Origin of the sequence: Wolbachia endosymbiont (group B) of Athalia cordata (assembly GCF_947251845.1) — a bacterium.
In the GTDB taxonomy this organism is placed as follows: domain Bacteria; phylum Pseudomonadota; class Alphaproteobacteria; order Rickettsiales; family Anaplasmataceae; genus Wolbachia.
The window spans coordinates 634,388-865,073 of record NZ_OX366383.1 but is presented as its reverse complement, the minus strand read 5'-3'; the positions used below and the strand labels follow the sequence as shown (position 1 = coordinate 865,073).

Here is a 230,686-nt window from a genome sequence, read left to right as displayed (position 1 = left end):
GTACTAGATTTTACAGGTGGTACAATGATAATTGAATCTCCATAAGAATTTTTTAACTCTGAAACTATTTGCTCGTTAGTATATCCATCACTGATCTTCTTGCGAATTGTCTTACGCATACCATATGCAACTTGAGACTCAGATTCGGATAATAATTCACCAGAGCATACTGGACACTTTATTACTGCAAATAAGCTACTTGCTCGCTCTTCCATGCTTTCGTCTCTTAGTTTATCATCCAAAGTAAAAGCATTTATGCTTAAATGGAATATCAATGTAAAAAGTAAGCTAATTACTATTCTCATTCTTGGTGAATTGAGTGATAAAATCAGTAGTGGATAATTTTCCAATAAAGCCTGAACCTACATTATTGTCGTACTTTATTGAAAATTGAATGTCGTTATCAGTGATTTTTTCTGATAAGGAAGATATTGATTTTTCCAATTTATCTGCAGTCTTTGAATCATTAGTCATAAACGAAATTAATTCTTTATAATTTGATATGGCTACATTGATTTTATCTTCAAATGAAGATGTAACTAAATTGTAATTACTTACTCCACCATTCGCAGCAATAGAAAAGTTATTACTCTCAATCAAAAATTTTTCTATGTTGAAATTAATCTTAGAAGCTGAAATATGGTTTACAAATTCATAATCTAATTTAGCGTCGACACTAAGGTAATTTTCAGGACTTGCAGTATGTTTATAACGGTAAGTATAAAAATCAAATTCTAGTTTAGTATTTTCATTCAGTTCTTTATCAAAGTGAAATTGAATGTAATTACTTTTATCATTCACTTCAGTTATAACACTTTGCTGATTTTCTAAAACATCACATTTTAATCCATAATCTTCGTAACGAAATGTATCTATATAGTCTATTACAGTGCTATTTCTGTTGAATTTTAATGAAGATAGTAAATCATTTAGTTTAACAACAAAGTGGCTACTCACGTGTGTGTGACACTTTATATTCTTTTTCTCATCACTACGGACAGCAATGTTTACTTTATTGCTTGGTATATAGATATATACTGACTTATCAAATAATCTGTTTTTTATCACTAAAGCTTCAGATGAAACAGTTAATTGCTCATTAGAAAATTTTGGATTCGTTACACGAAAAACTAGGTTAAAAGGAAATCCCTTAAAATCATGTGAAATATCAACTTTTTCGTCATTAATGTAATCAGTTAAAAGACTTTTTACCTTAAATGCAGAAAAATACCAAAAACCACTATACGCTAGAGGAATAAACAAAGGTAAGGAGATGAGAATATAGATAAAAATTTTACGCATTATCCTCTTATTTATCTAATGATATATTTCTTGTACCTCTGGGCACGGTTACGCACAAACCGTCAATATCTTTTGTGATTTTTATTTGGCATCCAAGCCTCGATGTCTCTGTTAAACCGAAAGCTAGATCCAGCATGTCATTTTCCTCATCAGATATAGGATTATGTGTTTCTACAACATCATAAAATTTTGGATCAACAATCACATGGCATGTAGAGCAAGCAAGAGAACCTTCACATGCACCTTCAAGCAGATCTGGATCACTTCTATGGGCTAAATTAAGAAGAGTTTCTCCCTCTGCAGCTTCATAACTTTTCTTACTTCCATCAGGTAAAATAAAAGTAACGGATGGCATACTATTAAAATCTCTACTAATTTCTCTATATTCTACAAATAATAACTAATATTTGCAAACTCTTTGTAATTCCATTGCCTATCTCTTGTCATCTATATTCCTATCAAGAAAGTAAGATAGATACCACCAGCATCTCACAGAGTTGCAAGTATAGAATTTTCTTAGTTTTAGATTTTACTAAATATATTACTGAATTAACATTATTAAACTTGATCTGCCATTTCTTCTGATCTTAAGTTATAATTTTACTAATGCCATTTGATTAATTGCAACTTCAGCATTGCTATCTTTCAATAAATTTGCAGGACTATTACAATGGTATATGATTGCAGCAACAACAAGACAACAAACTCCAATTCCTATCCCTAACGCTAACATTCCTGAGTAAACTGCAATAGCTACTTCTAAAGCAACTCCTACTACTGCTAACGTAGAAGCAACTATGATAGAAGTATTACGACACTTAATACGAAGCTCATTTAGTTTATCTAATGCAGTAGTACCATCTTTATATTTTAGCTCTCTTAGTACATCTTTATTTTCACATTTGTTAAGCAACTTCCAAGCATAACTTAACCTTGACGCTTGACCATAAAACCCCTTCTCAACATATTCAACCAAGAGATCAAACGGAGTTTCACCTTGGTCATTTTTAACATAAAATCTCGCACCTGCACTCACAAGTGATTCAACTTTGCAAAGCATTGACTTATCGGAGTGCAAGTTTCTTAAAGCATGATGTAGAGCTGTATCCCCACTTTCATCTTGATAGTCAATTTTATTTTTATGTAAAAAGCAATCAAAAATCTTTTTATTGCAATTGCTTGTAACGATATTTTCTAAAGTAATACTTGAAATTTTTATGTTATTTTCGACTAGAAGATTTAGAGCTTCTTTATGGTTACATTCAACAATAATATCTACTAGTTTATTTAATGCAGGTGTACCTTCTAGCTTCTTTAGCTCATCAGTTTTACAACAACTAAGCACCACCGAAAGATTATTTAATCTTTCTATTTTTCTCTTACGAAAAGGGTATGTAGCATAATTGACCAAGAGATCAAATGGAGTTTCATCTTTGCTATTTTTAACATCAAGCCTTGCACCTTTACTAAGAAGTGACTTGACAAAACCTTGGTATTTTGATTTATCCAAATCCAACCATTTTAATGTATGATGTAAAGCTGTATTTCCTTTTTCATCTGTATAGTTGATATTGAATTTATCTAAGCACTCATTAAAAAAATAATCCAAAAACTTTTCAGATTGGTATTCATAAGCATAGCTTAAGATTTCATTTAGTGATATTTCTATCCTTCCTTCAAAGAGCTCGAAAAATTCCACACGATCGTACGCAATAGCAATTTGCACTAGAAATTTAATGTCACCAGCAGGAATTGTAACTTTCTTTATTATATCACAAAACTCTTCATACTCATTTGACTGGATATTTAACAACAATTGCGGAATAGTGTCTACATATTCGAGTTCGGTTAATTTTTCAGTCTCTTTAGCTTTGCCCATCTTGCCTATTTGTTTAAAACGCTTGATTACCCTTTCTGATTCCTCTTTGATTAATTTTTGACTTTTCAACAAATACATATTACATATTTCATAAAAAATTTTCATTCTTTTATTTTCTTGTTTAAGTTTACTTATCAGTTCCATCAGTTTTGCCCGCAACAACTCCAGTTCATCACTACAATCCCCATCCTCATACTTTCCTCTATCGTACTGGCTTTTTTTTGTTTAGTCAGATAACACTGTGTATGCTGCTGATATTTCCTTGAATTTTGTCAATTTCTCTTTAAGTTGAGCTCGTTCATTTTCTTCCGATTGTAGTAGCGTTCTGTTCTTCTTTTCTCGTTCTAGCTTATCTAAAGCTTTTACTTCCTTATGCAATTTATCTGTATGAAACTCACGTGCCAATTTGTAATATGCTTTTTTTATCTCACCATGAGTAGCATCTCTTTTTACTCCTAATATTTCATAATAATCAGGCATTTGTTTCTCCACTATTTTGATACATTTTTTATAACATTAGTAATACTATGTCTTTAAAAGAATTGGTACTATATAAGTATTTTAGCAAATATTATAATATTTATCAACAAATTGAGTGAAAATTTAAAGAGTTATTTATGGTAATTGAGGAGCTACAACCGCACGACGTCTGCCGTTAATAACTATTTCACCTATCGCAACTGCTGCAAAAACAAAACAATAATATACTTTTGTTAGTACGATGATAGGTGACAGAGAGGCAATGCTGCTTGCTAGTAATACGTGAGAACCATAAGGTAAGATACTTTTTGTGATAGAAGTAAATATCTCTAATAAGTACGCACTACGGTGTGGTGCAATGTTATATCTTTGCGCAAGCCTTTTAGCAATATTACTAGTTAATAAAATAGCAACAACATTGCTGGAAACTAAAATAGTAAACAGAGATGATATTCCCGCAATCATAAATTCAGCTTGAGTTTTTGTCATATTCACCTTATCGGTGAATATATCTATCTTTTTCTGACTGTATTCGTACATTAAGTGGCTTAATCCACTACTGAAGAGAATAAATATCATTACTTCATTCATCTTATAAAAACCCCTATATATGTCACGAGAATATTCAATAAGAGAATAATCAAAAAAAGCTATTCCTAATATCCCAGCAATAACCATATTAATAGCTAATGTTACCAGAGTGTTTATTTCAAATAAACCCATAATTATTAAAGATATATAAGGGATAATTTTGACTATGGATAAATAATTCAGACTTGAGATAGAAACAACTTCTGTACTATTTGAAATCATTACTAGATAAGTAAGTATTATAAGACCTGTAACAGATCCTGTCTTGAAAGTGAGTTTTATTTTATCCTTTACTGAAGCTCCTTGTGAAGAAGTAGCAGCAATAGTAGTGTCAGATATCATTGAAAGGTTGCTGCCAAACATAGACCCACCTATCACAGCTCCAACGCCCACCGCACAATCAAAAGCTCCATTTTGTGCTAGATTCACAGCTATTGGTGTTATAAGTGCAATAACTCCGATTGATGTGCCTATTGCACTTGCAATAAACGCAGAAATTAAAAACATTCCAGGAAGTAATAATTGTGCTGGAAGAAAGCAAATAGTTAAGCTAGCAATAACATTTATACTACCAAGCGATTGAGTAACAGTAGAAAATGCCCCAGCAAGGAGAAAAATCAAACACACGGTAAGAGTAGTTTTATTCCCCATACCTTTTATAAGTGTATCAATACTATGCTGAATTTTGTTTTTATTGAATAGAACAGCAAAAAATAATGCTGGTAATAAGCAAACTAACGGTGAAATTTGATGAAGAGGATTGCCAAGTCCGATAAAAGAAAAATAAATACCACTTCCAAGGTATAAAGCTAGAAAGATAATGAGAGGAAGAAATGAAAACACTTATCGTAGTTGAACAAACCAGAAATATACTAGAATAAGCTATTTTAAGCAACTACTAATACAGTGTTTTTCTAATAATTTTGAACATCTTAAGCCATCTACTTTTGAATAAATTCCATTTGCATTTCTTGTATACTATCCTCTATTTGCTTTATTTGTTCTATTAGCCTTTCCTCTAAGTCAAAATTACCGCCCAGCCTTGCTTTAATTTTTTCTTCTTGTAATACATTTAATTCTTTCCGTAATACTATGTTATTCCAGACAGTTTCTGCCGATCTCTTCTCACTTAATTGACTATTTAGTACGCTAGTTTTTTCAAATATAAACTTTATAACACTAGACTCCTGTAGTAGAATTTCTTTATTAAAGTTGCTCTCACTAGTTACCATATTAATTACGCACTGTTGTAATTTTTTCATCTCATTAGTAAATTCGAAATGAGAAAATTGCTCAAAAAATATAGGACGGTTCAAGATTTCAGGAAATTCTACGGCTATACGCAAAATTATGGCCTGATTTTGCTCTGCTTCAATTAGCTCTGGAGATTTATTGTAAAGATACTCACCTTTTGTTGCTTTGCTATTAAAAATCAGCTTTTTAAAGTTTCTTCTTAATTCACTGACCTTATTGTAAAAATAATCTCTATAATACCTTCTAATACTGCTGTTACCGATAGCATTGACATATTTCATGAACTTGTGCTCAAGAATTGAATATTTTTCCGGAGCAAATTTTTCATAATTTTGCAAATTGCTACCAATTATGTGATGCCATAAATATTCAGAGTGCAGTTCTGTTGAGTGGTTAAAAGCAGAGAGTACGTCTTCTGTCTTATATTCTAGCTCATTGCATATATCGTATGGGTCCTTATTGTTTGGCAAAGTCACGAACTTCAATGTGTATCCAGGCTCCAGTATCGGTAGAACAAGTTCTGCAATTCGAATAGCAGCATGACGTCCGGCACTATCGCCATCCATACAGATGGAAATTTCTTTAGCAAATTTCCATAGATTTTTTATCTGCTCTGCAGAAATTGCGGTACCAAGCGGAGCAACTGTATTGCTAATTCCCGCTTGATGTAGTGCTATTACATCCATATATCCTTCAACAACAAATAGATGCTGTTTTTTGCGTATTTCACTCAAAGCAAAGTTTAATCCATATAAATTTTCTCTTTTCTTAAAGAGCTGATTCTCTGGGCTGTTTAAATACTTCGGCTGTTGCTCAGAGTTCAGCGCACGTCCGCCAAAACCAATAACTTTGCCCGTGATGTTGTGTATAGGAAATATCAGCCGATCATAGAAATAATCACGAGAATTCTTATTTATTAACCCAACATCGATCAAAATCTCGTCTTTAATACCAGAGGAGTTCAAATATTCCTTCAAGCCAGAACTTGGTGCATAACCTATCTTAAATTTATCTATGATTTTGAGTGAGATCTTGCGCTGCCTTAAATAAGCCATAACACCTCGATTTTTCTGCGCGAACCAACTTGCAGCTAAATTCAGTGCTGAAAACAGTTTGTCATTTTCTTTAGCAAAGCTGAGGTTTTTGGGTAACTCAACACCTGCAACAGATGCCAATTTTTCCAACGCTTCCTTAAAACTTAAGCCTTCAGTTTGTGAAATAAATTCAAACACATCACCATGAGCTGAGCAACCGAAACAATAATATAAACCCTTAATATTGCTGACCGAAAAAGATGGAGTTTTTTCGTTATGAAATGGGCAGAGTCCAACAAAACTATCTCCTCTTTTTATTAACCTAACTTTTTTTCCTACTATGTCGGACAACAATAATTTTGACTTTATAATATCTATATGATCCATTTTACCGAATTAGTAGTGGTAGGATAAAAATTATATAGAATTTATGCATATCTGACTCGAAATTTATTCAGAAAGATCAGGAGAGCTTGACAAAAAGCTCAAAATAAATTACCCATATAAATACCCTTAAGTTGCAATTTCTTATATGTCAGATGTGATATCAGTTGCTTCAGACCACGCAGGTTATGAACTAAAATCAGAAATAAAGGCTTACTTGGAAACTTTAGATTATACAGTGATAGACCATGGCTGCACTGCTGAACAAAAGAGTGTAGACTACCCTGACTATGCTGCTGAAGTTGTAGAAGATATAACAAACAAAAAAGCAAATTATGGAATATTAATTTGTGGTACAGGTTTGGGCATGAGTACTGTGGCAAATCGTTTTGAAGGAATCTATGCTGCTTTATGTAATAGTGTTGAGATCGCAAAATTAGCTCGCGAGCATGGCAACGCGAATATACTTTGTCTTGGTGCAGGGTTTACTGCGAGTGGATTAGCAAAAGACATAGTCAAACAATTCCTCGAAACAGAATTTTCAAAAGAAAGTAGACATAAAGAACGCCTTGATAAACTTAGCAATATTAGCAAGAAAAAAACCACAAAAACTTATAACGAAGATGAAATATCAAAATTCGCTAAAATAGCAGGTGAATGGTGGAATGAGAATGGCAAATTCAAGCCATTGCACATGATGAATCCTGTGAGAGTATCATACATCATTGAGAAAATAAAAGAATTAAAAAAATGCGATTTAAAAGAACTATCATTGCTCGATGTTGGTTGTGGTGGTGGCATTTTGTCAGAGTCAATGGCGCGTATTGGTATTAGCGTTGCAGGAATAGATGTATGTGAGGAAAACATAAAAGTGGCACAGTCGCATGCGAAGAAAGTAGGGTTAAATATAGAATACACACACACTAGCATTGAAGAGCTAAGCAATGACAAGAAGTATGACGTGGTTTTGTTGATGGAAGTGGTTGAACATGTCGATAATTTAGAGTTTTTCATGAAAAAAGCAATAGAGCTGTTGAAGCCAGAAGGGCTAATTTTTATATCGACGATAAATAGAACTATTAAATCCTTCTGTCTTGCAATAGTCGGCGCAGAGTACATATTAAACTGGCTGCCAAAAGGCACACATAATTGGAATAAATTTCTCAAGCCATCAGAAATTGCAAATCATCTAAGGGAAAACAACGTAATACTGCAAAACATGGCTGGTATGGAATATAATGTAATAAAGCGTGAATGGAACTTGACCAAAGGTGTGGATGTTAATTATATACTTTGTGGAAACGTTGTAACTTGAAATCTCATTCAAGTACTAGAAGGTAATGCAAATATTTTAGGCAGTTTTACTTTACTTAGCAGCTAATTTATCATATGTATTTCCATAGGATATCGCTATATTAGAATATGTTACAATTACTAACCTTACTTGCTGTTATCACTTCGGTTGTATTTTTTGGTCATCTAGTTCCAATGGAAGTGAAAACCTTCTTGTATTCAATAAGCCTTAGTATAAAAGAGATCTTACTATTTATAATGCCTTTTATTGTTTTTGCATTAATCTTTAGTAGTGTTAACAATCTTAAGCAGTCGGCTATAAAGTTTATATTGTTACTTATTATAACGATTTTCTTGTCGAATCTAGCTTCAAGTTTAATAGCTTATTCTGTTGGGCATTTCATCACACAAAACACTTATTCAATACAAGATATAACATATGAAGAAACAATTGTTCCTTTATGGTCATTTAGGATACCTGCATTGCTTTCTAATTTTTATGCCCTTGCTTGTGGATTTGTGTTAAGCATATTAGTGTCCACAATATTACCAAAAAAAAGCAAAGAGCTCTCGAACAAAATGTTAGATTTAACTCTCTTTATTTTGAAGACATTTTTGACGCCAATTATTCCAATGTTTGTACTTGGTCTTGCTTTAAAAATGGAACATGATCAGGTTTTACCCATAATATTTAAGGATTACTCAATAATTTTTATTATTATATCATCTGCAACTTACCTTTATGTTTTTCTCTTATATGGAGCAGCAAATTCGTTCAAGATCACAAGCTGGATAGCTAGTATAGGTAATATGATACCAGCATTTATTACTGCAATGAGCACAATGTCTAGTAATGCAGCTATGCCGCTTACTCTTGAAGGAAGCAAAAAAAATGTAAAGCAGCATGATATAGCATCGTCTGTTGTGCCAATAACTGCTAGCTTTCATTTAGTAGGTGATTGCTTTTTTATTATAATACTATCAATGATAATGACTTTTGGTGGTGCATTGTCTGCAACAGACTATGTGACTTTCCTTCTCTACTTTCTGTTATTTAAATTTGCTATTGTTGCAGTTCCAGCGGGAGGAATTATGGTAATGTTGCCTGTTCTTGAGAAGTATCTTAAATTCTCTCCAGAGATGCTTTCATTAATTACAGCATTGTATATAGTATTTGACCCAATAATAACTTCAGCAAATGTTATGGGTAACGGTGCGTTCACTATGATGTTTACAAAGCTCTATGATAAGCTTAAGTGATGTCCATTCTAGCAATTAATACTGTAGGTGCTGGTAGTTCAATAGCAGTAATTGATTACGATGGTAATTGTTTTGTAGAACGCAATTCTGCAAACAATAGTCATGCAGAATCATTTTTTCAAATACTGAATACTTTGTTTGATAAGCATAATTACAGCTACGATAAAATAGACCATTTAGCAGTGATAGTTGGACCAGGAAGTTTTACTGGAATCAGAGTTGGTATATCAACTGCACAAGGTATAAATCTTGCTACAAATAAGCCGTTATATGGGGTTAGTGAGCTGGAAGCTCAAGCATATGCAATATCGCTACTTTGTGCAAATAGCAAAAAAAATATTAAAGCTATAATCGAAGATGATCAAAAGTTTTATACACAGTTATTTGATTTCAATTTGTTACCGCTATCAAATCCTGCTGTAGTAAGTGAACTCCAGCCTGAAACGGACTGCATTACATATATGGATTGCAGTTTACCAGAGTTAAATGCTAGCCATGCAGGGCTATTAGTCCGTTATAGACTAAAAAATAAACAAAAATTAAATGGTGTTGAGGCTCTATATTTAAATGAGCCTCAGTATATGAAATCGTTGCCTATTGCGTAAACACTATTAATTTGGCCAAGTTTGTACATCTGACTTACTATTTCTTCTGCTACTTCTTTTATACTCATATTTGAATTTTCTATCTCTATAGCATTTGGTGGCACAAATAAATTTTCCGCTCTAAATTTAATACTATTTATATTGGTAACCTTCCTATTTTTTCTTTGCTTTTTTAATATAGTACGCTCTTGTAATATCAATGGATTGCACCTAAGTACTATGGGAAGGATTTTTGTGCTCATTTTTTTACTAAGTTCTACTATTGAGTTATATATTGTTATGTTGTCATTATTATTTTTCATTAAGTCATCAAGAAATATATAATTTTTTGAATCAATTGGATAGGCTTCTACTGCCTGAAGCATAACCTGCACAATGTTATATATTCTATTTTGAACTTCTTTGGAAGTTTGATTATATTCAAATCCACTTACAATTAGTGCATTTATCATACTAGATAATACTATTGCTGTAGAAAGTTTACCACTTCCTGGAAGACCAGTGATATATATGAAAAATTTTGTTAGCTGTTTTTTTATGTCAATATTTACCATATTACTCTTAATATTAAAACCTACACTTATAATAACATAAAAACAAGGCTTTAAAACATATGAAATATTACATAAAAAGCCGTTTTTATAGTTAAAATATTATGTAATCTAGAAATGTAAACTCTAATCACCTAAGGCAAGTAAAAGTGCTTATTATTTTAAAGTAGGTTCACTTTTTAGTTTATAATAAACTTTTTTTCACGTATAAATCCTTAGAAAATTTTAGTCAAGAGCTATGTTATTAACAAATAGTGAGTTGAAAAGAGACCTAGTTAACGCCTATCAGATTTTATCTTATCTTAAATTAGATGATCATACGTATACTCATCTCTCTGTACGTTCTGAAGATAAAAAGTCATTTTATGTTTATCCGTTTGGTATACGTTTTTATGAAGTAGATGAAAGTTCATTGATGAAAGTATCGTTTGATGGGAATATAATTGAAGGCAAAGAATATCAATATAATAAAACTGGCTATGTAATCCATGGCTTCATTTATCAAGCAAGGAAAGATATTGAAGCAATTTTTCATCTACATACACCTTCTATTGTAGCAGTTTCTTCTCTCAAGGATGGATTACTCCCAATAAGTCAGTGGGCGCTGCACTTTTATAATAAGGTATCTTACCATGATTATAATTCCCTGGCACTTGATGATACAGAAGGAAAAAGATTAATAGCTGATTTGAAAGAAAATTTTGTGATGTTAATGCGCAATCATGGATCTATAACATGTGGTCAGACTATACAAGAAGCAATGTTTTATACGTATCACTTAGAACAAGCTTGTAAAACTCAATGCCTGATGCTAGCAATGAATAGGGAGTTGTCAATTCCAAGTGAAGAAATTTGCTCAAAAGCCGTAAAGGATCTTCTGTCTTTCGAAAGCAATCTTGGTGAGAGAGATTGGCACGCATGGGTTAGGTTGATTAAAGGTAAGTTATAAAAGTTTCTGACTCTTCGATAGATATTAGATTTCTTGCATAACCAGCCAGTCTGAAATCCAATAATGGTTTCACACGCTGTAATTCATGCAAGAAGTCTAATGTCTCCATCTCTACTTAAGTTAACACCCTTAACTAAGCAGATACAAGTAAATAACTAGTAAGTTTTTTCAATCCTGCTCCACAGCAAATTTTAATGCTATGTGAGTAGTTATAGTGCTGTTAACAATTAAAATGACAAAAACTAAGATGGTGATTAGTAGTGTATAAATATTCAAGGATAAATTTTCAAATTGAGTTAGCAATTTGAAATATACAAAAGTTGGCATTATCATTGGCAAAACAAGAATTTGCGACACTCCTGATGCTAAGTTATTTCGACCAATCATCAATGCATTTCCAGTAGCTGAAATATTAATGATTATCAGCGTATTAAATAATAAAGACACTCCAACTGCTATTGAATGTTCAATATTATTGCCTAGAATTGCAAAGCTGAACATGAAAGAAATCACTGAAATCGGTAACCCAAATAACAACCAGTGAGCGAAGATTTTATAAGCAACTATCAGCCTAGAAGAGAGTGGCTGTACAAAGATTTGCTCTAATATTCCATCATGATAATCAGATGTAAATAAATTATTTGTAGAGATCTGCAAAACAAATGTAGCACATATCCATGTTAATGTTAATATAACTTCTTGTTTACTGTTGTTTTCAAGTGTATATGAAGATAAACTTAACATTATAATAAAAATACATACTATATAAGTAAGATTATTATCATTTATTACTAATTTTTTTACCGAACTAATCATACCAGGATTTTAAATGTTTATTATAAATTATAGTGTTTACTTTGAGGGTAGTATAATTTTTTTTGTTTATAAGTTATATAAGTTTTAATATATTTTATTGATAATGCTATGGAAAAATTAATAAAAATAAAGTTACCGGAAGATTACGTTCCTTCAGAAAATGAAGAATATATGAACGTAAAACAACTGGAATACTTTAGCTTAAAGTTAAAATCAATACTCTCTGAACTGGAGAAACAAGATCTAGAAGATAGTAGTATTTATTCTGATAGTGAAAATGGAGAATTAATTAAGCGCCGAAAAGATAGAAAAGAAAAAATTAAGGAGGCGTTGGAAAAAATAAAATTAGGCATTTATGGTTACTGCGATGGAACGGGAGAAGAAATAGGAGTCGAAAGACTTAAAGCTAATCCGCTTGCTATGTATTGTATTGAAGAACAAGAGAGAATAGAAAAAGAAAAGAACGTGTATAACATTAATGATTAGAACTTGTCGGGAGTGTTAAATAAACTGTGTCAAACCGAATTTTCAGCTCAACTCAATTTTCAATCTACCAGGAAAGAAAATGTCGAGCTGGGACATAGTTAATGCCCAATCACGTACAGGCATCGTCCACTTTTCTTCCACCTTTTTTATAGCACAATATACCAGCTTGTACAAGGCATTTATGCTGGTAAATGAGCCTTTGGTCTTGGTGAATTTCCTAATTTGCCTGTGTAATCCCTCTATGGGGTTAGTGGTGTAAATCACTCTCCTCACTGGATCAGAATATTTGAAATAACTAGACAAATTTTCCCAGTTATTCTGCCACGATTTTATAACCATAGGGTACTTTGCACCCCATTTTTCATCTAGTTCTAGTAGATAATTCTCAGCAATTTCCTTGCTTGGTGCTTGATATACCTTCTTCAAATCACTTAAAAAGCTCTTTGTATCTTTGCTAGCCACATACTTCAATGAATTGCGTATCTGATGCACTATACATAATTGTACTTCTGTATTATGAAAGACGCTGTTTATAGCTGTAGGAAAGCTTTTGAGACCATCTACACAAGCTATCAGAATATCCTCTACTCCTCTTTCTTTAAGATCGTTTAGCACTCCCAACCAAAAATTAGCTCCCTCACTTTCAGCTAAATAAAAGCCTAGTACTTCTTTTCTGCCATTTTGCTAATATATTATACATGCACTTGCTTACACAGCGTCCATCCTCTTTTACTTTAAAGAACATTCCATCCATAAAAACTATCGGATACACTGCCTGTAAAGGACGACTACGCCATTCGTTGATAACTGGCAATAATTTATCAGTAATACTGGATATTTCAGCAACAGATATCTTATTGTCATAAATTTCTTCGACGTGTGACATTATGTCTCTATATCCCATACCGCTAGCAAACATGCTCAAGATCTTTGTTTCAAGTTCAGAATGCAGGCTTGTTTGTCTTTTTTTGACTATTTGTGGCTCAAAACTTCCTTCTCTATCTCTTGGTGTTAGCAGTTCGAATGATCCGGAACTTGTTCGTAAAGTCTTTGAGTTTTTGCCGTTTCTGCGATTGTTTTCTTCGTTCCTATTATTTGATAGATGGCTCTCCATTTCACCTTCTAAACTTGCCTCTAGCAGCTTCTTTATCAATGGTGTTAGCGCTCCATCTCTTCCGGTAAGTGGCCTACCTTCTCTTATAGATGACAGGATATTTGACTCTAACTCTTGATAATTTACTAACCCAACATAGTTATTTGCTATTTTTTCACTCATGTGTAAAACCTCCGCTTTTATATTAACTAAAATACATCATTTCTCGGTTTGACACAGTTTATTTAACACTCCCAAAAGAGTTGTTTTGCCTGTTTATAACTTGTCTTATTTAGCACTAAAATCAGCTATTGTGAGAACTATTTTTCTTGAAATTTTATGATCTGTGAATTATCTCTGTTTCTCTAGTACAAAGACTTAGTACTTCTCCTTTGATGGAATTTCTTCATATTTTATTATACTCTCAAATTATTCCACAATCATTACTAGACACAAAACCTTGATCTAGAGTAGAATGTTTTAAAACAGAAACATCACAAAGATCTCTCTTAGACTGAGAGTTTTCTTTAGCATGTTTGAGTCGTTTAAATATTTCAGTGTCTGCATCTATATCCTTCTCAGCATAATCATATAAAAGCTGCAGTAACTTTCCACCAGCTTTAATAGCAATTTCAATAGTCGTATTTTCATCATTACCATCTAGAGAGTAGTTTAAGCTTGGTTTGAAACCATGTTTGTTTTTTGATTCCAATAATTCTTCTATCTCTTTGAGTAATTTATCTGACTTACCCGTATCCTTTTCATTTGATACTTCTTTTATCTTTTGAAATAAATTGTAATCCTGTCGAAATTTTTGAGAAAATTTTTCTTTGCCTTCTTTATTTTCCTTGTTAATAGATGCAGCTTTTATACAACCAATATTAATATTTGGATCAGCAAGCAGAAGATTAGCCACTTCGAAATGTCTACAATCTAGTGCGAATAACAAAGGAGTACTACCTTTCTCAGTCTTAGCATTAACATCAGCTCCATGCTCCAGAAGAAGTTTAATTACATCCTCATGATTCTCGAATGCTGCGATATGTAAAGTAGACATTCCTTCATTGGTTGTTGCATTAACATCAGCTTTGTTCTTCAGAAGAAGCTCAACTATTTTATAGTAACCATTTTTTCCTGCAAAATGCAAAGGAACAGACCCCATCTGGTCCCGAGCATTAACATTAATTCCTCCCTTTTCCAGAAGAACTGTAACTATATCATTGTAACCCTGGTTTACTGCCATATGTAAAGGCGTAAAATCTTTAAAAATTTCAGTAGCTTTAGCATTAACATCAGCTCCATAATCCAGAAGATATTTAACTATATTAGTGTGATGACCTAGTACTGCAAAATGCAAAGGAGTCACACCTGAGTACTTTCCAACCAGCTGAGTATTAACATCAGCTCCATAACCCAGAAGAAGTTTAACTATATCTACGTGACCATTTTTTGCTGCCAAATGTAAAGGAGTATTACTTGACGCATCTTTGATATTAACTTCAGCTTTATACTGCAAAAGAAGTTGAGCTATATTAAAGTAACCATTTTCTGCTGCCATACGTAAAGGAGTACAATTTAAAATATCCCTAGCATTAACCTTAGCTCCTTTCTCTAGAAGTAGTTCAACTACTTCCTTATAATTCATTACTGCTGCCAAATGTAAAGGAGTTATACTTTTCTCATTCTTAGCATTAATATCAGCTCCTTTCTTAATTAATCGTTTAGCCTTTTGCAAATTACCATTTTTTAAAGCTAAAAATAATTCATTTGTATTTTTCTCTAATCTTTTTGATTCCTTTTCGTCATTTAAATCCTGCTTATGCCTTCCATTCTGAGTCTTTGTACTCTTACTAGTACTATCTTTTTCATCTAAAGAAAGCTGTGGTTTCGCTTCTTGAACTTGATGAAATTTTTTAGCTTTCTTCTTTTTAATTTGATTATTTTCATTCTGAAGCTTGCTAATATCATCATCTTTCCCTTCATGTTCTGAGCTTTGTGAAGACCTAGAACTTATATCACTCTCTAACACTGAATTTGTATGCTTGTTCTTATCTAAGATCTGATCCTCTTCATGATACCCCTTAGCTCTCAATACATTCATAATCTCTTCAGCATATTCTTTTTTTCCTTCGTTTTGCAATTTTCTTGCTATAAATTCTGCTTGCTCTATGTTTCCTTTCTTTATTAACTCTAGTGCCTTATTTCTCCATTCTTCAAGACTCGATTTTTCTTGCTCAATATTTACATTACCTTCTTCCCTTGGCTCTATTATTTTTAATAAATTACTTTTATCATCCATAATATAGAGATTAACAGCAGCACGAGTAACTCCAACATACAGAGCGTTCACATAAAATTTATATTTTTCCAAAGACTTATCTTTCTTATCCTTATTTCTTGAAGTGTTAACTTCCTTTTCGTTATATGAATAACGAATACTATTAATATTATTATCTATCTCCCACTCACTTTTACCCGAGCATACTATATTCCATATTTCATTATAAGCTTTACATGATGTAAACTTGTAAAGAATCACATTTTCAAATTCCAAGCCTTTGGCTTCATGTATATTAAACACAAGTGAAGTCTTGAATATCTCACGAGCTTCTTGTTTACTCCCATCATCCAAAACTAACACAGCCCAATTTACAGATTTATGTATTTTTTCTCCTATTTCTTCTTTTTTATCATCAGTAATAAAGCCAACGTTTCCTTGATTATTATTATCACTCTTCATGAAAAAAGCGTTATCTACTGTTATTTTATCTTCTGAAGCAAAACAATAATTCTTAAGATGTAGTATACGATTAGCGAATTCAATAACTTGCTCGCTATTACGATAATTCTTCTCAAGGGTATAAAAAACTTCTGAACCCTGATCCCTTATATATTTATTTTGACAGAGAAAAGATTTTAACCTAGACAGAGAGAAAAAACTTGGATGTATCACTTGATTAACATCACCACATAATAAAAAATTACCCTTACTTTCATCCTTCAAACTCTTCAATATTAAACCCAATGTGCTTTCGGTTAAATCCTGAACTTCATCTACAACAATCGCATCATAAATTTTTTCTTCAGTACACTTATGAGCAATAAGATTAGGATCATAATATTCTGAATATTTTTCTATAAATTTTTTATATTCTTCAAAAAGACCATAGATATTGCCTCTTTCTTCTTTAGGAAATATAGCTCGTCTATCCCCTAATTGAGTATATTGATCTTCTTCTAATAAGCTTCCTCCACCTATCACAGCTGTAAATTCTTCGAATATTTTATCTCCGTCTTTTTTATACTTTTCAAATTTATCTTTTTTATACTTTTCAAATTTATCTTTTCCGTTGAACCATGAACAAAACTTACTTCTATCAATAGGCTTCTTTCCTTTTATATCTTCTGCTCGCTTTTCAAGAAACTCATGAAGAGATAAGAAATCAATTTCTTCTGGAGCAGCAATCTTGAACTCACCAGCAGTTTCATCGTAGTATTCGTATTCAAATAATTTTTTTGATTCTTTTACAAGATTTTCGGACTTGGTAATACATAGAATTTTTCCTCCCTCGAACTTCTCTTTTATCTTCCTTAGGCCCTCCAAAGCCACTGATGTCTTTCCACTACCAGCAGCTCCACTAATAACTAAAGGTAATTCAAGCTTTCCAATTTTTTCAACTATATCTTCTTGCTTTGCACTAAAAGTAATAAATTTACCGAGATAACTAACTTGTGGAGCATCTTCAATCTCCACTGTATCATGAACTTCTTCACTTGTTATTTCTATGTTTTTTATTTTTTCTCTATTTGTTAAAAATTTAGACTTATGATAATCATGATTTAGAATTACTTCTAAAATAACAAAAGCATCTTTGTTGTTATGCTTTATACTTGTAAATAATAATCTGTCACTATCACTTAATTTAGCTCGAGAATATTCAATATTCCCATCACCTTTTATTAATTTTATATTCCCTTGGCTTGTACTGTTATTCTCTTTTAAATCTTTAATTATTTCGTTGAATTTTTTTCTCAAAGGACTTTTATCATCACCTAAATCATGGTCATTAAACTTCTTATAAAACAATACAATACTCATAACTTCTCTTAATTACTTAATTATATTAAGAGTATAATAATATTATTAATATGTCAATATTTCTATTATTATATTAACTAATATTATTTATTCATACGTAATTCTCATCCCGTGATTAGATAAGTAAGGAAATAAATTTATACTTGTTTGGTATTAAATAACCTGAATAATTTGATCGTTTCTAACAATCAAAAACAGCTAGCGTGAGAATCGTTCGTTTTGGAATGCATTGGTCTACCAAACGATACATACGAACTTTTTTATATAACAATTTTACTATACGCTAAAACCATCCATATTAGCCTACTTCAGCTAAATTTACATATGAACTAATTTGCTTAGCTTTGTTGCAAAGATTTCAAGCTTCTGCTTTCACAACTCTATTTTTACGCTGCTTGTTCTCACAAATATACGATCTTTTTATGTTTTTTGGAGGAAGTAAATAATTCAATTTGTTGTGATGCTAAAGGAACCCATGTTTTCTATATGAATGTAAATATTTCTCATGCTCTCAACCAGCAGCAATTTTACTATTATTTAAGCACTAACATAATAACATTAGATAATAGTGTTGGATACAAAAATGGGTGTTAGAGTGAACTATGCAAAAGTTACTAAACGTATTGCAGCGTATTTAGTTGACCAAACAACATTCCTAGTCTGCTGTTCATTCTTTTTTTTGTTAATTTCATTTATATTACCAGAAGAATCTCTTACTAACTTTTTTAATTATGTCTTTTCTGATACCGACACTGATACTGGCCTTATATCAGAACGACATGAAATACTAGGAGACCTAGGTATATTATTAGATAGTTTAGTATATATAGCATTAGAAGTATTAATGATAACAAAACTTGGATGGACTCCAGGAAAATTACTACTTGATATGTATATAAAAGATGCAAATACACTTCAAAACGCTGCTTTAATGCAAGTAGTGACAAGAAGTACTCTCAAGGCGCTTTTGTTTATACCTGTCTATTACATTTCTGAGTGGTTTTTAATCTTACCAATATTGATCCTAGTACCTTCAATATTTGATCAACGCAAGCAGCTTTTCTACGATAAAATTGCAAATACGGTAGTGGTAGACTATAAACCTGAAGAATGTCATTTAAATTTAAACTATGTGGGAATAACTAGACGTGCCATAGCATATATTATTGACCATCTTATTACTATAGGAATTTCTTTAGTCTTGCTGGTTCTTGTAGGGGCAATTTTTCACATTGCTGGATTTAAATTATTCATTACACGTAGTTGCTTATCTTTTTTGCTATCAATAGTATTTGGAGTATTCATGATAAAAAGATCTGGTAGTACTCCAGGACAATCGTTATGCGGCATTCATATCAAAGATGCAGATACACTTAACAATATTACTCTAATACAAGCAATAATTAGATATGTTTCTCTTGAAGTTATTAGCTTCATATTGAGTTCTTTGTTTATTATGGATATATTCTTTTTTAATAAGTATATTTCTAAATGGTGGTCTGAACCTTTATCAGACTTAACCTTTACAGCTATAATACTAATTTTCATATGTGGAATATTTGACAGACGCAAGCAATTTCTTCACGATAAAATTGCAAAAACAGTGGCTGTAAAGAAAAAAGCAGAAGCAATAGTGATAAATAAACCTAAAGGCTAATTTACGGATTTTACTATTCAATTTCTGATCTGTATACAGTTTACTTGAAAAAATTGTTGACACTAGAAATACCTATGTCATAAGTAAAGCTAAATTGGATATTTACATAAGTAATTTACAATTATTTAGCTTGATGGTGAAGGCAATTTTTAGTTGTACTTCTGGAGGGTAAAGTGGGTATAGGTCAGGAACGATTAATTAATACTAAAAAGGATAATGTTGTTCAGTTACTTGATATTTTAAAGCAAAAAAGCCTGGGTGATAAAGAAGCGAGTAGATTAATAAACGATATTATCAGTTTAAGTAAAGATGATACAGTGGAACTTCATCGTTCAAAGCGAAGTGTAGGTAAGAAAAATAAACTCCGTGGAAATTTAGGTAATTTAGGGAAAGAGGCTGCTAAGGAGTATGTCAAAGATTTGGTAGAGGAGTTTATTGATCATTTTTCTAGTTCTAGCGAAGAGCAATTTACAGGTAAAGAACAACAAGTTACAGAAGAACAATCCAGGGATTTTGTAGACAAGATGCTGAACAGAGGGGTTTTGGAGGAGGTTTGGGATAGGGATTTTGTAAAGGAGATTTGGCGGAAGGTTTCAGTTGCCTCCAACCCTTTCAGGGTTTTAAATAAGCTTTCTGAAGCATTAAACAATCTTTTTGAAACAAGTGAACAGCAGGTTACAGAAGTGCCACAGACTACTGAGGGTCAGCAAGTTGCGACAGAGATGCAACAAGTTACAGAGGTGCCGCAGGTTACAGAAAAGCAACAGAATACAAAAAAACAACAAGTGATGAATGAAGATGGCGATACAGCTTTACACTTAGCTACTATAAAAGATGATTTAAATACAGTGAAGTACCTTGTAGAGAAAGGAGCTGATGTTGATGTTAAAAATAAATATGGTGCTACTCCCTTACATGCTGCTTCTATACGTGGCAATTTAGAGATTGCACAATTCTTACTTGACCATGGTGCTAATGTTAATGTTCAAGCTATAAATGGTCTTACGCCTTTAAACTGGGCTACCATACACGATCACCTAGCAATGGTAAAATTACTTCTTGATCACTGTGCAAACGTTAATATTCAAGAGAGTGAAAGTTATGCAGAACATAATTTTGGTTATGGACGCACACCCTTAATGTCAGCTGTTGTAGCTTGTAATACAGAGATAGCAAGGCTTTTACTTGATAATGGTGCTGATGTTAGTATTAAAGGCCGCGGTTTAACAGCATTGGATTTTGCTAATACTAACAAGGATAAATGCCCAGAAATGTTAGCTTTATTGAAAGACGGTAATATTAAAAATAGTGATAGCAGAAATCATTGCACATTTACTATGGCAACAAGCAGTGCAACAAAACCTTCTTTTTTTATTAATAGTATGTTGAATTGGGTAGGAGCTTCAACTACTGCTGCACTCAGTGGCGTATTTCAAGGCACTCCTGCTTTACCTTTTGCACAACAGCCCATTACCTATTTAGGTGAAAACTCAATCAATTCTTCACAGGTTGGTTTTGGTGGAATGGCTTTTCTAGCTGATGTGGCAATTAGAAAGTTCACTGGGCAAAAATATTCAAGGCCATTCGATGATTCGCTTTTGACATTGGAACAAATTAAAGAAAGAAGGCTTAGCGCTATAGAGAAAGATGTTAAAATGGCAATTAGTAAGTTTGAGAGGCTTGATCAGTGTCATAGGAGCTCGCTAAGCAACACAACAATATCTAAAGGCATGGATTATCAAAAATCCTTTTAATTCTATCTGAGAAGGCTTTGTTAAATAACTACTTGTGAAGATGTAGGCGTAGAAAACTCAAAATGTACTGTAAGCTATATGCTTAACGCAGAAAAATGGCAGGAGGGTTTAGAAATATTGAGTTAATAATTTATAGAGTCTTCTAAAGGAATTATCTTATTTTTCATTGGCAGACAGCTTGCTTAAACCCGTAAAACCTCTCCAGTTGTTCACCCCATAACATCGGTATTTCTCTCAAATCCACTAACCTCAAACCCCTTGGCTGCCTTCCATTTACTATGTCTTCTGTAATTTTTGGTGCTAAATAGTTCAACCTTAAAATTTGTTGTATACGTCTTGTACCTATATTAATTTTGGCACTCATCTCTTTAACACTTCTATACTTTCCCTCTTCTAGCTGACGTTTCCACAGGTAGGCTCTTACCACTGCTTTGAGTAACGCATTATTTGTTTTTCCTTCTGGCTCAATTACTGTGCATTTCTTTCCCTTCTTCTTTATTGATATAAATTTTTCCTCTAATTCAGAATATAACTCTATTCCATCCTCTCTCACCAATACTGCTTTTATTAACTTTTTCACTATTTCTTTCTGCTTTCCAAAATTTAAATTTTCCCATTTTTCTTCGGTCTTGTCTTTCCAATTTTCATATAGCTGCTCTGTTTTCCTCATTACTTCTTTTTCGACTTCTCCTGCTATTACATTTCGTTTTTTTGATTCACAACCTTTTCCCCTTAAATGATTGTTGCATACGTAATATCGGTACCTTTTATTTTCTTTTTTTGCATACGTTAGTGTCATATTTACACCACAGCTCTTGAACTTAATTATTCCCCTAAGCAATGCTTCCTCATATCTTGCTTTTCTATATGGCTGATTCTTTATCAATTCCTGCGCTTTTTGCCATTTTTCCTCTTCTATTATTGCTTCATGCTTTCCCTCATATTGCTTCTCATAATGCCTTATTTTTCCCATATATATTGGATTTGTTATTATTCTTCTCACCGTTGCCTTTTTAAAGATATCTGATTTCGTCCGGTACCCTTGACTATTTAACTCCCTTGCCAGTTCTGCAATTGACCTCAGCTCCAAATATCTTTCAAATATGTGCCCTACTATTTTTGCTTCTTTTTCATTTATTATTAATTCTTTATCTTTTACATCATACCCTAGCGGCAAAGTTCCACCCATCCATAATCCTTATTCTTTTGATGTTGCTATTTTATTTTTTACCCTTTCTACAATCATCTCTCTTTCTAACTGTGCTGCTCCTGATAACACTGTTTGTACAAACTTTCCCATTGGCGTATTATTGTCAAATATTTGTGTTACTGCTACAAAATTTACTCTATGCCTTCTAAAAAATGACGTTACTTCGATGCTGTCTTTTGTTTCCCTTGATAGCCTATCCAGAGTATATACTACTACACAATCTACTTCTCCTTTTTTTACATCTTTAAACAACTCCTTTATTGCTGGTCTTTCTAAGTTTTTCCCTGAATATCCTCCATCATCGTACCTTTTTGCCAATGCTACCCAGCCTTCTCTGCTCTTTATGTACTTTTCACATGCTACTCGCTGCGCATCAAGACTGTTAAACTTTTGTTCTAGCCCATCCTCATTTGATTTTCGCGTATATATTGCACATCTTACTTCTTTTAGCATTTTCAACTTCCATTTTTATCACGCATCCCAAATAATAAAGGTCCGTTATAGCTCATTCCCATTATTCTGCCTGCCACCGCTGACAATGACGTAAAAAATTCTTCTCTGTAGATTAAACCCTTGTCTGTTACCATTACCGCATGCGTCTCTTCTCCTCTCTCTAATATTAGCTCTGTTCCTGCTACTGGCAGTTTATTACTACTTATTCTTTTTCCTTTCTCTAGCCGATCTGCCAGATACTCTAGTCTTTTTAATCCTTTTCTTGACATTTCTCCATACGCTTTTTCCTGCATTCTATAAGCTAATCTCGGTATCAGATATTTCTTTGAGTATCTAGGCACTTCTTCACCATATACCTTCTTCCATATTTTTCTCAGCTCATCCAAAGGTTTTCTCTCTAAATTCATTACTTTCTTTTCTATTTCTTCCTCCATATTTTTAGCCCTTCATAAATAGCTTTTCAATTCTGTCTGTTTCTTTCTTTAATACCTCGGTTACTTCTTTACTATAATCCATTGCTGTCATTCCGAACTTATCTTCTTGCTCTATTTCTCCTCCAGCTTTCACTAGTTCCTCCACTATTTCCACTTTCCCCACCATACATGCAAGGTGCAATGGAGTGCATTTATTGCCATACTCTTCAGCATTTACGTCTGCTCCTGATTTTATCAATTCCCTCACGATTTCTAGACGTTTTTCCGTTACCGCTAGGTGCAGTGCTGTGTATCCTTTCACATCTGCTGCATTCACATTCACTCCTTTTTCAACTAATAACTTCACTGTTTTTGCGTCTACTGCATAATGCAGAGCTGTTCTTTCCTTCTCGTCTCTTTCATAAATATTTTCATATGAGTTCTCTAATAATTCTTTTGCTGACTTATTAAATTTGCCAAGCTTTATCATAATCTACCCCACCTTTCTTTAAAATTAAGTTCCTCGTTTAAGCCTTCCTTCTCACCCCCTCATCTATCATTTCGTTCACTTTGCTCATTATCTCGCTTACTAAATTTTTACATTCTTCCTTTATTAGTGACTTATCTTTCTTCCTTATTTCTCCTATCTCTATTATTTTTAGCTCCGGCATGTAGCTTACATTCAACATGTCTGCTATTTCTCCCACTAGCCCCTCTATTCCATAGCATGTCAGTTCTCTACTTTTTGTTACTCCTCCTTTTTCTCTCAGAAATTTACTTGCCTTTTTACTCTCTTCGCTATCACACAGACAATACTTTTCACTTTCCCAGATGTAATACATTGGTGTTGCACCATATTTATTTAGTTGATTAACTTCAGCTCCTGCTTTTACTAGCTCTTTTATTATTTCAACTCCTGCTCCTCCTATTTTGCATGCAGAGTGGAGTGGCGTACATCCAGTGACATATTGAGCCGTATTTACTTCTGCTCCCGACCTTAGCAGCACTTTTACATTTTCTAAGCTTTTCGCAAATACTGCACAGTGTAGTGGTGTATAACCATTCTTATCTCTTGCATTAACCTCAGCTCCTTTTTTTATTAATAATCTCACTGTTTTGTAATCGGAGATTTCTACTGCTTGGTGCAAGATCGTTTCTCCTTCTTCATTTTTTTTATTAATATCTTTACTTGATACTTCTTTAAAAAACTTACTAAAAGATTCTTTGCTAAACTTCATACTTACCTCACAAAATTAGCTTTTCTAGCGCCAGACAAATTTCTTATATTTACCTGCTGCTATTCAAGTCATGTCGGTTTTAGCATGAGAAAGCAAGTCTTTTTCTTTTTATTTCATACACTTTAACCTATTTCTAATATAATATATGAGGATCTAAATATAAGTATTTAACTTATTATAGATATTACTTGACTATCTTTCCAACTTCTGTGCAAATGTCGATGTTCATGCCACTTCAGTACTCCCGGGTAAAATACTAAAATGTGCTTTTCTAACTCGTGTATTGAGTCTTTTTGCTCTGTATCTAAATCGTTTTTATAGTAAATATTGTGTTCTGCTAAACCATATCTTGTGATCTTCTGATCGGTATAGTTTTCTGCTTTATAATCATGGGTAACGCTGAATCTTTCTAAAATTGGCTTGTATTTTAAGTTCCACAATTCTTCAGATAGTTTGCTACTTCCTAGTAAAAATTTATTCCCTTTTTCTTCTTGATAACAAAAAGGAAAACAGTAATTTATTTCTCCTAATTTCCAGCTATCTGACAATACAATCTGTGCTTTGGCAAACTTTATTGGTGGTAGTAAGCTCTGTGGTAATGAATATAGTGCTTTAAAATTGTACCACATGTGATTTCGTTCATATATTCCACTGTAGTTTTTGGTATGTGGCTCTGTTTCCCCAAGTACTGCTACATCTAAACGATATATGTCATTACTAAATGCTTGCTCATAATTAATCTGAAAAGTACCAAACTTAAAATTTGGATTTAAGCTTTTTAGCTCAAATGTATTCTTTCTACCGAATGACAGTACTGGTCCATCTTTTTCAATTTTTATCCCTGAGTAATCCGATAACAAACTTCCAAAAAAGCTTTCATCTAATATAAACCTGTCAACGTTGTAGTGGTCATTGAAAATCCTCATTAGTCGCGATCTTGCTGGTAATGATAGTTTTGCCAGCTCTACTACTGCATCTACAAAAAAGTCATTTGGCACATCCTTTATTCCAATTTGCAGCTCAAAGAAGTGCTTACCAGGTGGCTCTTCGATAATTGTAATATCTTCTATATTTGCCCACTTTAGTGCTATTTTGAGTGATGCTGGAGTTCCTCTCAGTCTTTGAAATTTTACTCCTTCTATTACGGCTTTTCTTCTATCTTTTACCCAACGCAGTATCTCTTCTAAACCATATTCTTCTATTATCCACGGCAGTATTTCATCTTTGAGACTAAATTTAAATTCCCTGATGCAACTTGGATTAACTTTGTAGTCGATTGCTTCTACTAGCACTTTTTCTTGCTTTGTTGCGTTTGGCGGTAATAAACTTTTCATTTGCTTTTTCTTGCTCTAACTCTTTTGCTTATATGATACATAAGTAAACAAGAGATAGTTCTGACCTTGGTACGGAAATTTCCTCATTAAAAGTGTATCTGTTACTAAATTTGCTTAACGTAAAAACTGCTTGCCGTTACATTAGACATACTACTTCCAGGCTCATTGAGAGATACTCTGTTTTTTTTATTATCTTCTATTCTATGATTTCTACCACCGAGAGATACAATACCTTTGTTGGCAATGCAAATTATCATATCACCATCAGATTTTGTGAATATCTCTTTCTCCTCGCTTCTAGTATAGTTATGGCTATCATGCAACGCTTTTGCAATACTGTAAATGAGCTTCATATCACCATATGATACTTTTTCAATGCCAGCTCGTGTCAATGCTTTTAGGTCTGAACATATCCTGCTTGCAATTTGGTTAATAATAGCTTTTCTGCCATGCAACCCTCTTTGAATTTCCACAATATCAATCTCAATAATAGCTGTTCTGTCTTCCTTACTAAGCTTGATGTTGGGATGTTCTCTTTGCAGATCGTCAATTTCTTTCTGCTTCAGTTTACTTGAAAAGCACCTGGGTATTGAAAACGCAACAAATCCAGATCCAACTTTCAAGATCTTCATGCCCAACTCTGCACTGCTTCTTAACATTTCTGCGTGTAAACAAACCCTTGGATGGCCATCCACCACTTCTTTTAATGCAACTCTTGCATCTCTTTTAACCTTATCTGATGAATTACACCAATTACATGGATTAAACACATAAACTATTGCATGTAATGGCAAAAGTAGTGCTCTGCCTACAGCCCCGCAAAAGTTTGCATTTGATTGTTGTTCCTGTGCCATTAAAATACCCCCTAATGTTACCTATTTAAGTTTTGTATCCTCCACACATACAATATAATCTGAGGTAATATCGTGTCAATTGATTTACTGCTAATGTAATATATTCAAAAATATTATGAACTTCTTAAAAGTGCTTGCTAGTAAAAGAATACGTTTCAAATCCTATATTTCCTCTAATTTAACATGACTAAGAACTGCACACTCATTACCTAGCACCACAACATCCTCTCTTGGCTCGATTAATTCTACGTTTTCTACACCCTCTACAAATAAATTTGCTATTATCCATGATCTTGTAACATTCCACCCTAATCTTTTTGCTAATTCAAACTTCTCAATAAACTGCTTCTTGATTTCTTCCTCTGATATTAAAGAACTTATGCTCATTCTGCTGTCAATATCTATTTCCGTAATATTGCAACCAATTACTGTTACTGTATCTGTTAAAACCCTTATATCATCTCTATTAACTTGCTTTCTTACAATTTCAAGTAGCTCTTCTAACACTATGCCAGTTTGTGTTGATAAGATTGAAATTTGTACTTTCCCTGGTATAGGCGATTCTACTAATGCATCCTTTACTCTACTATCTGCTGACAGTGCATGATATTTATAATATTCCTTACTTCCTCCTGTTGACCAACCTGCTATCTTTGCTTTAATTCTTTTTCTAAATCGTTCATCATCATCTTCTTTTTGCCTCTCCACTCCATAAAACTCAGCTAAATTATCAACCGTCGCAAATTTAAGTAAATTACCCTTTACAGCTTCGTTTATCCTTTGTCTGAGTAAAAGTTCTCGCCATGCTGCTACCTCCAGAACTTTCATTGCTGGATCCGATTCTACTAATCCTGAAAAGGTTTCATCTCTACGGACTAACTCTTCTTTCATTCTTGAAAATATTTCCTCGAAATTTGGCTTTTCTACAATATTTAGCTGCTGCATCTTTAAACTACAATTTCATCAAAATGAATGTTTTTCCCGCTTGGTAAGTATAATCCTTCTAGGTCAAGCGTTACTTTTCCTTCTTTCACCTCTGTCATTTTTACTTTTTCTAGCTTAAATCTTTCCTCCCACCTTTGTAGAGCTTCTGCTACTGCTGAATAGATTTCCAAAGTTAAATCTCTATTTATTGGCTTATCTACTAATTCAAATAGTCTTGACCCATAATCCCTCATCATAATTCGCGATCCTATCGGTGTGGTCAGTATATCAATTATCGATTGCTTTAAGTGCTCTATTCCTTCTAACGCTTTCCCTGTTTTAGCATCCATTCCTTTCATTTTTAGCCTGCAAACACGGTTTCACTGCCTTTTATTACTTTAAACCCACATATCTCCTACTCTTCCTATACCAAGACCATTTGCAAATACTGTTTTTGATCCTTGAATCATTACTTTTCCTTCACTAAAACTGTCTCCTTGTCTACATATTGACTTACCGTTTACAAAAACATTGTTACTGCCACTAATGCAAAAATGTGGTGTTGCTTCTACACAATAATCTCCTACTCGTACAACCGATTTATTCATTTAATTAAGGTTTATTCTATCTGCTTTCAGTTTTATTTCGCTCTTCGTCATCTCTATGCTCGATTCCCCAGCTTTCAGTGTTATTTTGTCTACTACTTCAATCTCTAAATGATGCTTCTCTTTATCATATAATAATCTTGTCCCATCTTGAAATTTTACACTATTTATTTCTTTTTTATTCTCTGGTGCATGGTATTTTTCCTGATATATTCCTCCTAACACCACTCCTAATGATAGTTCACCAAGAGGAGAAAATACCATAACCTGTTCATCGATATCTGGCGGAGACCAATCTCTATCTTTTCCTGCTTTACTCGTTATCCACGGTAAATAATCTGTTAAAAATTCTCCTATTTTAACTCTTACTTTTGCTTTCTCATAATCTACTTCTTTTACAAGCCCTATTCGTACAATGTTTGCTAACTTTCTTTGCAGCTCTGAAATAGCAAAATTACTCTCTAACATTTTCTCCTATTATAATCGTATGTGGCTTAATCTTATTTTCTGTCCATATCGATTTACCTAAATGAAGCTGATGACTCCACTCAACCAACCACACCAAATACGCATCTAATTCGGGTCTAAATCCGTCAATTTCCGCAGAGATAAATTCTCCTGGCGAAACATTTTTCACGTTCCAAGTATTTTTATTTACTACTCTCGCAACCTCAGCAGCTAATGTTCTAACAATTACCGAGGAATCCTCAACTGTTCCATCAACTACAATCCTCGCTTCAAACCTTGCTTTCAACGCTAATTCTTCTGTTCCAGGATCTTTTCCCGATTCTAAACTCACAAGCTCTACAAATAATGCTGGCGCTAATAATTCTTTTCTTATCGATGGATAAATTTCACAAGTTTGAATTGCTGGTATTTCTCTCTTCAGCGTGGTACAAATTTTATCATGTAAATCTTTCAAATTCATCCTTTATAGCTCAATTGACGTTCAAAAAACTTTGTAAAGACTTCTTCAACTTCATAATTAACAAGATTCCCTATTATCCTTGAAGCCTCTGGTTTCAGTGGCAACTTAACTTCCTTTATTGGTAATGCTGCTCTTCCTTCACGTTTAAAAATACCGCTATTTCCTTTTGGCATAACTGCTGCAAATCCTCCTATAAACTCATGCTTTCCTACTTTCGATCCTCTTCTTGTTTTTTGTATTTTGCCAATTGCCGATGCTCTAATGTCATAGAGATTTGCTCTAATTAACACTTCTAATCTGCTAGTTTTCGCCTTAAAAATTCTTAATCTCTTTCTTATCAAACTTAATTTTATCTTCTTTTCCTCACTGATTTCCTTAGCTGCTTTTGCTTTTAACCATAGTGCTGTTCTATTTAGTGCTTTTATAGCTGCCAGTTTTACTTTCTGCTCTTTTCCGTCAATATTGGAGATTATTTCATTAATATTGTTACTAGTTTTAATATTAAACACTTTCTATTGCCTCAATTTTCCATATTTTACCTGAAGAATCTTTCAATGGTGGTTCAAAAATCTTGTAGAACCTTTTTTCAATCTTGATATAATTACCTATGCTAAAGGAAGTAACGTCCTGATCACGTATTTCTATAGAAGCAATTTGCTGAGTTAATGCTCCATCTGCACCTAAAGAATACGTAGTATCGGGACGTTTAATTAGCACTTTCATTTTACGAATACTCTCCTTATTTTTATTACAATATATGGCTTCCACTCCTAGATGCTCAAAACAATCTTCCAATAATTTTCCTATATTCATCAACTAGAACTAATTTTTACCAAAACTGCCGGACGATGGCACATTGGCAGAGGATTTGACTGCGTATGTAAATCAGTTCCTCTATCAAATCTTCTTGGCTCTTGTTTTGCATATAATGGCTGACCAAGCGTATTCACCGTCTCATTAAAGTCTGCTGGTGCAAAATATGTCGTAAACGTACTTGCTGTTCCTAGTGGAAAACAGTGTCCTGTATCTCTTTCTATAAATCTTCTTACGGTTCCTTCAGGATCAGTTGCTTGTCCTCTATATTCCTCAAATGTTATTCCACAGAACGTAAATCCTGACCTCATATCATTTCTTAGCGCTGCTCCTTCTTGCCATCTCTCATATGCTTCTTTCACTTTAGTATGTGAAGTTAATGCATCAAAAAACTCAGAGCCTACCAAGGCATGAATTCCGGTCATATATTCACCACTTAAGTTGTCTTCAATATGCCGCAATACTTCCAGACACTTACGCTTTACATCAGTTGTCGCAGTTCCTAATGCAAAATTTACTACTTTAGGTGTAATTTCAAATTCGTTATACAGATTTAATAACTCTGACCCATCAGCATCAAGAATGATTCCCTTCAGCTCTCCCATCCGCAAATGTTCCAACGTTATTGCGTGTTTGTTTCTCATTGATTGCAAATGATCAGTTATTACATCTGCCAGCGCTTTCAGTTCACTTTCTGATCCAAATGCTCTTATTCCTTGCACTTCTTCTGGTAATACTACATCATCATGTGGAATATGTGGAATCGTAAATGTTCTTACCTTTCTTTTTCCTCTTTTTCCTACTGTTGCTGGCGCCCCTGGTACTTGCGTTGGTAATAAACTTAATACTCCGTTGTGTTCTTCTATGGTAATATGTCTAAATCTTACTGACCTACTTGGAAACAAATTTAGATTTTCAACTCGTCCATGATTTATCGGCAATATATTCATCGCATTTGTTAGTGCCGTCATGCTAAATGCTGTATTTGTAAATGGATTTTGCATTCTTTTTCCCCCTTATTAATTTAAGTTACACTCCCTTGCGGACAATGATCCCTCGTCCTTCAAGTTGCTTTATTGCTGCAGCTTTTTGCTCTTCAGTGATACCTGTTGGCCACACAACTGCATGATCTGCTAGCATTTCACTGCGAGTAATAATTACTCCTTTCATATCAGAATCTTTGCTATGTATATCGGTTGTAATTATTCCTACTGCTGTTTGTGTGCCGTCTGTTCCAGTGGGGTTCAGCACTCTAATAAAACCATCATCTGTCTTCTTGGCAACTACTGTACCAAGTTTAATATTTTGACCTTTCGCTACAGTTATTTGGTCTCTTGAATATAGACTTGATGCCTCATACTTTAATAAGTCACCTAGATTATTTTGTTCGCTTATACAACTCATAAATTTCTCTCCTTAACTGCTTACCGCCGCTTTTATCAATGCTATATACGGCGGTTATAAAAATACTTTAACTCCTACGACTTCTTGCTACCTGTATCGTTAAATCTTCTCCTGAATTCTGTGGTATTGCACTCAGTATTTCTGTCTTCTTCGTTCGCTCTGCTAGCAGTTCCATTAAAACTTCCCTGGCTTGCTCAACACTTACGCTTTGCTCAATAAATTCTCCTATTTTCTCTGGCATTCGTGATAAGTTACATAAACGTATTAATTCAAGAACTTCATTACGATACTTAGTTAAATTATCAGTTTCTAGGTCAGTTGTAGTTTGTTCATTCATAGTAATACTCCTGTTTTTATTAATAGATGAAAGAATTGTAATTCCATCTGCAAGACCTATTTCTATTGCTCTCTCGCCAAAATATAGCCCTGCCTCCGTTGATCGAATCTTTTCAATTGAAAGACCTCTGTTCCTTGCTATTAGCTGCACAAACATTTCATATAGTCGGTCTACTTCTTTTTGTAAGCTTTCCAGACTTTCAGACGTCACTGGCTCATGTGGATTTAAATCATTTTTTCTACTTCCTGCAAATACTGTGGTATATTTTATTCCACATTTCTCATTAAATCCACTTTGATCTATATGACTTGCAATTACCCCTATGCTTCCTACTCCTGAGGTTCTGCTCACAAATACCTTTTCAGCGCTAGAGGCTATAGCGTACGCAGCAGAATATGCATCATCATTTGCTATCGCTATTATCCTCTTTTTTGCTCTTGATTCATAAATAAAGTCAGCTAGGTCAAATATACCGTTTACCTCTCCTCCTGGGCTGTCTATTTCCAGTATAATTGTCTCTATACTACTATCTGCTAATTCTTGCTTTACTTGCGCTTCTATTTGCTCATATGATGTCATCCCGAGCATTTCATCAAATGCACCTGGTTTTTTAGTCAAGATTCCATGTATTGGTATAATTGCTATTCCTCTTTCATTATTCCTTTCAGCATGTTTTAGATTCTTAAAGATAGGTTGTTTTTGATTGTTCAATGACAATAGCTCAAAATTCCTTGGTTCAAGCATTAATGGTTTTCCTAAGAGCATCATAACCCTTTACAATCAGAGTCAAACATTAAGTTGAGACTATTTGCACGCTTTTGATCTTCTGCTATTTCCTGGTCAATTTCTTCTACATCATAACCCATTTCTGATACTACCTCTGCTCGACTCTTAAATCCATTTCTTACTGCCATTTGCTGTGCTTGCTGGTCTTTCAGTGGATCCACCCAATCAAATCCCTGTGGTATCCATTTTACTTCTTCTTTCGCTGCTTTTACTACTTTTTCATCTATACTCAGTTCTCCACAAAGCACTGCTAATTCTAGCCATCTATTCCAAATAGGTCTACAAAACTGGAACACTATCACGTTATGCTGTAACATTGCGCACCTTCTGCGAAACTCTATCAGCCCTGCTCGAATGGATGAATAATTAACGCTTGTTAAATCTCCTGTTAGCTGCTCATATGTTATTCCTGTGCCTATTGCTATTGCCCTCAGTTGCTGTCTCATGAATGCTTCATAACTTCCTCCAACATCTGATGGCTCTGAAAATTTTATGTCCTCTCCTGGGTCTAAAAGCTGCATTGTTCCTGGCTCTAAACCTGATAATGCTACTCCTTGCTCATTCGCTTCGCTTTCTCCTAAAATATTTGCCTCAGGATCAAGTCTTGTAATAAACCCTGCAAACATTGCTGCTGTCTTTTTTCGTACTAATTCTGCATCATCGTATTGATCAAGCTCATAAAGTTTCAGAAGTATACTCGAAAGCCATGGCTCCCCTAATTTGCCCAGGTCTTAGTGGTCTATAGATATGTAAAACATCGTTTGCTGGTACTCTCACTGACTCTCCAAACGAACCTTCTCCTGGATGTCCTCTAAATAAGTAATATGCCTCTCTTTGCCCAAGCTTGTTAAACTCAATCCCATTTCTTATTACATTACCATTTCCTAAAGTTTGATTTGTTTTATTATCTAAATGTTCAGACTCAAGTACTTGCAGTTGTAATGGCACAGAAAATCTATCTTCCAGCTTTCTCGTTCTTAAACGTACAAAACATTCTCCTCCCTCTATCATACTTCTGCATACTAGAGCTTGTAATCCATAAAAATCACTTATTCCACAGCTATCTGCTTCATCTGTCCATTTTAGCCATAACTCTTGCACCTTCTTTCGAAATTCTCCATCTCTTGCTTTTGATTGTGGTTTTATTCCTGTTCCAATAGAGTTACTCACTATTGTATCAATGATATTTGCTGCATACGGATTTTTTCTCACCATGTCACGTGATCGACTACGTAAAGTTTCAAGGTTTTGAGACAGCAAATTGTTTATACTTCCTGACTCTGGTTGAAAGTGAAAAAATCTTCTTCCTGAGCCTGCTGCATCCCATGCAGAACTTTTTGGTTTTGGTTTATTGAATAGTTGCTTGAATGACTTTAATAGCATTACTTTTCCTTATCTGAAATTTTTGATAACTCAGCCTCTAGCTCTTCTATTGTTGGTAGCGCTGTTTTTATCTCCTCTGGTAGGTTTTCAGTTATTCGATATTCAGCAAGGCCTATCGGTTTGGTCATATCTTGCAATGTATACTCAGCAAGCACGTTATTTTTCGATTTACATAGGATTAATCCTATAGACGGTTGATCTGTTGAGTGCTTGAGTAAATTATCTACTGCAGATAAGTAGAAATTCATTTTACCAGCGTATTCTGGTTTAAACTTATTATCTTTCAATTCAATTACTATAAAACAACGTAATTTCAGATGGTAAAACAATAAATCAACAAAGAAGTCTTCATCACCAACATCTAAGTGAAACTGCCTACCAACAAATGCAAATCCTTCACCAAGCTCTAGCAAAAACTTCTCCATGTGCCCTACAAGCCCTTTTTCTACTTCTCTTTCATGAGCATCCTTTCCTATACTTAAAAAATCAAAAATATATGGATCCTTTAATGTGTAATGCGCTAAATCTGATTGAGGCGAAGGCAGCTTCTCTTTAAAATTAGTGATAGCCTTTCCCTGACGTTTATGTAACCCAAGTTCAATCTGCATTACCATGATGTTTCTTGACCAGCCATGTTCAATTGCTTCTTTTATATAAAATAACCTTGTTTCTCTACTCTCTATCTTTTCTAAAAGAGTAACATTGTGGTACCAAGTCAATTGTGCAAGAGGCTCCTGCACAAATTCAATATCAGAATACTCCTCAGCAAACTTACGCATATACTTCAAATTTCTAGGACTAAAACCTTTCATTTCTGGAAATGCACTTCTCAAATCCTTACTCAATTGGTCAATCACTTTGGCTCCCCAGCCATGTTCTTTTTGCCGCTTTAAGATCTCTGTACCAATATGGTGGTAAAGCACAATAAGCTTGCTATTTACTGCTAGTGCTGCTTTATAACGACTAGTAGCAATCTGTTCTTTCAGCTGCTCTAAAAATTCTGTATATTCTTTTGCTATAATTTTTATCATATGGTTCCTTTCAACGATTTTTATCATTATATGATCCCTTTACTCGTTGAAAAAACAATTTTCCTCTTTGGCTTCATACCTGCAACTTTTAACTCAGCCTTAATACGTTGTCTTAAGTTTAGTAAGTCATTTATCTGAACTTCAGCATATCTCACAACATGGTCACCATATGCAATTGATACTACTCGCTCTCCGCTTTGCAGCTTCTTTATTGCTTGTTCAACTTGAAACAAATACTCTTCGTTATACATTTTTCAACCACTTACTCTGTCTTACTTTTTTAGGTTTTTTACTTTCCATTTTCCCACTCAAACTATTCCATTTACTCTCTGGCCATCGATCGATTCCAAGCGCAATAGATGCAGCTCTCGCATAAATTCGGCAATCTAGTACTTCATTTCTTTCTCTTACCTTTTGCCACTCTTGTTTGGTGTATCCTTTTACCACTTTGCTGACTAATTGCTCTGCTGTTAGCTGCTTAAAATATTCAGGTGCATACTCAGGAAAATGACAATATCCTGCTGGAGCTTCTTCACCTTCTTTTAAAACATTAAGTAATTGAAAAAGCTCTGACTTTAATATCGATACTCCCACTGGCCAGAGCTTTATTCCTCTTTTCAGCTTTTGACCACCAACTGTTATATCAACTCTACTTGGGCTGCTAAGTGGTACTAGTGCTTTATTTACACCTTTGACTGCCATTACTCTTCCAGACCCTTGATGACCTCTTATCCAATTGTATACTTCTTGTGTTGCATATCCAGCATCTACTGCCATCATACTTATCATATATTCAAGCCCATTTTCCCCGATAAAATGATGATTGAGTAACTCTGAAAGCTTTCCCCATACTTCCCTACCTCCTGTATCTCCTTCAAATACTCGGTAGTCTATTGACCAATTTTCACGACTTCTTCCCCAGGCTACAACTTCTACTTCTAACCGATCTTTTTGTACATCTACTCCTGCTGTGAGAACTACTTCACCCTTTGGTACTGTGCCAATCTGAAAAAATTCTCTCCTGTTAAATAATTGCTTCCAATCTGGTACTTCTCCTTTATCTACCCAGGTTTCTCCTAGCGTGGTATTTATCCAAACTTTTAGTAATTGTTCACTCTCTTTTGCATGGAGAAAATCCTCTACTGCTTGTTGCCAACTATACCAGCCAACTGGGCTATAAAGACTTGAAAGATGAAATCCTTTTTTCTCACCTTTTACTCTATTAGTAGGTCTCCATTCTCCACGGTCAAGCATCTCTGTCTTTTGATGATTTTCTATTTTGCCACTACATTCAGTGCAGACATAATGTGCTGTTCTTGAGTCGTTGTTTTCCCATTTAATTTGTGGCCATTTTAATACTTGATAGTAATTACAATACGGACATGGTACAAAAAAGTATCTCTTATCTGTTGCTTCAAATTCTTTCTCAATTCTGCTTATTCCATGAATCGTTGGTGTTGATACTAAAAAAATCTTTCGTCGTGCAAAAGTATTAGTTCTGGCAATACTAAGCAGTACTGGATCTCCTTCACCACCTGAATCTCCTGGATAGGCGTCTATTTCATCAAGAAAGAGGTATTTTACTGGCATAGAGCGAAGTCCTACACTGCTATTTGCTCCAGTTATTACTACTATTCCACCTGGAAATTCCTTGCTTTGTACAGTATTGCCTGAATCTCTTGACCTTGGGTCTTTTACTTTACTTTTTAAACATGGCGTACTCTCTATTAACGGTGCAAATCTTCCTTTTGACCAACGCTTTCCCATTTCAACTGTTGGCTGTACTACCAGCATTGGACCTGGTGTTTGATCGATGATATAGCCAATCCAATTGTTGCCAGCTTCTGTTCCCCCAATCTGCGCTCCTTTCATGAATACTACTTTTTCTGCAGGTGAAGATGGAGAAAGTGAATCCATGATTTCTTTTAAATAAGGAGTTCTTTCCGTTCTCCATTTACCAGGTTCTGATGCTGCAGTTGCTGCTAAAACTCGATACTCATTTGCCCACTCTGATACTTTAAGCTCTGGATCTGGTTTTAAACCTTCAGAAAAAGATGTGGCGTATATCATTGTCTGCATCTACTCATAATTGGTTCTATCTGAATATCATTAACAGTAGAACTACACTCCTCCATAAACATCTTTTTCTGAAATTCCTTTTCTATATATCTTTTGCTCATCTCACTTAGCATTATTGCTATAACAAGCGCAAATACTCCTGTTATTGTTGCAAAAATGATCGCACTGCTTATTGTTGTTGCTGTTAAACCTATATATGCTGCCATTGCTACTGCACTTACTGAGGTAAAAACACAGATCACACTATTGTATTTTCTTACTTTTGCATCTCTATGCTCTATACACCTATAATAAATTGGTACAGATCTGCCTATCTCATCTGGTAATTTGATGCTCTTTTCTTTAAATAAAGTTTTTAGCAATTCTAAATTATTTGACTTGATTGCTAAGTGCAGCACAGGTGTATAGTTTGCTCCTTTTTTCAGCAATAACTTTACTACATGTAAATGTCCTTTTTCTGCAGCAAGGTAAATCGGTGATAGACCTTTATTGTTTGAAATATCAATATCAATTTCTTCTTTTAAAATAGACTCTACAAGCTCAACTTCTCCTCTTTGTGCAGCTAAATGGAGTAGACTATTCTTTTCAGAACCGTATTTATTACTTATCAAAGCCTTTTTTATCTCAGGTTTAGCGTAATCAAATGGTGTTTTGCCACTATCGTCTTTTACCAGAGGATCTATATCTTCTCGCGTTAGTAAAACCTCTATTGTTTTAAGTCTTTCAGCATAATGTAGTGGTGTTTTATTTTCGTAATCCTGTAAATTAACTTGAGCATTAGGCTCCTTTATTAAGCATTTGAGAATATCAAGACATAAATCTCTTTCATCGTAATTAGTGTTACTTACAGCTATATGCACTGGTGATAATTTCATTGAATTTTGTCCTACACGTGCGCTATTTACATCTGCTCCTAGCTCCAGTAATAACTTTACTATCTCTAATTTTTTGTTGTTAACTGCATAGTGCATCGGTGTCTGATTTCGTGCATCAAAAACCTCAATTTCAGCATTTCCTTCTCTTATCAAAATCTTTACAACTTCTGCATGTCCAATACCAGCTGCCAAATGTAATGGTGTATGAAATATTGCATTACGCGAATTAACATCGATGCCTCTATTTATTAGGTACCTTACAGCATTTACCTCACCCACCATTGCAGCTAAATGAAGTAAGCTATCTTGTTCTGACCCGTATTTATTATTAATTAGCGCTTTTAATATTTCTGCTTTTTTCCCTTCTTTGAAGAGATGTTTTACCATCATTATCTTCTACAAAAGGATTAATGTTCTTCTTCGTAAGTAGCAGATCCACCATGCTTAAACTCTATAGCGCAATGTAGTGGTGTCTTTCCATTTAATCCTCTAACATTAACATCTAATCCAGGTTGATTAATTAGGCACTTTATTAATTCTAAACTTAAGTGAGCAGACATTTTATATTTAAAATTTAGTGTTAGATAATTCTTCAAGCGAGTTTGTAATCTCTTCAGTTAGCGCCATATGAATCTTTTCAGTGTCACTCAGTGATGCAAGAAGTGCTGACACTCTGTCGGGAATATTCATAAGATTGTTTCTTACCACTCTTGCGGTATTAAATGCATCGCGCTTTACTTCTTCAATTGGTACTAATTCTCCAATTTCAGCTTTAGCTTTGGCTTCTAGTAATTTTCCTCGCTCTATTTCATTTTTAATACGAGTTTTAAGAAGCATGGTGGAAAGTTCATTGCCAGCAACTTCACCTTTTCTCCTAAGTGGCTGACTTGGATCACGAATTGTCATAAGTGCTTCATTTGCTTGTTTTCTATCAATAAGACCATCTTTCAGCTGTACAATACCTTGCTTCACTAAATAACAGACATATTGCTTGGAAAATCCTTGCTCTCTTGCCCATTCTGATTGCGTAATTTTTTCCCCTACCACTTTTTTCCCCCTTTTTATTCTTGTATTATTTCTTCCTTAATTTTTGAAAAAGTCTTTCCATTACCTGCTAAAACTGCATCTTTTCCAGCGTATACTTGCCAACGCTTCACAGTTACATCAACAAATTTAGCATCAAGCTCTATAGTTCTACAGATTCTTCCTGTCTTCTCACATGCAATTAAAGTACTTCCCGAACCACAAAATGGATCAAGTACTATATCTCCTGGTTTGCTGCTGTTTATTATCGCCCTTTCTATCAGCTCTACTGGCTTCATAGTTGGATGTAGAAAATTATGAGCAGGTTTGTCATAAGACCATAAATCACTTTGATTTCTTCCACCATGCCACTGACGTTTATTTCCTTTTCTCCAGCCATAAAGTATTGCTTCGTATTGTCTTTGGTAATCAGCTCTACCTATTGTAAAATGGTTCTTTGCCCAGATAATAAACGTTGAATAATGCCCTCCTGCCTCTCTAAATGCTTTTTGCAGCGTTCCAAGTTCTGACGATGATATAAAGATATAAATTGCTCCTTTGGTATTGGCTAAAACATTAGAACAAACATCAAAAAGAAAGAGTTCATACTTTTCACCTTGATCATCACCGAGTATTTTTCTGTCATTCCTCTCCTGGCTTGCTCCATAGTCAACATTGTAAGGAGGATCACATACGGTAATATCTGCTGTTTTATCGTCCAAGACAGATTTAAATGATTGAGCTAAAGTACTATCTCCACAGTAAACTTTATGATCACCTAAAAGCCATAAATCTCCTGGTTTTGTAACAGTTTCACTATTGTCGTTTAAATCCTCACGCAAATCCTCTTTTTCATCACTTTCATTATCATTAAAAAATCGCTGAATCTTTTCTAACTCAAACCCAGTAAGCTTCAAATCAAAATTTAAGTCTTCTAAATCCTGAAGCTCAAGTTTTAACAGATCATCGTCCCACTTTGCCCAGTTAGCTGACTCATTTGCAAGTATTCTAAACGCTTTAGTTTGAGCTTCAGTTAAATTATCACTTAAGACCACTGGAATACTTTCCATACCAAGTTTTCTTGCTGCTTTAAGTCTTAAATGACCATCAACCACAGTTCCATCGCTTTTTGCAACTATTGGTATACGAAAGCCGAATTCCCTGATTGAAGCACACATTCTATTTACTACGTCATCATTTTTACGAGGATTACGCTTATATTCGACGAGGTTTTCAACAGGATAATAGTGGATTGCTAAATTCATATAATTGCTATACTAATTAAAAAGTTAATATTTAAAATATCTCTGACGCTAAAGAAGGCCTGGGGTCGAACCCACCAAACCCGCCAGTATGGCCGAAAGGACCCACTTTTTATGGATTTTTCGTCTTGTTAATATCTTTACTAATATAGAACATTAATGCCAAAGCATCGGCCTCATTATCATCTCTAGGTGAAAAACTTTTTTCACGTATCGCTTCAATAACTTCACTCTTACTTGCATTGCCTTTGCCTGTGATAAAGCGTTTTATAGTCTTAACAGGAACGCTCTGATAGGGAATATGATTCTCTTCACACCAAGCAGATAAATGGGCCAAGAAACCTCCGTAGCAATGAGCTGCATCAGTTCCTAGATGTCTTCTCACTTCTTCAAAATACACTGCAGTGAACTCATGTTTCAAAGAATTAAGCCAATTACGAAAATTCAAGAAGCACATGCCACCTCCGCTAAAACGGCTACCATGAAAACTTTTGCTTCCACTTTCAATTACTCCATCTGTTAGAATTGCCCAGCCCGTTTGTTTGCCGAGGTCGAGTGTTAGGATTGACATTTATATTCAGAATTTGTTTCGCTAGAGTGCTATATAATATATATTTAGGATTTGAAAAATTTTTGTCCAAAAAATCTTCTTCTTAAGCAAACTTTTTAGAAAAAACTTGGTTAAAAATCAGTAAACAGCCCTTGCATAATTATTGGTCAAGACTTTCAAATTTCTATCTTAACTATTTAAATAGTCTATTATGTTATTATGGTGTGGTTAGTTTCTTATGAACATTTATCCAAATCGTAAATTTTGGGAAGATGATTTAGAAGTCCCTGTTAACCATTTGCTTGATCGTTTTCACAATACAAAAACACGTCAGTCTTGGATAGATTCACTTTCTGGTAAGCAATTAAATATTATTTTTCAAAACTCCTTTAAAGATAAATTAAATGCTCAACTCTTTGATGATGAAAGTTGCGATAATACATCTGTACAATACAAACGTAAAGTGATTGCTAATTATTCCGATTCTATCGTTACCTACTACTTGATTACCTGTTTTGACCGTGCAAAACTAGAAGTTACTGTCAGTGAAATTGCAAGATCTGCATTAACTACAGAACTCATGAAATCCTACCTTGTAAAAAATAATAATAAATATGATAAGAAGTCTTTGCTGTTTCTACTGTTTCATGCAGATTACAATCTTTTAAAGTCTGTCTATCACTTTGAAAAAATACAAAGAAAGAGTTTCATGTCTTTTGCCTTACAAAAAATACCAAGACGACCAAATACTCCATTTAAGGACTTTATCTCAGAGGAAATCATACAACAAATACTGAAAGAAGATAACATTAAGAGAAATGACAGTTTCGAGAATCAACTACAAGGTTTCTTCTATCATCAGAATCGTTTATATGTGTTAATACGCAAAGCTAGCGATATAGATTTGTTGTTAAATTCAAACAAAGTCATTCATGGCCATAAGGCAGAGTGGATGATTTTGGATTTTCTACTAAATGGCACTCAGGTAGATCTTGGTGCTAGAAATATTGATCAAGCTATAGAAATAGCAAATAGCATTGCAAGTTGTTACTTTGGTTGCGAATGTATTTTTGTAGATGTGCAGGATAAAAACTTCGCGGAACAGGTGCATAAATTTATAGAAACTTGTATTAATGAATCTGATTCAAATATTCGTGTTTTTGAGTTAAAGTTTCAGTCAAATCGTTTCAATTACAGCTATACTAATATCACTTTGACTGTTGCTCCATATGATCCTATTGCACCGGAATTGCATGTTTTAAAGCCATTTGTAGGAGACATAGTGCCGTTTATAGAGTCGATTAAAGTAATATTTCAAGGCAAAAAGATAGGCTTATTTGTAATAGTTCAGACTTAATCTGACAGGCAAATAAAGTAAGATAAAAATATAAACAAGTTTTAAAGGAGTGTCAGATATGAGTACAACACAAGAAAAAATACTAAAACCAAAGTTGGGATTGCTAGAACTTGCAAAGCAATTAGGAAATGTATCACAGGCGTGTAAAGTAATGAAGGGATACATTTTACCGCTTCAAAGAACTGTATGAAACAGGAGGGGAAGAAGCTTTATACGAGATAAGCAAAAGCAAGCCATTGTATGCAAATAGAGTGTCGGAGGATATAGAAAAAGCAGTAATTGAAATAGCAATAGAATTTCCAGCATACGGACAAGAAAGAGCAGCAAACGAACTGAAAAAGAGAGATCTCCGCAAGTGGAATAAGATCAGTGTGGCAAAGAAACGATCTTGAAAATTTTAAAAAGAGGTTAAAGGCATTAGAAGCAAAAGTAGCTCAGGATGGTATCATTTTAACAGAAGAACAGATAACAGCTCTAGAAAAGGCTAAGGAAGAAAAAGAGGCCCATGGAGAAATTGAAACAGAGCATCCAGGATACTTAGGTAGCCAAGACAGTTATTATGTTGGTAATATCAAAGGTATTGGACCAGCAAACCTTTGTTGATACCTATTCCAGAGTTGCTTTTGCTAACGGAAAGAACTGCTATTACAGCTGCTGATCTTCTTAATGATAGAGTAGTACCGTTCTTTGATGAACAGAAAGTATCATTGCTACGTGTTTTGACGGATCGTGGTACAGAGTATTGTGGCAGACCTGAAAATCAAGCTTACCAGCTATATTTAGGGGTAGAAAATATTGATCATTCTCGAACCAAAGCTCGTTCTCCACAGACTAATGGCATATGTGAAAGGTTCCACAGAAGATGAATGTTACAATATTATTTTTAGAAAGAAAATTTACACCTCTTTGGCAGAACTTCAGTTAGATGTAGACCATTGGGTGCATTCTTACAATAGATCTAGACCGCATTCGGGTAAATATTGCTATGGTAAGACTCCTATGCAAACCTTTTTTGATAGTATGCATATTGCTTATCAGAAAAATATTGATAGCATTAAACAGGATGCTGATTTTGGTTTTGACTCTGTCAATTCTTCTGTCAGATAATTCATGCCTGTCAGATCAAGTCTAAACTATTACATCTTTCACTCTTCTTATTGACAGTTTACATGATAATGAAAAGGCAAACCAGATACTGGATTTATTATTACCAAAATTAACATCTCATGTTCAGGAAGGAAAAGAAAGTGTAAATCTTACAATAAAAAAAGCTGTTGAGCGTGGCAATTTAAAGGTATTCAACGCGCTGAAAAATGCAGGAGCTAACTTTAATATAGAAGCGTACGAAGGATGTTCTCTATTAAAGTGGGCTCAAGATCATAAGCAATATGTTAGTAATCCAGAAGACATGAACAAGATAATAGAGCATCTAGCCAATCTTTCAAAATTTGCTAGCAGAGGAGGAACATCAGAAGAGATACCTCAAGAAACGTTAGCAGATGCTAAATCTTCTATTAGCAGAGAAGCCTCAGAAAAGAGCGATGCAACCTTCTGGAGTAAACACAAAGGAAAAATAGCTCTAAGCATTGTTACACTATTTGCAGCTGGTGCTTTTACAGCATTTATGTTCGATTTACCTATAGTTGCATTAGTTTTAGTAGCTTCAGCAGCATTTACATTAATGGCTATTGGTATTGACAAAATTTGTGAAAATAGCCCAACTACAAAAATTGATGATCCATCTGCTGCTTCAGATAGGACACTAAATCAGGCTGTTTAATTAATAATTCATAGTCACACCTCAGCAACGCTCTGCTGGGGTCTGGCTATGGAAATTCCAGAGTAAAAATGCCACAATCATGTTATATCATAAACTTTTGTTGAAGCTTTTTTTACTTGAAAATAGTATTAGAATGAGCCTACCCACCTTTATAGATTAAAGCAAATATTTGTCTAAAAATAAATTAGAGGTAAAGAGTTCAAAAGGGTTGTTAATTAAATACTATTTTTTGAATGATTTTACTAATACCAGTATAGCTAAGTTTGGATTATCTACATTGTGTAACAGTTCAAACTTGATCATTTGAAAAGCCTTTCTATCTTTATTACTGAGTTAAAATACTCTATCTATACAACAAAATCTTCCAGATTAGTGTCTATAGCGTATTGGTTAGTATACTTAATATTTTTACTTTTAATATCTTATTTTTGTGCTAAAATTAGTTTTTAATCTTAAAAAATTAATACCTAATCTAAAAGGAGAGTACTATGAGTGAAGTGTTACAAGAAATACTGAAAAAGATTAATGATGATGACAAGGTAGGCTCATCTAACATAATTGAAAAAATAAAAAGTGAGCTGCAGCAACATAATGTTGATATGTATAATGAATGGAAAGACAATGGGTTCGATATAAACGCTAATTCGTTTGATGGAAGTAACTTACTATGTTTAGTATCTGGAAGTGGCTATATAGAGTTAGCAAAACTTCTTATAGAGAAGGGAGCAAATGTTAATGCACAAGATAATGAAGGAAAGACTCCTTTGCATCTTGCTGTTTCTAGCTCAAATCTAGATATTATAGGTGTACCAATTTTTATAAGAAGACTGATAGATGGAGAAGATGAAAATGTTAATTTGCAAGATAATATAGTAGAAATACTAATAGAAAAAGGGGCAAATATTAATATACAAGATAACGAAGGAAAGACTCCTTTGCATCTTGCTGTTTCTAACTCAAGTCTAGGTGCTGAGGGTATAGCAATTGTAGTAGAAACACTGATAGGAAGAGACGCAAAAGTGGATATACAGGATAATGAAGGAAAGACTCCTTTGCATCTTGCTGTGTCTAACTCAGATCTTCCTAACATATTTGCAGCACTAAGTCTAATAATAAGAGGTGCAAATGTTAATATACAAGATCATGAAGGAAGGACTCCTTTGCATCTTGCTGTTTCTAACTCGGAGTTTCCTAATTTAGAAGTAATACGTAGTCTAATAAAAAAAGGGGCAAATGTTAATACAAAAGATAATGAAGGAAGGACTCCTTTGGATTATGCTATTTCTAGTGAAAAAGAAGAACTAATAAAAATTCTTACAGAAAAAACTCTTTTATCTGATGAAGGACAGATATCCCTAGAGCAAGAAGCAGAGATCAGTCTAGAGGATCAATATGAAGATACTTCTCCGTACTACTTTTCTTCTGACGAATATAGAGAAGTTCCATTAGAAAGTGCAGCTGCATTGATTTAATTATGAGAAGATAAAAATGAAAAAATTGCTTACTTTACTGATCTGCTGTTCTTTGTCAACACCATCTTTTGGAATTGATAGGTTTATTAGGGATAGGATCTACACTTCCTTTTCAGGGGGAGTTGGTGCTAATATTGATCTTGGCTATCATTATACAGATAGCGTTAAAATTTCAGTTGGCCCTATAGTCAAACCTATTTTTGCTGGAGGCATTTTTGTAGATCTGGGGCTTATGACAAAACTTCATTATCATTATAAATTTGAAAGCACGGGTATTACTCCATATATTACTGCCGGTGTTGGTATAGCTTATCAGATCGAGCGTCCTAAATGTAAGAACAAGAACCCTAGGATAGAGGATGGAAATTTCCTTGACTTGATACATAATCTATTAAAACAAACTTTCGAATGTTCAGCCAATAATAAAACTTTTTCTTATCAAATAGGTGGTGGTATTAATCTTCCACTTTCTGAAAGAACGAGTGTTTTTGAAGGCTACAAACTTCAAAAGCTTCATGAAATTTCCCATGGAGTTGAATTGGGAGTAAGTTTTAATTTGTAATATCAAGTCTCGTTAGTAATGAAATTCATGAAAAAGAGTGGGAGTGTTAAATAAACTGTGTCAAACCGAATTTTCAGCTCAACTCAATTTTCAATCTACCAGGAAAGAAAATGTCGAGCTGGGACATAGTTAATGCCCAATCACGTACAGGCATCGTCCACTTTTCTTCCACCTTTTTTATAGCACAATATACCAGCTTGTACAAGGCATTTATGCTGGTAAATGAGCCTTTGGTCTTGGTGAATTTCCTAATTTGCCTGTGTAATCCCTCTATGGGGTTAGTGGTGTAAATCACTCTCCTCACTGGATCAGAATATTTGAAATAACTAGACAAATTTTCCCAGTTATTCTGCCACGATTTTATAACCATAGGGTACTTTGCACCCCATTTTTCATCTAGTTCTAGTAGATAATTCTCAGCAATTTCCTTGCTTGGTGCTTGATATACCTTCTTCAAATCACTTAAAAAGCTCTTTGTATCTTTGCTAGCCACATACTTCAATGAATTGCGTATCTGATGCACTATACATAATTGTACTTCTGTATTATGAAAGACGCTGTTTATAGCTGTAGGAAAGCTTTTGAGACCATCTACACAAGCTATCAGAATATCCTCTACTCCTCTTTCTTTAAGATCGTTTAGCACTCCCAACCAAAAATTAGCTCCCTCACTTTCAGCTAAATAAAAGCCTAGTACTTCTTTTCTGCCATTTTGCTAATATATTATACATGCACTTGCTTACACAGCGTCCATCCTCTTTTACTTTAAAGAACATTCCATCCATAAAAACTATCGGATACACTGCCTGTAAAGGACGACTACGCCATTCGTTGATAACTGGCAATAATTTATCAGTAATACTGGATATTTCAGCAACAGATATCTTATTGTCATAAATTTCTTCGACGTGTGACATTATGTCTCTATATCCCATACCGCTAGCAAACATGCTCAAGATCTTTGTTTCAAGTTCAGAATGCAGGCTTGTTTGTCTTTTTTTGACTATTTGTGGCTCAAAACTTCCTTCTCTATCTCTTGGTGTTAGCAGTTCGAATGATCCGGAACTTGTTCGTAAAGTCTTTGAGTTTTTGCCGTTTCTGCGATTGTTTTCTTCGTTCCTATTATTTGATAGATGGCTCTCCATTTCACCTTCTAAACTTGCCTCTAGCAGCTTCTTTATCAATGGTGTTAGCGCTCCATCTCTTCCGGTAAGTGGCCTACCTTCTCTTATAGATGACAGGATATTTGACTCTAACTCTTGATAATTTACTAACCCAACATAGTTATTTGCTATTTTTTCACTCATGTGTAAAACCTCCGCTTTTATATTAACTAAAATACATCATTTCTCGGTTTGACACAGTTTATTTAACACTCCCCTTTAGACTCAAAAAAACATTTGGATTTAGTTTTAAGAATAAATCTGAGATAAACCGCTCTTAAGAGATGCTCTTAAAATGCTACTTGATTAACAAATTTTCTGATATCGGTATGCCTATTTTCGAACTTATCTCATAAATCTCTTCCATCACTCCTCCTCATTCCTTGCCATTCAACAAAGCCACCCACCTTGAAAACTTCAGAAAAACTTACTTGTCGCTTTTAACCTGCTTAAATTTCCAAAACCAATCTATTTGGATCTTCTATGTAATTTTTGATTTTCACAAGGAAAGTAACTGCTCCTTTGCCATCAACTATTCTGTGATCGTAAGAGAGGGCAATGTACATCATAGGTCTGATTTCAATTGAGCTACTCACAGCAACTGGTCTATTTTGTATTGAGTGCATGCCAAGTATTCCAGATTGCGGAGGGTTTATTATCGGAGTAGAAAGAAGTGAACCATACACACCACCGTTTGAGATAGTAAATGTTGCACCTTCCATTTCCGATACTTGCAGCTTACCTTCTCGTGCTTTTTTGCCAAGAGCAACTAAAGTTAGTTCAATTTCAGCAAATGACATTTGATCAGCATCACGAATAACTGGTACAACAAGACCTTTGTCAGTGCCAACAGCAACACCTATGTCATAGTAATTTTTATATACAATTTCATCACCTGAAATCTCAGCGTTAATCTCACGAATTTCTTTTAGTGCTTGCACTGCTGCCTTTATAAAAAACGACATGAAACCCAGTTTTATTCCATATTTCTTTTCAAAAGTTTCTTTATACTTTGCCCTCAGATCCATGACATTTTTCATGTCAATTTCATTGAACGTGGTCAGTATTGCAGCAGTATTTTGCGATGCTTTCAAACGAGCAGCAATGACTTGCCTTATTTTGCTCATTTTCACTCGTTCTTCTCTTCTCTCTCCACTTGCTACACTTTTTGGCGATTCATATTGTTTTACCGCAGGTTGTTCAGCTTTACTCATATGGTCTATCACATCTGCTTTGGTTACTCTGCCTCCCATGCCAGTTCCTTTTATACTTTCTGCACTGATTGCATTTTCTTCCATAATTTTACGAGCTGAAGGGGCATCTTTTTTATCAGCGCTTTCGCCTTTATCTTCTTTTTTCACTTCTTCTTTTACTTCTCCTACAGCAAGTTTTGCCAGTAATTGATCAGGGCTGATTACATCATCTTCTTTCACAAAAAATTCGGTTATTTGTCCTGAAGCTTCTGCAGTTAGTTCTAGCGCCGTTTTATCAGTTTCAATTTCAAAGATCAAGTCATCTACTTTTATTGCTTCACCGATATTTTTCTTTATTTTTACTATACCTTCCGTAACCGATTCACCACCAAGAGTTTTTGGTGCTCTGACTTCTATAATTTTGCTCATAAAACAACTTCTTTATAAAACTTTCTATAAATTTATACATGAAAAGAAACATAAATAAACTAATAAATTCATTAGGCCTTTTATCATAATGCTTGATTATTTCTTTTTATATATTTAAAATTAAAATACTAAGTAAATTGAAATAAGATTATGGATTTTGATAAAGCAGGCAATGCAGAAGATTTAGATAACGAAAAACTTCAACTGATATGTAAGGCTTATAACAGAAGATTACTATCAAGTCAAAGAGTTGTTGATGGCATCAATTCAATGAATTACAGTAAACTTAAAATCTTATGCAAGTATAATAATAAGTTTAGTTACAAAGGTATTGAAGAATTACTATCAGATAAAGAAATTGTTAATAACATCAACGATTACGATGATGAAATGTTTAGGTCTATGATAAATCATGCAACTTCGGAGGGCTTTGTTGCATAGCTCCTGATAAGGCAGGTAGGTAAAGTAAATTCATGCAGCTAATTCGAACTTAGCCATACCTATATCAGTAAATTTATTAAGCAAATAGCACTTAATTAGTAATTCTTTTTCACGATTTATTTCAGATTTATTCTTGAGACTAAACCCAAACGTTTTTTTCAACCTATAGAAAAAACATTCAACAAAGGATCTTAGTCCATATTTTGTTTCTTGTGTCCATTTCTTTATACCGTTCTCATAGTTTTCACATAATTTAATCACATTAATGTTGCTATTTCTTTCTAATTGATAATCAATTTTCTCATAGATTTTCGCACCTTTTATTGGTCGAATGATTGGTTTTATATTATGTCCTTTACACACTTTATACATACTAGCTTTATCATAAGCTGCATCTGCGCGAACAGATGAAATATTATATTTATCTACTGTTCCCTTTAACATATCGCATGATAATCAAGTGTAGTACCATTAGTGTACTTCATATCTATAACTTTTTTATTATTTATACTTAAAATAATATGTAACTTTCTTACTTGATCATATCCATTATATTTTCTTACTTTTGCATTTTCTTTATTACGTTGATGGGTGTTGTTATAGATACAAATACTGGTGCTATCTATAGCTATTTCAATGTTTTCCATACCATTTTTATCAATTCTACAATCATCAATTTTCAAGTTAAGCTTTTTGAATCTTCTAGAAGCTTGAGTATAGCTAATGACTTTGAGGTCTTTTCCCATTTGCTCTATACAACCTTTTACGAAACCAACTGCTTGTCTTAAGCCAATCCTAAAAAAATGGACTACTATATGTATCAAAATTACAACTTTATCACTATAAATGTTATTGCCACCTGCAACTTTTGGACTATTTTCATACCAATTTTCTATGGCTTGATTAACAAAATGAAAAACATTTCCTCTTTTTTGAAGAAATTTGTTATATTCGTAGCAGTTACTGACCTTCATTTTGACTGGCATATTGGTGGTTAAATACCTGTTTTATAATGATTTCTGTCAGTAACTTCCAGTTTTTTTTACTTGAGCCATGCAACAAAGCCACTTCGGAGCACAATATTCTAGAAATACTAAAAGGTGGAGAGGTTTGCAATACCAATAATGAATTTGAGAGTAGTGATAGTGAGGAAAATGAAGAAGATTATGGATATTATGATAATTCTGATTACGAGGAAGATGAAAAAAATGATCTGAATAACTTTGCTAAAGAAGCACTAGGAAATAAAGGAACTAATGAAAAACGTATTGATGATGGTCAGTCTCATAATATTAATCACGTAATATTTATATACATGACTAATAGTAAGAAGTTTGCTGATAAAGATTTTACAAAGTTATACGACAATAAGGAAATTCTTGAACGCATTAATTCAGTTACTGATGAAAGATTTGAACTCATACTTAGTATTGATAGGTTTGACGGTACCAGTATTATAGAATTACTAGAAAATCAAAATGCTGCTAGGAACATCGATCTTATTGATAAAGAAACGTTGAAATATATAATTGAGAATGATAAATTTAGTCTTAAAGATATCATAAAATTACTAGAAAATCAGGAAGTTGTTGAACGCATTAATTCGGTTGGTCCTAAAAAATCTAAAATCATACTTAATAGTGATAAGTTTAATGATACCAGTGTTATTGTAGAACTACTAAAAAATGAGGAAGTTGCTAAGAACATCAATCTTATTAGTGAAGGACTGCTTGAATACATAATTAAGAGTGTTAGGTTTAGTAAAGTACTAAAAGATCGAGAATTTATTAAGCTTACTAATTTGATTGATTCTGAAAAATCTAAATCCGTATTTAGGAAATTTGATTATACCATTATTATAGAATTACTAAAAAATCAGGAAGTTGTTAAACGCATCAATTCGATGAATAGTGAAATATTTAACTTGATATTTAAATATCTTGATAAAGGATATATTATGAATTTACTGAAATATCAGAGTTTGTTTGATCAAATCAATTCTCTTGATGGGAGTAAAGTTAGTATCATGATAAGTAATAATTTTTGTACAGATGAAGAGATTGTAGAAATACTAAAAGATCAGAGTTTACTCGCTCGAGTCAATTCTATTGATCTTGAAAAACTTGAACTTATATCTAATAGTAGTAAGTTTTATCGCCCCATGATTATGGATTTACTAAAAAGTCAGAATTTTATCGATTCTATTAATACTGAAAAATTTCGACTTCTACTTAATAGTATCAAATTGCATGGCAAAAGGATTATAACACTACTAAAAGATCAAAATGCTGTTAAGCATATTAATTCTGTCAATAATGAAGAGCTAAAAGAAATAATGAGTAATGTTGTTACTAGTAAGGTGTTTGTAAGTATATTTAAAAATTTTACACCTAGCGTAAAGTCAACTTTGAGGTTTGCTATACTCCTGCGTAAAGCTGGTGAAATTACAGATATTAATATCGATTACTTGAACAACAAGGAACGTATTTACGAAGATATAATTAAATATGTTCCCCAAGAGCTGAGCATAGACATTAAATATCCTTTACCAGGAATTGCCATGGACGTTAAAGATCTTCCTCAAAAGCTGGACATAGATATAAAGTCATTTGTAGAATCCAGTATATTCAAGAAAGGTATTGCATGCGAAGAACCTACGTCAACATTATATAATTTATCTCTAGCGCAGGTTATTGAGAATATAAATCCACATAAAAGAGCCAGGTATTCCTAACACCACTAAATTCATTTGTTTATAATAATTTCACTATACCGTAAAATCATCTATATTAGACTGTTTTTGCTATATTTTCTCTCCGCTTTTTCTTGGTAAGATCACTAAGCAGCTGATTGAGAAAATTTTTATAATATAGACCTTCGATGATTTTTCAGTAATAATATAGTTTCAGGTGAATATAGTGAACGTTTCATACAGAAATATAGAAATTAAGCTAATTTAATATAGGTAATATAGGTAATATAGGTAATATTGGTAAAACCGAATAACAGGTTGAATTTAAATGTTAAATCTAGAATCTTTACCAAAACATCTAGCAATTATTATGGATGGTAATGGTAGGTGGGCAAAGAATCAAGGAATGGTAAAAATTGATGGTTATAGAAAAGGCAGTGAAGTTGCATTTGATATTGCTAAACATTGCACAACCTTAGCCATATCTTACTTAACTTTGTATGCATTTTCCATGGAAAATTGGCTCAGACCTGAAAACGAAACAGACTACCTATTTAATTTATTTTACTCCACTTTAACTAATGAAGATAAAATGAAATTCATTTGCAATTGTAACATTAAGTTAAATTTTATTGGCAATTTAAGTCTATTGCCCAGTAAAATATTCGATCAAATCAAAAAAGCAGAAGAAGTGACACATAAGAACGATGGTCTATTACTCACTGTTGCAGTTAGTTATGGAGCAAAGCAGGAAATTATACATGCTATCAACAACGTCATAAAAGGAAATATTGATTGCGTATTGGAAGAGGAATTTGAAAAATTTCTGTATACTAAAGATTTACCAAAATTGGATTTATTAATTCGCACTGGTGGCGAGAAAAGGTTAAGCAATTTTTTATTATGGCAAGCAGCTTATGCTGAATTGTATTTTTGTGATACTTTGTGGCCCGATTTTTCTTGTCAAGATTTGACCAAAGCACTAGAAGATTATACAAAAAGAGAAAAAAAATATGGTAGATAATAACTTTATGGTTAGAATATTGTCCTCAATAGTAATATTACTCATATTTTCTTTTGCTACATATTTCAGTGATTTATCATTTTATCTACTAATTTTTTCAATTGCAGTTTTATCTTCTTTTGAATGGTATAATCTAACTCAGGGCAATAGAATCTTATACATTTTCGCATTACTATTAATCGCACTACCAAATGCCTCGCTAATATGCCTATATAATCTACCACAGGGAAAATATGCATTAGTATGGCTTATCTTAACTATTTGGAGCATCGATATTGCTGCCTATTTTTTCGGCAAAAATTTTGGTAAAACTAGAATTTGTCCAATCATTAGCCCTGGGAAAACTTGGTTAGGACTTTTTGGTGCAGTCTTAGCTGGAATAGTGTGTACAATTTTTGGCTCAATATTTTTGAGTTTATTTCCAATTTTTTATTCTCCAATAATTGGTTTGATAGTTGCTATTCTAGCCCAACTTGGAGATTTCACTGAGTCACTCATCAAAAGAGTTTACAATGTTAAAGATAGTGGAGGTATTATACCAGGCCATGGAGGAGTACTCGACCGTATGGATAGTTTCATTTTTACTGCCCCTCTCATTGCTATTTACATAAGCTAAAAAAATGAAGTACTATTAACCTTTGGTTCTTTCCTTCTTGCTTATTACTTTCACCTCAACAGATTGAAATTCTTCGGCACTCACTATTTCATCCATTGACTTATTACAATAAGGACAATACATTTCTCCTTCTTTGTGTAAGTATACTATTGGATGACCAGAACCATCATCATTCTCATCACCACGGCAGCAAACTATTACATTATTATCCCTCACTTTTAACATGTCTCTCCTTTAGCTTACAATATTTTACACATCTAACATACTCGTTTGGAAATAAAAAAGACAACAAATACTTATTCTCCATTTTCTACCCTATTTAGATTAATCAATTCACTTTGGACACTTTTTGACACAAAGTTGCTAACATCTCCTCCTAATCTCGCTATTTCCTTTACAAAACTTGATGAGATAAATTGAGTATCCTCAGATGCAGGAAGAAATATAGTTTCGATTTCAGGAAAGAGCTTATAATTTACCCAACTCATTTGAAACTCGTAATCAAAATCCGATACTGCTCTCAGTCCTCTAATAATAACAGAAGCATTTTGCTCTTTGGCAAACTTCACTAGCAACCCATTAAAGGATATAATATCTGCATCAATTCCTGCTCCTTTCACTTCATTTTTAGCCATGCTTGTGCGCAGGCTTATGTCAAAATTAGTATGTTTATTAACATTCTCTGCAACACCAATTATCAACTTATCGACTAGCTTACATGCTCTTTTTATTATGTCAAGGTGCCCAAAAGTTATGGGGTCAAATGTACCAGGATAAATTCCTATTTTGTTACTAATGTTCATTCTTTGTTTCTATACTTCAAAAACTTTTGATGGACATGATAACGTTTTTTATCTAAAAATGAAAGTACGTAGTTGGCCTGATAGCTCAGTTGGTAGAGCAAAGGACTGAAAATCCTTGTGTCGCTGGTTCGATTCCTGCTCAGGCCACATTCTTTTTCTTAATGTTCTATAATATATTATAATATTAATATAATTATTTAGGAAATAATGTATAAATGTTACAATAGAATATTTAATATACTATTAATTACATTTCTACTATTAAGTAATATCGCTTATAGTGAAAAAGTGAACAAAGAATTATCTGCTTTGACAGTGGAAAATGCAGTAAATTATAATATAATTGTTGGTTTATTGCAAACAGATGAATCTCAAAATATCTATGAGATATTCAATAATTTTGGGGTTAAAACTATATTCATTGACTACGACAAAATAATTAATCTAAAAGAAATCCAAGAAGAGTTCGCAAAACAAGATGAAATATTGGCAAAAAAGCTGATACTAGATCGAATAAAAGTTGAAGTTGCAAAATTTATCAAAGAGCAAAAGATAAACAGAATATTTATTTCAGATAACTTTCATTCAGCTCTTAACCCTTACCGCCAGCTTGTGAATGAAGCAATTGTAAAAATAGTAGATGACAATCCTACAATTCATTTGCTTGCCATATGCGGTGGTTTACAAGACATTATGCATGCAAAAGAAATTGAAATAACAAATGTTGTTAATGATGAGAAGAATCATTTAAAATCAGCATCCTATCCACAAAAAGAGAATATATCTCTTCAGCAGATAAAAATTGTTCCAGGTAGTCGTTTGGAAAAAGTGGTAGCTAGATTTTTACTACCTAATCAAAATGGCTGGTTTTCAACTTATTTTCCGAATGCTCATTCAGGTACAGTAAGTAATACTACAGAGAATAGAAGAAGGCTAGAGCTACTTGGATATAAAATTGCAGCATTTGCCAATGACGGGGTAATAGAAGCTATCGAAGATAAGCATGGTAATATTTACTTTCAAAGTCATCTAGAAGCCCTTGTTGTCAAATCAGATAAAAACTCTCGTTTGTCAAGCCAAAAGGTACGTCAGGTTTCAACACTAGTTGCTATAGCGATTGTAAATGATTTTCTTCATCGCGTTTAATGCTAAAATAAGGAAAATCATTTAATGTCATGGCAGTACCCTTTTTCTTGTCATTCCAGTGCGTGACGATGGAATTCAGTTTTTTATTTCATCAAATTTAGCATAAGCTCAAGTTTGCTTATAAATTTTTCTGGATGCCAGTGTCTGGGCACTGGCATGACATTATGGAATTTGGGCTCCAGTGTCAACTACTCTAATGACACCTGATTATGATGAAAGCAATCTAATGATTTATATAAACCCCATAGCATGTCGAACGAAGCTTTTTTTAAGAAAATCTGAATTTTCAACTACCATTAAACCAAGATTGCTCAGAACTTTAACGCAAAGTATTCTGTTGGAAAATATTCTATTTAGTCCATCAGTTGCAAGTGCCATAGTAAAATTATCAAAGTATCTATCACGTGAAATTTTCTTCAATAGATAATTACTGCCAACATCAATGCCAGAGGATTTTGCAGCAGTTATTTGTCTAATAACACTCTCTACATCTCTCATTCCAAGATTAAGTCCTTGACCTGCAACTGGATGGATTGAATGTGCTGCATCGCCAATAAGCAAAATTCTGCTTTTATGAAGCTTTCTCGCAAAAGTAAAACTCAAAGGGTAAGATTTTCTTTCACCCTCTAATTCAATTTCTCCCAAATAAGAACCAAATCTTTTTTTGAGTTCTATGATAAACTCCTCTTCAGATAAGCTCATCAGCATTTTTGAAATTTCGCATTTTTCTGTCCAAACTATTGAAGAAGTATAGCCACCTTTCATTGGCAAAATTGCAAATGGACCACCAGGAAAAAACCTCTCTACAGCTAAGTTTTGGTGATGTAGTTCATGTTTTACATTAAATACCATGCTATTTTGTTTATAATCAAATTTTATCATTGGTATAGAAAACAACTCTGGCAACTTAGAGTTTTTACCTTCAGCACAGATAAATAGTGATGATATCAATTTTTGATCATTATCAAGAGTAACTTCCATGTATCCTTCGTCACAAGAGATTGTCTTATAGGAACGTGGAGAATATATATTGAGTTTATGCAAAAAATTGTTATTGATTGCATTCCATATAATAGCGCTCTTGATTACGTAGCCCATTGGCTCTTCACCAACCATTTTATGGTCATAATGCACAGTAAATGGACTATCTCCATCTAATATGCATATATCAAGTATTGGTTCAGCTTCGCCTTCTAAGAGCCGCCAAATCCCTAATTTTTCTAGTATTTTTTTTGATCCTTGAGAAATAGCAAATGCTCGATTATCATCAACTGCACGTGGTAAACTATTTTTCTCAATTACGGCTACAGATACAGAGTCATTACTCAGGCCAATAGCAGTAATAAGACCAATTAGCCCACTACCTGAAATGATTACATCGTAATTCATTTTATTAACCTAAAATTACATTCTACCCATTTTGAAAATAGTTTAAACGAACTTTGTAGATGCTGGACTTCTTATCACTACCTTAGTATACCTCAGATTAGTAATAAAGTATTAATTATTTTATGCTAAAATAGGTTTTATTTTATTAAAGGAAACAGCTTATGACTACAGATTGTAAAGAAGAATTATCAAATTGCACTTCTAGGTACAGAGAAGAAATTGTAAACAACAAAAAAGCAATTGAACAAACCATAACTGGCAATAATAAAATTAATATAAGCGATTACTTTTATCAGGGTGATACAATCTGTAATGAAGAACTATTTAATGTAGGAGGCGAGTGTCAAGATACACAACGTGGTAAATATACGTATGATGAATGGAAGCAAAAAATTGAAAAATTTCATGCTAACGAGTTGTTAAAAGACAAAAATTTGCAAGAAACGTTAAAAAGCAAAGATTCGCAAGAAGAGTTAAAAGGCAAAATATTAAAGAATTTTGAAGATTATGAAAAGTATCATGAAAAGTATTATAAAAATGCTACTGAAGCTATAAAAAAAGAATTAGACATAGATTCGAAATTATTAGACATAGATTCGAAATTAAAGGCAATATTCAAAGAAAAGCAACAACCAGAAACTGATGAAACTCGAGCATATTGTGACGTTATACGAGGTTTATATGAAAATGGAGACATGCGCTCTCAACTAAAGTGCAATGATCTTGATTGTTTCAATAGAACAATAGAAGATAATCTATCTCAAAAACAATCCGAGCTAGCTGCTATAAAGGATGACTTTTTGGATAATACGCAAAATATTTTTCAACATATTCAAGTTGAAGATAGTATTTTTTAGAGAAATAGGGAGTGTTAAATAAACTGTGTCAAATCGCATTTTTAGTTCAACTCGATTTTTAACCTACTAGGAAAAAAGATATCAAGTTGAGAGATAGTTAAAGCCCAATCATGTATAGGCATAGTCCATTTTTCTCTTACCTTTTTTATAGCACAATATACCTGTTTATACAAGGCATTTGTGCTAGTAAATGAGCCCTTGGTTTTAGTAAATTTTCTGATCTGTCTATGTAGTCCCTCAATAGGATTTGTGGTATAAATTAATTTTCTTACAGGGCCAGAATATTTTAAATAACTAGACAAATTTTCCCAATTATTCTCCCAAAACCAACGGATATTTTTCTCCCCATTTTTCCTCCAGTTCAAGTAAATAATTCTCGGCAATTTCTCTACTTGATATGTTTTTTTCAAATCATTCATGAAAACTTTTGCTCGATGCATATTTCAGTGAATTTCTTATCTGATGTACTATACATTTCTGCTTTAGGAAATACACTGTTTATAGCTTTAGGAAAGCTTTTTAACACAAGCTATCAGAATATCATCTACTCCTCTCTCTTTTAGGTCATTTAGTACTCCCAACCAGAACTTCACTTTCAGCCAAATAAAAACCCAAAACTTCTTTTCTGCCATTTTGCTAATATGTTATACATACATTTGCTTACACAATGCCCGTCCTCCTTGACCTTAAAAAACCATGAACACTATTGGATATACAGATTGCAGCGGACGACTGCGCCATTCGTTGATTACCGGTAACAATTTGTCAGTAATACTTGATATCTCTGCTGCAGATATTTTATATTTCTTCTACATGCGATGCTATATCCCATGCCACTGGCATATGTACTTAAAACCTTTGCTTCAAGTTCGGTTTGTTTGCCTTTTTCTGACTACTTGTGGCTCGAAACTTCCTTCTCTATCTCTTGGTGTCAATAGTTCAAATACTTGTCCGTAAAGTCTTTGAATTTCTTCGGTTGTTTTCTTCGCTTTCAGCCGACAAATGGTTTTCTATCTCGCCTTCCCTCTAGCAGTTTTTTTATAAATGGTGTTAATGCTCCATCTCTTTCCGTCAATGGTCTTCCTTCTCGTATAGATGATAAGATATTTGTTTCTAATTCTTTATAGTCTACCAAACCGGTAGTTCTGTTTGCTTGACTCATTGTCAAACCTCCATTTTTTTATCAATTTATTACTTTACTTCTCGGTTTGACACAGTTTATTTAACACTCCCGCATTTCCAAATTTTGTGAAGATTCAAATTCTTCTTGCATATCCAGTATGTCTTCTATTACTTGCTGATCTTCATCTCTTTCTTCTAATTGAAATGCTGCTGCTTCTTGAGGTGTTTCTAGCAGTTTTTTTAATATTTCTGTGCGCAGTTTCTCTGGTATTGATTTCCACTGTAGCATTACTAGCATTTCATTGTGCAGCACTGACATTTTCTGTAGTGTTTTCACTTTTTCTGACAGTCCTTTATTTTCTTTTTGCAATGCTTCTATTTTTCTTTGCTGATACTGATTATCTGAATTTGTCATTGGTAATCCATGCATAACCTACTCCAAGTTAAAATTTAGATATTATTAATTAAGTGATACAGTTTCTTTAGTCAATCAATATATTATAACATTAGGATTAACAGCTAAAAGAATAGAATGAAATATCAGGCAATATCCTCTATAATTAAACTTTTAAGATGGAAAAATGACAATTCGTGTAGGAATTAATGGTCTTGGTAGAATAGGCAGAAGTGTATTGCGTGCTATTTTTGAAGTAGAAAACTATAGCGAGCAAATAGAAGTTGTGGCGGTAAATGGGTCGCTCAGTGCTGAGCAGCATGCACATTTGATTAAATATGACTCTGTTCATGGCAAATTTAACGGCGATATTGATTTTAACGAGTCTGAAAATTGGCTATCTATAAATGGCAGGAAATTTTCTTTATATAGAGAACGTAGCCCTGAAAATATTCCTTGGAATGTTGATGTAGTGCTTGAATGCACTGGTGCATTCAACAAGCGTGCGGAAGCAGCAAAGCATAATGCAGAGAGAGTAATTGTCTCTGCTCCAGTTTCAGATGCTGATGTAACTGTAGTTTACGGCGTAAATAACGATATGCTAAAAAAGGAGCATAAAGTGATCTCAGCAGGTTCTTGTACTACAAACTGTCTGGCTCCGATTGTACACGTTTTACACTCCAATTTAGGTATAAAAAGCGGTTTTATGACCACTATACATGCCTATACGAATGATCAAAATATTCTTGATGGCAACCATAGAGACTTACGTAGGGCAAGAGCTTGTGGCCTTTCTATGGTGCCAACTACAACTGGAGCAGCAAAAACAATTGGTTCTGTCATTCCTCAGTTAAAGGGTAAGCTAGATGGTACTGCTATTAGAGTTCCGGTTAGCAACGTTTCTATGGTTGATTTTAAATTTACGACTGATAAGAAGGTAACAGCTGGAGAAATAAATGAAATGTTTAAGAATTCAGCAAATCATGTGCTTTCCGTATGTAACGAGCCTTTAGTTTCAATAGACTTTGTCCATAACCCTTATAGTGCAATTGTGGATTTAGCTGGTACATATGTCACAGGTGATATCTGTAGAGTTGCAGCGTGGTACGATAATGAATGGGCTTTTTCACTGAGAATGTTAGATATAGCTTTATTGTAAAGTATGAACGAAAACTCACAAAAATATGCTTCATTTTATGAGCACTTTGCGGAACTTAGAAAAAGGGTTATTTTTTGCTTTCTATTTTTTTGTGTTACCTTCGGGTTTTGTTACTACTTTAAAGAAAATATATACCGCTTTTTACTTGCACCTTTAATAGAAGTTACAAAAGATAGCAATGATTTTTCTCTAATCTATACAGACTTAACAGAAGCGTTTTTTGTATATCTCAGGGTTGCAATAATGAGTGCACTGTTGTTTTCTTTTCCTGTGTTTGCATGGCAATTCTATATGTTTCTAGCACCTGGCTTATATAAAAGAGAAAGGGCAGTGTTATTGCCATACTTAATTGCAACACCGGTTTTGTTTGTAACGGGAGCCGCTGTAGTTTACTACTACATATTTCCCCTAGCCTGGAAATTTTTTATTGCTTTTGAACATAGCGGTAAATCTTTCGGTATACCAATAGAGTTTATGCCATCAGTTAGTGAATATTTAGACCTTGTTCTTCAATTCATGTTTGCGTTTGGTACTGCATTTCAAATTCCAGTCATACTAACCTTAATGGTGAGAGTAGGGCTAATCACTGCACAAAGTTTGTCAAATAAACGCAGAATTGCGATAGTGGTAATTTTCATTATTGCTGCAATCTTAACTCCACCTGATGTACTAAGCCAAGTAGGGCTTGCAATTCCAATGTTGGTATTATATGAGCTGTCTATCCTAATATGTAGATATATTGAGAAGAAAGCAAAGGATTGAATTAAGAATATTATTTATAAACAAAGAATGAGCACCGGAGCACTTTTTCTTGTTTGAGTGTTTTTGGCACCACAGCATTTTATTGATTTATTGACTTGTTTGCTTAAATATATAATAATTAAAGTATATTATTATTTTGAATAGGAGAATTTGATATGCTAAGTTATGAAGAGTTAAACAAAACACAACAAGGATTATATGATAAGTTACAGACTTCGATAAAAGAAGGTGAGAATATTATCGAGAAGCTACTTGTATGAGACTGTGTTATATAGCGAAACTAGATTTCACTTTTACACACCTAGATGAGGGGTAACAGCAGACACTAGAATGACAAAATCGTTATTCTGCTACTCATTATCGCCGTATAACTATAGCTATATGTGAACTAAAAAAGTAATATTCACTAGATCTTAATATTTTAGATCTATATTTCAATAAAATATTACAATTAGTATGCATGATCCATTTAAAAGTGAGGATTATAAAAAAAATCTTGATTCTCTGATCAAAGCTATAAATCTAGGAAATCCAGAGAAACAATGTTATAAAACAGTAACAGATCTGTCTAATGCTTTAGCGGGTTTTACAGATAAGGCAGAAGATGTAGCTAAGCTTGTTATACGTGATGACTTGAATAATTGTGTAAAGAAGGCAAATAAAAAGCCATTAATTTTTAGGATATTCAATAGAATATTAGGAAGAGATGTTTCGATTAGGAATATAAGTAATTTTATAAAAGATAAATTGCCTCCTTCAACTGCTAGAACAGCAATCGAATATACAGATGTTATTCAAAAAATTTCAGATTTAGAGCGAATAGAAAGAAGTCAAGATAAATATAGGTCATATGGAATAAATTTGGAAAATAGACAGCAAAAGAAAAATCTCTTATATGAGCGAGAAGATTCAGGTTATGGAGGTTCATTAAACGAAGATCCTGAGTATGAAGAAATATCAAATTATCAAGAGGAAAAAAGTAAATCTTTAACAAAAGATTTGCGTAATCTACAATCAATTAAAGAGGAGCCGATTTATGCAACAATCTCTAAAGAACATATAGAAGCAAAAAGAGAACATAGGAAGAAACAACAACTTCAATCTCTTGCACCACCAAAACCACCAAGAGTACCACCAGTACCAGAGAAAATGTTTACTGCCAATCAAAAAATTAGACAAGAACCGAAAAAAGATAAACCTGCAGTACCACCAAAGCCTAAAGATTTAGGCGAAAAAGTAAGCACAGAGCAAAAAATAGTAGTGGAAAAATCAGCTGAGAGTAACCCTATACTACCACTAAAATCTGAAAATCAAGATGGTAAAGAATCAGCAAAAAAATCTGATGGACCAAAAGTACTAGTAGTTGCTATGAAAAAAGAAGTGACTCGCGAGAGTAGTAAAGTAAAGGCATTAAAAGAAAGATTTGAGCGAAATCAAGTAAAGAACGTGTTGCCTGCTGAAAACAAAACTACTTCAGTAACACAAACGGATATCAGTGTGAAGAGAAAACAATCTTGTTCATTTCCAGTAGGGAATAAAAAATCTTCGATCAACCATCTTGCCAGCAAAAATTTACCTTCCACGAATGTAAGTGTAAAAGAAATGGTTGCACGAATTGAAAAGAGAAAAGATGGAAGATAGTAATATTTTGGTATTTCCCTACTCATGAAAATTAGCTCTTATCATAACATTTTTACAGCCATAAGAGGAATTTTTTCGGTTCTGTCGCATTTGTAGGGAAGTAGAAAGAAGAATGATATAATTGTCTAAAAAAAAAGCAAAGATGTTTAGTATCAATCAAAAATTGTTGCCATATTTCAAAGGATTTAGCTTTTCAGCGGATGTTATCTGTATACATGAAATGTCGATTCTCTTTGAGCTATCGAGATTTGGAAGAAATGATGAGTATAAGGGGAGCAAAATTTCTGTAACAAAGCTAGGTAAATTAGTTCATATGTAAATTTAGCAAAAGTAAGCTAATATAGCTGATTTTAGCGTATAGTAAAATTATTATAAATAAAAGTTCGCACGGTACACTTGGTAGACCATGAGATTCCAAAATAAACTCTTCTCACAATAGTGGTTTTGGGTTCTGGAAATGGTTATTTTACTTGAGACTTTAATAATATATTTTGCTAAATTAATACAAATTTGTTTAAGAGTACCAAAGAAAAACCAGGGTGAATTTAAAAGTGAAGTAAGTCAATAAAAGATTTTTTCGACACTGTCAGCAAAATTTTTTCTCAAAAAAACTGTTGCATTGTGAAATATTTATGCTACGAGTAATCTATTACTAGTATTAGTATATTAAATATCTTAGGGTGCTAGGTAAGAAATAGCTCTATTTAAAATTGGAGGGTAGTATGTTTGTAGGTAAAGAATCAAATTCAAGTGGATGGAAACAGTGGGGTATAGGTCTTGTAGATAAGACTTTATCTTCAGTTGATCAAGCTATCTCAGGTTGGTTTTGGAATTTAATCAATGATCTACCACGTGATTATTTTGCTAAAACGTTTGATCAAGTTAATTATTTTGATCAGAGTGTCTGGGAAGGTATATTTAGAGCAAGGATAGAAGATATAAAAGAACAATTAGAATCTGGTGTATCAAAAAAAGCATTTGAGGCAGATATCATAAAATTGCAAGGTTTAATCGGGAAACACAGTCTATCTCCCCTTGTTTATGAAGATGGGCTAAAAGAATTAGAAGATTTTGTGTCTGATTCAAGCAATCCTGGTAAGTACTTGCAACTATTAGCTAATGTAAGAAATGAGTTTAGGGAAGAATTAAGAGCTCAACCTTTGCTACTAAAGGAGTGTATCAAAAATGATACTAATCTAGGGCGAAGAGAAGTTGCTTATTATCAGTCTTTATTAGATAGCACAAGTAATAGAGAAATTCCTATCAAACCTTCCGCTTTAGGTAAAAGCATTGTGAGCAAGAATGGAGTTACTAATTCTAAGTTAAGAAATATTAGTAAATTACTTTTTTGCAATCCTGCACAAGCAGTTACGCTATTCCTAGCTGGCCAGGTAGCATTTGCTAATGCTGTCAGTATACAGTTAAATAATTCTTCTGCCGTAGAAAATTCTACTTTGCCTTTTGAAGATAAGCTTTTCAACATATCTAAAGTTAAAGAAGATTTAAGGAGTAATGTCTCTACATACAATGCTCTTGATGAAGCTACTACATTGAAGAATGTGTCAGAGCTAAGATTGGAAGAAGAAAAAGTAGATGATGTAGAAGAAATTTTAGCAAATTCTACATTATTACCATTTAACAACAATATAACAGGCATGGATGAAGTAGCGGAAAAAGTTATGATAAGTCCGAGTAGCGAATTTGCAGATATACCCGAGAGTAAGGTAGAAGAACTAGATGTTAGTAATTTAAATTGTACCTCAACTAATCATATGTCGCTCTTAAATAAAGTCCAAATGGAAAATGCTACACTTGAAGTAGTCGAAGAGCATAAGACTCTTGCACAACCTCAATTTGAGCCAGATTATCCTAGAAATTCTACTTTGCCTTTTGATAACATGTTTATAAGCGTTCGTGAGACGAAAGATAATAGCACAACCTCACTAGATACTTTTGCTGAGGATACTGTCATTAAAAATGACAAACATTTTCTTAGCGCTAATAGTACTTTTGAGGTAGAAGAAAGTGTGATAGTAAATACAGAGAAATCTAGCTATAGCCTTTTCACAAAAGCATTCAATGATGAGATAGAAAAAGTAAAAAACGAGATTAATAAACTAATAATAGCTTTGACTCAGACAGAGTTGGATGAAAGTACTAAAGTGGATGTGCGACGTTCTAAGCGTTCTATCAGTACAAATAGTAGTATTATTGATAACCCTAATCCGTCTGGAAGTTTTACACGTTCTAATCCTAGTAGTAAGGTTGCTAAGCTTGAGAACGAAATGAGAAAGATGAAGGAAGATATAGCGCAGTTGAAACAATCTTCCACCACTAGTAGTGAAGATAAAGTACGTCTTGGTAATTTAGAAACTACTGTAGAAACATTGCAAAAGCTTTTAGATGATCAGAGCAAGGAATTTACACAAAAAGTTGCAAATTTGGAAAGTCTTGTAGAGAGTTTAATTAATGTAGTAAATGGCTTCAGAAAGGAGCTTGATGATATGAAGAAGAAAGCTGCAGAGCAAGAAACGATACAAAAACAAAAAGGATTACCAGCCGAATGTGTTGAGGCAATTAAGAGCCATAACTTTAAAGCTGCTGAAGAAAAGCTCCAAGAGATTAATGATGATAGCAAGATTAATCTTATAATAAAAGAAGCTTATAATTATCAAATAAGTAATTTTGATTTAGTGCTGAAATTTGGAGATAGCGTTAGGAATATAAAAAGAAGCTTTTTAACTTACAAGGCACTTAATTATGAAATGGAAAGTAATGGACACAAAGATCCATTCAAAATGATAAAGTTAATTGAAAGTTTGAGAAAAGAAATTATTAATCAGTTAAATACCTCATCTGAAATAAAAGGAGAAGCTGAGTTTCTTGCAAGTAGCTTAAAGGATAGTGTAAAAGCTGTAGCAAAAGAGAAGTTAAAGGATGGTATGTTATACGATCGTTACGCTTCGGTTAAAGAAATTGCTGATAAAGTTTATAACTTCGATAGTACATTGTTTGGTAATGCCATTAAAGAAGCTGTGAACGATGTATATGGAAGAGTAGATACAGAAAAGATCTTAAGCATGATGCGCAGTCATAGTGGTTATATTGAGCAGCTTATACCAGGTTATGCAGCTGTGTTTGACAAAATGAAAAGTAATGGTGATTTGAGTTTAAATGATAGTACAGTTGGTCCAATGTTAAAGTTGTCCTCTCTTGTTAAAGAAACAATAGAAATGCCTAATTATCGCAATGTGAATTCACAGTATAAATCTGAGCTTGAAGATTTGAAACGCCAGTTACCAGACATAAAAAGCTTAGCAAAAGAGAAATTGAAGGATGGTATGTTGTATGATCGTTACGCTTCAGTTAAAGAAATTGCTGATAAAGTTTATAACTTCGATAGTACATTGTTTGGTAATGCCATTAAAGAAGCTGTGAACGATGTATATGGAAGAGTAGATACAGAAAAGATCTTAAGCATGATACGCAGTCATAGTAAGATTGTGCAAAGTATTCAAGGTTATGCAGCTGTGTTTGACAAAATGAAAAGTAATGGTGATTTGAGTTTAAATGATAATACAGTTGGCCCAATGTTAAAGTTGTCCTCTCTTGTTAAAGAAACAATAGAAATGCCTAATTATCGCAATGTGAATTCACAGTATAAATCTGAGCTTGAAGATTTGAAACGCCAGTTACCAGATATAAAAAGCTTTGCAAAAGATAAGTTAAAGGATGGTATGTTGTATGATCGTTACGCTTCAGTTAAAGAAATTGCTGATAAAGTTTATAACTTCGATAGTACATTGTTTGGTAATGCCATTAAAGAAGCTGTGAACGATGTATATGGAAGAGTAGATACAGAAAAGATCTTAAGCATGATACGCAGTCATAGTGGTTATATTGCACAGATTATTCAAGGTTGTGCAGCTGTATTTGATAATATGCGGAGAAATGGCGATTTGAGTTTAAATGATAATACAGTTGGCCCAATATTAAAATTGGCTTCACTTGTTAAGGAAACAATGGAAATGCCTAATTATCGTAATATAGATCAGCAATTTAAGTCTGATCTTGAAAACTTGAAACGCCAATTACCAGACATAAAAAGCTTAACAAAAGAGAAATTGAAGGATGGTATGTTATACGATCGTTACGCTTCAGTTAAAGAAATTGCTGATAAAGTTTATAACTTCGATAGTACATTGTTTGGTAATGCCATTAAAGAAGCTGTGAACGATGTATATGGAAGAGTAGATACAGAAAAGATCTTAAGCATGATGCGCAGTCATAGTGGTTATATTGAGCAGCTTATACCAGGTTATGCAGCTGTGTTTGACAAAATGAAAAGTAATGGTGATTTGAGTTTAAATGATAGTACAGTTGGTCCAATGTTAAAGTTGTCCTCTCTTGTTAAAGAAACAATAGAAATGCCTAATTATCGCAATGTGAATTCACAGTATAAATCTGAGCTTGAAGATTTGAAACGCCAGTTACCAGACATAAAAAGCTTAGCAAAAGAGAAATTGAAGGATGGTATGTTGTATGATCGTTACGCTTCAGTTAAAGAAATTGCTGATAAAGTTTATAACTTCGATAGTACATTGTTTGGTAATGCCATTAAAGAAGCTGTGAACGATGTATATGGAAGAGTAGATACAGAAAAGATCTTAAGCATGATACGCAGTCATAGTAAGATTGTGCAAAGTATTCAAGGTTATGCAGCTGTGTTTGACAATATGCGGAGAAATGGTGATTTAAATGATAGGGTAATATTTAAGTTAGCTTACTATATTAAAGAAACGATGGAAATGCCAAATTATGCTAATGTTAATTCAGATGAGAAGTCTGACCTTGAAAGGCTAAAAAGTATGCTACCAGAAGCAGCTAGAAATGTGGTATTCTCAAGAGATATGTGTATAAAAAATGCTCTTAATAATCGAAATTTACTTCGTGGTATGTCTCTTGATGCTTACGAGAATAATGATATGTTTCCTGTACGAGCTGCTTCTTATGGCGGCTCTGGTGATAGTAGAGGTGGAGATGGATATAAGTGGAATTTTGAAGGCCAAGAAGAAGGTAACGTTTTTGTTATAAGAAATTTTGCTTGTCCTCTAACAAATTTTGAATGCACTAATGGATATTTGTCTGTTAAAAGTGAAAGGGATCCTACTGATGGCAGGCATGCAATGGTATCTATAGATAATAGTAAAGCTGCTTGGAGTCACAAGTGGCAGATTGAACCTTATGGAGATAATATTAGAATAAAAAATGTTAAGTATAATGAGTATCTATATTCTACCAGTGGTAATTATTGGTCAGATGACGTTTATATCTCTGGTTCTGCTAGTAGAGCAGCTGAATGGCGCGTTGAGAGTTGCAAATCTTCTCGCAGGAAGCGTAATACACAAGAAAATGTTGGGCCTGGTTCTTTTGTTAAAGAAATAGAAGCAACTAACTTATCTGTTCGCGAAGATATAAAGCCATCTTCTAAAATCCATGATCTTACTTTAGAGAACGTAAGTCAGAATATCTCTTCTATTGCAAAGTAAGCCTATTAGTTAGCCCTATTATAAGATAGGGCTTTTCTTTTTTTATTCATGGAGTTTTTATGCCTAATCTTTATCAGCTAAATTTCTCACGACAAGCCTTTTCCTTTGATAAAAATATAGAACTTTACCGCAGTGGGAATAGTAGTAATGCTACCTTGCAGTTTTATGCTTTTTATAACGGCAAGCTATACAAGTATCGCTATGATAATAGGTCTGAATTCTTGCAGAGAGAGTGGAATTCAACACTGGTTACAGATGAAGCATCCAAAAGCCGAGTTCTACACTTTCCAGAGACATTGGAAAGTATGTTAATGCTAAAAACTCCACAAGGTATTAATTTTTATCAATACAAGAACAGAAATTTTGATCTTCTGGCTAAAAGTGATGACTTTGATGAAAATGAGTTTAATGATGTCTATGATTGGAACAAGCCCGGCAATATTATAAAATCTGGTCATTTTTACCATGATCAAAGTTTAATTGGAATCTTAACTAAACATCAAGAATATGGAATAAAGTTTTATGCAGTAATGAAAGATGAGCTTCTTGCTGGTGAATATCCCATCTGGCCACTTGATACTAACTTGAGTATTCTTGGGAATTATTCTCAAGCAGATTTTTTCTTATCTGATCTTCAAAGGAAAGGTCAGGAGAACGTTATTATGCGTAATAGGGAAGGATTGAACATATATGAATTTAATCAACGTAATGGTCTTGAACATTTAACGCAGGTACCAAATGGTGCAAAGCTTGGTAATTCTGAAGAAAAATTATTCTTTCCTGATTTAACCGGCCAATCTTATAAAGATATTGTAGCACTAAATTCTAGTGGATTATTTATCTACCAATATGGACAGAATAATTACCGATCTATTCATTATAATCCGCTGTTTTCCAAGATAAAAGGATGGAATACAGAGCATATAAATTCAGTTCAATTTGAAGATATAGACTTGGATGGTAGACAGGATATGCTTTTTACTGGACCAAGAGGAATAGATATACTCACATTTGATAATCATACAAGCCAGTGGAGGTCTTTACTGGATAACTCTCAGCTTACTATTTCTGAACGTCATAGCAATGTAATCAAGGTTATATCATCTAATCCACATGTTATAGAACATCCTATTATTTTTACTCAGTATAAAGATCAATTACGCTGGGCAAATATTGTTGAAGCTGAAAAATCATTAGAGGAAGAAGTTGGGATTCAGGAGCGCAATGAAACATCATCTCAATCAGTACCACCAATAGTACCACAATTACTTCAATTACAATCTGAGGAAGAAAAGCCTATTCTTTTACTTAGGGAGCAATTAGATTGTTCTTCTGTTATTAATGCAGTTGATAAAAATACAGGAAAACCAAAATTTAAATTGCCACTAATTGATTTATCGAATCTTTCATCTGATATTAAGCTGGACTTCTTTTATGACAGCAATAGCAAGGCATCTGATATCTTGGGGCTTGGTTGGTCACTACCACGAAATTTTATAATGATGGATCATCAATCAAGTATTTTTCCTGAAGATGAAAAGTATTATGTTATTTTGCAAGATTTGCCCCAACAGCTAATATTTGACTCTAGTAACTCAACTGATACTGTTTACTGCTTTAAGTTATCGACTGATCAACCTGATTTACAAATTCATTATCATAAAAATGAAGAAAGATGGGAGATAAATAATTCAGGTATTAAGCAAATTTATGGACGTACTGATAGTGTTCGATCAGACTCTATCAATTGGGAGCTAGCATGGGAAAATTGGCGTAGTGTAGGTAGTAGCTCTACAGGACAAAAAAAACTAGCTACTGGTTGGTATTTGGCTGAAGTAAGAGATGAAAATGATAACGTAGTTCGTTATACGTATGACATAATTAATGTTTCAGTGCCGAATGGTGAGAGCTTTACTCAAGAAATTTACTTAAAAACCGTTGGTGACAATCAAGGAAATGAAGTCATTTTCAACTATTCTGATAAAGAAGAAAGCGAATATAATTTACTTCCTTTAATAGATAAGGACGGTAATCTAAATACGAGGAAGGTGGAGACACGTTATCTTAGTGGTTATAAGGTTAGTACTCCAGGCTATCAGCAAGATGTTGATTTCGTTTACAGGGTAGAGGATGGAAAGCGTCTTTTAACTGAAATAAGACAACGAGGAGATATTACTAACCAACCAATTTTACAGTTTACTTATAAAGAGTTTTCAGCATATATGCTAGAAAAAGTAACTTTACCAATAGGTGCAAGTGTTGAGTTTAGTTATCGGTCAATAGGGACAGCGTCTCACATTACTGAAGAATTAGGACGAAGATATGATGTGCAGAAAAGTCATAGAGTAGATTATAGTAATGATGATGTATTGATCAGTTATATAGATGAGCAAGGACAAGTAGCACTGAGAATGTTCAATCAGGAAATGATAGAAGAGCTATATTCATCTGTATCAAGTTCTATTTCATCAAGGTTTCCTCTATTAGGTCGTGGTTTAGTAAAAGCACACGAAATTGTGCGTGCAGAGGATTTTTTTGCTGTGATTCTATATTATAATACTGATAAAGAGCTATGTTTATTTCGTAAAGAAGAAGGTAAATGGCTACCAACTCCAAAATATTATAGCTTTAATGAAGATACAATGATCAGATTTGGTGCAGATTTTACAGTTGTAGCAAGCACTAATTCTTCTGTAGAGATAATTGATTGGAATAAAGCATCTAAAGAATGGACAAAAAAACCTTTTTTCAATAAAGACAATACATCTCTACTCCTTGCAGCATCTGGTAGAATGTTTTTAATTTATGATGATCAGGGCTTATTAATAGGGTACCGAAATCATGATAATGAATGGCAATCTAAAGTGATCAAAGAAATACCTGGAGTAGCTAGTAGTATACAAAAAACGTTAGAAAAGTTTAACTTAAGCAATAATGTGCATAAGCATCTACTTAGCTATTTTAGAAATAATGCGCTGCAGTTAAATAATAATCTTTTGCTTTTAAGTACTTGGGAAGCAGAAGGTCCACAACTTTATTCGATAATAAATCTTTTTGTTCTAGACAGAACATACCAGATTGTTCAAGAACAGCAATACAGAATTGATCAAGATAATATCAACGTGTTTTCACGTGAAGTTGAAGATTCAAGTAATAATAAATACACTCTTGCTTATCGGATAAATGGAGATAAATACAAGTTTACTGTTAAAGATTTCAGTGGACCAATTAATGACGAACTAGAGAACAGTAAAAAAGAAGCATTAGATGAAATAGAAGAAAAGAAGTGTAAAGCATTAGCTCAAATAGATGCAGCAAGGGGTGACTTACAGATAAAAGCAGAAGAAGCAAGGATTGATTTGCAAAATAGAGCATATGAGGTAAGGAGGGATTTTCAGGATAATGCAACACAAGCAAGAGCTTCTCTAGATGCAAGAGTCAAAACAGAAAAAGATGTAGTAAGCTCTAGAATAAGGAAAGTAAAAACTGATTTGGAAAATAAAGTCAAAGGAGTACATGACGATATACAGAGTGCAGTGCAAAAAGCTAAGGCAGATATGCAGGTGAAAGTGGAGAAGGTTAAGTCTGAAGCATTTGCTGAAATAACAAAACAGGGACGTAAATTTTTGGCAGAAGTACAGTCAAAGGAAGAAAGAGATGAAATTCATAGATTAATGCAAAAGGAGAAGGATAGTGTTCTTAGTAAATTAAGCGAAGAGGTAAGTAAAGTAAACGCTCAGCTAGCAAGAGAAAGTAACGAAGCTTATAGAAAGCTGGAAGAAAAAGTGAATGAAACTTACGAACAATTAAAAAAAAGTACTAATGAAGCTTATCAAAAATTTGAAGAAAGTAAAAACGAAGTATATGGACAATTGGAGAGGAGATTACGAGAAGCCCTTGAGCAATTGGAACAAAAAATACATGAGGCTTATGAACGCTTAGAAGAACAGATATCTCAGGCTTATCAACAGTTAGAAGAAGGAGAGAAGGAAGTTTATAAAAATGTAAAGGATAGTCGTGTAAGAGTATACGAACAAATAGAGGATATAAAAGCTAAAATTTGCAAAAATGTAGCTTCTTTATGGGAAAAAGAATTCTTCTTGTTAGATTCTGTAAAATATAGCGCAACTTTAAATTCACAAATAGCAGTATGCAGCCATAGGAAATTTACTTTCACAGGTGATAAATGGAAGGAAGGGACAATATCAGAAACAGAATTGAGACAAGAAAATTTCTCTATTCCATTAGGTAATAAGCTTGTTCTTGACAAAGAAAATTCACGATCTTCATTAAAGTTATATAGCCAAGGGAATAATAGAGAGAAGCAAGGAAATAGCTTGCTAGACTTAGAAGTAAAACAATTAAACCAAACTTCTATACGAAATATGTATCCTGCTTACTTAGCTTATCAAGAAAAAGATAAACAAGTAGGTGTAGTTGAATTTTCAAGTGACGGTACAATTGATAAAACATATAAATTGCCTCAAGAGGAAAAGTTAAGTTCATGGAGTAGTTATCAAACATTAGTAACACACGTTAACAATCTTGATTCAGGAGAAAGCAATACTTTAGTCTTTCGTCAACAGCTTGGTATAAGGCGCTTATTGCCCAATCCTGTAATTACAAAAACTGCAGTGACACTTGAAAATGGTAGTAAACGTATTACAGGCTATGAATATGACGTTTCCTCAGCAAAAGCATTGGGTAATTCTGTATATTATGAAAAAACTTCCATAATTCCAGGTAATAACAAAACTTTTTTTGGCTGGATTGAAGAAATGAAGGATTTCGATAACTATTCTAATGGAGAAAAAAAGGTATTTAATGCACAAGAAGTATTAATAAAGACCCTAAAGCTTAAAGAGGAACAGGCTAGTACCAACGATACAATAATAAATAGAGAAAACCTGTACTTGAACACTACTTTATTAGATAAGACAGGAAAATTAGAGGTAGCACAATTTTTTCCTTATGAGATAGCAGATGAGGAAGTGAGCCATTATGGATTTGAGAATTATGAGATAAATAAAATTGGAAAAAATGTTACTTTACCTGAAAAAAGATGGTTATTTAATGAAACTGATGTAGTAAAGCAAGGATTTTCATTTACTGGACAAAGTTATTTAAGTTTATCAAGAAGTACTTTAGAGGGTACATTCCAGCCTAATAACCAAAATCAAGAATATGTTGCATCATGCTGGATGAGGCCGCAAAGTAGGGTGTTTGGTCTTGGTGCTGTTACTCCTTATCTCAAAGCAGTTGTTTATGCTGAAAATGGTGATGAAATATTTGGGCTATTAAGCGAGGTTAAATTTCAATCTGGTGATTGGTTCTATTTAGAAGTAGTTATAGATCTATTACATGCGAAACAGATTTATAAAGGCTTACAAAAAAGTTCAAACTCAACCTTGACAGAGCAACCTGACATTAATCTTAAAACATCTATTATTGTGAGTCCTGGAACGAATACCACAATTGATGTAGATCATGTCCGTTTTTCACCGTTGAACAGTCATTCTAAAGTTAACGTATATGACACTAAAACTAAACAGGTTAGAGAAGTTATACAAGCTAATGGATTAGTCGAAAAACATGTTTATGACGAATACCAAAATGAAATAGCAAGTATAAATGAGTATGGCCAACTTGAGAAGTTGAGCTCTTATACTAAAGCTTCAAGTATTGGAAGAGTAGTGCAATTAAAGAGTAGCATACAGATTCAACCAGAAACAGGATTTTATGAAGATTTTTCTCCTTACTCGTTTAAGGAACGTTGGAAAATAGATAATGCGGATGTTTGGAAAATTTCTTTAGCTCAACTGCAACATTTCACTAATCACTTACATAGCTTGCAGCTAAATCCATATGATATTAACTCTGCTTCTCACGGAATGAGGGTGTGTTTTTCACTGCAGTCAGAAAGCTCCATCATAAAGTTTAATGATGATCTGAAACTGATGCGTACAGGCAACAGAGCTAACATTATATTTCCAGGAAAAAGGCTATCTGTACCACTCAATGGTGAAATTCTAGTAGCTGTTGAGCATGGTCGTTTATTGGTCTGGATAGATGGTGGTTTATATTTTGATGGTTTGTCAAACGGTTCTTTATTTAATTTAGGTGTTAGTGGTAAAGTAAGAATAAGCGATGTAATGGTCTTCAGCGAGCCAAGTATTCAGGTAACTTATTTTAATGCACTGGATGAAAAATTACAAGAAGTTGTATTAAAAGGTGAAAATACAGCAATAGTGACAGAGTATCTATATGATGAGCTAGGTAGACAAACCATTACTACGCAACCAGCACGTATAGAAAGATCTAGTAGCCAATCTGTACTAGCTTATTACCCTAATTTTGTTACTAATAGTAACCCTTATTCGGCAAATTCAGTATGGAAAATTGAACAGTTACAGGGCGATGTAGGTAGAATTGTTGGAGAGCATAGTTATAGCCAGACTAAGTATGACAATAATCCTCTGGATGAAAGATGTGCGGTAGGGCTGCCCGGTAGGGAATTTTCTGTTTCAGGTCCTTATGCAAAGCGCTTTGCTTCTTCGTCTGAAAATCTATTTATCAACAATCTTTTTCCTACTAGTCAAAACTACAGTTATCAAGTGGAATATAAACCTGGAGGTGTAGAAGATATTTCCGTCTTTGATAATAAGAACAATAGAGTGGCTCAGTACACCCGTGTTCCAGGTAGTAGAGATTTACTAAGTACTTATGAGTATGATGAAAATGATAAGCTAGTGAAGAGCTTACCACCTCTCTATCACGAAAAAGTACGTACTTTTCATAAACTTAATTCACAGCTCCAATCTTTATCTACAGAAGAAAAAGCATTACAAGATTTCTTAGGAGCACATACAAGTTATGATGGAAAAGGAAATGCAATTATAAAAACAACACCTGATTCTGGAAAAGTAGAGCATCTATATGATAACAACGGGTTACTAAAATTTGCTGTGCATTATTCTCAGCTTAACGGTGAAGAAGTTGAAAACGTTATATATTTTGATTACGATCAATTAGGTAGATTGATCAGTACAGGTAAATTAACTTCTCCACTTCCTAAAAAAGAAGAATTACCCACTTTAGCAATATCTAGCAATAACATAGAGGAATATCAACAATTTTACCATAGCGATTTCGAACGTGAACCTATATTGCGTGGAAAGGTAAGGAGAACCATTACTTTTAACAACAAAGAACCTTTAATTGAGGAGTCAATATTAAATATAGATAAAGAAACCTTAAGTAAACGTATTCTTATTCCAATTAAAGATAATGATGAACCTTTGCTCATTGCAATAAATAAAAGATATACGGCAGGAAAGCTAAGGGAAATAGAATATCCTATCGATGTTCAAGGCAATTCTTTTAAGCTTACTTATAGTTATAATAAATTGGGCAAAGTTACAGGAATTGGTGTACCAGGCAAACAAAATCTTTTTGTAAATTTTGCTCACAATTCTGCTGGACAAGTTATTAGCGAGCAGCATTTACCAGAATCGGCGAGGAATTTTACTCGTCAGTATAGCTATAATGCTCCAGGGTTTCTGACTAAACTGGAAGATAAATTCTTAACAGAGAAAGTTTATTATACTGATAGAAGTTACGGTGGGCATGGATATGGTGATGGAACTGTTACACGTACTGAATTTAAGGCAACTTGGCATGAACACTGTGATAACAGGGAACTTGGGTTAAATGAACAATCGTTCGTAAGTGAAAATATCACACCTAAGGAGTCAGAACTTTGTTTTCATAAGCTAAAGGAAACAGGTTATTTAAATGAGCATAACCACCAAGCCAAAGCTTACTATCCTGCTTTGGAACCAAAATTACCAATTGTGTGTAGTGACGGAATCACTGGACGTCAAATTGCAAAAACTTTAGGAGAAAAAGGTTTTCCTACTGAATATGGGCATAGTTATGATTATGGTAATCACCAAGAACTAACTAAGGCAAAATATTTTGTAGGGAATGAAGCACCTTTACCATTGCAGCCTGATACTTTTGCTAAAGAAATTCGAGGGATAAATAGTACAGTTTCACATGATATATGGCAAATATTGAAAAGTGCTGGATATTTGAGAGAAGATAATGCGAAAGTTGATATATCTCTATCTCATGCTAAGCGAGGAAAACCCTTTATTCGTCCAACATTATTTAGTGACCTGAAAAGCATTAATGCTAATTATGGAGGCTATAAATTACCTCTGGAAAGATTGTTAGCTACTGCTTTTTCTCAAGGGCAAAACCTATCATTGCTAAAATCAAATTTGCAGAATGCTTTCATAAAGTGGAATGGAGGAGTTGGAAGTAATGAACTGCAGCAGACTGCAAGTAAAATTATAGAAATGCTGGAAAGAAAGCAGCACCTAGATAATCCTCTGAATGAAGAGTTTAGCAATTTATTAAGGAAATATGAGTCATTTATTCCTGATATAGTAAGGTTATTATCAGAACACTTTGCGAGACAACTTGGTGAAGCAGAATTTGACGTTGAATCGTATGATATAGATGCAAATGGCAACCATAAGCATTACTATACTGGATTTGATCGTTATGAGCTAAGCTATAGTAACAATACTAACCAAGTAAACAGTGTTAAATTTAAATCCTACTCTTCATCCAAGACGGAGCAAAAGTTTGCTATAAAGCATGACAGCCGAGGAAATATAATTCAAGCGTTACATAAGGGCATCGAACAGATTGATTATGACTCAGTATCAAATCATGCGACCAAGATAAGATTAACTGACGGTAGAGCATTGATCTTTTACTACGATGCTCAAGGTGAACGTATATTAAAGAGAGTTACTAATAGTCAAGGAGAAACAACGAAAGAAATACATTATATACGAGACGAATTCGGTCGTGCTTTAGTAGAAAGGCAAATTACATATATTTCTCAAGATTTACCACCTGATATACTTATCACTGCCTACATCTATGGTCCAAGAGGGTTGCTTGGATTTATACGTAGAGATGAATTTTACAGCGTAATAACTGATCATGAAGGTTCGATAAGATTAGTAGTAAAAGGTGATGAGGTGGTAGCAGCCTATGACTACTTGCCATATGGTAATTTAATGCGTGAATACGGAGGCAATCCCGAAGCTCATATTGCATATCGCTATACTGGTCAAGAGTTGGATGAAGAAACAGGTTTATACAACTACCATGCACGTTTTTATGATCCAAGCATTGGCCGCTTTTACCAAATTGATCCTCAAGGACAGTATTTTAGTCCATATAAGTATGCTGGTAATTCACCAGTATCAATAATAGATCCAGATGGAGAGTTTGCTTTCCTTATACCGCTAATTATAGCAGGGGCTGTAGCAGGGGGGTATTTAGGGGGAGCTGCAGCTAATAAAGAATGGAATCCTGGTAAATGGAAGTGGGATAGTGGAAAGACTTGGCTAGGCATAGTAGGTGGTGGGGTTGGTGGAGCATTATTGCCCATAGGTTTTGGTGCATCTGTAAGTGCTTTTACTTCTATAGGCTTATCAAGTACAGCATCTATTGCTGCAACAACTAGTTTAGGAGGAGCAGGAATTTATTTCAGCACAGCCGCAGCTAATAAAGAATGGGATCCAAGTAAATGGGATTTCAGCTCACCAGAAACATGGAATGCAGCATTTCAAGGATTTGCGATAGGTTCTGGTGCAGTTGGTGGAATCCGTAGTGCTGGAACGTTTTATAAAGGTTTATCTTCTACTTGGGGTAAAGGTGCTTTTATTGTTGGTAGCACAGGTACTGGTGGAGGACTTTTTGTTTTAAATGGATTTGCTGCCAATTGGGATTTTTCGAAACCAGGGGTTTACTTTGGCTTTGTAGATGCAATTACAGGTGCTCCTGATTTGGCTATGTTTTTACGGGGAGCCGGTAGGTTTTTAGGTAAAAATGGACGTAATATTGTAAGCACCTTTGACAGTTTTAAGTCATTGAATAATCAAAAAGGCAGATATTTCGGTGGAACAGTATTTTCTAACCTGAATCAAGCTTTTCAAGGGATAGATGCTTCAGAAGCGCTAAAAAGACTTGCAAGCAAGCAAACTTGGAGTAACACTGCTACGTTTTTAGGAGACTTATCCAGTCATCAATTCTCAAAAAGTGTAGGAAAAATTGCCGGAGGGGTGGCAATGGCAGGTTCTTCAGCTTATTTAATGGGTAGTGCAGTTAGTGAAAATGGCTGGGACCTAACTTCTGCATATACTTACCATGCTATAATTAATGGAATGCTTACAGGGGGGCAGCTTGCTTCCTCTGGTAGAGCTTATTATAGAGGTAAAATAGTTAAAAATCAGCTAAAATTGCCAAAAGAAATGGAGAGGATAGCTCAAAATTATGCAAAAGAGGCTTTGACTATTTATCAGGAAATCCTTAACAAAGGAGGCCAGATTATTATTGGAGGTCATATTAGCTCTAAGGTTATTACCATTGATGGTAAGGACTTTACTATCCTAGATCCAGGTAATAAAATAAATAAAAAGAGCATAAAGGATATTGAAAGTATTGATCGTGATAATGGTGTTAAAGACTGGATGATTAAAAATGGCGAAGAAAAGTTTATAGTCGCTACTACTAAAAATGGTTGGGTAACTATAGATCCGAAAGGAGAAATTCAAGGCATAAGCAGGCTACATCCTATTAGAACTGGTCAAGACCCTATCAGTTATAGTAGAAAGGTGAAAGTACAGATAAAAAAGGGGGAAGTGCCTAATACCGCAATATCTGTAGCAGTAACTGAGAATCTTGCTGTAGTAACACTTTCAGGCACTGACTCTCCGGGACTGGTAATATTTATTGACCGCAAACAAGGTGTAACATACACTAAACCTTTAGCTAGGAATAAGGAATTTGCTGGAAAAGAAGTTACGATCGATCAATCCATAGAAAATGCTATTAATGCACTTAGGGAATCAGGAGAAGATTTTCCTCCTTGGTTACCTAGTAATTGTGCTGAACCTAGTGCTTTAGTAGCATTATCAAGTTCTAAAGAAGCTTTTCCCCAATCTTTAAACTCAAGGTCTTATGAAATAGATGATATTGACTTTTTGGCTACATATAAAGTACCTAAACCATTTCCAGATAATATAGATTTTAAAAAACCACTTGATCCAAAGTTTCCTGACTTAGTACCTTTTGAGCGGTGTAACTATTGTAAGGTAACAACTGGTAGCGTAAGAAATGTTATAACTGATCCTGCTTGGTTAAAAAAAATTGATGATCTGATTGGTTTAAACGAGAAATTAGACTACTCTAAACAAAGGCTATATTTTCTTATCCCTTACCATGACATAACGAACAGGATAGTTAAAATGAATACTACAAACAATGGAAACAGATCTCTTTCTAATAGGCAAAAAAGGTCATCTGATAAGCGAATTATGGTAGAAGTTGAACATAGTGCTATAGACCATAGCATAAATGAAACAGGAAGATGGAGTGAACCTAATACTGTTAAAAACAAAAAAATTACAAGTAGTGCTACAAGTTCATCTGCAAGAACTGGATCAAAAATAAACAATTTGTTCAGCTGGATAAAAAGCTCTATAGGTGGGTTGTTAAGTTCTAAATCTGTGGGAACATCAAATACTACAAGTTCAATCTCGCAAGTTGATGCGCAAATAGATGTGAATAGCACAATAATGTTGCTTGACTTATTGATTAGAAAGGTTACGGGTCGAAAGTATATTTCTACAGCAGATCAGTCTATATCTCAACTAGAAGCACAGGGCTATGCGCTCAATATTACAAAGGGATTTGAGAAAGTAGTAGAGCAAGCTGGATTAAAAAGTGGTGTATCAATACATCGATTAAATATTGATTATATGGGAATGCAAAAAGAGATTACTAGAAAAGTCATGAGTGGTAAATTTGATGAGGTTTCAGGGATTTTAAGCTCATATGTAGAGAAAGCGTTACCTGGTAGAGAAGCAGGATACCCTGGTAAATTAAGCGAGAAAAGGTTTAATGAGTTTATGATTAAATTTAATAAGGGGCTAGATGTGACATTAAATCAATCAATAGAGCAGATATTACACAACGGAGATGATAGATTAGAAGTTGATGGTGCAAAACAAATGAGTTTAGAGCCTCAAAGTTATTTAAGTAATGCTTCAGTCCAAGGTCATTTGACTCAGAATAAGGTTAAATTAATTTCTTAATATCATCTAAAGAAAGGCCGGTTATTTCAGCAATAACATCAATAGATACACCGGCCTTAAGTGAGTTTTTTGCCACAGCAATTTTAGCCTGTTTTTCGCCTTCTGCTTTGCCTTTTTCATGGCCGATTTGGATGCCTTCTTGTCTACCTTTTTCTTGACCTACCCTAAGACCCTCATCAAATTTTTGAGCTAAAGCAGCTACTTCATCCATTATGCGTTTTTTCATTTGTTCATATGCTAGTAACTCTTCTTCTGACCAATTAAACTTATTCATCTCTTCATAAGCTCGTTTTATTATTACGTCACTACCAACTATCTTATCTAGATCCTCTTCCCTTGTTTCTGCTGCATATCGGAAAAAATAACACCATTTTTCTACTATATTTTCTAGTTGGTCTTCTTTTGTCTTTGTAAATTTAGGTAGTTCTATGAATACGAAGTAAAAATCCTTCAAGTCATGTTCAAAGCTATTTTGATCTAAAATGACATGATTAGATTTGTAATCAGCCTTATCTGGAAAAATAATACAATCAGCAACAGCAATAAAGATAATTTCCTTGAGATTATGATAATTATCACCTTGATCAGCTTGACTTGAGTAGGCTTTGGCAGCATAATATTGAGCGCGTTTTTCGAAGCCCTTGGTCTTAGTGAACTGCATTTCTATAATGTATCTTGAGCCTTGAGAGTCTTTACAAAGAACATCAACAATACTTTGCTTTTTAGCGGCAATTTCAGGATCCAAAATGGTAGCTAAGAATTCAACATCGTGAATAGCAGCTAAGCCAGTGAAGCCTAAAATATCGTTCAAGAAATGAATGAGGATATCTTTATTCTTCTCAGTACCGAATATTCTTTTAAATGCATAATCATTGCGCGCATCAAGAAACTTGGAAAGAGCCATGACAAGTTAACCTAGAAAACATTAATAATTATACACAATTGTGAAGAAATATTCAACTAAAATGCAAACATTTTGTATATCTTTATTTGATAGTATTAACCTGTATAATACCTATTTCTATATGGCAAAGCATACTACTACTATCTCTCTAAGATACCAAATAGCACAAAAAGTAAGAAGCTGGAGGTTAAAACAAAAATATACCCTGAAAGATTTAGCAGGCAAAGCAAACATAAACTATCATACACTGCTAAGATATGAGCAAGGAACATGTGGCATTCCAATTGAAAAGTTAAAAATATTAGCAGGGGCATTATCAATTCCTATTAGAAATCTATTTCCCAAACGAAAGGTGCTAAGAGAAAATAGCTGTTTTGATAAAGCTAAGGAACAAGCAATGTATAATCTAATGCAAGGATACATACAAATAGGAGAGCGAGAATTACGCAAGGTGGTTTATGCTTTGACCCAATCTATTCAAGCTGAAAAGGAAAGTAATATCAAAGCAGCAAGAATAAGAATTGCGAGGAATCTAGTTAAGGCTGGGTTTGATACTGAGATTATCTATCGAGCAACAGGCTTATCAACTGAAGAATATGCTGATAAAGAGAGATACGAGCCAAACGGAGGACAAGAGATAAAAAAGTGGAGAATAATTAGAGGCTATACTCAAGAAGAATTGGCAAAAAAGCTTAATATAGGACCCTCACAGATACATCACTATGAACAAGGTAGTGTCACCATTTTAAGTGAAAGGTTATGGGAAATAGCAAAAGAATTGTCAGTGGATGCTGAAGATCTAATAAAGGAATACAAAGAAAGTGATTGCAAAGATGGTGAAGGAGAAAATGAATTATTAAGTTTGGCAAGAGAATATAAAAAAATTGATAATCAAGAATCACGAGATGAACTGAATATATGGGTAGAATTTTTATTGCAAAGAAAGCAAATTTACAAAGAAAAGATTTACAAAACAGAGGAAATGAAAGTTGCAAATAATTTACTTCAGTTAGGCTTTTCTACTGATGTCATCTCCAAAATAGTGACAACTTTTTTAATTAGATAAAAGCAAGAGTATATTAATATCTTAACCTATTCATAAAAAAATAAGTAAAAAAGATTGAAAAATTGATTTGACTTCACTCGGAAGCTATGGCTCTATGCCAATGCTGATAAAAAACAGCAGTAAATAATTAAAAACAATTTGTTATTAACGAGGAGTATATTTTATGAATAATGGTAAAAAACTTACAGAAGAAATAGAGAGAGTACTACAAAGCGGAGGAGGAAGTGCTCTATTTGATCGTGAAATAGTGTCAGTGCTTTTAGGAGCAGTTCATGACAGAAAGCAAGCACAAGATGTTACTAAAACTCTAATGGATAATTGCCCAGGAATAGGAGAAATTTTAGGGCGAGAAATCGATGATCTGAAAATGATAGAAGGAATGACCGAACATGCAGCCGCAGCAATTGAATGTGTCAAGGAAGCTTATAAGAGAGCACTCAGAGAAGGGTTAAAGAGAGGACCTGTAATGGATAGCCAAGAAAAGCTGATAGAGTATGTAAGGGTAAACATAGGCTTTTCAGCAAAAGAAGCTGTCCTGATAATATACTTGGATAAACAGAACCGTTTGATAAGAGACGAAGTGTATTTTGGTACAATAGATGAAGTACACCTATCTGAAAGGAAAGTGGTAAAAAAGGCGTTATCAATGGAAGCAGCGTCAATAATATTATCCCATAATCATCCAGGAGGGAGTTTAGAACCATCAGAAGATGATAAGGTTATGACTAGAGAATTAGTGTCAGCATGTCAAGGAGTGGGAATTGAACTAGAGGATCACATTATTATGACAGACAAAGGATATTGCAGTTTTAAGGAAAGAGAGTTGTTATAAACCAAATTTCAATTGCTTGAGAAGTTTGGCTACACAATGCAATATAAAATCAAGTAGCAAAAAAACTTACTCAAGAATCTGGAGAGCAAGAACTGCACAATATAAAAGATCTTTGTATAGCTTGTATATTAAGTCGTGATTAAAGAATAAAATTCCCAAAAATCTATTCTTTTATTATAAATAGTTGCAGAATATACAAGATCTTTTTATAATTTGTGTATTCAGTTAATCATAAAGCAATAAATTGCTCTGTAGACTTGAATAACATGCTTAATAGGAGGCTATATGACTACTAAAAAAACAGTATCATTTGATGATACAGATGGAAATACTTATGAGTTAATCATTGATTCTAAAAAGTTACCAAAAGGACTATATAGTGCTATTAGGCGTACTAGCAAAAAAAATCAGCAGCTTATACTTGTAGACGAGACTGATCCGAAAATATTTGATGATAAAAGTAGGTTTGAGAATCCTGAAGGTGTGCCTTCCCCTAGCGATGTTTCTGGAAAATCAATCAATCTTGGAGAAGGACGCGAGGTTTATAACAAAAAATCTTCAAATCGTCAAAATCCGTTTATTCCAGCCTTAAGCAAGATAGAGCCAAGTGCAAGTGAAAATGCAGAATTAAGATGGTTTAAAAGTAGAGTAGTAAAGGCAAAAAGCGTAGACGAACTGAACAAAACTATAGATCAAGCACTAAGTACTGGAATAAGGATAAATGCGTATAGCGAAGGACAGAAGAGTTTTGCTGATACGGTGATATCGAAAATGCCTTTGATCAAATGCAAAGAAAATGAGAAGGAAGACATAATATGTGAATTGATGCTAAATGGAGCAATATTCAGTTACGATCTATTGCAGGATAAGGGAATAAGTGAAATGCATAACAAACTGTATCAAGAGATTCGTCCACAGATAGATGAGTGGCTTAAAGAATTGAGAGAAATCGGTGAAAGTGCTATTGAAAATGAAGGAATCATAGAAGACGTGGAAATGGATAATCAGACGTTTTTTATGAAATTTTCTGAGAATAGTAAGGTAAATATTGCAAGAGTATTGGAAGGTACAAAAAATTTAGGATTAACCACAGGAGAGGTAAAATTAGGAGGTGATGTTATAGAAATAGGAAATAGCAAGGTTGAAGTTAGAATTGGAAAAGAAGGTGCAAGGAATTACGTTGATGTGTCCGATAATAGTGCTTTTGAAATAACATTTCCTACAAGTATTGGTAGCCTAAAAATTGTAATATACCATAATGCAGAAAATGACCATGAGATAGAGGTCAGAGTAGCAGATAAAGAAATGTGGTCTGAATTACAAAAAAGAGAGGAAGTTATAGGAAAAGGCTGCCTTTTTGGAGGAATGACGGTCACAGAAGCAGTAGAAAAAGGAAATTTTCCTAGGGATGGCAAGTGGAGTAAAGATAAGGTTGAAAAGACAATTAGTAATAGCGAAACATTATCGTGGGTTGATAAGGTATGTGGAGGTAGTAAAGAAACTTCTCGGAAACTTTAAACGAAGGGAGGTTTTCTTCCCTTTTTACTTACAACCACAAAATTGCGAACTCTTTATAAGCTAAATTTAAGTTATAGTAAAATAACAGGTGTTTATTTCAGTAAAATTGTTACGATATGGCAAATATCTCTATAAGATATAAAATAGCACAAAAAGTAAGAAGCTGGAGGCTAAAACAAAAGTATACCCTAAAAGATTTAGTAGAGAAAACAGGCATAAAATATCATGCCTTGTTAAGATATGAGCAAGGAGCATGTAGCATTCCAACTAAAAAATTAAAAGTTATAGCAGAAGCATTATCAGTTCACGTTGGTAGCTTATTTCCTAGACAAAAAGTACTGAGAGAAAATTGTTCTTTTAACAAAGAATGGATGTACAACTTCATAGCAAAAATAAAGGGACAAGAGTCATGCAAGTTGATTCGCGATTTGACTGGGTTTATTCAAGCTGAAGAGGAAAATAATGTAAAAGCTGCAAGGGTAAGCATGGCCAAGAACTTAGCGAAAGTGGGGCTTGATAATGATATTATCTATCGAGCAACAGGCTTATCAACTGAAGAATATGATAATAAGGAGAAAAAAGGCTCTGAGCATTCAAACGAAGGACAAGAGATAAAAAAATGGAGAATAATAAGAGGATATACTCAAGAGGATTTAGCAAGAGAGCTAGATATAGGACCATCACAGATACATCACTATGAACAAGGTAGTGTTACTATTTTAAGCGAAAGATTATGGGAAATAGCAGAAAAGTTATCAGTTAATCCTGAAGATTTGATGAAGAAATATGAAGAAGATAATTATAAAGCAGAAAACGAGCTATTAAGTTGGGTGAGAGAGTCTAAAAAGATTGACAATCAAGAATCACGAGATGAACTGGATATATGGGTAGAATTTTTATCGCAAAGAAAGCAAATTTACAAAGAAAAGATTTATAAAGCAGAGGCAATAAAAGTTGCAAATAATTTACGTATGTTGGACGTTTCTATTGATGCTATTTCTAAGATAACAGATTTATCTATTGAGGAGCTTGAAAATTATGCTTTCAAAACTTAGCCTGGGTTAAAAACTGCAGTAGCTTACTGACTCATAAATAATACATTAAAATATCAATAAAATAGTTGTATATTTAATATATCTAAATTACTGAATGAAATTCTTGTGCTTCTGTACTTAATATATAATGTTCAAATAGATTGAAGTGAATTATAGCTTTTTTCACAATAATCCGAACGGACCGTAATATGCTACTGGCCTGCTATAGCCATAAACACATATCTTATCACATTCAGACTATTACAAGAAAGGCTATAACTAAATTAGGTACTAGAAATTTGCTTAATGTAATTCATTGGTATCACAAATGATTATCTTGAGTATGCCAATTTTTCTAAAAATATTGACGGTACTAAAAAAATAAGTTATCCTTTTAACAGATTTATTAAGAAGGTGTGTATGGTTAGTCATGAAAGGAAACATACAGTAGCATTTTGCATTTCAGCTATTGCGTTTTGTGTTGGCATCTCATTAATTGCAGCAGTACTTACAACAATAGCACCTTTAATTGCCATAATTGTTTCAACTATAATAGGGGCAATAACTATTTTGTCTGCTTGCCAAGCTATTGAAAGCTACTCAGTCATAAAAAATAGCAATAAGGTAACAAGTAGTTTGCATGAAATAAAAGAAGCTTTTACAGGAAAGGAAAGCGAGCTTTTTATTGAAAAGGTTTTTAACCATTTATGTGGATTTTTTAGTAGTGAAAAAGAAAGTAGTACACAAAGATAATAAGATTTCTCAACAAGGCAAATTTGCTTATTTTACTTTTCTGGTTCAACTAAAGCTTTAGATTTTACTTGATGTAAATTAAGATACAATGTCACAAAATTTATCGATTACTTTTTGATTGCCTTCTACCATTGCCTTTGCCTCTTGCTGAAGAGATTTGATATTTTTTGATGTAATATTATCCATGTCAGGTGATGCTATTTTCAATTGCGATTGTATGCGTATATATTTATCAGCTATAACTTGATCAAGTTGGTAATTTACTGCATCTAAACTTGAGGCAAACATTACGTTCAACAGAGGTTTTATCCAACCTATCTTTCCAAATCTCCTTGAATTAGCTATGCTTCTATCTGTCCTGCCAGTACCAATTGATAACAGTATAATCTCATCATTTGGAAATAACCTCTTACCACTTGCATATGCACAAGCCGCTGGATTATTGGCAAACACCCCACCATCCACTAATACCATTTCCTTTTGGTTGATTTTAAGATATTTAGGTGCAAAGTAAGTAGGTGCTGCAGTTGTAGCTCGTAATGCATCTTTCAATTTGATAAAATTTCTGTCTTCTCTCCAGCTCTTAAAAAAGAAAGGATAGTTGTTGTTAATATCATAACTTGTTATCAGTACCTTACTTAATGTATTTTTTAGAATATCCTCTCCAAAATATTTATCCAGTACAAATTCAATATTTTTATGTGGGTATTGTGCGCAATTAAGCCAAGAAAATATTGATCTTCTCAAAAATGAAGATTTAAAAATATATGCTCCGTACTTTTGGTAAAACTCAACTAGGTCGTTGGCTGAGTATTGGGGATTTCCTTGTTTATCTTTTTTACATAATCCTGCTATAACAATTCCACCGGTTGAGGTTCCTGCCATTAAGTGAAAGATTTCAGCTATCCTCTTTCTTGTTCTTTTTTCTATTTCTGCTAGAATGATGGCTGGTATTATGCCCCTTATGCCTCCGCCGTCAACTGAAAGGATGTATTTTTTCATGATTAGATATTTATTAATTCTGTTAACTTGCTCACTTTTATCAGGTTGTGTTTCTTGTCCAAGTACTACTGTATGTTTCACTCCTGGGGAAAATTGCACCAATCTAATAATTGATTCCGTAGAGCATGCTAAAGGGTCTGTGTTAGTTCAAGCATACCAATTTACTTCAAAGCCTATTGCTGAGTCCTTGATTCAAGCCAAAAAACGAGGTGTAGAAGTTAAGATAATTCTTGATAAGTCGCAAATTCATTCAAAATATAGTGTCATCAATGAGTTATTCGAGCAAGGTATTAAGATTTATATTGATTTCAAACCAGCAATCGCTCACAATAAAGTCATGATTATTGATAACCAAAAAATCATAACTGGGTCTTTCAATTTCTCTGACGCCGCACAGAAAAAAAACGCTGAGAATCTACTAATTATAACAGGAGATCCTCCATTAGTCGAGCAATACATCAAAAACTGGAAGGATCGTCAATCTCAATCTGATGCTTACACACCAAAAGTAGAAGAATCATTACTTTAAATCAGCTTTAAATTCGTCCAATTCCTCAGAGAGATTTTTTACCCGTTCCTCTAGACGATATACCGTAACGTTTAATCCGTTGTTCTGCTCTATAAATTTATCATGCATGTGAACCCGTAAATCTAGCTTGGCAAGCCACCAAATTGTTGCTACGGTCTGTATTAACATCGTTACAATTACTGTAATTGGGATTTTTTGCTTTTGCATAATGATTTAAAATGTGAATTTATTATGGATAGCTACTTTAGTAACTACTATTTTGATTTATGCTGTTCCTCTGCATTTGCAAGTAGCTTAATAATTTCTCTGTAAGGTTTATTTTTATCGTGTCGCGATGCCATTACAGCTATTTTTCTAGCTCCTTTTCCGTCGTTATCTTTTATGTTAGGATTCGCACCTTTTTCTAATAAGAATCTTACAATCCCTAAATGCCCTTCACCTGCAGCATGATGTAAAGCTGTCCTTTTAAAGGCATTTCTGTCGATTACATTTATATTTACTTTCTCTTCTAATATTAGAAATCTGATAATATCTAAACATCCTTTTCTTGCCGCACAATGTAACGCTGTTTCACTCAAGTTTGGAGCCATATCCTTTACTAAAAGTTTTACTATTTCTAAGTTGCAATTACTAGCAGCCGCTTGTAACGTTTTGTTATAATTATCCGTAGCTTTGGATTTTTGATAGCAATATGTAATAACAACACATACCATTAATATTATAAACCATACAAAATGTATTTTTTCTTTTTCATTACATTTCAGTTGACTCATATTCAGTAGTTTCTTTACATTGAATAGACTATATACTTATTTTTCCTTAACATTACTTACTCAAAGATGCTGATAACATAGTAAGGTAGCCTGAGCTATTTAGAGTATGCTCCGCTCTATTAACTATCCATTCACCATCTACCGTTTGGTTAAAGTCTATAAGATTAAGTTTAGCTTCTGCAAATAGCTCTGGATTACCAGGCATAGTTATATCTAAAGTTTCATTGTTACGCTTCAATTGTTTCAACTTGGCATTTGCTGCACTCAGCGCTGACTCTGCATTAGAGTAAAGTTCCAGCATAATATAACTTGGCTCGCTACTACCAACTGTTTCTTTAATAGTTTCGCCCTTTTCATAGCTGTGCCATTTTGCTACTACTGAATTATACTTATCACGTACGGTAAAATGCACTTTCCAATTAATTGTGTCTTGAGGTCTAATAGTCGTTGTTCCTAAAGCTTTTCCTGTGGCTGATTTTGCCATGTTTTTTGAAATAAATAATATGTACCCACCAGCTAATTTTGCCATTGCTTCACGCTCTGTTGCGATCTTTGTTAACAGACTTATATCACTTTCATCTACCTGATTAATGTGGGGTATTAATACATTCTTAAATTCCTCAGCAACTTTATATCCATATCCATGTTTTTGGGCTATTTTTTTTACTAAGTTTTCTATGGTAATTTGGTGCCATTCTTTTGATACCTTTGCTTTTAAAGATATTCTTAAATTTGTTGCATGAGCTTTTATTAGTAGAGTTTTAGGTGGACCCTGTATAGTCACTTCGTTGACTGTATATATACCCATTGGAAAGATTCCCGTTTCCTTATAACCTAATGCTATGTTCAATTCATTTGGAACTTCTACATTTTCATTGTCATAGTTAACACATATCTCTGCAACATCATCTATGGTACCAGATTCATCAGTAAGATGTACCGATATTACAGGATCTTTTATTCCTTCAATGCTAAATTCAGGTTTCATTTACTCCCACACTTTTAACTTCGATTTTTTTAATTGCTCTTGTATTATAGGTAACTTAATCTTTAATCCTGCAGGCAAAAAACTTCCATACTCCGCAAGTCCAGGATTTTCCTTCAATACTATTTCTACTGCTCCAGAGCTATGTCCATAGTGTTTAAAGCATATGTAATCCAACATTTCATTTTCTCGTGCTATATAATGTACTGTCATACATAACTCCTTAAACTTAAGCTAAATTCAACCTTTTTTGGTAATCCACAGGGAAAATACGACGTTTGCTTTTCTTCTAACCGCACAATAACAAATCTTCCCAAAACATTTCCTAAACTATCTACTAAGATACTTGGTTCCTGATTTTTCTCAGCTTCTTTCATACTTTTTAATCGATTAAAATCATTGAGATTATGGAAATAAATTACTCCTTCTAAGTCTATATTTTCTGTACCTTGGCCAATATTTTGTAATGAAGGTATTTTACCAATACACTCAATAGTACTCCAACGATTTTCTTTACTATACCTTACACTTGTTGGAGAAAGCTTATGTTGACCAAGTGATAGCATTAGTAAATCGGCTCTATTGAATCAAATAGAACGTCACGCGATTTTTCTCTTATTCTTTTTATCACTGCATCAGCAAGACTACGTACATCTTGGTTAGGTTCTGCTTTTATACTTATATTAAATGTAAAAGTTTGATTGAAAATTTTTTGTTCACACTTTTCACAGTCTTTTAAAACTTTCTCTGAATTATCTGCTACAGAACCTTTTTCTGTAATCACGCTAGCACTTTCAATATTCGTTCTACTATTCGAAATTCCACTAAAAGCATTATTATTCAATAAAGGATTTTCTTTACTAAAAACATTGTTTTCACTAGTTGCACTGCCTATTTTTGCTTCTACTGGTTTCTCTAATGCTTTTATTGGACTATCATTAAACAATTTTCCTACACCAATCCAATTCTCTATAGGTTTTGCAATTGATTTCCAGATACTTGAGAAAAAGTCCTTCACCTTTTGCCAATTAGCGATTACAAGCGCTGCACCAACTGATAATCCAGCAACGGCAGCTCCTATAGGATTGGTTAGCGTTAAAGCTTTCAGTCCCATGATCACTGCTGGAATTACTCGAGCTGATAACGAAGTTAATACTGGCAAAAGTGTTCCCTGCAAAATAGCCTTAAAAGTTAATATTCCACCTCCAGCCAATGCAAATGCATAACCAAAACCTACTACTGCAATCTTGCCAATAATAAGAGCTGAAATTATGCTCATAACTCCTGTAGTCAAAATTGGACACTTCTCTGCGAACCAAGCTATACCTGTAGATATAGACCTCAAAATCTTACTTATCCAATTTAAAGGAGGTAGCATAATTGACCCTAAGTTCATTCCTAGTTCTGCTATTGTATTTTTGAGTAGCTGCAAATTATTTGCTGTAGTCCTTGCGCGATTGTCAAATTCTTCTTGCATGGAATGTTTATACTTTTCTTTGTCAGCTACAAAAGCTATGGCATCTTCATATTTTTTTAGGCTTCCAACTATCAACGCAATATCATCTTGATATTCTTGACCAAAGAGATTGAGAAGGATTTGTGAACGTTCCTGTTTATCTACTTTCTCCAGGGTTTCAAAAAAATAAAGTAGTGCGTCTTGACCATTTTGAGCAATTTTTTGTGACATCTCTTCTGCAGTTATGCCTATGGATTCCAATGCTGCTTTAAATTCTTTGCCTTGCCCTTCAGCAGTTTGAAGTTTGCTAAGTAGAGCATTTATAGCAGTTGCAGCTTTTGCTGGTTGTTTACCTAAACTAACGAAGGCATTTACTAAACTACTTGTTTCCTTGATATCAAGACCAAATTGTTTTGCAGTACCACCAACTATTGCTAGAGCTTCAACCATATCTTTTGCTTTGGCAGCACTGTTATCTGACAAGTGGTTGATCACATTACCAACATGTTCCATTTCACTAACATCAATTCCATAAACGTTAGAAAGTTTAGCTATGGAATCACCAGCTTGTTCGGCAGACATGTCAAATGCTGTGGCCATTTTAGCTACTGTTGTGGTAAATCCAAGTAGCTTATTTTTGTCAATACCAAGTTGTCCACCACTTGCAGCTATTTGTGCTAACTCTGCAGCTGATAGCGGTATTTCACGGGATAATTTTTTTATATTCTCACTGAATTCGTTCATTTCTTCATCATACTGAAACTTTACAACTTTCTTAACATCAGCCATGGCAGATTCAAAGTCAATCGCAACTTTAATTGGTGCTGCAAGTGAAAGACCTAGTCCTATAGTCTCCATTACTTGTGATCTATAATGCGCTTTTTTTGCCAAAGCATTTTGCTGTTTTTGTATTACAGATCCTAATTTACTGTATTTTCCTTTAAGTACTTCAATAGATGAACCAAGTTTAGTTTGATCTCTCACTAATGATTTAATATCCTTTCCACTTTTCCTTACTTCTTCATTTAATGTGTGAAGTGCATCTCTCTTTTTAATATAAGCCTCTTTTGCCTTTGATGCCGATGCTTTCAATTTTTCAAATTCATTTTTCAGTGCTTTGCTTGGTTCTTTTTTTTCCTTCTTTTCTTTAGCAATTGCTGCAGCTGATTCTTTTGATTTCTTCTCCGCTTCCTTCCAATTCTTCATGGCTTCAAGGGCATCATGATTTAGTTGCTTAAATTTGGAAACAGATTTCATTGACGAATCAAGCTGCTTTATACTATCACCCAACTTAGAAAGCTTTGCTGCACTACCTGTCATTGCACTATTAAAACTGCCATCTAATGTTGCACCGATCTTTATTGAAAGCATTGACATTTTTTTGTTACTCCTTCACTTACTTCTAACCACTTTAGAAACTCTTTTATACTCATATTAATAATTTGCTCAATTCCACTTCCTGTTGTTGAGCTAAGTTTTAAAATATTGAATCTTAACTCCTCTGTTCCAGCGGCGACAAAAAACCTTTTAGCACCTTCTGTATTTCTACATAATCTTTAATACATAAATCTTCAACTACTTCTTTTGGTACGGATGCTAGATTAGCAATTAAAGCTACTTCTTTTAAAGCTTCGCCTTCTATGCGTTCTATAGCAAGTAAATCTCTTACTTTAGGTTCACGCATCGATAATTCTGAGACAGAAATCCCGTCAACTGTTATTGGGTTATTAAGTATTATAGTGTGCATTATCGCCTCCTTAAAAATAAAATTTCAAATATGTTTTTATATGCCTAAAACCGTCTGAAGTAGTGCCATTTGATCAACACCATTTATCTTTCTAACCATATTTTCAGCATCGATTTCTATCAGCTCATTACCGCCTATAGTAAGTTTATAGTAATGGGCAGCTACAGTACATTTCAGCGTTGCTTTCTCAGCAGGTTTCCAGCTACCAAAATCAAATTCTCTAAATACTCCTCTAAGGTTTATTACTACTGCTTCTATATCATTGCTACCACTGCCTTGCATACCACCACGAAGAGTTAAAGATACTGAATTTCCATTTATCAACCCAAATAGCCGAAATAGCTCTGTATCATATTCAGCAAAAGTAAACTCAGCTTCAAGCTTTTCCATGCCCATATCGATGTTTATTGGAATATCCATACCACCAGCACGATACTCTTCTGTTTTTATGGTAAGTTTTGGCAAGGTTATTTCATCTATTTTTCCTGCATAACCACGACCATCTACGAATACATTAAAATTCTTTAAAATCTTCGGTAACATCTCTTTCTCCCATTTTTATAATATTGTACCACTCACCAGGTGTGACCTGAAAGTAATCTGTTCTGCTGGATATGGTGGTGTAAATTCGAAATCAAAATATACTTTCCCGCTTGCAATATTTGCCGGTGTATTGAGTTCAGGTGTTGCATAACATTTTCCGCTAATAATAGCTCCTTGTGCTTTTAAATTGGCCAAATAAGAATTCACCCCCTCAATTACATCATCTATATAAGTTTTGGTGATATTGCGATCAACTGCCCATAAATGAGCTCGAAGTAAACTATCATTGATTAAATCTGCAGTCCTTCTCACTGACAGAAAAGCCCATTTTGAGTCATTTGAACATGTTCTATTTCCCCAAAGCCTATAGCCATTTTGATGAATTATCGTTGTTACTTCATTTTCATTCAAGTGGTTTGCTCTACAATTTGTATTACCGAGCGTAAAATCAATAGGCCTGCTTGTTCCAACAATACCATTTATCTCTTTGTTTGAAGGTGAATGCCAAAATCCTTGCTCACTATCTACTTTCGCTATTAAACCAGCTACAAATGGGCTTACTGGCAAAATTTCTTCTTTTCCTTCAATAAATACCTTAACCCAAGGATCAACTACGTAAACTCTTGAGCTGCCTACACTTTTTCTCCATTTTATTACTTCTTCATCATTGGTATTTGGACCATCTGCTACTATTATGCTTCTTAGCTTTTCTGCTACTCCTATCAAAGCTGCTACTACTGGGTTTTTAGATTCAGGCAATTGATGAGTAAATTGAGGAGCAATTAATATTCTTGGAGCAACATGAACTATACTTTCACTGTTGAGGAATGCCTCTATCCCTTGATACTCTCCAGTCTCTTTATCAACACCGCCAATTATATTCTTCAGCGTCTCTTCTTCTTTTAATTTTGGATCGCTGTTTTCACTCTCTTCAACTCTAATTACTATAACTGTTACACCAATCTGGGAAAATATTCCATTTACTGCAGAAGGTAAACTTCCACTCTTTCCAAGCTTTGCTGCTTCCTTCAAGCTTCCTGCAATTAACACTGGTTTATTCAGTGGAAATTTTTGCCCATCTGCTTCAGGTGCGGTACCAATTACACCTATCACTGATGATTTAGCTGTACGTACTGTTTTTGCCCCTGAGGTTACCTCTATAACATTTACTCCGTGTAAAAATTCTTCAGCCATTTCTTTGTATCTTTTGTTTAAAATCGTTTAGTAAGTTCTCTAGCTCATTTTTACTTTTGGCTTCTGCAATTTTCTTCTTGGTAATGTCTTCCAACTCTTCACATTTAATTATTTCTTTTACTGCTTTTTTTGCTTTTTCTTCAATTATTCTTGCCATTTCAATAACTGTAATACCACGGACTTTTGCTAATGGTTCTATAATTTCTTTATCCTTTTCATCCTGGTCTGCTAGAATGCTTTTTGCGGCTTTTTCTTGTATTTGATACGATTTAGACTTTTGATGAGATACTCCTGTGTATTGGTTAGTATAGTTATCATAATAAGCACGAAGATTAGAAAGTGCAGAAAACTTCGCATTTTGTAGTAACTCCAATTCAATATCTTCTTGACTCCGCTGAGCAATTTCTCCTCCTTCTGTTAACTGATAACTCTTTTGCCAGTCAAAATTCTTTGGCGCTTCATACCAATCATTTCCAATTGGCTTACTTTCAAGCGTTGTTGTTTCTACTTGTTTGTTATGTTCAAATCTAATATAAATTGGCATTGGTTTTCTCCGTTTTCTAGTATCAATTCCAAATTTTATGAGTGGCATCTAATCCTGGGCATTGCCAAGCTCTTAGCGTTCTCTCTACGTCCACCTCAAGTCCCGTGGTTAGAAAATTGCTGCGAAAATTATATATTCCCCACTGAATAAATTGACCATAGATTGTGCTATACGTGTGCTCACTTGCAAAGAACTCAGGTGTCTCACCAACTCTTTCACCTTCTGAGTGAAGATTAGATGACGTATAAAGTAACACTGCAACAGTTTTTCCTGCTGGAATGAGTATGTTACCTGATGCAATAAATTCAGGACTGTTAATTTCATGCTGGTAAATACGTGTCCAAGTAATTCTCGAAATCTCTGACTTCCTTGTATTAGTTTTATCAGGTGTACCTATAAATAATCCTGCTCCTCCATAATTAACTTCATCTTTATACCACATTGCAGATCCAACAAAGTTTAGAGTTTTACTTATATCTACATTGCTTGTGTTTTTTACGAATATTACTCCCAGTGCAGCATAAGGGTATTTCAGCATATTGAATTGCTCAGAAAATCCATCATACATAAATCTTGGGTATGATTCTCCATAGATAAATGTACCTTTGCTTCCCTCTAAAAAACTGAGTTGTCTTGGCCGATAAAAACTAACATAGCTTTCATATGTGTGAGTACCTGCTAGTAGTTGTAGCATATAGTCTGTTTTTGTTACATCACTACTCCACTGACCAAGCTCAGTTGTAAAAGTTCCGTGGCCAAAGTAATTATTTTTTCTACTTAGTACACCAAATAAAAAAGGTAATGCTCCAGGTTCAATCATATGACGATTTCTTACTTCTTTCATGATTGATGAGCCACTTGGTACATCATTAACAGTACGGAAGTTATTCACTAAACCTTTAAGACCATCTTTATGATCATTGCCAACACTGTTTATTGCTGCAATATTGGCATTCTTTCTCGTATCAAGTAGCGATAAATTTGTTGTTCCTTTTTCATCAATTCTCTTTAATAACTGCTTCTCTGATTCAGAGATCACTGCTAAAGAACTAGCTTTTTTATTATCCAGATCAGTTAAGTGTTTTTTTGCACTATCAAGAAGTTCTTTTAGCTTACCATCAGTCATCTGTACAATTTCAGAAACCGCACTTTTGTCGATTATTGATTCCAGTGCTTTAGCAAGATATGCTAATTGATCTGGAGTACTGTTTTCTGCTAAATCCTTAAGTCTTTTTTGTAGTGCATCAATTATTTCTTTTATTTTAGCCATTTGCACAATATCAGAAATAGCTTTTTTATCTGCTATCAATTCCAGCGATTTTGCAAGATATGCAAGTTGATCAGGTGTGCTGTTTGCTGCTAAATCCTTTATCCTTTGGTATATTGCTTCTTTCATTCCCAAAAATTCAAAAAAGTTTCAAATCTAAATCGTTTAAAATTATTTTTTAGTTGATTATGCTCATCTTCTCTTTCGGTAATATCTTCATCTATTTTCTCAATTGTGGTACGGATACGAACAACATCCTGCACAGCAATATTTTCTGGATGAGGCAAAGAATATCCTCTACTTGTTTTATCATCTGACATTCTGCTAAGTGATAATGATTCGTAGATTTTTGACTTTAGGGCGATAAACAACTGTTCCACTTAAAACCAATTTTATCCTTGTATCATTACCATTAAAATTTGATAGCACATGAGTTCTCTCTACCAAATTTTCTCCAATTGGTTTTCCTGATGTTAAATTTACTAATTGCCAATCCACGTTTTTTTGTACATATGCTTTAACATCTGCAGTGCCAGGTATTAGCGCATCATATGTTATGGTAATCTTAGTGTTAGCTCCTGCTGTAATACTTCTTGTAACATAATCTCCAGACTCTAAAAGATTACCTAGAACTAGCTGTAACCCAGGATATAGCACTGGACTTTTTTCTTTTGACCCTTTTAAATTTGCCTTTACTGTTAGCTTTCCAGATAGTCTTTCACGTAGTGCAAGTGGCAAATTATCAGACAAAAAATTTTCTTTTCCTTCTTCATCTGTTAAGATAAATTCCACATTGGTATCAAATGCTACTTTTTCGACGTTCGTCAAAACAATTAAATCTGAAGTATTGGTTGCTGTAACTTTTCCCAGATCAATAACGTGAGAATTTTCGCTAAATTTTGCAGCTAGTAGTCGAAACGTTAAATCTAAATTTTGATGTGGAGTCCAGGTACTTGCATTGCTTGATGACAGTAATACTCCTACTTGATATGGTTGACTCGTTACCCAACGGCTATTTACTGCATCATACTTACCAAGTTCTGCTATTTTTACTGCAGTACCCGAATCATCAGTAAGTAGTACTATTGCATACTCCTCTCCTGCATGGCAAAACACTGGTGACCACTCTATACGTGTTGCTGTGCCATCTATCTTTATATCTTTTGGCTCAATATAGCTTTCAGCAATGACAGTTTGCGAGGGCACTCCCACTGCTGTTTCTCTAATCTGCACAACAACACGTTTTTTGCCTTTATTTACAAACCATAGTTCCACGCCTCCTATGTGCCTACTTTCATTTAGAGTAAATGTTTGGGCTAAAGGATCAACTCTTCTTGCTGCGATAACTCTTCTTCTTTCCTCTATGGTAATTGTTTTTTTACCAGTATAAGTTGCTTCTCCATAACTGCCTTTATCACCGTAAAACTGTACTAATTTAGTACCTGCTGGAATGTTTTCTGGCACTTTCACCTTTCCCTTTAATTTTCCCTGGTTGTTAGCTGTGAGCATATTTTTACCTCTTACGCAGTAGGCTGAATGAAGATACCATCGAACTTCACCTCCTTGAGCTTTTCATTTGGCTCAAAACCTTCGATCTCAAAATTCTGTACTGCTTCTCGCATAAATTCAGTTTCATAAGAATTACTTGACAATAGCTCTGTTGTTTCTCTAGTATTAAACACTCTAGTTACTGGACTTTTCCAATTCGTGGTAACCTCTGTCCAGTGGTCAATGTTTTTATTTAGAGTAATTTGTGCCGGGACTGGATCAAAAGCTTGATATGGATTGATCTTTTCTCCTTTGGTCTGTAAAAGCTGCTCCAGTACCGGTTCAAGTTTATAAGGCAAAAGATATCTTTCCCCACCTTTTTCAATATCTGCAACTTCTACATCTATTGGCAGAACTAGCTCTCTATTTACTATTGCTGCAGACTGCGAAATTCCTTGATCACGCATATCATCATCAAAGAATGAATCAACAAATACTCCTTTTTTGGTGGTAGGTTCTCTTGAATTTGCATCATTGCGTAGACGTTCCTCTGCAACCAGCGCATAAAGATCATTTATTCCTTTTTTCATTGCTTCAAGCTCATTCATCGGTACAGCATGAATAGCATTATTCACTATTTTTACCCCTTCTTTTTCTCCGTTTTTCCACGTCTGATGAATGTAGCAGAGCAAAAGTTGTCCGCTAGGTGCTTTAGGCATTGATGGTCGCCAAGGGTGAGCTATACCTTTTATTCTCCTTACTACTCCTTTGCTATCGATAGTAATTAAATCATAGCGGGGCATTTTCCAGGTGTAATCAACCAGAACCAAGCTGTTATCAACGGCACCTCTTACTTTACATCCCTGTTCACTTATATCTTCAGGGCTTACATGAGTACGACAGCGGTAAGTTATTTGATAACTACTTCCAGGAGCTGGCTCTTTACCAGGTAATGACCAATCGACGTTTCCTGCGTTTAATTTGTAATCTATACTATTTTCATAAATAACATTGCCTTGTTTAACTTGAATAATCTCAAGTACCGCAGAGTCAGGTATTGGATCAACAGCTCCTGAGTATGAACCATGAGTAATGGTAATGGTTTTTTGAACAGTTATATCTACTTTTTTAATTTCATTTATTGGAAAATCATTAACTTTGAGTTCCATTACTCTTTGGCTATTTGGCTGAAAAGTATGCGGTTCTGATTCAACTGATTTTATATCCGGATCTTCATCAAAAGAAACACGAATACTGTGAGGAAGTTCAATCTCATAGCCATCAACATGAGCTTTGCCCTCATTAATCACAAATATTTTTTTTTTCCCCTTTTCGTCCCCTTCTTCTCTCTGCAAACAAATTACTTCTAGACCGTTTACTACGTAAGATCCATTTGCTTCTTTATCATAACGAGCAAGAGCTGTAGTTACTATGTTTGCTTGTGGTGGCGGTGAATGTTCTATTAATACTCCATTTTCAATGTTATAAATTGGATAAAATTCTCCTTCAGAAAAACGTGGAGAAAGACCTTCTGCTTGATAACCCCAAATGGTAGAAACTTTAAGCCTTGCAGCTCCTACTTCCTGATAGTTTCTTGTACCAACAGCAGGATCACGAAGATTTGCGTCCTCAAGTTCTGTAATGGTAGATTCTACATAATAAACACCTATGCGAACTATAGTACTCAGTGGAATAACAAACTCTTCTTTTTCGACTTTTCTAACTGCTCCACGAAGATAGATTTTTCCTCTTTCAAGTGTAACTTTACCAGTTTCTCTATCTATAATACAATTACTTCCTGTTACAACATCACCATCACGAAATATTGCATCTCCTATGCCTTTAAGCTTAGAAAGAGCATACTCCTGAGTTTCATTTAATTCTGCAGACTGTAAACCTCTTCCTGCCAGGAACAAGCTTTTTTCGTATTCTTTGTCAGGATTAAAACGGTTATAATAGGCGTTTAAAGTCATTTTGTTTCAAAAAGTTACAACAAATGAAAAAGTTTCCCGAGTTGCAGATGTTCTGATAAGTGGTACGGTATGTTCCAAAACCAATAAAATCCCATGGTCTTCTATATCTTGAGGTTCAAAATATCTCTGTCCTTCAGGTAATTCTTTTTTTACTTTAGTACCAACCATAACCCCTAGCTCTCTGATTACTCGATTTGCTGCATCCGTGAAATCGAAAGTGAATTTGAGAAAAAGATTATTGGTTGGTACATCAGAAGGCCTAAACCTTCCAGAAGGAGTTATAAGTTCGCCGTTTTCATCACCTGTGCAGAATAGCACTTCATCTGCAGTACGTCTGCCAAGTTCATTCAAGAGCTTTATAGAATTTATAGGTTCAGGTGGTGTGCTTTCAGTATACTCTACAGTAACTTTATCACTTACTATAATAGAGCTATTTTCCGTACGTTTAATTACACCAGTACTGCTATCAACTGTATAGTCAATACTTGGCTGATAAATTGTTTGTCCTGTAAAAACCCTTACATCTTTAATAGTATGGTGATCTAGAGCTATTTCATCCTCAACAAAAACTTTTTCGACTTGATGACTACTTTCCCAATTGGCATCACCACTGCCCCAAGCAAGATGTATAGGCTGTTCTTTTATACTTGCCGCTATTGCTGCTCTTCCTGACTGTGTGAGTATTGACATGTTTGCCCCTCTTACTATATATATACCGGATTTCTCACAGGTTTTTCCGGAAAAAATGAAAATTTTTTTTGAAGTGCATTTCTATGCTTAAATATTCTTTTATCTTAAGAAACCAGAACTACTTTTTTCTTTTGAGAATATCGAAACAATGCTTTTTGACATATTGAAAATCAAAGCTCACAAACAGTTTCAAAAGACTCTGCATTTTATCGCTTCTTCTTTCAGCTTTACGTTTTTTCCTACTGCATCTTTCATAGCCCTCTCAATGGCAGCAATCCATATTCGTCATACCTCAAAACGGAACAACCCAATCATTTTCAACATTTTTATTTTGCTCTGGGGTAATAACAGTAGCAATCTTGTTTTTTTCTCCATACCGATCAGCTTCAATACCAACTTTTGCAGTAAACTCTAATCCGTTAAAATCAGCTATAGAGTTGATTTTTCTAGCAATAACTGCTTTCTCTGAAGTGTCATGTGCATGAATATTTCGTGCTGACTCCAAAATACTTCTAAGCATGGAACGACCAGATTCTCCCCAAGTATCTTCTCCTTCAACGCTTGCTTTGCCACTTTTAATACCAATTACTTGAAAAATCTTACGTTTTGCATATTGACCTTCAGTGACGGTAAATTCAGCGTTTAAATAGATGCTGCCGGTAGCATAGCTTTTAGTGAACCAATTTTCATAACCTCCAGGCTTTATTGCCATTTTTACCTTGACTATTGTACCTTTTGGTATTAAATTGCTCTGCAGTTTTGCGTTATTAAAATCAGTTAAAAAATCTGATAACATATTGTCCTCCTATAAATTAAGTGAAAAAAAGAATCAACTCCATTGGTCTACAACCTTCCAACGACCATTTATCTTATCGACAAGCTTGCTTGCCACACGTTCACCATTTCGCAGCTCAAACACTATTTGACGGGTAGTGCTTTCTTCATCATGAGCAAACATCACCATGCCAGTGCTATAAAATCCACGTAAAGATCCAGCACCGCTTAGGCCTTGAAATGGATCTTCTTCCAGCATCTTTTTGGACAGTTTTTTTGTGTGGTGAGTGAGTATTATGCCCGAATCTGGATTGATAACATTTCTCAGTCTTTCAAGCGTTTTTTGCAAAAAGAATAGCATAGCGCTGTTGTCATTTTCATTACCATATTCACTTGAGTTGAAGATGTTGCGAAGAGGATCGATGGCAATAATATCAGGTTTGAAACGCTCTTTGACAACATTTTTAATTTCATCTATTTCTTCACTGCTAAATGATAATTGCACTCTTGGCGTGATAATTAAGTTATTGGCAGCTATGTCCAAAAGCTCTTTATTCAGTTGAAGTTGTTGCAACCGTTCTTTCATATATTCATACTCAATTTCAGTTTGCATGTAGAAGATTTTCAAAGGTCTATTTGGTGTCATACCGAGAAATGATCTACCAGCAGCCATGTAAACAAGCCAAGAGATCAAAAAGTCACTTTTGCCGATTTTAGGTGGGCCACCCAGCACCAATAGACCTCTTTTTGTTAAAATCCTTGGTGAAATTATATCTTCTGGTATTGGCGATTGATCACTTAAATATTCCTTTACGCTATAAAAAGGGATTTTTTGACCGATGTTGAAAAAGCTTTGTTCCATATTACTCCTTTTAAAATTAGGCAACAGAAGCCAAGGTTTTGGCTTTAATTTTCGCAAATAATCTACCAAGATGCGGTTCTTCAACCATATCAAGGCAGCCACTGCGATCTTTAGCAGGGTATCCCCAAGTATTAATAGTCTGACAGACAAATGAGCGAACCTCTGTGCCATCATCTTTCTTGATTCCAACCATGCTAATTACTTCATCAACTATCCCTGGAATCTCACTAGCAGTTTTTGCTCCTTCACATTGAGGCAGCCATGTTGGACGGTTGCTGTCATCAAGATATTGACCTAATGTGCCAACTATGATGATGTCTTTATCTCTGATATGTTGAAATTGATTGAGCCAAGCCATCATCTCTTGAGCAAGTAATCCATAGGCAGCTCTTTTATCTTCTCTTCCTGATCTATCTGAAAAAGCTTCAGGTTGCATCCTTGCCCATGAAAGACATAAACGTGATGCAACAGTTATGCTATCAATAAAAATAGAGCGGTATTTAGAAACCTCAGAAAGAAGATCTTTATACTTGCCAGATACATGTTCATAGTGCTTTTGACTATATGCTTGGTCAGATTTTAACGCAGGATTAGGACCACCTATGAGACATGCGATATCTCTTGCCTCATTCCAAGTACGAATACTTACAGAATCCCCTTGCCAATCTTGAACAGCTAAAAGTCCTGCTTCAAAATCGAGACAAAGTGTTGTTGATTCATCGAGGGTTTTAAGTAGGCTAGTCTTGCCAATTCCATAAGGTCCAAAGATTACTATCTTCACACCTGTGACAATTTTCGCTCTTTCTTTGCTGTTTATTATTTTCATATTTTCCCTCCTTATAGTTAGAAATCTCGTTTTAGGTATGTTTTAAGGTGGGAAAACTCTTTGCGTAACTTGTTGATTGTGTCGTAGAGAGTTGATTTTGGTATACCAGTCCTTCTGGAAATTTCACAAATGCTGTGATCTTCTGCCAATAGTTTACATATTTTTCTTAACTCTCGAGGTAACTTTGCAATTGCTTCATTTACGTCAATGCGTACTGCGGAGGTATATTCAAGACTTTCATCGCTCTCTTCGTATAAAGCTTCATCAACAAAATTAATGGTACGTTTTTTACATAGTTCTTTTTCTTTTAAATTGAGGGCACGGCATTTAACGTACTGTTTTATAAAATGCCCTTCAAGTTCATTAAGGCCAGGCAAACAGTCAAGTAAAAGATCTTGCTCAATATCTTCAATCTCTTTATAAGCAAAAGCTTTTCCTCTCTTCAGAAGTTTAGCATAGTGTCGTATGTGTTTAACAACTTTTGGGTTAATACCAGTATAGGAATTTTTAGAATGCATATTTTCTCCCTCTAATTAAGAAATGATTAAAGTGTTAATTGTGATAAACCCAAGTATTTGGATTTTCTACAGGAATTACGCTGCCATAGTGTGGTGACTTGTAGTGTGTGGGTAGTAATCTGTGATAGACTGTAACCTTTTTGTTCTTCTCTGGATCAAATATTTTTTGCCCAAATTCCATACCTTCAACGCAAAGTACTCCGTATTTGTTTCTTGCAGCGTTTTTGCCTTCTTTGTTGAATTTAACGTAGCCTTTGGTAGCAAGAACATCGAGACGATCACGAATAGAATGTGTACTGCCGAGACCTTCTTTATTTTCAAATGCCTGACAAAACTGATTAATTGTATAAGCATGACCCTTACGTCCTTCTGCACATATTAAGTCCAAGATGATGTCATATCTGCGAGAACGTTCGGCATCTAGTTTTTCACCATAGTCTTTATTTATTAACCTTTGTGACTCAGCGTCAACTTCGTACCAATGACCATTAATTTTATCAACAAATTTTGGCATAACAGAATTTCCATTACGTAACTCAAACATCAGTTGACGATAGCTGTTCTTCTCATCAGGCCTAAACATGATCATTCCAGTGGTATAGAATCCTCGTAAGCTGCTAGCGCCACTAAAACTTTGAAATGGATCTTCTTCTAATAGTTTCTTTTGCATTTTCTTTGTATGGTGCACAAGAATAACTCCAGCATCTGGATTGATTAGAGAACGCAGTTTTTCAACTCTCTCCTGGAGAAAGAAAATCATGGCATTATTATCATTTTCGTTACCGTATTCATCAGCATCAAAAACGTTACGCAATGGATCTACCGCTATGATATCGATGGTGTTTAGGTCAAAGTTTCTTTCTGCTTCAGTTACGATATCTTTAATGCTATTTTCATTTAAAAGCAGCTTAGTCTGTGGTGTAATAACTAAATTGTTTGCAGCAAGTTTAATAAGCTCTTCACTAAATTTCATCTGTTGCAGCCGTTCACGCATATAGTGGTAACCGATTTCAGTCTGAAGGTAGAAGATTCTTAAGGGCCTTTTTGGCACCATATCAAAAAATGGAGTTCCAGATGCCATATGAAAAAGCCAAGAAATAAGAAAGTCACTTTTTCCCACTTTAGGCGCACCAGCAAAAACTAAAAGACCACTGGGAGTTAAAACTCTAGGAGCAATTATGTCTTCTGGCATTGGTGATTTGTCATTTAGGTACTGCAATACAGGAAATGAAGTAACGTTTTTTGTATATGGGAGAGAAACAGTTGAGGTTAAAAATCTTTTTACGTCTACTCCTTCTTTAATACAATCAGCAGCATCCCAAGCTTTTGGTTTATCTTGTGGAATTTTAAGAATAGAAAGCGATGCAACGCCTATATCTAAAAGCTTCTTTGCAACATTTTCAGCATATTTCTGACCTGAACTATCGTTGTCTGGCCATATGGTTATGTGTTTACCTTTGAGTGGAGCCCAATCTGTTTTATTTACAGGTGAATTTGCTCCAAACATCATTGTTGTGGCTGTTATGCCCTTACTGATTAAACTTTCAGCACATTTTTCACCTTCAACGAAAACAATTTTATCGGATTTAATTATACCTGGAACATTGTACAAAGGCCTTGGATCTGGAGCAGTACTACTTGAGTTTTTTACATCAAAACAGCTATATCGTTTTTTCCCTGAAGTGCTATCATAACGGTAAATTTTAGCTATTACTTGATTATTTTCATCATGATAGTCCCAACATGCTATTAAATGTTCTGAAAATTCTTCTTTATGGTTTGTTGAGTGACCAAGCCATTTTTCTATATCTTCTATGGTATCAAGAAACTTAGTCTGACTAGTAACATCCCACCAGAGATTAAGTATATCTCCGCCTTCACCAGTAGCAAAATCGTGCCATAATCCGGCTCTTTCTCCTCTTGTTTCTACTACTAAACTTTTCCCTTTATCTCCTCTAATATTACCAACATAGAACTTACCACCGTGGAAAGTACCATTTGGTAATAAGTAGGATAAAGATGATTCTATTCTTGAGAGTAGTTCTGCTTTTACTTCTGCTGCTCTTTCAAATAAAGCTTGCTTGTCATGCATATTGTTTTCTCCTGTTAAAATAAGCTATGTTTATTGACAAAATGTCTCTGCTACATAGCTCATGATGATGTTCTTAAAGGCTGGTAATTTAAAATACAGTCATAAATGGGTAGAGAGATGTCTCTGTACCTTTTACTATAGTAATACCGGATTTCTCATAGGTTTTTCCGGAAGAGTGGAGAAATTTTTTTCAAGCATAAGTTGACACTGTCCATATTTACCCCAAATATTTACAATTCAGAAGACCAGGTCTGCTAGGTCTTACTATAGTAAGTTCAACAAAATTACAAAAACTGTTCACTTTTTAGAAAATTTTGCACAACTCCGTTCTCTTATCTTTCATATGCCCCTGTAGTATATATACACGTTCAATTTCAAATTCGTCCGAAAAACTACAAAAATATATAGGCAACACTAAAAAAGTTCTCTTCTGTAGAGGTAAATGGTGGTATTGAAAATTTAACTCTGCTCTCAACTTACACTCCTCAAAAAAATTACAAAATTTAATTTCATTTTAACTTTAAACAAAAAGGCCGCCTATAAGTTGCGTCTGCATTATGTTGCAAAATATACTATACTTTGCTTATGAGAATAACCAAATAAGCCATCCTTTCTTCTCCTCCATAACAGATATATACTGTAAATGTGGTTTGAAATATGATTTGCTCTAAAATTTTTTTCATTACGATTTTGCTATTAAACTTTAATAGAGCTTAACGTGTTTACAATATACTCAGGGGAGAGTCTATAAGAAGTAGCCACAAAACGCTATATTGGTAAAGGTATTCATAATAATTATTTGTGAATTAAGTACTTTAGATTCGAGATTACATAGATTTTTGGCAGTTTAAGCCATTTTAGATTGGAAAATGAAATCTCCTAAAAGGAAAAAACCCGCCTATATTAAAGGGTTAAGAGTAATTTAAGTTTGAAATTCAAAAAAACTTCTTAATTGCTTTAAAAGCTAGGATTATAGCGGGTTTTTGAGTGTAGCCCAGTTTCAGGTAAAACCTTATATATTATATATATAATAAATAATAATATATAATAATAGAACATATAGGATATGTACCTTTCATAATACCTACCTAAATATTATTAACGCGCTTAAGTGTTTAATTTATTACTTTTTTAATTTTTAAATAACAAGTTAAGCAAAAAAACATGAACTGTAATAAGTTTATTATAATATAAACCTTAAGAGAAGTTCCGCGGTGCTCAACTGAAATGGTTTTCAAAAAGGCTAATATACCGTCCATTTAAATTTTTAACCGAAATATAAAAGTCATTTAAAAAATAAACTCAAGTGGCAACTAACCGGTTTTTTAAAGTCACCTATAACCTACTCTAACTACTTACGCATACAGGTGGACCAGCTGCATTTCATGATATTAGTAGACATAAACCTAGTTATTGTAAGATAGTCAAAGGCATCACTCAAAGGAAGATAAATGTGTGGCCTATTCTTCAAAGTAAGGTTTTAAGGAATAAGAAGCTGTTCTTAGTTTTGTGATTTCCAGTAAAATTGAAAAATTAGGAACAAAAACATACTATACTTAACTCACTGAATTTCTATGCTTTTAGCCACTTAGTGTATTACTTTTCTATTTTCAAAAGACTTAATGAATCAGATCGCCCTAAATAAAAATACAACACAGAGACAAAAATATGAAAAACCTGCTATTGCATTTTGGATAACCTAAAAAAAGATGAAAGACAAATGCTTACAAAAAACAAGATGGCTAATAATATCGTTTTAAAAAGATTCTACGACTCCAGGGTACAATTATACTACTAAGACCTAAGTTACTTATGTAAGGTAGCTTAAAACTCGATTATGAGGCATTTCTAAATTATCCTTTACCTTAAACTTTTACTTACTACAAAAAGCCTCACTTTATTTTATCATGTTTTTTATTTGTTGTAAAATATTTTTTCAAAAAAGTGAACAGCTTTTGTAATTTAGGTAAATATATATAACAAGAGCTGGTTATAAAGATTTATGTTTTCACTAGGGTGGTTCACCCCTTGAAATTAAAACAAAAGCAAGATGTCAAACACAGATAGCTCAACTACAAGCTGGTTTTTGTTGTAGTTATTTTCTCACTTTCTTTACTTGCTTTAATCAATTCATCAAAGTCAGATTCATGTAATTTATCTTGTATAACTCTGTACTTTTCGTATTCTCCTTCAGCTAGAGCTTTTGCAACTTCAGCACTAACTTTACCAGCATCTTTAAGTACTTCATAATCATTGAACAATAGAAATGCATCCAACTTTTCAACCCAATTCTGCATTTTCATTAGCCGATGCTTTCTTGCTTGAAGTTCTGCATAATCTAGATACATCGAAACAATATGATTTAGTTCACTCAACTCTTCCTTAGTCAAATAGTTTTTCGCAGTACTGACATCACTCTTATGAATTTTGTTACCTGGACCATCTTTCCATGTAGTTAGCCCCATATGCAGCTTTTTGTGGTCAGCTCGTGAACATATCAACTCTGCTGCAGTTAAGCCATAAATTGCCCAATATAATTTATTTTGTACTTTTGCGTAAAACTGTTTTGTTATTTCTGAATTTGGATCATAGTCTGCAGAGCATTCAGCATAAATGTCGGTAATCTTCTGGTAAAACCTACGTTCGGATGCTCGTATTTCCCTGATTTTTTCAAGTAATTCATTGAAGTAGTCTTTGCCAAACTTTGGGCCGTTTTTTAGCCGTTCGCTATCTAATGCAAATCCTTTGATGATAAAATCTCTCAAAATTTTTGTAGCCCATACTCTGAAAGATGTAGCCTTTTTAGAATTAACTCGATAACCAACAGCTATGATTGTATCTACATTGTAAAATTGCGTCGGGTAATTTTTACCATCTGCAGCAGTGACATCAAAAGTGGAAATAACTTCTTTTTCCTGTAATTCACCAGACTCAAATATGTTTTTAATATGCTTACTAATAGCCGGCAACTGAACATCAAACAATTCAGCCATCTTTTTCTGTGTAAGCCAAAGATTTTCATTTCTGCATAAAACTTCAATTTCTATATTTCCACCTGGAGTAGTATAAAATATGATCTTACTTTCATCCATTACCTACCTCCACTTTATAAGTAAACTGTTGCTGAAGAAACATATGTGAGCCACTTTTAATAAAGGTAAAGTTCTATATAGCACTTGTAGGAAAGAGCTGCTTTTCATTATAACCAATTAACTGCCTCTACTGCAACTTAATTCTTTAAAATATTTTAAAGGGCTATTATAGCGTTATCTCTGATTTAGATAGGGGAGACGATATGTTTTGCCAAAATCTCATGTAATCTCTTCTAAACCCAAATAAACAGTTATTTCCAAAATGGAAACAACTCAAATAGCGAAGAAGCTGCTGTAAAAGATATAGCTGATTTTCAAAGCTCTTTAATTCCTTAGCTGTCTTAAAATTATTTTAACTTTTTTTGAAAAAATCCCGGAAAAAGTAGTAAGAAATCCGGTATATATATAATAGAAGGGCATTGTTTCAACGAGGTTAGTTTACCTCTACGCGCTTCAAACATAAAGAAAATGTCAATCCTAACACTTGATCTCGGCAAACAAACGGGCTGGGCAATTCTTACAGATGGAGTAATTGAAAGTGGCAGTGAGAGTTTTCATACTAGTCGTTTTAGTGGAGGTGGCATGTGCTTCTTAAATTTTCGTAATTGGCTTAATTCTTTGAAAGAGATTTCTGTAGTGTATTTTGAGGAAGTAAGAAGACATCTAGGAACTGATGCAGCGCATTGCTACGGTGGTTTTCTTGCCGTTCTATCTGCTTGGTGTGAAGAACATCATGTGCCGTACAAAGGTGTTAATGTTAAAACTATCAAACGCTTTATAGCTGGTAATGGTAACGCAAGTAAGAGTGAAGTTATTGAAGCGATACGTGAAAAAGGTTTTTTACCTAGAGATGATAATGAGGCCGATGCTTTGGCATTAATGTTCTATATTAGTAAAGATATTAATAAGACGAAAAATCCATAAAAAGTGGGTCCTTTCGGCCATACTGGCGGGTTTGGTGGGTCAGACCTCAGGCCTTTTCTAGTGTTAGACATATTTTGAATATTAACCTTTTAATTATTAAGAATTTAAATTATATGAATTTAGCAATCCACTACTATCCTGTTGAAAACCTCGTCGAATATAAGCGTAATCCTCGTAAAAATGATGACGTAGTAAATAGAATGTGTGCTTCAATCAGGGAATTCGGCTTTCGTATACCAATAGTTGCAAAAAGCGATGGAACTGTGGTTGATGGTCATTTAAGACTTAAAGCAGCAAGAAAACTTGGTATGGAAAGTATTCCAGTAGTCCTCAGTGATAATTTAAATGAACCACAAACTAAAGCTTTTCGACTACTTGCTAATCAATCAGCTAACTGGGCAAAGTGGGATGATGAGCTTTTGAAAGTAGAAATTCAAGAGTTAGAAGATTTACAGTTTGATCTTAAAATGACTGGATTTGAATTAGAAAAAGTTCAACATTTCCTTGATGATTTAGATAGTGAAAAAGAAGATCTTTCTGACTTAGTTGTTGATGACAAAAAGGTAGAAATAACAAAACCAGGTGATCTATGGATTTTAGGTGATCATCGAATCTATTGTGGTGATAGCTCTGTAGTTGAATCATATAAAGCGCTGTTAGATGATAAAATGGCAGACATTACTATTTGTGATCCTCCATATAACGTTGATTATGGTAGCAGTCAAGAGAGAGAAGATAAAAAGATATTAAACGATAATCAAGGTGAAAAGTATGAGCTTTTTCTCTACGACATCTGTTCCCATATTTTAGCATATACGAAAGGAGCAATTTACATCTGCATATCATCATCAGAGTTTTCAACGTTGCAGAAAGCATTTGAGGAGGCAGGAGGAAAATGGTCAACATTTATCATTTGGGCAAAGAATCATTTTACGCTAGGCAGGTCTGATTATCAAAGACAATACGAAGCAATGCTCTATGGATGGAAAAGCGGCAATAAACGTGAGTGGCATGGTGGTAGAAATCAAAGTGATCTGTGGTTTTATGATAAGCCAACACATAACTCACTACATCCAACGATGAAGCCAGTAGAGCTAATGGAGAGAGCAATAGTAAACAGCAGCAGACCAGGAGACATAGTACTTGATCCATTTAGCGGTTCTGGAAGTACACTGATTGCATGTGAGAGAACAGGAAGAATTTGTAGGACAATAGAGCTAGATTCAAAATTTGTAGATGTAACTATAAAACGTTGGCAAGTGTACACAGGTAGGGAAGCGATTCTTTCTGGTACTGGTAAAACTTTTTCAGAGATTCAAGAAGAAAAACAGTAAGAAAAAAGTGGAAAAGATAACGCAAACGGAATGGGCAAGAGAGATAGGAGTATCAAAGCAATATGTCTGTTATTTAGTAAAGAAAGGAATAGTTGAGTTGGAGGATGGACTCATTGACCGAGAACAAGCAAATAGGGCTATAGAAACAATCAGAGATCCAAGTCAGCCACTGAGGAGGAAAAATCCAGAAAATGAAAATACAAATAACCTTTCTACAATGTTGCTAAAAACGCGAATAAAAAATGAAATGGAACGAGGTAAACTTCTTGAGGCGAAAGCTAAGGCTGAGATAGGAGAACTTGTAGCAGTAGAGGAGGTGAAAAACGAAGCATTTAATGTAGCAAGAGTTGTACGTAATAATTTGCTTAATATTCCGAATAGAGTTTCAGCACTACTTGCATCACTGAGTGACACTGAAAAGATTCATATGGTGCTAACTGAAGAGATTACAAACTCACTCCAAGAATTATCTAATACTAAATTTCAAATATAAAGAAGATTTTGAATATAAAATGGCTGATAACTTAAGCTTGGAATTAATAAAGTGTCTCATTAATCAACCAGGGGTAGATGTAAACGTTAGAGGATTAAACGGAAAGACCCCACTACATTGCGCTATAGAGTTTGATGAATTAAGCATGGTGGATTTGTTACTCACGAAGAAGAACATTAATCCTTTTGTTGAGGATAATGAAGGCAAAACCTCCTTAGATTATGCAAAAGAAGGAGAAAAAGCAGAAATATTACAAGCGCTAATTAATAACAAATACGGATCAGAACAAGATAACTTACTTCATTTAGCTGCAATGATAGGTGAAGTTAATGCAGTTAGATATTTGATAGGAAAAGGTGTTGACGTTAATGTACGAAATGCTCTGCATCATACGCCATTACATCTAGCGGCAGGAATAGGACATGAGAATGTTGTCAAAATTTTAGTAAAAGAAGGAAATGCTGAAATAGATGTCTTTGATGCACGAAATCAGACACCAATGCACTATGCAGTTAATAACAAAAAGTTGGAAATAGTAAAGTTACTGCTAAAGCTTGGAGCAGATGTAAATAGCGCACGCATGGGACAAAACTCAATGAAATTGTCGCCTGTTCATATAGCTGTAAGTAATACTAATTACGATGAAAGAGACTTATGTCTTGATATTCTCAAATGCTTAATAAAGGAGCCTAATGCTCAAGTCAATTTGCAAGACTACGAAAGTAAAACACCACTACATTACGCTGAAAGACTTAAAACAATAGAAGTTTTACTAACGCGAGAAGATATAGACCCTCTGGTAAAAGACGATAGCGGCAAGACACCATTTGATTACGCTAAACCTGAGATAAAGAAGGCTTTGGTGAGTAATAAATACGGTTCTGAGAAGAATAGTCTACTCCATTTAGCTGCACAAAGAGGAGAAATTGAGATTGTAGATGCAATTTTAAAAGAAGAAATCAATATTGATATTGTAAATAATAAAGGTCTATCACCGATTTATCTTGCTGCAGAAAAAAGGCATTTACATGTAGTAAAGTTATTGCTGAAAAAAGGAGCAAATTATACACCTGTTCTGCACTTAGCAATCAAATCAAACAATTTAGAGTTACTAAAAACTTTATTTAAAGAAAAGAGCATCAAATTACCAGATGAGATAGGCAGATCTGTACCAATTTATTATAGGTGTATAGAGCATAGAGATGCAAAAGTAAGAAAATACAATAGTGTGATCTGTATTTTTACCTCAGTAAGCGCAGTAGTAATAGCGGTATGTATAGGGTTAACAGCAACAACAATAAGCAGTGCAATCATTTTTGCAACAATAACAGGGATATTTGCGCTTGTTGTAGCAATAATGGTAAGTGAGATGAACAAAAGATATATAGAAAAGGAATTTCAGAAAAAGATGTTTATGGAACTGGAGGAGTGTAGTTCTACTGTTAATGATGTTGAGATAGAACCAGTTATGAGTAGATGCAGACAATGATATACGCCACATCTTTTTCTGAAGGTTTAAAACCAGATCCAGAGCTTAAAGTATCAGAGTGGGCGAATGAGTATCGAGTTTTAGCGCCAACTGCAGCATCAGAGCCAGGTAAATGGAGAACAGAAAGAACTCCTTATTTAAAAGAAATCATGGATTCACTATCTCCTTCTTCACAGGCTGAAAAAGTAGTATTCATGAAAGGAGCGCAGATTGGAGGAACAGAAGCTGGTAACAATTGGATTGGCTATATTATCGATCAAACACCAGGACCAATGCTAGTAGTACAGCCAACAGTTGAAATGGGAAAGCGTTGGTCAAAGGGAAGATTTGCACCGTTAATAGAGAGTACGCCATGTTTAAAGAGTAAAGTAAAAGACCCAAGATCAAGAGATTCAGGGAATACTGTACAAAGTAAGGAATTTCCAGGTGGAATAGTAGTAATAACTGGAGCAAACAGCAGTGTAGGACTGAGATCTATGCCAGTAAAGTATCTCTTTCTTGATGAGATTGATGCTTATCCAGGAGATTCAGGAGGAGAAGGAGATCCAGTACTGCTCAGTATTGCACGAACTAATACATTTGCACGGCGAAAGATTTTTTTAGTATCAACACCAACGATTCATGGAATAAGCAGAATTGAGAAGGAATTTGAAGCAACAGATAAGAGATACTTTTTTGTTCCCTGTCCGCATTGTAATTACTATCAAGTTTTAAAATGGTCACAAATTAAATGGGAAGATAATGACTCAAGAACAGCACATTATGTCTGCACTGAATGTAGCGGCAAAATAGAAAATCATCAAAAGACAGAGATGCTTGAGCGTGGAGAATGGAGACCTACTAATAGAGTAAAAGGTGAGAAAAAAGGATTTCATCTTTCAAGTCTTTATAGTCCAGTAGGCTGGTATAGCTGGACTCAAGCAGTAGAAGATTTTCTTCATGCAAAAGAAAGTGAACAATTACTAAAAGTATGGATAAATACTACGCTTGGAGAAACCTGGGTAGACAAAGGAGAAGTACCAGATTGGAAGCAATTATTTAACAGGAGAGAATTTTTTCCCGTAGGCACAGTACCTAGGAGAGAAGTGGTACTTACTGCAGGAGTAGATGTACAAAAAGATCGGTTAGAAGTAGAAGTTGTAGCATGGGGAAAAAGCCGCGAAAGTTGGTCAATAGACTACCGAGTATTTGAAGGAGACACAGGAAGTGGAGAAGTATGGGGAAAACTTTCGGAGCTCCTCAATCATCATTTTATCGGTGAAAATGGGCTTGAATACATGATAAGTATGATGGCGGTTGATGCAGGGTATGCAACGCAAGAAGTATACAACTGGGTAAGAGGTCATCAAGGATCTGGAAGAGTAATGGCAGTGAAAGGTGTAAATAAAGCACTAGTGCCGCTGAGCAGCCCAAGTAGAGTAGATATAACAGTTGGAGGGCAAAAGCTGAAAAGAGGAATAAAGCTATGGCCAGTCGGAGTATCGATATTAAAGTCAGAGCTTTTTCAATTACTTAATATTTTAAAAGAAGGTGAAGAAACACCGCCAGGGTATTGTCATTTTCCCGAGTATGCACCTGAATATTTTAAGCAGCTAACGGCAGAGCAATTAGTCAGCAAAGTGGTAAAAGGATACACCAAACAAGAGTGGCAAAAGGTAAGAGAAAGAAATGAAGTACTGGATTGCCGAATTTATGCGAGAGCAGCATCTATTGCGCTTGGAATTGATCGTTGGCCAGAGAGTAAATGGAATAGTTTGAGTGGAAAAATGGAAAGCAAAAAGCCTAAAAAAGTAAGACAGAGTAAGTGGCTTGGTAATCAAAATGTACAGTGAAAAATATTTAACTCAAGTTGAGAAAGCAATTCAAAAACTGCAAAGCGGAGAAAGAGTTGTCTCAATTGCATATGGTGACCATGTTGTGCGGTACGGGGAAGTTCAAATAAAGGATTTATTGGAGCTCAGGCAACGAATAAAAGCGGGGTTAAAAGTTGCAGGCATGAAGCCAAAGAGGAAAATTGTTTTTTCAACGAGTAAAGGAATTTTATAAATGCTGCTCAAAACCTTCAAGCAATTATTTAACAAACCAAAGATAAAAAGCTCAGCATGGGATGCAGCAGGCTCAGGAAGAAGATTTTTTCACTTTCAACCAGAGTCAGGAAGTATAAACAATTTGCTGTCTCAAAACCTTGAAACTTTACGTAGCCGCTCTCGTGATATGGTAAGAAAAAATCCATATGCAGCAAATATTATTGATACAATAGTAAGTAACTCTATTGGAACAGGAATAAAACCGCAATCAAAAGCAAGAGATGGAGAATTTCGAAAGAAGGTGCAAGAATTATGGCTAAAATGGACAGATGAAGCAGATAGCTGTGGAATAAGTGATTTTTATGGATTACAAGCTCTAGTATGCAGAAGTATGATAGAGGGAGGAGAATGTTTTGTACGTCTGCGGATCCGAAAACCTGAAGATGGTCTGTGTGTACCTCTGCAATTACAAGTACTTGAATCTGAACATTTAGATAATAAAACAAATCAAACTTTAGCAAATGGTAACATAATCCGTAATGGCATTGAGTTTAACAGGCTTGGGCAAAGAGAAGCATATTACCTATTTAAAGAACACCCTGGTGAAGGCTCGTTTGGTGAATCAGTGAGAGTACCAGCAAATGATGTTTTACATATTTATAGACCATTAAGACCTGGGCAGATAAGAGGAGAACCATGGCTTTCTAATATACTGCTAAAGCTTTATGAGCTTGATCAATACGACGATGCAGAATTAGTGAGAAAAAAGACAGCAGCGATGTTTGCAGGGTTTATTACGAGACTCGATCCAGAAGCAAATATCATGGGAGAAGGTGAAAGTAATGAGCAAGGAGTAGCACTATCAGGTTTAGAGCCAGGAACAATGCAGCTTTTAGACCCAGGTGAGGACATAAAATTTTCAGAACCGTCAGATGTTGGAGGAAGTTATGAAGCGTTTATGAGACAGCAACTGAGGGCAATAGCGATTGGTACAGGGATAACATATGAGCAGCTAACAGGAGATTTAACCGGTGTTAATTACTCATCAATCAGAGCTGGATTAATAGAGTTTCGTCGTAGATGCGCTATGCTGCAACACAACATTATAGTATTTCAGTTTTGCAGGCCAGTATGGAGTAGATGGCTAGAACTTGCCACTTTATCTGGAGAGCTTTCTACAACAGATAATCAAGTATTTAAAGATGTAAAATGGATACCACAGGGATTTGATTGGGTGGATCCACTGAAAGATCAGCAAGCACAGCAAATGGCAGTAAGGAATGGCTTCAAAAGTCGAGCAGAAGTAGTATCAGAAATGGGTTACGATGTAGAAGAAATTGACCAAGAAATAGCAGAAGATCAAAAGCGTGCTAATTCTTTTGGACTTTGTTTCGATTCTGACGTTAACCATAAAGTAGAATAAGGAAAGGAAGGTGATGTGGATAAATAAGCCAATAATGGTAGAGAGAAGAAGCTTTGAACTACTATCATTATATAACAGCAAACAACCTATCTTTAAGAACTCAAAGTATTTTCATATAAACCCAAAAGGAATAGCAATAATACGTATTTATGGAGTTTTGACTAAAAAAACAGAAGCTTTTGATCATATTTTAGACATGACTTCGTATGAAAATATTCATGAAGAGATAGAGAGTGCTTTAGAAGATAAAAGTATAGAGACGATTCTACTTGATATAGACAGTCCGGGAGGAGAAGTAAATGGAGTATTTGACTTAGCTGATTTTATCTATAGTGCAAGAGGAAAAAAGAGGATAATAGCGATAGCAAATGATGATGCATACTCTGCTGCATATGCAATAGCTTCTAGCGCTGAGAAGGTATTTGTGAGCAGAACTTCTGGTGTTGGCAGTATTGGAGTAATAGCAAGTCATATAGATCAAAGTAGGTTTGATGAAAAACAAGGTATTAAGTACACCACAATCTTTGCTGGTAGTCGAAAGAATGATTTAAACCCACATGAGCAAATGACGTCTGAAAGTCTGGAAAGCTTACAAAAAGAAGTAGACCGACTATATGAAATGTTCGTCCAGCTAATAGCACGTAATCGCAATCTTTCTATACAAGCAATCAAATCAACGGAAGCAGGGCTATATTTTGGCGAGAAAGCAGTAGAAATAGGTCTTGCAGATGGAGTTACAACATTTTTTGAATTTATCAACAATCATAAAAGTAGGAGTGTTAGTATGACAACTGATGAGTTAATTGAGGAGAACTATCGTAGAGAAATTTTAGAGATAATAAGATTATGTAATGTATCAAAGATGCCAGAAAAGATAGGAGAATTTATAGAGCAAGGAGTAAGTATTGAGAAAGCACGGGAAGTTTTAATGGAGTTACTTGCAGAGCGAACGAAAAAGACAGAGATACTGAGTGCAATACCACAGAATTCAGGAGAAGAGTTGATGATGCAGGTAGCGAAAAGTCGGTGTATTTAATTTTATAACCGCCGTATATAGCATTGATAAAAGCGGCGGTAAGCAATTAAGGAGAAAAATTTATGAGTTGTATAACTGAGCAAAATAATCTAGGTGACATATTAAAGTATGAGGCATCAAGTCTATATTCAAGAGACCAAATAACTGTAGCGAAAGGTCAAAATATTAAACTTGGTACAGTAGTTGCCAAGAAGACAGATGATGGTTTTATTAGAGTGCTGAACCCCACTGGAACAGACGGCACACAAACAGCAGTAGGAGTAATTACAACCGATATACATAGCAAAGATTCTGATATTAAAGGAGTAATTATTACTCGCAGTGCAATGCTAGCAGATCATGCAGTTGTGTGGCCAGCAAATATCACTGAAGAGCAGAAAAATGCAGCAATAAAGCAACTTGAAGGACGAGGGATCATCCTTCGCAAGGGAGTTTAACTAAAATTAATAGGAAAAAAGGGAGAGAAAAAATGCAAAATCCATTTACAAATACAGCATTTAGCATGACGGCACTAACAAATGCGATGAATATATTGCCGATAAATTATGGACGGGTTGAAAATTTAAACTTGTTTCCAAGTAGGTCAGTAAGATTTAGACATATTACCATAGAAGAGCAAAACGGAGTATTAAGTTTACTACCAACGCAGTTACCCGGAGCACCAGCAACAGTAGGAAAAAGAGGAAAAAGAAAGGTAAGAACATTTACGATTCCGCATATTCCACATGATGATGTAGTGTTACCAGAGGAAGTACAAGGAATAAGGGCATTTGGATCAGAGAGTGAACTTAAAGCGCTTGCAGACGTAATAACTGACCATTTACAGCTAATGAGAAACAAGCACGCAATAACATTAGAGCATTTGCGAATGGGAGCGCTGAAAGGAATAATTCTGGACGCAGATGGCAGTGAATTATTAAATCTGTACAACGAATTTGAAATCACGCCAAAAGTAGTAAATTTTGCCCTTGGAACAGCAACAACTGATGTAAAGCGTAAGTGTCTGGAAGTATTGCGACATATTGAAGACAACTTAAGTGGTGAATATATGACGGGAATTCATGCACTCATAAGCCCTGAGTTTTTTGATGCACTTACTTCTCATACTAAAGTGAAAGAAGCATATGAGAGATGGCAAGAAGGAGCAGCGCTTCGGAATGATATGAGGTCAGGGTTTACGTTCTGTGGAATAACGTTTGAGGAATATAGAGGGCAAGCAACTGACCCTGAAGGAACGGTGAGAAGATTTATTGAGAAAGATACAGGGCACTGTTTTCCACTAGGAACAGCGAGCACATTTACAACATATTTTGCACCAGCAGACTTTAATGAGACAGTAAATACTCTTGGACAGCCACTCTATGCAAAACAAGAACCAAGGAGGTTTGATAGAGGAACTGATTTACATACGCAGTCGAATCCATTGCCAATGTGCCATAGACCAGGAACATTAATCAAAGTCACTATAGCATAACATACTGGTAGAGTAACTACAAGGTGGTGAGGCACAGAACGACTCTACCGGTATGCGCTTTCTTAGCATGTAAAGGTTAGTATATCAAAAAGAAATATGCAAGAGAATATTAAGCGATTATTAGAAGATTGTTTTGCCCATTTAGGAGAAGTAGCTTTGTATGAGTCGAAAAATAAGGCGTACATTGTACAAGTATTAAAGCAAGAGCCAGATAAATTATACGAGATTGGTGAAGGACAATTTGTGGGGGAGATGTTGATTTTGGAGGTGAGTGTCTTTGATATATTAAATCCAATGGTAGGAGATATCTTCGTTATTGGTAACTGTAAGTATAAGGTGCACTCACCACCACTTAGAGATAAATCTGGAATGATCTGGCGAATCGAAGCATCTGGGGTGTAAATGTCTATTCATATAGAAGTTAATAGTAATAAGGTAATAGACAGTGTAAATGCTAAAAGAGGAAAAATAGAATTAGCAATGGTAAAGGCACTAAACAAAACGGCATTATGGTTAAAATCGCAAGCTGCCCGAGAAATTAGTGAGGAAAAGAAGATAAAATTAAGTTTGATAAGAAAGAGATTAAGAATTTTTAAGGCGAAAACTAGCAGATTAGAAGTGTTAATTAGAGCAAATCTCTATGACATTAGAGCATCGGCAATTGGCAAAATACAAAAAACAAGAAGAGGATCGAAAGTAGGAAAGCATGAGTTTATAGGAGGATTTGCAGCAGTTATGCCAAAAGGAAATAGCGGTATGTTTAAACGTGAAGGAAGGGCAGCATTGCCAATAAAGGAAGTTAAATTGTCACTGAAACCAGAGGCTTCAAGGATAATAGGGAATCTTGTTAATTATGAAGTTGAAGAAGTCTTTACAAAGTTTTTTGAACGTCAATTGAGCTATAAAGGATGAATTTGAAAGATTTACATGATAAAATTTGTACCACGCTGAAGAGAGAAATACCAGCAATTCAAACTTGTGAAATTTATCCATCGATAAGAAAAGAATTAGTAGCGCCAGCGGTGTTTGTGGAACTTAGTGGCTTTGAAAAAGGACATGATCCAGGAACAGAGGAATTAGCGCTGAAAGCAAGATTTGAAGCACGAATTGTGATTGATAGCACAATAGAAAATGCAGCTATTATTGTCAGAACATTAGCAGCAGAAGTAGCAAGAGTAGTGAATAAAAATACTTGGAACGTGGAAAATGTTTCACCAGGAGAATTTATATCAGGAGGAGGAGATGATTTTAGGCCAGAACTTGATGCATATTTAGTGTGGTTGATTGAATGGGTCCACTATCTGCATGTGGGAGAATCAGTCTGGTTAGAGGGAAAAATTAAGCCACATACCATAAACGTAGGAAATATAAATGTTGGATCATAGTTTTGCGATTTCAGAGCTGAATAGGAAGCTAGCAAACGTTATTCGTATAGGAGTTGTAAAAGAAATAGATTATGAAAAAGCAAAAGTAAGAGTGAAAATAGGAGAATTTTTAACAGATTATTTACCGTGGATAACGAGTAAAGCAGGAAAAGATAGAGATTGGTCTCCTCCAGGTATTGATGAGCAAGTAGTTATACTTTCCCCGCTGGGAGAATTATCTTTAGGAGTAGTACTTCCTGGAATATATCAACAAAAGTACTCTGCTCCAGAAAATAAAAAAGAGGTGAGTAGCTTAACATTTCAAGATGGAACAAAGTTGTCATACGATAAAGATAAACATCATTTAGAGATTGAAGTAGTAGACAAAATAACATTGAAAGCTGGAGGATCGAGTATAGAGATGACAAAGAGTGAAATAAAACTGAAAGCAGAAAGGATCGACTTAAATTGAACAAAGGAATAGTGAGGTTAGGAGACTACTGTGGAGAAGCTATACCACATTTCTGCATTAGCGGCAGTAATAATGTTTTTGTAAACGGTAAGTCAATGTGTAGACAAGGAGACAGTTTTAGTGAAGGAAGAGCATTAACTGAAGGATCAAAAACAGTGTTTGCGAATGGCTATGGAGTGGGAAGAGTTGGTGACATTGTTTCTTGTTCTAATACAATGAAGAAAGGTAGTAATAATGTTTTCTCAGAATGACTAAAATTGATAGAAATTGGGATAAAGTTATAGAAAATAATTTTTTAGATAAAATTTCTGATTTACCTACACTACATCCTAAAATGCGTATTTACCGTTATTCTGCAAATGTAGTCTGTGTTTTCGGATTGGTAGAATCTGATACATTTAATGTGATATTTGGAGGCAATTTTGATGATCCTAGAATAACTGTAATAGCTAAAGAAATAATATCTCTTTATAGGAAGAAGAATTTACCATATGCATGGTGCAAGTTCAAGGTCAAGGTCAGAAAGATCTCACGAAATACTAAATCAACTAGGTTTATCACACACAGAAACTGAGATAGGAATGATGATAAGAGTTGACGAAATTAGTGCAGTGAGCTCGTACAATCTTGATATAGTAATGGTAGAAACAGAGGAGGAATTGGTAGATTTTAGTCGTGTATTTGCATCTACGGGTGATAAAGAAGCATTAATATATTATAAGATGGTAGAACCATATATAAAAGATAGTAAGACAAAATTGCTTGTTAAATATTGCAATTATGTACCTGTTGCTACAGCAAGCGTGATATTAAATAAGGGAAATACTGCAGGAATATATGATATTATAACTCACCCAGAGTTTAGATGTAGAGGTTTTGGAACAAGTATAACAAAGTTTGCTTTAAATTATATCAAAGAGCAGGGATATAAATATTTCAAGCCTCGGAGGAAGGTTTATCAATGTATTTAAAATTAGGTTTTGTGCCACATGGTGAATTCTTAGTTTATTCAAACAAATGAAGGGAATGAGCAAAGAAACAGGTAAAGAACTAGAGGGTTTAGAACACTTAAAGCAATCAATAATTGATATACTGACCACTCCTATTAAGAGTAGAATAATGAGAAGAGATTATGGATCAAGATTATTTGAGTTAGTGGATAAGCCAATAAATAGAGATTTAACACTTGAGATATATGCAGCAACAGCAGAAGCACTGGGGAAATTTGAGAAGAGATTTAAGTTAGAAAAAGTAAAGATTGCTGAAGCTAAAGAAGGAAAAATGACTCTTGTACTTGAAGGTATGTATCTTTCAGAAGGCAAATTCATAGGTATTAGTGGAGTAGTTGTTTAGAAATGCAGACATCTAATATTATTGAAAAACTAAGCTATGAGGAAATCTTTTCCAGAATGAAGGAGGAGTTAGTGTGTAGAGATGAAACCTTTTCAGCGTTAGTAGAAAGTGACCCAGCGATGAAGGTATTAGAAGTAGCAGCATGGAGGGAATTGTTACTAAGACAAAGAATAAATGAATCAGTAAAGAGCAATTTACTAAAATTTGCAAGGGGAGAAGATCTTGATAATTTAGCTGAGTTTTATGGAGTAGAGAGGCAGAAAGAAGAAGAGGATGAACGATTTAGAAAAAGAATTAAAGCAAAGATAGCAGGTTGGTCAACAGGAGGAAGTAAGGAATATTATAAATATCATGCACTGTCAGCAGATAGTAGAGTAAAAGATGCATTGGTTGAGTCAAAAGTGGCAGGAAGTGTAGAGATCTCAATTTTATCTACAACAACTGGCATAGTGTCAGAAGAGCTACTAGAAATTGTAAAAAAGCAGGTTACTAGAGATGATATAAGGGTTTTAACAGATACAGTAACAGTAGTTGGTTGCAATATTACGGAAATAGATATTCACAGCAGAATGAGCATAAGTCCTGTGATATCAAAGGAGGAAATCAAGAAGCAGTTCATCAAGAAGTTTGAAGCAAGTAGAAGGCTGAGATGGAATGTTACAAGATCATGGATAATAGCAAATTTATTTGTAGATGGTGTAGAAAACGTAGAATTAATCGAGCCAAAAGAGGATGTTGTTGTGCTAGGTAATGAGTGTGCAAATTTGCGAAATTTAAAGATTGAGTTGAATTAATGCTATTACCCCCAAATGCAACAAAACAAGAAAAAGCGCTAGTAGATGCAACAGATTATAGGGTTGATCCAAGCAGGATAAGAGGGTTTAAATTTAGATTAGAAGAAAGAATATTACCTTGGTTAATCGAAGAATATGGCCTAGAAGAAATTCTATCATGGGTGAAGGATAAGAAGAAATCGATTAAAGAAGGAGTAAAATTTCAAAGACTCCGTGGAACACCTGCCTCACTGAAAATAGCATTAAAATGGGCAAATATAGAAGATATTACAATTATTGAAGAGCCACCTGGTAAACATTTCTTTGAGTTGCAGGTAGGGATAAGAGACGTACCAAATGATTTCTTTGTTGATGCAGTAGTAGAGCTTGCAAAACTATCATTACCTGCAAGATCGAGACTAATGAGAATTTTTAACGATCACTACAACATTGGTAGGTTCATTTTAGATGAAAGTTTTTTTGGAAATTTGTTATCGGATTACTCAGGTGTAAAAATAGAAGAAGATGGACCGGTGTTATCATTTGGTCGGAAGAACTCATTTGAGCTAAAAATCTTAAATCCAAGTTTTAAGTTTAGTACTTTTCGTGTTCATTATGAGCAAGCATTTAGTAATGACATATATCGATTAGATGTAGCAATACTTGGAGAAACCGAGCCTCACACAAAGAATTATAACGGTATTTATGAAAGAAATCATGTGTGGTATAACTTCAAAGCGCTATATCCGCTACCACAGAGCTTATTACCTGAGATTAAGTTTGCGAAAGCGCAGATAGTATTATCAGATAGCTGGAACTTGGGGGAAATAAACGCATGTTTTCCAGTTGGTAGTGTGGAAGAAAAAGGAAGTAAATTTTTACTAGGAAGTAGCAAACTATCTGAACAACTGTGGAATTTAAAATACAAGCCAATTTTAGAAAGGTTTAGCGTTACTCACCACTACAAAGTAGAAGATTTTACCAACCAGAAAGTTATAAGATTTGGTGTGGCAGAACACTATGTTCATTTTGAAAACAATTTAGATTTAAAGCAAAAAGACTCAATACACGAATTAGAAAATCATATTTTAGTATTTTATCCAGGAGTACTGAAATGGCACGAACATCGACATTTGCACAGAAGTTGGAAAAATAGTCAAGCAATATGCATAATAAGTTAAATACTTATATTTAGATCCTCATATATTATATTAATAATAGGTTAAAATGTATGAAATAAAAAGAAAAGGACTTGCTTTCTCATGCCAAAAAGGACATGACTTGAATAGCAGCAGGTAAATATAAGAAATTTATCTAACGCTAGAAAAGCTAATTTTGTGAGGTATGAAATGAGTTTTAGCAAGTTTTTTAAAGAAGTAGCAAGTAAAGATATTAATAAAAGAAATGAAGAAGGAGAGACGATATTGCATCAAGCAGTAGAAATCTCCGATTACAAAACAGTGAGGTTCTTAATAAAGAAAGGAGCAGAGGTAAATGCAAGAGATAAAAATGGTTATACGCCACTACATTGTGCAGTATTCGCAAAGAGTTTAGAAAATGTAAAAGTGCTGCTAAGGTCGGGAGCAGAAGCAAATGCTACTCAATATGTTACTGGATGTACGCCACTCCACTCTGCGTGCAAAATGGGAGGAGCAGGAGTTGAAATAATAAAAGAGCTAGTAAAAGCAGGTGCTGAGGTTAATCAACTGAATAAGTACGGCGCAACACCAATGTATTACATCTGGGAAAGTGAAAAGTATCGTCTATGTGATAGCAAAGAGAGTGAAAAGGCGAGTGAATTTCTGAGAGAACAAGGAGGAATAACAAAAAGTAGAGAACTGACATGCTATGGAATAGAAAGGCTAGTGGGAGAAATAGCAGACATGTTGAATGGGGTCTATATGCCTGAGGTAAAAATAATAGAGATCGGGGAAATAAGAAAGAGAGACAAATCACTAATAAAGGAAGAATGTGAAAATTTAGCAAGCAAAATAATGAGCCAAGTAAATGAGATGATAGATGAGGTGGTGAAAAGGAGGGCTTAGAAAAGGGATTTAAATTTGAAGAAAAGGTGAGGTGGATTATGTTAAAGCTTGGCAAATTTAATAAATCAGCAAAAGAATTATTAGAGAACTCATTTAAAAGTATTTATGCAAGAGACGAAAAGGAAAGAACAGCTCTGCATTATGCAATAGACGCAAAAACAGTGAGGTTACTAGTCGAAAAAGGAGCGAATGTGAATGCAACAGATATAGGAGGATATACAGCACTACACCTAGCGGTAACGGAGAAACGCCTAGAAACCGTGAGAGAATTGATAAAATCAGGAGCAGACGTAAATGCTGAGGAATATGGAAATAAATGCATACCTCTACACCTTGCGTGCATGGTAGGTGAAAAAGAAATAGTGGAGGAGCTAGTGAAAGCTGGAGGAGAAATAGAGCAAGCGGATAAATTTGGAATGACAGCGATGGATTATGCGAAAAATAGCAAAGAGATAACCGAGATATTGAAGAAAGAAACGGACAGAATTGAAAAGTTATTTGAACAAATGGAACCTTCTATGAGAGGCTGAAAATATGGAAAGAGAAACAGAAAAGAAAGTAATGAATTTAGAGAGAAAACCTTTGGGTGAGCTGAGAAAAATGTGGAAGAAGGTATTTGGGGAAGAGGCACCTAAACATTCAAAGAAATATCTGATACCGAGACTAGCATATAGAATGCAGGAGGAAGCGTATGGAGAAATGTCAAGAAAGGGGACAAAAAGACTAGAGTATCTGGCAGATCGGCTAGAGAAGGGAAAAAGAATAAGTAGCGATAAATTACCAGTAGAAGGGACAGAGCTAATATTAGAGAGAGGGGAAGAAACGCATGCGGTAATGGTAACAGATAAGGGTTTAATCTACAGAGAAGAATTTTTTACGTCATTGTCAGCAGTAGCAGGGAAAATAATGGGAATGAGCTATAATGGACCTTTATTATTCGGGATGCGTGATAAAAATGGGAGCTGAAGAGGAGAAAATGCTAAAAGAGGTAAGGTGCGCGATATATACAAGAAAATCAAATGAGGATGGGCTAGAACAAAAGTTTAACAGTCTTGATGCGCAGCGAGTAGCATGTGAAAAATATATAAAGAGCAAAGAAGGCTGGGTAGCATTGGCCAAGAGGTACGATGATGGAGGCTATTCAGGAAAGAATTTAGAAAGACCAGCAATAAAGGAATTGTTTGAAGATGTAAAAAAAGGAGAAGTAGATTGTGTAGTGGTGTATACTCTGGATAGGCTCTCGAGAGAAACAAAAGACAGCATCGAAGTAACATCATTTTTTAGAAGGCATAGAGTAAATTTTGTAGCAGTAACGCAGATATTTGATAATAATACGCCAATGGGAAAGTTTGTACAAACAGTGTTATCAGGAGCAGCACAGTTAGAAAGAGAGATGATAGTAGAGAGAGTAAAAAATAAAATAGCAACATCAAAGGAGCAGGGATTATGGATGGGAGGAACTTTGCCGTTTGGGTATGATGTAAAAGATAAAGAATTAATAATAAATGAGAAAGAAGCGAAAATAGTAGGGCACATATTTGAGAGGTATTTGGAGCTAAAGTCAATGGCAGAGTTGGCAAGGGAATTAAACAGAGAAGGATACCGAACAAGGTCTGATATCTTTAAAAAAGCGACGGTAAGGAGGATAGTAACAAATCCAATATATATGGGAAAAATCAGGCATTATGAAAAAGAGTATGAGGGAAAACATGAAGCAATAATAAAAGAGGAAAAATGGCAAAAAGCGCAGGAATTGATAAAGAATCAACCATATAGAAAAGCAAAATATGAGGAAGCATTGCTTAGGGGAATAATTAAGTGCAAGAGCTGTGAAGTAAACATGACACTGACATATGCAAAAAAGGAGAATAAGAGATATCGATATTACGTATGCAACAATCATTTAAGGGGAAAAGGTTGTGAATCAGAAAACCGAAATGTAATAGCAGGAGAAGTAGAAAAAGAAGTGATGAGGAAAGCGGAGCAGATATATGAAAATTGGAGAGAAAAGACCGAAGAAAAATGGGAAAATTTAAGTTTTGGAAAGCAGAAAGAAGTAGTGAAAAAGTTAATAAAGGGAGTAATGATAAGAGAAGATGGAATAGAGGTACATTCTGAGTCAGAGGAAACATTTATACCAATAAAAAAGAAAGGAAATAAATGCACAGTAGTAGAGCCAGAAGGGAAAACAAATAATGCGTTACTCAAAGCAGTGGTGAGAGCCCACCTATGGAAACGTCAACTAGAGGAAGGGAAATATGCGAGTATAAAAGAACTGAGTGCTAAAGTTAATATAGGTACAAGACGTATACAGCAAATTTTAAGATTAAATTATTTAGCTCCCAAAATTAAAGAAAACATAGTAAATGGAAGACAGCCAAGAGGTTTGAAGTTAGCTGATTTAAGAGAAATACCAATGTTATGGAGTGACCAACTGGAGAAGTTTTACGGCTTAGAATCTCAATTTACAAAAGCAATAGGCAATGGAAAAGACTATGTGCCAGAAAACCAATACTTTAAAACAAAGAATTAAGGTAAACTATTTTTACAGGAACTGATACTTAACTATGTAATAAAAATAGTGATAATCTTAAACATACATATGAAACGATTCCAGAACTCCAAAGTTATTGCGTAAGAACCTGATAGCCCTTCTCCCGCTGAATCATGTGGTGGGTCTGATAAAGGAAATTCTGTAGGTATCACAAAAGTCAATTCAATCAAACACAAAAGGCTATACCTATAAAAGAATAAACATCAAGAGAGAAAAATAATTTCTTTAGAAGAATCTCTAAATTATTAAGTCAACACTTATCCCCCTACTATTTCTTCTCACCTTGAGAGTATAGTTTATACCTCAAAAAATCTTACTTTGAAGATACATCAATTTTTTTACCCTCCAAGACCTTTCTTTTGTTTACTAATTTTAGTTGACTTCATTAACACACTACTATTTCTTTCGAAGCTCCCACCTTTTGCAGCTGGTCTAAACTATCGATTGGCCTCATAAGAGTAGATGGGACACCTGATTCTTTCACTACAAAATTTGATTGTTTAATAGTTTCAGCTGACTCTATAAGTATTCTACCGTTTCTTTCAAAACCTTTATCGTTAACAGCTTGTAGAACACTTTTTCCTCCTAAAAAGCAGCTTTCTCCTAGACTTGATTTATCTTTTAATTTGTTAAACTTCTCCTGGTTCTCTCCATCAAGCTTTACTTTTATTATATTACTATCACTAGGATACAGATGAATACTAATCTCGCCTACTTCAGTGGTAAAGGACATTTCAATGCTATCTCCTAAGACATCTGTATAATTTCTTTTTCCTCCTATATTTTCAACTCTTACTATACTCTCTCCAATCTGTAGGATGCTACTTTCTATACTAAAGTTTTCATTCACCTTACTATTCATAACCTTTCCAACTTCAACAATACTGTTTTTTGGCCACCTAAAAAGAACAAGATTGTTATCTACTTCTACTTGCAGATCATCATCTTGAACTTGTTCATTCTTATTTATTAAACCTTCATATGCGATACTTTTCAGTTTGTCCTTAATTTTTTTACACTCTGTAAAAATAGGCTCATCACTTCCCCACATAGTTTCACCTATCATTCTATCATTGTAAAAATCAGACTCTATTTTTGCACCTGCTGATAGTAGCTTATTGACAATATTGAATAAAGGTTCTAAAGCCTCTTCCCACTCATCTATTGCCTCTTCCCCATTGTCCTTATAACGTGATATAGTAGTAGGAGTTATACGCATAACACTGCTAGCATTAGCAATGTCAATTATTTTTTTAAATATAAAATTCGACACACTACGTTCATATTGATCACAGCGTAAATTTAGCTTTATTTTTCTTTTCAAATGTTCATCTATTAAACGTTCCATCTTTTCTAGAGCGACCTTTGCAGAAATTTCGTATCTATTTTCATGAAACTCTTTCATTATACTTTCCATCTTGTCATGAAATTCATCAATCGAAACTTTTTCGCTCTCAGTTAACAGATTTGCTAAATTCATTAAAATTGAGTTCTCTGGAATAAAAGAACTTTCAACAACAGTATTGTTGTCTTCAACAACGGACTCATGCCAGTCATCAGTTTGTTCTTGATCTAACAATGATGGACTAGGCTCCAGAGTTTGCTGACCAAAACGTTCCATGTGCTGTTCTTCAGTAGCTAATCCACCATTTGCATGAACTTGCTTAGTTCCTAAAATATATTCTAATATCATATTCCCTCAATCTATAGATATATTATGTACATAATTAGCATGAATAAAAGCTAATGCAAGCATAATTTTTCTAATACCAATTTCCGTTAGTTATGAAACACATGAAAAAGAGCTGTTTTTGCCTATAATTGAGAAGTTAAACAAATTTATCATTTTGGCCAGTAGTTCCATGATGTAAACCTACCATTCATTTTAGAAACTACTATAACTCATTTTATATAAATATTTCCATGTTTTACTTAAAGTTTTAAGCTTTCAACTCCGCTTTCTATATTAACATCCTGTAAATTTTGATCTGGTGTTTTTAACATCTCTAACAACTTGCTTGCAATATTCTTGTGTCCATTAGCTATAGCAACTTGCAATAATGTATTCCCTTGATTATTACGGGCGCTCGTTACAGCTAAAAATTCATCTTGCTTTACTACCCTTAACTTGTTGATAATTCCAACATTACCTTTTTTTGTATCTTCAAACAATTCTTCAACTAATTTCAGGAAGTTAGCAATTTTCTGATCTTTGGAAAGATTAATAGGTGTTTTGCCTTCTTTATTCTCAATGTTGTAAGTTGCACCATGTTTTAATAAAGATTTTACAACTTCTAAGAAGCCATTTTTAGCAGCAACATGAAGTGATGTAGTACCACCAGAAGTTGTTCTAGCATTAATAAAGTCATTTAATTCATCACGACTTACATATTGTAATAAAACTTCAACAACTTCTCTGTACCCTTTGGAAGAAGCTATATGTAATGGCGTATTGCCCTTGTTAGTAATTTGAGCAACTTCAGCTCCATTTTTTAATAAGGTACTTACAACATCTATGTTGCCGTTGTTAACAGCATGGTGTAATGGTGTTCTTCCATCGATATCTTTGAAGTTAACAACTACTCCCCTTTTGATGCAATTCTCAACCGCTAAAGGATTGTCATTTTCTATGGCCTGAAGTAACTTTTCAGAAAAAGCAGACTGTAATCTCTGCTTGATTGACTCTAAAAACCTTTTTACAGGAATGTCAATATTAAGTTCAACCATTTCTATAAACGATCTTACATCTTTCTTTAACTCACTATGCAATAACTTATAATATTTTGTACCTTGCCCTTTGGAAACAAAGCATTTAGCCTTCCCACCGTAAGCTTCATCTGTATACCCTGACGTTATGTGTTTTGGATCAAATTCTAGTGCTACTAGCATATCATTTACTGACTGTATGCTTTTATTATCTATTGAACCAGGTACACAATCTTTGTATACCTCAACTAAGCGATATGCATTTCCTAGGTAATAAGAACCTTCCTTAAGAGTTTTCCAAGGAGAAGTATTTTTTTCTGAACTATATGGTTGCGACATGCTACGCAACATAGGAAGGTAAAGCTCAGAAAAACGGATATGCACCTCTGTAGCACTTTTAAGCTTCTCAAGTTGATCCAACTCACATTCAGGGCTAAACTGTGATTGAACTTGATCTGGCTCTTTCAGCATTTTTAACAATTTACTTGCGATATTCTTATGTTTATTGGCTATAGCAACTTGCAATAATGTATTCCCTTGATTATTACGAGCATTTGTTATAGCTAAGAACTCATCAGATTTTACTGCTTTCAGCTTGCTAACAATTTCTAAATCACCATTTTTTGTATTCTCAAAAAGTTCTTCCAATAATTTCAGTAGGTTAGTAATACTCCGTTCTCGAGAAAGATCAAGTGGTGTTTTACCTTCTTTGTTCTCAATGTTATAAGTTGCACCATGTTTTAATAAAGATTTTACAACTTCCAAGGAGCCACCTTTAGCTGCAACATGAAGTGATGTAGTGCCACTAGAAGTAGTTTTGGCATTAACAAAGTCATTTAATTTATCACGACTGATATGTTGTAACAGAACCTCAACAATTTCTTTGTAACATTTGGAAGTAGCAGTGTGTAATGGTGTATTACCTTTATTAGTAACTTGACTAACGTTAGCTCCATTTGTTAGTAAGATGTTTACAATATCTATGTGTCCATTGCTAACAGCGTAATGCAACGGTGTTCTTCCATCAATATCTTTATCGTTGGCATCAGCTCCATCTTTTAACAGACGCTGAACAGTTCGTATATCACCTTTACTAGCAGCAATGTTGATATCTTTCTGCAGATGCTGGAGAACCTCTGATGCTTCGCTACCCTCAAGCTTAAATCTAAAATTAATCATCTCTATCTTTTTTAAAATATCTAAAACACTCGGATGACTTGGTCCAAAAACAGCTTTTCTTTGATCTAAACTTTCTCTGTAGACTTTAAGTGCGCTGATCCATTTGCCTTGAGCAAAAAGTACATTTGCTATGTTGTATTGAGTATTCAAGGTTTCTGGGTGATTTTGTTGTAAAGCTTTTTTCTGTATATTTAAAACCTCTTGAAAAGCTTTCAAGGCTTCATGATATTTATTTTGATTGAAGAGTACTCCAGCAATGTTATGTAACGTTCTCAAGGTGTCAGCATGATTAATACCTAAAATTATTTTCTTCTTTTCAAAAACCTCTTTATAGATTTTTAAGGACTCTTCGTATTTACCTTGGTTAGCTAATACCATTGCTATATTATTTTTGGCACTCACAGTGGCTAGATCATGTGTACCTAGTGTTTCTTTCCTCTTTTCAAAAACTGCCCTATTGATATTTAACGCTTCTTCATATTTTCCCTGTCTATCTAATACTAATGCCATGTGAAACTGAGTATTTAATGTATCTGAATGATTTGACCCTAGTATCTCCTTTTGTCTCTGATAGACTTCTTGATAAATATTAAAAGCTTTTTCATCTTTCCCCTGTCTATGCAGCACTAAAGCGATTGTACTTCTTGTACTTAAAGTATCCTTATCATTTAAACCCAGCATTTCTTTTTGTTTCTGAAAAATCTCTTCAAGCACATTTAAAGCTTCTTGGTAAATTCCTTGCTTATATAGCACTTTGGCTATATATGTCTGAATATCTAAAGTACCAGGATTATCTGGTCCTAGTATTTCTTTTCTTCTTTCAAATGCGCTTCTGAAAATACTTAAGGCTTTTTGGTAATTACCTTGATTCAAGAGCACTAAAGCTGTATCAATCTGAGCAGATACGTCTCTTTGCAATATCTGCTTTAACTGCTCGACTTTTGAAAAGTTACTATGTACTGCAGCAACTACTAACGTTTTGTTCTCTCTATTACGAGCACTCATCACTGCTTTTACTGTATCAATATCCTTTATCTTATTTAGGTCATTAATAACTTGAGCATTACCTTCTTTAACTTTTTTAAATGATTCACTAATTAACTTAAATAAACTAGTTATATCTCTATCTACAGTGAAGTCTGATGGTGTTTTACCGCCGTCAGAAACAGCATTATATACTGCACCATGGGACAGTAAAGCTTTTACAATTTTTAAATGTGAGAACTTAGCAGCATAATGTATAGGAGTAAATCTCTTGCTACCAACCGCATTAGGATTGGCTTTATTCTGTAATAAAATCTTGACAACTTCGTCATAGCCTTTCCATGCAGCATAATGTAATGACGTTCCACTATCAGCATTTTTTGTATTAACAAATGCTCCTGCTTTAATACAATTCTCAACCTCTAAAGAGCTATTACGTTTTACAGACTCAAATAATTCTTCAGTTGATGCTAATAAATTGATAACATCTTTGTTGTTAGTCATTTCTAAAGGTCTTCTATAAAGCTTGTCAACAGCATTATAAATTGCACCATTTTTTAATAAAACTTCAATAACGTCTTTATAACCAAAGTTAGCAGCAATATGAACAGGACTTGAGCCATTAGCATCTTTGGCGTTGACGTCAGCACCTTGCGCTATCAAATACTTTACAACTTCTAAATGACCCTTCATTGCAGCATAGTGTAGTAATGTTTGATTAGCTGCGCCAGAGTCATTAATACTTAACCCCTTACTAAGGAAAAATTCTACAGTATCTTTATGACCTTCTCTAGCTGCAATATGTATAGGCTTTGAGCCAGAGGCATTTTTAGCATTAATATTAGACCCTTCATCTACTAGACATTTTACCGTTTCTAAGTTATTTTCCTGTGAAGCAATGTGCAGTATCGTCCAATCATCGTTGCCTTTAGCGTTCATATCTACTTTTTTATACTGCAGTAACATTTTCACCACTTGCAAATGACCATGTGCAACTGCTAATTCTAAAGGTGTTCTGCTCTTATTATCCTTAACATTAACTTTTGCTCCATTACTTAATAGGACTTCAACAACATTAACATGGCCGTGTCCTGCAGCTATATGTAGTGGAGTACCTTCAACATTTACAACGTTAACGTTAGCCTTATTTGCTATCAAAAGTTCAGCAACTTCTTCATGGCCTTCTTGTGCCGCAAGATATAATGGTGTTATACTATTAATAGTCATAGCATCAACATTGGCTCCCCTTTCTATCAGAGCATTTACTATTCCCTTATGTCCTCTTTTAGCAGCCAAATGTAATAGTGTAGCATCTTCAGGACCTTTTATATTAATATGGGCCTTGTTTTTTAGCAAAATCTCTACAATATCCCTATAACCAGCGAGCACTGCTAATGATAAAGGTTCACCACCTTCTGCATTAACACTAGCTCCATTTTCTACAAGAACTTCAACGATCTTCTTATGATTATGCTTAATAGCAGAAAGCAATGGTGTTAGGTTGTTACTCTTAACATTAACATTGGCTCTATTTGCTACCAAAATTCCAACGATTTCTTTATAACCTCCCTCCACAGCTACATGTAATGGTGTACTACCTGCAATACCTTCCATATTAACTTTGGCTTCATTTTTTATTAAAAGGTTCACAATATCTTTGTGACCCCCTACAATAGCTGCATGTAAAGGTGTAAGACCATAATTAGCACTAGTATTGACTTCAGCTTTACTTTTGATTAGAAAAGCAATAGCGTCTTTATGTCCACTTAGAGCAGCTACATGCAATGGCGTCATGCCATCATTAGTTCTAGCATCAACTTCAGCTTTATTTTTTATTAGAAGATCAATAATATCTTTGCTACCATTCATCGCAGCTGCATGTAATGGTGTACTACCCTTAATGTCTTGAGCTCTAACTTCAGCTTTATTTCTTATTAGGAGTTCAATAATATCTTTGTGACCTTTCAGAGCAGCTACATGTAATGGTGTTAGATTATTATTTGCTTTATCATTGATTTCTACTCCATTTTTTATTAAAAGCTCAGCAACTGCCTTATGACCACTCTCTGCTGCATAGTGTAATGGCGTAGCATTATTTTTATCTTTAGCGCGAATGTTAACCCCATGCTCGAGAAGAGCAACAACTATCTTCAAGTGGCCACTCTGCACTGCAAAATGTAGTGGGGTTATACCTTCCACAGTGGCAATACTAGCATTTGCCTTATTTGTCAGTAAAGCCTTAACAATTTTCTCATGTCCATCTTTTGCTGCATAGTGCAAAGGTGTGTTATTATAGGTTTTGTCAACAACATTAACATTAGCTCCATGCTTCAATAAAATATTAGCTATCTTTTCATGACCGTTTTCTATTGCATAGTGTAATGGTGTACAACCATCTATAACTCTGGAGTTAACATCTGCTCCTTTGAGAATTAAAGCATTCACTACTTCTAGGTGGCCATTTAGTGCTGCTGTATGTAATGGTATTCCCTCCTTATCGTTTCTTGCATTAACATTTGCCTCATTTTTCAGTAAAAAATTAACTAGCCCTAGATAACCACTTTCTGCAGCTATATGTAGTGAAGTAAAGCCACCCATAGTTTCGTTGATGTCAACATTCGCTTCTTTTTCCAGCATAATCTTAGCAACATCAATATGATTGTTTTTTATTGCATAGTGTAAAGGTGAAAAACTAGCTATATCTTTGGTATTAGTATTAGCATTATTTTTTAGTAGAATTTCAACAGCATCTTTGTGACCATTTTTAGCTGCAATATGTAGTGATGTTTTGCCACTATTATCTAGATCATCAACATATACACCTGTTTTTCCTATAAAAAATTCCACAATATTTTTCCTTCCATATGCAGAAGCAATATGTAGTGGGCTTTGACCATTAATATCTTTAACATTAACGTCTAAATTTTGATTAAGAACAAATTTTATAATTTCAAGACTAGGTCCCTTAGCAGCAAAATGTAATGTAGTCCATGAGCTAATACTTCTAGCATTGATGTCTGCTCCTTTTTTGAGATAACTCTTTAAGTCTTCAAGATTTCCTTCTTCCAACGCAGCAAACATTTTTTCCTGATTAGTAATAGTGATAAGGTTTTGATCGTATTTATCTTTCAGCTTGGAAGGATCATCTCTTACCGACTTGCCAATTTTCTTCTTACTTTTTATTATATTTTCTGAAATAAGTTTTTTAGCGTTCAAGATAACTGCTATTGAGGGATCAGATAACAATACATCAACTAAGGTATTATCGTGTGCTAAATGATTACGCAAACATTTTCCAGTTAATAAAGGAGTGTTATCATCTAAAAAAAGTAGATTGTTTTCTAGATGCTTCTCTGATCTACCTAAAATTGACATTATATCCAGAACAAGCATTTCTACTACTGCTTGCAACTTTTTATTCCTCTTGTAGGAAGGGAGCTTTTCAGTTAACTTGCCACTTAATGCGTTATTCCTCAAAATACTTTTCAGTTCAGATAACTTCAGTTCAAGCTGGTTATTGTATTTTTCTTCTGTTATGTTGTAAGCCTTCCTTTGTTTATATATAGGAATAAACGAACCTTTCTCATTCAACTTGTTTCTTAATTCTTCAATCCATTTAAGGTCACCTATTCCAAGTTCAGCAATGTAAAAAATCTCACAAGTTAATCTATTTACTTTATCAAGGTTGTCATCCTGTATTCTTGACCTAACACTATGAGAAATTTTCATTGATAGTTCGGCTATTTCTTTAAGATTGTGAGATTCTATTCGGGGAACAATATTCTCTAATGTTTTATTAGCATGAAATTTCATTCCTCTAATAACATTGTGGTCAATCTTAGTATCACTAAACCCAATACTTAAACTCTCTAATGATGCAAACCCTATAATATAATCAGTTCTGATATTTTTTGATTTAGTTTTTGCAAAATTGATTATGGTATCAATTTTATTAAACAGCTCCTTTTCATAATTCGTCTTTTCAGTTATATTATTGCTTAATTCTTTTATGAGTTTTTCAAGCTTATCATGTTCCATCACTTTAAAACTCTCTGTAATCATTTTATCTAATTCAACGTTACTAAATATTCCAGCAACTTCTTTTATCTCGTCTAAGCTTTCACTACTGGTAATTTTCTTTAGCAATATTCTGACCATTTTAATCTTGTTATTGTAAAGAATATCCGTAATTACATTATCGATTCTTTTAGTATCATTTTGAACACCAATAAAAAAGTTAACATCTGTATTTTCCTCAATCTCTGTTCTTTTAGAGAGCGAGTAAGCATGTGACAGTGAGTTACGTAAATCTATAATGACTTCTCTTGTGTTCTTTGGTAATGATAGTAGAAGAAGCTCGCTTGTAGTGCTAGATAACTTGGGAGATTCTAGAGTGTTTTTTAAATATTCACCAATAACCTGTAAAACCCTTGTAATAATTAACTGTCCTTCCCTTTCTTTAGGATTAGCTGATAATGCCAACTTTATATAATCACTTATTTTCTCTAAAGAATGAATATCCCTAATTTGTTGATAATCGCTATACAACTCTCCAAATTGAGGATAATTGCTAACGATCTCTGCAACAACCCTCTCACGTTTTAACTTCGGGAGATCAGCAAATTTACCAATGTCCACACCTTCTATAATATCTTTTTCTTCTTTAAGTTCCTTTGCAAAATTTTCCAAGTGGTCTAGTATTTTACTTTTATTCAATGTGGCATTATAGAATAGATTCATTTCCTGTCGTTTTATGTGAGAAGAAATAAAACTGATCAAACAAAATTCCATTTCTTCCCAAGGTAGTCTATCGTAGGTTGATTTCAACTGCCGCTTTAATATATGAATATTTTGTGCAATAAATTTTGCTATGAATAAAAACTTTTCATCTACTTTTTCTGTGTTTGAATACTCTGCCTTTAACAGGCTAATATTTTGAAGTACTAACTCAATCCGCTCTCTTATGTTATTAAGATAACTCTTCACATTCTGATCTTGTCCAGAAGCACTAGAGAAAAAACGGAGGTTTATCAACTTATTTTCAACAAAAATTTCTATCTCTTCTGACAAGAATACGTTCTTTAGTTTTAATTCCTCATAAGCTCGTGAAAGAATTTCATCTAACTCTTCTAAGCGAGCAGCAAAATAATCATCTGGCCATTTATCAACAAGTGTATCAAGAAGCTCAACTTTGCTTGAACGTACAGCATAGTAAAATGAATTATGGCATGCTTCATCTTCATCACCTGGTAGTATAGTATCCTTTCCGATATCAGTAGACAAATTATTTAGAATCTTACCATTATCACTAAACAGGTACTTTAGAACCTTTTCTTTGTTGTGTTTACAAGCTAAGATGACTAAGTTAGTGCTTTTAATAGGGTTGTTAGCATTATCATAATAGCCTCGCAAAGTTATTTGATCTTCTACCTCACTTATGTAATCAATGAAGTTGCTTAATTTTTTTAAACTATCGACATTACCATCTGATATTGCCTTTTCTAGTTCAGTTAAAACCAGGAGATAAAGTTCTTTAGCTTTTGCTTTTCTGCAGTAGAGCTTTTTATATTTTCTAACAAACTCTTCTTTTGATGTGTAAGAACGTGATAAAAAACGTTTATTTTCTTGATAAGAACTAGCCCGTTGTTTAGATAGATGCATAAACCCCCTAATATATATTTACACCAATATTAGAATAGCAAAATTTTTCAACACGGCAAAAATTAAAATAGCATCTTTTGTGAATAAAACATTTTTGAGAGAAGTATTTACCCTAGCATCACAAAAAATTTGTTTATTTACTTTTTCCAAAAGTGCAAAAAAGATCATGTATTTGTGAGAACAAGCCGCGTAAAAATAAAGTTACAAAAATAGAAGATTTAAATTATTTCAATAATCTTAGGCAAAACAGTTCATATATAGATATGGATGAAATGTGCTAATGTGGCTGGTTTTGGCGTATAGCAAAGTCAAGATATAAAAAAGTTCGTATGTATCGTTTGGTAGACCATGAGATTCCAAAACAAAAAGCTCTCACGCTAGCTGATTTTGGTTGCTGAAGGTGGTTATACTCTTTAAGTTTTTAATGATATATAATATTAAATTAGTATAATTTGTTTGAAATGGTAAGATCATTTATTATAACCTTGAACCTACATACATTCCAAAAGGACAATGTAGTTTAGAATCTTGTGCAGCATGTGCGTAAGCTCAGACACAACACTACCTAAACTTATGCCAATTTTTTTGAGATTTAATATCAAAGGGAAAAATAATTTTAGCTATTTCTCCCTAATATAGTTAACTTTTGGTATTCTCTGAAGATCTACCTAATACAGGAAAGATTGAAGTTACACTATAAATACTTTTCAAGCTGCTTGTGACACTGTTAAGTGCATCTTTTGCATACTTGACTGACGTATCACAAGTACCGCTGAATATTTCTCTTGTTGAATGAGCTGGTAGAATCGCGTCATAAGCATTTTTTAAGCCATCTTTAACAATACGATTTGCATAACCACTAATAAATGCTTCCTTTGTAGATGTCAATGCTTTTCCAAGTGCTGCTTGGATACCCACTTCCTCCTTTGTAGATGTCAATGCTTTTCCAAGTGCTGCTTGGATACCCACTTCCTCTTCTGTTTGAGTTGTGTGATCATTTTTCTCAGAAATTTTTTGCTTGTGATCTTTTACTTCAGCTTCTTTGTTAGAGAGCTGCTCTTTTAGGCTAGAAATTGTAGTATTTTGTTGATCAAGTTTATTTTCTTTCTCAGCAATAGTTTTGTTTTTATCTAATATCTCTCTTTCTTTCTGATTAATGACTTCGTTTTTCTCAGCAATGGTGTTGTTTTTACTAATTGCAGCACATGAAAGCGCAATAGCTATAACAGAAAACACAGCAGCAGCAACAATAAGTGGAAGGCCAAGACTTAAAGCTGCAACTGGAGCTAAAAAACCAACGTAAGGAGCTGCAGCAAACACTCCTGATGCCAATAAAGCCGAAGTAGCCAAAGCACCACTCACAAGATAAGGTGCATTAGCTTTATTAAATATACTTTTCATTATATACCTCTCTATAGTTAATTTATTATTTTAATAATAATATAAATAAAGATAGAATGCAATACTTTAAATTAATTAATAAACTAGACCTGCAGATTCAAAGAAAAACAGTTCTCACGATCTTTGGTTTTTATTGTTATCAATGGTTATATTATTTGGGTTTTTACTAATGTACATTAAAGAGTTCATACTAATTCATTTGGAAATAATAGAAAAATTTATGATTATTTTGTAATTCATTAATTAAATATATTGATTAATTATTTAATTTCCTATATTATTAAAAGATTAACACTGTATTTTAAAGGTAAAAACATGGTACATTCATCTGCGCAAATATTCACAAAGTTTGATGACGATTCAAAAAAGAGAAATATAGAAGGGCTAGAAAAGACTTACTTGGGAGTCTTGCTGTCAATTGAATTAAATAGCAAAACTTCTAAAAATTCGAAGAAAATTAAAGAAAAAATAGAAAGTTTGTTGAGTGGCAATAAAGATGAAATAAATGGTAAAGTAACAATAGGTGAAAGAGAAATTGGTGTAACTTTAACGAAGAAGGAAGAAGGTATATACAATGTTAAATTTGATGAAAGTGCTTCTTCTTCGGTAGATATTAAAGATACGAAAGATTACACTGACGAGGATCTACTTACTTTGTGCGCACAGCATGAATTAACAATTAACAAAGATGAAAAAGGTAATTACCATTATAGTGTAACAATCAAAGGTAAAGAAAAAAGTGCAACAGTAGGTGGGCTTGGTAAAATTGTAATATTTCCACAACATTTATCTTACATCAAAGAAACAATAGAACACTTAAAAGAAGGTAAGAGTCCAACTAAAGAGTTTGCGCTTGCAACAGGAACTGGAAAAACATTCATAGAACTACTTGTTGAATATCTACCAGCTAGGCTAATGGGTGTACCTTACATATCTCTAGCACCTAATGAAGATCTTGTAACACAGAAACGCGATGACTGGAAAAAAGTATTATCTGACTCCGATATTGAAGATATTGAGTTGAAAGAGATAAGCGATAATAAAGTGTGCTCTATATTGAGTAGCGAAAGCTTGATAAAAAATTGGGATCAATTTTTAGGAGCAATAGGTCTTGAACAGCTTCCTGACATTATAAAAGCTCTCAACATTGGAGATAAAGAATTTAAAATAAAGAATGGGAAAATAAATATAGATGAGAAAGATTTTTTAATTCTTGCAGATAAAATTCAATTTGGAGATAAGGAATATAAAATTCAAGATGGTAAAGTTACAATTAATAATCAAGAATTTGAACTAAATATTGAAAAATCTATATCTCTGTCCTTTGATGAAGAGCACCGAGTAGCAGAGCAGGAGTTGTGTAAACACCGTATGGGACTCTTATCTGTACTTATGCCTACGCTGTTTTTAAGTGCAACGCCTTCAATAAGCACTCATAAATATATCAAAGAAAATGATGGTTTACTTAAAACTCTTTCTTTGACAGATAAAATGAAGTCTGGTGTATACGGGGATTTAAATCTACAAGTTCATACCAAAGTAAAAAGTAAAAATCTAGCAAAAGAATATTCTAATGGCGTTGAAGAATATGTAGATTTTAAGCCAGAAGAAAAAGATAAATATAACAATGCAAATTTAACAGACGATGAGTTAAAAAAAGAAGTAGAGAATTATCTGTATAGAAATGTTCAAAGCGTAATTGGTGAACCAGCATTGATTTTAGCTGAGTCAAATAAGCAGATAGAGAATCTGAAAAAAATATTGCAATATGGTAGAAACGAAACCTTACCAAGGTGTAGTAGCTCAAAGATTCTTAATTTCTTAGAGCGAAAGTTGAGTTTTGAAACAGAATATAAGTTAGTAACCAAATCAAAAAAATTTGCTCTTATAACGGAACAAGTTGCCAAGCGGTTCAATATTACAAAAGAAAAAGCATCTAAAATCGTAAAAGAATGTTATGATTTCAGTGGCATTGCTGATTATTCTGCATTCCGTGTAATGCATGGAATAATTGAGAATACACTTTCAGGCTTAACAGGTCTAAATAGACACGAGCTTGATGAAAAAAGGTGTGCAGATTTGAAAGGTTTAGCAGCAGAAGTTAAAGCAGCATTAGACAACAATTATGATTTAGAAATATATGTTAAAGATCAAGGGATTAAAGGTGACAAATTAAAGAAAGAGCTTGTTCAGCAAATGCAATCTGTAATTAATGTTCTAAAGGAAAATAAAGGCTCTGATTTGTTTATAAGATTAATAAGAAATTGGAACCAAGATAAAAAACTTCACCTCTTGATGCCATCTAAAGAATTAGAAGAAGTTCCTAAAAAGCTAGTAGATTTGCTAGTTGAGGGCAATGATGCTGTAGTAAGAGATTATCTTGAATATTATGGAGTAGAAGAAAGTAAAATAGATGAATTCTGCCAGCTATCAAAAAAAGTATCTGCTGAAAGAACAGAGTTTATTAATTCTTTGAGAGGATTCAGTGATCAAGAACAATATGAGCTCGCAAGATCTACACCCCTAGGAGGAAATGAGAAAAAGCTACTCGATGAGCTTGGGGAAGCGCTTGGAGTGACATTAGAAAATCGTGATGAACTTGCTTATATAATATGTAAAATTATTTATACTTATAAACTTTGTTCTAATACTGAGTATAAGTGTAATAAAGAACAATACCCATTAAAAGAACTCAGAGATTTTTGTTACGAAAATAAGTACAAAGTAAAATTAGTAATGTTAGATAGCTCAGCCAATTTATCTACAGAAGATCTTAAAAGTAAGCTTTCGGACTATATAAGTGGTCAACCATTAGAAGAATTAGAGCTTGTAAAAAAGAAATTGTCCCTGAGTGATAATCAAAGCGTATGTGAAGATCTAAATCATGCTAAGGAACTCAAGAAAGCAAGAACTGAGAAGGATGATTTTTCTATCAACTATCATAAAAAAAGAATTTTAGAAGACTTAAACCAGAAACAATTAGCTAAGTTAGTAATCGACAATTTATCAGCAGCTGAGCTAAAAGATTTATATGAAAATCTATTGAAAGAAGAAAAGGATTATCATGCTTTGTGCCGCATGGGATTAGTTGGTAATGATGTAAATCCTACCAAAGTACAAGGATATAATGATATTAATTTACAACATGTTGGAATGTTAATAGATCCAACATCTACTGATCTCAATAAGCCTGCACAACTTATTCAAGCTCCAGGTAGACTTAGATGCCTAAATTCTAATAGGCACTCTACATTCTTTTGCTATTCGAGTGGTGAATTGAGCTTTGACATAAACCTACTCAAAAAAGGAGATTATATTGAGGCTTACAATAAATCAGTAGTAAGATTATCAAATCAACAAGCTTATGGAAATAAGCTTGCAACAGAGATAATAGATTATATTAATCGGAAAATAAAAAGCCTGAAAAGAATTGACGATCTGGCTGATCAAAGTATTCAAATTGCCTTAAATTCATTTATAGAGGTTTACAATACCAATGGCCATGACTTCAATAAAAGTAAGAAGGAATTTATTGATGTATTAAAACATGCACGCAGAAAGCTTAATAATTATGAAAAAGAATTAAGAGATAATTGCCAGGATTTTGGCATGAAAACACTTAATATGCTGCTAAAAGCTTTAATGATAGTTGAATATCTCTTTAATCGTTTCACGTATTACTTGGAAACAAGGAGTACTTATAATTATTTTTTAAAGAAAGTTAATCGATTAAAAAGTGATCCTAATGTGGATACTTATGCTCATGTTGTAGCAGAATATAGCGTTAAAAGTGTCACAGAGATTAATTTGTTAAGTGAGAAATTTAATGAAGTTTATCAACAGAGAAAAAAACCACAGAACGAAACTGACACTAAGAGCTTCAATAATTATTTAGAGCATATGAGTGCATGTTTGAAACATCCAGTGTATCTTAAGTTATTTGATAAAATAACATCACCACTGATGAAAGGCGATTATTTGATCAAGTTACTTGATCAAATTTATCCAGGAAAAAGCAATCAAGATAAAGTGGAGAGTTTGAGAAAATTCAGAAAAAATTTAAAAGACAAATCTTTTCAATTCACAAAAGATGACCTAAGAGACATAGAGCAGGTGAGATCTTATTTGCAGAGTATAATTAAAAGAATTGGAATGTATAATAATCATTATTATAGAGTAGAAGAGTGTGATACCTCTATTATTCCTAATTATAGAGTAGAAGAGTGTGATACCTCTATTATTCCTAATTATAGAGTAGAAGAGTGTGATACCTCTATTATTCCTACTGAATTATTGAATAATAAGGTTAATGGTTCCTTTCACTTTCAAGAGAGCAAAAAATTACGTAAGCATAGAGAAAAATACATAAAATTACAACAAAGTAAAGCTAAAATTGCATGTGAAAGTGACTTAAATGAGCTAGAGATTTTGTCACAAAGGGAAAATATAAAATTGGCAAAAGAAGCTGCAGATTATGTTATCTCTCCACTGCTTGGTTACTCTTCTCGTACAGCAAAAAACAAGCAAATCTCAGAAGAAGATAAAGAAGTTATCAATGGTGTTGTTGCTAAAGCAGGTGAAATTAAAAATGATCTTGAGAAAAACGTCAAGCCTTCTACTACTGAAGAAATTATTTCACCAAGCACTGAGTTTATTAATCCTATAGCAAAATTAAGAGAAAAAGTTTTGAGAAGAGTAGGTCGATAGGAGGTAAAAAGAGGGAGGAAAGCTAAAAAGGAGTGGTTAAGAAATAAATATTTTAGAGAGCACAGATGATAAAAGTTAGTAATCACAAAAATGTAAGGTGTGCCAAGAAGTATAGCCTTTCTTATAATAGTTCGAACGTGATAAGATATGTATTTATGACGATAGTGGGCCAGTAGCGTATTACGATACGTTCGGATTATTGTGAAAAGAGCTATACGTACGGAACAGATTAATGATGGGCGAATAAATTCAAGACCTCAAAGTGATTTTACTCAGGATAGAAGTTTAAGGTTAAATTAACTTCTTAATTTTTGAATCTCATCCAAAGAAAGGCCAGTTATTTCAGCGATAACATCAATAGAGACACCGGCCTTGAGTGAGTTTTTGGCAACTTCAATTTTACCTTCAATTTTACCTTCAATTTTACCTTTTTGATGGCCGATTTGGATGCCTTGATGAAGTTTTTCTTCAAGGGTAGATAAATAATCATCGGTACGTTTTTTAGCTTGATCATAAGCAAGACGTTCTTCTTTACTCCAATTATATTGGTTCAGCTCATCATAAGCCCTGCCAATAATTAAATCACTTCCTATTATTTTTTTTAGATCCTCTTCACTTGTTTCACCGGCGTGTTTAAAAAAATAACACCATTTCTCTATTATATTTTCTAATTGATCTTCTCTTTTTTTAAATTTAGGTAACTCTATAAAAGTAAAACTAAAGTCTTTGAGATCATGTTCAAAAGTTATCTTATCAAAAGTAACATGATCAGACTTATAAGCCAGCTTATTAGGAAATAAGATGAAATCAGCAATAGCAATAAAGATAACGCCTTTAAGATCATGATACTGGTCACCTACATCAGCTTGACTTGAATAGGCCTTAGCGGCATAATATTGGGCACGTTTTTCAAAGCCAGTAGTTTTAGCGACTTGCATCTCAATGATGGTTTTGACCCCTGTAGAATCAACACAGAGAACATCAACAATACTTTGCTTTTGAGAGGCGATGACAGGGTCTTGAATGGGACTGAGAAAGGAGACATCTTTAATCTTGTTGTCATCGGTAAGATCTAGTATATCATTAAGAAAGTGAATAAGAATATCTTTATTTTTTTCGGTACCAAAGATACGGCGAAAAGCTATATCATTGCGAGCATCAAGGAACTTCGAAAGAGCCATGAGAAAGTAAGATAAAAAGCATTAATCATTATACACAATTGTGAAGAAATATTCAACGTTTTTATACTAAAGCCTATTAAAGTTAGCAAAATTTCAAGAGTTGGGAAAAATTACCTTCATAGATAACCCTAGTATGCACCTTAGACGCCCTTTTGTAGATCTTTTTATCAACTCTTCTATAAGGTATATTAAAATGCCAACAAATGGATTCATGATTTAGCAGCCTCCAAAGATACCTATTTAAAGTGTGAACTTCTTAGCTTGTCACATTATAGGCATTTAATATACTAATTCTCAACAAAGGTAACATATGCTAGCAAAATTTCTATCTGAAACTTTTAAAATGGCAGGTTATGAAAAAGAATGACCGTTAGCTATACTAATTCTTTAGATCACGAAGTAGGAAAGAAGGTAAGAAGTTTTAGGTTAGCAAAGGGTTATACTCAAAAAGATTTAGCGGGAAAAATCGGCGTAACGTATCAAATAGTACTACAATATGAAAAAGGAACACGTAAAATTTCGATTGAAAAGTTGTATGCTATAGCAGAGATATTGTCGATTGGTATTGTAGACCTAATTCCTGTATTAAATGAAAAAATCTGTTTTGAAGATGAGGGAGAGGAAATTAGTAAGAAAATATAAAACGATTAATGATCAGGAATTACGTAGAATGTTTTGTTTACTAACCAAATTTGTTCAAGTTAGTGAGAAAAATAGTAAAAAAACGGAGAGAATAAAAATTGCAAAAGGTCTGGTTAAAGCAGGAGTTTCTGTTGATACTGTTTCAAAAACAATAGGTCTGTCTGCTGATGAATGTGTTGAAGAAAAAACAGGTTCTATATACTACAAGATAGGAAAAAAGATAAAAGAATGGACGGGAATATACTCAGAAGGATTTGGCTGAGAAAATGAATACAACACGTGATGAAATAAGTAACTATGAGCAAGGAAGGACTGCTGTTCCACTGGAAAAATTGTATGCAATAGCAGAAACATTATCAATTAGCATTACAGATCTGCTAATAGAGGAAGATGAGATAGTAGAAAATGAGCTACCTGATTTAATAAAAGAATACAAAAAAAATTGAGAGTCAAGAATTACGCTATGCGCTAATAAAATCTCTGTTTGAAAGCATGCAAATTTGCGAAGAGAAAGTGAAAAGAGCAGAAAAGATGAAAATTGCAAAGGATTTAGTGAAAGGAGGAATTTCTATTGATACTGTCTTTATTGTCAACAAGTTATTTAGCTATAAAACAACAAAAAATTTATCTGCATTTTCTATAAATTAGTGTAACTGTGGATAAATACTTTAAGTGTGTGTGGACGTAGTGTGCCGTAGAGACACAAAGAATGGTCAGAAATGAGCAAACTGAGTGTTTAAGCTACGCAATAGATGAGGGTAGGTCCCTCAAAGTCGGTTTGCAAGAGCAGGCTTTAAATAACCATAAGCTGCTTTGGTAAAGAGCTAAATATTTTGCTTTTTCTGTAAAAAGTTTACTAGCTTCTCCATATATACATATAGATTATTTAACTCTAAGGTGTTACTATTAACATATTGATTAAAGTCAACTTCCATAGTTTCTGTAAGTTATAGAGCTGCTAATTACAGCATAAATTTAAATAATTGTCAACCTTATGAACAACTAACTTTACTTCTTTTTAACCTGATACCTATGCTTTGTTTCAAATTTCCATCAAAAAGTAACATTACCCCCTCCAGTCAACCTTTCTGCTTCATTTCGTGAAGTCAATGCCTCAATAAATTCATCTAGTTCACCTTCTTTTATAATCTGTTCTAGTCGATGTGAAGTGAGATTAATTCTATGATCTGTTATTCTTGATTGTGGAAAGTTATAAGTTCTTATACGTTCAGAGCGATCTCCAGAACCAATTTGGCTTTTCCTCATTGTTGACCTTTCCATTTCTTTTTTTTGTCTTTCAATTTCGTATAGCCTTGCTCTCAAAACTTTGAGCGCTTTAGCCTTATTTTTGTGCTGCGATTTTTCATCTTGCTGTATTACAACTATCCCTGTTGGCAAGTGGGTGACCCTTACTGCGCTGTCAGTTGTATTCACTGATTGCCCTCCAGGACCACTGGATCTATAAACATCTATGCGTAAATCTTTTTCTTCTATTTCAAAGTCAACCTCTTCTACTTCAGGTAATATTGCAACAGTAGCTGCGGAAGTGTGCAATCTTCCTGAGGATTCAGTTTCTGGCACTCTTTGTACTCTGTGCACCCCTGACTCAAATTTCAGTCTTGCAAAAACTTCTGTTCCATTAATGAGTGCAGAAGCTTCCTTATAGCCACCTATACCTGTATTAGAAATACTTATTGGCTCAAACTTCCAATTTCTTCTTTCTGCATATTTTTGATACATACGAAATAACATCGCTGCAAATAATGCTGCTTCTTCTCCGCCTGTGCCTGCTCTAATTTCTAATATTGCATTTCTTGAGTCATCTTCATCTTTGGGTAATAATGCCAACTTTAGTTTTGCTTTTACTTTCGGTAATAGTATCTTTTGCTTCTCAAGAAGTTCTTCTTTTGCTAACTCTTTTATATCACCATCGCTGTTCTCATCTTTCATGATTTCTTCTAAATCTGAAATTTCCTCTTTTAATATATTATATTCATCGATTATCTCGATAATTGGTCTGAGTTCAGAGTATTCCTTTGAAAAACTAACGAATTCTTTTTGACTCAAATTGGTAGGGTTTTCCAGATTTCTCTCTACATCAGAAAACTTTTTTTTTAAGTCTTGTAAATTATTCTCTATATCCATATAGTACAGGTCTAGTTTTCAGCTGTTTAAGTAAGTAATATATACTGAAATAAAAAATTTCTTATATCAAGCAATAACACTATAATTGTCTCGAATATTTCTACCTAAGTATAATGGCAAAACAGATAACATCAATCTGCAGCTTCATATTTGGAGCTTCAGACAAAAAATCATTACCAGATGAGTCGGCTCCAGAGATTGCATTTGCTGGTAGATCAAACGTAGGAAAATCAAGTTTAATCAACTTGCTGATAAACAGCAAAAAAGCTGCAAGAGTTTCTTCTAAACCTGGATGCACTAGACAAATAAATTTTTACTCTATGTACAATGATAAGTTTAGGATTGTCGACCTACCGGGTTATGGCTATTCTTGTGCAAGCAAGGAAGAAGCAGTACAATACTTAAACCTAATTGAGTACTATCTAATTCACAGGAGAAATCTAAAAAGAGTGTTTGTGCTTATAGATAGCAAGGTAGGATTAAAAGAAATAGACAAAGACTTTGTTTATTGGTTAATATGTAATAATATTAACTTTAATATTGTGCTAACAAAAATAGATAAAGTGAATCAGGAAAGTCTAGATGCTATTCTAGAAAATACTCAAAAGTGGGTTAATAATGAACATGTATCAATTCATCAAATAAGCATTCGTGTTAAGCATAAAATCACCAAGGTAAGAGATGAGTTTTTCAAATTTACAAGATAAAAAAATGAAAAGTGATGAATCTTTAAATGGTAAGATGCCATTGAAGGAAAAAACAGAAATATTATTTGAAGTTCTGTCTAACATACCTAAATTTGTAGGCGAAACTTTTATCATCAAATGCAGCAGTGTAATAATCTCAGATGAAACGCTGCTTAGTGCTTTTGCGCATAATGTTGTTCTGTTGAAACAGCTTGGTATAAATCCGGTGGTAGTTCATGACGGAGAATATGAAATTAACTTAGTGTTAAAAATGCTAGGTATGAATGATAAGTTTATAAATGGTGTCAGACTTACAGACAAAAGCACTATGAAAATCATTGAAATGGCACTGTGTGGTTCAATTAATAAAAAAATTGTTCAGCATATAAATTCTGCTGGTGGTTCAGCTATTGGACTATGTGGAAAAGATGGCAACCTCATAAAAGCTGAAAAGATAAGCACTACGCTTAGGGAAAATAGATTAAATAATATTGAAAAAATACTAGACATGGGATTTATCGGTAGACCAACTGAAATCAATCCTGATATATTATTCTTTATTGAAGAATCAGATTCTATACCAGTTATTGCACCTATCGGTTATGGAAAAAATGGAGAAACATATCATATTGATACTGATAGCACTGCAAGTGCAATTGCACTTGCAGTTTACGCATCTAAAATGATAATCTTGAGTGATACAGATGAAGAAATAAACAAAGTTGGCAATGGAAGAGTCTTGATTAAAAATTTAAAAGAATCGATTGATTGTGGAAAAATTAAAGGAGAAAAATTTGTTGAAAGGCTTATGTCATATACTAAAATGGTAGAAGAATGTGCAGGGGTTGTTCACATAGTTGATGGTAGAGTACCTAACATTATACTTGATTTATTTACTGAGAATAATTCAGGTATATCAATAATGGATGATTAATAGCTGTACTGCTTATAACCATATGAACATTGAAAATTTGGGAATAGCTTATGTCAAATTCCTATTCTCTTTTCCAGTTTTTTAGGGTTTTTTTTTCTTGCAAGCATAATAGTTTCGTATACATAATGAAACCAAATGGTATTTTTAGCTTGATAACAGAGGAAAATAAAGAGGGCTTGGGTGTAACACTCAAATAATGATTTACCTTATGGATACCGCTAGAAAAGTTGACTAAGGTATACAATTCTCTCTGCGTCAAGTTACTCAAGATATCGAATCTACAAACGCTTTGGATTGAGTGTGTTTGGTCAATGTGAGTGCTTTAAATGAAAGACGAAAATTGAGCATACTACGCCTCTGTACACAGTATCTTTAATGCAAATGCCCATGTGATTCCATAGATAATCTCTGTTTTTTTATTTTATCTGTCCATTTATCATTCTCTATATCTTGTTTGTTGGTTGCTCTTTTTTCTTGCTCAACAATTGCCTTATCTATCTTCTGATGAATTGCATTAATTGCATTTTTTTCTTTGTATACTTCGCTTTTTCCTTCAACAATTAAATTGGTAAAAATATTTACAACAAACTGCACTTGATTATGATTAACCTGACCTTTTATCGAAGAAGGTAAAGAGTTTAATTCCATCAATACTTCTGATGCTGTTTTATCTTGAGTGGAAAGCCCTAAATTATCTGCTACTTCCTTTATTAATAACTCTCTGTTTTCTTTATTATCTTCCAATTTAGCATAATTACTCAATAGATCTATAACGGTAGATACTTTAATTTCAATAAAATCATCAACATCTTCTATAGCAGAACCTGATTTGAACAATCTATCTCTGAGATTTTCGCTTAAAAGATTGATAAATCTTTCATTTGCATCTGATCCTGTAGTTGATATCGTACCATCTAAATAGTTACTTACTTTGATTTGAGTACCTAAGTCATGCTCTATTTGTATTTTTGTCTCATGTTTAAATCCTAATTCTGCACAGAATTTCTGAAAATATTCTTTAATAATGTCAAACAAACTCTTGCCATTATCTTTATAGTTTTTCAACTCTTCAGGAATAGTAAGTGACAATTTACCTTCTTTATATGTTATACTATCTTTGCTATCTTGAGACTCAAGTGTAAATTCTAATGAGCTGGATAGGTCACATATTTTCTCTTCCGGATTGTCAATCGTGGTTATAGGTATTGCCATATCAGACGTCACTTTTATGCGGTTGTGGTCAGTGCAGTAAATGTTTAGCACTTTTTTAGGACTGTGTGGAGTTAAATTACAACTACTGAGTGCGGCATGAGATTCATTAAATATACCAGCCCCATACCCTGCTTGATTACAATTGGTGACTAACTCTTCTAAAATAGCATCACTTGGGATTTCTGCTTCAGCGTATCTAAACATTTCCTTAAAAATTTCCTTTGCTAATGAACGGTAATCTTTTTTGGAGAATAGATGATAAGAGCTTCTCCCTGCGTTATAAAATCTCTCAAATTCCTTTCTATATTCATCAATTTTTTTTTCATCAGCAACTGTAGGGCTATTACAATGATTTTCCCAAACTTCAGATAGTCTATCTTGATCAAGCTCCTTAAGTACTGGTTCCATAAAAGCTTTACCTTCTTCAGAGAGGTTATCAAAATTATCACGGTTAAAAATCTCATTTTTATAATCTTTAGCTCCTTCCTTAAATGCAATAATAAAATTTTTATCTATTTCTTTTTCATTAATAATAAAATTCATTCTTTGAAAATCTAAGAACATTGTTTCACCGGAATTCGCTAATTTATTATCTTGATCTGCTCTTAATTTACTAAAATTGAATTCTTTAGCTGTGGCCTTTAATCTAACTACCGGACTCTTTTTTGCCTCTTTCATAATTAACACCTTACTATAAATATGCTGTAAGTTGTACCATATAATGATGAATAATTTTATAATATATAAAAAAGTCGATAGTCTATTTCTTTATTTTAGGGATATAGGAAAGGCGTAGATTTCTCTTTTCATTTGTAGCATGCTGCATTAATATTTACGTATTAATCTAGAAAATAGTGATGAATAATATTGTAATTGTTGGTCTGCAATGGGGTGACGAAGGCAAGGGTAAAATAGTAGATTATCTTTCTGAGAATGCAGATGTAGTTGTGAGATTTCAGGGAGGAAATAATGCAGGGCACACTATAGTAATAGATGATGAGGTTTATAAATTAAATTTACTGCCCTCTGCTGTTTTGAGAGCGGACAAAATATCTATTATAGGAAACGGTGTTGCTCTTGATTCACATGCTCTAGTCTCAGAAATAGAGTCATTGAAAGTTAAAGGAGTGGACGTAAACTATAACAACTTGATGGTATCCGAGAGCTGTCCATTAATACTTAGCGTACATAAGGACAAGGAAAAGCTATTTGAAGATTTAAACGGAAATCACAAAATTGGTACAACAAACAAAGGGATAGGGCCATGTTATGAAGATAAAGTTGGCAGGAGAGCTATACGCCTTTGTGACTTAGAAAACACAGATGAGCTCAATCAAAGAGTGGATGCTCTCCTGAGTTACCATAATGCTATCAGAAAAGGACTTAACTACCAGGTAGTTAAAAAAGAAGAAATATTAAAGGAAATTCAAGAGATTTCAGAAAAAATTCTTTTATATAAAAAACCTGTGTGGAAGATACTAAATGATTTTATGAAAGAAGGTAAGAAAATAATATTTGAAGGCGCTCAAGGCGCATTTTTAGATATCGACCACGGAACTTACCCTTTTGTTACTTCAAGTAATACTGTAGCATCGCAAGCGATAACAGGCTCAGGATTATCCTACAATGCTCACATTATTGGTGTAGCAAAAGCGTATACAACAAGAGTGGGTAATGGTCCATTTCCTACTGAACAAAATAACGAGATTGGAGACAGCTTATTTTCTATAGGTAAGGAACTTGGAACAGTAAGCAATAGAAGAAGGCGCTGCGGATGGTTTGACGCAGTTTTAGTGCGCCAGGCCGTACAACTCTCTGGAGTTTCAAGCATTGTATTAACCAAATTAGATATTCTTGATTCTTTTGATACTATTAAAATAGGCACTGGTTATAAGTATGGCGGAAAAATGTATGATTATTTACCCGCATCACATTCAATACAAAAAGAATTAGAGCCAATATATGAAGAATTTCCTGGTTGGAAAGAGAAAACTCAAGGCAAAAGGTCAGTTAAGGAATTACCTGCAAATTTGATGAAATATGTGAGAAAAATAGAAGAATTAATAGGTGTACCAATTCATCTAATTTCAACCAGTCCAAAAAGAGAGGATGTTATTAAGCTTAAAAATCTATGAAAACGTCTTGTTAACTTTTATCTAATAAAAAACTATACTTGTGTGACTTCAAGCAATCTATTATGCAAAGTAGCAGCGTAAACGTACAGTGAGCAGTGTGATTTTTCTTAAATACATGTTGATTGTTATAATATAAACATAGTTAAAGGAGGCGTATTATGATTGCAGGTTTTACTAAGGGAGACAAAGCAGTAGATGCAGGAAAAATAGGTGATCAATTTGAAAAGCATTTTTGTATAGGACCAACTTCACTGAATAGGGAAGTTTATTACTCTACACTTATCTACCATACATTCAAAGAGTTATATTCACAATTAGATAATATCTCTCATGCTAATAAAACGAGATCAGAAAAAGAAATAATAAATTTTTATGTTCTACCTCAATTTGCACATTTTAAAGAAATTCTTGATGAAGGTATAAAAAAAGATCCTTCGTTTGCAAATTCCGCTATTGTGAAGTTTTGCTACTCAATTATAAAAGATAATAAATTATTTAAAGAATTAGAAGAAGTTAGTATTCCCGCAGAAAACTCTAGTGTAAAGGCAAGGATAAGCTTTCAACTGAAAAATCTTAAAGAAAAGGTGTGGTTCTTAAGAAAACTAAAGGAAAAAAAGAATTTCACTTATGTGCAGAGGGCTTTTGGGGATGAGTGGAGTTTTTATGACCTAATAAACGATAGAGATTTCAAACAAACGTATATAGATAAAGCAGTAACAGAGTCTGCTAATAAGAGCTTTGAGGAAGATATAAATAAATGCATAGAATTGGCAGAGCAGGGAAAAAAAGCTGCAAGTAAATATTTTGAGAGGAAAGACGTAGAGCTTCAAGCTTATTACACAGAAACTGGTAACGATCATAGAGTTTTGAATATTAACCTTATTAATTACGATAAGAGTGAGCCAACAAAGATTAGTGAAGTTTTACAGCAAGAGAAAGATATTAAAGAACTGAATATCTATTGCAATAAAAAACATGAAATACACGCTCATCAAAAAGATAAGAAAAGATATTATGAATTTAAAGAAGGTGCATATTATGAAATGACAAGCACTTGGCCTGCAAAAGATGGATCAGGAATGTGTACCATGATTATGAATGTGAGTAGCGATGGCATAACTGAAATACTAAAATTTAATGGTGAAGATTTTGTTTCATCGAAGGAGATTCTAGAATTAATAAAGCAAAACGATGAATTATATATTCAAGGTCTCTCCTTATATGATGCTGTAATGGAATCACTAGAAGAGGATAGGGCTACTCCTATTAATTTTTACAATGAATCTATGGTGGCTTATCAAGGTAAGGAACCAGAGGGGAAGTTAGATCATAAAGTTGATGCTGATAATAGCCTTCCTTCTTCTCCTTCTATTAATAGCAATGCATTAGAAGTCAATTTACAGCACACTGAAACTCAACCAGAAATTGCTTCACAACAAATCAGAACTCAAGCGGAAACTAACTCACAAAAAATGGATGAATTGATTCCAGATAATCAAATGCTACCTAAAGAAAATGTTGAATTAAAGCAAGAAATAGAAGCAGAAACAATTGTAAAGTTAGAGAGGCAGTGTAGCAATTTGAACGATGAACTTGAAGAAGAGAGACTAAAGTTCGACATTGAGGAGCCAGAAAACGAGTACGAGGAATTTCTAGACGATATACTTGAACTCACTGAAGATGAAGATAATATTGATGAATTGAAAGAGAACTATATCGACGTAATTGCAGATCAAATTCAAACAATTAAAGAAATGAAAGAGGAGATAGAAAACTTAAATCATCAAGTGAAATACTTAGAGGACCAACAAGATCAAGTTACTGATAAACAAAGAATGAATGAAATCCCCAGTGGTTGTATAAAAAAATATTATACTCTAATGGGAGAAGTTTTTAATGAAACTGATAATGAGTCTAATGTTCCACTGAAAGAAAAAACAACATTATGCAGATCTTTAAGCTTTGATGGAGGATATGGTAGCGATGAGGAAAATTGTGATAATGATTTATCTTCTAACATAACTTCTATTGAGAAGGTAGTAGAGAGTAGAAGCGTAGGTAGCTCGCTTTCCTCTTGCATTGTTAAGGAGATGATTGGAGTTAAGTTGCAAGAGCAATACTCAAGTAGAGTATAAAAATCTCCTGTATTGATAATAATTTAAAATCTATAGTAGACTGAAAAAGATTATTAAATTATAATACGACAATGATAAAAGAAGACAAATCAAAAACAATTTTTGAAGTGGAAGGGGCAGTAACTGCTTTACTACCTGCAGCAGAATTTAGAGTGAAGCTGGACAATGAACATGAGATTATCTGTCATGTATCAGGGAAAGTGAGAAGAAGTAAAATACGCATAATTATAGGCGATAGGGTGTTGGTTGAGATGAGTGTTTATGATAGGAATGCAAAAAAGGGTAGGATAATTAGAAGGCTTAAAGGTACAAGTGACAGAACGATCTCTAAATAATCTTATTCTTGCTTCATCATCGAAAAGGCGTATAGCTTTACTAAAACAAATAAATATTGAGCCAGGTTTAATTTTGCCAGCAGACATAGATGAAGTTCCTTTAAAAAAGGAACTTCCAAGAGATTACTCAATCCGTATGGCAAAAAGTAAAGCTGAGAAAACACAAAGTTCAAATCCAGATTACTTTGTGCTTGGTGTTGATACAGTTGTTGCTTGTGGTAGAAGGATACTGCTCAAAGCTGAAAACGTTGAGCAAGCAGAAAAATGCGTTCGCTTGTTATCAGGAAGAAGGCATAGAGTATACACCAGTGTGTGTTTATTAACTCCTGATCAATCTAAACAGCATATTAGGACTGTAGTTACAATAGTGAAATTTAAGCGTCTCAGCGAACAAGAAATTAAATATTATTTAGCATCAGAAGAGTGGAAAAACAGGGCAGGGGGGTGCAACATACAAGGTCTTGCAGGAATGTTTGTATTATTTTTACGTGGCTCATACTCTTCTGTAATAGGGTTACCATTACATGAAACCCATTGCTTGCTAAGTAATTACTTTAACCTATACTAATACCACTGTCCTTTTTTTGTTTTTCTTCAGCAATAAGTTTAGCCCAGATTCTATTTCTATTTGCTAATACAATTCTATTGCGATCAGGACTATCATTGCGTTCTGTTAAAGTATCTTTTCTTTCCTCTTCTACTATTCCAGCTTTCAGTTGTGCTGCATCTTTTTCTAGCAATTTATATAGTTCGCTATTTTTGTCTATAGTCAGATTAGTATTATCATTTTCTTGTTCTGCCACTTTTCTTTCTAATAACTTACGTACAGGGTCATATTTTTTACCTTCTTTTATTTCTTTCAACATACTTTCTGAGAATAAATCTTTAGTAGCCTGGTCTCTCAATCCTTTATTCAATTTTTCCAATGTATCTTTTGGTTCAATGGTTTCTAATTTCTTCTCTAATTGCTCAGAATTGACCTGAAAATTATAGTTACTAGTGTAAGTTGGAGATGAGTAACCTGAGTCGTTTGTTTTTGTTTCTGCTGCATTGTCTTTTAGCAATCCAGCTGCTAATAAATGTTCTTTGATTTGTTCGCTCATTTCTTTCTGATCCACCGGTTTTAGTGGGAACTTCTGAGTTTCTTTATCCAACTTACTGGTAAATTCCGTAAGTAGGGTATCATCTCTTTGTTCAACATTCATTAGGCTCGCTTTTAACTGTCCAGAATTTACTCGAGATTTTTCATGATTAGAGTGAGTTGGAGATGAATAGCCCGAATCGTTTGTTTTTATGTCTGTTGAGCTGTATTCTAGAGATTCACTTTCTTGTAATTTATCTTCGGTTTCTTTTTGTTTATCGTTTCCTCTTTCTTCGTTTTCCTTAGTGCTAAGATAATCTTTTTCTTGTTTATAATCTGATTGAGGATTTGAAAGCGTTATATACTCATCTTCGTTATCGCTCCAACCATCTTCGAAGTCAGAAAATTCTTCATCATACTCACTTTCACTACGTAATAACTCATTTTTTGCTTTCCATGCAAGAATCGAAGCTACATCATTTAGTGGTTGCTTATTTCCAGTATTGCGTGATTCTTTAACTTTTTTGAATGCAACGTCTTGTGCTGGTGCAGCGCTTTCAGTAGCTGTAGGATCAAAAATTGCACCTTTTTGCCGATTATTAGATATTTGCTCACTTTCATCTGATTTTCGGCTTACAGGTACAGCATGTCCAAATGTAGCAAATGTAGGATTGTCATACCGTTCATCCTCTTGTGTATTATCTTGATTGTAGATTACAGACTTGGTGAAAATAGTACTGCTTGAAGAAGCATCAGAATATGGAGAATTGTAGTTATTTCTATTATTAATCCGTATTGGCTGATACTCATCTTTTTTCTGATTATTAGGTAATGAACTAGCTCTAGGTGGCAGTGACGGTGGAATCTTTTTAGCAGATGCGTTATTAGAATTTGTAGTGCTAGTCGTTACATGCTTAAACTCAACTTCTTGATCTTGAGTAGCTTGAACGCCAATACCTTTACTAATATCACTTTCTATGAAAGTTTCAGATGATTGTTGTTTCTCTTGTTCTTGTCCTTTCTCCTTGAATTGTATTTGATATAGGAATAAGCCACCTATTTTTACATCTGTGTTTGCTTTTAATTGTTCCTCAGTAACACCATTACGTTCAGTGAGATCTACACCATCTTTATCAATCTTGATTTTGATAGTACATTTTTTTCCATTTTTGTCATGCCAATTCAAAGTCATTTCATATGAACCATCGGTTACAACATAATGCCTTATTCTTTTCTCTCCTTCTTCGGCAACAAAACCGTGCATTCCGCTCTTTCCATCACTATGCAGCGTTGAAAATCCCGAAATTCCTTTCTTCTGACAAAAGTCACTATTTAAAAACTCGCTGATTTTAAACTCTTTTTTGTCATCTCCCAGTGTAATACTTGCGTGATCGCCATATATTGAAACTCCTGCGATATCATCAACATACTCTTTTAACCTTGCTTTAACTTCACTTTCAAGCTTTTGTTCGGCTTTCTTTATCTTGTTCTGCTCTGGAAGAATAACTTCATAAGCTTTATTTTTGTCTTCATCTGTCTCCAAATTCCAGATGGGGTGCTTTATTAGAAACTTTACTGCATTAAAACCAACTCTGGAATTATAAATTGGGTCGTCTTCCTTTTTTATTTCATCGAATAAAGTAAAAAATCCTCGAATGAATTCATGATATTGTTGTGTGCTTTGAGTATTCATATTTTCCCTCACTAATAACCCTCTGCCTTTTAGCCTTAGCTAGTACAATTATTACGGGAATTGATTTAGTTTTTATTAAAGAAGTTGTATTGCTAACGTGATGACATGAGCTATTTTATGTTCACATCAAGCAATTTAAGTTGTCATTCCAGTCTGGAATCTAGATTTTTCTAGACTTGATCCTATAGTCAAATTCATAACTACAAACGTTATAATATAAGAGTAATTTTCACCAAAAAGTATGTCATTCTAGTAGCTGACACTGGGATCCAGTCGCACTCAGTTAGTGAGCATACAATTATTATGTTAAAACATAACATTTTTGATGAAGTTCATGAAAGGCTGGATTCCAGACTGGGATGACAACTTAAAATATTGCTTTAGCTCTGTTTTTGCAACTTCAAGTATTTGCTACTCATAGTAAATACTTCTGGATCTTGAGAAGTGAGCTTGAGTATAGCAAGTATGTTAATAAAAAGCAAAGCAGCAATCGAGATATCAGCTATATCCCAGAGTAACTTAACTCCACCAATTGCACCAAATGGAATGATTAAGGTAAAAACTACAGTCCAGATTTTGGTGTATTTATTATCCATAGATACATAGCGTATTGTTTGTTTTGAACAAAAAAACCAAGTAAAGATAGTAGTAAAGGCAAAACAAAACATTATAGCCATAATTAAATAGTCAGTATAGGGCCAATTCATAGCTTTTCTAAAAGCAAATATGCACATGTTAGTGCTCTCTAAATCAGTAATCCAAGAATCTGTGACAAGCAGTACCATTGTTGTAATGAATACTATGAGTGCAACTATAAAAGGAGATATTATTGTGATTAGACTCTGTTCAATGATAAATTTATTGTTATTTTTTTTAGGAGTAATCGAGGAGTGTACAATTCCTTCGAGGCCAAGTCCTATATCTGTTGCAAAAATACCTCGCAAAGTTCCAACTTGAATAATAGTCAACATTTCTAAAATTAAACCTAAAGATAAACCAGAGTTAAAGCTACTAGTTGTAAAAAAACTGCTTGTTATTAATTTTAGAGAAGGAAGGATATTTTCACTAAACTTAAATAATATTATACCGCAAAGTGTAAGGTAACTCACCGTCATTATCGGTATCATAGCCGATATAAAAATTTTAATTTTTTTTAAGCTGAGAGCTGCAACAACAAAAAATATTATGGCCATTACAATGCCGCCAATGACTACAGGTATATCTACCATGCTGAGTGGTATTGATAGAGAATTTACCTGAACAAGGTTACCAACTGTTATTGAAACCATCATCATAATAACTAGAAACACAACTGTAGCTTTTCTAGAGTTAAATGCATCAGCCATGTAGGCTACAGGTCCACCTATAAACCGTCCATTTCTTTCTTTTCTGGTTTTTATACTTAGGTAACAAGTAACATATTTTATCACAGAAGTAACAACAATAATTATTGCCATCCATAAAATGGATCCCGGTCCTCCGGTTTTTAGAGCAACAGCAGTTCCTGAAATATTTCCTACTCCTAAATTTCCCCCTAAGATTGTAAACAGAGCAGCTATAGAAGAAAATTTATTTTCTCCTCTTTTAGCTCCAATAAGTGAAAGGGCATACGGTAGTCTAAATATCTGCAACCATTTTAGTTTAACCGATAGGTAAACACCAGCAACTAGTATGAGTAGTATTGTTGGCAGTAATAAAACAAACTTTACTGTATCCATCTGTAAAAGAGAGATTTTTACTTGAGCATATAGCAAAAGTTGAAAAATACCTAACCTATTTTCTATGTATGACTTCGGTTCCATTATTCTAGCACCTCTTATCTTGTCATACCAATCACAACTGTATGAACATTGTAATATGGTACAATGTTAAAACAATGTCATTCCAGACTGGAATCCAGAAAATGAACAATGGATCCTAGTTTTAGCTACTCGGATGATAAGAAAAGGATACTTGAATGACAAGAAAGGGGACACTAGAAAGAAATGGGTGTCATTCCAGTGCTTGACACTGGGATGGCTTTGTTGCATCACTCAAGAGAAAAGAACTGGCAGTTACTGACAAAATTCATTATAAAATAGCCATTTAACCGCTTAAGGATAAATATATCATAAAAAATGAGAGTCAGTAACCAAGGTAAATATAACAAATTTTTCCAAGAAATAGGAATATTTTCATTTAGGCAAGGTGTTGATAAGAAGTTTAAGCTACAAGAGCATTAAATATAGTGATGAAGCACGAGAATATCTAAATCACACATATTGAGAAGCAACCTTCAACAAGTGTAGATGGAGCACAAGCACAATCTTTAGCAGGTGAAAAGAAACAACTATAGTTTTCGTTATTGTTTAGTGTTGACCTAGAAGGTCAACACTGATATATACCTCTATATAGCTAATGTGTGGAGGTAATATGGTGGTAGATAATCCAAAAGCAGTTAATAATCAGGATTATTTTGATAAAAGTAATCGTTTTTATTTGCGCCTAAAAGATAATTTTTTTCAAAATGTGAATCCAGGTAGTAAAGTGACTATCGATTCTGAAGAGAAGAACGAAGAAGTTAGTATTGATGATGATGAAAAGTGGTTTAAACACTTTTCTACTGTACTTTCCAATGAAGAAGGACAGGAAAAGTATAGATATGAGGTTAATGGCAGGTATGAATATAAACATGCCAATAAGTACGATAGCAAAAATGTCGTAGGTGCAATTGCTCAGAAAATTGCAAAAGATGTAAAGGAAAGTATAAAAGATAATACTTTAGAATATATAGGAATTAAAGAAAGTAGAAAGAAAGGTAAGATTAAGCCTGCACTCAGAATTATGCTTGGCGATCCTACAAAATCAATAAATGTGGTTGATGTTTTAAATAGTGATATATGCAGAAAATATGGTGTAGATGGAATTACATTATTGCTGCCTAGTAAAAGCAAATGTGAAACAAGGGGAATACGCTGCAGAGTTGATGAGAATGGAACAAGAATTTATGAAGTAGCTAACGGCTCATATTATATGACTTTAAATTGGTATGCTGAAGGAGAAGAGTGTGAAATGAAAATTATCATTAGTGATAATGGTGCTGTAGAGTTTATTGAAAGCAATGGTGTTACTTGGGATCAATTAGCTGCACATAAAGAAGTAAAAGTAGGAAGACAATATGAAGCGAAGCCTTTATATGAAGCATTGTCATATTTAAAGCGAGAAGGCTCTGAAGTAATAAAAGGATTTTATCCTTCAACAAGTGTGGAAAGCATACAAATTACTACAGGAGTTAATAAGCAAGCAGCTCTTTCAAAGTTATAATTTTCGTTATTGATTGAAATGAAGCCTTTTGGTCCCCAAAAGGCTTCATGATCGAAATTTTTGGAAAGATCTTTATTGGAAAATTCAGGGACAGGAATAACATTTTTAAGCTATCGTATAACTATCACTTGCTCGCTGGGAGCTCTATTTTTCATACCACTCATTTATGAGTTTATTGATATCAGAATCTATAAAATCCTTTAGTGGTTGACTGGTTTTTATCTCGGCATTTTTAGGGATACACCTATCTTTACATATTGCGTACTTTATATGAAAGTTAATATCAGCGTATTCCTGATTTGGAATGATATTGTTTTTAAAGGGAAATAACACCATATCTTCATATATGTTACTAACAAATGTAACTTCCCCAACTTTATCTTCATGTTCCTTGGGAGTAGGCCAATGAATATCTATATTTGATATGTTACCCTGACAGTCAAAGGAAGTAGGAAGGCCGAAATCTCCAGGGTCTTTGTAATATATATGCCAACCTGGTTTTATTGTAACCTTTATTGCGCCTTCAATGGTAAGGTTTGCTTTATTTACCTTACCAATGAGCAGATCAAATTTTGCAACTTCTTCTTCAGCGCACAATTGAGTGCAAGAAAAAAGTAAAAGTAGGATTGAGTATATACGTATTTTCATAAATACTCTATTTATGAAGAAAATAATTTAAGTTCTATCTATTATAATAAAAATATTATATAAATCATTTGTTAATATAATATTATGCTAATACAAATATAGTAGCAATTATAACTTTCATATATTATTTTTTTATTTTTAAGCAGTTATAATATTAAAGAGACGTAACAAATATAAATAGTAGTGGCTTTGCATAGAAAATCACAAATTTATTTCCTTTATAAATGTAAGACTTTTTAGAACTAGAAAGATACCTTGGAGCAACTTGCTCCAAGGCTCTTGTTTACTTAGAATCCACCCATTCCGCCCATTGCTCCTGCACCCATAGGTGATGAAGCATTTTCTTCTTTGTTTGGTAGATCAACTATCATAGATTCAGTAGTAATAAGTGCGCTTGCTACAGACACTGCCGTTTCAAAAGCAATACGAACTACTTTTGCCGGATCAATTACACCAGCTGTTGATGCATTAGCGTAGTTCATAGCCTCAACGTTGTATATAAGCTCTTTATCATTCTGCTTAATCAAATAGTCAATTATAACAGCAGATTCAAGACCAGCATTTTTAACCAATCTTTTGATTGGAGCACTGAGAACTTTTTTGACAATGTTGATACCTATTTGCTCTTCATCGCTTGAAGCTTTTAGCTTATCAAGAGCAGATGCAGCATAAAGAAGCGCAACTCCTCCACCTGGAACTATCCCTTCTTCAATTGCAGCTCTTGTTGCATGCAGAGCATCTTCGACTCTATCTCTACGCTCTTTAACTTCCACTTCAGTTGCTCCACCAACTTTGAGCACAGCAACGCCGCCTGATAATTTCGCTAAACGCTCTCTCAGCTTTTCTTTATCATAATCAGAGGTTGAAGTTTCAATCTGAGATTTAATCTGGTTAACTCTAGCATCTACTCTGTTTTTTTTATCAGAGTCGCTGTCTTCACTAACAATTGTAGTATTGTCTTTAGTGATTTTAACATTTTTGGCAGTACCAAGATCTTCAAGAGTCAAATCTTCCATCTTGATTCCAAGCTCATCTTTTATGACATACTTAGCACCTGTTAAAGCTGCTATGTCTTCGAGCATCTCCTTTCTCCTATCACCAAAACCTGGAGCTTTTACTGCAGCAACTTTTAGACCACGTAATTTGTTGATCACTAAAGTGCTTAATGCTTCACCTTCAACATCTTCTGCAATGATAAACAAAGGCTTACCAGACTTAAAAATAGCCTCAAGAATAGGAAGTAAAGGTTGAATAATATTAAGTTTTTTTTCTGTAATCAGCAAATATGGATCATCAAGCTCCACGCTCATCTTTTCATTATTTGTAACAAAGTATGGAGAGAGATAACCACGGTCAAACTGCATACCAGTTGTAAGTTCAACTTCTAATTCTTTTGAACCCTTACTCTCTTCAACAGTGATGACGCCTTCTTTTCCAACCTTTTTAACAGCATCAGCAATGCTATTACCAATATCTTTATCACCATTTGCAGAAATTATTGCAACTTGTGCAACTTCATCCATTTTCTCTAAAGAAATTGTGCGAGACATTGATGTAATCTCCTTTAATATCACATCTTTTGCCTTCTGTATTCCATTTTTGATACAAATACGATCATTTCCAGCTGCAATTGACTTTGAAGCTTCCATTATCATATTGCTAGTCAGTATTGAGCATGTTGTGGTACCATCACCAACTTTGTCATTACACTGAGAAGCACTTTGAGCAATGGTGCTTACTATCGCAGAGTGTAATGGTTTTTCAGGCTTTATACCTTTCATTACCTTATAGCCATCCTTTGTGACCTCTGGTCCACCATATGGCTTGCTAATTCCTACTGTATTTCCCCTAGGCCCTGCAGTTGCTCCCACCGTTGAGTCAACCATTGCTGCAACTTCACGAAAGGCTTCTTGCAACTGTTCGCCTGATACTACTATGTTAGCCATTTTTATCACTCCTTAAATTAATAAAAAATTTAGAATATTAAAATACATAATGCACTATATAGCGCATTAGTTTAGTAAAATAGGGATACCTACTTGATAACAGCAAGTAGGTCTGACTCCTTCATCACGACATACTTTTCATTGTCATGCTCTACTTCTGTGCCAGCCCACTGCCTGTAGAAAACCTTATCACCAGTTTTTACAGTTAAAGCTATACGCTCTCCGCTTGAGTTGCGTGAACCACTACCAATTGCTATAACTTCACCTTTAGTAGGCTTCTTTTCAGCACTTGATGGTAGTACAATTCCACCTTGTTTTTCTTCAGTAATAGGCTTTATTAGCACGTTATCATCTAATACATTCAAATTTACACTTGACATTTATGTTTCCTCATTAATAGATTAACCTACAATTCTATGTAGTCATCTAAAGGTTACATTTCAAGGGTTGGAGTTAGTAAAAGTGTATAATTAAGATTTGAACAGAAGTTTTATGGGTTACATACCGCTAGCAAACCGTAGTCTAATATCTTTATACGGACCAGATACGAGAGATTTTCTTCAGGGTGTTATAACAAATGATATTAATAAACTAAGTAGCCAGCAGGCAATTTACTCTTTATTACTCAACCCTCAGGGAAAATATCTGTACGATTTTTTCCTCATTGAGCATGATAAATATATTTATTTGGAGTGTGAAAATGCCCATCTACAGCAAATAATTGAAAAATTAGACTTGCTCAAAACTTACCTTAGAGTGAGGATTAAAGACATTAGTTCACTATATAAGGTTGGAGTTTTGTTTGATGCTAAGTTGGCGAAGTGTAGTAGTAAGTCACAAGTTATTTTTCAAGATCCAAGGCACAAGCTGCTAGGAATGAGGATCATACATGAAGATGAAATAAAAGAACCGGTTGGAGATTTTATTCAGTATGAAAAAGTTAGAATTAAAAACCTTGTCCCAGATGGAGCAAAAGATATGGTGCAAAATTCATCATTTCCGCTGCAATATTTAATCGATAAGATAAATGGTATAAGCTTTAATAAAGGGTGCTATATAGGTCAGGAAGTTGTAAATCGAATGAGCAGACAAGAAAAATTCAGAAGGAAACTTTACCTTGTTGAGGGAAAAAATGCACTTCCAAATATTGGCACTAAAGTAATCAGTGAACATAATGAAGAAGTAGGAGAACTACGCTCTAGTGTCGACAATATTGGACTTGCATTGCTTAATACTGGAAAAAGCCACGCAAATTTATATGTCGGTGGAGTTAGCATTAAGACGTTATAAAATATCTATTCGAGTAAAAGCCCCTTTTTCTTGTTTAAGTGTTTGCAATACTAGTTAAATTCTTGACTTTATTATTTAAATATATCATAATTAAAGTATATTATTATTTTTAATAGAGTTTGATATGCCATTAACAGAAAAACAGAAAGAATCATTTCAACAATTATATCAAAGATTTAGAGATAATGGAGATATTAGAGATATTGTTGAACTTTTAGGAACAGTATCAAAAGAAGATTTTCTTACTATTTTTAGTGAAACTAATGAAAAAACTCAGGAGTCAATAATTGGAACTTATGAAGCAACTCGTGTAGACTATCTTAAAGAAGTTTTGAAGCGTGCGAAAGAACTAGTTTTGCTTAAAGAAGTTGTAAGAGCAAAGATTTTATCTTCTAACAATCAAGGTAAGATGGAATCTATTTCACTGATTGAATATATTACAGATCCTAGTCGCCAATATCCATCAAAAGTTTTAAATAATGTTCTAGAAGCTTTTAAAGAAGAATTTTTCTATTCTTTAAAAAAAGGTGAGCTTGAAGAAATTAAAGGTGCTATAGAGAGAGAATTTACAAATGAAAAATGTGTACAGCAAAAAGAAAATCTTGAGAAATTGATAACCTCAATTAGAGACCTTATTGAAAATAGAGTGAAAGCTGAAAGCAGTACGGATAAAATAAATCCAAATGTTGAAAATAAGCTATTTAGCCCAACTAGTAAAGCAATTGTTGCTGGTGCTATTTGCAGTGTTATAGCTGGATTAGCAGTTGGTGGTGGACTTTTTGCTGCTGGTGTTGCATTACAAATGCTGACTTTAATTGGCATAGCTGCAGCTGCTGCTGTACTCACTGGACTTGTTGCTGGTGGTATTACATATGCAGTATCTACTAAGATAGAAAATCCTGACACATCAAGGTCGGCAACAGAACAAGATTTGCCTCAGCAAAGTTAAGTAGAAGGAAGAAGTCTCTTCTTCCTTCTCTCCAAATTTTTTGAAGTATCTATTAACAGGATTTTAGATACCTTGTTTTACGATATGTATAACCATAAACTCGCACAAAAGCCCCTTTTTCCTGTTTAAGTTATCCACAGAATTGTTAATAACTAAGTTGATAACCTAGTAGAGTACATAATTTTACATTTCTGAGTACTTTGGAGATCTATAATAAATATGATCTCCAAATACTAATATATATATAATTGAAAGCAAAAGAACTGTGGATAACTCTAAAAAGTTATATTTATTTTAATATTTTTTAAAAAAAAGAAACAACCATTAAGGGAGCCAAGCTAATACAATCATATAAAAGATTACATATTTGGTTATAATTTTAATATTTTTCTAACAAAAGCCAATAAGGGGGTAGTCTTGGAAAATTTTTCCTAAAAGATAAAATTTTTAAGTGCTTTTGAAGTGATACTTTAGGTATTTTTAAAGTAATACTTTTAAAGTATCAATTGAACATTTTTGAGCATTAATCTGGAGGTTCAACAGGCACTTTTTTATGCTGTTTGAGAAGAGCAAAAATTGAATTTTCTCTTGTTGAAAGCTTGTGTTTCTTATATTTTCCATAATATACATTATGTAATTTTCGATACTAATAAAAATATCTGCCAATCTTTTAAACAACAACCTATCGAACCTCCGGATTAGTACTTAAAAGGAACTATTAAAGTACCTCTTTAAGATTAAGTTCCTACTTTCAAAATACTTAAAATTCTAACCTTTAGCTCCAATACGACCCTCTATTTGTCTTTTTACTTAAAAGTATTGAGATATTTACTAATTGAGTAAGTTTTTCTGTAAATATTTCAATCTAATCATACTCTTTTTGATGTCTTTTTTGATCTTTTTCAGAGTTATCCACAGTTTTTTTATTCTCAATTATATATAAAAAATTTGGAGAAAAGAGGAAGAAGTCTCTTCTTCCTTTTTTTACTTAACTACACTACCATACTTGCCGCTGTACTAGCTTTTTGTTCTGCATCAACGCTATCTAGCAGTCATTCCATAATGATCCTTTATAAAAAGATCAGCACCTGCATCTAGTAAAATTTGTGTTACCTCTTTGTCATGACTATTGTGCAAAGGAGTTTTTCCAAAAGAATCTAGTGCATTAACATTAGCACCTTTGTCTAATAGATATCGTATTAACTTCTTCTCCTCCTCCTCTAAGCAATCAAAATCTCCAACTATTACATGCAATAATGTAACTTTATATCTATACTCTCTTTTCTCTAAGCTAAATAGATGATTTATATCAAATTCTTCCTCCTTCCACCTTTGATATGTATCGCAAACTTCCGTTGAAACGATAAAAAAGGGTGAAGTTACTGCTATTCACTTTTTGTATAGTTTTTAGCAAAAGCTTCCTCCCAAGTGCCTTGAGTTGCTGCACGGCTATACTCTGTTACTCTATTTTCAAAGAAATTTGTATGTTCCACGCCATTTAGTATTTCATCAAGCCACGGAATAGGGTTATCTTTAACATTATATATAGATTTAAGACCTAATTGCGTTAACCTTCTGTTTGCTATGTAACGTATATAATTGCGCACTTCCTCTGCAGATAGCCCTTCAACATCTCCTAAATCAAAAGCAAGACTTATAAATTCATCTTCAAGTTCAACAATAGTGCGACATGCAGAATATAATTCTTCTTTGAACTCGTCATTCCAAATTTCATTATTCTCTTTAATAAACGTATTGAACAAATTGATAATTGAATTGGTGTGCAAGGTTTCGTCACGTGCTGACCAAGCAATTATTTGCCCCATACCTTTCATTTTTCCAAACCGTTGAAAATTGAGCAAAATTGCAAATGATGCAAATAACTGCAATCCTTCAGTGAAGGCACCAAATACTGCTAAAGTTTTAGCAACATGTTTTTTATCGTGCTTTTTACTTTCCTCAAATTCTAACATGTATTCATACTTCTTTCTCATAGCATCATATTTTAAGAATGCTTGATATTCACTTTCTGGCATGCCAATCGTATCTAGAAGGTATGAATAGGCTGCAATGTGTATAGTCTCCATATTGGAAAAGCTTGCAAGCATCATACATATTTCTGTTGGCTTAAATATATTTGAATAATGCCTCATATAGCAATTATTTACTTCAATATCTGCTTGAGTAAAAAACCTAAAAATCTGGGTCAATAAATTTTTCTCTACATTAGAAAGTTTAGTTTTCCAATCTTTCACATCATCAGCAAGCGGAACTTCTTCAGGTATCCAGTGTATCCTTTGTTGCTGCAACCATGCATCATATGCCCAAGGATAATTAAAAGGCTTGTATATTGGATCTGCTTCTAGCAATGACATAAGGTACCTAATTATTTTGAAGTAAATATTATATTAAATGATATTGAGAATCAGTCAATTTAACTTTTTTGAAATTTGACGACAGATAGTTTATCAGTGTATTATGATTTCAAATAACTAATTGACAAAATGCGAGTATTAATATTTTCTGTTTTGCTGTTTTCAGTAGGCTGCATGCACACTATCTATAATCACGGAGTTCCTGGCATTAATGTTGAACTGTGGAGCAAAATAAAAGTAGGTGATGATAGAGAAAAAGTGGTTCATACTTTAGGATTGCCAACATTAGTATCAAAGTTCGACGAAAATGTTTGGTACTATGTCTCATATAAAATTAAACAAGCTAACTTCTTGGGAAAAAGGAAGTACAGTAGTAAGTCTCTGCAAATTTCGTTTAATCAGAATGACGAAGTTACAGATATAAGAGAAATCAACGTTGCAGAAAGGTCTTTAGCTGTTGTTGATTGAAAATTTGCTGATCTATTTTTCATCACAAGTAACTAATTTAGGTAACGTAAATTCACCTATTTAGAATAAAATCTAACGTGACTTCGCGCCAAATGTGATGATGCTCAGCAGGTAAGCCAATTAACGGGCTACATTTATACACTGCACGCATTGCATTATCTGCTGCTGATCTAAAAAGAGGATTATTTTGATAAGAACTACTATCTGCTACGTTGGCTACAACGATCTCGCCTTTACTGGATAATAATAAGTTAATTTTTATACTAAAATTTTCTTTATAAACTATGCCCTCAGGAATGCTCCAACACTCTGTCAGTTTATCCCTTATAGAATTAATAATTTCTGTTACAGCCAATTCATCATCTTTGTTCTCAATATTTTTCTTATCTCTTATTTCATTTTTCACCTCTTTGATGTCTTCTCTTAGTTTTCTTTCTACACCCTTTTTTCTTTTGGGAATAGGAATACCCTCATCAATTTCCTGTATTTCAATAATTTGCCTCGGTTGTACTAACTCAACTAATTCTTTTTTTCTTTGTGGTATAGGAATAACTGATGAATCATTCGTTTGGGCTTTCATTGAAAAAAGCAAAAAACAACATAGAGACAAAAGAAGAATATAATTAAAATAGAGAGGGCGCATATGTTAAGCAGCTTGTTTTACTGGTTTAAAGCTAATATTGCACATAAAGTCAATATATTTCAGTTGACTTAAACTCAAATTTGCTACACTAATTTTATTATCTCTATAATATCATATGGTCAATATACTCTAAATGAGATGGAAAGATGAAGGTGTTATTATAGCTGTTAAAAAATACGGTGATAAAAATTTAATTCTTTCTCTATTTACAAAAAATCATGGAAAGTGCAGAGGATTAACTAGGTTAACAAACAATAGCAATTATAAGTTTCAAATAAGTAATCTATTACATGCAGAATGGAGTGCTAAGCTACCTGAAAATCTAGGTTTTTTAAAGTGCGAATTGATTGAATCTCCATTTCATCATTTCTTTCAAGATAGGTTAAAAAGCATTGCTATTGTTTCTTTCTCGTCTATATTAGAAAAAGTGCTTCCAGAAAGTGAATCCTGCATCAAGTTGTATGATAATTTTAGACACTTCATTGATGTAATAAAACATAATAGCCAGTTTTGGCAAAGTCATTACCTTAACTTAGAGCTTCTGCTTCTTACGCAACTTGGATTTAAGTTAGACCTATCAAAATGTGCTGTAACAGGTGTGAAAGAAAATCTACAATTTATTTCTCCAAAAACTGGTAGAGCAGTGTCAAAAAAAGTAGGTGACTGTTATGCAGATAAATTACTACCTTTTCCACAGATGTTGCATGATGTATACAATAACAACCTACAAAATAGCTACTCATATCAAGAATTCAGACTAGGGTTAAAAATTACAGGGTATTTTTTAAATAAATATCTATTTCTGCAGTTAAATGCGAAATTTCCGGAGTTGAGAAATTTTATGCTATCATTTGAATCTTAGTTACTACTTATTTAAAAGAACTTCAACCAGTAACCACTCTATTTCTACCACTGTTTTTTGCTTTATATAAATATTTGTCAGCACGTACTATAAATTTTTTAACATCATCAAGGTCAGATCTTTGCATTGCTGAAATTCCAATGCTCACAGTTACATTATGGGTTGTATTTTTATCCACAAGTATAAAAGGTTCTTTGGCAATAATTTTCCTTATTCTCTCTGCAATAGTATACGCATCTGATACATTGGTATCTGGCATTACAACAACAAATTCCTCACCACCAAACCTAGCTAATAAATCTGTCACTCTGATATTTTCAGAAATTCTTTTCTGTATTTCCTTTAAAAGTTCATCTCCAGCATTATGCCCAAAGTTATCATTCACCATCTTAAAATAATCTATATCAAGTATCATAAGAGATAAACTTCTATCTTTTTCCACAGAATCCTTAACAATATTTCTTAAGTGTGCATCAAAATATCTTCTATTATAACAGTTAGTTAATGGATCCTTTATAGACATTTCCACATTATTAAATAAATTCATTCTCAAGGCATCTTGATACCTTTTGCGTTTCACTTGCAAATTAACCCTAGCTATTAATTCACTCTCATCTAAAGGTACTGTTAAATAATCATTAGCACCTACATCAAGTGCCTTTACTAAATTGCTTTTATCATAATCTTCAGAAAGGATCAGAATTGGTGTATAACGTGTTTCTACTTTACTACGAAACTTAGAACACAACCGTAGGCCGTCAGTTTTTGAAAACTGCATGTCAGAAATAATCAGGTCGTAATTATCCTTAATACCAACCTTTAATGCTTCTTTTGGATCGTGCAGTATTTTAATTGATCTGAAGCGTTGCTTTAGAACATTGTGTATCTGCTCTGCTTGAAAGGTGTCCTCATCTACAACAAGTATATTAGCATCAAAAATCTGATTAGAATAATCCATAATACTGCTTTCTGCTACTCCACCAATCTCAGCATTAGTTTCTCCTCTCAAGCACAACTCATCTATTATCATCTTTAAGCGCACAAGAGACTTAATTCTTGCAGATAAAGCAGTTTCATCTATCGGCTTAGTTAGAAAGTCATCCGCACCAGCATTAATTCCTTCCACTCTATCATGAGTGTCATGCAGCGCAGTTACCATAATTATTGGAATATAAGTCGTTAAGGGATCATTCTTTAGCTTCTTACAAACCTCAAAACCACTCATTTTTGGCATCATGACATCAAGTAAGATAATATCTGGCTGCTGTTCCGCTACTAAATCTATCGCCTCCTCGCCATCATAAGCTACAATAACTGTATAGTACTCTGCTTTTAGCTGAGCCTCCAAAAGCTTAACATTAGATGGTATATCATCTACTACTAGGATTTTTGCTGTCATTTTTTGTACTATCTACATTGTAAGTAGGATAAAGCTTGCCATCTTCACCAATTATGTAATTGACTTTTTCAACGTTATGCTCTTCATATAATTCTTTAATTCCGGTATCCTTCAACAATTTCCTAACTCTTGATTTTACAACCCAGAAATACCTATATATATTTTTAATAAGATTAAGAAATACAGGTACTTTACTTTTATCAAGAACAATTATACTCACTAAAGCTACAACTAAAATTTCTGAAAGACCTATATTAAACATTTTTCCTATGAAGCAAGTACTTTAACTCTCCTGATTATGAGTATTAATTTACTTAAATCAAGTTTATAAGCGACCATCTCATCTAAAAAGCTATTGTAGCGCTCTATATAATCCTTATCATTAATAGCCCAAGTTTGAACCTTGTCTACATGATTATCAGTAGCTTTTATAACTTTAACAGCTAGCTTATGTTGATAATTGCTTAAATCATCTAATAAATCATTAATTAAGCTGCGATCCCAATAGGAAGAATGGCTTTTCATCTTGCCAGCAACTGTTCTAATCATATCAAATCTTAGCAGCGACTTTAATTCAAAGTATATTCTACCAGCCTCAAGGATGGACAAAGATGTCTGCTCAGCAACAGATATAACGTCCAGCGCATAAATAAGAATACGTAGATCAGCAACCCTTTTTGCTAGATCTTTATTTATGTTAAGCTCTAACAAAGAAGCTAATCCATGATTATAGACCTCTAATAGGTGCTCATCTAAAATATCATGGCCTAAAGTTTCAATTGCACCCCTAAATTTTGTAACACCATCTAGTTCTACAAGATTAAGCTTACCAAGATTTTTTACTAACCAAAATGATACCCTACCAATAAATTTTTGCACACTTCTCACTACTTGCAAATATGAATCAACATCAATTTTTCCATCCAATTCATCAATTTTCTGCCAAAGGCTACTTAAATTATATAGGTGATTAACAACGATATATATGTTAACTGCTTCATGTACTTTAATTCCAGTACTCTCAACCAAATTATTAATAAATATACAGCCCATCCTATTTACTACATCGTTTGTAATGCAAGTAGAAATAATTTCCCTACAAAGTTGGTGTTTCAATATGGAATCCTTGAACTCTGTTACCATCCTTTGTGGAAAGTAATTTAGTAAGTAATCACGGCACAAAAAATCTTTTTCAGGTAGCTCAGAGTGTATAACTTCATTTTTTATTGCTGTTCTTGCATAAGACATCAGAACAGAAAGCTGAGGAGAACAGAAACCTTCTCCATCAGTTAACATTCTTGCTACCTCTTCTTCAGCTGGAAGAAATTCTACATCTCGGTTTAGCAGCCCAAATTTCTCTAAACTGAGTAATAATTTATGGTGCTGCTCCAACTTTTCTTTAGCTTGCAAGCACTCAAGAAGCAATGCTTTTGTTTCAATCCTGTTATGGTTTTCAAGTACCTTAGATGCAACTTCATCTATCATGCTAGCCAGTATTTCATTCCTTTTTTCCAAGGAAATTCCCCCTTCTTTCATAATTGCAACAAAAGCAATCTTGATGTTAACTTCAAGATCGGAACATATTACTCCTGCTGAATTATCAACAAAATCTGCATTGATGTACCCACCTCTCTTAGCATACTCTACCCTTCCAAGCTGCGTGCAACCAAGATTGCCACCCTCTATAAACATAGAAGCTCTAATATCCTCACCATTCACTCTTAACTCATCGTTTGCTTTATCACCAACCATGCCATGGCTTTCACTCTTTGCCTTAACAAATGTGCCAATTCCTCCATTCCATATGAAGTCCACTTTTGCCTTGAGCAGATACCGAATCAAATCATTTGGAGATAAGATATCTTCCACTATATCAAAGCACTTTTTCATTTCTTGAGAAATGTCTACTTGCTTGCTGCTACGCTCAAATACCCCACCACCATAAGAAATCAAATCTTTATTGTAATCCATCCAAGTGGAAAACGGTAATTCAAAGAGGCGTTTACGCTCTGCGAAACTTTTTTCTGCGTCAGGGTTTGGATCAACAAAAATATGCATATGGTTAAATGCACCAATCAAGCGCATATTTTTTGAAAGCAGCATACCGTTTCCAAACAGATCGCCAGCCATATCTCCAATTCCAATAACAGTTGCATCTTGGTAAATATCCTTATTCATTCTCCAAAAATGCCGCTCTGCTGCAATCCATGCACCTCTTGCTGTAATACCCATTTTTTTGTGGTCATAACCTGCTGATCCACCAGATGCAAATGCATCTCCAAGCCAAAAATTACATTCATAAGCTATTTGGTTAGCATAATCAGAAAATGAAGCAGTGCCTTTATCTGCCGCAACTACCAAATATGGATCATCTTCGTCATACCTAATTACATTCTCTGGTGGAATTATTTTGCCATCAACTACATTATCAGTAATATCAAGCATTCCTCTAATGAAATTCTTGTAGCATTCAACACCTTTCTCTCTTAAAGTGTTTTTGTCTTTATAAACTTGCTTTATTACAAACCCACCTTTTGCACCAACAGGTACAATGACCGCATTTTTTGTCATCTGGGCTTTCATGAGGCCCAAAACTTCAGTGCGAAAATCTTCCGTCCTATCTGACCATCTCAAGCCGCCACGGGCCAATTTCCCTCCTCTTAGATGTATTCCTTCAAAAAGGTTTGAATAAACATACAATTCACGATATGGACGCGGATCAGGTAAATCATTTATCTTACTTGAATCAAATTTTATAGATAAGTAAGGTTTATCATCCTGATAATAACTGGTCCTCAAAATGGCCATCATCAAATTAAATATCGAACGTAAAACATAATCATGTGAAGCATTGCTGATTTCCTTTAGAAGCTCCTCGATTTTTTCTGTCAAAATGCTAGTAGTTTCTGCCCTATCAATATCTATTTTAGTATCAAATCTTGAATGAAATAATTCTACTAAATACCTTACTACTTTTGGATACTCTGATACTACTTTCTGGATATATTCTGGGTTATAGCTAAATGATGTCTGCTTTAGGTAGGCGCTTAGCGCTCTAATCAGAAGCACTTCCTTCCACTCGAGCCCAGCAATAATGATCAAGCTGTTAAAATAGTCATTTTTTATTTCCTTGCTGAACACTTTTACAAGTGTTACCTCAAACTGCTCTTTTAAAGTAATGTTGTCTATTAATTCATCAACTCTTGACAACACAAAATGATGTATCCATATTCCACCGTTGATTTCTATATAATAACCATTATGAGATAGAATCTTAGCCCCTAAATTCTTAGTAACCTTTAATATCTTTGACAATTCAAGGCCTCCGTTGCTTGGAGTGTAAACCTTCAATTGATAGTTGAGATTGTCACGAGTAAGCCTCAAATCAACTTCGCTGACTTTTTTCTTTCTCACTATCTCCAATTTTTTCATATCATAATACGCATCATGAGGTTCAAAATTCTCTTGATAACTTATCGGAAATGCCTTGCAATAGCGGATAAATATATCCTCAACAGTGCTAAAAGTATTATATAAATTGTCTATAAAACGATCTTCCCACTTTTCTGTAATGTTTCTTAACTTGTTTTCGATACGCAAAACTTCATCATCAAAAACGCTAGCGCTTTTGGTTCTTAGCACCACGTGTAATTTCATCAAATCATATTCATTGATAATGTGATTGTTATAAATATCTGAACTTTCTGCATTCGTTTCATCTTTCAATATATCGCGTATCTTAAACATTAGTCTTGCACTAGCATAACGCATCGGTATCAATACTATGCAACTAATAAAGTTCCCTACCTTTCTCAAAAATAATTTGACTCTTGGTCTAATCGCAAGAGACATGATCGAGGTGCAAGTTTCAAATAACTCATCTTCATTTGATTGGAATAATTCGTCACAAGAAAATGCCTGTAAAATGGAAATTAAAGCTTTATTGTTATGGCCACCAGGAACAAATCCTGCCTTTTTTTCTATTGTTGTAACCTTATCCTTTATTACCGGAATAGTTCGAATATCTTGCACTTCTGCTATAGAAGTAAATAGCCCAAAAAAATGCTGTTCCCTTATTACATCACCCTGATCATTAAATTCTTTCACTCCTATACAATTCATATAGGTACGCCGATGAACTATTGAGATTAGGTCTGATCTTAGTATGTATAAAGAATTCAAGCTTTCAGAAGAAATTGATGAATTTTGGTACTCTTCACTTGCTCTCATTAACCCGAGGCTCTCCTTACCACTTAGAGCAAGCTTCCCTTCTTTATTAGTAATGTATTCTTGATAACCTAAAAATACAAAATTGTTATTTTTCAACCAAGCTAGAAAATCTCTGCCTCCAGCATCCAATGCCGGATGCTCAAGAAGCTTCTTGAGCATCAATTGCCAGTCCTTTACAACGCAGTTAACTGCTTTTAGCGTCTTTCGTAGAGATTCTTCTAGTGTATCAACAAAGCTACCACTTATGCCTTTAATAATTACATATATTACTGACTCTTTGATTCCATTACTTTCTTCCAAAAGATGAATTTTATCTATTAGGCTATTTTTTCTTTGAACATTAATTATGCTGTTACTATAATAGCATATAGTTAAACCGTGTGACTTAATAGTGGAAATGACAGAATCCACTAAAAAGGGCATGTCATAATTTGTGATTTTAATTATAGTGAAATTGCCTTCTATTCCTGAAATATCATTTACATTACTTACTGCCAATTTACTTTCTTCTTTTTCTTTTTTAAGAATGAAGTTGTATGCATCTTCTGCAATGTATAAAAGAAATTTATCGTTGACTTTTAGGTCACTATTATAAACAAAATTATAAAAGTACTGTATAAACTCTTTAATTTTTTCTTTCTCTTTTTTATTCCCTTGATCAACTAGCTTAAATAAAGACTCAACATTAACATTATGATTTATACACATTTTTCAAAACAAAAATACACAGCGAATCTAGATCTTTTTAACTAAGATTTCGTTACCAGAAGTATACACTATTAGCTCATCTCCTTCTACTATTTCCCCCGATAAAACTAACTTAGCTAGATTATTTTGAATGCATTCTTGTATTACCCTTTTCAGAGGCCGCGCTCCATATTCAGGGTCATATCCAGTTTGTGCTATTAGTTCTTTAGCTTCTTGCGATAAACTAATACTCAGTTTACGCTTAGCAAGCATCTTTTGTAAATAAGAGAATTGAACATCTATAATTTTATCAATGTCATCTTTGGTTAAGCTGTGGAATATAATAATTTCATCCAGTCTATTTAAAAATTCTGGACGAAACGCTGACTTAACTATTTTCATCACCTCATCTTTCACAGATTCGGTAGCTCCTCTTAGCATCACCTCAGCACCAAGGTTAGAAGTTAGAATCAGTATGGTATTGCGAAAATCAATCAATTTACCGTGGCTATCGGTGAGCCTGCCTTCATCCAAGATCTGCAGCAATATATTAAATATATCTGGATTTGCCTTTTCTATCTCATCAAACAAAATTACCTGATATGGTCTTCTCCTTACTGCCTCAGTTAACCTGCCACCTTGTTCATAGCCAACATATCCTGGAGGCGCACCAATTAACTTTGAAACGGAGTGTTTTTCCATATATTCTGACATATCAAAGCGTAGAAGTGCTGATTGATCATCAAACAAAAATTCGGCAAGGGATTTTGCCAACTCTGTTTTTCCAACTCCGGTTGGACCTAAGAATAAAAATGAACCAAAAGGTCGATTAGTATCCTGAACACCAGAGCGGGAGCGCCTTACTGCATTACTTATCGCTTCAATTGCATCTCTCTGCCCTATTACTCTTTTTCCTATTTCATTTTCCATGTTAAGGAGCTTTTCCTTTTCACTATGCATCATGTTATCAACTGGAATGCCTGTCCATTTTGAAACAATATTTGCAATATCACTCTCAGTCACTTCTTTCTTTAGGAAACTATCAGTAACTTTTTCCTGATTTTTTAACTCATTTTCAAGTTGAGGAATCACACCATACATCAACTCCCCTGCCCTTCCTAAATTTCCATTACGCTGAGCCAGTTCCAACTCTTTTCTCGAGTTATCCAATTTTTCAGCTGTTTCTTGTATTTTAGCTATCTTATTCTTTTCCATCTGCCATTTACTGCTTAAGTCAGCAAATTTACTGTTTAGACTCTCAATTTCCTCATTTATCTTTTTTAAACGTTGCTTAGAGTTTTCATCACTTTCTTTTTTCAAAGCCTCTGACTCAATTTTCAGCTGTATAATCTTTCTTTCAAGCTCATCAACAACCTCAGGCTTGCTGTCCATTTCAATTCTAACCCTACTTGCTGCTTCATCAATTAAATCGATCGCTTTATCAGGTAAAAACCTATCTGTTATATATCTATTAGAAAGCGTTGCAGCAGCGATTATTGCACCATCTGTGATTCTAATACCATGGTGCACCTCATACCTCTCCTTCAAACCCCTCAGTATTGAAATAGTATCAGTCTCAGTCGGTTGAGAAATAAACACAGGCTGAAAACGCCTTGCAAGCGCAGGGTCTTTCTCTATATGTTGACGATACTCATCCAAAGTTGTAGCCCCTATACAGCGAATTTCTCCACGCGCAAGAGCAGGCTTGAGCAAATTTGAAGCATCCATCGCACCACTTGTCGCTCCTGCTCCCACTAAAGTATGAAGCTCATCTATAAACAAAATAACTTTTCCCTCTGCTTTTGAAATCTCATTAATCACTGCTTTTAGTCTCTCTTCAAACTCCCCTCTAAATTTTGTTCCAGCAATTAATGCACCAAGATCCAAAGCTAAAACTTTTGCATCACGCAAACCAAGTGGTACATCATTTGCAACAATTCTGTTTGCTAAACCTTCAACTATTGCAGTTTTTCCAACACCAGGTTCACCTATCAGTACTGGATTATTTTTTGTTCGCCTCAACGATACCTGCATAGTTCTTCTGATTTCCTCATCACGACCAATTACAGGATCAAGCTTACCTTGCATAGCAAGCTCTGTAATATCTTTTGTATACCTCTTTGCCGCATTTAATTTTTCCTCGCTATTTGGAGAGTCTGCACTGCCACCTTTTCTCATTTCTGCAATAACTGAATTTAATTTTTGCGGTGTTACACCACCTTCTGCTAAAATTTTACCTACAATTTCATCTTTTTGTGCAGCAAGGCCCTGCAGTAACCGCTCAACAGTAACAAATGTGTCTTTATTTCTCCTCGCAATACCAATTGAATCATCAAAAACTTTTGCTACCTCTCTTGAAAGCTGAAGCCCACCACTACCTGGTCCTCCAACCACTGGAAACTTTTTAATTGCACTACTCACAGCATCAGAAATATTCTGAACATTTCCACCACAAGCGCCTATCAAATCCTGAACTAAACCTGACTCATCTTCAAGCATTACTTTAAGTAAATGTTCAGGCATAAAAATCTGATGCCCAGCTCCCAATGCTTTCATTTGAGCGCTCTGGATTAGGCTTTTTGCTTTTTCGGTAAATTTATTCAAGTCCATAATACAAATTTAACTCATACTTGCTGGTATATATAACAACTACTTTCTCAATTTTAAACTTAAAGTCATTTATAAATAAAAATTTTCTAAGTTCATACAAAACAAGAAAAAGCAGATTCTCTACAAAAGAGAAAACTTATATTAAAATATTAATTTGTTTTAAAACTAAATTAATGTTAAGATATAAAGCATATAGCTTAATTTTTTTACAAAAGAGCAATTGATATCAATGATTTTAACATAAAGAACTTAACAACAATTTCTATAGTACAAGAAATAAAGAATGGCGTTAGGCTTGTTCCAGACATAATCAAACCTGGAATACAGGGTATATTTTAGGTTCTGTCGCATCTATAAACCATAGGAAAAAAGGTGGGATTATAGGAGTTATGAAGCCATTAACATAGCAAAATTCTCAAAAGTAGAAACATTATTTTAATAATTTGTCTTTTTTGAATCATACGAATATTTTCTATGCCTGTGATGGTAATCTTTGCGGAATGGAAGCTTTTAAACCCAAGCATTGGCTTTATTAGTTTTTTGATAAATCTATCAACAATATTATTTAGATATTTTATTTGAAGAACTGTAATCTTCAGAAATTTCTGCATTCAAATAATCAAGAGCAGCAGTATTACTGCCGCTTTTATCAATTACAATTTTCTCAGGAAGATAGTTACTCCTGAAGGCTTTACGAAAGAATGCAAGTGCTGCAGACTTGTCTCTACTAACACACAAGAGTACAGTATATAAATAAACCCATTTACCGTTTAATTTAATGTAAGTCTCTCCAACTACTACCAACCTGCTTCTTTCTTTTCCTTACTGCCTCATCTATCAGTGGTGATAACCCACCTTTGTAACGTAGCATTTTGCTCCCCTTATACTCATCATTTCTTCCAAATCTCGATAGCTCAAAGAGAATCGACATTTCATGTATACAGATAACATCCTCTGAAAAGCTAAATCCTTTGAAATATGGCAACAATTTTTGATTGATACGAAACATCTTTGCTTTTTTTTTAGACAATTATATCATTCTTCTTTCTACTTCCCTACAAATGCGACAGAACCAACCCCATAGCATGTCGAACGAAGCTTTTTTTAAGAAAATCTGAATTTTCAACTACCATTAAACCAAGATTGCTCAGAACTTTAACGCAAAGTATTCTGTTGGAAAATATTCTATTTAGTCCATCAGTTGCAAGTGCCATAGTAAAATTATCAAAGTATCTATCACGTGAAATTTTCTTCAATAGATAATTACTGCCAACATCAATGCCAGAGGATTTTGCAGCAGTTATTTGTCTAATAACACTCTCTACATCTCTCATTCCAAGATTAAGTCCTTGACCTGCAACTGGATGGATTGAATGTGCTGCATCGCCAATAAGCAAAATTCTGCTTTTATGAAGCTTTCTCGCAAAAGTAAAACTCAAAGGGTAAGATTTTCTTTCACCCTCTAATTCAATTTCTCCCAAATAAGAACCAAATCTTTTTTTGAGTTCTATGATAAACTCCTCTTCAGATAAGCTCATCAGCATTTTTGAAATTTCGCATTTTTCTGTCCAAACTATTGAAGAAGTATAGCCACCTTTCATTGGCAAAATTGCAAATGGACCACCAGGAAAAAACCTCTCTACAGCTAAGTTTTGGTGATGTAGTTCATGTTTTACATTAAATACCATGCTATTTTGTTTATAATCAAATTTTATCATTGGTATAGAAAACAACTCTGGCAACTTAGAGTTTTTACCTTCAGCACAGATAAATAGTGATGATATCAATTTTTGATCATTATCAAGAGTAACTTCCATGTATCCTTCGTCACAAGAGATTGTCTTATAGGAACGTGGAGAATATATATTGAGTTTATGCAAAAAATTGTTATTGATTGCATTCCATATAATAGCGCTCTTGATTACGTAGCCCATTGGCTCTTCACCAACCATTTTATGGTCATAATGCACAGTAAATGGACTATCTCCATCTAATATGCATATATCAAGTATTGGTTCAGCTTCGCCTTCTAAGAGCCGCCAAATCCCTAATTTTTCTAGTATTTTTTTTGATCCTTGAGAAATAGCAAATGCTCGATTATCATCAACTGCACGTGGTAAACTATTTTTCTCAATTACGGCTACAGATACAGAGTCATTACTCAGGCCAATAGCAGTAATAAGACCAATTAGCCCACTACCTGAAATGATTACATCGTAATTCATTTTATTAACCTAAAATTACATTCTACCCATTTTGAAAATAGTTTAAACGAACTTTGTAGATGCTGGACTTCTTATCACTACCTTAGTATACCTCAGATTAGTAATAAAGTATTAATTATTTTATGCTAAAATAGGTTTTATTTTATTAAAGGAAACAGCTTATGACTACAGATTGTAAAGAAGAATTATCAAATTGCACTTCTAGGTACAGAGAAGAAATTGTAAACAACAAAAAAGCAATTGAACAAACCATAACTGGCAATAATAAAATTAATATAAGCGATTACTTTTATCAGGGTGATACAATCTGTAATGAAGAACTATTTAATGTAGGAGGCGAGTGTCAAGATACACAACGTGGTAAATATACGTATGATGAATGGAAGCAAAAAATTGAAAAATTTCATGCTAACGAGTTGTTAAAAGACAAAAATTTGCAAGAAACGTTAAAAAGCAAAGATTCGCAAGAAGAGTTAAAAGGCAAAATATTAAAGAATTTTGAAGATTATGAAAAGTATCATGAAAAGTATTATAAAAATGCTACTGAAGCTATAAAAAAAGAATTAGACATAGATTCGAAATTATTAGACATAGATTCGAAATTAAAGGCAATATTCAAAGAAAAGCAACAACCAGAAACTGATGAAACTCGAGCATATTGTGACGTTATACGAGGTTTATATGAAAATGGAGACATGCGCTCTCAACTAAAGTGCAATGATCTTGATTGTTTCAATAGAACAATAGAAGATAATCTATCTCAAAAACAATCCGAGCTAGCTGCTATAAAGGATGACTTTTTGGATAATACGCAAAATATTTTTCAACATATTCAAGTTGAAGATAGTATTTTTTAGAGAAATAGGGAGTGTTAAATAAACTGTGTCAAATCGCATTTTTAGTTCAACTCGATTTTTAACCTACTAGGAAAAAAGATATCAAGTTGAGAGATAGTTAAAGCCCAATCATGTATAGGCATAGTCCATTTTTCTCTTACCTTTTTTATAGCACAATATACCTGTTTATACAAGGCATTTGTGCTAGTAAATGAGCCCTTGGTTTTAGTAAATTTTCTGATCTGTCTATGTAGTCCCTCAATAGGATTTGTGGTATAAATTAATTTTCTTACAGGGCCAGAATATTTTAAATAACTAGACAAATTTTCCCAATTATTCTCCCAAAACCAACGGATATTTTTCTCCCCATTTTTCCTCCAGTTCAAGTAAATAATTCTCGGCAATTTCTCTACTTGATATGTTTTTTTCAAATCATTCATGAAAACTTTTGCTCGATGCATATTTCAGTGAATTTCTTATCTGATGTACTATACATTTCTGCTTTAGGAAATACACTGTTTATAGCTTTAGGAAAGCTTTTTAACACAAGCTATCAGAATATCATCTACTCCTCTCTCTTTTAGGTCATTTAGTACTCCCAACCAGAACTTCACTTTCAGCCAAATAAAAACCCAAAACTTCTTTTCTGCCATTTTGCTAATATGTTATACATACATTTGCTTACACAATGCCCGTCCTCCTTGACCTTAAAAAACCATGAACACTATTGGATATACAGATTGCAGCGGACGACTGCGCCATTCGTTGATTACCGGTAACAATTTGTCAGTAATACTTGATATCTCTGCTGCAGATATTTTATATTTCTTCTACATGCGATGCTATATCCCATGCCACTGGCATATGTACTTAAAACCTTTGCTTCAAGTTCGGTTTGTTTGCCTTTTTCTGACTACTTGTGGCTCGAAACTTCCTTCTCTATCTCTTGGTGTCAATAGTTCAAATACTTGTCCGTAAAGTCTTTGAATTTCTTCGGTTGTTTTCTTCGCTTTCAGCCGACAAATGGTTTTCTATCTCGCCTTCCCTCTAGCAGTTTTTTTATAAATGGTGTTAATGCTCCATCTCTTTCCGTCAATGGTCTTCCTTCTCGTATAGATGATAAGATATTTGTTTCTAATTCTTTATAGTCTACCAAACCGGTAGTTCTGTTTGCTTGACTCATTGTCAAACCTCCATTTTTTTATCAATTTATTACTTTACTTCTCGGTTTGACACAGTTTATTTAACACTCCCAAGCTTAATAGACAAATGGTAGGCAAAAAGCTTGTTACACCACCTCCAACGTTTCCATTACCCTTTTCCTTAAGTCATAACTATATGCTACTGGCATCCTTACCTTCACTACTATAAATCCATATCTTACTCTTTTTGGACTATTATGAGAAGGGCTATAGTTCCTTCTTTCTTTATCATTTATTTTGATAGTTCCAATCCTATCCTATGTTTATCACTATAACCAACACTGCCTGGCTCTAAATTAAAAAGCATCTTCGCTCCTCTTGTTTTTACATTTTAGTATAATGCAGATAATTTGTATTATCATAATCCTGAACCATATCTCCTTGCATTCACTTTGAGTAGTTGATTTTTATTAACCCCCTCTAGAAAGCTAGATGGATTTTCCATTGTACACTCTGACTGTTTAATAGTCTTACCTGACTCTTTAAAAACACTACTATTTCTTTCGAAATATCCATTTTCTATAGCTGTTAAAACACTTTTCCCCCCTAATAGACAATTTAGCCCTAAACTTGATTTATTCTCTAATTTGTTAAATCTTACTTCATCGACAAGCCTCACCTCTATTTTATTACTATCTTTCTCATTAGGACATAGATAAATACTGATCTCTCCTACTTCAGTGGTAAAAGACATTTCAATGATATCTCCTGAGATGTCTGTATAATTTCTCCTTCCTTCTATGTTTTCAACTCTAATTATACTTTTTCCAACTTGAACTATACCAATATTTAGATTTAAATCTTTAGCTTTTTGATTATTGAATATCTTTGCAACTTCAATAGTACTATTTTGTGGGTAATCTATACAAAAATATCCATTATCTATTTCTAGTTCAAAGTCATGTTCATCAATTTGCTCACTTTTACTTATAATACTTTCAAGTGCTAACTCCTTCAGCTTTGAAAGGTTTGCTTTTCGCTGACCTAAGGTATCTTTATCTGAACAAATTACGTTTACTACATCTCCATGCTCTTCATCGCTAAATCTGTTTAAAGATGCACCTTCTGATATTATCTGAAATATTTTTTTCTTGTATAAAAACTCATAAATTCGAGTAGTGTCAGCAGATAAATATAGCTTTGGGAATGTGTCAGCTATACGATCTATCAAGGACATATCAGATTTATATGGAAAAGTGAACATTATTCCTTGTTTTAGTGCTTCGTTTATAACTTTATCAAGTTCTTTTTCGCACTCCTCATAATCTTCTTCGCTACCAGAGTAACCTAAAATGTCCAGATAATCATGGATCTTATTTATTTTTTGCCAAATACTTTCATACTTTTCTTCTTCTCTTGTATTCGGTTTCACTTTCGCTAAAGAAAAAGAATCTTTTTGACGAATTAAAACAAAAGTATCTTTTTCTTTATGAATTATGGCTTCATCATAGAATAGTTGACTGTAACGCCTACCAAAACTTTCATCATAATCAGGGCAAGGGCTAACATTGTTGTCATCGTCACTTTCACTATCCGTTTCGTTCAATACTTCAATTGGGAAATCATTATTTTCAAGGTTTTCATCTTCACTTGTTCGACAATTTTCTGTTTTTCCATATAGCCAGGTTGATTTCTGGTCATCGCTACTTTCATCGTCAGCTTCATTCCATACTCCAATCTCGAAATCATTATTTTCAAGGTTTTCATCTTCACTTGTTCGACAATTTTCTGCTTCTCTATCTGGTAAGGTTGATTTCTGGTCATCGCTACTTTCATCGTCAGCTTCATTCCATACTCCAATCTCGAAATCATTATTTTCAAGGTTTTCATCTTCACTTGTTCGACAATTTTCTGCTTCTCTATCTGGTAAGGTTGATTCTTGGTCATTATTATCAATAATATGTTTAATTTTCACTTCAGGTACAAACTGAAGCTTTGCTATTTCTTCTCTTACGTTTTCTTTGTTTATTTCATCTGCAAGAGACACTTCATTACTAATATAGAAATTTTTCTGTTTTAAACTTTCGTTTTCCTTCTGCAGTCTATTGAATTCTGCAAATAGTTCTTTATACTCTGATAAATAAATACAAAATTGATCTCTTACATCATTAAGCTCCTTCTCTTTTTCTAATATCTGATTTTCATAATCACCTTTCAAATCCTCTATACTGTTTATCAGCACTGTACTTTCTTTTCTTACTCTATTTAACTCATCTTCAGTCAAAACCAGTTTTTGCTGTAACTCTTCATTTATTTTGTCTGTTAACTGAATTTCATTCTTTGCCTCTTTTAATTGATTATTTAAGTTCTTAATTATATCACTTTTGTTCTGAGTTTCTAATAATAATATTTCTATTTTCTGTTTTAGCTGTTCGATGTCTTGATCATTTTCAGTTAAATTTCTCGTCCTTCTTTGTAATTCAACTTCAAGCCTTTTAATTTTCCCTTCTAGGGTTTGCATTTCTCTGTTAAGTTCACTTACTTCTTCGTAATACTCTTCTACTCTTTTCTTATAGTGTTTTTGTAACTCTACATTTTTTTTAAGATCAAAATTTTCTTGTTGTAGATTTTCTATTTTACTTTTCAAACTATCTATTGCTTGATTTTCTTCATTGCTAATCTCAAATACCTCTTCAGGAAAATCTTCAAATTCACAAGATGAATTGCCTTCAAGGTCGTTACTACCAAATAAATTATATTGTACTACCTGCTTTAAACTAAACATACCTATACCCCCTACTAAAATAAACAAGTAATATATTGTATGCGCTATATATCATAAATACAATCAATTTGAATATAATCTATTTACTAATTCGTATTGTGAATTTTTATAGAGTAGGTTTAGGTGTAAAATATTATAATACCATTAAAGCAGGTGAATAAAGCACAGTCTTTTTGAGAGGATAAATTTAATGAAAAGACCATACTAATTAGTGTTATAAGGAATTGAATTATTGACTCTTCTGAAATTGCAAAAAAGATCGTATATTTTTGAGAACAAGCAGCGTAAAAATAAGGTTATAAAAATAGAAGATTTAAATTATTTCAATAAGCTTAGGCAAAACAGTTCGTATGTAGATATGGATAAAATGGGCTAATGTGGCTAGTTTTAGCGTATAGCAAAGTCAGAATATAAAAAAGTTCGTATGTATCATTTGGTAGACCATAAGATCCCAAAACAAACACTTCACGTGCGACCCGAAAGTCATGAAGTCGTGATGGTTAAATTCCATCCGCCTTAACATCGGGTTGAAAGCATAATCCACACTTTAGGAAAGTGGCGATTTTCTAAGGTGCAAGCATGGATTAAAAAGGGGTAATATTAAACTTTATAATAAACCCCCCTAAGAAAGTTAGATATGGTTACGAAAGGAACTTATGTCTGAATTGTCGTTATTTGTGATATGCGAAATAAAGTTGAGACGCATAAACCAAAAGGTACGGAGAGATGAATAATTAGAATGAGAAGGTCTAATTAAGATGTTTTCAACCTCCCGGCAAATAGTAAGAACCTAAGTTAACGTGAAAAGATTTCATGGAACGGAGTAACCACATGGAAGCTCTTATTATCCTTTGTTTAAAAAGGATAACTAAGAAGGTGGCCCACTAAATGCTTCTATGTGGAGGGATTGTTTAAGAAGCTAATGCCTAAAGTAATATTTGGGATATGCAGACGTAAACACTTTAATTTGGAAGGTAAAGTTGTGAATAGTAGTGAATATGTTATGAGCCAACAAAATGTTAAGTATGAATGGAATTTGGCGCAAGCTTGAGAAATCTTCATTTAAGCTACAAAAACGAATTTACCGAGCTTCACAATGTAATGATATGAAGATGCATAATCTTCAGAGGTTATTACTAAAGTCAACAAGTGCAAGAATGCTCGCTGTTAGAAGGGTAACTCAGGATAACAAAGGGAAAAAGACTTCAGGCATTGATGGAAAGTCTAATCTTAATAAAAAGGAAAGATTGCTATTAGCAAATTCCTTAAATATAAGAGAGAAGGCAAAGCCATCAAGACGGGTATGGATCCCAAAATCTGATAGGTCATCGGAGTATCGCCCGCTCGGTATTCCTACCAATAGCAGATAGAGCAAAGCAAACACTTGTTAAAATGGCACTAGAACCGGAATGGGAAGCAAAGTTTGAGCCTAACACTTACGGTTTTAGATCTGGTAGATCCTGTCATGATGCAATAGCAGCTATATTTATCGAACTTGGTCAGAAAACAGCATTTATACTAGATGCTGATATTTCCGGATGCTTTGAAACATTCTGCACTGCTTGAAAAACTTAATACCACACCAACTTTAAAGAGAATTATAAAAGGATGGTTGAAAGCAGGCATTATGGAAGATAGAAAGTCCAGTCCTACCAAACGTGGCACAATTCAAGGTGGAGCAATTTCTCCATTACTTGCATGTGTAGCACTATATGGACTAGAACAGAATATCAAAGAAGAACTTAAGGAAGAACTTTTCCAATATGCGAAAAAGAAATATAGCAGGGTGTCTCGCAAGCAGGCGCAAAATTCAGTTAGTGTAATTACGTACGCTGATGATTTTGTGGTATTACACGAGAGCGAGGAACTTGTGATGAAGGCAAAGGTTCTAACTGAAAAATGGCTAAAACCCGTTTGACTAGAATTAAAGTCATCAAAGACAAGAATTGCACATACACTGAAATCCCTAAATGGGTAAAAGCCAGGATTTGATTTTCTTGGATTTTCAATAAGGCATTATCAAACACGTCAAAATAAGAGAGGTTACAAGTAAACCAAGTCGTAAATCTATAAGTCAACACTTGTTATCTATAAAACATAAGCTTAAAGAGTTGCGAGCAGCACCACAAGAAGCTGTAATAAAAGAACTTAATACAATAATAAGGGGTTGGAGCCAATATTACATCTCGGTAGTCTCAAGCAAAGTCTTTAATTTATTAGACTACTCTATGCATAACAAACTTTGGAAATGGGCTGTCTATAGACACCATGACAAAAGAAGGTGTTGGGTTAAAAGAAAATACTTTAAAAAGTATGGTAACGACAATTGGAGATATATGGTAAGTAACAAGTTATATCTTATTAGACATAGGGATCATGCTATTAAACGACATATCAAAGTAAATGGAAATAGATCTCCGTATGATGGAGATTGGCCATATTGGGGAAATCGTTTAAGTAAATTACCAGATCACGAGTAATAAAATTACTGAAGTTACAGCAAGGTAAATGTAATTATTGTTATTTTTGGTTTAGGTTTAACACATGTACATCATCAAGATTGCAATAATAACATGAAAAATCTATCCTTGCTTCATAAGCACTGCCAAGATCAATTACATGGAAGTATGCATACCAAATTAGAGAGAAGCCGGATGATGGGAAGTCCGGTTTTGAAGTCGAGTGGGGAGAGGTGACTTTCTCCACTTAGATAACAAATTGTCTACAATCAGTTATATATGGTTGTTTTCGCGAAAGGAGTAACTGTTGATAACTAGCACAGTAGGAGAAAAAATAAAAAGTTGTAGGTTAGCAAAGGGATAGGTTCTGTCGCATTTGTAGGGAAGTAGAAAGAAGAATGATATAATTGTCTAAAAAAAAGCAAAGATGTTTCGTATCAATCAAAAATTGTTGCCATATTTCAAAGGATTTAGCTTTTCAGAGGATGTTATCTGTATACATGAAATGTCGATTCTCTTTGAGCTATCGAGATTTGGAAGAAATGATGAGTATAAGGGGAGCAAAATGCTACGTTACAAAGGTGGGTTATCACCACTGATAGATGAGGCAGTAAGGAAAAGAAAGAAGCAGGTTGGTAGTAGTTGGAGAGACTTACATTAAATTAAACGGTAAATGGGTTTATTTATATACTGTACTCTTGTGTGTTAGTAGAGACAAGTCTGCAGCACTTGCATTCTTTCGTAAAGCCTTCAGGAGTAACTATCTTCCTGAGAAAATTGTAATTGATAAAAGCGGCAGTAATACTGCTGCTCTTGATTATTTGAATGCAGAAATTTCTGAAGATTACAGTTCTTCAAATAAAATATCTAAATAATATTGTTGATAGATTTATCAAAAAACTAATAAAGCCAATGCTTGGGTTTAAAAGCTTCCATTCCGCAAAGATTACCATCACAGGCATAGAAAATATTCGTATGATTCAAAAAAGACAAATTATTAAAATAATGTTTCTACTTTTGAGAATTTTGCTATGTTAATGGCTTCATAACTCCTATAATCTCAGCTTTTTTCCTATGGTTTATAGATGCGACAGAACCGTTTTTATAGGATTGGGGCTAGAGAAAACTTGCATGTAAATGTATCAAGGTATAAAATTATAAATATTAAGAATGAATAGGTTAGTTATGAATCTTGTAACAAAATCCGCTATCGATTTTACTGCTTCGGCTGTTCTTGCTAGTGGAAAAATAGTTGATGATTTCTGTTTAAGTAAACATATAAAGGATAAGTATGCTGTCCTTTTTTTCTATCCACTTGATTTTACTTTTGTCTGTCCAACTGAGTTGATATCATTTAGCAACAAAATAGAAGATTTTTCAAAACGTAATGTTGAAGTGATAGGAATAAGTATAGATTCAAAATTTTCACACTATAAATGGCGAAACACTCCAGTTAATGATGGTGGTATTGGAGAGGTTAGCTACAATTTAGTGTCTGATATCAAAAAGTCTATATCAAGAGACTATGGGGTCTTATATGATGACTCAATTGCACTAAGAGCAACTTTTGTTATTGATGATAAGTTTGTTGTACGTCATCAATCGATAAATGATTTTCCTTTAGGGCGTAATATCGATGAGTTTATTAGAATTATTGATGCAATAAAACATAATGAAGAGCATGGTGAAGTATGTCCAGCAGGGTGGAAAAAAGGTAAGCCAGCAATGCAGGCAAGCGATGAAGGAGTGGCTGATTATCTAAACTCACACAGTGCAGAATTATAAATTGAGTACACAAGTTCTTATTATTGGATCTGGAGCAGCGGGTTATGCTGCTGCTATATATGCAGCACGTGCAAATTTAGAGCCAATTGTAGTAACAGGAATGCAACCTGGTGGTCAGCTTACACTTACTACGGATGTTGAAAACTATCCAGGTTTTGTTTCTATACAAGGTCCAGAACTCATGGAACAAAAGAGGTTGCATGCAGAGAAGGTGGGGGCAAGGGTAATAAATGACGAAATAAAAAGCGTTGAACAACTTGAGGATTCTAATGAGTATAGATTTAGATCTTGTGGTAATGCTAGTGACTACTATTCGAATGCAATTATAATCGCAGCTGGTGCGCAAGCGAAGTGGCTTGGCCTGGAGAGTGAAAAGAAATTTCAAGGTTACGGAGTTTCGGCATGCGCAACTTGTGATGGTGCATTTTTTAGAAATAAAGTTGTAGCTGTGGTTGGTGGTGGAAATACTGCTGTTGAAGAAGCAATATTTTTAACTCGATTTGCTAAGGAAGTTATACTGATACACAGGCGTGATAAGTTAAGAGCAGAGAAAGTAATGCAAGACAGGCTCTTTAAAAATGATAAGATAAAGGTAATATGGAATCATACCGTAGAGCAGATTCTTGGAGAAGAAAATCCTAAAAAAATTACTGGCATTACAATTAAATCGACAGACATCAATAAAACCCAGGAATTGAAAGTAGATGGAGTGTTCATTGCAATTGGGCATGCACCAAATACAGGTATTTTTAAGGGCTTTGTTGAAATGGATCAGCAAGGTTATATAATTACGAAACCTGGAACAACTCTAACCAGTAGGATAGGGGTGTTTGCCGCTGGTGATGTTCAAGATAAGGTATATCGCCAGGCAGTAGTTGCAGCAGGTACAGGGTGCATGGCTGCACTTGATGCAGAAAAATTTTTGGAATCATAATTAGTTCTAAAATTTTTAACTAAATTACTTGCAATTTTCTTTGTTTTTTTTATAGTTATGTTAATAAATTATAGATTGAGGAGAATTTAGTATGCTTTTGAGAAGTAATGTAGATTTTGGAAGAAGGGTTGTTAGTAATGTAGGATTACGAGCTCAAAATCAAATAACTTCAGGACAATCAACAAAAAAATTATTTAAAGCTATTCAATTTCAAGGCACTGATGATGAAAGAGTAACACTTGAAGAAGCTTTGAATCATTTTCAACAAGCATTGCAAGAAGGTGCGGATGTTAATGCGTTTAATGAAGAAGGCATGACACCTTTGATATCTATAATTTATGATTTATCTGCAGGCTCTGAAACAGAAGAAGAAAAAGAATATCAGAGTATGATTAGGTTACTTCTACTTCACCGAAGCATAGATGTTAATATTCAAAAAAAAGGTGATGGCAATACAGCTTTGCATCTAGCAATGTACTTTCAACAAAGGAAAGTGTTACAACTCTTACTAAGTCATCCGAGAATAATGATGTATCTACTAAATAAAAGACTTCAAAATCCTGAGAAATGTGCTAAAGAAAATCGTGCTGAGCATTTGATCATAGAAATACAAAAAGCAGAAACAGGAAAACAATTATTGAATGCTCTTTCTAACAGAAATATTGACCGAGCAAAAGAACTATTAAATCAAGAACTCAACCCTAATTGTTGGAAAAGAAATTCAAATGGAGAAATAGAAACACCACTTAGCCTGATTATCAAATCATGTTTACAAGGAATAACAGAAAGTAACGAAGAAGTATTGAAAAAACTTTTAAAACATAAGGAGCTAGATTTTAGTCAAATAAAACCAATACCAGCTATAGAGCAAAATTCAAGATTGAAGCAAATCATTGAACAAGCTATGAAAGAGCGATTAACTGATGCTATTAATAGAAAAGATTTGGATGATGTAAAAAAATTAGTAGAAGATAATTGCTTCATAAATTGTGCAATTGTCACCGCTGTGTTGAGGAATGTTAATAATCCAATTGGATCTATTAAAAATTATCTCAATGAGAAATTTCCTGCAAGTATGGAACAGCCTTCAGCAAATGCACATAATGTTGCTCCGGAAATAAACGATGAGTTTATTGCTCAAGAATTGCAGCAGCTCGAAAACCTTAGAAATGAGCTTGAAAGAACAAAGGCTCAACTTACAGAAAAAGAGCAAGAGCTGAATAGAGTCGTAAGTGAAAGAACAATAGACACTGACAAAATTTCACAGTTAGAAAGGGATTTTAGGCAAGAGAGATTAGAACTTCAAGCTCAAAATCAAGACTCAAAGAACAAAAACAGAAAACTTTCAGAAGCAAGCATTTATAATAGAAGGCAAAGTAACTATGCCTCTGCCTCTTTTGTGTTATCTGGAGCATTTGCTGTTGGTACAAGTCTAACAATGGTTCATTTAGCAATGTGTGTTTCGCTTGCTGTAGCTGCATTAACTTTTCTTGCAGTAGGATGTTACTGTTCTTATAACGCAAATACCGCACTTAATAACGTTGAAATCGAAAATGGTAGTTATAGAATAGCTACTTGAGTATTAATTTAAATATTCTTTATTGCTAGTTTTATATCATCACTTTAATTTGGTTGTGTTTTACTAAAAAAACTTTAGATTTATTTTATAATTGATACTCAAATATGATTTTGAATTTATTGCAGACAGGGCAAAAGGAAGGCTATAAAATTGCGTATACCAATGCTCGTATTATTGACCCGGAAACTAAACTTGATATAAAAGGTTCATTATTGACTGAAGGGGATAAAATTGTTGATTTTGGCGAATCATTATTTTCAACAAGTGGAGTTGATGAAACAATAGATTGTGAAGGGCTTGTTCTAATGCCAGGTCTTATTGACATTCACGTGCATTTTCGTGAACCAGGTCAAGAGCATAAAGAAACTATACATACAGGCAGCAAATCTGCAGCTGCAGGGGGCGTTACAACTGTAGTTTGCCAGCCAAACACTGTTCCAGCGATTGATAGTGTTGTCTTGGCTAAGTATTTGAAATATAGAGCATTTGAAACTTCGCATGTGAATGTTCAATTTTACGCTAAAATCACCACTTCGGAAGAAAAATTAACTGAAATGGCACTCTTAAAGGAAGAAGGTGCAGTTGGGTTCACCGATGATGGTATGCCAGTTATGAATCCAATGATTATGAGACAGGCACTGCTTTATTCAAGTATGCTTGGTGTTCCTATTGCTCAACACGCAGAGGATTTGAATCTATCTGCTGGTGGCGCAATTAACGAGGGTAAGATTTCTGAAGAATTGGGAGTAAAGGGAATCTTGAGTGCGTCAGAGTCGGTCATGGTAACTCGTGATATACTGCTAATGAAGGACATAGAAAATGTACACTATCATATTTTACATGTCTCTTCAAAAGATTCACTTGATGCTATTAAACGTGCAAAAGATTTGGGATTAAATGTTACATGTGAAGTAACTCCTCATCACTTTACTTTAACTGAAGATATAGTAAAGCAACATGGGGCAATCGCAAAAATGAATCCGCCACTACGTACTGAGGAAGATCGTTTAGCTATGATTGAAGGTTTAAAAACAGGTGTGATTGATTGCATTGCAACCGATCATGCTCCGCATGATCTTAGTTCTAAAGATCTTCCACTTGAAAATGCTGCATTTGGTATTGTTGGCCTTGAAACAATGCTGCCCCTTTCACTTGAACTATATCATAGTGGACAAATGGGTCTACTTGATGTGCTTGCAAAATTGACATATAAGCCTGCAGATATCATACATATGCCACGTGGCCGCATACAGAAAAACCTTGTAGCGGACTTAATTTTAGTTGATTTGGATCATGAATGGGAAATTAAAGTTGACAACTTTGCTAGTAAATCAAAGAATTCGCCTTTCGGTGGACGCAAAGTGAAAGGGCACGTAGTACGTACCGTTGTGTCTGGCAAAACTGTATATTTACAGAAGAGTTAGTTATTATACAATTGTGCTCTCAATTTCAATCAATTGTAAAGATTTAATATAAGTGGTAAAATATAGCCACTGAATAAAAAATATATGCTAATTAGTACGACATCGGAACTGGAAAATGCATGTAAAGAATTGATGGAAAAAGATCCAAAATTTATAGCAATTGACACGGAGTTCATTAGAAATAATTTAACCTACTACCCAAAATTATCGTTAATTCAAATTTCTTACGGAGAGAAGAGTTTTATTGTAGATTCATTAGTGCCAGAAATTGATTTATCATTCATTAAGAAAATGATGCTAAATCAGGGAATAATCAAAGTGTTTCATAGCTGCCGGCAGGATATAGAATCCTTACTCACTGTGTTTAAATGTGTTCCCACTCCTATTTTTGATACCCAAGTTGCTGCTATGTTTTGCCATTATTATCATGACTTTATTGGTTATTCAAAAGTAGTAGAGCAATATCAAGGAATAGCACTGGATAAAATTAAAGCTAAAAATTCAGACTGGTTAAGGCGTCCATTGTCTGAGGATCAACTAGACTATGCAATAAACGACGTGGTATATCTATATGATCTATACCAAATATTGTCCAATAAACTTGAAGAAAGTAATAGGATGAGTTGGTTTCAAGAAGAGATGGAATTATTGGTTGATATAAATAAGTATTTGCATAGTCCAAAAGATGCATGGAGGAGGATTAAATTTAACTATGAAGCAAATCCGAGGCTAATGTTAGTTGTTAAAGCAGTGAGTGAGTGGCAAGAGACTTTAGCACAACGCTATAACATCAATCGTAATAAAGTAATTAATAATGCTGTAATAATTGGTCTTATTGAAAAAAATGTGGAGCGTATTGACGAGGTTTTAGATGATCTTGAGAGGAACACAAAAAATATAAAAGAGGAAGATTTATTAGAATTTATGAATATTTTTAATGAGAATGAGAAGGAGTTTGTGCAGCAAAATTATACTCTGTCAGATAATTATGATAAATCTGTATTTGATATACTCTCGATTATTTTAGAGAGCAAATGTAAGGAAAATAACATATCAAGAAAGTTAGTTTCATCAAAAGATGAGTTAGCTGGTTCAATATCTGGGCAGATAGATAAACTATTCAAGGGGTGGAGATATGATTTTTTCGGTAAGTCAGTTGAATCATTTTTGAACGCAGGCTCAAGGTTTGAGATTTTAATGGTAAAATCTGCTGATAGTATAGCTAAAATTCGGAGTAATCTCGTGAAAAATAACCGTATCACGTGCTGAGGTCTAACGAGTTTATTATGTCTTTCACTTGAGAAAAAACATTTGCGCTGCTATCGATTATGAAGTTACTCATTTGCCTTTTTTCTTCAATAGGTAGCTGAATACCGGACATTAGATTCAGCTTTTCTTTATCCATATTACGCTCACTAATCCTTTGAGCTTGCACAACGCTATCTGCATGGATAAAAACAATAAAATCGCAATACAAATGGAATCTCGTTTCCAGCAGGAGTGGAATGTCTAGAACTAGAAGTTTTCTGTTGTTTTCTTTCTCATGATCAATAAAAAATTCTAATTCATTTCGCACAGCGGAATGTACTAAAGACTGGAATTGCTTCCAATTTTCATCATGTGCTAAAAAATATTTAGACAATACTGTTCTATCAATTTTTCCATTTACTACTACCCCAGGAAATTTTTCTTCTGCATAACTTATTATGTTTTTGTCCACTTTATAAAGCTGGTGCACGACAGAGTCGGCATCAAACAAAGCGGCACCAAATTCTTTAAAGCAATTGGCTACAAAGCTCTTTCCAACTGCAATCCCACCTGTTAAACCTATGATCATATAGCAAATTTCTTATAAAACTATATTTATAGCATCTCCTATGCCTATTTAAAACTGAATGCATAGGTATAAAAAGAAAAGCTATTATTTTTTTAGTAATTAAGTAAAATAGAGTGAAAGATTAAGAGGAAATTTTGAAAGATAAGATAAAAAAGATAGTGATTTCAGGGAAAGAAGTGTGGCCGATTATCGAAGGTGGCAAAGGCATTGCAATTAGTGACGGAAGATCAAGTGGAGCATTCGCTGCAGCAGATGCTGTTGGTACGTTTTCTGGTGCAAATGCTAAACTTATCGATGACAATGGCGAGCTGGTACCACTAATTTATAAAGGTAAAACAAGAAATGAAAAGCACGAAGAGTTAATCAAGTATAGTATTGAGGCTGGAGTTAGTCAAGCAAAAATAGCGAATGAAATATCAAAGGGCCGTGGAAGAATACATATGAACGTGCTTTGGGAAATGGGAGCAGCAGAACAAGTCCTTCATGGCATATTAGAAAAAGCAAAAGGCTTAGTTCATGGCATCACTTGCGGTGCTGGTATGCCTTACAGGCTTGGAGAAATTGTAGCTAAATATCAAGTTTATTACTACCCTATTATCTCATCGGCGCGCGCTTTTAAAGCGTTGTGGAAACGTGCTTACCAAAAAATATCTTCTTTTTTACTTGGTGGAGTAGTATATGAGGATCCGTGGCTTGCTGGTGGTCACAATGGGCTCAGTAATAGTGAAGACCCAGAATTACCGCAGGCTCCATTTGAAAGAGTTGCAGAGCTTAGATCTTTCATGAACGAGGTTGGTCTTGCTGAAACGCCAATTGTTATGGCAGGGGGAGTATGGCATTTGAAGGATTGGGAACATTGGTTTGACAATTTACAAATCGGACCAATAGCTTTTCAGTTTGGCACTCGTCCACTTTTAACAAAAGAAAGCCCGATTTCTACAGAGTGGAAAAAGAAGTTACTTACTTTAGAAGAAGGTGATGTATTTTTAAACAAATTTAGTCCAACAGGGTTTTACTCATCTGCAGTAAGAAATAACTTCATACGTGAGCTACAGGAGAGGAATTCACGTCAAATAAAATTTTCGGAAAGTGCAAGCGGAGAGTTTAATAATGAATTTGCAATGGGTAGCAGAGGTAGAAAGATTTACCTCACTGTAAAAGACAAAGAGCTAGCAAATGCATGGATTAAAGCAGGGTATACAGAGGTAATGAAAACTCCAGATACAACTGTTATTTTTGTGACACCAGGCAAATTTGCGGAAATAAGACAAGATCAAATTAATTGCATGGGATGTTTAAGCCATTGTCTGTTTAGCAATTGGAAAGATCATGGTGACCATTCAACAGGGCGAAAGCCAGACCCACGGAGTTTCTGTATACAAAAGACACTGCAAAACATTGTACATGACGGCAATGTTGAAAATGAACTCATGTTTTCTGGACACAATGTGTACAGATTTAAGCAAGACCCATTTTATGAAAATGGCTACGTACCGACAGTAAAAGAACTGGTGGGAAGGATATTAACTGGGTATTAGGGTATGGTTGAATTGACAAGTAAACTTTACTTTGTTATAATAAATGTTTATTAATTTAACCTTAATTTAGGGGGAACTTTTATGAGTGATAGTGTTTTAAAAAGGTATGCACTTGCCTATATAAAAGAAAATGGCAGTGACAATGGTGTTCAAGAATTTTTACGTTCTCTTGATATGCAAAATATTGAGAACTGGAGTGATAAAAGTTTTGAAAATGCGTATAAGGGATTTAAGCGCAGTAATCCAACTAATGATCAGCACAGTACAGAATATGATAGAAGCAATAGGCAACAAACTACAGGCCCTCAAGTCACGCACGTACATATAAACGATAATAGAGGTTTAGATTTTTGGGATTATTTACTACTTAGCAACCTGTTTGGTGGTCGTACTACAGTTATAAATAACCCTGGTTTTGATACTGTTGGCTACCAAAGCAGAGAAGATAAGAAAAAAGACTCAGAAGACAGCAGGAAATTATTAGCTTTAGGGATAGTAGCTGTAGTTGCGTGTGTTGCTTTCCATGCTTTAATGTGTGTTTGGTACAACAGCAGCGAAAAAACGGCTAGAAAGTCAGAAAAAATAGATTATCTAGATAGTCAACTTAAAATGTTCAGAAATATAGAATTTGCAGTTGGTGCAATTTCTTTAGCAGCTTTGATAGGTTGCGCTATTAACCCAGTCTTACCAGTTTGGGGTTTAGTCATTCTTGGCATTAATTCTCTTGTGTGTCTTGCTGGTGGTGTGGCTTTTCATATGAAACATAAGAAAGAGTCAGAAAATATTAAGAAGGCTGAAGAAGCGGTAGATAGATATCTTGGACAAGGGCGTAGTTGTGGAGGTTATGATTCACCACCACCTCCTTACTCTCCTCAAGATCCTAATACTGCTCCAAGTGCTCCTTCTTATGATGAAAACAGACTTAGTGGGTTGTTTTCTCATTCTAATGCGGAAAAATATTCTGGAAATCATGGATGTAATATTGATTTTAGAAGGTAAATTGTACAGCAAATAGTGTCATTCCAGTGCTTGACACTGGAATCCAGCTTTTTTGTAATTTTATTGAACATGTTGTATAGTCGTTTGTTTACAATTAATTCTTCTGGATCCCAGTGTCTGGGCACTGGGATGACATTTTTGTGTTTGAGGCAAAATCTGCTATAATATTTAACACACTGCTTTCACAGACGAATGTTTGTACAGTTGTGAAGTTATGGACAACAATATCATAGCAACTCAAACGTAAGTTACTCACATTATACCGCTGCAAAACGCAGCGGTATAATGGCTTTTCAGATTGCTTGTACGATAGGATATATATTGATTTTTATTACTAGTGCAGATACGATAAAGCTTTAAACAGTACAAAATGGAGCAATTTGAGAGCTTTTACGTCACTACGCCAATATATTACGTAAACGACAAGCCACATATCGGCCACGCATATACTTCCCTTATCTGTGATGTTACAGCTAGATTTATGAAATTAGCTGGAAAGAACGTCAAATTTACTACTGGTACAGATGAACATGGACAGAAAATTGAAAAAGCGGCTAAGGTAAAGGGAATAGAGCCAAAAGAATTTACAGATGAAATAAGTGTTACGTTCAGAAAATTGGCTGAGCTAATGAACTTTGATTATGATGATTTTATTCGCACCACAGAAGAACGTCATGAAAAAGCAGTTATAGCTCTATGGAATAGGCTTGAAGAGAGAGGGCAAATATATCTGGATTCTTACTCAGGTTGGTATTCAGTTCGTGATGAAGCGTTTTATCAGGAATCAGAGTTGATAGATGGCAGAGCACCAACAGGTGCTGAAGTTCAGTGGATAAAAGAAGAGAGCTACTTTTTTCGTTTGTCAAGTTGGCAAAATAAATTACTAGAGTTATACGAAAATCAGCCGAATTTCATCTTTCCTGAGAGCAGAAAAAACGAGGTGGTATCGTTTGTAAAATCAGGACTTACTGACCTTTCGATTTCTCGTACTAGTTTTAATTGGGGAATAAAAGTACCAGGGAATGACAAGCACGTAATTTATGTTTGGATAGATGCGCTCACTAACTATCTCACATCAATAGGCTTTCCTAATATAGAAGATGAGGAATATAAGAAGTTTTGGACAAACTCCTTCAACGTTCATGTGATCGGTAAAGACATATTGCGTTTTCACGCTGTATACTGGCCAGCGATCCTCCTTGCAGCAGATTTATCACTGCCAAAGCAAATTGCAGTTCATGGTTGGTGGCTGAACGAGGGGGAAAAAATATCCAAATCCCTTGGTAACGTTATAGATCCAATTGGTCTGGCAGAAGAGTTTGGTGTTGATCAACTACGCTATTTTCTCCTTCGGGAAGCAAGTTTCGGTCAAGATGGTAATTTCAGTAAGAAGAACATGATCAGCCGCATAAACTCAGAGCTGGCAAACAATATAGGCAATTTAGTGCAAAGAACAATTTCATTTCTGCACAAGCAATGCTTTGGAGTTGTACCAGTGGTCGATCGCAATTTGCTTAAAGATGATGAGAGTTTACCAAATTGCAAAGCCATAATTGATCAAGTAATGGATCATCTATCAAAGTATGAATTTAACCAGATTATACTCCTGATTATCAATATCTCTTCCAAGGCCAATGCTTACATAGATAAAAGTGCACCCTGGACACTCAGTAAAACCGATAGAGAGCGCATGGATTTAGTAATCTACAAATTACTTGAATACATTAGAATGATTGGCATTTTGCTGCAGCCAATTGCTCCAAAGTCAGCAAAAATGATACTCGATCAGTTGCAAATTCCAAAAGAACAACGTGATTTAAAATCTCTGTGCAACGCATGTGTAAGCTTAGGCATTACACTGCCTAAACCTACGCCGATTTTTTTGAGGATCGATATTTAAAGAATCCTTAGTAAGCCGTTACAAGACTAGACTGAGTTGGCCGTTCTGTAGTTAGCCTTTTTAATTCAACAGAGTCAAAAAAAAAGGTTCTGTCGCATCTATAAACCATAGGAAAGAAGATCATTAAAGGTGGGATTATAGGAGTTATGAAGCCATTAACATAGCAAAATTCTCAAAAGTAGAAACATTATTTTAATAATTTGTCTTTTTTGAATCATACAAATATTTTCTATGCCTGTGATGGTAATCTTTGCGGAATGGAAGCTTTTAAACCCAAGCATTGGCTTTATTAGTTTTTTGATAAATCTATCAACAATATTATTTAGATATTTTATTTGAAGAACTGTAATCTTCAGAAATTTCTGCATTCAAATAATCAAGAGCAGCAGTATTACTGCCGCTTTTATCAATTACAATTTTCTCAGGAAGATAGTTACTCCTGAAGGCTTTACGAAAGAATGCAAGTGCTGCAGACTTGTCTCTACTAACACACAAGAGTACAGTATATAAATAAACCCATTTACCGTTTAATTTAATGTAAGTCTCTCCAACTACTACCAACCTGCTTCTTTCTTTTCCTTACTGCCTCATCTATCAGTGGTGATAACCCACCTTTGTAACGTAGCATTTTGCTCCCCTTATACTCATCATTTCTTCCAAATCTCGATAGCTCAAAGAGAATCGACATTTCATGTATACAGATAACATCCGCTGAAAAGCTAAATCCTTTGAAATATGGCAACAATTTTTGATTGATACGAAACATCTTTGCTTTTTTTTTAGACAATTATATCATTCTTCTTTCTACTTCCCTACAAATGCGACAGAACCCTAAAAAAGGTGGTAGTTTAACCTACCATCTCCTCTGGTTTCACTATCCTTTCAAACTCCTCCTCAGTGAGCAGTTGAAGTTTTGCTGCTGCTTCTTTTAGAGTGATATTTTCTTTATAAGCAAGCTTCGCTATTTTTGCTGCATTGTCATATCCTATATGCGTATTTAATATAGTAACTAGCATTAACGACTGATTTAGTAAATCCTTTATTCTTTCTTCGTTTGCTTTAATATCAACTACGCATTTCTCTGCAAAATTTAAACTTGTATCAGCTAAAAGTCTTATAGACTGCAAAACATTGTAAATTATCACCGGCTTAAACACGTTCAATTCAAAGTGACCATTTGAGCCACCAATTGTCACTGCAACATGATTTCCCATAACTTGAGCACATACCATAGTCACTGCTTCGCATTGAGTTGGATTCACCTTACCCGGCATGATTGAAGAGCCAGGCTCATTTTCTGGTAACATTATTTCTCCAATTCCACATCTTGGACCAGAACCAAGTAACCTTATATCATTTGCAATTTTCATCAAGCTTACTGCTACTGTATTGAGTGCTCCACTGAGCTCAACTAAAGCATCATTTGCTGCTAGTGCTTCAAACTTATTTTTTGCTGAAATAAATGGAAAATTAGTGATTTTTGCCACTTCTTTAGCAAAATCCTCAGCAAAACCCTTTTTAGTATTGATTCCCGTGCCAACTGCAGTGCCACCTTGTGCAAGTTCATATACATTGCTTAGAGTTGACTTTACTCTCTCTATTCCCTTTTTAATCTGAACTGCATAGCCAGAAAATTCCTGCCCAAGTGTTAGAGGAGTTGCATCTTGCAGATGAGTACGCCCTACTTTTATTATATCTTTAAATTCATGAACCTTATTATTTAGCGCTTTATATAATTCTTCAAGATTGGGAATAAGCAAGCGGTCTATTTGTTCTGCTACTGCTATATGCATTGCTGTTGGAAAAGTGTCATTTGATGACTGACCACAGTTTACATGATCATTTGGATGCACTGGAGATTTACTACCTAAATCACCGCCCAAAATTTCTATTGCACGATTGCTGATCACTTCATTCACATTCATATTGGTCTGCGTCCCAGACCCGGTTTGCCAAACAACAAGTGGAAATTGATTATTAAATTTACCGTCTATTATTTCCTTTGCAGCTGAGCAGATTGCATCCCCTACTCTATTATCTATGCTACCCTGCTTCATGTTAACACGTGCTGCTGCAAGTTTTACTATTGCTAGCGCTTTAATCAGGGGCTCTGGCATTTTCTCTGTACCAATTTTGAAATTTTCCAAAGAACGCTGAGTCTGCGCTCCCCAGTAATGTTCACTTGGTACTTTTACTTCTCCTAAGCTATCTGATTCTATTCTAACTTTTTTATCCATATTTCCTCATTCTAGTGCTTGACACTACATATATGAATTAATTAAATCAAATTGTATTTCAGTGTCAAGTTGAGACATTTTTAGTGAAGACCTTAGAAAATTTTCAAGCCATATCTTTTGCTTCTATTATTTTTTTATTGTTATTAAGGCAATCATGCAACCTTAAGCAATAAACCTACTTTCACTCTCTATAAGGCTATTCTACTTAGAGCTTGAATAGTGAAAACATCTTTAAGCGCAGAAGCTATACCTTTGTTTGCTTTCTCTTTTTTTACTTCTACAATCATATAACCCAACATTGCACCTAACGCTAGACTAACGGTCGCTGATGCTGCACAAACTGTAATCACTGCTCCCGCAGAACATGATATTGTCATACCGGCAACATAACCTATTGCACCACTCACGCCAATGCAGACGTATTTCTTCCGCAGTTCTTTTTGTATGTAACCTTTCAGATATTCTTTTACATCTAAATGCCCGTTTCTAGTAGCATAATTCAGAGCAGTGTTTTCATAGCCATCTTTCACATTAACATTTGCTTTTGCTGTTTCTATCAGGTACTTTACTACCTCTAAATAGCCACTTCCAGCAGCCCACATTAGAGCAGTTCTTCCATAGTGATCTGTTGAATTAATATCTTCTTTCTGTTTTTCTATCAGGTATCTTACTGTTTCTAATTGACCATTTTTGGCAGCTGAAAATAATCCTGCATGATTGTTAATCATTTGTGCAAATGATAATATTTTTAGTTTAGAGGGTTGTAACTCTTTAGTATTAAAGTTTAATTGTGCTGGAACAATTTCTACTTCAAGCTCTACATGTTCTCTTGTGAAACGATCAAGTAGGCTTTTTACCTGATCAATTGTTTGAATTCTTACCTTATAATACCGCAATAAAGAATTGATTATTTCCCTGTTGTTAAGAAAAAATATCACTAATTCTATTTTACCTGTTAAATCTTTAGCATAGATTGAGTATTCTATATTTAATCTATCTTGTGAAATATTTTGTATTGTCTCACTCTCTGTCCAAATTCTTACCTGTTCATTAATTCTCTTACTTACAAGAAAATTATATAATTCACTATCTTCTTCCTTCATTTTATTGAGCTCATCCTTACAGTCATACCAATAAGATGATAACTCTGGTATACAAGTAGGAAGAGGCAAGCGAGGTATTGACATATCAAGATTAGCTATTAAATGATATCTAGTTAGAAGCTTTGCTACCTCCGTATGGCCATTTACAATAGCATATGTTAGGGCAGAGAATTGACCTTTACGTTTCACATTTAAATCAGCTCCATTTGCTATTAGAAGTTGTACTACCTCAAGATGACCATGGGCAGCAGCATGAATTAGAGCAGTTATGTTTCCCGGAGATTCTGCATTAACATTTGCTCCCTCTTCTATCAAGTATTGTAATATCTCTAGTTGACCATTGTCAGCAGCCCATATTAAAGCAGTTCTCCCATAATCATCATCTATTGTATTAATAATTGCTCCACTCTGTATAGCTTGCTGAACAAAATCTAGCTGTCCTTTTTTAGCAGCATCAATTAGCTGCGCATTTAGCTGTTTTTGTGATGGCATATACCCCTCTAAAATAAATATACAATTTAAAGCTATTTTAGCCACTATTCAAGTTTTAATGGCTAAAATTGATTGAATCACTTTTTAGTGTTTTTTTATGGTTGTTTGAGTCTAGCAAAGATGAGTCTATATCACAATCTAGTAATTCTCCTACTGCACTTAGTAAACCAGCTGTACAACCAGCTATTTTGATCTGGATGAGAGGAGATATAATTTATAACCACTCCCCTATCCTTTCTAGTTGTTTGTAGATGTTAAATCTCAGGAATTTATCAAAATAAGGAGAGGCAATGAAGGGAGTAGTATCTCTTAAATAATTAGATAAGAAATCTGGTAGAATATTCTGAAATTCATGCATTTTTTGTCTATAATCTTTCAAAGCAATAACCTTTATTTTATCATAATCAAGTTTCCAATAAGCAAGCTCCGAGACTTCTTTTTTTGTTGTGTATTCCACTGCTAAAGCTTGTAAAATTAATTGCGGGAAAAATCCTGACATAACTTCCTCATTGGAAGGTGGTGAACCAAGTTTATAGTCTATAATTGCTACTTGCCCACCTGGTAGATACTCAACTCTATCACATCTTGCTGTCAATAAAATTTCTTCTGTCATTCGAGTATCTGACCAGCTCTTATTACACAATTGTCTGGTGTGTTCATTTGCAATCAAATTTTCTGGATCCAAGTAGTCAAGCACTGGGATGACACCCTTATTCTTAGTGGAAGTTGTACAGCATCCGCGCAGTTGTGTGTCACGCGCTGGAATATGAAATATCGGATAGGAAAAGCTCTTCTCCAACTCAACTTGATTGTTTCCAGTCCTATCAAACTCAACAAAAGATTGAATTATCCTCTGCAACCTTACCCACCACATATTTGAAAAGTGGAATCGATTAGACGAGAATATTTCTCGTGCAATACTCATCAGCGACTTTTCGTTGCGTAAATATCTTGCAAGAATATTGTGTACCATAGTGCCAAACTCCAATATCGATGGCTTAAAATTTAAGTCTTTCAACTGTCTAAGGTTCAGTATGTATTCAACATAAAATGAATAAGGGTTACGAATCAGTTTTTCTACCGCACTGCAAGACATCACTTGCATTTTTTCTTCTCTGACTTTGGCTTGAGGTTTTGGCATAGGCTGAGTACATGGAACAATGCACTCAGGTGTATTTAATATTCTTAGCCAATTGCGATAAGGATATTTTGGTTCTTGTAACAGAACTTCCAAACGGCGCAATAGAATTGATTTTCTATCACTCACTAGCCTCGTAATATAAACCTTGCCGGCACCAAATAAATTGCGCAAAGTATACAAAAAGTACCCTTGCTCTTCTTGCACAGAAGGAAGGTTAAATTTTTCTCTATTCAGTGCACTCAAAAACGGATTCTGAAAATTTGGTATATCATTAAATCCAGCAAGTATTACAACTTTATTTTGATATAAGCTAAATTTATCAAAGTTATTTTCTGGAGAAAAAAACTTCCTTTTTAAAAATAATATCAGGATTTGACTATATAACTCTAAGGAACACTCAATTGCTATACCGTCACATGCATTTAAGAAATCACGAGTAAAATTACCTATTTCACCATTTAGCTCTAGAAAATTCACATTAGAAAGCACATTAACACACTGTAAATGAGCTGCTGCTATATCAGAAATAGGATAATTTATAAGATTAAGTAAAAGATTAAATATAGTTTCTAATCTACTGATAATAATTAATATATCTTCTTTATATCTTAGCTTTTTACAAGTACTAATAGCGTTGATAATATCCTTAAGACCATTTATATCAAAGCTACGCAATACTTCTATCTCAAACTCAGATAAAATACGAGTGTACTCTTCTTGAGCGTAACCAAAAGTCACTAGCCTATGTTTAAGAAGAGAAAGCAATGCCACACCGTTCCATTTTGAGTTCAAAATCTCAATACTATAAAGCAGAAGCGTCACATAAGAATAGTTTTTCGATATGGGGCACACCATACGAACTGCAAGTAATTTATCAAAAACAAACAAAGAAACGTTTTCATAACCTTCATTCTCCATAATTAGTGACGTCACCTGTGCTTCTTCCTCTCTGGAATCACAAGTGATGACTTCAATATTGCCAATATATCCATTACTAACTTTACTTAGATCGGCAGTTGTATCAAAGACATAATCTAGTTCAGGACTGCCTGTCATCCCAGCCCTCTGATTTTTAGTGTACGAACATTGTAATTTGCAGGTAATTTGAGTAGTAGATGATGTCATTCCAGTGCTTGACACTGGAATCCAGTTTCTATTGTACAGCCACCTGGTGCACTCATTTAAAGTTAAGTTTTCTGGATCCGAGTGTCTGGACACTGGAATGACATCAGAACAAGCTTCTGGCAGAAAACTTACATCCTCTCTGCCTATACTTAAATAATCGAGCAGATCTTTCAGGCAATATTGATAATGTTTTTTATCAAGTGATTGCCAATCTTTCTCTTTAATTTTCAAATTCAGATTAGGTAAAATTATCTTTCCAAATGGCAGGTCGTATACAGCTTTAATCAACAACTTATAAATCTCCTCCTTTCCAATTCCAATAAAGATCATATGCTGATCTTTCTTCAGGGAGGCTATCATATTGTTTATGTAGTCACTCTTATGCTTTAGTATATCTACTACTCCTAAATTTTTTAAAGTATTACTCCAAGTTTTGATAAGTAAGTTTATGAAATTCTCCATTTTCTTCGAATGCTCATCAAGCTGATAACAATCCGCTATTTGGGTATATTGAAGTAATGACGGCAAACTGTAAACTAGATCGATTGGAAAACTATCATTGTGTTTTTTATTCCACTCCAATATAAATTGAATGAGTAGCAGCGTTCTCTTTGTCGGGTTAATAACTTTAACTCTATCAAGATTTAATATTAAATCTTCTTCATCAATGTTTTCTAGTGAAACTATCTCTGGCAAAATTATAGTTCTGTAATTCTTGAATGCACTCAGCAATGCTATCACATCCCTCTTGCAGGGAAGTATGATCTTTATCTCGGGAATTTTTTCTCTTTCATATTCAGAAAATATGTGCTGAACCAGAACATCAAAAAGGGACTCATTCACATTAACAGTAAAAACTCTTCCCACTAACAGTAACAATTAATACAACACTTTTATTGTATAGAAATTATTTAAAATATAAATGTGCTCGCAGTTTCTTATGCTATGATATATTAAAGTCTTTCACAATATTACATGGCAAACATCAGAATAGAAGTTTTTAATAAATGTGAACAAGTTGGCCGCAGAAGGGTAGTTAATGTTTACTTGATTTACATAAGCAAAGAATTACCATCAAAATTACATGAAGAAATTTGTGGGCTATTTTATAATAAAGTCATACAAGACTGCCGTTATTATTCCTACAATGAAAACCTTGAAAAAGTTCAATATAACTTCATAGAATCACAAGCAAAGTGGGGCTTGGAGATAAGCTTTTTACCTGGCATGACCGATAACGTAGGAAACACGGCAAAACAAATTGTTAGAGAATATCTAATGAGCAAAGGCCACATTGATGAAAGTGTTTCTATCAAGGCAAGAAGTTCAAAATTGATTCTAAGTCAAGGAGGTTTTCCAACCGAAGATGACATAAAACAGGAATTCAATCCTATTACTGAATATTGCACACTTGTCTATAAAGAAAACGGCAATTGCCATTGGAAGTATTACAGTAAACCAAATACCCCACCTGGTGTCATTACAGAGCGTGACCAGGAAAAAAAAGAATGGATTCCAGTGTCAAGCACTGGGATGACACCAGGTAATAATGGAGCAAAATCTGTCAAACTCAATGTAAGTGACCAAGAGCTTGAAAAAATCAGCAGAGATGGAATCGATGGTAATGGCACTTTAGGGCTCTCGCTGGCAGCAATGAAAGCTATAAAGGATTACTTTAAAAAACTCGGTAGAAATCCATATGATATTGAACTTGAGTCTCTGGCACAGACTTGGTCTGAACATTGTAAACACAATATTTTTTGCTCCCCTATTGATGAAATAAAAGATGGTCTATATGCTCATTATATTAAGCGTGCAACGCGTGAGATAAATTCTAACATATGCGTGTCAGTTTTCTCCGACAACGCAGGAGGAATAATTTTTGATGACGATTACTTGATTGTAGATAAAGTTGAAACTCACAATAGTCCTTCAGCTCTCGATCCGTTCGGTGGAGCAATGACTGGAGTGCTTGGAGTTAATCGAGATATAGTCGGTTTTGGCAAAGGTGCAGAACCTATCATGAATACTTATTACTTTTGCTTTGCCAAAGAATCAAAAGGCAAACTTTATAGAGATAAAGAGCGTACTGATAAAATCTTACCACCAAAATATATAATGAAAGAAGTGATTCACGGTGTTAATGTTGCTGGTAATTGCTCCGGTATTCCAACGCAACTTGGATCGGTATACTTTGACGATAGATTCTGTGGAAAGCCATTAGTTTTTGTTGGAAGCATCGGAATTATTCCACGGAATATAAATAATGCACCTTCACACATAAAAGAACCCAAAAACGGTGATAAAATCGTAATTATTGGTGGAAGAGTTGGAAGGGACGGAATTCACGGTGCAACTTTTTCTTCAGAGGCATTGTCGGGAAACAGCCCTTCAACAATTGTGCAAATTGGTGATCCTATAACACAAAAAAAATTATCCAACGCCGTTGTAAAAGCAAGAGATCTTGGTCTTTATAATGCAATAACGGATAATGGAGCAGGCGGTCTATCATCGTCCATTGGTGAAATGGGAAAAGACGGATTTGAAGTTGATTTGAGCAAGGTTCTCCTTAAAAACGATGGTATGGCTCCGTGGGAAATATGGATATCAGAATCACAAGAGAGAATGACCTTAGCAGTGCCAGAAGAAAATCTTCCTGCGTTTAAGCAAATCATGAAAACACATGATGTGGAGGTCTGTGTAATTGGAGAATTCAACAAAAGTGGCAAAGCCGTTGTTAAATGTCCCCCAGGGGCAGTAATAATGGACATCGAAACTGAATTTCTGCATGACGGTAATCCCAAAGTGCATTTACAAACAAAGCCATGGTCTGGAAAATCTAACCCATACGCTGTCATTCCAGAATTCTCTCCTGTTATCCCAGTGCTTGACACTGGAACCCAGCAGGCTTTGTCTGCAAATAGATCTAAAACTTTATGTCAAAATACGTGCGATGGCAGAGTTGAGCTTGAGATAGATTCCAGTGTCAAGCACTGGAATGACACCTTTGCACTAAAAGAAATGCTAAGCAGACCAAACATACGCAGCAAAGAGTTTATAGTGGTGCAATATGACCATGAGGTTCAAGGATCGTCAATACTGAAACCACTGCAAGGCAAGGGAAGAGTGTGCAGTGAAGCTATTGTCTCGAGGCCAGTCCTTTCTTCAAACAAAGGTGTTGTAAAATCGCAGGGATTTGGCTCAAGTTATGGAGAAATTGACACTTATCACATGGCAGCATGTGCAATTGACACTGCAATACGCAACTATGTAGCCGCAGGAGGAAATATAAATCATCTAGCGTTGCTCGACAATTTTTGCTGGTGTGATGCTTATAATCCAGAAAGGCTGTGGCAACTAAAGAGAGCTGCAGAGGCTTGTTACGACTTTGCAACTGCATTTAAAACACCATTCATATCCGGAAAAGACAGTATGTTTAATGACTTCAAGGGATATGATGAAAATGGCGAGAAAGTGATAATCTCTGCACCACCTTCATTACTCATCTCAGCAATTGGAATTATAGAAAATATTGAAAATGCGGTATCGCTTGATGTGAAAATGCCGGGAGACTTGATATATGTACTTGGAGAAACACTTGATGAACTTGGTAGATCTGAATATCAGTTATATAGTGGAATAGGTAATAACAACGTACCAAAAGTTGATGCAAAGAGCGCTAGGAAGTTGTATGAGCATTACAACCAGGCAATAAGAGATGGCATAATTGCCTCTGCAATTACACCAAACTTAGGCGGATTAATTATTGCTCTGGCAAAATCGCTAATTGCAGGAGACCTTGGTGCTGAAATCGATCTTTCACTAGTGCCAATAGGAAAAACACAAAATACAGACATAATAAACAAGATAATAATGTTTTCTGAATCGCAAAGTAGAATATTAGTAACCATTGCCCCGCAAAATCAGCGGAAGTTTGAAGAATTGTTTAAAGGTATAGTTTTTTCATGTATTGGAAAAGTGACAGAGGAGAAAGCTCTCAATATAAAGGATATTATAAGAATAGATTTGAAAGACTTAGGTACTAGTTTAAATAACTTTTGATTACGCTAGACAAATTTTTCATTATGTGTAATGTCTGATTAAAATAAATGCATATTATTAAATTTGGGTAGGTGATTATGTCCATTTTATCAATACTCTTGCTTATCAGTCTTTCTTTACTTAACACTTCAAATAAATTAATGATATGTGCTGCCTTATTTGTGGGAGCTACTTTAGTTGTAAACTCAATGGTTGAGTTTTATGGTAGAAGCAAAGCTACTTACAGCTTAATAGTGTGTACAGTGATATGCTGTCTTTTTAAATTGCAAAATTTTAGTTTTATGATACTGGTTCTATATACTGCAATTTTAATCTCTCTTCTCTCAAGCATAGTTGTTTTTGAAGAATTAAAGTCGAAATTGAATTTTCATATGGCAAATTTCATCACTTTAATTATAGCATCAGTCATTGATAGTACGATTGTTTGTGTTGGACTACTATACAAAATTTCTGCAGGTAAATGCTTATCAAGATATATTAAAGATTTAATTTTCAAGTTTTCCTATGCATCGATATTGAGTATCTGCTTGTTTGTAGGAATGTATTTATTCTCCTTGGCAAGCAAGAAGTATTTTAAGGTTTCTGCATAACCCGTCTTCTGATATAGCCAAAATAGTTTAGATTTAACTATAACCGTCATTCCGCTATTTGTTAGCAGCTTGGCAGTATAATGTGAAAAGCTTTTATTCGGATAGCGGTTCTAAAATCAAAGTAATTGGAAACTGTTAACTTAAGTTATCCTTTAAGAGAGCTAGTACAATTTCTTACAGGTTTCATACATGATAAGAGTTTTATTTTTAGCTAAACCAATTGAAATAAGCTATAAAATCTGTTAAAGTCAACTTTGTGCAAGCACCCTTAGCTCAGTTGGATTAGAGCATTTGACTACGGATCAAAAGGTCGGGCGTTCAAGTCGCTCAGGGTGCACCATATTTTATAGGAAATAGAGGTCATACTTGAAATTCATATGTGTAATACCTATCTTTAAAGGTAAAATACTGAGCTATTATATATGAACAAAAAAGACTATTATGATCTGCTAGAAGTGAGCAGAAATGCTAGTACTGACGAGATAAAAAAAGCATATAAAAAACTAGCATTAAAATATCATCCTGACAGAAATCCTGGTAATAAGGAAGCAGAGGAAAAATTTAAAGAAGTAACAGCTGCATATGAAGTTCTATCTGACTCTGAAAAAAGAGCAGGTTATGATCGTTATGGTCACGATGGTGCTTCCGGTGGATTTGATTTCAGCCAAGCTGGAGGGGATTTTAGCGATATATTTAACGATTTTTTTGGTGGAGGATTCGGCGGCAGTACAAGTAGGTCAAGAACAAAAAGAAGTACAACAGGAGTATCTGGAGCAGATCTGCGCTACGATCTTAAAATTACCTTAGAAGATGCATTTAAAGGAATACAAGCACCTATACATTATGTGACAAATATAAAATGTAATACATGCCAAGGCACAGGTAGCGAAGGAGCAATCAAACCAGTTCAGTGCAACACATGCCAGGGAAGCGGTAGAATTAGAACTCAACAGGGCTTTTTTACCATTGAAAGAACGTGTACTACATGCTATGGGGAAGGAGAAATAATACAAAATAAATGTAAGAAATGCGGTGGAAGTGGGCGTAAAAGAGATGAAGTAAATATCTCCGTTTCAATTCCAAAAGGCATAGAAGAAGGAGCTAAGGTAAGGGTCAGTGGTAAAGGAGAAGCTGGAGCAAGAGGTGGAAAAAGCGGAGATTTATACGTATGTGTGAAAATAGATACTCATCAGATCTTCACTCGCAATAGAGCAGATTTACACTGTAAAGTGCCTATAAGAATGACACTAGCAGTACTTGGTGGTGAAATCGATATTCAATCAATTGATGGAGCTAAAATAAAAGTAAAGGTCCCTGAAGGCACTCAAACTGGTACCAAACTACGTTGTAGGGAAAAGGGTATGCCATATATGAACTCACATGCTCGTGGTGATTTATACGTACAGGTAATAGTTGAGACTTTAAATCCAAAGAATTTAACCCAAAAGCAGATTGAGCTATTAAAAGCGCTTGAGGAAGAGGAACATGAAAGTGTAGAGCAGAAATCTGAAGGATTCTTTGGAAAAGTAAAAAAAAAATGAGAAATTTGCTAAATGATATAAAGAGGTAGCTGTCTACACTTAATTCTTTTTACCAATTTGAAAGCCTTCTCTTTTAGTGAAAAGATTTTTTTAAGTTATGCAAAAGTGATAAATTCCTTTATTTAAGGTCGAAGTTTTGCTATCCTCGCATTTTAATAATTTAAAATTAATGAACATAAACAAAAATGAGTTTTTATTTCTTCCTCTTGGAGGAGTAGGAAGAATTGGGATGAACGTTAGCCTATATCATTATCAAGGCAAGTGGATTATGATCGACCTTGGTATCGGTTTTGCAGATGAAACTATGCCAGGTGTTGAGCTGCTCATCGCTGATGTAGATTTTATTGCTCAAAGAAAAAAAGATTTGCTTGGAATAATCATTACACATGCACATGAGGATCACTGTGGTGCAGTGCCTCATCTGTGGGAAGAGTTAGAATGTCCCATATATACAACAAAGTTTACGGTTAACTTTCTCAAAGAAAAATTGAAAGAATTTCGATTGGAAGGTATAGTGCCTTTGAAAGAGGTGGACATAAATGGCAGCATAAATTTGGGTCCTTTTACCGTTGAGTTTATAAATGTAACTCATTCAATTCCTGAAGCAAATTCAATATTAATTAGCACTGAAATGGGTAGTGCACTCCATACCGGAGACTGGAAATTTGACCCAAAACCTGTTGTTGGATTAACTTCTAATATGGAGCGTCTAAAAGAAATTGGCGATAAAGGTGATCTGCTTGCAGCAATTTGCGATTCAACCAATATATTAAGCACGCATCACCCTGAGTCAGAAAGTGAAATTTATGATAATATTTACAATATAATAAAGCGGTCTAAAAAATTGGTTGCTGTCTCGCTATTTGCCTCGAATGTGGCGCGAATTGAAACAATAAGCCAAGCTGCAAAAGCACTAAATAGAAAAGTGGTTTTACTTGGCAGATCTTTATGGAGAATAGTGAAAGTTGCTCAGGATAGTGGTTATTTAACTGATTCTCCTGAGTTTCTAGAAGCAAAGGAGGCAGTAAATTTTCCAAGGGAAAAGCTGGTGCTACTTTGCACAGGTTGTCAAGGTGAGCCACTGGCAGCTACCGCAAGACTTGCCGCTAAGAGTCATCAAGCATTTAAAATGCAGCAAGATGATACCATGATCTTTTCATCAAAAATCATTCCTGGCAATGAAACTCGTGCACATAACATGCTCAATGCCTTTATTGAGATGGGAGTGGAAGTTATTACTGAAAAAACAGAGAATGTTCATGCTTCCGGACATCCAGTAAAAGCAGAGCTAAGGGAAATGTATTCTTTGATAAAACCTAAGATAGCTATTCCAGTTCATGGTGAGTATATTCATACGGATGCACATGTAAAGTTCGCTAAAGAGTGCGGTGTGAAAAAAGCAATAATGATTGCACCAGGTGATATTGTTAATTTGGAGAATGGAGAAAAAGTTAGTTCAATTGATGTTGACTACTTTGGTATTGATGGTACGTTGCTACGCCATCCAGAATGCAGCGTTATAAAGATGCGTGAGAGAATGAGAGATGCTGGGGTTATTGTAGTAACAGCAATTGTGAATAAGAAAAACAAATTGCTCGCTAAGCCAAAAGTATTTGCACCTGGTGTTTTCGAAGCGCAAGAAGATGCAGCCATTATGCAAAAGATCATAGAGAAGGTTGAGTCAGCATTTAGTCCACAACCGATAAAAAAAATAAGAAATAAGATTGAAAGTTCAATATTTAGTATCTTAAAGGAATATTTACTAAAAAGACCTATAATTGAAGTCCAAATAGAACAGGTATGAAATGAAAGAATGAAATTATTCGTTCAACTAATATTGCTTGTTTCGTTATTTATTCCTTATTCCACAAAAGCTGTTTTATATGTTGATATAAAAAAAAGCAATATTGGTAATATTGATCTTGTTGTATCTAAATGTGCATGCAAGACAGAAGTGGAAAGTGAGCTAAGCGAAAGCATCACAAAAGTAATTGAAACAAATCTATCTAATTGTGGCTTATTTAATGTGAAACGTAACACGAAAGTTGAGTCTTGGAAAAGCGATACTGTAGTCACAGTAAGTTTAAGTGAAGTATCAAACAGAAATTTAGAGCTATCTTTTCGTTTATCTGACAGCTTTACAAACAGAGAATTACTCACTCAGTCAGTTGTTTTTCCGGCAAAAGACTGGAGAAAAATTGCTCACCTCGTTTCGGATGTGATACATGATAGACTGATTGGTGAGAAAGGGCACTTCAACACAAAAATCACGTATATTGCTGAAGAAAAAGATAGCAATTATAAATCCGTACGTAAAATTGCTGTGATGAATCAAGATGGAAGTAATATAAAGTACTTAACAAATGGTGAGAAATTTGTGTCAACACCAAGATTTTCACCAAATGGAAAGGGTATTGTTTATATCTCATACACAAATGGTAAAAGTTATATAATATTAAAAAATTTAAAAGATAACACTGAATCAATAATCAGCGCATTTGAAGGAGTTATTTCTGCACCAAGATTTTCTCCTGATGGTAAATCTCTTTTTATTTCCCACTCATTGAGTGGTGAAACAAATATATTATCTCTAGACTTAAGCAGTAAACGAACAAAAAAAATTACTAAAGGTTCAGCTATAAGTACTTCTCCCTCTTTGTCTCCAGATCAAAAGTACATGGTTTTTAGTTCTGATATAAGTGGAAGTCAGCAACTATATATCATAGATTTCACTAAAAAAAGCAAAAAACCCAAGAGAATTAGTTTTGGAAATGGAAGATATGCTACACCTGTTTGGTCGCCAAAAGGAGATCTGATAGCTTTTACAAAAATTCAGTCAGGAAAATTTTACATAGGAGTTATGAAGCCAGATGGCAAAGAAGAGCGCTTGCTTTCAGAGGGACATAAAATTGAATCTCCGGCATGGCTACCAAATGGCAGAGAAATTATCTTTACTAACGCAGAATCACCAAGCAACTCTAAATTATATTTAGTAGATTTAGTAAAGAAAAATCAAAAAATGGTTTTTACTCCAACGAATGCTTCTTTACCAGATTGGTCTTATTTCTGAAAGTAGATCTATAAAATCGTTATAAATCTTGCTTTATCTTAATCGTTTATAACCTTCGGTACTACGAAATACCCATGCTCTGATTTTGTATTGGATAATATTTCTTCTTTAATGTTTTGAGAATTTATAATATCATCGCGTACATGGACATCCTTATCTATAGTTCCATAACGCATAGGAGAAACACCTTCAGTATTAACTTTCAACAAAGTATCATGTATCCAATCCAGCATTGTCAGTTCTTTTGAGTAGTATTTAATCTCATCATCGGATAACTTAATCCTCACAAGCTGTGCAGTTTTAAGCATTTCTTCCTTAGTAATTGTTATTTTTCTCTTATTTGCAAATTCTATTAACGAAGTGATAACATCTTCTGTTGATCTAGCTGGCACTTTTACCTCCTTGCATAAAGCAAATTAAAATATTTGCAATTGAAACAACCTCTATCTTATCATTTTTTTCAAATTTGTGAAATACGGTGTCCGTAATTACTAATTTATCCAGAGAAGAGGAAGAGATTTTCTCAACTGCATTTCCTGAAAGTATTCCATGTGTAATGCACGAAACTACAGACTTTGCTCCTCGGTTTTTTAAAGCAAGAGCTGCATTACATAATGTTCCGCCAGAGTCAACTATATCATCAACAATGACGCAATTTTTGTTTGCAACTTCTCCGATTACATTCATTACCTCAGATGTACCTGCTTTTTCTCTATATTTATCTACTACAACAATATCATTATCCAACTTGTGTTTTTCCTCTAAAATCTTTGCAAAAGCACGAGCTCTGCCAATTGCTCCAACATCAGGCGCAACTATTGCCAAGTTTTCCTTGTATATAGAGTTAACAAATACTTCAAAACAGCTTAGATTAGTAACTGGTATATCAAAAAAACCTTCAATTTGACTTGAATGCAAATCAATAGCAGCAACGCTATTTGCACCAGCTGTTTGAATAAGATTTGCAGTTAATTTAGCACTTAAAGCAGATTGCATATTATTGTTTTTAATAACCCTATCCTGCCTACTGTATCCGTAATAAGGAATAATAGCTGTTATTCTCTTGGCTCCAGATCTCTTTGCTGCATCAATTGTAAGCAGAAGCTCCATAAGGTTATCATTTACAGGGGAAGAAAGAGATTGTACTATATATACTTCTTGATTACGTAGATCATTTGCTACTTCTACATTTACCTCACCATCGGCAAATCTTGACACCTGATTGGGGAATAGCTGAGCATTTAGCCCACTTGCTATTGAATCTCCTAATCGTTTACTAGCGCTACCTATTATTACCTTCATATATACCAATTAAGTTTTGAAAATTATACAGAAACCATGGAATGATTAAAACTTTATTCTTGCCGTCAAGTAGCTCATAGAAAAGAAAAAGTTATTCGAAACATTTCACTAGCTTTCTTATCATAATAACGGTACTGGCTGAGTTCATTAAGTAATTTTATGCGCAGCGTAATGACAAAAAGTGTTATTCACAAACACATTTTACTACATAATCAGCGCTAATATTAAAATGCTTATAAAGAGCTTCATAAGGTGCTGATTCTCCAAAATTTTTCATGCCAATAAATATACCGTTTGAGCCTACATATTTATGCCAACCCATTTCACTTCCAGCCTCAATTGCAACTTTAATGCTGTCATTATTTAATATTGCCCCTTTATATTCATCACTTTGCTCGTCAAAAAGCCTCCAACACGGCATAGAAATGACCCTTGTACCTACACCTTTTTCCTGTAATTTTTCTCTTGCCTCAACTGCAATTTCAACTTCAGATCCGGTAGCAAATATCGTCACTTCTAGCTTCCCTGAATATTCGCATAGTATATATGCACCAAATTTTGATAGGTTGGCCAATTGGTCAGTATAAGAGTGCATGTAATTAATATTTTGCCTTGAAAGTGCAAATAACGATGGAGATTCTTTTTTTTCCAATGCAATGCTAATGCACTCCAAAGTTTCAATTGCATCTGCTGGCCTAAAAACATACAGATTGGGTATAGCTCTCAGAGAAGCTAAATGCTCTATTGGCTGGTGAGTTGGACCATCCTCCCCTACTCCAATTGAGTCATGAGTCATTACATATATAACCTGCTGTTTCATCAAAGCTGAAAGACGTATAGCAGGGCGGCAGTAATCGGAAAATACTAAAAAAGTTCCACCATAAGGAATAATTCCACCATGAAGAGCCATACCATTCATACAAGCTGCCATAGCGTGCTCTCTCACTCCATAGTGGACATAAGAGCTACTATAATTATTACTATCTATTGTCTGCATATGCTTATATTTAGTACAATTTGAACCGGTAAGATCAGCAGAGCCACCAATTAGTTCTGGCATAGACTTAGTTAATAGTTCCATTACTCTGCCGAAAGAAGATCGAGTAGCTTCGTTTGGCATTAGCTTACATATTTGTTTCTTCAGATCAGCCAAATCACTCTCGATATTATTCGGCAAACGTTTCTCAAGTCTTCTTTGTAGTTCTTTATTGATCAAGGATGTATAGTTTTGCTTTGCCCTCTTAACTGTTTCTATCCAAGCGTTTCTCACATCTTCTGGTACATGAAATGGTTCATAGTCCCAATTTAATTTTTCTCTCATCTGTTTTACATCTTCCTCTGTAAAGGCACCACTATGAGCAGAAGATGTGCCAGCACGGCTTGAAAATTTTCCGATAATAGTTTTGCAACAGATTAGTGTAGGTTTATCAGACTTTTGCGCCTGCTCTATTGCAAGGGATATAGCATCAAAGTCATGCCCATCGATTTTGTCAACATTCCATCCATACGCTGAAAAACGCTTTTCTACATCATCAGAGCAAGAGAGGCTAGTAGAGCCGTCTATAGAGATGTCATTGTCGTCAAAAAGTGCTATCAGCTTATTTAATTTAAGATGCCCAGCAAGGGACGCTGCTTCATGGCTTATACCTTCCATAAGACAACCATCTCCTAGCATTACATAAGTGTAGTGACTGATTTCAAACTGCTTTTCAAGAATCGATTCAGCAAGTGCCATGCCAACAGCAGTGGCAAATCCCTGACCAAGCGGGCCTGTTGTTGCTTCTATACCAGAAGTTAAGCCAAATTCTGGGTGACCTGGAGTTTTTGATGTAAGTTGCCTGAAGTTTTTTAGTTCATCTATACTAATGTAGCCTGTCAGATATAATATAGAGTATTGCAACATTGAACCGTGACCATTTGATAGGACGAAACGATCTCTACTGATCCATTGAGAATCATCAGGGTTATGGTTTAGGTATTTAGCAAATAATACAGTGGCAACATCTGCCATGCCAAGTGGCATACCTGGATGTCCAGAATTTGCTTTTTGTACTGCATCAATTGATAAAAAGCGGACAGCATTTGCCATGGATTTTAGTAGTAGATGATTCATGTATTAATAGGAAAACTTAAAAGTGAAGTATACTATATCATAGTGGCAAAAACAAGTTGACACTTAATGTTAAAATCATTAATAATTTATAGTTAGATTGTGAGAATTTTTGTATGACAACTGTTATCAATAGAAAGTATAGAATCAGTCGCAGGCTTGGTGTAAACTTATGGGGTAGAGCAAAAGATTCGGTCAATAAAAGAAAATACCCTCCAGGTCAGCATGGTATTCTTGGATTTAAGAAGTTATCTGATTTTGGTAAGCAGTTTGCTGCACATAAAAAATTTAAGTTCTACTATGCAATTTCAAGTAAGCAGCTTAGACGTACATTTTTAGATGCCTACAAAAGAAAGGGTTATACGGCTGATAATTTTATTGGTGCCTTAGAATCAAGGTTAAGCTCTGTTTTATATCACTCTGGTTTTGTGCCAACAATTTACTCGGCAAAACAGCTTATATCTCATAAACATGTTACAGTTAATGATAAGGTGGTTAACATATCAAGTTATAGAGTGAAGCCTGGTGATATAGTAAAAATAAGGGAAAGAGCAGCAAAAATTCCTATATTAATAGAGGCTGAACAAAAACAAGAACGTAAGGCTCCAGATTATTTAGAGGCAGATAGCAAAGCACTTTCAGTGAAGTATTTGAGAGCGCCTCAATATTCCGAAGTCCCCTATTCAGCAGACATGGAAGTCAATTTAGTAGTAGAATTTTACTCTAGATAAACAACATAAGGCCCGTGTGGCGGAATCGGTAGACGCAGCGGACTTAAAATCCGTGGGTTTTGCGACCTTGGGAGTTCAAGTCTCCCCATGGGCACCAGTTTAATTTATCAAAAAAGTATGAAATGGCTTGATATAGAAGATATTGCAGAAGCTCTAGAAGAGAAGTTTCCCAATAAGGATATAATTAGTATTAGATTCACTGAACTTAAGAAAAAGATCTTGGGTTTGAAGGAGTTTGATGATGATGAAAAGTATTGTAATGAAAAAATATTAGAGGCCATTCAAGCAGCTTGGATTGCAGAAAGATCTTAAAAAACAGATAGCTATAAGAAAATTACTGCATACAGTAAAAAGATAATCTTCTTGGAAATACTATACTTTACTCGAATTTTAATTAGCTTCATAATAATTTAATAAATTACAATTAAAAATGATTACAAGTTAGGCAAAAATATACAAATACTGCTTTTTATGTGTTATGTTAAGCCTACCGGATAATAAAATTTGATTTGTGAGGTTGTTATGTTTAAAATATACCAATATTGTATATCTTCTAGGTTACTAAACATTTGTTTAATGTTGTCTACAATTGTGTTATTAACCGGTTGTTTTGCAACAATTCTTTCGGGTTCTACACAAGAGATTAAAATGAAAGTAGTAGATGATAACGATAACTTAGTAGAAAAAGTCAAATGTGTCATACGTGACCCATCTGGAACGAATCATTCTCTCACATCTAACCCTGGAACAGTGGTTATTCATCGAGGTTCGGGATCATTGTTTGTTGATTGTAAAAAAGAAGATTATAAACAATTAAATGTGATGGTAGGTGAAAGTTTTAATAGCGTTACCTTATTGAATCTACTATGGTTACCTGGTTTTGCTGTCGATGCAATTACTGGAGCTTATAAACAATATCCATCACACTATGTTGTGAATATGACAAAATCTGATTAATAGAAAACTATGCTTAAATATAGCGGGCCAAAGAAATTAAAATCTATAATAGAAAACTATGCATTAAAATGCATGAAAAATAAGATCAGCAAAAATGAAATACGTCTTATTTTAAACTGGAAAAGTATAGTTGGAGAGGAATTAGCAGAATGTACAAAACCACAAAAGATCTCATACGCACAAAACGTAAATTCTGGTGTTCTGCATCTGTTAGTAACAAATGGCAGTAAAGCATTAGAAATGCAGCATATGGTTTCTCTTGTAATAGAAAAAATTACAGTGTTTTTTGGCTATAAAGCAGTATACGGTATAAAAATCAAGCAAGGGAGTTGACTATTTAACTATATAAGGTTAACCTAGTTACATAGGATAAATTGGTATATTGAAGTGAGTAGAATTTGTGAATTAACAAATAGAAAAAAGTCTTTTGGTAATAAGGTATCGCACTCAAATCGTAAAACAAAGCGTACCTTTCTCTTAAATTTACATAAAGTTACATTAACGAGTAATATATTAGAAAAAAAGTTTAGCTTTCGTATAGCGACAAGAACTTTAAGAACTATAGATTACAAAGGTGATCTTGATGCTTTCTTGCTCAACACAAAAACAATTAAACTAAGTAAAGAAGCGCAAAAGATAAAAAGAAGATTAAAGAAAGTTTTAGCAAAACAAGAGGTAGAGCTAGCTGTTTCAGATGCATAGTAAGCCTACATGGCTCAGAGCAAAAGCTCCAGCTGGTAAAGTATTCAATGAAACCTTAAACACTGTTAAGCTACATAACTTACATACAGTATGCGAAGAAGCTGCGTGTCCAAATATTGGTGAATGTTGGAATAAACGTCATGCTACTGTGATGATTCTCGGTTCTGTTTGTACTCGTGCTTGTGCGTTTTGCAACGTTGCAACTGGCATTCCTGATAAGCTCGATCCTCATGAACCAGAAAATTTAGCAAAAGCAATAAAAAAGTTAAATTTAAAGCACGTTGTCATTACCTCTGTTGACCGTGACGATTTACCAGATGGTGGTGCAAATCAGTTTATAAGGTGTATAGAAGAAATTAGAAAGATAACTTCGGAAACAACAATAGAGATCCTCACTCCTGATTTTTTAAATAAGAAAGGAGCGTTTGAAGCAATAGCTATTGCATCACCTGATGTTTATAACCACAACATCGAAACAGTACCAAGGCTGTATGCAAAAATAAGACCAAGAGCTCGTTATTTTCATTCACTATATTTGCTAAAGATGGTGAAACAGATTAATCCTAAACTTTTCACGAAGTCAGGGCTTATGGTTGGTCTTGGAGAAACAAAAGAAGAAATCTTTCAGGTTATGGATGATTTACGTAGCGCCGAAGTTGACTTCATTACAATTGGTCAATATTTGCAACCAACTCCAAAGCATGCAAAAATTGATAGATATGTTACTCCAGAAGAGTTTGAGCATTATAAATATATTGCTTATTCTAAAGGCTTCTTGGTAGTTGCATCAAGTCCATTAACCCGTTCATCATATCACGCTGAAGAAGATTTTAACAGGCTCAAGTCCTGTAATTGACATCTCGATTTTATTGTCCCAAATTTGGGACAATAAATCAGAAAAGCTTAGTGAGTTGCCCTAGGCTTGACTTTTTACTTAGCTGATCACAAAAAGTATGAATTTTACAGCACCTAAACCAGCTGTTTAAGATCTTATATAAGCAATTGACAGCTACTGAGATGCCAGCTAAAATATTTACATAGTATATTAACAGAGGGTAAGGTGGGTTTTAGTGGATATGTACATGATAAAGCTTTAACAATATCAGATGTAAGTGCTAAAATTGATATAAGAGAGCTAGCAAACTTTCTACAGAGTAAAAAAGGCATTAACGAGCTTAATTTAATAAATGTAGAGATTGATAGTAAAGATGTAAAAGAGTTAAGTAAACTTACACATCTTATTTCGCTCACTCTAAGGAACAATAAACTCGGTTTTGAAGGTGCAGGATATATAGGTAAAAGCAATCTAAAAAACCTTACTTTACTTGAAATAAGTAATAACAATATTGGAGACATAGGTTTTGCATTTTTGATTGGCAGCAAACGTCTCCCAAATCTTACTTTATTAAATGTAGAAAACAACAACATTGTTGGAGTGTGGCGCCACCACTATGGAGGAGATATAGCACTCAAAAATCTCACCTCACTTTATGTAGAAGGTAACGGTAAAAAATTCTTAAATGATAAAGAAGTTATCCTTGATAGTATAAAAAAAAGCTCAATAACCGAAGCGCCTGGACACTCTAGAGTAAAAGATGGTGAAGGTGCTACAAAAAAATTAGTAGCTAAAAGAAAAAAAACGATACAAGCTGCCAATAGTCAGTCAGATCCTAGTAGTAGGTTAAGTATAGAACTTTCCAAACAAGATGGGCTGCGTGAAATAGTACTTGACACTGAAACTACAGGTCTTGATGTCAATAGCCATCGAATTATCGAAATAGGGTGTGTAGAACTAATTAATCATATTCCAACAGGCAAAGTATTCCATCGATACATCAACCCAGAAAGGAGCATAGACAAAGGTGCATTTAAAGTTCACGGTATCAGCGAAGAATTTCTAAAGGATAAGCCATTATTTTCAGAGATTGCATCTGAATTTCTTAATTTTATATCTAGCGATACTTTGGTAATTCACAATGCTGGATTTGACATTAAATTTTTGAACATGGAACTTGGTAAACTGAATGCCAAATTAATCTCTTCAGACAGAGTGTTAGATACATTACCGCTTGCAAGAAAGAAATTTGGACCACCGGCTTCTTTAAGTGCATTGTGTGAGCGTTTTGGTATATCACTAGAGAGTAGGGAGTTACATGGAGCGCTAATTGACGCTGAGTTGCTAGCAAAAGTATATGTTGAGCGATTACAAACTCCTTTGGATCGATGTCAGCATGCAGTACGTAACTTATCTCTTAGAGGACAGTTGCCAAGTAATGAAGAAGTTAGTGAGCAGTTAGATGAGATTAACGTATCTGTTCATGAGGGAGTAGTAGATAGAAGATTATAAAAACGCCTTTTGCTTTCAGTAGCGAAATTATTCTCTCAATGAATGTGTTTTCTAGCTTTAAAAATGCGAATCTCAATATCTTATCTTGAATTACTTAACTGTTGGTTCAAGTTTAAGTTCTTATCATGGTATGTATTTACATCTTTTAACACTTTAAGTGGTTCACCTAGACTATGTTCCACTTTTGTCTCAAATTTAAATCCCAAATTTCCAAAAAATTCTTGAAAATACTCAATAGTAATGTCACACAAACTTCTACCACTTGCTTTATAATTTTTCAGCTCTTTCGGAATATTAATAAGCACTTTACCATCCTCATATGTTATACTTCTACCCTTAGATTTTAACTTAAATTTTATTGAACTGTGAAAATTTGGTGTTTTAATATCATTAACAAGATCACTGCTGCACACCTTTATACAATCCATGCTAAAATTAAATTTTAGACAATTGGAGTCAAGGCAATCCATACTATAAGTTATTGTTATGCTAGAATCTAACACAAGCAAGCCAAATGGAGAAAGAGCCTTTAATATATGAAGAAACAGAAAATGATTATACCCTTCTTGATGATAGTTAGTTATCAATTCTTCCATGATAGAGTCACTCGGAACTTCTGCACCAGCATATTCAAATATTTTTATGAAAATTTGCTTAAGAAATGGACTATAGTTCTTTCTTCCATTCTCATCTTCTAAAATGAGATCTTTATGTTTTGAATATAGCTTCTCAATAAGCTCATTAGGCACTTCTTTCTCATTAATAGTAAGGTTGTGTGATCTACCAAGGTCAATATATGTGTTGTAACCAGAGTTCCAACAATCTGATTTTATTGGCACAGATTTTAAATCAGCATACTTGAGCTTTTCCACTTCAGATTTTAATGCATTAACTATTTTTTTTGCCATATCATAATTTCATATTATATGTATTAATTTTAACACTAATTTTTATTCCATATTTTCCACAATAAGTAAAGGTTATGCTTCAAAGATTTGCACTTATTTTTCGTTCGGAATTAGGCTTCAAAATTATATATGTAATCCCACCAATCGCTAACGCAGATGTTGCCACCGCAGCAACTATTTTAAGGCAAAATCTTTTTCTTAGCTGCATTTCGAAGAACACATCCCCTACTTCGCACTGTTTGATGATAGAAAGTTCCAACAATTTATTTCAATGATAGCTTTTCCATTGCTGCCTGGTCTACTTCTGCTTCTTCTAGCTTGTTATCTACTCGTTCATGGTATAGATCTTTTCCCTTCATCCAGGATAGGTCACCATTTATTGTACAAACGTAATTGCCATTGTTCTTTTCGAAAAAAAATAGCCCTAGTTTGCTTTCGTCTTGACCGATCAATCCATTACGGACTACTTCCACGGTATAAAATTGACCTAAATTTAAACCTATTTCACGATACCTAGAATAATGACAGACTAGCGGATCATATAGTTCTCTTATCTTACCATTTCTTAGATCAACTATTTTGCGCTCTATCTTATCTAATTCCTCTATAACACTCTTCCCTTTTTTCTTCGCTTCATCATCTAACAGCTGTTTCTCTCCCAATTCTTTATAAATAGCAAAAAACCGTGATTTTTCTTCTTTCGCAAGATTAGATAAACGCCCTGCTAACTCATAGCACATTTTTTCTTGACTCAGTATTTCGCTTTTATATTTAGATAAAATATTAATCGCTATACGTGAACAACTTACTGCGATCAGGTCATTATTTAAATCCGTTTTAATAATTTTGCCGGTCTCTTGATTAACATGTGCAGTAACTTGCCCTAATAAAATTCCCTCAGGAATTGTTATATCCTTCCCTATATGAGAGTTAATGGCTTTTAAAGAATCAAAATCTATATAGATCCCACCTTCGTGTCCTGTAAACTGCTTTAAGAGTGCCAGAGCAACTAATCTAAAAGTATCTATTTCAACAGCAAAATACATTCTTTGCTTTTCTTCCATATTATACATATTCTCAAAGAATTCCTTTATACTGATATCCTCTCCATCTATCTTCCATCCTGTGTCTATTTCACTCCAGTCATATTGATGCAAGTCTATAACATGCACTCCTTTAGTGTCCTCTAGTGCATGTTTTAAATAATCTATTTGATTTTCTTTGAATCCAGGACCGTTGATAATCAAATATATATCCCTCTCTTCTTTATTTATTAATTTATGATTTTTTATTATATCTAAGTAATTAAGGTCACTGTTTTTACCATCTGGTAAAGATGCACCATATACTCTTGGTACCCAAGTTAGTATTATTGGCGCTTCATTTGATAATTTTTTTACATTACCGATCATTATTTTACCTTAACACATTTATGTTATAATGAGATTTTAGCAAAAAAACTCAACTAAAAGTCCTTGCTTCTAGCTAAAATATTTTAGGAAAAGCTTCAGTGTTCTCTGTGCCTTAAGCCATTGACAGCATATATATCTGGTTCATCCATCACCAGCAGTGGCTTGCCAAGGTTGTGCTCTATGTTTATATTACGCTCAGAATTGTACTCTATTTTTGTATCAAACTTAAAGCCCAATTTCTCACAGAGCTTTTTTAAATATTCAACAACCTTGTTAATAATATCAGTAAGCTTATCGAGCAGATTGTCATTACCAGCTCTGTAGTCTTCTAATGCTTTAGGAATTGTAAGCAACACTTTACCATCTTCATATGTCACATTTCCATCTTTATATTTCAGTTTAAATTCTACTGAGCCGGATAAATTGCATAGCTCATCTAATGACATATAACCTGTAGAGTAAGACACTCTCACGTTTTCTGTGCTAGAAAAGCATCTAAGATAGTTAGGATCATTACACTCCATATGAATACTTATCCTTTCAGAGCAAGATGCCATCAAATCACAAGGTTGTAATGCTTCATCATAGAAGAGTTTAAAAAAGCCAGAATAACCCGCCTGATTATAGTTAGTTATCAGCTCCTCAATAATCAAATCATTTGGAACTATTGCATCAGCGTACTCAAACATTCCTATAAAGACTCTCTTGAGAGATAAACGACTGCTCTCTGCTTCATTTGCGTTTCTTAACAGCCCACTAATAACTTCATTAGTTATTACTCTACCATTAATGATAATATTATCCATTCTTCTAAGATCTTTATATGTCAGATCGCCAGAGTTAACTTCACTCCATCCTCCTGATGTTTTTGCTTGAGCTTTTAAGTAATTATATTCCAGCCCTTTTACTTTAGCTTTCAGTGCATTAACTATTTTTTTTGACATGTTACCCTCTATTACATTTATATTAATATTAGCAAATATTACGTTAATTGTCAATTATTTAGAATCTTTGTTTCCGTCATAAGTTAAAGTTTACAGCCTCTGCTTTAAAGAACTTTCTGTTTTAAATATAGAAAGTTCTTTAATAACTGTTATGCAAGCGATAGATCTTCCATTGCTACCCTGTCTACTTCTGCTTCTTCCAGCTTGTTATCTACTCGTTCATGGTATAGATCTTTTCCTTTCATCCAGGATAAATCACTTTCTAGTACGGGAACATAATTACCATTGTTACAATTAAAAGAAAATGATGGACATTTGCTCACTTTTTCACCATCACATAATTGAACAATAAGAACTCGTGCTGTACTCATTTGAGCAAAATTTAAGCTAAATTCACCAAGCGCGTTGTTAATACACTGAAAGTTCTCGATATTATATAGCTCTTGTATTCCGTTGCTTTCAAAGTTTGAAACGCATTTTTTAATCTTTTCCTTTGTTTGTTTAATTATCTCATTTTTGAGTTCTTCATCTTTTGTGAATAAGGAAACTCCTTTAGCAAGTTCTTCTTCTTGTTCTAAAGCTGTAGATAAGCGCTTTTTAACCTCATTACAAGCCTCTTTTTGGCTTAATATTTTATCTTTATAATCAGACAAAATATTAACTGCTACACTTGAATTATTTATCGCAATGCAATCATTATTTGTAAAAATCATTAGATTTTTATATTCGTCATAATGATTTGAGTTCTTTATATCTACTGCACTTGTGTAGTTCGTATTTCCTTCTTGATCAAGAAAACACGCTATAACATTTCCTAATAAAATTCCCTCAGGAATTGTTATATCCTTCCCTATATGAGAGTCAATGGCTTTTAAAGAATCAAAATCTATATATATCCCACCTTCGTGTCCTGTAAACTGCTTTAAGAGTGCCAGAGCAACTAATCTAAAAGTATCTATTTCAACAGCAAAATATGTTCTTTGCTCCTCTGACATATTATACATATTCTTAAAGAAATCCTTTATGCTAATGTCTTTACCATCTATTTTCCATCCTGTGTCTATTTCACTCCAGTCATATTGATGCAAGTCTATAACATGTACTCCTTCAATTCCTTTCAGCTCATGTTTTAAACTATCTATTTGATTTTCTTCAAATCCAGGACCATTTATAACCAAATATATGTCCCTCTCCTCTTTATTTGTTAATTTATGATTTTTAATTATTTCTAAATAATTCAGGGTACTATTTTTACCATTCGGTAAAGATGCACCATGTACTCTTGGCACCCATGTTAGTATTATTGGTGCTTTATTTGATAATTCATTTACACTATTAGTCATAATTTTACCTCACTATATTGCTATATTTATAATATAGTGGATTTTTTAATAAAATGCAAGTAGACATTAAGATTTCACTTACGCTCTCTCAGTTTACAATTTTTGTTTCCGTATTATCTAATGAATCACCGTAAGTGACTGCCTTAAGATAAAACTTTCTCCCTTTTTGCACTTCAAAAGAAATTATTGAATGATCAAGCAGAACGAATTTTTCACCTGCAGTGTGTTCATATTTCTTAGTGCCTTTTTGACCTCTAATTAGGCCACTCAATTTGTATTTATTCTTATCTATAAGCTTTGCACTTTGGAATTTTATTACCTCTTTGCCAATCAGTGCTGATGCAGTTGCATCTAGCTCACCAAAACGCAGCACTACTGTAATCTCCTCATTGCTAGATTCCATAACATATCCGTAAGTAGATTGTGTGTTTGCACTTGCGATAGGCTTATAATCTTTATCATCATACGAAATAAAGAGCGTTGCTCCTTTCCAACTTTCCTCTTCACTAATTAAAGTAAAGCTTGCGATATTATCTTTAATATACGGTAAATCTATCATTTCTACGATAGATTTACTGATGTGAGAAGGAGGGTATTCTTTAAGCATAAGTGATCTTGTTGAAGGAAAGGAGAGCTTGTATATAGAGGGATCATAACCAACTCCCATTACTTGAATGGACATGCTTTCAAACTTTGTTTTTATAATTCTCATCGTATGTCTTTTCTCGCCATCTGAAATTGCTATGACATCACTTGGTAAAAGCCATGCATATTTTATCGGGAGCTTAAAGTTGTATACATTTCTCTCTTGCCACGAAGAATAAAGTAAAACTTCAGCTATATTTTGCGCCTCCCCTTCCTCCATAATGAGCGGTATTGGAACTGTTGCAGCATTGCCCTGCTTTGGCAGTTCAGCATATTTCACATCAATTGGATAGCCAAAATTGCGGTTAA

177 protein-coding genes, 3 tRNA genes and 17 pseudogenes (2 of these 197 cut by a window edge) are annotated in these 230,686 nt (G+C 34.1%); 96 read left to right on the top strand and 101 right to left on the bottom strand.

Annotated features, from left to right (window positions below; all coding sequences use genetic code 11):
* The 7 genes from OPR30_RS03965 to dnaG all read right to left on the bottom strand — a co-directional run.
* Positions 1 to 305, bottom strand: the 5' portion of a protein-coding gene (locus OPR30_RS03965; RefSeq protein ID WP_010401557.1) for a cytochrome c-type biogenesis protein. The gene continues 97 nt to the left of window position 1, outside the view; only the first 305 of its 402 coding nucleotides appear in the window; its start codon is at positions 303 to 305; the stop codon falls past the left edge of the window.
* Positions 289 to 1,302 carry a hypothetical protein gene (locus OPR30_RS03960; protein WP_064085306.1) on the bottom strand — a complete coding sequence of 338 codons (1,014 nt, stop codon included), beginning with the start codon at positions 1,300 to 1,302 and terminating at the stop codon, positions 289 to 291. Before OPR30_RS03960 ends, OPR30_RS03965 begins: the two co-directional genes overlap by 17 nt.
* A 7-nt stretch (positions 1,303 to 1,309) precedes the next feature.
* Complete coding sequence (locus OPR30_RS03955) at positions 1,310 to 1,657, bottom strand: ferredoxin family 2Fe-2S iron-sulfur cluster binding protein (RefSeq protein WP_006013713.1); 348 nt, start codon at positions 1,655 to 1,657, stop codon at positions 1,310 to 1,312.
* 237 nt (positions 1,658 to 1,894) lie between these two features.
* Positions 1,895 to 3,250, bottom strand: coding sequence for a TomO hydrophobic C-terminal domain-containing protein (locus tag OPR30_RS03950; RefSeq protein WP_265030449.1), 1,356 nt, complete (start codon positions 3,248 to 3,250; stop codon positions 1,895 to 1,897).
* 156 nt (positions 3,251 to 3,406) lie between these two features.
* Positions 3,407 to 3,661 carry a DnaJ domain-containing protein gene (locus OPR30_RS03945; protein WP_265030448.1) on the bottom strand — a complete coding sequence of 85 codons (255 nt, stop codon included), beginning with the start codon at positions 3,659 to 3,661 and terminating at the stop codon, positions 3,407 to 3,409.
* Positions 3,662 to 3,796: 135 nt separating this feature from the next.
* Positions 3,797 to 5,095: a Na+/H+ antiporter NhaC family protein gene (locus OPR30_RS03940; protein WP_265030447.1), complete on the bottom strand. Its 1,299-nt coding sequence runs from the start codon at positions 5,093 to 5,095 to the stop codon at positions 3,797 to 3,799.
* Positions 5,096 to 5,193: 98 nt separating this feature from the next.
* On the bottom strand, positions 5,194 to 6,927 hold the full coding sequence (dnaG, locus tag OPR30_RS03935; protein WP_265030446.1) for a DNA primase: 1,734 nt from the start codon (positions 6,925 to 6,927) through the stop codon (positions 5,194 to 5,196).
* 145 nt (positions 6,928 to 7,072) lie between these two features.
* Between dnaG and ubiG the strand changes: the two genes are divergently transcribed.
* From ubiG to tsaB, 3 genes are all read left to right on the top strand, one after another.
* Complete coding sequence (ubiG, locus tag OPR30_RS03930; RefSeq protein ID WP_265030445.1) at positions 7,073 to 8,239, top strand: bifunctional 2-polyprenyl-6-hydroxyphenol methylase/3-demethylubiquinol 3-O-methyltransferase UbiG; 1,167 nt, start codon at positions 7,073 to 7,075, stop codon at positions 8,237 to 8,239.
* A 107-nt stretch (positions 8,240 to 8,346) separates the two neighbouring features.
* Positions 8,347 to 9,477: a cation:dicarboxylate symporter family transporter gene (locus OPR30_RS03925; protein WP_007302676.1), complete on the top strand. Its 1,131-nt coding sequence runs from the start codon at positions 8,347 to 8,349 to the stop codon at positions 9,475 to 9,477.
* On the top strand, positions 9,477 to 10,082 hold the full coding sequence (gene tsaB / locus OPR30_RS03920; RefSeq protein ID WP_264377894.1) for a tRNA (adenosine(37)-N6)-threonylcarbamoyltransferase complex dimerization subunit type 1 TsaB: 606 nt from the start codon (positions 9,477 to 9,479) through the stop codon (positions 10,080 to 10,082). The genes OPR30_RS03925 and tsaB overlap by 1 nt, the downstream gene beginning before the upstream one ends.
* On the opposite strand, the gene OPR30_RS03915 is transcribed toward tsaB, so the two are convergent.
* Positions 10,052 to 10,636 carry an AAA family ATPase gene (locus tag OPR30_RS03915; RefSeq protein WP_264377893.1) on the bottom strand — a complete coding sequence of 195 codons (585 nt, stop codon included), beginning with the start codon at positions 10,634 to 10,636 and terminating at the stop codon, positions 10,052 to 10,054. The genes tsaB and OPR30_RS03915 overlap by 31 nt on opposite strands.
* A gap of 235 nt (positions 10,637 to 10,871) precedes the next feature.
* Here OPR30_RS03915 and OPR30_RS03910 point away from each other — a divergent pair, with 235 nt between their 5' ends.
* Positions 10,872 to 11,582, top strand: coding sequence for a class II aldolase/adducin family protein (locus OPR30_RS03910; protein WP_265030444.1), 711 nt, complete (start codon positions 10,872 to 10,874; stop codon positions 11,580 to 11,582).
* Between the two features lie 168 nt (positions 11,583 to 11,750).
* On the opposite strand, the gene OPR30_RS03905 is transcribed toward OPR30_RS03910, so the two are convergent.
* Complete coding sequence (locus OPR30_RS03905) at positions 11,751 to 12,398, bottom strand: heme exporter protein CcmB (protein ID WP_264374763.1); 648 nt, start codon at positions 12,396 to 12,398, stop codon at positions 11,751 to 11,753.
* Positions 12,399 to 12,506: 108 nt separating this feature from the next.
* On the opposite strand from OPR30_RS03905, the gene OPR30_RS03900 reads away from it, so the two are divergent.
* Positions 12,507 to 12,884 (top strand): TraR/DksA family transcriptional regulator, encoded by a 378-nt coding sequence (locus OPR30_RS03900; protein WP_254229723.1) that lies wholly within the window; start codon positions 12,507 to 12,509, stop codon positions 12,882 to 12,884.
* 42 nt (positions 12,885 to 12,926) lie between these two features.
* Here the strand turns inward: OPR30_RS03900 and OPR30_RS03895 are convergent.
* Both OPR30_RS03895 and OPR30_RS03890 read right to left on the bottom strand, forming a co-directional pair.
* Positions 12,927 to 14,160, bottom strand: a pseudogene (locus OPR30_RS03895) (IS256 family transposase).
* Between the two features lie 241 nt (positions 14,161 to 14,401).
* The gene (locus OPR30_RS03890) at positions 14,402 to 18,076 is read right to left on the bottom strand and encodes an ankyrin repeat domain-containing protein (protein ID WP_265030443.1); all 3,675 of its coding nucleotides are present in this window, start codon (positions 18,074 to 18,076) and stop codon (positions 14,402 to 14,404) included.
* A gap of 583 nt (positions 18,077 to 18,659) precedes the next feature.
* On the opposite strand from OPR30_RS03890, the gene OPR30_RS03885 reads away from it, so the two are divergent.
* Together OPR30_RS03885 and OPR30_RS03880 are read left to right on the top strand one after the other, a co-directional pair.
* The gene (locus tag OPR30_RS03885; protein WP_265030442.1) at positions 18,660 to 19,733 is read left to right on the top strand and encodes an RDD family protein; all 1,074 of its coding nucleotides are present in this window, start codon (positions 18,660 to 18,662) and stop codon (positions 19,731 to 19,733) included.
* A gap of 173 nt (positions 19,734 to 19,906) precedes the next feature.
* Entirely contained in the window at positions 19,907 to 21,487 is a 1,581-nt protein-coding gene (locus OPR30_RS03880) for an ankyrin repeat domain-containing protein (RefSeq protein WP_265030441.1), read from the top strand.
* 163 nt (positions 21,488 to 21,650) lie between these two features.
* Here the strand turns inward: OPR30_RS03880 and OPR30_RS03875 are convergent.
* The 24 genes and pseudogenes from OPR30_RS03875 to OPR30_RS03760 form a co-directional block, all read right to left on the bottom strand.
* Positions 21,651 to 23,150, bottom strand: a pseudogene (locus OPR30_RS03875) (recombinase family protein).
* A gap of 2 nt (positions 23,151 to 23,152) precedes the next feature.
* The gene (locus OPR30_RS03870; protein ID WP_265030440.1) at positions 23,153 to 23,584 is read right to left on the bottom strand and encodes a DUF2924 domain-containing protein; all 432 of its coding nucleotides are present in this window, start codon (positions 23,582 to 23,584) and stop codon (positions 23,153 to 23,155) included.
* A gap of 4 nt (positions 23,585 to 23,588) precedes the next feature.
* Positions 23,589 to 24,053, bottom strand: coding sequence for an ankyrin repeat domain-containing protein (locus OPR30_RS03865; protein ID WP_265030439.1), 465 nt, complete (start codon positions 24,051 to 24,053; stop codon positions 23,589 to 23,591).
* A gap of 37 nt (positions 24,054 to 24,090) precedes the next feature.
* Positions 24,091 to 24,801, bottom strand: coding sequence for an ankyrin repeat domain-containing protein (locus OPR30_RS03860; protein ID WP_265030438.1), 711 nt, complete (start codon positions 24,799 to 24,801; stop codon positions 24,091 to 24,093).
* A 167-nt stretch (positions 24,802 to 24,968) separates the two neighbouring features.
* The gene (locus OPR30_RS03855) at positions 24,969 to 26,135 is read right to left on the bottom strand and encodes a phage tail protein (protein WP_265030437.1); all 1,167 of its coding nucleotides are present in this window, start codon (positions 26,133 to 26,135) and stop codon (positions 24,969 to 24,971) included.
* A 104-nt stretch (positions 26,136 to 26,239) separates the two neighbouring features.
* On the bottom strand, positions 26,240 to 26,989 hold the full coding sequence (locus OPR30_RS03850; RefSeq protein ID WP_019236525.1) for a hypothetical protein: 750 nt from the start codon (positions 26,987 to 26,989) through the stop codon (positions 26,240 to 26,242).
* Positions 26,990 to 27,151: 162 nt separating this feature from the next.
* Positions 27,152 to 27,934, bottom strand: a complete 783-nt coding sequence (locus tag OPR30_RS03845) for a baseplate assembly protein (RefSeq protein ID WP_265030436.1) — start codon at positions 27,932 to 27,934, stop codon at positions 27,152 to 27,154.
* A gap of 2 nt (positions 27,935 to 27,936) precedes the next feature.
* Complete coding sequence (locus OPR30_RS03840) at positions 27,937 to 28,272, bottom strand: GPW/gp25 family protein (RefSeq protein ID WP_265030435.1); 336 nt, start codon at positions 28,270 to 28,272, stop codon at positions 27,937 to 27,939.
* Positions 28,273 to 28,274: 2 nt separating this feature from the next.
* Positions 28,275 to 28,521, bottom strand: a pseudogene (locus tag OPR30_RS03835) (PAAR domain-containing protein).
* On the bottom strand, positions 28,522 to 28,986 hold the full coding sequence (locus OPR30_RS03830; protein ID WP_265030434.1) for a phage baseplate assembly protein V: 465 nt from the start codon (positions 28,984 to 28,986) through the stop codon (positions 28,522 to 28,524).
* Positions 28,973 to 29,446, bottom strand: a complete 474-nt coding sequence (locus OPR30_RS03825; protein WP_265030433.1) for a hypothetical protein — start codon at positions 29,444 to 29,446, stop codon at positions 28,973 to 28,975. The genes OPR30_RS03830 and OPR30_RS03825 overlap by 14 nt, the downstream gene beginning before the upstream one ends.
* On the bottom strand, positions 29,443 to 29,928 hold the full coding sequence (locus OPR30_RS03820) for a phage tail protein (protein WP_406829204.1): 486 nt from the start codon (positions 29,926 to 29,928) through the stop codon (positions 29,443 to 29,445). Before OPR30_RS03820 ends, OPR30_RS03825 begins: the two co-directional genes overlap by 4 nt.
* Before the next feature lie 19 nt (positions 29,929 to 29,947).
* A complete protein-coding gene (locus OPR30_RS03815) occupies positions 29,948 to 30,259 on the bottom strand; it encodes a head-tail joining protein (protein ID WP_226080688.1) in 312 nt (103 codons plus the stop codon).
* Positions 30,259 to 31,263 carry a major capsid protein gene (locus OPR30_RS03810; protein ID WP_265030431.1) on the bottom strand — a complete coding sequence of 335 codons (1,005 nt, stop codon included), beginning with the start codon at positions 31,261 to 31,263 and terminating at the stop codon, positions 30,259 to 30,261. Before OPR30_RS03810 ends, OPR30_RS03815 begins: the two co-directional genes overlap by 1 nt.
* A 25-nt stretch (positions 31,264 to 31,288) precedes the next feature.
* Positions 31,289 to 31,663 carry a head decoration protein gene (locus tag OPR30_RS03805; protein ID WP_265030430.1) on the bottom strand — a complete coding sequence of 125 codons (375 nt, stop codon included), beginning with the start codon at positions 31,661 to 31,663 and terminating at the stop codon, positions 31,289 to 31,291.
* A gap of 67 nt (positions 31,664 to 31,730) precedes the next feature.
* Positions 31,731 to 32,765 (bottom strand): S49 family peptidase, encoded by a 1,035-nt coding sequence (locus tag OPR30_RS03800; protein WP_265030429.1) that lies wholly within the window; start codon positions 32,763 to 32,765, stop codon positions 31,731 to 31,733.
* Positions 32,765 to 34,169 (bottom strand): annotated as a pseudogene (locus OPR30_RS03795) (phage portal protein). Before OPR30_RS03795 ends, OPR30_RS03800 begins: the two are co-directional and overlap by 1 nt.
* A complete protein-coding gene (locus OPR30_RS03790) occupies positions 34,169 to 35,200 on the bottom strand; it encodes a PDDEXK nuclease domain-containing protein (RefSeq protein ID WP_265031119.1) in 1,032 nt (343 codons plus the stop codon). The pseudogene OPR30_RS03795 and the gene OPR30_RS03790 overlap by 1 nt, the downstream one beginning before the upstream one ends.
* Positions 35,201 to 35,226: 26 nt before the next feature.
* Complete coding sequence (locus tag OPR30_RS03785) at positions 35,227 to 35,451, bottom strand: gpW family protein (RefSeq protein WP_265030428.1); 225 nt, start codon at positions 35,449 to 35,451, stop codon at positions 35,227 to 35,229.
* Positions 35,444 to 37,270 carry a phage terminase large subunit family protein gene (locus OPR30_RS03780; protein ID WP_265030427.1) on the bottom strand — a complete coding sequence of 609 codons (1,827 nt, stop codon included), beginning with the start codon at positions 37,268 to 37,270 and terminating at the stop codon, positions 35,444 to 35,446. The genes OPR30_RS03785 and OPR30_RS03780 overlap by 8 nt, the downstream gene beginning before the upstream one ends.
* Positions 37,267 to 38,714, bottom strand: a pseudogene (locus OPR30_RS03775) (ankyrin repeat domain-containing protein). The gene OPR30_RS03780 and the pseudogene OPR30_RS03775 overlap by 4 nt, the downstream one beginning before the upstream one ends.
* A 7-nt stretch (positions 38,715 to 38,721) precedes the next feature.
* Positions 38,722 to 39,201 carry a hypothetical protein gene (locus OPR30_RS03770; RefSeq protein WP_265030426.1) on the bottom strand — a complete coding sequence of 160 codons (480 nt, stop codon included), beginning with the start codon at positions 39,199 to 39,201 and terminating at the stop codon, positions 38,722 to 38,724.
* A 14-nt stretch (positions 39,202 to 39,215) separates the two neighbouring features.
* Entirely contained in the window at positions 39,216 to 40,442 is a 1,227-nt protein-coding gene (locus tag OPR30_RS03765) for a DNA modification methylase (protein WP_265030425.1), read from the bottom strand.
* Between the two features lie 109 nt (positions 40,443 to 40,551).
* Entirely contained in the window at positions 40,552 to 41,010 is a 459-nt protein-coding gene (locus OPR30_RS03760) for a crossover junction endodeoxyribonuclease RuvC (protein ID WP_265030424.1), read from the bottom strand.
* A gap of 217 nt (positions 41,011 to 41,227) precedes the next feature.
* Between OPR30_RS03760 and OPR30_RS03755 the strand changes: the two genes are divergently transcribed.
* The 5 genes and pseudogenes from OPR30_RS03755 to OPR30_RS03735 all read left to right on the top strand — a co-directional run bounded on the left by OPR30_RS03755 (position 41,228) and on the right by OPR30_RS03735 (position 46,160).
* Positions 41,228 to 42,346, top strand: coding sequence for a hypothetical protein (locus OPR30_RS03755; RefSeq protein WP_265030423.1), 1,119 nt, complete (start codon positions 41,228 to 41,230; stop codon positions 42,344 to 42,346).
* Between the two features lie 58 nt (positions 42,347 to 42,404).
* A pseudogene (locus tag OPR30_RS03750) lies at positions 42,405 to 43,453 on the top strand (IS481 family transposase).
* Positions 43,454 to 43,754: 301 nt separating this feature from the next.
* The gene (locus OPR30_RS03745) at positions 43,755 to 44,126 is read left to right on the top strand and encodes a hypothetical protein (protein ID WP_265030422.1); all 372 of its coding nucleotides are present in this window, start codon (positions 43,755 to 43,757) and stop codon (positions 44,124 to 44,126) included.
* Between the two features lie 488 nt (positions 44,127 to 44,614).
* The gene (locus OPR30_RS03740; RefSeq protein ID WP_265030421.1) at positions 44,615 to 45,598 is read left to right on the top strand and encodes an ankyrin repeat domain-containing protein; all 984 of its coding nucleotides are present in this window, start codon (positions 44,615 to 44,617) and stop codon (positions 45,596 to 45,598) included.
* Positions 45,599 to 45,614: 16 nt separating this feature from the next.
* On the top strand, positions 45,615 to 46,160 hold the full coding sequence (locus OPR30_RS03735; protein ID WP_265030420.1) for a hypothetical protein: 546 nt from the start codon (positions 45,615 to 45,617) through the stop codon (positions 46,158 to 46,160).
* A 73-nt stretch (positions 46,161 to 46,233) separates the two neighbouring features.
* Here OPR30_RS03735 and OPR30_RS03730 read toward each other — a convergent pair.
* A pseudogene (locus OPR30_RS03730) lies at positions 46,234 to 47,467 on the bottom strand (IS256 family transposase).
* A gap of 77 nt (positions 47,468 to 47,544) precedes the next feature.
* Here OPR30_RS03730 and OPR30_RS06415 point away from each other — a divergent pair.
* Positions 47,545 to 47,679 (top strand): annotated as a pseudogene (locus OPR30_RS06415) (IS5 family transposase); the annotation flags it as partial.
* A gap of 93 nt (positions 47,680 to 47,772) precedes the next feature.
* Here OPR30_RS06415 and odhB read toward each other — a convergent pair.
* The gene (gene odhB / locus OPR30_RS03725) at positions 47,773 to 48,945 is read right to left on the bottom strand and encodes a 2-oxoglutarate dehydrogenase complex dihydrolipoyllysine-residue succinyltransferase (RefSeq protein WP_265030419.1); all 1,173 of its coding nucleotides are present in this window, start codon (positions 48,943 to 48,945) and stop codon (positions 47,773 to 47,775) included.
* Positions 48,946 to 49,095: 150 nt separating this feature from the next.
* Between odhB and OPR30_RS03720 the strand changes: the two genes are divergently transcribed.
* Entirely contained in the window at positions 49,096 to 49,386 is a 291-nt protein-coding gene (locus tag OPR30_RS03720) for a hypothetical protein (RefSeq protein WP_265030418.1), read from the top strand.
* 30 nt (positions 49,387 to 49,416) lie between these two features.
* Here OPR30_RS03720 and OPR30_RS06410 read toward each other — a convergent pair.
* Positions 49,417 to 50,372 (bottom strand): annotated as a pseudogene (locus OPR30_RS06410) (IS5 family transposase).
* 26 nt (positions 50,373 to 50,398) lie between these two features.
* Between OPR30_RS06410 and OPR30_RS03705 the strand changes: the two are divergent.
* The 3 genes from OPR30_RS03705 to OPR30_RS03695 all read left to right on the top strand — a co-directional run bounded on the left by OPR30_RS03705 (position 50,399) and on the right by OPR30_RS03695 (position 53,718).
* The gene (locus tag OPR30_RS03705) at positions 50,399 to 52,120 is read left to right on the top strand and encodes a hypothetical protein (RefSeq protein WP_265030417.1); all 1,722 of its coding nucleotides are present in this window, start codon (positions 50,399 to 50,401) and stop codon (positions 52,118 to 52,120) included.
* 286 nt (positions 52,121 to 52,406) lie between these two features.
* Positions 52,407 to 53,102: a polyprenyl diphosphate synthase gene (uppS, locus tag OPR30_RS03700; protein ID WP_264375309.1), complete on the top strand. Its 696-nt coding sequence runs from the start codon at positions 52,407 to 52,409 to the stop codon at positions 53,100 to 53,102.
* The gene (locus OPR30_RS03695) at positions 53,092 to 53,718 is read left to right on the top strand and encodes a phosphatidate cytidylyltransferase (RefSeq protein ID WP_007302837.1); all 627 of its coding nucleotides are present in this window, start codon (positions 53,092 to 53,094) and stop codon (positions 53,716 to 53,718) included. The genes uppS and OPR30_RS03695 overlap by 11 nt, the downstream gene beginning before the upstream one ends.
* A 15-nt stretch (positions 53,719 to 53,733) precedes the next feature.
* Here OPR30_RS03695 and OPR30_RS03690 read toward each other — a convergent pair whose 3' ends face one another.
* Together OPR30_RS03690 and coaD are read right to left on the bottom strand one after the other, a co-directional pair.
* Positions 53,734 to 53,943: a zinc-finger domain-containing protein gene (locus tag OPR30_RS03690; protein WP_007302836.1), complete on the bottom strand. Its 210-nt coding sequence runs from the start codon at positions 53,941 to 53,943 to the stop codon at positions 53,734 to 53,736.
* 71 nt (positions 53,944 to 54,014) lie between these two features.
* Positions 54,015 to 54,521 (bottom strand): pantetheine-phosphate adenylyltransferase, encoded by a 507-nt coding sequence (gene coaD, locus OPR30_RS03685; protein WP_264375308.1) that lies wholly within the window; start codon positions 54,519 to 54,521, stop codon positions 54,015 to 54,017.
* A gap of 74 nt (positions 54,522 to 54,595) precedes the next feature.
* Here coaD and OPR30_RS03680 point away from each other — a divergent pair.
* Together OPR30_RS03680 and OPR30_RS03675 are read left to right on the top strand one after the other, a co-directional pair.
* Positions 54,596 to 54,668 (top strand) — tRNA-Phe (locus tag OPR30_RS03680).
* Positions 54,669 to 54,728: 60 nt separating this feature from the next.
* Complete coding sequence (locus tag OPR30_RS03675) at positions 54,729 to 55,667, top strand: gamma-glutamyl-gamma-aminobutyrate hydrolase family protein (RefSeq protein ID WP_265030416.1); 939 nt, start codon at positions 54,729 to 54,731, stop codon at positions 55,665 to 55,667.
* Between the two features lie 231 nt (positions 55,668 to 55,898).
* On the opposite strand, the gene ubiH (OPR30_RS03670) is transcribed toward OPR30_RS03675, so the two are convergent.
* Positions 55,899 to 57,056 (bottom strand): 2-octaprenyl-6-methoxyphenyl hydroxylase, encoded by a 1,158-nt coding sequence (gene ubiH / locus OPR30_RS03670; protein ID WP_264683217.1) that lies wholly within the window; start codon positions 57,054 to 57,056, stop codon positions 55,899 to 55,901.
* Between the two features lie 161 nt (positions 57,057 to 57,217).
* Between ubiH (OPR30_RS03670) and OPR30_RS03665 the strand changes: the two genes are divergently transcribed.
* Positions 57,218 to 57,913 carry a hypothetical protein gene (locus OPR30_RS03665; RefSeq protein ID WP_265030344.1) on the top strand — a complete coding sequence of 232 codons (696 nt, stop codon included), beginning with the start codon at positions 57,218 to 57,220 and terminating at the stop codon, positions 57,911 to 57,913.
* Positions 57,914 to 57,954: 41 nt separating this feature from the next.
* On the opposite strand, the pseudogene OPR30_RS03660 reads toward OPR30_RS03665, so the two are convergent.
* A pseudogene (locus tag OPR30_RS03660) lies at positions 57,955 to 59,075 on the bottom strand (IS256 family transposase).
* A gap of 60 nt (positions 59,076 to 59,135) precedes the next feature.
* Entirely contained in the window at positions 59,136 to 59,465 is a 330-nt protein-coding gene (locus OPR30_RS03655) for a hypothetical protein (protein WP_064085722.1), read from the bottom strand.
* Positions 59,466 to 59,616: 151 nt separating this feature from the next.
* On the opposite strand from OPR30_RS03655, the gene gap reads away from it, so the two are divergent.
* The 6 genes and pseudogenes from gap (at position 59,617) to OPR30_RS03625 (ending at position 80,722) form a co-directional block, all read left to right on the top strand.
* Complete coding sequence (gene gap / locus OPR30_RS03650; protein WP_019236363.1) at positions 59,617 to 60,588, top strand: type I glyceraldehyde-3-phosphate dehydrogenase; 972 nt, start codon at positions 59,617 to 59,619, stop codon at positions 60,586 to 60,588.
* Between the two features lie 3 nt (positions 60,589 to 60,591).
* The gene (gene tatC, locus OPR30_RS03645) at positions 60,592 to 61,350 is read left to right on the top strand and encodes a twin-arginine translocase subunit TatC (RefSeq protein WP_010401503.1); all 759 of its coding nucleotides are present in this window, start codon (positions 60,592 to 60,594) and stop codon (positions 61,348 to 61,350) included.
* Positions 61,351 to 61,806: 456 nt separating this feature from the next.
* Complete coding sequence (locus OPR30_RS03640) at positions 61,807 to 62,991, top strand: hypothetical protein (protein WP_265030415.1); 1,185 nt, start codon at positions 61,807 to 61,809, stop codon at positions 62,989 to 62,991.
* A gap of 142 nt (positions 62,992 to 63,133) precedes the next feature.
* Positions 63,134 to 63,272, top strand: a pseudogene (locus OPR30_RS03635) (IS6 family transposase); the annotation flags it as partial.
* 441 nt (positions 63,273 to 63,713) lie between these two features.
* Positions 63,714 to 68,540 (top strand): hypothetical protein, encoded by a 4,827-nt coding sequence (locus tag OPR30_RS03630; protein ID WP_012482048.1) that lies wholly within the window; start codon positions 63,714 to 63,716, stop codon positions 68,538 to 68,540.
* 59 nt (positions 68,541 to 68,599) lie between these two features.
* A complete protein-coding gene (locus tag OPR30_RS03625; RefSeq protein WP_265030414.1) occupies positions 68,600 to 80,722 on the top strand; it encodes an RHS repeat-associated core domain-containing protein in 12,123 nt (4,040 codons plus the stop codon).
* Here OPR30_RS03625 and OPR30_RS03620 read toward each other — a convergent pair.
* Entirely contained in the window at positions 80,706 to 81,626 is a 921-nt protein-coding gene (locus OPR30_RS03620; RefSeq protein ID WP_265030413.1) for an Rpn family recombination-promoting nuclease/putative transposase, read from the bottom strand. The two genes, OPR30_RS03625 and OPR30_RS03620, sit on opposite strands and share 17 nt — an antisense overlap.
* Before the next feature lie 40 nt (positions 81,627 to 81,666).
* Between OPR30_RS03620 and wmk (OPR30_RS03615) the strand changes: the two genes are divergently transcribed.
* From wmk (OPR30_RS03615) to OPR30_RS03595, 5 genes are all read left to right on the top strand, one after another.
* Complete coding sequence (gene wmk / locus OPR30_RS03615) at positions 81,667 to 82,692, top strand: WO male-killing family protein Wmk (RefSeq protein WP_265030412.1); 1,026 nt, start codon at positions 81,667 to 81,669, stop codon at positions 82,690 to 82,692.
* A gap of 163 nt (positions 82,693 to 82,855) precedes the next feature.
* Entirely contained in the window at positions 82,856 to 83,524 is a 669-nt protein-coding gene (locus OPR30_RS03610; RefSeq protein WP_007301901.1) for a JAB domain-containing protein, read from the top strand.
* A 285-nt stretch (positions 83,525 to 83,809) separates the two neighbouring features.
* Positions 83,810 to 85,042 carry a hypothetical protein gene (locus tag OPR30_RS03605; RefSeq protein ID WP_265030411.1) on the top strand — a complete coding sequence of 411 codons (1,233 nt, stop codon included), beginning with the start codon at positions 83,810 to 83,812 and terminating at the stop codon, positions 85,040 to 85,042.
* Between the two features lie 116 nt (positions 85,043 to 85,158).
* Positions 85,159 to 86,097, top strand: coding sequence for a WO male-killing family protein Wmk (gene wmk, locus OPR30_RS03600; protein WP_265030410.1), 939 nt, complete (start codon positions 85,159 to 85,161; stop codon positions 86,095 to 86,097).
* A 399-nt stretch (positions 86,098 to 86,496) separates the two neighbouring features.
* Positions 86,497 to 86,829, top strand: coding sequence for a WD_0736 family protein (locus tag OPR30_RS03595; RefSeq protein WP_007301898.1), 333 nt, complete (start codon positions 86,497 to 86,499; stop codon positions 86,827 to 86,829).
* A 78-nt stretch (positions 86,830 to 86,907) separates the two neighbouring features.
* Here the strand turns inward: OPR30_RS03595 and OPR30_RS03590 are convergent, their stop codons facing one another.
* Positions 86,908 to 87,831: a patatin-like phospholipase family protein gene (locus OPR30_RS03590; protein WP_007301897.1), complete on the bottom strand. Its 924-nt coding sequence runs from the start codon at positions 87,829 to 87,831 to the stop codon at positions 86,908 to 86,910.
* Between OPR30_RS03590 and OPR30_RS03585 the strand changes: the two genes are divergently transcribed.
* Positions 87,830 to 88,360 carry a phospholipase D family nuclease gene (locus OPR30_RS03585; RefSeq protein WP_038227336.1) on the top strand — a complete coding sequence of 177 codons (531 nt, stop codon included), beginning with the start codon at positions 87,830 to 87,832 and terminating at the stop codon, positions 88,358 to 88,360. The genes OPR30_RS03590 and OPR30_RS03585 overlap by 2 nt on opposite strands.
* Here the strand turns inward: OPR30_RS03585 and OPR30_RS03580 are convergent.
* From OPR30_RS03580 to OPR30_RS03480, 21 genes are all read right to left on the bottom strand, one after another.
* Positions 88,352 to 88,567 (bottom strand): hypothetical protein, encoded by a 216-nt coding sequence (locus OPR30_RS03580; RefSeq protein ID WP_012481836.1) that lies wholly within the window; start codon positions 88,565 to 88,567, stop codon positions 88,352 to 88,354. The two genes, OPR30_RS03585 and OPR30_RS03580, sit on opposite strands and share 9 nt — an antisense overlap.
* A gap of 47 nt (positions 88,568 to 88,614) precedes the next feature.
* Entirely contained in the window at positions 88,615 to 89,133 is a 519-nt protein-coding gene (locus OPR30_RS03575) for an ankyrin repeat domain-containing protein (protein ID WP_007302856.1), read from the bottom strand.
* A 52-nt stretch (positions 89,134 to 89,185) separates the two neighbouring features.
* Positions 89,186 to 90,121, bottom strand: a complete 936-nt coding sequence (locus tag OPR30_RS03570) for a phage late control D family protein (protein ID WP_265030409.1) — start codon at positions 90,119 to 90,121, stop codon at positions 89,186 to 89,188.
* A complete protein-coding gene (locus OPR30_RS03565; RefSeq protein ID WP_264704344.1) occupies positions 90,122 to 90,331 on the bottom strand; it encodes a tail protein X in 210 nt (69 codons plus the stop codon).
* Positions 90,328 to 90,684, bottom strand: coding sequence for a phage tail protein (locus OPR30_RS03560; RefSeq protein ID WP_265030408.1), 357 nt, complete (start codon positions 90,682 to 90,684; stop codon positions 90,328 to 90,330). The genes OPR30_RS03565 and OPR30_RS03560 overlap by 4 nt, the downstream gene beginning before the upstream one ends.
* A complete protein-coding gene (locus tag OPR30_RS03555) occupies positions 90,684 to 92,951 on the bottom strand; it encodes a phage tail tape measure protein (protein ID WP_265030407.1) in 2,268 nt (755 codons plus the stop codon). The genes OPR30_RS03560 and OPR30_RS03555 overlap by 1 nt, the downstream gene beginning before the upstream one ends.
* A 115-nt stretch (positions 92,952 to 93,066) precedes the next feature.
* A complete protein-coding gene (locus OPR30_RS03550; RefSeq protein ID WP_007301890.1) occupies positions 93,067 to 93,321 on the bottom strand; it encodes a phage tail assembly protein in 255 nt (84 codons plus the stop codon).
* Positions 93,322 to 93,357: 36 nt separating this feature from the next.
* On the bottom strand, positions 93,358 to 93,864 hold the full coding sequence (locus tag OPR30_RS03545; RefSeq protein WP_007301889.1) for a phage major tail tube protein: 507 nt from the start codon (positions 93,862 to 93,864) through the stop codon (positions 93,358 to 93,360).
* 15 nt (positions 93,865 to 93,879) lie between these two features.
* On the bottom strand, positions 93,880 to 95,058 hold the full coding sequence (locus tag OPR30_RS03540) for a phage tail sheath subtilisin-like domain-containing protein (RefSeq protein WP_007301888.1): 1,179 nt from the start codon (positions 95,056 to 95,058) through the stop codon (positions 93,880 to 93,882).
* Positions 95,051 to 95,602 (bottom strand): hypothetical protein, encoded by a 552-nt coding sequence (locus OPR30_RS03535; RefSeq protein ID WP_012481833.1) that lies wholly within the window; start codon positions 95,600 to 95,602, stop codon positions 95,051 to 95,053. The genes OPR30_RS03540 and OPR30_RS03535 overlap by 8 nt, the downstream gene beginning before the upstream one ends.
* Positions 95,603 to 95,624: 22 nt before the next feature.
* Positions 95,625 to 96,998, bottom strand: a complete 1,374-nt coding sequence (locus OPR30_RS03530; RefSeq protein WP_265030406.1) for a hypothetical protein — start codon at positions 96,996 to 96,998, stop codon at positions 95,625 to 95,627.
* Positions 96,995 to 97,189, bottom strand: coding sequence for a hypothetical protein (locus tag OPR30_RS03525; RefSeq protein ID WP_007301885.1), 195 nt, complete (start codon positions 97,187 to 97,189; stop codon positions 96,995 to 96,997). Before OPR30_RS03525 ends, OPR30_RS03530 begins: the two co-directional genes overlap by 4 nt.
* 4 nt (positions 97,190 to 97,193) lie before the next feature.
* Positions 97,194 to 98,378 carry a hypothetical protein gene (locus tag OPR30_RS03520; protein WP_265030405.1) on the bottom strand — a complete coding sequence of 395 codons (1,185 nt, stop codon included), beginning with the start codon at positions 98,376 to 98,378 and terminating at the stop codon, positions 97,194 to 97,196.
* Between the two features lie 11 nt (positions 98,379 to 98,389).
* Complete coding sequence (locus OPR30_RS03515; RefSeq protein ID WP_265030404.1) at positions 98,390 to 100,330, bottom strand: DUF4815 domain-containing protein; 1,941 nt, start codon at positions 100,328 to 100,330, stop codon at positions 98,390 to 98,392.
* Between the two features lie 6 nt (positions 100,331 to 100,336).
* Positions 100,337 to 101,020, bottom strand: coding sequence for a hypothetical protein (locus tag OPR30_RS03510; RefSeq protein WP_265030402.1), 684 nt, complete (start codon positions 101,018 to 101,020; stop codon positions 100,337 to 100,339).
* Positions 101,021 to 101,312: 292 nt separating this feature from the next.
* Entirely contained in the window at positions 101,313 to 101,816 is a 504-nt protein-coding gene (locus OPR30_RS03505) for a hypothetical protein (RefSeq protein ID WP_265017154.1), read from the bottom strand.
* Between the two features lie 33 nt (positions 101,817 to 101,849).
* The gene (locus OPR30_RS03500) at positions 101,850 to 102,656 is read right to left on the bottom strand and encodes a helicase RepA family protein (RefSeq protein WP_264685433.1); all 807 of its coding nucleotides are present in this window, start codon (positions 102,654 to 102,656) and stop codon (positions 101,850 to 101,852) included.
* Positions 102,657 to 102,672: 16 nt separating this feature from the next.
* Positions 102,673 to 103,482, bottom strand: coding sequence for an ATP-binding protein (locus OPR30_RS03495; protein WP_019078527.1), 810 nt, complete (start codon positions 103,480 to 103,482; stop codon positions 102,673 to 102,675).
* 17 nt (positions 103,483 to 103,499) lie between these two features.
* Positions 103,500 to 104,000, bottom strand: a complete 501-nt coding sequence (locus tag OPR30_RS03490) for a sigma-70 RNA polymerase sigma factor region 4 domain-containing protein (protein WP_007302862.1) — start codon at positions 103,998 to 104,000, stop codon at positions 103,500 to 103,502.
* 34 nt (positions 104,001 to 104,034) lie between these two features.
* Positions 104,035 to 106,092 carry an AAA family ATPase gene (locus tag OPR30_RS03485; protein ID WP_007302863.1) on the bottom strand — a complete coding sequence of 686 codons (2,058 nt, stop codon included), beginning with the start codon at positions 106,090 to 106,092 and terminating at the stop codon, positions 104,035 to 104,037.
* Between the two features lie 2,072 nt (positions 106,093 to 108,164).
* On the bottom strand, positions 108,165 to 109,184 hold the full coding sequence (locus OPR30_RS03480) for a virulence RhuM family protein (protein WP_007302864.1): 1,020 nt from the start codon (positions 109,182 to 109,184) through the stop codon (positions 108,165 to 108,167).
* A gap of 468 nt (positions 109,185 to 109,652) precedes the next feature.
* Here OPR30_RS03480 and OPR30_RS03475 point away from each other — a divergent pair, with 468 nt between their 5' ends.
* From OPR30_RS03475 to OPR30_RS03360, 24 genes are all read left to right on the top strand, one after another.
* On the top strand, positions 109,653 to 110,108 hold the full coding sequence (locus tag OPR30_RS03475) for a crossover junction endodeoxyribonuclease RuvC (RefSeq protein WP_265030401.1): 456 nt from the start codon (positions 109,653 to 109,655) through the stop codon (positions 110,106 to 110,108).
* A 113-nt stretch (positions 110,109 to 110,221) separates the two neighbouring features.
* Entirely contained in the window at positions 110,222 to 111,442 is a 1,221-nt protein-coding gene (locus OPR30_RS03470; protein WP_265030400.1) for a DNA modification methylase, read from the top strand.
* A 7-nt stretch (positions 111,443 to 111,449) separates the two neighbouring features.
* Entirely contained in the window at positions 111,450 to 111,935 is a 486-nt protein-coding gene (locus OPR30_RS03465; RefSeq protein WP_264688665.1) for a hypothetical protein, read from the top strand.
* A gap of 19 nt (positions 111,936 to 111,954) precedes the next feature.
* The gene (locus OPR30_RS03460) at positions 111,955 to 113,424 is read left to right on the top strand and encodes an ankyrin repeat domain-containing protein (protein ID WP_265030399.1); all 1,470 of its coding nucleotides are present in this window, start codon (positions 111,955 to 111,957) and stop codon (positions 113,422 to 113,424) included.
* Complete coding sequence (locus tag OPR30_RS03455) at positions 113,421 to 115,256, top strand: phage terminase large subunit family protein (protein WP_265030398.1); 1,836 nt, start codon at positions 113,421 to 113,423, stop codon at positions 115,254 to 115,256. The genes OPR30_RS03460 and OPR30_RS03455 overlap by 4 nt, the downstream gene beginning before the upstream one ends.
* Complete coding sequence (locus tag OPR30_RS03450) at positions 115,246 to 115,470, top strand: gpW family head-tail joining protein (RefSeq protein WP_265030397.1); 225 nt, start codon at positions 115,246 to 115,248, stop codon at positions 115,468 to 115,470. The genes OPR30_RS03455 and OPR30_RS03450 overlap by 11 nt, the downstream gene beginning before the upstream one ends.
* Positions 115,471 to 116,874 (top strand): phage portal protein, encoded by a 1,404-nt coding sequence (locus OPR30_RS03445; protein WP_265030396.1) that lies wholly within the window; start codon positions 115,471 to 115,473, stop codon positions 116,872 to 116,874. It abuts the gene before it with no gap.
* Between the two features lie 13 nt (positions 116,875 to 116,887).
* Positions 116,888 to 117,910, top strand: a complete 1,023-nt coding sequence (locus OPR30_RS03440; RefSeq protein WP_265030395.1) for a S49 family peptidase — start codon at positions 116,888 to 116,890, stop codon at positions 117,908 to 117,910.
* Between the two features lie 62 nt (positions 117,911 to 117,972).
* Positions 117,973 to 118,347 (top strand): head decoration protein, encoded by a 375-nt coding sequence (locus OPR30_RS03435; RefSeq protein ID WP_265030394.1) that lies wholly within the window; start codon positions 117,973 to 117,975, stop codon positions 118,345 to 118,347.
* Between the two features lie 32 nt (positions 118,348 to 118,379).
* Positions 118,380 to 119,384: a major capsid protein gene (locus OPR30_RS03430; protein WP_265030393.1), complete on the top strand. Its 1,005-nt coding sequence runs from the start codon at positions 118,380 to 118,382 to the stop codon at positions 119,382 to 119,384.
* 96 nt (positions 119,385 to 119,480) lie between these two features.
* Positions 119,481 to 119,786 carry a head-tail joining protein gene (locus OPR30_RS03425; protein ID WP_265030392.1) on the top strand — a complete coding sequence of 102 codons (306 nt, stop codon included), beginning with the start codon at positions 119,481 to 119,483 and terminating at the stop codon, positions 119,784 to 119,786.
* A complete protein-coding gene (locus OPR30_RS03420; RefSeq protein ID WP_265030391.1) occupies positions 119,787 to 120,296 on the top strand; it encodes a phage tail protein in 510 nt (169 codons plus the stop codon).
* The gene (locus tag OPR30_RS03415) at positions 120,293 to 120,769 is read left to right on the top strand and encodes a hypothetical protein (RefSeq protein WP_265030390.1); all 477 of its coding nucleotides are present in this window, start codon (positions 120,293 to 120,295) and stop codon (positions 120,767 to 120,769) included. Before OPR30_RS03420 ends, OPR30_RS03415 begins: the two co-directional genes overlap by 4 nt.
* The gene (locus tag OPR30_RS03410) at positions 120,756 to 121,220 is read left to right on the top strand and encodes a phage baseplate assembly protein V (RefSeq protein WP_265030389.1); all 465 of its coding nucleotides are present in this window, start codon (positions 120,756 to 120,758) and stop codon (positions 121,218 to 121,220) included. The genes OPR30_RS03415 and OPR30_RS03410 overlap by 14 nt, the downstream gene beginning before the upstream one ends.
* Positions 121,217 to 121,471, top strand: a complete 255-nt coding sequence (locus tag OPR30_RS03405) for a PAAR domain-containing protein (protein ID WP_265030388.1) — start codon at positions 121,217 to 121,219, stop codon at positions 121,469 to 121,471. Before OPR30_RS03410 ends, OPR30_RS03405 begins: the two co-directional genes overlap by 4 nt.
* Entirely contained in the window at positions 121,468 to 121,794 is a 327-nt protein-coding gene (locus tag OPR30_RS03400; RefSeq protein ID WP_265030387.1) for a hypothetical protein, read from the top strand. The genes OPR30_RS03405 and OPR30_RS03400 overlap by 4 nt, the downstream gene beginning before the upstream one ends.
* Before the next feature lie 7 nt (positions 121,795 to 121,801).
* Entirely contained in the window at positions 121,802 to 122,191 is a 390-nt protein-coding gene (locus tag OPR30_RS03395) for a GNAT family N-acetyltransferase (protein WP_265030385.1), read from the top strand.
* A gap of 46 nt (positions 122,192 to 122,237) precedes the next feature.
* Positions 122,238 to 122,573, top strand: coding sequence for a GPW/gp25 family protein (locus OPR30_RS03390; RefSeq protein WP_265030383.1), 336 nt, complete (start codon positions 122,238 to 122,240; stop codon positions 122,571 to 122,573).
* A 2-nt stretch (positions 122,574 to 122,575) separates the two neighbouring features.
* A complete protein-coding gene (locus OPR30_RS03385) occupies positions 122,576 to 123,367 on the top strand; it encodes a baseplate assembly protein (protein ID WP_265030381.1) in 792 nt (263 codons plus the stop codon).
* Positions 123,367 to 124,527 (top strand): phage tail protein, encoded by a 1,161-nt coding sequence (locus OPR30_RS03380; protein WP_265030380.1) that lies wholly within the window; start codon positions 123,367 to 123,369, stop codon positions 124,525 to 124,527. Before OPR30_RS03385 ends, OPR30_RS03380 begins: the two co-directional genes overlap by 1 nt.
* Positions 124,528 to 124,695: 168 nt before the next feature.
* Entirely contained in the window at positions 124,696 to 125,391 is a 696-nt protein-coding gene (locus tag OPR30_RS03375; protein WP_265030377.1) for an ankyrin repeat domain-containing protein, read from the top strand.
* Positions 125,392 to 125,429: 38 nt separating this feature from the next.
* Positions 125,430 to 125,921, top strand: a complete 492-nt coding sequence (locus tag OPR30_RS03370) for an ankyrin repeat domain-containing protein (protein WP_265030375.1) — start codon at positions 125,430 to 125,432, stop codon at positions 125,919 to 125,921.
* Between the two features lie 4 nt (positions 125,922 to 125,925).
* On the top strand, positions 125,926 to 126,357 hold the full coding sequence (locus OPR30_RS03365; RefSeq protein WP_265030373.1) for a DUF2924 domain-containing protein: 432 nt from the start codon (positions 125,926 to 125,928) through the stop codon (positions 126,355 to 126,357).
* 10 nt (positions 126,358 to 126,367) lie between these two features.
* On the top strand, positions 126,368 to 127,924 hold the full coding sequence (locus tag OPR30_RS03360; RefSeq protein ID WP_265031118.1) for a recombinase family protein: 1,557 nt from the start codon (positions 126,368 to 126,370) through the stop codon (positions 127,922 to 127,924).
* A 406-nt stretch (positions 127,925 to 128,330) separates the two neighbouring features.
* Here OPR30_RS03360 and OPR30_RS03355 read toward each other — a convergent pair whose 3' ends face one another.
* The 3 genes from OPR30_RS03355 to OPR30_RS03345 form a co-directional block, all read right to left on the bottom strand.
* Positions 128,331 to 129,638 carry a hypothetical protein gene (locus OPR30_RS03355; RefSeq protein ID WP_265030371.1) on the bottom strand — a complete coding sequence of 436 codons (1,308 nt, stop codon included), beginning with the start codon at positions 129,636 to 129,638 and terminating at the stop codon, positions 128,331 to 128,333.
* Between the two features lie 239 nt (positions 129,639 to 129,877).
* A complete protein-coding gene (locus OPR30_RS03350; protein WP_265030369.1) occupies positions 129,878 to 138,475 on the bottom strand; it encodes an ankyrin repeat domain-containing protein in 8,598 nt (2,865 codons plus the stop codon).
* 639 nt (positions 138,476 to 139,114) lie between these two features.
* Positions 139,115 to 139,876 carry a hypothetical protein gene (locus tag OPR30_RS03345; RefSeq protein WP_265030367.1) on the bottom strand — a complete coding sequence of 254 codons (762 nt, stop codon included), beginning with the start codon at positions 139,874 to 139,876 and terminating at the stop codon, positions 139,115 to 139,117.
* 315 nt (positions 139,877 to 140,191) lie between these two features.
* Here OPR30_RS03345 and OPR30_RS03340 point away from each other — a divergent pair, with 315 nt between their 5' ends.
* The gene (locus tag OPR30_RS03340; RefSeq protein WP_265030365.1) at positions 140,192 to 144,583 is read left to right on the top strand and encodes a DEAD/DEAH box helicase family protein; all 4,392 of its coding nucleotides are present in this window, start codon (positions 140,192 to 140,194) and stop codon (positions 144,581 to 144,583) included.
* 296 nt (positions 144,584 to 144,879) lie between these two features.
* On the opposite strand, the gene OPR30_RS03335 is transcribed toward OPR30_RS03340, so the two are convergent.
* Complete coding sequence (locus OPR30_RS03335; protein ID WP_265030362.1) at positions 144,880 to 145,764, bottom strand: Rpn family recombination-promoting nuclease/putative transposase; 885 nt, start codon at positions 145,762 to 145,764, stop codon at positions 144,880 to 144,882.
* A 363-nt stretch (positions 145,765 to 146,127) separates the two neighbouring features.
* Between OPR30_RS03335 and wmk (OPR30_RS03330) the strand changes: the two are divergent.
* Positions 146,128 to 147,054 (top strand): annotated as a pseudogene (gene wmk, locus OPR30_RS03330) (WO male-killing family protein Wmk).
* 405 nt (positions 147,055 to 147,459) lie between these two features.
* Here wmk (OPR30_RS03330) and prfA read toward each other — a convergent pair.
* Positions 147,460 to 148,551 carry a peptide chain release factor 1 gene (gene prfA, locus OPR30_RS03325; RefSeq protein WP_265030360.1) on the bottom strand — a complete coding sequence of 364 codons (1,092 nt, stop codon included), beginning with the start codon at positions 148,549 to 148,551 and terminating at the stop codon, positions 147,460 to 147,462.
* A 110-nt stretch (positions 148,552 to 148,661) separates the two neighbouring features.
* Between prfA and yihA the strand changes: the two genes are divergently transcribed.
* Positions 148,662 to 149,258, top strand: a complete 597-nt coding sequence (yihA, locus tag OPR30_RS03320) for a ribosome biogenesis GTP-binding protein YihA/YsxC (protein ID WP_369800778.1) — start codon at positions 148,662 to 148,664, stop codon at positions 149,256 to 149,258.
* On the top strand, positions 149,233 to 150,171 hold the full coding sequence (argB, locus tag OPR30_RS03315; RefSeq protein ID WP_017531630.1) for an acetylglutamate kinase: 939 nt from the start codon (positions 149,233 to 149,235) through the stop codon (positions 150,169 to 150,171). Before yihA ends, argB begins: the two co-directional genes overlap by 26 nt.
* Before the next feature lie 372 nt (positions 150,172 to 150,543).
* Here the strand turns inward: argB and OPR30_RS03310 are convergent, their stop codons facing one another.
* The gene (locus OPR30_RS03310) at positions 150,544 to 152,061 is read right to left on the bottom strand and encodes a hypothetical protein (protein ID WP_265030358.1); all 1,518 of its coding nucleotides are present in this window, start codon (positions 152,059 to 152,061) and stop codon (positions 150,544 to 150,546) included.
* A 179-nt stretch (positions 152,062 to 152,240) separates the two neighbouring features.
* Between OPR30_RS03310 and OPR30_RS03305 the strand changes: the two genes are divergently transcribed.
* From OPR30_RS03305 to OPR30_RS03290, 4 genes are all read left to right on the top strand, one after another.
* Positions 152,241 to 153,518: an adenylosuccinate synthase gene (locus OPR30_RS03305; RefSeq protein ID WP_265030357.1), complete on the top strand. Its 1,278-nt coding sequence runs from the start codon at positions 152,241 to 152,243 to the stop codon at positions 153,516 to 153,518.
* 158 nt (positions 153,519 to 153,676) lie between these two features.
* Positions 153,677 to 155,653: a hypothetical protein gene (locus OPR30_RS03300; protein WP_265030356.1), complete on the top strand. Its 1,977-nt coding sequence runs from the start codon at positions 153,677 to 153,679 to the stop codon at positions 155,651 to 155,653.
* A 71-nt stretch (positions 155,654 to 155,724) separates the two neighbouring features.
* Positions 155,725 to 155,988: a translation initiation factor IF-1 gene (gene infA / locus OPR30_RS03295; protein WP_052264695.1), complete on the top strand. Its 264-nt coding sequence runs from the start codon at positions 155,725 to 155,727 to the stop codon at positions 155,986 to 155,988.
* On the top strand, positions 155,966 to 156,556 hold the full coding sequence (locus OPR30_RS03290; RefSeq protein ID WP_052264696.1) for a Maf family nucleotide pyrophosphatase: 591 nt from the start codon (positions 155,966 to 155,968) through the stop codon (positions 156,554 to 156,556). Before infA ends, OPR30_RS03290 begins: the two co-directional genes overlap by 23 nt.
* On the opposite strand, the gene OPR30_RS03285 is transcribed toward OPR30_RS03290, so the two are convergent.
* A complete protein-coding gene (locus OPR30_RS03285) occupies positions 156,543 to 158,762 on the bottom strand; it encodes a hypothetical protein (RefSeq protein WP_265030355.1) in 2,220 nt (739 codons plus the stop codon). The two genes, OPR30_RS03290 and OPR30_RS03285, sit on opposite strands and share 14 nt — an antisense overlap.
* A gap of 380 nt (positions 158,763 to 159,142) precedes the next feature.
* On the bottom strand, positions 159,143 to 160,480 hold the full coding sequence (locus tag OPR30_RS03280; RefSeq protein WP_265031117.1) for an alanine:cation symporter family protein: 1,338 nt from the start codon (positions 160,478 to 160,480) through the stop codon (positions 159,143 to 159,145).
* A 679-nt stretch (positions 160,481 to 161,159) separates the two neighbouring features.
* On the opposite strand from OPR30_RS03280, the gene OPR30_RS03275 reads away from it, so the two are divergent.
* Positions 161,160 to 162,065 carry a hypothetical protein gene (locus tag OPR30_RS03275; RefSeq protein ID WP_265030353.1) on the top strand — a complete coding sequence of 302 codons (906 nt, stop codon included), beginning with the start codon at positions 161,160 to 161,162 and terminating at the stop codon, positions 162,063 to 162,065.
* 144 nt (positions 162,066 to 162,209) lie between these two features.
* Here OPR30_RS03275 and OPR30_RS03270 read toward each other — a convergent pair whose 3' ends face one another.
* The 3 genes from OPR30_RS03270 to OPR30_RS03260 all read right to left on the bottom strand — a co-directional run bounded on the left by OPR30_RS03270 (position 162,210) and on the right by OPR30_RS03260 (position 165,039).
* Positions 162,210 to 162,713 carry a protein-disulfide reductase DsbD domain-containing protein gene (locus OPR30_RS03270; RefSeq protein WP_264376423.1) on the bottom strand — a complete coding sequence of 168 codons (504 nt, stop codon included), beginning with the start codon at positions 162,711 to 162,713 and terminating at the stop codon, positions 162,210 to 162,212.
* Between the two features lie 287 nt (positions 162,714 to 163,000).
* Positions 163,001 to 164,659 carry a chaperonin GroEL gene (groL, locus tag OPR30_RS03265; RefSeq protein WP_264377856.1) on the bottom strand — a complete coding sequence of 553 codons (1,659 nt, stop codon included), beginning with the start codon at positions 164,657 to 164,659 and terminating at the stop codon, positions 163,001 to 163,003.
* Between the two features lie 89 nt (positions 164,660 to 164,748).
* Positions 164,749 to 165,039: a co-chaperone GroES gene (locus OPR30_RS03260; RefSeq protein WP_007302813.1), complete on the bottom strand. Its 291-nt coding sequence runs from the start codon at positions 165,037 to 165,039 to the stop codon at positions 164,749 to 164,751.
* Between the two features lie 112 nt (positions 165,040 to 165,151).
* Here OPR30_RS03260 and ygfZ point away from each other — a divergent pair, with 112 nt between their 5' ends.
* Together ygfZ and OPR30_RS03250 are read left to right on the top strand one after the other, a co-directional pair.
* Entirely contained in the window at positions 165,152 to 165,949 is a 798-nt protein-coding gene (gene ygfZ, locus OPR30_RS03255) for a CAF17-like 4Fe-4S cluster assembly/insertion protein YgfZ (RefSeq protein WP_006012580.1), read from the top strand.
* Positions 165,950 to 166,073: 124 nt separating this feature from the next.
* Complete coding sequence (locus tag OPR30_RS03250; RefSeq protein WP_265030352.1) at positions 166,074 to 166,898, top strand: hypothetical protein; 825 nt, start codon at positions 166,074 to 166,076, stop codon at positions 166,896 to 166,898.
* Positions 166,899 to 167,939: 1,041 nt separating this feature from the next.
* On the opposite strand, the gene OPR30_RS03245 is transcribed toward OPR30_RS03250, so the two are convergent.
* Both OPR30_RS03245 and OPR30_RS03240 read right to left on the bottom strand, forming a co-directional pair.
* A complete protein-coding gene (locus OPR30_RS03245) occupies positions 167,940 to 168,152 on the bottom strand; it encodes an ankyrin repeat domain-containing protein (protein ID WP_265030349.1) in 213 nt (70 codons plus the stop codon).
* A 131-nt stretch (positions 168,153 to 168,283) separates the two neighbouring features.
* The gene (locus OPR30_RS03240; RefSeq protein ID WP_265030348.1) at positions 168,284 to 169,273 is read right to left on the bottom strand and encodes a ribonucleotide-diphosphate reductase subunit beta; all 990 of its coding nucleotides are present in this window, start codon (positions 169,271 to 169,273) and stop codon (positions 168,284 to 168,286) included.
* A 129-nt stretch (positions 169,274 to 169,402) separates the two neighbouring features.
* Between OPR30_RS03240 and OPR30_RS03235 the strand changes: the two genes are divergently transcribed.
* The gene (locus tag OPR30_RS03235; protein ID WP_029237605.1) at positions 169,403 to 169,741 is read left to right on the top strand and encodes an outer membrane protein assembly factor BamE; all 339 of its coding nucleotides are present in this window, start codon (positions 169,403 to 169,405) and stop codon (positions 169,739 to 169,741) included.
* Between the two features lie 52 nt (positions 169,742 to 169,793).
* Here the strand turns inward: OPR30_RS03235 and OPR30_RS03230 are convergent, their stop codons facing one another.
* Positions 169,794 to 170,321, bottom strand: coding sequence for a hypothetical protein (locus OPR30_RS03230; protein ID WP_010401890.1), 528 nt, complete (start codon positions 170,319 to 170,321; stop codon positions 169,794 to 169,796).
* A 196-nt stretch (positions 170,322 to 170,517) separates the two neighbouring features.
* On the opposite strand from OPR30_RS03230, the gene recO reads away from it, so the two are divergent.
* Positions 170,518 to 171,246 (top strand): DNA repair protein RecO, encoded by a 729-nt coding sequence (gene recO / locus OPR30_RS03225; RefSeq protein ID WP_007302913.1) that lies wholly within the window; start codon positions 170,518 to 170,520, stop codon positions 171,244 to 171,246.
* 22 nt (positions 171,247 to 171,268) lie between these two features.
* On the opposite strand, the gene OPR30_RS03220 is transcribed toward recO, so the two are convergent.
* The 6 genes and pseudogenes from OPR30_RS03220 to ubiH (OPR30_RS03195) form a co-directional block, all read right to left on the bottom strand.
* Entirely contained in the window at positions 171,269 to 172,645 is a 1,377-nt protein-coding gene (locus OPR30_RS03220; RefSeq protein ID WP_264377851.1) for a PleD family two-component system response regulator, read from the bottom strand.
* Positions 172,617 to 172,907 carry a Sec-independent protein translocase subunit TatB gene (gene tatB, locus OPR30_RS03215; RefSeq protein WP_006012003.1) on the bottom strand — a complete coding sequence of 97 codons (291 nt, stop codon included), beginning with the start codon at positions 172,905 to 172,907 and terminating at the stop codon, positions 172,617 to 172,619. The genes OPR30_RS03220 and tatB overlap by 29 nt, the downstream gene beginning before the upstream one ends.
* A 5-nt stretch (positions 172,908 to 172,912) precedes the next feature.
* The gene (locus OPR30_RS03210; RefSeq protein ID WP_265030347.1) at positions 172,913 to 177,583 is read right to left on the bottom strand and encodes an NAD-glutamate dehydrogenase; all 4,671 of its coding nucleotides are present in this window, start codon (positions 177,581 to 177,583) and stop codon (positions 172,913 to 172,915) included.
* A 27-nt stretch (positions 177,584 to 177,610) separates the two neighbouring features.
* The gene (gene clpB, locus OPR30_RS03205) at positions 177,611 to 180,172 is read right to left on the bottom strand and encodes an ATP-dependent chaperone ClpB (RefSeq protein WP_265030346.1); all 2,562 of its coding nucleotides are present in this window, start codon (positions 180,170 to 180,172) and stop codon (positions 177,611 to 177,613) included.
* Between the two features lie 387 nt (positions 180,173 to 180,559).
* A pseudogene (locus OPR30_RS03200) lies at positions 180,560 to 181,181 on the bottom strand (IS6 family transposase).
* 46 nt (positions 181,182 to 181,227) lie between these two features.
* Positions 181,228 to 182,397 carry a 2-octaprenyl-6-methoxyphenyl hydroxylase gene (ubiH, locus tag OPR30_RS03195; RefSeq protein ID WP_264374827.1) on the bottom strand — a complete coding sequence of 390 codons (1,170 nt, stop codon included), beginning with the start codon at positions 182,395 to 182,397 and terminating at the stop codon, positions 181,228 to 181,230.
* A 161-nt stretch (positions 182,398 to 182,558) separates the two neighbouring features.
* Between ubiH (OPR30_RS03195) and OPR30_RS03190 the strand changes: the two genes are divergently transcribed.
* Complete coding sequence (locus OPR30_RS03190) at positions 182,559 to 183,254, top strand: hypothetical protein (protein WP_265030344.1); 696 nt, start codon at positions 182,559 to 182,561, stop codon at positions 183,252 to 183,254.
* 41 nt (positions 183,255 to 183,295) lie between these two features.
* Here OPR30_RS03190 and OPR30_RS03185 read toward each other — a convergent pair.
* A pseudogene (locus OPR30_RS03185) lies at positions 183,296 to 184,416 on the bottom strand (IS256 family transposase).
* Between the two features lie 377 nt (positions 184,417 to 184,793).
* On the bottom strand, positions 184,794 to 187,160 hold the full coding sequence (locus tag OPR30_RS03180; protein WP_265030342.1) for a hypothetical protein: 2,367 nt from the start codon (positions 187,158 to 187,160) through the stop codon (positions 184,794 to 184,796).
* 1,016 nt (positions 187,161 to 188,176) lie between these two features.
* Here OPR30_RS03180 and OPR30_RS03175 point away from each other — a divergent pair.
* The 9 genes and pseudogenes from OPR30_RS03175 to OPR30_RS03130 all read left to right on the top strand — a co-directional run bounded on the left by OPR30_RS03175 (position 188,177) and on the right by OPR30_RS03130 (position 196,610).
* The gene (locus tag OPR30_RS03175; RefSeq protein ID WP_264374769.1) at positions 188,177 to 188,530 is read left to right on the top strand and encodes a reverse transcriptase N-terminal domain-containing protein; all 354 of its coding nucleotides are present in this window, start codon (positions 188,177 to 188,179) and stop codon (positions 188,528 to 188,530) included.
* Between the two features lie 22 nt (positions 188,531 to 188,552).
* Positions 188,553 to 189,078, top strand: a pseudogene (locus OPR30_RS03165) (reverse transcriptase/maturase family protein).
* Positions 189,079 to 189,241: 163 nt separating this feature from the next.
* A complete protein-coding gene (locus OPR30_RS03160) occupies positions 189,242 to 189,640 on the top strand; it encodes a group II intron maturase-specific domain-containing protein (protein ID WP_264374772.1) in 399 nt (132 codons plus the stop codon).
* A 406-nt stretch (positions 189,641 to 190,046) separates the two neighbouring features.
* Positions 190,047 to 190,668, top strand: a pseudogene (locus tag OPR30_RS03155) (IS6 family transposase).
* A 136-nt stretch (positions 190,669 to 190,804) separates the two neighbouring features.
* Complete coding sequence (locus OPR30_RS03150; RefSeq protein ID WP_010401485.1) at positions 190,805 to 191,404, top strand: peroxiredoxin; 600 nt, start codon at positions 190,805 to 190,807, stop codon at positions 191,402 to 191,404.
* Positions 191,391 to 192,338 (top strand): thioredoxin-disulfide reductase, encoded by a 948-nt coding sequence (gene trxB, locus OPR30_RS03145; protein WP_265031102.1) that lies wholly within the window; start codon positions 191,391 to 191,393, stop codon positions 192,336 to 192,338. The genes OPR30_RS03150 and trxB overlap by 14 nt, the downstream gene beginning before the upstream one ends.
* A gap of 91 nt (positions 192,339 to 192,429) precedes the next feature.
* A complete protein-coding gene (locus OPR30_RS03140; RefSeq protein ID WP_265031101.1) occupies positions 192,430 to 193,917 on the top strand; it encodes an ankyrin repeat domain-containing protein in 1,488 nt (495 codons plus the stop codon).
* Positions 193,918 to 194,021: 104 nt separating this feature from the next.
* Positions 194,022 to 195,341 (top strand): dihydroorotase, encoded by a 1,320-nt coding sequence (locus tag OPR30_RS03135; RefSeq protein ID WP_264375320.1) that lies wholly within the window; start codon positions 194,022 to 194,024, stop codon positions 195,339 to 195,341.
* A gap of 84 nt (positions 195,342 to 195,425) precedes the next feature.
* The gene (locus OPR30_RS03130; protein ID WP_265031100.1) at positions 195,426 to 196,610 is read left to right on the top strand and encodes a ribonuclease D; all 1,185 of its coding nucleotides are present in this window, start codon (positions 195,426 to 195,428) and stop codon (positions 196,608 to 196,610) included.
* Here OPR30_RS03130 and coaE read toward each other — a convergent pair.
* On the bottom strand, positions 196,600 to 197,178 hold the full coding sequence (gene coaE, locus OPR30_RS03125) for a dephospho-CoA kinase (RefSeq protein ID WP_265031099.1): 579 nt from the start codon (positions 197,176 to 197,178) through the stop codon (positions 196,600 to 196,602). The genes OPR30_RS03130 and coaE overlap by 11 nt on opposite strands.
* A gap of 134 nt (positions 197,179 to 197,312) precedes the next feature.
* On the opposite strand from coaE, the gene OPR30_RS03120 reads away from it, so the two are divergent.
* The 3 genes from OPR30_RS03120 to metG all read left to right on the top strand — a co-directional run bounded on the left by OPR30_RS03120 (position 197,313) and on the right by metG (position 201,615).
* Positions 197,313 to 198,716 carry an NAD(P)H-dependent flavin oxidoreductase gene (locus tag OPR30_RS03120; RefSeq protein WP_265031098.1) on the top strand — a complete coding sequence of 468 codons (1,404 nt, stop codon included), beginning with the start codon at positions 197,313 to 197,315 and terminating at the stop codon, positions 198,714 to 198,716.
* An 81-nt stretch (positions 198,717 to 198,797) separates the two neighbouring features.
* Entirely contained in the window at positions 198,798 to 199,715 is a 918-nt protein-coding gene (locus OPR30_RS03115) for a DUF1129 domain-containing protein (protein ID WP_265031097.1), read from the top strand.
* 370 nt (positions 199,716 to 200,085) lie between these two features.
* The gene (gene metG / locus OPR30_RS03105; RefSeq protein ID WP_265031095.1) at positions 200,086 to 201,615 is read left to right on the top strand and encodes a methionine--tRNA ligase; all 1,530 of its coding nucleotides are present in this window, start codon (positions 200,086 to 200,088) and stop codon (positions 201,613 to 201,615) included.
* A 144-nt stretch (positions 201,616 to 201,759) separates the two neighbouring features.
* On the opposite strand, the pseudogene OPR30_RS03100 reads toward metG, so the two are convergent.
* The 4 genes and pseudogenes from OPR30_RS03100 to OPR30_RS03085 all read right to left on the bottom strand — a co-directional run bounded on the left by OPR30_RS03100 (position 201,760) and on the right by OPR30_RS03085 (position 208,580).
* Positions 201,760 to 202,381: pseudogene (locus OPR30_RS03100) on the bottom strand (IS6 family transposase).
* 82 nt (positions 202,382 to 202,463) lie between these two features.
* Positions 202,464 to 203,852, bottom strand: a complete 1,389-nt coding sequence (gene fumC, locus OPR30_RS03095; protein ID WP_010401666.1) for a class II fumarate hydratase — start codon at positions 203,850 to 203,852, stop codon at positions 202,464 to 202,466.
* Between the two features lie 188 nt (positions 203,853 to 204,040).
* On the bottom strand, positions 204,041 to 205,447 hold the full coding sequence (locus OPR30_RS03090; RefSeq protein ID WP_265031094.1) for an ankyrin repeat domain-containing protein: 1,407 nt from the start codon (positions 205,445 to 205,447) through the stop codon (positions 204,041 to 204,043).
* Positions 205,448 to 205,661: 214 nt separating this feature from the next.
* Positions 205,662 to 208,580, bottom strand: a complete 2,919-nt coding sequence (locus OPR30_RS03085) for a PD-(D/E)XK nuclease family protein (protein ID WP_265031116.1) — start codon at positions 208,578 to 208,580, stop codon at positions 205,662 to 205,664.
* Positions 208,581 to 208,688: 108 nt separating this feature from the next.
* On the opposite strand from OPR30_RS03085, the gene OPR30_RS03080 reads away from it, so the two are divergent.
* The 6 genes from OPR30_RS03080 to OPR30_RS03055 all read left to right on the top strand — a co-directional run bounded on the left by OPR30_RS03080 (position 208,689) and on the right by OPR30_RS03055 (position 216,976).
* Positions 208,689 to 211,775: a phosphoribosylformylglycinamidine synthase subunit PurL gene (locus tag OPR30_RS03080; protein WP_265031093.1), complete on the top strand. Its 3,087-nt coding sequence runs from the start codon at positions 208,689 to 208,691 to the stop codon at positions 211,773 to 211,775.
* Between the two features lie 77 nt (positions 211,776 to 211,852).
* Positions 211,853 to 212,365, top strand: coding sequence for a hypothetical protein (locus tag OPR30_RS03075; RefSeq protein ID WP_264377944.1), 513 nt, complete (start codon positions 211,853 to 211,855; stop codon positions 212,363 to 212,365).
* Positions 212,366 to 212,627: 262 nt separating this feature from the next.
* Positions 212,628 to 212,705, top strand: a tRNA-Arg gene (locus tag OPR30_RS03070).
* A gap of 82 nt (positions 212,706 to 212,787) precedes the next feature.
* Positions 212,788 to 213,906: a molecular chaperone DnaJ gene (dnaJ, locus tag OPR30_RS03065; RefSeq protein ID WP_265031092.1), complete on the top strand. Its 1,119-nt coding sequence runs from the start codon at positions 212,788 to 212,790 to the stop codon at positions 213,904 to 213,906.
* Between the two features lie 169 nt (positions 213,907 to 214,075).
* On the top strand, positions 214,076 to 215,710 hold the full coding sequence (locus OPR30_RS03060; protein WP_265031091.1) for a ribonuclease J: 1,635 nt from the start codon (positions 214,076 to 214,078) through the stop codon (positions 215,708 to 215,710).
* A 9-nt stretch (positions 215,711 to 215,719) separates the two neighbouring features.
* Positions 215,720 to 216,976 carry a Tol-Pal system protein TolB gene (locus tag OPR30_RS03055; protein ID WP_265031090.1) on the top strand — a complete coding sequence of 419 codons (1,257 nt, stop codon included), beginning with the start codon at positions 215,720 to 215,722 and terminating at the stop codon, positions 216,974 to 216,976.
* 38 nt (positions 216,977 to 217,014) lie between these two features.
* Here OPR30_RS03055 and gatC read toward each other — a convergent pair whose 3' ends face one another.
* The 3 genes from gatC to tkt form a co-directional block, all read right to left on the bottom strand.
* Complete coding sequence (gene gatC / locus OPR30_RS03050) at positions 217,015 to 217,368, bottom strand: Asp-tRNA(Asn)/Glu-tRNA(Gln) amidotransferase subunit GatC (RefSeq protein ID WP_052264736.1); 354 nt, start codon at positions 217,366 to 217,368, stop codon at positions 217,015 to 217,017.
* Positions 217,358 to 218,278, bottom strand: a complete 921-nt coding sequence (locus tag OPR30_RS03045) for a ribose-phosphate diphosphokinase (RefSeq protein ID WP_149168843.1) — start codon at positions 218,276 to 218,278, stop codon at positions 217,358 to 217,360. The genes gatC and OPR30_RS03045 overlap by 11 nt, the downstream gene beginning before the upstream one ends.
* Positions 218,279 to 218,462: 184 nt before the next feature.
* Positions 218,463 to 220,391 carry a transketolase gene (tkt, locus tag OPR30_RS03040; RefSeq protein WP_265031089.1) on the bottom strand — a complete coding sequence of 643 codons (1,929 nt, stop codon included), beginning with the start codon at positions 220,389 to 220,391 and terminating at the stop codon, positions 218,463 to 218,465.
* A gap of 113 nt (positions 220,392 to 220,504) precedes the next feature.
* Here tkt and rpsD point away from each other — a divergent pair, with 113 nt between their 5' ends.
* The 8 genes from rpsD (at position 220,505) to dnaQ (ending at position 225,125) form a co-directional block, all read left to right on the top strand.
* Positions 220,505 to 221,119 (top strand): 30S ribosomal protein S4, encoded by a 615-nt coding sequence (gene rpsD / locus OPR30_RS03035; RefSeq protein ID WP_006012690.1) that lies wholly within the window; start codon positions 220,505 to 220,507, stop codon positions 221,117 to 221,119.
* A 10-nt stretch (positions 221,120 to 221,129) separates the two neighbouring features.
* Positions 221,130 to 221,216: transfer RNA gene (locus OPR30_RS03030), tRNA-Leu, on the top strand.
* A 20-nt stretch (positions 221,217 to 221,236) separates the two neighbouring features.
* Complete coding sequence (gene iscX / locus OPR30_RS03025) at positions 221,237 to 221,431, top strand: Fe-S cluster assembly protein IscX (protein ID WP_026097274.1); 195 nt, start codon at positions 221,237 to 221,239, stop codon at positions 221,429 to 221,431.
* Between the two features lie 210 nt (positions 221,432 to 221,641).
* On the top strand, positions 221,642 to 222,076 hold the full coding sequence (locus OPR30_RS03020; RefSeq protein WP_265031088.1) for a hypothetical protein: 435 nt from the start codon (positions 221,642 to 221,644) through the stop codon (positions 222,074 to 222,076).
* 9 nt (positions 222,077 to 222,085) lie between these two features.
* Complete coding sequence (locus OPR30_RS03015) at positions 222,086 to 222,409, top strand: DUF721 domain-containing protein (protein WP_007302641.1); 324 nt, start codon at positions 222,086 to 222,088, stop codon at positions 222,407 to 222,409.
* A gap of 54 nt (positions 222,410 to 222,463) precedes the next feature.
* A complete protein-coding gene (gene rpmB / locus OPR30_RS03010) occupies positions 222,464 to 222,778 on the top strand; it encodes a 50S ribosomal protein L28 (RefSeq protein WP_007302640.1) in 315 nt (104 codons plus the stop codon).
* Positions 222,771 to 223,634, top strand: coding sequence for a lipoyl synthase (gene lipA / locus OPR30_RS03005; protein WP_264686416.1), 864 nt, complete (start codon positions 222,771 to 222,773; stop codon positions 223,632 to 223,634). The genes rpmB and lipA overlap by 8 nt, the downstream gene beginning before the upstream one ends.
* Positions 223,635 to 224,465: 831 nt before the next feature.
* Positions 224,466 to 225,125, top strand: coding sequence for a DNA polymerase III subunit epsilon (gene dnaQ, locus OPR30_RS03000; protein ID WP_265031115.1), 660 nt, complete (start codon positions 224,466 to 224,468; stop codon positions 225,123 to 225,125).
* A gap of 80 nt (positions 225,126 to 225,205) precedes the next feature.
* On the opposite strand, the gene OPR30_RS02995 is transcribed toward dnaQ, so the two are convergent.
* The 5 genes from OPR30_RS02995 to OPR30_RS02975 form a co-directional block, all read right to left on the bottom strand.
* A complete protein-coding gene (locus OPR30_RS02995; protein ID WP_265031087.1) occupies positions 225,206 to 226,033 on the bottom strand; it encodes a hypothetical protein in 828 nt (275 codons plus the stop codon).
* Positions 226,034 to 226,296: 263 nt separating this feature from the next.
* Entirely contained in the window at positions 226,297 to 227,445 is a 1,149-nt protein-coding gene (locus tag OPR30_RS02990) for a hypothetical protein (protein ID WP_265031086.1), read from the bottom strand.
* 95 nt (positions 227,446 to 227,540) lie between these two features.
* Positions 227,541 to 228,389 carry a hypothetical protein gene (locus OPR30_RS02985; RefSeq protein WP_265031085.1) on the bottom strand — a complete coding sequence of 283 codons (849 nt, stop codon included), beginning with the start codon at positions 228,387 to 228,389 and terminating at the stop codon, positions 227,541 to 227,543.
* Positions 228,390 to 228,538: 149 nt separating this feature from the next.
* Positions 228,539 to 229,732: a hypothetical protein gene (locus OPR30_RS02980; RefSeq protein ID WP_265031084.1), complete on the bottom strand. Its 1,194-nt coding sequence runs from the start codon at positions 229,730 to 229,732 to the stop codon at positions 228,539 to 228,541.
* An 88-nt stretch (positions 229,733 to 229,820) separates the two neighbouring features.
* Positions 229,821 to 230,686: the 3' portion of a glycoside hydrolase/phage tail family protein gene (locus OPR30_RS02975; protein WP_265031083.1), read on the bottom strand. 2,329 nt of this gene lie beyond the right edge of the window; only the last 866 of its 3,195 coding nucleotides appear in the window; the start codon falls outside the window, past its right edge — the gene reads right to left on this strand; its stop codon occupies positions 229,821 to 229,823.

Excerpts from the sequence above, each read along its gene's own strand:
- OPR30_RS03530 (WP_265030406.1), bottom strand. The coding sequence starts at position 96,998 with ATGAAAGAAGCAATATACCAAAGGATAAAGGATTTAGCAGCAAACAGC.
- OPR30_RS03250 (WP_265030352.1), top strand. The coding sequence starts at position 166,074 with ATGCCATTAACAGAAAAACAGAAAGAATCATTTCAACAATTATATCAA.
- OPR30_RS03890 (WP_265030443.1), bottom strand. The coding sequence starts at position 18,076 with ATGAGTATTGTATTGTTTTATAAGAAGTTTAATGACCATGATTTAGGT.
- OPR30_RS03695 (WP_007302837.1), top strand. The coding sequence starts at position 53,092 with ATGGTAGATAATAACTTTATGGTTAGAATATTGTCCTCAATAGTAATA.
- OPR30_RS03690 (WP_007302836.1), bottom strand. The coding sequence starts at position 53,943 with ATGTTAAAAGTGAGGGATAATAATGTAATAGTTTGCTGCCGTGGTGAT.
- OPR30_RS03760 (WP_265030424.1), bottom strand. The coding sequence starts at position 41,010 with ATGTCAATCCTAACACTCGACCTCGGCAAACAAACGGGCTGGGCAATT.
- OPR30_RS03855 (WP_265030437.1), bottom strand. The coding sequence starts at position 26,135 with ATGAAAAGTTTATTACCGCCAAACGCAACAAAGCAAGAAAAAGTGCTA.
- OPR30_RS03815 (WP_226080688.1), bottom strand. The coding sequence starts at position 30,259 with ATGAATATAGGAAAATTATTGGAAGATTGTTTTGAGCATCTAGGAGTG.
- ygfZ (WP_006012580.1), top strand. The coding sequence starts at position 165,152 with ATGGGTTACATACCGCTAGCAAACCGTAGTCTAATATCTTTATACGGA.
- OPR30_RS03210 (WP_265030347.1), bottom strand. The coding sequence starts at position 177,583 with ATGTGTATAAATCATAATGTTAATGTTGAGTCTTTATTTAAGCTAGTT.
- OPR30_RS03235 (WP_029237605.1), top strand. The coding sequence starts at position 169,403 with ATGCGAGTATTAATATTTTCTGTTTTGCTGTTTTCAGTAGGCTGCATG.
- OPR30_RS03285 (WP_265030355.1), bottom strand. The coding sequence starts at position 158,762 with ATGAATACTCAAAGCACACAACAATATCATGAATTCATTCGAGGATTT.
- OPR30_RS02995 (WP_265031087.1), bottom strand. The coding sequence starts at position 226,033 with ATGGCAAAAAAAATAGTTAATGCATTAAAATCTGAAGTGGAAAAGCTC.
- OPR30_RS03130 (WP_265031100.1), top strand. The coding sequence starts at position 195,426 with ATGCTAATTAGTACGACATCGGAACTGGAAAATGCATGTAAAGAATTG.
- OPR30_RS03485 (WP_007302863.1), bottom strand. The coding sequence starts at position 106,092 with ATGCATGACAAGCAAGCTTTATTTGAAAGAGCAGCAGAAGTAAAAGCA.
- OPR30_RS03610 (WP_007301901.1), top strand. The coding sequence starts at position 82,856 with ATGAATAATGGTAAAAAACTTACAGAAGAAATAGAGAGAGTACTACAA.
- OPR30_RS02980 (WP_265031084.1), bottom strand. The coding sequence starts at position 229,732 with ATGACTAATAGTGTAAATGAATTATCAAATAAAGCACCAATAATACTA.
- OPR30_RS03400 (WP_265030387.1), top strand. The coding sequence starts at position 121,468 with ATGACTAAAATTGATAGAAATTGGGATAAAGTTATAGAAAATAATTTT.
- OPR30_RS03800 (WP_265030429.1), bottom strand. The coding sequence starts at position 32,765 with ATGCTCTTAGGAAAACCATTAATGCTTGAACCAAGGAATTTTGAGCTA.
- OPR30_RS03720 (WP_265030418.1), top strand. The coding sequence starts at position 49,096 with ATGGATTTTGATAAAGCAGGCAATGCAGAAGATTTAGATAACGAAAAA.
- OPR30_RS03260 (WP_007302813.1), bottom strand. The coding sequence starts at position 165,039 with ATGTCAAGTGTAAATTTGAATGTATTAGATGATAACGTGCTAATAAAG.
- OPR30_RS03455 (WP_265030398.1), top strand. The coding sequence starts at position 113,421 with ATGATATACGCCACATCTTTTTCTGAAGGTTTAAAACCAGATCCAGAG.
- OPR30_RS03140 (WP_265031101.1), top strand. The coding sequence starts at position 192,430 with ATGCTTTTGAGAAGTAATGTAGATTTTGGAAGAAGGGTTGTTAGTAAT.
- OPR30_RS03605 (WP_265030411.1), top strand. The coding sequence starts at position 83,810 with ATGACTACTAAAAAAACAGTATCATTTGATGATACAGATGGAAATACT.
- OPR30_RS03520 (WP_265030405.1), bottom strand. The coding sequence starts at position 98,378 with ATGCTCACAGCTAACAACCAGGGAAAATTAAAGGGAAAGGTGAAAGTG.
- OPR30_RS03430 (WP_265030393.1), top strand. The coding sequence starts at position 118,380 with ATGCAAAATCCATTTACAAATACAGCATTTAGCATGACGGCACTAACA.
- OPR30_RS03945 (WP_265030448.1), bottom strand. The coding sequence starts at position 3,661 with ATGCCTGATTATTATGAAATATTAGGAGTAAAAAGAGATGCTACTCAT.
- OPR30_RS03055 (WP_265031090.1), top strand. The coding sequence starts at position 215,720 with ATGAAATTATTCGTTCAACTAATATTGCTTGTTTCGTTATTTATTCCT.
- OPR30_RS03450 (WP_265030397.1), top strand. The coding sequence starts at position 115,246 with ATGTACAGTGAAAAATATTTAACTCAAGTTGAGAAAGCAATTCAAAAA.
- OPR30_RS03675 (WP_265030416.1), top strand. The coding sequence starts at position 54,729 with ATGTATAAATGTTACAATAGAATATTTAATATACTATTAATTACATTT.
- OPR30_RS03830 (WP_265030434.1), bottom strand. The coding sequence starts at position 28,986 with ATGTTAGAGAGTAATTTTGCTATTTCAGAGCTGCAAAGAAAGTTAGCA.
- OPR30_RS03075 (WP_264377944.1), top strand. The coding sequence starts at position 211,853 with ATGTCCATTTTATCAATACTCTTGCTTATCAGTCTTTCTTTACTTAAC.
- OPR30_RS03860 (WP_265030438.1), bottom strand. The coding sequence starts at position 24,801 with ATGAAGTTTAGCAAAGAATCTTTTAGTAAGTTTTTTAAAGAAGTATCA.
- OPR30_RS03665 (WP_265030344.1), top strand. The coding sequence starts at position 57,218 with ATGACTACAGATTGTAAAGAAGAATTATCAAATTGCACTTCTAGGTAC.
- OPR30_RS03415 (WP_265030390.1), top strand. The coding sequence starts at position 120,293 with ATGAATTTGAAAGATTTACATGATAAAATTTGTACCACGCTGAAGAGA.
- OPR30_RS03340 (WP_265030365.1), top strand. The coding sequence starts at position 140,192 with ATGGTACATTCATCTGCGCAAATATTCACAAAGTTTGATGACGATTCA.
- OPR30_RS02990 (WP_265031086.1), bottom strand. The coding sequence starts at position 227,445 with ATGATCGGTAATGTAAAAAAATTATCAAATGAAGCGCCAATAATACTA.
- OPR30_RS03270 (WP_264376423.1), bottom strand. The coding sequence starts at position 162,713 with ATGAAAATACGTATATACTCAATCCTACTTTTACTTTTTTCTTGCACT.
- OPR30_RS03655 (WP_064085722.1), bottom strand. The coding sequence starts at position 59,465 with ATGCATGGATTACCAATGACAAATTCAGATAATCAGTATCAGCAAAGA.
- prfA (WP_265030360.1), bottom strand. The coding sequence starts at position 148,551 with ATGGATATAGAGAATAATTTACAAGACTTAAAAAAAAAGTTTTCTGAT.
- OPR30_RS03080 (WP_265031093.1), top strand. The coding sequence starts at position 208,689 with ATGGCAAACATCAGAATAGAAGTTTTTAATAAATGTGAACAAGTTGGC.
- OPR30_RS03620 (WP_265030413.1), bottom strand. The coding sequence starts at position 81,626 with ATGGCTCTTTCCAAGTTTCTTGATGCGCGCAATGATTATGCATTTAAA.
- groL (WP_264377856.1), bottom strand. The coding sequence starts at position 164,659 with ATGGCTAACATAGTAGTATCAGGCGAACAGTTGCAAGAAGCCTTTCGT.
- OPR30_RS03905 (WP_264374763.1), bottom strand. The coding sequence starts at position 12,398 with ATGATTAGTTCGGTAAAAAAATTAGTAATAAATGATAATAATCTTACT.
- coaD (WP_264375308.1), bottom strand. The coding sequence starts at position 54,521 with ATGAACATTAGTAACAAAATAGGAATTTATCCTGGTACATTTGACCCC.
- OPR30_RS03280 (WP_265031117.1), bottom strand. The coding sequence starts at position 160,480 with ATGGATACAGTAAAGTTTGTTTTATTACTGCCAACAATACTACTCATA.
- OPR30_RS03570 (WP_265030409.1), bottom strand. The coding sequence starts at position 90,121 with ATGAAACCTGAATTTAGCATTGAAGGAATAAAAGATCCTGTAATATCG.
- OPR30_RS03595 (WP_007301898.1), top strand. The coding sequence starts at position 86,497 with ATGGTTAGTCATGAAAGGAAACATACAGTAGCATTTTGCATTTCAGCT.
- OPR30_RS03275 (WP_265030353.1), top strand. The coding sequence starts at position 161,160 with ATGTGTGGAGGTAATATGGTGGTAGATAATCCAAAAGCAGTTAATAAT.
- OPR30_RS03805 (WP_265030430.1), bottom strand. The coding sequence starts at position 31,663 with ATGAGTTGTATAAGCGAACAAAATAATCTAGGTGACTTATTAAAGTAT.
- OPR30_RS03560 (WP_265030408.1), bottom strand. The coding sequence starts at position 90,684 with ATGCTATCACTTGGTCAACATAAGCTTTCTCCAACAAGTGTAAGGTAT.
- OPR30_RS03390 (WP_265030383.1), top strand. The coding sequence starts at position 122,238 with ATGAAGGGAATGAGCAAAGAAACAGGTAAAGAACTAGAGGGTTTAGAA.
- OPR30_RS03495 (WP_019078527.1), bottom strand. The coding sequence starts at position 103,482 with ATGAAAATAATAAACAGCAAAGAAAGAGCGAAAATTGTCACAGGTGTG.
- OPR30_RS03545 (WP_007301889.1), bottom strand. The coding sequence starts at position 93,864 with ATGTTACCGAAGATTTTAAAGAATTTTAATGTATTCGTAGATGGTCGT.
- ubiH (WP_264683217.1), bottom strand. The coding sequence starts at position 57,056 with ATGAATTACGATGTAATCATTTCAGGTAGTGGGCTAATTGGTCTTATT.
- OPR30_RS03555 (WP_265030407.1), bottom strand. The coding sequence starts at position 92,951 with ATGTCAATGCTTTCAATAAAGATCGGTGCAACATTAGATGGCAGTTTT.
- OPR30_RS03850 (WP_019236525.1), bottom strand. The coding sequence starts at position 26,989 with ATGGCACAGGAACAACAATCAAATGCAAACTTTTGCGGGGCTGTAGGC.
- iscX (WP_026097274.1), top strand. The coding sequence starts at position 221,237 with ATGAAATGGCTTGATATAGAAGATATTGCAGAAGCTCTAGAAGAGAAG.
- OPR30_RS03840 (WP_265030435.1), bottom strand. The coding sequence starts at position 28,272 with ATGAAAGGAATGGATGCTAAAACAGGGAAAGCGTTAGAAGGAATAGAG.
- OPR30_RS03735 (WP_265030420.1), top strand. The coding sequence starts at position 45,615 with ATGAAAAAATTGCTTACTTTACTGATCTGCTGTTCTTTGTCAACACCA.
- dnaG (WP_265030446.1), bottom strand. The coding sequence starts at position 6,927 with ATGGATCATATAGATATTATAAAGTCAAAATTATTGTTGTCCGACATA.
- OPR30_RS03345 (WP_265030367.1), bottom strand. The coding sequence starts at position 139,876 with ATGAAAAGTATATTTAATAAAGCTAATGCACCTTATCTTGTGAGTGGT.
- OPR30_RS03925 (WP_007302676.1), top strand. The coding sequence starts at position 8,347 with ATGTTACAATTACTAACCTTACTTGCTGTTATCACTTCGGTTGTATTT.
- OPR30_RS03220 (WP_264377851.1), bottom strand. The coding sequence starts at position 172,645 with ATGACAGCAAAAATCCTAGTAGTAGATGATATACCATCTAATGTTAAG.
- OPR30_RS03135 (WP_264375320.1), top strand. The coding sequence starts at position 194,022 with ATGATTTTGAATTTATTGCAGACAGGGCAAAAGGAAGGCTATAAAATT.
- OPR30_RS03885 (WP_265030442.1), top strand. The coding sequence starts at position 18,660 with ATGGGTGTTAGAGTGAACTATGCAAAAGTTACTAAACGTATTGCAGCG.
- OPR30_RS03550 (WP_007301890.1), bottom strand. The coding sequence starts at position 93,321 with ATGCACACTATAATACTTAATAACCCAATAACAGTTGACGGGATTTCT.
- odhB (WP_265030419.1), bottom strand. The coding sequence starts at position 48,945 with ATGAGCAAAATTATAGAAGTCAGAGCACCAAAAACTCTTGGTGGTGAA.
- OPR30_RS03625 (WP_265030414.1), top strand. The coding sequence starts at position 68,600 with ATGCCTAATCTTTATCAGCTAAATTTCTCACGACAAGCCTTTTCCTTT.
- OPR30_RS03350 (WP_265030369.1), bottom strand. The coding sequence starts at position 138,475 with ATGCATCTATCTAAACAACGGGCTAGTTCTTATCAAGAAAATAAACGT.
- OPR30_RS03045 (WP_149168843.1), bottom strand. The coding sequence starts at position 218,278 with ATGAAGGTAATAATAGGTAGCGCTAGTAAACGATTAGGAGATTCAATA.
- OPR30_RS03580 (WP_012481836.1), bottom strand. The coding sequence starts at position 88,567 with ATGCAAAAGCAAAAAATCCCAATTACAGTAATTGTAACGATGTTAATA.
- tatC (WP_010401503.1), top strand. The coding sequence starts at position 60,592 with ATGAACGAAAACTCACAAAAATATGCTTCATTTTATGAGCACTTTGCG.
- metG (WP_265031095.1), top strand. The coding sequence starts at position 200,086 with ATGGAGCAATTTGAGAGCTTTTACGTCACTACGCCAATATATTACGTA.
- OPR30_RS03360 (WP_265031118.1), top strand. The coding sequence starts at position 126,368 with ATGCTAAAAGAGGTAAGGTGCGCGATATATACAAGAAAATCAAATGAG.
- ubiH (WP_264374827.1), bottom strand. The coding sequence starts at position 182,397 with ATGAATTACGATGTAATCATTTCAGGTAGTGGGCTAATTGGTCTTATT.
- OPR30_RS03500 (WP_264685433.1), bottom strand. The coding sequence starts at position 102,656 with ATGGAACAAAGCTTTTTCAACATCGGTCAAAAAATCCCTTTTTATAGC.
- OPR30_RS03230 (WP_010401890.1), bottom strand. The coding sequence starts at position 170,321 with ATGAAAGCCCAAACGAATGATTCATCAGTTATTCCTATACCACAAAGA.
- OPR30_RS03505 (WP_265017154.1), bottom strand. The coding sequence starts at position 101,816 with ATGTTATCAGATTTTTTAACTGATTTTAATAACGCAAAACTGCAGAGC.
- OPR30_RS03420 (WP_265030391.1), top strand. The coding sequence starts at position 119,787 with ATGTCTATTCATATAGAAGTTAATAGTAATAAGGTAATAGACAGTGTA.
- rpsD (WP_006012690.1), top strand. The coding sequence starts at position 220,505 with ATGACAACTGTTATCAATAGAAAGTATAGAATCAGTCGCAGGCTTGGT.
- OPR30_RS03845 (WP_265030436.1), bottom strand. The coding sequence starts at position 27,934 with ATGCAGCAGCTAAATATTGTAGAAAAGCCAAATTTCGAGGAAATATTT.
- uppS (WP_264375309.1), top strand. The coding sequence starts at position 52,407 with ATGTTAAATCTAGAATCTTTACCAAAACATCTAGCAATTATTATGGAT.
- OPR30_RS03475 (WP_265030401.1), top strand. The coding sequence starts at position 109,653 with ATGTCAATCCTAACACTTGATCTCGGCAAACAAACGGGCTGGGCAATT.
- OPR30_RS03490 (WP_007302862.1), bottom strand. The coding sequence starts at position 104,000 with ATGCATTCTAAAAATTCCTATACTGGTATTAACCCAAAAGTTGTTAAA.
- argB (WP_017531630.1), top strand. The coding sequence starts at position 149,233 with ATGAGTTTTTCAAATTTACAAGATAAAAAAATGAAAAGTGATGAATCT.
- OPR30_RS03525 (WP_007301885.1), bottom strand. The coding sequence starts at position 97,189 with ATGTCAGATGATAAAACAAGTAGAGGATATTCTTTGCCTCATCCAGAA.
- OPR30_RS03240 (WP_265030348.1), bottom strand. The coding sequence starts at position 169,273 with ATGTCATTGCTAGAAGCAGATCCAATATACAAGCCTTTTAATTATCCT.
- OPR30_RS03535 (WP_012481833.1), bottom strand. The coding sequence starts at position 95,602 with ATGCCAATTTATATTAGATTTGAACATAACAAACAAGTAGAAACAACA.
- gap (WP_019236363.1), top strand. The coding sequence starts at position 59,617 with ATGACAATTCGTGTAGGAATTAATGGTCTTGGTAGAATAGGCAGAAGT.
- ubiG (WP_265030445.1), top strand. The coding sequence starts at position 7,073 with ATGTCAGATGTGATATCAGTTGCTTCAGACCACGCAGGTTATGAACTA.
- OPR30_RS03180 (WP_265030342.1), bottom strand. The coding sequence starts at position 187,160 with ATGTTTAGTTTAAAGCAGGTAGTACAATATAATTTATTTGGTAGTAAC.
- OPR30_RS03705 (WP_265030417.1), top strand. The coding sequence starts at position 50,399 with ATGATTTCTGTCAGTAACTTCCAGTTTTTTTTACTTGAGCCATGCAAC.
- tsaB (WP_264377894.1), top strand. The coding sequence starts at position 9,477 with ATGTCCATTCTAGCAATTAATACTGTAGGTGCTGGTAGTTCAATAGCA.
- OPR30_RS03020 (WP_265031088.1), top strand. The coding sequence starts at position 221,642 with ATGTTTAAAATATACCAATATTGTATATCTTCTAGGTTACTAAACATT.
- OPR30_RS03060 (WP_265031091.1), top strand. The coding sequence starts at position 214,076 with ATGAACATAAACAAAAATGAGTTTTTATTTCTTCCTCTTGGAGGAGTA.
- OPR30_RS03385 (WP_265030381.1), top strand. The coding sequence starts at position 122,576 with ATGCAGACATCTAATATTATTGAAAAACTAAGCTATGAGGAAATCTTT.
- OPR30_RS03445 (WP_265030396.1), top strand. The coding sequence starts at position 115,471 with ATGCTGCTCAAAACCTTCAAGCAATTATTTAACAAACCAAAGATAAAA.
- OPR30_RS03740 (WP_265030421.1), top strand. The coding sequence starts at position 44,615 with ATGAGTGAAGTGTTACAAGAAATACTGAAAAAGATTAATGATGATGAC.
- OPR30_RS03870 (WP_265030440.1), bottom strand. The coding sequence starts at position 23,584 with ATGGAGGAAGAAATAGAAAAGAAAGTAATGAATTTAGAGAGAAAACCT.
- OPR30_RS03115 (WP_265031097.1), top strand. The coding sequence starts at position 198,798 with ATGAGTGATAGTGTTTTAAAAAGGTATGCACTTGCCTATATAAAAGAA.
- OPR30_RS03395 (WP_265030385.1), top strand. The coding sequence starts at position 121,802 with ATGATGATAAGAGTTGACGAAATTAGTGCAGTGAGCTCGTACAATCTT.
- lipA (WP_264686416.1), top strand. The coding sequence starts at position 222,771 with ATGCATAGTAAGCCTACATGGCTCAGAGCAAAAGCTCCAGCTGGTAAA.
- OPR30_RS03630 (WP_012482048.1), top strand. The coding sequence starts at position 63,714 with ATGTTTGTAGGTAAAGAATCAAATTCAAGTGGATGGAAACAGTGGGGT.
- tatB (WP_006012003.1), bottom strand. The coding sequence starts at position 172,907 with ATGTTTAATATAGGTCTTTCAGAAATTTTAGTTGTAGCTTTAGTGAGT.
- dnaJ (WP_265031092.1), top strand. The coding sequence starts at position 212,788 with ATGAACAAAAAAGACTATTATGATCTGCTAGAAGTGAGCAGAAATGCT.
- OPR30_RS03510 (WP_265030402.1), bottom strand. The coding sequence starts at position 101,020 with ATGTCAATACTCACACAGTCAGGAAGAGCAGCAATAGCGGCAAGTATA.
- OPR30_RS03755 (WP_265030423.1), top strand. The coding sequence starts at position 41,228 with ATGAACATTTATCCAAATCGTAAATTTTGGGAAGATGATTTAGAAGTC.
- OPR30_RS03575 (WP_007302856.1), bottom strand. The coding sequence starts at position 89,133 with ATGAGTCAACTGAAATGTAATGAAAAAGAAAAAATACATTTTGTATGG.
- OPR30_RS03470 (WP_265030400.1), top strand. The coding sequence starts at position 110,222 with ATGAATTTAGCAATCCACTACTATCCTGTTGAAAACCTCGTCGAATAT.
- OPR30_RS03910 (WP_265030444.1), top strand. The coding sequence starts at position 10,872 with ATGTTATTAACAAATAGTGAGTTGAAAAGAGACCTAGTTAACGCCTAT.
- OPR30_RS03355 (WP_265030371.1), bottom strand. The coding sequence starts at position 129,638 with ATGATATTAGAATATATTTTAGGAACTAAGCAAGTTCATGCAAATGGT.
- OPR30_RS03480 (WP_007302864.1), bottom strand. The coding sequence starts at position 109,184 with ATGGATGAAAGTAAGATCATATTTTATACTACTCCAGGTGGAAATATA.
- OPR30_RS03305 (WP_265030357.1), top strand. The coding sequence starts at position 152,241 with ATGAATAATATTGTAATTGTTGGTCTGCAATGGGGTGACGAAGGCAAG.
- OPR30_RS03765 (WP_265030425.1), bottom strand. The coding sequence starts at position 40,442 with ATGAATTTAGCAATCCACTATTATCCTGTTGAAAACCTCGTCGAATAT.
- OPR30_RS03335 (WP_265030362.1), bottom strand. The coding sequence starts at position 145,764 with ATGGCTCTTTCGAAGTTCCTTGATGCTCGCAATGATATAGCTTTTCGC.
- OPR30_RS03810 (WP_265030431.1), bottom strand. The coding sequence starts at position 31,263 with ATGCAAAATCCATTTACAAATACAGCATTTAGCATGACGGCACTAACA.
- OPR30_RS03460 (WP_265030399.1), top strand. The coding sequence starts at position 111,955 with ATGGCTGATAACTTAAGCTTGGAATTAATAAAGTGTCTCATTAATCAA.
- OPR30_RS03825 (WP_265030433.1), bottom strand. The coding sequence starts at position 29,446 with ATGAATTTGAAAGATTTACATGATAAAATTTGTACCACGCTGAAGAGA.
- OPR30_RS03310 (WP_265030358.1), bottom strand. The coding sequence starts at position 152,061 with ATGAAAGAGGCAAAAAAGAGTCCGGTAGTTAGATTAAAGGCCACAGCT.
- OPR30_RS03015 (WP_007302641.1), top strand. The coding sequence starts at position 222,086 with ATGCTTAAATATAGCGGGCCAAAGAAATTAAAATCTATAATAGAAAAC.
- OPR30_RS03590 (WP_007301897.1), bottom strand. The coding sequence starts at position 87,831 with ATGAAAAAATACATCCTTTCAGTTGACGGCGGAGGCATAAGGGGCATA.
- OPR30_RS03365 (WP_265030373.1), top strand. The coding sequence starts at position 125,926 with ATGGAAAGAGAAACAGAAAAGAAAGTAATGAATTTAGAGAGAAAACCT.
- OPR30_RS03300 (WP_265030356.1), top strand. The coding sequence starts at position 153,677 with ATGATTGCAGGTTTTACTAAGGGAGACAAAGCAGTAGATGCAGGAAAA.
- OPR30_RS03175 (WP_264374769.1), top strand. The coding sequence starts at position 188,177 with ATGTTAAGTATGAATGGAATTTGGCGCAAGCTTGAGAAATCTTCATTT.
- OPR30_RS03435 (WP_265030394.1), top strand. The coding sequence starts at position 117,973 with ATGAGTTGTATAACTGAGCAAAATAATCTAGGTGACATATTAAAGTAT.
- OPR30_RS03540 (WP_007301888.1), bottom strand. The coding sequence starts at position 95,058 with ATGGCTGAAGAATTTTTACACGGAGTAAATGTTATAGAGGTAACCTCA.
- OPR30_RS03515 (WP_265030404.1), bottom strand. The coding sequence starts at position 100,330 with ATGACTTTAAACGCCTATTATAACCGTTTTAATCCTGACAAAGAATAC.
- OPR30_RS03790 (WP_265031119.1), bottom strand. The coding sequence starts at position 35,200 with ATGATAAAAATTATAGCAAAAGAATATACAGAATTTTTAGAGCAGCTG.
- OPR30_RS03410 (WP_265030389.1), top strand. The coding sequence starts at position 120,756 with ATGTTGGATCATAGTTTTGCGATTTCAGAGCTGAATAGGAAGCTAGCA.
- OPR30_RS03745 (WP_265030422.1), top strand. The coding sequence starts at position 43,755 with ATGAACAAGATAATAGAGCATCTAGCCAATCTTTCAAAATTTGCTAGC.
- OPR30_RS03380 (WP_265030380.1), top strand. The coding sequence starts at position 123,367 with ATGCTATTACCCCCAAATGCAACAAAACAAGAAAAAGCGCTAGTAGAT.
- coaE (WP_265031099.1), bottom strand. The coding sequence starts at position 197,178 with ATGATCATAGGTTTAACAGGTGGGATTGCAGTTGGAAAGAGCTTTGTA.
- OPR30_RS03440 (WP_265030395.1), top strand. The coding sequence starts at position 116,888 with ATGTGGATAAATAAGCCAATAATGGTAGAGAGAAGAAGCTTTGAACTA.
- OPR30_RS02985 (WP_265031085.1), bottom strand. The coding sequence starts at position 228,389 with ATGTCAAAAAAAATAGTTAATGCACTGAAAGCTAAAGTAAAAGGGCTG.
- OPR30_RS03955 (WP_006013713.1), bottom strand. The coding sequence starts at position 1,657 with ATGCCATCCGTTACTTTTATTTTACCTGATGGAAGTAAGAAAAGTTAT.
- OPR30_RS03190 (WP_265030344.1), top strand. The coding sequence starts at position 182,559 with ATGACTACAGATTGTAAAGAAGAATTATCAAATTGCACTTCTAGGTAC.
- OPR30_RS03900 (WP_254229723.1), top strand. The coding sequence starts at position 12,507 with ATGGAAAAATTAATAAAAATAAAGTTACCGGAAGATTACGTTCCTTCA.
- infA (WP_052264695.1), top strand. The coding sequence starts at position 155,725 with ATGATAAAAGAAGACAAATCAAAAACAATTTTTGAAGTGGAAGGGGCA.
- OPR30_RS03375 (WP_265030377.1), top strand. The coding sequence starts at position 124,696 with ATGAGTTTTAGCAAGTTTTTTAAAGAAGTAGCAAGTAAAGATATTAAT.
- OPR30_RS03585 (WP_038227336.1), top strand. The coding sequence starts at position 87,830 with ATGATTAGATATTTATTAATTCTGTTAACTTGCTCACTTTTATCAGGT.
- OPR30_RS03960 (WP_064085306.1), bottom strand. The coding sequence starts at position 1,302 with ATGCGTAAAATTTTTATCTATATTCTCATCTCCTTACCTTTGTTTATT.
- tkt (WP_265031089.1), bottom strand. The coding sequence starts at position 220,391 with ATGAATCATCTACTACTAAAATCCATGGCAAATGCTGTCCGCTTTTTA.
- clpB (WP_265030346.1), bottom strand. The coding sequence starts at position 180,172 with ATGGACTTGAATAAATTTACCGAAAAAGCAAAAAGCCTAATCCAGAGC.
- OPR30_RS03090 (WP_265031094.1), bottom strand. The coding sequence starts at position 205,447 with ATGCCATCACAAAAACAGCTAAATGCGCAGCTAATTGATGCTGCTAAA.
- wmk (WP_265030410.1), top strand. The coding sequence starts at position 85,159 with ATGGCAAATATCTCTATAAGATATAAAATAGCACAAAAAGTAAGAAGC.
- OPR30_RS03865 (WP_265030439.1), bottom strand. The coding sequence starts at position 24,053 with ATGATAAAGCTTGGCAAATTTAATAAGTCAGCAAAAGAATTATTAGAG.
- OPR30_RS03780 (WP_265030427.1), bottom strand. The coding sequence starts at position 37,270 with ATGATATACGCCACATCTTTTTCTGAAGGTTTAAAACCAGATCCAGAG.
- OPR30_RS03915 (WP_264377893.1), bottom strand. The coding sequence starts at position 10,636 with ATGGTAAATATTGACATAAAAAAACAGCTAACAAAATTTTTCATATAT.
- recO (WP_007302913.1), top strand. The coding sequence starts at position 170,518 with ATGAGATGGAAAGATGAAGGTGTTATTATAGCTGTTAAAAAATACGGT.
- fumC (WP_010401666.1), bottom strand. The coding sequence starts at position 203,852 with ATGGATAAAAAAGTTAGAATAGAATCAGATAGCTTAGGAGAAGTAAAA.
- OPR30_RS03785 (WP_265030428.1), bottom strand. The coding sequence starts at position 35,451 with ATGTATAACGAAGAGTATTTGTTTCAAGTTGAACAAGCAATAAAGAAG.
- OPR30_RS03425 (WP_265030392.1), top strand. The coding sequence starts at position 119,481 with ATGCAAGAGAATATTAAGCGATTATTAGAAGATTGTTTTGCCCATTTA.
- OPR30_RS03150 (WP_010401485.1), top strand. The coding sequence starts at position 190,805 with ATGAATCTTGTAACAAAATCCGCTATCGATTTTACTGCTTCGGCTGTT.
- OPR30_RS03640 (WP_265030415.1), top strand. The coding sequence starts at position 61,807 with ATGCATGATCCATTTAAAAGTGAGGATTATAAAAAAAATCTTGATTCT.
- OPR30_RS03370 (WP_265030375.1), top strand. The coding sequence starts at position 125,430 with ATGTTAAAGCTTGGCAAATTTAATAAATCAGCAAAAGAATTATTAGAG.
- OPR30_RS03565 (WP_264704344.1), bottom strand. The coding sequence starts at position 90,331 with ATGACAGTACATTATATAGCACGAGAAAATGAAATGTTGGATTACATA.